The sequence below is a fragment of the Flavobacterium sp. PL002 genome (assembly GCF_054165825.1).
Map to the genome: position 1 here is coordinate 2922847 of NZ_CM135110.1, position 230686 is coordinate 3153532.

General features: G+C 32.5%; 211 protein-coding genes and 1 CRISPR repeat array (2 of these 212 running past the window's edge). Of the genes, 93 read left to right on the plus strand and 118 right to left on the minus strand.

Translation table 11 applies throughout. The features are described 5' to 3' along the window. From ACVEGE_RS12740 to ACVEGE_RS12765, 6 genes are all read left to right on the plus strand, one after another. Positions 1 to 11, plus strand: the final stretch of a protein-coding gene (locus ACVEGE_RS12740) for an NADPH-dependent FMN reductase (protein ID WP_192499838.1). 517 nt of this gene lie to the left of the window's left edge; 11 of the gene's 528 nt are visible here — the last part of the coding sequence; the start codon falls outside the window, past its left edge; it ends in the stop codon at positions 9 to 11. Positions 12 to 139: 128 nt separating this feature from the next. After that, positions 140 to 2002, plus strand: coding sequence for a DNA topoisomerase IV subunit B (locus tag ACVEGE_RS12745; protein WP_173853168.1), 1863 nt, complete (start codon positions 140 to 142; stop codon positions 2000 to 2002). A 28-nt stretch (positions 2003 to 2030) separates the two neighbouring features. Next, complete coding sequence (locus ACVEGE_RS12750) at positions 2031 to 3092, plus strand: PDDEXK nuclease domain-containing protein (protein WP_192499837.1); 1062 nt, start codon at positions 2031 to 2033, stop codon at positions 3090 to 3092. A 7-nt stretch (positions 3093 to 3099) separates the two neighbouring features. Further along, entirely contained in the window at positions 3100 to 5802 is a 2703-nt protein-coding gene (locus ACVEGE_RS12755) for a DNA gyrase/topoisomerase IV subunit A (RefSeq protein WP_192499836.1), read from the plus strand. Positions 5803 to 6065: 263 nt separating this feature from the next. Next, complete coding sequence (locus ACVEGE_RS12760; protein WP_173853165.1) at positions 6066 to 7130, plus strand: hypothetical protein; 1065 nt, start codon at positions 6066 to 6068, stop codon at positions 7128 to 7130. Positions 7131 to 7166: 36 nt separating this feature from the next. Beyond that, the gene (locus tag ACVEGE_RS12765) at positions 7167 to 8051 is read left to right on the plus strand and encodes an NHL repeat-containing protein (protein WP_192499835.1); all 885 of its coding nucleotides are present in this window, start codon (positions 7167 to 7169) and stop codon (positions 8049 to 8051) included. On the opposite strand, the gene ACVEGE_RS12770 is transcribed toward ACVEGE_RS12765, so the two are convergent. Beyond that, positions 8034 to 11765 (minus strand): metallophosphoesterase, encoded by a 3732-nt coding sequence (locus ACVEGE_RS12770; RefSeq protein ID WP_192499834.1) that lies wholly within the window; start codon positions 11763 to 11765, stop codon positions 8034 to 8036. The two genes, ACVEGE_RS12765 and ACVEGE_RS12770, sit on opposite strands and share 18 nt — an antisense overlap. A gap of 25 nt (positions 11766 to 11790) precedes the next feature. On the opposite strand from ACVEGE_RS12770, the gene ACVEGE_RS12775 reads away from it, so the two are divergent. Further along, positions 11791 to 13002, plus strand: coding sequence for a Pycsar system effector family protein (locus tag ACVEGE_RS12775; RefSeq protein WP_192499833.1), 1212 nt, complete (start codon positions 11791 to 11793; stop codon positions 13000 to 13002). On the opposite strand, the gene ACVEGE_RS12780 is transcribed toward ACVEGE_RS12775, so the two are convergent. The 7 genes from ACVEGE_RS12780 to ACVEGE_RS12810 all read right to left on the minus strand — a co-directional run bounded on the left by ACVEGE_RS12780 (position 12999) and on the right by ACVEGE_RS12810 (position 20302). Beyond that, positions 12999 to 15362 carry a GAF domain-containing protein gene (locus tag ACVEGE_RS12780; RefSeq protein ID WP_192499832.1) on the minus strand — a complete coding sequence of 788 codons (2364 nt, stop codon included), beginning with the start codon at positions 15360 to 15362 and terminating at the stop codon, positions 12999 to 13001. The two genes, ACVEGE_RS12775 and ACVEGE_RS12780, sit on opposite strands and share 4 nt — an antisense overlap. Positions 15363 to 15508: 146 nt before the next feature. Next, positions 15509 to 16567, minus strand: coding sequence for a nucleoid-associated protein (locus ACVEGE_RS12785; RefSeq protein ID WP_173853160.1), 1059 nt, complete (start codon positions 16565 to 16567; stop codon positions 15509 to 15511). A 68-nt stretch (positions 16568 to 16635) separates the two neighbouring features. Then, the gene (locus ACVEGE_RS12790; RefSeq protein WP_173855614.1) at positions 16636 to 16992 is read right to left on the minus strand and encodes a four helix bundle protein; all 357 of its coding nucleotides are present in this window, start codon (positions 16990 to 16992) and stop codon (positions 16636 to 16638) included. Between the two features lie 68 nt (positions 16993 to 17060). Continuing rightward, positions 17061 to 17600, minus strand: a complete 540-nt coding sequence (locus tag ACVEGE_RS12795) for an IS1096 element passenger TnpR family protein (RefSeq protein ID WP_173853158.1) — start codon at positions 17598 to 17600, stop codon at positions 17061 to 17063. A 98-nt stretch (positions 17601 to 17698) separates the two neighbouring features. After that, positions 17699 to 18310, minus strand: coding sequence for an HPP family protein (locus ACVEGE_RS12800; RefSeq protein ID WP_173855615.1), 612 nt, complete (start codon positions 18308 to 18310; stop codon positions 17699 to 17701). Positions 18311 to 18316: 6 nt separating this feature from the next. Beyond that, positions 18317 to 19567, minus strand: coding sequence for a chloride channel protein (locus tag ACVEGE_RS12805; RefSeq protein ID WP_370566932.1), 1251 nt, complete (start codon positions 19565 to 19567; stop codon positions 18317 to 18319). Between the two features lie 177 nt (positions 19568 to 19744). Then, positions 19745 to 20302 carry a sugar O-acetyltransferase gene (locus ACVEGE_RS12810; protein ID WP_192499830.1) on the minus strand — a complete coding sequence of 186 codons (558 nt, stop codon included), beginning with the start codon at positions 20300 to 20302 and terminating at the stop codon, positions 19745 to 19747. 524 nt (positions 20303 to 20826) lie between these two features. On the opposite strand from ACVEGE_RS12810, the gene ACVEGE_RS12815 reads away from it, so the two are divergent. Genes ACVEGE_RS12815 through ACVEGE_RS12835 form a run of 5 tightly spaced genes read left to right on the plus strand, consistent with a single transcriptional unit; the run spans position 20827 to position 23985 of the window. Then, the gene (locus ACVEGE_RS12815; protein WP_192499829.1) at positions 20827 to 22164 is read left to right on the plus strand and encodes a histidine kinase; all 1338 of its coding nucleotides are present in this window, start codon (positions 20827 to 20829) and stop codon (positions 22162 to 22164) included. An 8-nt stretch (positions 22165 to 22172) separates the two neighbouring features. Further along, positions 22173 to 22493 carry a 2TM domain-containing protein gene (locus ACVEGE_RS12820; RefSeq protein WP_173855619.1) on the plus strand — a complete coding sequence of 107 codons (321 nt, stop codon included), beginning with the start codon at positions 22173 to 22175 and terminating at the stop codon, positions 22491 to 22493. Between the two features lie 2 nt (positions 22494 to 22495). Beyond that, a complete protein-coding gene (locus tag ACVEGE_RS12825; RefSeq protein WP_173855620.1) occupies positions 22496 to 22789 on the plus strand; it encodes a 2TM domain-containing protein in 294 nt (97 codons plus the stop codon). Between the two features lie 33 nt (positions 22790 to 22822). Beyond that, positions 22823 to 23176, plus strand: coding sequence for a 2TM domain-containing protein (locus ACVEGE_RS12830; RefSeq protein ID WP_173855621.1), 354 nt, complete (start codon positions 22823 to 22825; stop codon positions 23174 to 23176). A gap of 53 nt (positions 23177 to 23229) precedes the next feature. After that, on the plus strand, positions 23230 to 23985 hold the full coding sequence (locus ACVEGE_RS12835) for a LytR/AlgR family response regulator transcription factor (RefSeq protein ID WP_173855622.1): 756 nt from the start codon (positions 23230 to 23232) through the stop codon (positions 23983 to 23985). Positions 23986 to 24104: 119 nt separating this feature from the next. On the opposite strand, the gene ACVEGE_RS12840 is transcribed toward ACVEGE_RS12835, so the two are convergent. The 6 genes from ACVEGE_RS12840 to ACVEGE_RS12865 all read right to left on the minus strand — a co-directional run bounded on the left by ACVEGE_RS12840 (position 24105) and on the right by ACVEGE_RS12865 (position 29780). Further along, on the minus strand, positions 24105 to 24287 hold the full coding sequence (locus ACVEGE_RS12840) for a CsbD family protein (RefSeq protein ID WP_173853147.1): 183 nt from the start codon (positions 24285 to 24287) through the stop codon (positions 24105 to 24107). A 208-nt stretch (positions 24288 to 24495) separates the two neighbouring features. Then, on the minus strand, positions 24496 to 25281 hold the full coding sequence (locus ACVEGE_RS12845) for a CDP-alcohol phosphatidyltransferase family protein (RefSeq protein WP_173855623.1): 786 nt from the start codon (positions 25279 to 25281) through the stop codon (positions 24496 to 24498). Positions 25282 to 25344: 63 nt separating this feature from the next. Next, positions 25345 to 26367, minus strand: a complete 1023-nt coding sequence (locus ACVEGE_RS12850) for a COX15/CtaA family protein (RefSeq protein WP_192499828.1) — start codon at positions 26365 to 26367, stop codon at positions 25345 to 25347. An 85-nt stretch (positions 26368 to 26452) separates the two neighbouring features. Then, positions 26453 to 27886: a CCA tRNA nucleotidyltransferase gene (locus ACVEGE_RS12855; RefSeq protein ID WP_192499827.1), complete on the minus strand. Its 1434-nt coding sequence runs from the start codon at positions 27884 to 27886 to the stop codon at positions 26453 to 26455. Positions 27887 to 27944: 58 nt separating this feature from the next. Continuing rightward, entirely contained in the window at positions 27945 to 28511 is a 567-nt protein-coding gene (locus ACVEGE_RS12860; protein WP_192499826.1) for an L-threonylcarbamoyladenylate synthase, read from the minus strand. 189 nt (positions 28512 to 28700) lie between these two features. Continuing rightward, on the minus strand, positions 28701 to 29780 hold the full coding sequence (locus ACVEGE_RS12865) for a glycosyltransferase family 4 protein (RefSeq protein WP_192499825.1): 1080 nt from the start codon (positions 29778 to 29780) through the stop codon (positions 28701 to 28703). A 185-nt stretch (positions 29781 to 29965) separates the two neighbouring features. Here ACVEGE_RS12865 and ACVEGE_RS12870 point away from each other — a divergent pair, with 185 nt between their 5' ends. Continuing rightward, positions 29966 to 30166, plus strand: coding sequence for a hypothetical protein (locus ACVEGE_RS12870; RefSeq protein WP_225738040.1), 201 nt, complete (start codon positions 29966 to 29968; stop codon positions 30164 to 30166). Between the two features lie 291 nt (positions 30167 to 30457). Next, complete coding sequence (locus ACVEGE_RS12875; protein ID WP_225738039.1) at positions 30458 to 30640, plus strand: hypothetical protein; 183 nt, start codon at positions 30458 to 30460, stop codon at positions 30638 to 30640. Between the two features lie 521 nt (positions 30641 to 31161). On the opposite strand, the gene ACVEGE_RS12880 is transcribed toward ACVEGE_RS12875, so the two are convergent. From ACVEGE_RS12880 to ACVEGE_RS12890, 3 genes are all read right to left on the minus strand, one after another. Beyond that, positions 31162 to 32754: a capsule assembly Wzi family protein gene (locus tag ACVEGE_RS12880; RefSeq protein WP_192499824.1), complete on the minus strand. Its 1593-nt coding sequence runs from the start codon at positions 32752 to 32754 to the stop codon at positions 31162 to 31164. A gap of 198 nt (positions 32755 to 32952) precedes the next feature. Continuing rightward, on the minus strand, positions 32953 to 34065 hold the full coding sequence (locus ACVEGE_RS12885) for a glycosyltransferase family 4 protein (RefSeq protein ID WP_173855629.1): 1113 nt from the start codon (positions 34063 to 34065) through the stop codon (positions 32953 to 32955). Between the two features lie 3 nt (positions 34066 to 34068). Next, on the minus strand, positions 34069 to 34986 hold the full coding sequence (locus ACVEGE_RS12890; RefSeq protein WP_192499823.1) for a glycosyltransferase: 918 nt from the start codon (positions 34984 to 34986) through the stop codon (positions 34069 to 34071). 210 nt (positions 34987 to 35196) lie between these two features. On the opposite strand from ACVEGE_RS12890, the gene ACVEGE_RS12895 reads away from it, so the two are divergent. Beyond that, complete coding sequence (locus ACVEGE_RS12895; RefSeq protein WP_192499822.1) at positions 35197 to 35961, plus strand: lipopolysaccharide kinase InaA family protein; 765 nt, start codon at positions 35197 to 35199, stop codon at positions 35959 to 35961. Positions 35962 to 35964: 3 nt separating this feature from the next. Here ACVEGE_RS12895 and ACVEGE_RS12900 read toward each other — a convergent pair whose 3' ends face one another. From ACVEGE_RS12900 to ACVEGE_RS12910, 3 genes are all read right to left on the minus strand, one after another. Then, the gene (locus tag ACVEGE_RS12900; RefSeq protein WP_192499821.1) at positions 35965 to 36738 is read right to left on the minus strand and encodes a glycosyltransferase family 2 protein; all 774 of its coding nucleotides are present in this window, start codon (positions 36736 to 36738) and stop codon (positions 35965 to 35967) included. After that, positions 36731 to 37801 carry a glycosyltransferase family 9 protein gene (locus tag ACVEGE_RS12905; RefSeq protein WP_192499820.1) on the minus strand — a complete coding sequence of 357 codons (1071 nt, stop codon included), beginning with the start codon at positions 37799 to 37801 and terminating at the stop codon, positions 36731 to 36733. The genes ACVEGE_RS12900 and ACVEGE_RS12905 overlap by 8 nt, the downstream gene beginning before the upstream one ends. Positions 37802 to 37866: 65 nt before the next feature. Next, a complete protein-coding gene (locus ACVEGE_RS12910; protein WP_173853138.1) occupies positions 37867 to 38682 on the minus strand; it encodes a 2,3,4,5-tetrahydropyridine-2,6-dicarboxylate N-succinyltransferase in 816 nt (271 codons plus the stop codon). A gap of 414 nt (positions 38683 to 39096) precedes the next feature. Between ACVEGE_RS12910 and ruvX the strand changes: the two genes are divergently transcribed. After that, positions 39097 to 39513 carry a Holliday junction resolvase RuvX gene (gene ruvX, locus ACVEGE_RS12915; protein ID WP_173853137.1) on the plus strand — a complete coding sequence of 139 codons (417 nt, stop codon included), beginning with the start codon at positions 39097 to 39099 and terminating at the stop codon, positions 39511 to 39513. 121 nt (positions 39514 to 39634) lie between these two features. Further along, positions 39635 to 41131 (plus strand): malate:quinone oxidoreductase, encoded by a 1497-nt coding sequence (locus tag ACVEGE_RS12920; protein WP_192499819.1) that lies wholly within the window; start codon positions 39635 to 39637, stop codon positions 41129 to 41131. A 20-nt stretch (positions 41132 to 41151) separates the two neighbouring features. On the opposite strand, the gene ACVEGE_RS12925 is transcribed toward ACVEGE_RS12920, so the two are convergent. Further along, positions 41152 to 43380: an FUSC family protein gene (locus tag ACVEGE_RS12925; protein ID WP_192499818.1), complete on the minus strand. Its 2229-nt coding sequence runs from the start codon at positions 43378 to 43380 to the stop codon at positions 41152 to 41154. Between the two features lie 203 nt (positions 43381 to 43583). Here ACVEGE_RS12925 and def point away from each other — a divergent pair, with 203 nt between their 5' ends. From def to ACVEGE_RS12945, 4 genes are all read left to right on the plus strand, one after another. Beyond that, positions 43584 to 44171: a peptide deformylase gene (def, locus tag ACVEGE_RS12930; protein WP_173853134.1), complete on the plus strand. Its 588-nt coding sequence runs from the start codon at positions 43584 to 43586 to the stop codon at positions 44169 to 44171. A 90-nt stretch (positions 44172 to 44261) separates the two neighbouring features. Then, complete coding sequence (locus ACVEGE_RS12935; protein ID WP_173853133.1) at positions 44262 to 44729, plus strand: DUF5606 family protein; 468 nt, start codon at positions 44262 to 44264, stop codon at positions 44727 to 44729. Between the two features lie 83 nt (positions 44730 to 44812). Beyond that, entirely contained in the window at positions 44813 to 45613 is an 801-nt protein-coding gene (gene mazG, locus ACVEGE_RS12940) for a nucleoside triphosphate pyrophosphohydrolase (RefSeq protein WP_173855637.1), read from the plus strand. Between the two features lie 164 nt (positions 45614 to 45777). Then, complete coding sequence (locus ACVEGE_RS12945; RefSeq protein ID WP_173855638.1) at positions 45778 to 47223, plus strand: APC family permease; 1446 nt, start codon at positions 45778 to 45780, stop codon at positions 47221 to 47223. Between the two features lie 4 nt (positions 47224 to 47227). Here the strand turns inward: ACVEGE_RS12945 and ACVEGE_RS12950 are convergent, their stop codons facing one another. Next, positions 47228 to 47908: a Crp/Fnr family transcriptional regulator gene (locus ACVEGE_RS12950; protein WP_173855639.1), complete on the minus strand. Its 681-nt coding sequence runs from the start codon at positions 47906 to 47908 to the stop codon at positions 47228 to 47230. Between the two features lie 106 nt (positions 47909 to 48014). Here ACVEGE_RS12950 and ACVEGE_RS12955 point away from each other — a divergent pair, with 106 nt between their 5' ends. The 9 genes from ACVEGE_RS12955 (at position 48015) to ACVEGE_RS12995 (ending at position 57183) form a co-directional block, all read left to right on the plus strand. Continuing rightward, positions 48015 to 50405, plus strand: a complete 2391-nt coding sequence (locus tag ACVEGE_RS12955; protein WP_192499817.1) for a heavy metal translocating P-type ATPase — start codon at positions 48015 to 48017, stop codon at positions 50403 to 50405. 87 nt (positions 50406 to 50492) lie between these two features. Beyond that, positions 50493 to 50684, plus strand: coding sequence for a cbb3-type cytochrome oxidase assembly protein CcoS (gene ccoS, locus ACVEGE_RS12960; RefSeq protein WP_173853128.1), 192 nt, complete (start codon positions 50493 to 50495; stop codon positions 50682 to 50684). Positions 50685 to 50686: 2 nt separating this feature from the next. Then, positions 50687 to 52876, plus strand: a complete 2190-nt coding sequence (gene ccoN, locus ACVEGE_RS12965; RefSeq protein ID WP_173853127.1) for a cytochrome-c oxidase, cbb3-type subunit I — start codon at positions 50687 to 50689, stop codon at positions 52874 to 52876. Positions 52877 to 52967: 91 nt separating this feature from the next. After that, positions 52968 to 53138 (plus strand): CcoQ/FixQ family Cbb3-type cytochrome c oxidase assembly chaperone, encoded by a 171-nt coding sequence (locus ACVEGE_RS12970; protein WP_173853126.1) that lies wholly within the window; start codon positions 52968 to 52970, stop codon positions 53136 to 53138. Between the two features lie 24 nt (positions 53139 to 53162). Further along, entirely contained in the window at positions 53163 to 54065 is a 903-nt protein-coding gene (locus ACVEGE_RS12975) for a cbb3-type cytochrome c oxidase N-terminal domain-containing protein (RefSeq protein WP_173853125.1), read from the plus strand. Positions 54066 to 54135: 70 nt separating this feature from the next. Then, positions 54136 to 55554, plus strand: coding sequence for a cytochrome c oxidase accessory protein CcoG (gene ccoG, locus ACVEGE_RS12980; RefSeq protein WP_173855643.1), 1419 nt, complete (start codon positions 54136 to 54138; stop codon positions 55552 to 55554). Positions 55555 to 55599: 45 nt separating this feature from the next. Beyond that, entirely contained in the window at positions 55600 to 56100 is a 501-nt protein-coding gene (locus ACVEGE_RS12985; RefSeq protein ID WP_173855644.1) for a FixH family protein, read from the plus strand. Between the two features lie 105 nt (positions 56101 to 56205). After that, positions 56206 to 56907, plus strand: coding sequence for a sulfite exporter TauE/SafE family protein (locus ACVEGE_RS12990; protein ID WP_173855645.1), 702 nt, complete (start codon positions 56206 to 56208; stop codon positions 56905 to 56907). Between the two features lie 42 nt (positions 56908 to 56949). Then, positions 56950 to 57183 (plus strand): YdcH family protein, encoded by a 234-nt coding sequence (locus tag ACVEGE_RS12995; RefSeq protein ID WP_173855646.1) that lies wholly within the window; start codon positions 56950 to 56952, stop codon positions 57181 to 57183. A gap of 280 nt (positions 57184 to 57463) precedes the next feature. Here the strand turns inward: ACVEGE_RS12995 and hemN are convergent, their stop codons facing one another. From hemN to ACVEGE_RS13015, 4 genes are all read right to left on the minus strand, one after another. Next, a complete protein-coding gene (hemN, locus tag ACVEGE_RS13000) occupies positions 57464 to 58828 on the minus strand; it encodes an oxygen-independent coproporphyrinogen III oxidase (RefSeq protein ID WP_173853120.1) in 1365 nt (454 codons plus the stop codon). 137 nt (positions 58829 to 58965) lie between these two features. Further along, on the minus strand, positions 58966 to 59442 hold the full coding sequence (locus tag ACVEGE_RS13005; protein ID WP_173853119.1) for a hypothetical protein: 477 nt from the start codon (positions 59440 to 59442) through the stop codon (positions 58966 to 58968). Between the two features lie 94 nt (positions 59443 to 59536). Continuing rightward, complete coding sequence (locus ACVEGE_RS13010; RefSeq protein WP_173853118.1) at positions 59537 to 59884, minus strand: hypothetical protein; 348 nt, start codon at positions 59882 to 59884, stop codon at positions 59537 to 59539. A gap of 128 nt (positions 59885 to 60012) precedes the next feature. Then, positions 60013 to 61977: a DUF349 domain-containing protein gene (locus ACVEGE_RS13015; protein WP_192499816.1), complete on the minus strand. Its 1965-nt coding sequence runs from the start codon at positions 61975 to 61977 to the stop codon at positions 60013 to 60015. A gap of 450 nt (positions 61978 to 62427) precedes the next feature. Between ACVEGE_RS13015 and ACVEGE_RS13020 the strand changes: the two genes are divergently transcribed. Continuing rightward, positions 62428 to 63507 (plus strand): IS110 family RNA-guided transposase, encoded by a 1080-nt coding sequence (locus ACVEGE_RS13020; RefSeq protein WP_458008546.1) that lies wholly within the window; start codon positions 62428 to 62430, stop codon positions 63505 to 63507. Positions 63508 to 63740: 233 nt separating this feature from the next. Next, positions 63741 to 64391: direct repeats of the CRISPR family, unit length 46 nt; unit sequence GTTGTGAATTGCTTTCAAAATTGTATTTTTACTTATAATTCCCAAC. A gap of 116 nt (positions 64392 to 64507) precedes the next feature. Here the strand turns inward: ACVEGE_RS13020 and cas2 are convergent. From cas2 to ACVEGE_RS13060, 8 genes are all read right to left on the minus strand, one after another. Beyond that, on the minus strand, positions 64508 to 64855 hold the full coding sequence (gene cas2 / locus ACVEGE_RS13025; protein ID WP_192500872.1) for a CRISPR-associated endonuclease Cas2: 348 nt from the start codon (positions 64853 to 64855) through the stop codon (positions 64508 to 64510). 27 nt (positions 64856 to 64882) lie between these two features. Further along, entirely contained in the window at positions 64883 to 65779 is an 897-nt protein-coding gene (gene cas1, locus ACVEGE_RS13030; RefSeq protein WP_192500873.1) for a type II CRISPR-associated endonuclease Cas1, read from the minus strand. Positions 65780 to 66012: 233 nt separating this feature from the next. Continuing rightward, positions 66013 to 66444: an IS200/IS605 family transposase gene (tnpA, locus tag ACVEGE_RS13035; RefSeq protein ID WP_192500874.1), complete on the minus strand. Its 432-nt coding sequence runs from the start codon at positions 66442 to 66444 to the stop codon at positions 66013 to 66015. A 352-nt stretch (positions 66445 to 66796) separates the two neighbouring features. Continuing rightward, positions 66797 to 70876, minus strand: coding sequence for a type II CRISPR RNA-guided endonuclease Cas9 (gene cas9, locus ACVEGE_RS13040; RefSeq protein ID WP_192500875.1), 4080 nt, complete (start codon positions 70874 to 70876; stop codon positions 66797 to 66799). Between the two features lie 355 nt (positions 70877 to 71231). Further along, positions 71232 to 71984 carry a shikimate dehydrogenase family protein gene (locus ACVEGE_RS13045; protein WP_192500876.1) on the minus strand — a complete coding sequence of 251 codons (753 nt, stop codon included), beginning with the start codon at positions 71982 to 71984 and terminating at the stop codon, positions 71232 to 71234. Further along, complete coding sequence (locus tag ACVEGE_RS13050; RefSeq protein ID WP_192500877.1) at positions 71984 to 73381, minus strand: tetratricopeptide repeat protein; 1398 nt, start codon at positions 73379 to 73381, stop codon at positions 71984 to 71986. The genes ACVEGE_RS13045 and ACVEGE_RS13050 overlap by 1 nt, the downstream gene beginning before the upstream one ends. 134 nt (positions 73382 to 73515) lie before the next feature. Next, positions 73516 to 74709, minus strand: coding sequence for an aspartate aminotransferase family protein (locus ACVEGE_RS13055; RefSeq protein ID WP_192500878.1), 1194 nt, complete (start codon positions 74707 to 74709; stop codon positions 73516 to 73518). Positions 74710 to 74779: 70 nt separating this feature from the next. Continuing rightward, positions 74780 to 76426, minus strand: a complete 1647-nt coding sequence (locus tag ACVEGE_RS13060) for an OstA-like protein (protein ID WP_192500879.1) — start codon at positions 76424 to 76426, stop codon at positions 74780 to 74782. A gap of 290 nt (positions 76427 to 76716) precedes the next feature. Here ACVEGE_RS13060 and ACVEGE_RS13065 point away from each other — a divergent pair, with 290 nt between their 5' ends. Further along, a complete protein-coding gene (locus ACVEGE_RS13065; protein ID WP_458008547.1) occupies positions 76717 to 78585 on the plus strand; it encodes an alpha-amylase family glycosyl hydrolase in 1869 nt (622 codons plus the stop codon). Positions 78586 to 78673: 88 nt separating this feature from the next. Here ACVEGE_RS13065 and ACVEGE_RS13070 read toward each other — a convergent pair whose 3' ends face one another. From ACVEGE_RS13070 to rsfS, 7 genes are all read right to left on the minus strand, one after another. After that, positions 78674 to 79450, minus strand: coding sequence for a superoxide dismutase (locus ACVEGE_RS13070; RefSeq protein WP_173853107.1), 777 nt, complete (start codon positions 79448 to 79450; stop codon positions 78674 to 78676). A gap of 8 nt (positions 79451 to 79458) precedes the next feature. Then, entirely contained in the window at positions 79459 to 79728 is a 270-nt protein-coding gene (locus ACVEGE_RS13075) for an acyl-CoA-binding protein (RefSeq protein ID WP_173853106.1), read from the minus strand. Further along, entirely contained in the window at positions 79728 to 80381 is a 654-nt protein-coding gene (locus ACVEGE_RS13080; RefSeq protein ID WP_173853105.1) for a phosphatidylserine decarboxylase family protein, read from the minus strand. The genes ACVEGE_RS13075 and ACVEGE_RS13080 overlap by 1 nt, the downstream gene beginning before the upstream one ends. Then, a complete protein-coding gene (locus ACVEGE_RS13085) occupies positions 80371 to 81219 on the minus strand; it encodes a phosphatidate cytidylyltransferase (RefSeq protein ID WP_192500880.1) in 849 nt (282 codons plus the stop codon). The genes ACVEGE_RS13080 and ACVEGE_RS13085 overlap by 11 nt, the downstream gene beginning before the upstream one ends. A 1-nt stretch (position 81220) precedes the next feature. Beyond that, a complete protein-coding gene (locus tag ACVEGE_RS13090) occupies positions 81221 to 81823 on the minus strand; it encodes a lactate utilization protein B/C (RefSeq protein WP_173853103.1) in 603 nt (200 codons plus the stop codon). Positions 81824 to 81936: 113 nt separating this feature from the next. Further along, the gene (gene ftsH / locus ACVEGE_RS13095) at positions 81937 to 83862 is read right to left on the minus strand and encodes an ATP-dependent zinc metalloprotease FtsH (protein WP_192500881.1); all 1926 of its coding nucleotides are present in this window, start codon (positions 83860 to 83862) and stop codon (positions 81937 to 81939) included. 15 nt (positions 83863 to 83877) lie between these two features. Further along, complete coding sequence (rsfS, locus tag ACVEGE_RS13100; protein WP_173853101.1) at positions 83878 to 84249, minus strand: ribosome silencing factor; 372 nt, start codon at positions 84247 to 84249, stop codon at positions 83878 to 83880. A gap of 95 nt (positions 84250 to 84344) precedes the next feature. Between rsfS and ACVEGE_RS13105 the strand changes: the two genes are divergently transcribed. Further along, positions 84345 to 85073, plus strand: a complete 729-nt coding sequence (locus ACVEGE_RS13105) for a biotin--[acetyl-CoA-carboxylase] ligase (protein ID WP_458008548.1) — start codon at positions 84345 to 84347, stop codon at positions 85071 to 85073. A gap of 59 nt (positions 85074 to 85132) precedes the next feature. Here ACVEGE_RS13105 and ACVEGE_RS13110 read toward each other — a convergent pair whose 3' ends face one another. Together ACVEGE_RS13110 and pyrE are read right to left on the minus strand one after the other, a co-directional pair. After that, entirely contained in the window at positions 85133 to 85525 is a 393-nt protein-coding gene (locus ACVEGE_RS13110) for an SRPBCC family protein (RefSeq protein ID WP_192500883.1), read from the minus strand. Between the two features lie 11 nt (positions 85526 to 85536). Beyond that, positions 85537 to 86187 carry an orotate phosphoribosyltransferase gene (gene pyrE, locus ACVEGE_RS13115; protein WP_192500884.1) on the minus strand — a complete coding sequence of 217 codons (651 nt, stop codon included), beginning with the start codon at positions 86185 to 86187 and terminating at the stop codon, positions 85537 to 85539. A gap of 7 nt (positions 86188 to 86194) precedes the next feature. Here pyrE and ACVEGE_RS13120 point away from each other — a divergent pair, with 7 nt between their 5' ends. The 3 genes from ACVEGE_RS13120 (at position 86195) to ACVEGE_RS13130 (ending at position 89812) form a co-directional block, all read left to right on the plus strand. Next, positions 86195 to 86809 (plus strand): NUDIX hydrolase, encoded by a 615-nt coding sequence (locus ACVEGE_RS13120; protein ID WP_192500885.1) that lies wholly within the window; start codon positions 86195 to 86197, stop codon positions 86807 to 86809. A 142-nt stretch (positions 86810 to 86951) separates the two neighbouring features. Then, complete coding sequence (locus tag ACVEGE_RS13125) at positions 86952 to 88298, plus strand: DEAD/DEAH box helicase (RefSeq protein ID WP_192500886.1); 1347 nt, start codon at positions 86952 to 86954, stop codon at positions 88296 to 88298. A 452-nt stretch (positions 88299 to 88750) separates the two neighbouring features. Continuing rightward, a complete protein-coding gene (locus tag ACVEGE_RS13130) occupies positions 88751 to 89812 on the plus strand; it encodes a hypothetical protein (RefSeq protein WP_173855663.1) in 1062 nt (353 codons plus the stop codon). 79 nt (positions 89813 to 89891) lie between these two features. Here the strand turns inward: ACVEGE_RS13130 and fumC are convergent, their stop codons facing one another. Further along, positions 89892 to 91289 (minus strand): class II fumarate hydratase, encoded by a 1398-nt coding sequence (gene fumC, locus ACVEGE_RS13135; protein WP_173855664.1) that lies wholly within the window; start codon positions 91287 to 91289, stop codon positions 89892 to 89894. A 258-nt stretch (positions 91290 to 91547) separates the two neighbouring features. On the opposite strand from fumC, the gene ACVEGE_RS13140 reads away from it, so the two are divergent. After that, on the plus strand, positions 91548 to 91721 hold the full coding sequence (locus ACVEGE_RS13140) for a hypothetical protein (RefSeq protein ID WP_173853093.1): 174 nt from the start codon (positions 91548 to 91550) through the stop codon (positions 91719 to 91721). Positions 91722 to 91854: 133 nt separating this feature from the next. Here ACVEGE_RS13140 and ACVEGE_RS13145 read toward each other — a convergent pair whose 3' ends face one another. After that, a complete protein-coding gene (locus ACVEGE_RS13145; protein ID WP_173855665.1) occupies positions 91855 to 94374 on the minus strand; it encodes an outer membrane beta-barrel family protein in 2520 nt (839 codons plus the stop codon). A 96-nt stretch (positions 94375 to 94470) separates the two neighbouring features. Continuing rightward, positions 94471 to 94812 carry an arsenate reductase (glutaredoxin) gene (gene arsC, locus ACVEGE_RS13150; RefSeq protein ID WP_173855666.1) on the minus strand — a complete coding sequence of 114 codons (342 nt, stop codon included), beginning with the start codon at positions 94810 to 94812 and terminating at the stop codon, positions 94471 to 94473. A 107-nt stretch (positions 94813 to 94919) separates the two neighbouring features. Between arsC and ACVEGE_RS13155 the strand changes: the two genes are divergently transcribed. Together ACVEGE_RS13155 and ACVEGE_RS13160 are read left to right on the plus strand one after the other, a co-directional pair. Then, positions 94920 to 95870: a CPBP family intramembrane glutamic endopeptidase gene (locus ACVEGE_RS13155; protein WP_192500887.1), complete on the plus strand. Its 951-nt coding sequence runs from the start codon at positions 94920 to 94922 to the stop codon at positions 95868 to 95870. Continuing rightward, complete coding sequence (locus ACVEGE_RS13160) at positions 95870 to 96922, plus strand: AMP-binding protein (protein ID WP_192500888.1); 1053 nt, start codon at positions 95870 to 95872, stop codon at positions 96920 to 96922. Before ACVEGE_RS13155 ends, ACVEGE_RS13160 begins: the two co-directional genes overlap by 1 nt. 151 nt (positions 96923 to 97073) lie before the next feature. Here ACVEGE_RS13160 and ACVEGE_RS13165 read toward each other — a convergent pair whose 3' ends face one another. The 8 genes from ACVEGE_RS13165 to prfB all read right to left on the minus strand — a co-directional run bounded on the left by ACVEGE_RS13165 (position 97074) and on the right by prfB (position 107466). Next, positions 97074 to 98645, minus strand: coding sequence for a S41 family peptidase (locus tag ACVEGE_RS13165; protein WP_192500889.1), 1572 nt, complete (start codon positions 98643 to 98645; stop codon positions 97074 to 97076). Between the two features lie 4 nt (positions 98646 to 98649). Then, the gene (locus ACVEGE_RS13170; protein WP_173855670.1) at positions 98650 to 99162 is read right to left on the minus strand and encodes a GNAT family N-acetyltransferase; all 513 of its coding nucleotides are present in this window, start codon (positions 99160 to 99162) and stop codon (positions 98650 to 98652) included. A gap of 72 nt (positions 99163 to 99234) precedes the next feature. Beyond that, the gene (locus ACVEGE_RS13175; protein ID WP_192500890.1) at positions 99235 to 100431 is read right to left on the minus strand and encodes an erythromycin esterase family protein; all 1197 of its coding nucleotides are present in this window, start codon (positions 100429 to 100431) and stop codon (positions 99235 to 99237) included. Between the two features lie 366 nt (positions 100432 to 100797). Further along, positions 100798 to 102426 (minus strand): acyl-CoA carboxylase subunit beta, encoded by a 1629-nt coding sequence (locus ACVEGE_RS13180; RefSeq protein ID WP_192500891.1) that lies wholly within the window; start codon positions 102424 to 102426, stop codon positions 100798 to 100800. A 154-nt stretch (positions 102427 to 102580) separates the two neighbouring features. Then, positions 102581 to 103579 carry a UDP-3-O-(3-hydroxymyristoyl)glucosamine N-acyltransferase gene (lpxD, locus tag ACVEGE_RS13185; protein ID WP_192500892.1) on the minus strand — a complete coding sequence of 333 codons (999 nt, stop codon included), beginning with the start codon at positions 103577 to 103579 and terminating at the stop codon, positions 102581 to 102583. A gap of 231 nt (positions 103580 to 103810) precedes the next feature. Next, positions 103811 to 105448, minus strand: a complete 1638-nt coding sequence (locus ACVEGE_RS13190) for a DUF4139 domain-containing protein (RefSeq protein ID WP_192500893.1) — start codon at positions 105446 to 105448, stop codon at positions 103811 to 103813. 121 nt (positions 105449 to 105569) lie between these two features. Beyond that, positions 105570 to 106268, minus strand: coding sequence for an energy transducer TonB (locus ACVEGE_RS13195; protein ID WP_192500894.1), 699 nt, complete (start codon positions 106266 to 106268; stop codon positions 105570 to 105572). A gap of 96 nt (positions 106269 to 106364) precedes the next feature. Next, positions 106365 to 107466, minus strand: a protein-coding gene (gene prfB / locus ACVEGE_RS13200; RefSeq protein WP_173853079.1) for a peptide chain release factor 2 whose coding sequence is annotated in 2 segments (ribosomal slippage) — positions 106365 to 107402 and positions 107404 to 107466 — 1101 coding nt in all. Because the reading frame shifts where the segments join, the coding sequence is not laid out codon by codon here. Positions 107467 to 107555: 89 nt separating this feature from the next. Here prfB and ACVEGE_RS13205 point away from each other — a divergent pair. Beyond that, positions 107556 to 108581 (plus strand): threonine aldolase family protein, encoded by a 1026-nt coding sequence (locus tag ACVEGE_RS13205; RefSeq protein ID WP_173853078.1) that lies wholly within the window; start codon positions 107556 to 107558, stop codon positions 108579 to 108581. Between the two features lie 52 nt (positions 108582 to 108633). On the opposite strand, the gene ACVEGE_RS13210 is transcribed toward ACVEGE_RS13205, so the two are convergent. After that, complete coding sequence (locus tag ACVEGE_RS13210; protein WP_173853077.1) at positions 108634 to 108954, minus strand: YbaB/EbfC family nucleoid-associated protein; 321 nt, start codon at positions 108952 to 108954, stop codon at positions 108634 to 108636. 133 nt (positions 108955 to 109087) lie between these two features. Between ACVEGE_RS13210 and ACVEGE_RS13215 the strand changes: the two genes are divergently transcribed. Together ACVEGE_RS13215 and ACVEGE_RS13220 are read left to right on the plus strand one after the other, a co-directional pair. Beyond that, complete coding sequence (locus ACVEGE_RS13215; RefSeq protein ID WP_192500895.1) at positions 109088 to 111148, plus strand: S9 family peptidase; 2061 nt, start codon at positions 109088 to 109090, stop codon at positions 111146 to 111148. Between the two features lie 70 nt (positions 111149 to 111218). Further along, a complete protein-coding gene (locus ACVEGE_RS13220; RefSeq protein WP_173853075.1) occupies positions 111219 to 112259 on the plus strand; it encodes a PLP-dependent cysteine synthase family protein in 1041 nt (346 codons plus the stop codon). 84 nt (positions 112260 to 112343) lie between these two features. Here the strand turns inward: ACVEGE_RS13220 and ACVEGE_RS13225 are convergent, their stop codons facing one another. The 4 genes from ACVEGE_RS13225 to gcvT form a co-directional block, all read right to left on the minus strand. Next, entirely contained in the window at positions 112344 to 114419 is a 2076-nt protein-coding gene (locus ACVEGE_RS13225; protein ID WP_192500896.1) for a hypothetical protein, read from the minus strand. 896 nt (positions 114420 to 115315) lie between these two features. Next, on the minus strand, positions 115316 to 116176 hold the full coding sequence (locus ACVEGE_RS13230; protein ID WP_192500897.1) for an EamA family transporter: 861 nt from the start codon (positions 116174 to 116176) through the stop codon (positions 115316 to 115318). 82 nt (positions 116177 to 116258) lie between these two features. Next, positions 116259 to 116972: a YebC/PmpR family DNA-binding transcriptional regulator gene (locus ACVEGE_RS13235; RefSeq protein ID WP_192500898.1), complete on the minus strand. Its 714-nt coding sequence runs from the start codon at positions 116970 to 116972 to the stop codon at positions 116259 to 116261. Positions 116973 to 117161: 189 nt separating this feature from the next. Next, positions 117162 to 118244 (minus strand): glycine cleavage system aminomethyltransferase GcvT, encoded by a 1083-nt coding sequence (gene gcvT / locus ACVEGE_RS13240; protein ID WP_192500899.1) that lies wholly within the window; start codon positions 118242 to 118244, stop codon positions 117162 to 117164. Between the two features lie 217 nt (positions 118245 to 118461). Here gcvT and ACVEGE_RS13245 point away from each other — a divergent pair, with 217 nt between their 5' ends. The 4 genes from ACVEGE_RS13245 (at position 118462) to ACVEGE_RS13260 (ending at position 121352) form a co-directional block, all read left to right on the plus strand. Continuing rightward, positions 118462 to 119319 carry an NAD(P)H-hydrate dehydratase gene (locus ACVEGE_RS13245; protein WP_173855683.1) on the plus strand — a complete coding sequence of 286 codons (858 nt, stop codon included), beginning with the start codon at positions 118462 to 118464 and terminating at the stop codon, positions 119317 to 119319. A gap of 54 nt (positions 119320 to 119373) precedes the next feature. Then, complete coding sequence (locus tag ACVEGE_RS13250) at positions 119374 to 120168, plus strand: HipA family kinase (RefSeq protein ID WP_192500900.1); 795 nt, start codon at positions 119374 to 119376, stop codon at positions 120166 to 120168. Then, positions 120146 to 120529: a DUF3037 domain-containing protein gene (locus ACVEGE_RS13255; protein WP_173853068.1), complete on the plus strand. Its 384-nt coding sequence runs from the start codon at positions 120146 to 120148 to the stop codon at positions 120527 to 120529. The genes ACVEGE_RS13250 and ACVEGE_RS13255 overlap by 23 nt, the downstream gene beginning before the upstream one ends. 184 nt (positions 120530 to 120713) lie before the next feature. Further along, positions 120714 to 121352: a hypothetical protein gene (locus tag ACVEGE_RS13260; RefSeq protein ID WP_192500901.1), complete on the plus strand. Its 639-nt coding sequence runs from the start codon at positions 120714 to 120716 to the stop codon at positions 121350 to 121352. A 58-nt stretch (positions 121353 to 121410) separates the two neighbouring features. Here the strand turns inward: ACVEGE_RS13260 and ACVEGE_RS13265 are convergent, their stop codons facing one another. The 3 genes from ACVEGE_RS13265 to ACVEGE_RS13275 all read right to left on the minus strand — a co-directional run bounded on the left by ACVEGE_RS13265 (position 121411) and on the right by ACVEGE_RS13275 (position 123737). Next, positions 121411 to 121920, minus strand: a complete 510-nt coding sequence (locus tag ACVEGE_RS13265) for a GNAT family N-acetyltransferase (protein ID WP_173853067.1) — start codon at positions 121918 to 121920, stop codon at positions 121411 to 121413. Positions 121921 to 122210: 290 nt separating this feature from the next. Beyond that, on the minus strand, positions 122211 to 122864 hold the full coding sequence (locus ACVEGE_RS13270) for a hypothetical protein (protein ID WP_192500902.1): 654 nt from the start codon (positions 122862 to 122864) through the stop codon (positions 122211 to 122213). 183 nt (positions 122865 to 123047) lie between these two features. Next, positions 123048 to 123737 carry a DUF2461 domain-containing protein gene (locus ACVEGE_RS13275; protein WP_173855687.1) on the minus strand — a complete coding sequence of 230 codons (690 nt, stop codon included), beginning with the start codon at positions 123735 to 123737 and terminating at the stop codon, positions 123048 to 123050. A 416-nt stretch (positions 123738 to 124153) separates the two neighbouring features. On the opposite strand from ACVEGE_RS13275, the gene dnaK reads away from it, so the two are divergent. The 5 genes from dnaK to ACVEGE_RS13300 all read left to right on the plus strand — a co-directional run bounded on the left by dnaK (position 124154) and on the right by ACVEGE_RS13300 (position 132313). Continuing rightward, on the plus strand, positions 124154 to 126037 hold the full coding sequence (gene dnaK / locus ACVEGE_RS13280; RefSeq protein ID WP_173853064.1) for a molecular chaperone DnaK: 1884 nt from the start codon (positions 124154 to 124156) through the stop codon (positions 126035 to 126037). 253 nt (positions 126038 to 126290) lie between these two features. Next, the gene (corA, locus tag ACVEGE_RS13285; RefSeq protein ID WP_173853063.1) at positions 126291 to 127361 is read left to right on the plus strand and encodes a magnesium/cobalt transporter CorA; all 1071 of its coding nucleotides are present in this window, start codon (positions 126291 to 126293) and stop codon (positions 127359 to 127361) included. Positions 127362 to 127446: 85 nt separating this feature from the next. Continuing rightward, the gene (gene pta, locus ACVEGE_RS13290; protein ID WP_173853062.1) at positions 127447 to 129540 is read left to right on the plus strand and encodes a phosphate acetyltransferase; all 2094 of its coding nucleotides are present in this window, start codon (positions 127447 to 127449) and stop codon (positions 129538 to 129540) included. Positions 129541 to 129642: 102 nt separating this feature from the next. Next, positions 129643 to 130824 carry an acetate/propionate family kinase gene (locus ACVEGE_RS13295; protein WP_173855689.1) on the plus strand — a complete coding sequence of 394 codons (1182 nt, stop codon included), beginning with the start codon at positions 129643 to 129645 and terminating at the stop codon, positions 130822 to 130824. A gap of 109 nt (positions 130825 to 130933) precedes the next feature. Further along, entirely contained in the window at positions 130934 to 132313 is a 1380-nt protein-coding gene (locus ACVEGE_RS13300) for a M28 family peptidase (RefSeq protein ID WP_192500903.1), read from the plus strand. 84 nt (positions 132314 to 132397) lie between these two features. On the opposite strand, the gene ACVEGE_RS13305 is transcribed toward ACVEGE_RS13300, so the two are convergent. The 4 genes from ACVEGE_RS13305 to ACVEGE_RS13320 all read right to left on the minus strand — a co-directional run bounded on the left by ACVEGE_RS13305 (position 132398) and on the right by ACVEGE_RS13320 (position 136052). Beyond that, a complete protein-coding gene (locus ACVEGE_RS13305; protein ID WP_192500904.1) occupies positions 132398 to 133498 on the minus strand; it encodes a PAS domain-containing sensor histidine kinase in 1101 nt (366 codons plus the stop codon). 195 nt (positions 133499 to 133693) lie between these two features. Continuing rightward, positions 133694 to 134575: a hypothetical protein gene (locus tag ACVEGE_RS13310; RefSeq protein ID WP_192500905.1), complete on the minus strand. Its 882-nt coding sequence runs from the start codon at positions 134573 to 134575 to the stop codon at positions 133694 to 133696. Positions 134576 to 134592: 17 nt separating this feature from the next. Then, a complete protein-coding gene (gene kdsA / locus ACVEGE_RS13315) occupies positions 134593 to 135411 on the minus strand; it encodes a 3-deoxy-8-phosphooctulonate synthase (protein WP_173853057.1) in 819 nt (272 codons plus the stop codon). Positions 135412 to 135596: 185 nt separating this feature from the next. Continuing rightward, positions 135597 to 136052 carry a 2-dehydro-3-deoxyphosphooctonate aldolase gene (locus tag ACVEGE_RS13320; RefSeq protein ID WP_192500906.1) on the minus strand — a complete coding sequence of 152 codons (456 nt, stop codon included), beginning with the start codon at positions 136050 to 136052 and terminating at the stop codon, positions 135597 to 135599. Between the two features lie 146 nt (positions 136053 to 136198). Here ACVEGE_RS13320 and ACVEGE_RS13325 point away from each other — a divergent pair, with 146 nt between their 5' ends. Both ACVEGE_RS13325 and ACVEGE_RS13330 read left to right on the plus strand, forming a co-directional pair. Continuing rightward, on the plus strand, positions 136199 to 136756 hold the full coding sequence (locus ACVEGE_RS13325) for a YeeE/YedE family protein (protein ID WP_173853055.1): 558 nt from the start codon (positions 136199 to 136201) through the stop codon (positions 136754 to 136756). Positions 136757 to 136759: 3 nt separating this feature from the next. Next, complete coding sequence (locus tag ACVEGE_RS13330) at positions 136760 to 137173, plus strand: DUF6691 family protein (protein ID WP_173853321.1); 414 nt, start codon at positions 136760 to 136762, stop codon at positions 137171 to 137173. A 48-nt stretch (positions 137174 to 137221) separates the two neighbouring features. On the opposite strand, the gene ACVEGE_RS13335 is transcribed toward ACVEGE_RS13330, so the two are convergent. The 9 genes from ACVEGE_RS13335 to ACVEGE_RS13375 all read right to left on the minus strand — a co-directional run bounded on the left by ACVEGE_RS13335 (position 137222) and on the right by ACVEGE_RS13375 (position 143821). Then, a complete protein-coding gene (locus tag ACVEGE_RS13335; RefSeq protein WP_192500907.1) occupies positions 137222 to 137893 on the minus strand; it encodes a lysoplasmalogenase in 672 nt (223 codons plus the stop codon). 7 nt (positions 137894 to 137900) lie between these two features. Then, entirely contained in the window at positions 137901 to 138143 is a 243-nt protein-coding gene (locus ACVEGE_RS13340; protein ID WP_458008549.1) for a hypothetical protein, read from the minus strand. Between the two features lie 75 nt (positions 138144 to 138218). After that, complete coding sequence (locus ACVEGE_RS13345; protein ID WP_192500908.1) at positions 138219 to 138494, minus strand: ATP-dependent Clp protease adaptor ClpS; 276 nt, start codon at positions 138492 to 138494, stop codon at positions 138219 to 138221. Positions 138495 to 138532: 38 nt separating this feature from the next. After that, the gene (gene prmA, locus ACVEGE_RS13350) at positions 138533 to 139393 is read right to left on the minus strand and encodes a 50S ribosomal protein L11 methyltransferase (RefSeq protein ID WP_192500909.1); all 861 of its coding nucleotides are present in this window, start codon (positions 139391 to 139393) and stop codon (positions 138533 to 138535) included. 106 nt (positions 139394 to 139499) lie between these two features. Continuing rightward, on the minus strand, positions 139500 to 140252 hold the full coding sequence (gene tpiA / locus ACVEGE_RS13355; protein ID WP_173853051.1) for a triose-phosphate isomerase: 753 nt from the start codon (positions 140250 to 140252) through the stop codon (positions 139500 to 139502). A 50-nt stretch (positions 140253 to 140302) separates the two neighbouring features. Then, positions 140303 to 140803 carry a TlpA family protein disulfide reductase gene (locus tag ACVEGE_RS13360; protein ID WP_192500910.1) on the minus strand — a complete coding sequence of 167 codons (501 nt, stop codon included), beginning with the start codon at positions 140801 to 140803 and terminating at the stop codon, positions 140303 to 140305. Between the two features lie 210 nt (positions 140804 to 141013). Then, entirely contained in the window at positions 141014 to 142090 is a 1077-nt protein-coding gene (locus ACVEGE_RS13365) for an ABC transporter permease (RefSeq protein WP_173855698.1), read from the minus strand. Positions 142091 to 142168: 78 nt separating this feature from the next. Further along, on the minus strand, positions 142169 to 143269 hold the full coding sequence (locus ACVEGE_RS13370) for a BT_3928 family protein (protein ID WP_192500911.1): 1101 nt from the start codon (positions 143267 to 143269) through the stop codon (positions 142169 to 142171). A gap of 9 nt (positions 143270 to 143278) precedes the next feature. Beyond that, complete coding sequence (locus ACVEGE_RS13375) at positions 143279 to 143821, minus strand: DUF1599 domain-containing protein (protein WP_173853047.1); 543 nt, start codon at positions 143819 to 143821, stop codon at positions 143279 to 143281. 148 nt (positions 143822 to 143969) lie between these two features. On the opposite strand from ACVEGE_RS13375, the gene folP reads away from it, so the two are divergent. Further along, the gene (gene folP / locus ACVEGE_RS13380; protein WP_192500912.1) at positions 143970 to 144800 is read left to right on the plus strand and encodes a dihydropteroate synthase; all 831 of its coding nucleotides are present in this window, start codon (positions 143970 to 143972) and stop codon (positions 144798 to 144800) included. After that, positions 144797 to 145426 carry a hypothetical protein gene (locus tag ACVEGE_RS13385; RefSeq protein WP_192500913.1) on the plus strand — a complete coding sequence of 210 codons (630 nt, stop codon included), beginning with the start codon at positions 144797 to 144799 and terminating at the stop codon, positions 145424 to 145426. The genes folP and ACVEGE_RS13385 overlap by 4 nt, the downstream gene beginning before the upstream one ends. A 39-nt stretch (positions 145427 to 145465) precedes the next feature. Here the strand turns inward: ACVEGE_RS13385 and rlmH are convergent, their stop codons facing one another. From rlmH to ACVEGE_RS13415, 6 genes are all read right to left on the minus strand, one after another. Next, a complete protein-coding gene (gene rlmH, locus ACVEGE_RS13390) occupies positions 145466 to 145939 on the minus strand; it encodes a 23S rRNA (pseudouridine(1915)-N(3))-methyltransferase RlmH (protein WP_192500914.1) in 474 nt (157 codons plus the stop codon). Between the two features lie 57 nt (positions 145940 to 145996). Beyond that, positions 145997 to 146293, minus strand: coding sequence for an antibiotic biosynthesis monooxygenase family protein (locus tag ACVEGE_RS13395; RefSeq protein WP_192500915.1), 297 nt, complete (start codon positions 146291 to 146293; stop codon positions 145997 to 145999). Positions 146294 to 146298: 5 nt separating this feature from the next. Then, entirely contained in the window at positions 146299 to 147717 is a 1419-nt protein-coding gene (locus ACVEGE_RS13400) for an amidohydrolase family protein (RefSeq protein ID WP_192500916.1), read from the minus strand. Positions 147718 to 147945: 228 nt separating this feature from the next. Continuing rightward, the gene (locus tag ACVEGE_RS13405; protein WP_225738113.1) at positions 147946 to 149871 is read right to left on the minus strand and encodes a mechanosensitive ion channel family protein; all 1926 of its coding nucleotides are present in this window, start codon (positions 149869 to 149871) and stop codon (positions 147946 to 147948) included. 61 nt (positions 149872 to 149932) lie between these two features. Next, on the minus strand, positions 149933 to 151213 hold the full coding sequence (locus tag ACVEGE_RS13410) for a DUF2254 domain-containing protein (RefSeq protein ID WP_192500917.1): 1281 nt from the start codon (positions 151211 to 151213) through the stop codon (positions 149933 to 149935). A gap of 96 nt (positions 151214 to 151309) precedes the next feature. After that, entirely contained in the window at positions 151310 to 152374 is a 1065-nt protein-coding gene (locus tag ACVEGE_RS13415) for an endonuclease/exonuclease/phosphatase family protein (protein WP_192500918.1), read from the minus strand. A gap of 260 nt (positions 152375 to 152634) precedes the next feature. On the opposite strand from ACVEGE_RS13415, the gene nadC reads away from it, so the two are divergent. From nadC to priA, 4 genes are all read left to right on the plus strand, one after another. After that, a complete protein-coding gene (nadC, locus tag ACVEGE_RS13420) occupies positions 152635 to 153492 on the plus strand; it encodes a carboxylating nicotinate-nucleotide diphosphorylase (RefSeq protein ID WP_192500919.1) in 858 nt (285 codons plus the stop codon). A 139-nt stretch (positions 153493 to 153631) separates the two neighbouring features. Next, positions 153632 to 154564 (plus strand): YihY/virulence factor BrkB family protein, encoded by a 933-nt coding sequence (locus tag ACVEGE_RS13425; protein ID WP_173853038.1) that lies wholly within the window; start codon positions 153632 to 153634, stop codon positions 154562 to 154564. A gap of 117 nt (positions 154565 to 154681) precedes the next feature. Continuing rightward, positions 154682 to 155107 (plus strand): DUF2147 domain-containing protein, encoded by a 426-nt coding sequence (locus tag ACVEGE_RS13430; protein ID WP_173853037.1) that lies wholly within the window; start codon positions 154682 to 154684, stop codon positions 155105 to 155107. 47 nt (positions 155108 to 155154) lie between these two features. Then, positions 155155 to 157608: a replication restart helicase PriA gene (gene priA, locus ACVEGE_RS13435; protein WP_192500920.1), complete on the plus strand. Its 2454-nt coding sequence runs from the start codon at positions 155155 to 155157 to the stop codon at positions 157606 to 157608. Here the strand turns inward: priA and ACVEGE_RS13440 are convergent, their stop codons facing one another. Continuing rightward, positions 157609 to 158304: a LytR/AlgR family response regulator transcription factor gene (locus ACVEGE_RS13440; RefSeq protein ID WP_173853035.1), complete on the minus strand. Its 696-nt coding sequence runs from the start codon at positions 158302 to 158304 to the stop codon at positions 157609 to 157611. A gap of 165 nt (positions 158305 to 158469) precedes the next feature. Between ACVEGE_RS13440 and rpsF the strand changes: the two genes are divergently transcribed. The 7 genes from rpsF (at position 158470) to ACVEGE_RS13475 (ending at position 166297) form a co-directional block, all read left to right on the plus strand. Beyond that, entirely contained in the window at positions 158470 to 158811 is a 342-nt protein-coding gene (gene rpsF, locus ACVEGE_RS13445; RefSeq protein ID WP_026709513.1) for a 30S ribosomal protein S6, read from the plus strand. Between the two features lie 5 nt (positions 158812 to 158816). Continuing rightward, the gene (gene rpsR, locus ACVEGE_RS13450) at positions 158817 to 159113 is read left to right on the plus strand and encodes a 30S ribosomal protein S18 (protein ID WP_066077030.1); all 297 of its coding nucleotides are present in this window, start codon (positions 158817 to 158819) and stop codon (positions 159111 to 159113) included. Between the two features lie 66 nt (positions 159114 to 159179). Continuing rightward, the gene (rplI, locus tag ACVEGE_RS13455; RefSeq protein ID WP_173853034.1) at positions 159180 to 159617 is read left to right on the plus strand and encodes a 50S ribosomal protein L9; all 438 of its coding nucleotides are present in this window, start codon (positions 159180 to 159182) and stop codon (positions 159615 to 159617) included. A gap of 99 nt (positions 159618 to 159716) precedes the next feature. Further along, positions 159717 to 162932 (plus strand): TonB-dependent receptor, encoded by a 3216-nt coding sequence (locus ACVEGE_RS13460; protein ID WP_192500921.1) that lies wholly within the window; start codon positions 159717 to 159719, stop codon positions 162930 to 162932. 132 nt (positions 162933 to 163064) lie between these two features. After that, positions 163065 to 163538, plus strand: coding sequence for a DUF6495 family protein (locus ACVEGE_RS13465; RefSeq protein ID WP_173853032.1), 474 nt, complete (start codon positions 163065 to 163067; stop codon positions 163536 to 163538). A 76-nt stretch (positions 163539 to 163614) separates the two neighbouring features. Beyond that, positions 163615 to 165618, plus strand: coding sequence for an NAD-dependent DNA ligase LigA (ligA, locus tag ACVEGE_RS13470; protein ID WP_192500922.1), 2004 nt, complete (start codon positions 163615 to 163617; stop codon positions 165616 to 165618). Continuing rightward, positions 165608 to 166297 (plus strand): lysoplasmalogenase family protein, encoded by a 690-nt coding sequence (locus ACVEGE_RS13475; RefSeq protein WP_192500923.1) that lies wholly within the window; start codon positions 165608 to 165610, stop codon positions 166295 to 166297. Before ligA ends, ACVEGE_RS13475 begins: the two co-directional genes overlap by 11 nt. Here the strand turns inward: ACVEGE_RS13475 and ACVEGE_RS13480 are convergent. Beyond that, complete coding sequence (locus tag ACVEGE_RS13480; RefSeq protein WP_192500924.1) at positions 166289 to 167200, minus strand: bifunctional metallophosphatase/5'-nucleotidase; 912 nt, start codon at positions 167198 to 167200, stop codon at positions 166289 to 166291. The two genes, ACVEGE_RS13475 and ACVEGE_RS13480, sit on opposite strands and share 9 nt — an antisense overlap. A gap of 122 nt (positions 167201 to 167322) precedes the next feature. Next, the gene (locus tag ACVEGE_RS13485) at positions 167323 to 168120 is read right to left on the minus strand and encodes a 5'-nucleotidase C-terminal domain-containing protein (protein WP_173853028.1); all 798 of its coding nucleotides are present in this window, start codon (positions 168118 to 168120) and stop codon (positions 167323 to 167325) included. A 47-nt stretch (positions 168121 to 168167) separates the two neighbouring features. On the opposite strand from ACVEGE_RS13485, the gene ACVEGE_RS13490 reads away from it, so the two are divergent. The 10 genes from ACVEGE_RS13490 (at position 168168) to ACVEGE_RS13535 (ending at position 177286) form a co-directional block, all read left to right on the plus strand. Then, a complete protein-coding gene (locus ACVEGE_RS13490) occupies positions 168168 to 168680 on the plus strand; it encodes a DUF6913 domain-containing protein (RefSeq protein ID WP_192500925.1) in 513 nt (170 codons plus the stop codon). 5 nt (positions 168681 to 168685) lie between these two features. Continuing rightward, entirely contained in the window at positions 168686 to 169567 is an 882-nt protein-coding gene (gene dapA, locus ACVEGE_RS13495) for a 4-hydroxy-tetrahydrodipicolinate synthase (protein ID WP_192500926.1), read from the plus strand. A 134-nt stretch (positions 169568 to 169701) separates the two neighbouring features. Continuing rightward, positions 169702 to 170499 carry an outer membrane protein assembly factor BamD gene (locus ACVEGE_RS13500; protein ID WP_192500927.1) on the plus strand — a complete coding sequence of 266 codons (798 nt, stop codon included), beginning with the start codon at positions 169702 to 169704 and terminating at the stop codon, positions 170497 to 170499. A 4-nt stretch (positions 170500 to 170503) separates the two neighbouring features. Continuing rightward, complete coding sequence (locus tag ACVEGE_RS13505; protein ID WP_007138306.1) at positions 170504 to 170821, plus strand: DNA-directed RNA polymerase subunit omega; 318 nt, start codon at positions 170504 to 170506, stop codon at positions 170819 to 170821. Positions 170822 to 170828: 7 nt separating this feature from the next. Continuing rightward, positions 170829 to 172040, plus strand: coding sequence for a bifunctional phosphopantothenoylcysteine decarboxylase/phosphopantothenate--cysteine ligase CoaBC (gene coaBC / locus ACVEGE_RS13510; RefSeq protein ID WP_192500928.1), 1212 nt, complete (start codon positions 170829 to 170831; stop codon positions 172038 to 172040). Further along, positions 172033 to 172917, plus strand: coding sequence for a type IX secretion system protein PorD (gene porD / locus ACVEGE_RS13515; RefSeq protein ID WP_173853023.1), 885 nt, complete (start codon positions 172033 to 172035; stop codon positions 172915 to 172917). The genes coaBC and porD overlap by 8 nt, the downstream gene beginning before the upstream one ends. Positions 172918 to 172965: 48 nt before the next feature. After that, positions 172966 to 174618 carry a DNA repair protein RecN gene (gene recN, locus ACVEGE_RS13520; RefSeq protein ID WP_192500929.1) on the plus strand — a complete coding sequence of 551 codons (1653 nt, stop codon included), beginning with the start codon at positions 172966 to 172968 and terminating at the stop codon, positions 174616 to 174618. A 91-nt stretch (positions 174619 to 174709) separates the two neighbouring features. Further along, positions 174710 to 175900 (plus strand): enoyl-ACP reductase FabV, encoded by a 1191-nt coding sequence (fabV, locus tag ACVEGE_RS13525; RefSeq protein WP_173853021.1) that lies wholly within the window; start codon positions 174710 to 174712, stop codon positions 175898 to 175900. Between the two features lie 322 nt (positions 175901 to 176222). Then, positions 176223 to 176738, plus strand: a complete 516-nt coding sequence (locus ACVEGE_RS13530) for a helix-turn-helix domain-containing protein (protein WP_458008550.1) — start codon at positions 176223 to 176225, stop codon at positions 176736 to 176738. An 11-nt stretch (positions 176739 to 176749) separates the two neighbouring features. Continuing rightward, positions 176750 to 177286: an IS630 family transposase gene (locus ACVEGE_RS13535; protein WP_458008551.1), complete on the plus strand. Its 537-nt coding sequence runs from the start codon at positions 176750 to 176752 to the stop codon at positions 177284 to 177286. Here the strand turns inward: ACVEGE_RS13535 and ACVEGE_RS13540 are convergent. The 13 genes from ACVEGE_RS13540 to ACVEGE_RS13600 form a co-directional block, all read right to left on the minus strand. Further along, the gene (locus ACVEGE_RS13540) at positions 177253 to 177687 is read right to left on the minus strand and encodes a zinc metalloprotease (protein WP_225738183.1); all 435 of its coding nucleotides are present in this window, start codon (positions 177685 to 177687) and stop codon (positions 177253 to 177255) included. The two genes, ACVEGE_RS13535 and ACVEGE_RS13540, sit on opposite strands and share 34 nt — an antisense overlap. A 35-nt stretch (positions 177688 to 177722) precedes the next feature. Beyond that, complete coding sequence (locus tag ACVEGE_RS13545) at positions 177723 to 178295, minus strand: hypothetical protein (protein WP_173857550.1); 573 nt, start codon at positions 178293 to 178295, stop codon at positions 177723 to 177725. A 116-nt stretch (positions 178296 to 178411) separates the two neighbouring features. Further along, positions 178412 to 178852 carry a hypothetical protein gene (locus tag ACVEGE_RS13550; protein ID WP_173857551.1) on the minus strand — a complete coding sequence of 147 codons (441 nt, stop codon included), beginning with the start codon at positions 178850 to 178852 and terminating at the stop codon, positions 178412 to 178414. 88 nt (positions 178853 to 178940) lie between these two features. After that, entirely contained in the window at positions 178941 to 179744 is an 804-nt protein-coding gene (locus ACVEGE_RS13555; RefSeq protein ID WP_173857552.1) for a hypothetical protein, read from the minus strand. Positions 179745 to 179769: 25 nt separating this feature from the next. Then, positions 179770 to 180795 carry a PAAR-like protein gene (locus ACVEGE_RS13560; RefSeq protein ID WP_458008552.1) on the minus strand — a complete coding sequence of 342 codons (1026 nt, stop codon included), beginning with the start codon at positions 180793 to 180795 and terminating at the stop codon, positions 179770 to 179772. Further along, complete coding sequence (locus ACVEGE_RS13565; protein WP_192501183.1) at positions 180783 to 181568, minus strand: hypothetical protein; 786 nt, start codon at positions 181566 to 181568, stop codon at positions 180783 to 180785. The genes ACVEGE_RS13560 and ACVEGE_RS13565 overlap by 13 nt, the downstream gene beginning before the upstream one ends. 6 nt (positions 181569 to 181574) lie before the next feature. Beyond that, entirely contained in the window at positions 181575 to 183710 is a 2136-nt protein-coding gene (locus ACVEGE_RS13570; protein WP_192501182.1) for a phospholipase effector Tle1 domain-containing protein, read from the minus strand. Next, positions 183710 to 185077 carry a DUF2931 family protein gene (locus tag ACVEGE_RS13575; protein ID WP_192501181.1) on the minus strand — a complete coding sequence of 456 codons (1368 nt, stop codon included), beginning with the start codon at positions 185075 to 185077 and terminating at the stop codon, positions 183710 to 183712. The genes ACVEGE_RS13570 and ACVEGE_RS13575 overlap by 1 nt, the downstream gene beginning before the upstream one ends. Positions 185078 to 185101: 24 nt before the next feature. Next, positions 185102 to 185698: a DUF805 domain-containing protein gene (locus tag ACVEGE_RS13580; protein ID WP_192501180.1), complete on the minus strand. Its 597-nt coding sequence runs from the start codon at positions 185696 to 185698 to the stop codon at positions 185102 to 185104. A gap of 1 nt (position 185699) precedes the next feature. Beyond that, positions 185700 to 186428 (minus strand): phage baseplate assembly protein V, encoded by a 729-nt coding sequence (locus ACVEGE_RS13585; protein ID WP_225738136.1) that lies wholly within the window; start codon positions 186426 to 186428, stop codon positions 185700 to 185702. Positions 186429 to 186578: 150 nt separating this feature from the next. Beyond that, positions 186579 to 186872 (minus strand): hypothetical protein, encoded by a 294-nt coding sequence (locus tag ACVEGE_RS13590; protein ID WP_173855874.1) that lies wholly within the window; start codon positions 186870 to 186872, stop codon positions 186579 to 186581. Further along, positions 186869 to 187660, minus strand: a complete 792-nt coding sequence (locus ACVEGE_RS13595) for a hypothetical protein (protein WP_173855873.1) — start codon at positions 187658 to 187660, stop codon at positions 186869 to 186871. The genes ACVEGE_RS13590 and ACVEGE_RS13595 overlap by 4 nt, the downstream gene beginning before the upstream one ends. A 252-nt stretch (positions 187661 to 187912) precedes the next feature. Further along, positions 187913 to 188362 (minus strand): hypothetical protein, encoded by a 450-nt coding sequence (locus tag ACVEGE_RS13600; protein WP_192501179.1) that lies wholly within the window; start codon positions 188360 to 188362, stop codon positions 187913 to 187915. Between the two features lie 89 nt (positions 188363 to 188451). On the opposite strand from ACVEGE_RS13600, the gene ACVEGE_RS13605 reads away from it, so the two are divergent. From ACVEGE_RS13605 to ACVEGE_RS13640, 8 genes are all read left to right on the plus strand, one after another. Further along, positions 188452 to 189672, plus strand: a complete 1221-nt coding sequence (locus ACVEGE_RS13605) for an IS4 family transposase (protein ID WP_192501455.1) — start codon at positions 188452 to 188454, stop codon at positions 189670 to 189672. 541 nt (positions 189673 to 190213) lie between these two features. After that, positions 190214 to 191311, plus strand: coding sequence for a DUF695 domain-containing protein (locus tag ACVEGE_RS13610; RefSeq protein WP_192500538.1), 1098 nt, complete (start codon positions 190214 to 190216; stop codon positions 191309 to 191311). Positions 191312 to 191519: 208 nt separating this feature from the next. After that, positions 191520 to 192059 (plus strand): lysozyme inhibitor LprI family protein, encoded by a 540-nt coding sequence (locus ACVEGE_RS13615; protein WP_192500537.1) that lies wholly within the window; start codon positions 191520 to 191522, stop codon positions 192057 to 192059. A gap of 247 nt (positions 192060 to 192306) precedes the next feature. Then, positions 192307 to 193113: an enoyl-ACP reductase FabI gene (locus ACVEGE_RS13620; RefSeq protein WP_192500536.1), complete on the plus strand. Its 807-nt coding sequence runs from the start codon at positions 192307 to 192309 to the stop codon at positions 193111 to 193113. Positions 193114 to 193246: 133 nt separating this feature from the next. Further along, positions 193247 to 194245 carry a glycosyltransferase family 2 protein gene (locus ACVEGE_RS13625; RefSeq protein ID WP_192500535.1) on the plus strand — a complete coding sequence of 333 codons (999 nt, stop codon included), beginning with the start codon at positions 193247 to 193249 and terminating at the stop codon, positions 194243 to 194245. A gap of 1 nt (position 194246) precedes the next feature. Further along, positions 194247 to 194843: a dephospho-CoA kinase gene (gene coaE / locus ACVEGE_RS13630; protein WP_192500534.1), complete on the plus strand. Its 597-nt coding sequence runs from the start codon at positions 194247 to 194249 to the stop codon at positions 194841 to 194843. 59 nt (positions 194844 to 194902) lie between these two features. Beyond that, the gene (locus tag ACVEGE_RS13635; protein WP_173853016.1) at positions 194903 to 196486 is read left to right on the plus strand and encodes a sensor histidine kinase; all 1584 of its coding nucleotides are present in this window, start codon (positions 194903 to 194905) and stop codon (positions 196484 to 196486) included. Positions 196487 to 196491: 5 nt separating this feature from the next. Then, on the plus strand, positions 196492 to 197205 hold the full coding sequence (locus tag ACVEGE_RS13640; RefSeq protein WP_173853015.1) for a response regulator transcription factor: 714 nt from the start codon (positions 196492 to 196494) through the stop codon (positions 197203 to 197205). A 207-nt stretch (positions 197206 to 197412) separates the two neighbouring features. On the opposite strand, the gene ACVEGE_RS13645 is transcribed toward ACVEGE_RS13640, so the two are convergent. The 10 genes from ACVEGE_RS13645 to ACVEGE_RS13690 form a co-directional block, all read right to left on the minus strand. Continuing rightward, positions 197413 to 198153: an acyl-[acyl-carrier-protein] thioesterase gene (locus tag ACVEGE_RS13645; RefSeq protein WP_173853014.1), complete on the minus strand. Its 741-nt coding sequence runs from the start codon at positions 198151 to 198153 to the stop codon at positions 197413 to 197415. A 33-nt stretch (positions 198154 to 198186) separates the two neighbouring features. Further along, positions 198187 to 199104 carry a tRNA (adenosine(37)-N6)-dimethylallyltransferase MiaA gene (gene miaA / locus ACVEGE_RS13650; RefSeq protein WP_192500533.1) on the minus strand — a complete coding sequence of 306 codons (918 nt, stop codon included), beginning with the start codon at positions 199102 to 199104 and terminating at the stop codon, positions 198187 to 198189. 179 nt (positions 199105 to 199283) lie between these two features. Further along, on the minus strand, positions 199284 to 200111 hold the full coding sequence (locus tag ACVEGE_RS13655; RefSeq protein ID WP_173853012.1) for an ion transporter: 828 nt from the start codon (positions 200109 to 200111) through the stop codon (positions 199284 to 199286). A 19-nt stretch (positions 200112 to 200130) separates the two neighbouring features. Continuing rightward, on the minus strand, positions 200131 to 201492 hold the full coding sequence (locus ACVEGE_RS13660) for an exonuclease domain-containing protein (RefSeq protein ID WP_173853011.1): 1362 nt from the start codon (positions 201490 to 201492) through the stop codon (positions 200131 to 200133). Between the two features lie 136 nt (positions 201493 to 201628). Continuing rightward, on the minus strand, positions 201629 to 202291 hold the full coding sequence (locus ACVEGE_RS13665; RefSeq protein ID WP_192500532.1) for a YggS family pyridoxal phosphate-dependent enzyme: 663 nt from the start codon (positions 202289 to 202291) through the stop codon (positions 201629 to 201631). A gap of 28 nt (positions 202292 to 202319) precedes the next feature. After that, a complete protein-coding gene (locus ACVEGE_RS13670; RefSeq protein ID WP_192500531.1) occupies positions 202320 to 203534 on the minus strand; it encodes a DUF1015 domain-containing protein in 1215 nt (404 codons plus the stop codon). Positions 203535 to 203607: 73 nt separating this feature from the next. Next, the gene (locus tag ACVEGE_RS13675; RefSeq protein ID WP_192500530.1) at positions 203608 to 204495 is read right to left on the minus strand and encodes a 3-hydroxyacyl-CoA dehydrogenase family protein; all 888 of its coding nucleotides are present in this window, start codon (positions 204493 to 204495) and stop codon (positions 203608 to 203610) included. A 58-nt stretch (positions 204496 to 204553) separates the two neighbouring features. Continuing rightward, on the minus strand, positions 204554 to 205519 hold the full coding sequence (locus ACVEGE_RS13680; RefSeq protein WP_173853007.1) for a Gfo/Idh/MocA family protein: 966 nt from the start codon (positions 205517 to 205519) through the stop codon (positions 204554 to 204556). Positions 205520 to 206047: 528 nt separating this feature from the next. Next, positions 206048 to 206491, minus strand: coding sequence for a hypothetical protein (locus ACVEGE_RS13685; protein WP_173853006.1), 444 nt, complete (start codon positions 206489 to 206491; stop codon positions 206048 to 206050). Positions 206492 to 206605: 114 nt separating this feature from the next. Next, the gene (locus tag ACVEGE_RS13690) at positions 206606 to 207220 is read right to left on the minus strand and encodes an alpha-ketoglutarate-dependent dioxygenase AlkB family protein (RefSeq protein WP_192500529.1); all 615 of its coding nucleotides are present in this window, start codon (positions 207218 to 207220) and stop codon (positions 206606 to 206608) included. 298 nt (positions 207221 to 207518) lie between these two features. On the opposite strand from ACVEGE_RS13690, the gene ACVEGE_RS13695 reads away from it, so the two are divergent. Next, on the plus strand, positions 207519 to 210002 hold the full coding sequence (locus tag ACVEGE_RS13695; protein WP_192500528.1) for a zinc-dependent metalloprotease: 2484 nt from the start codon (positions 207519 to 207521) through the stop codon (positions 210000 to 210002). A gap of 80 nt (positions 210003 to 210082) precedes the next feature. On the opposite strand, the gene ACVEGE_RS13700 is transcribed toward ACVEGE_RS13695, so the two are convergent. From ACVEGE_RS13700 to ACVEGE_RS13715, 4 genes are all read right to left on the minus strand, one after another. Next, a complete protein-coding gene (locus tag ACVEGE_RS13700) occupies positions 210083 to 211447 on the minus strand; it encodes a TIGR00341 family protein (RefSeq protein WP_217424407.1) in 1365 nt (454 codons plus the stop codon). After that, the gene (gene nhaA, locus ACVEGE_RS13705) at positions 211431 to 212618 is read right to left on the minus strand and encodes a Na+/H+ antiporter NhaA (protein WP_192500527.1); all 1188 of its coding nucleotides are present in this window, start codon (positions 212616 to 212618) and stop codon (positions 211431 to 211433) included. The genes ACVEGE_RS13700 and nhaA overlap by 17 nt, the downstream gene beginning before the upstream one ends. Positions 212619 to 212902: 284 nt before the next feature. Beyond that, on the minus strand, positions 212903 to 213898 hold the full coding sequence (locus ACVEGE_RS13710) for an LLM class flavin-dependent oxidoreductase (RefSeq protein ID WP_192500526.1): 996 nt from the start codon (positions 213896 to 213898) through the stop codon (positions 212903 to 212905). Positions 213899 to 214134: 236 nt separating this feature from the next. Further along, positions 214135 to 214923 carry a phosphatase PAP2 family protein gene (locus tag ACVEGE_RS13715; protein ID WP_192500525.1) on the minus strand — a complete coding sequence of 263 codons (789 nt, stop codon included), beginning with the start codon at positions 214921 to 214923 and terminating at the stop codon, positions 214135 to 214137. 397 nt (positions 214924 to 215320) lie between these two features. Here ACVEGE_RS13715 and yaaA point away from each other — a divergent pair, with 397 nt between their 5' ends. Beyond that, positions 215321 to 216079, plus strand: coding sequence for a peroxide stress protein YaaA (yaaA, locus tag ACVEGE_RS13720; protein ID WP_192500524.1), 759 nt, complete (start codon positions 215321 to 215323; stop codon positions 216077 to 216079). A gap of 113 nt (positions 216080 to 216192) precedes the next feature. On the opposite strand, the gene ACVEGE_RS13725 is transcribed toward yaaA, so the two are convergent. The 4 genes from ACVEGE_RS13725 to ACVEGE_RS13740 are packed head-to-tail and all read right to left on the minus strand — an operon-like array spanning position 216193 to position 220825. Next, positions 216193 to 217779 (minus strand): MDR family MFS transporter, encoded by a 1587-nt coding sequence (locus tag ACVEGE_RS13725; RefSeq protein ID WP_173852999.1) that lies wholly within the window; start codon positions 217777 to 217779, stop codon positions 216193 to 216195. Position 217780: 1 nt separating this feature from the next. Then, positions 217781 to 218860 (minus strand): HlyD family secretion protein, encoded by a 1080-nt coding sequence (locus tag ACVEGE_RS13730; protein WP_173852998.1) that lies wholly within the window; start codon positions 218858 to 218860, stop codon positions 217781 to 217783. A gap of 11 nt (positions 218861 to 218871) precedes the next feature. Beyond that, the gene (locus ACVEGE_RS13735) at positions 218872 to 220203 is read right to left on the minus strand and encodes a TolC family protein (protein ID WP_192500523.1); all 1332 of its coding nucleotides are present in this window, start codon (positions 220201 to 220203) and stop codon (positions 218872 to 218874) included. Continuing rightward, positions 220193 to 220825, minus strand: coding sequence for a TetR/AcrR family transcriptional regulator (locus tag ACVEGE_RS13740; RefSeq protein ID WP_173853317.1), 633 nt, complete (start codon positions 220823 to 220825; stop codon positions 220193 to 220195). The genes ACVEGE_RS13735 and ACVEGE_RS13740 overlap by 11 nt, the downstream gene beginning before the upstream one ends. A 416-nt stretch (positions 220826 to 221241) precedes the next feature. Between ACVEGE_RS13740 and ACVEGE_RS13745 the strand changes: the two genes are divergently transcribed. The 7 genes from ACVEGE_RS13745 (at position 221242) to ACVEGE_RS13775 (ending at position 226356) form a co-directional block, all read left to right on the plus strand. Beyond that, positions 221242 to 221625: a DoxX family protein gene (locus ACVEGE_RS13745; protein WP_192500522.1), complete on the plus strand. Its 384-nt coding sequence runs from the start codon at positions 221242 to 221244 to the stop codon at positions 221623 to 221625. A gap of 9 nt (positions 221626 to 221634) precedes the next feature. Further along, complete coding sequence (locus ACVEGE_RS13750; RefSeq protein ID WP_192500521.1) at positions 221635 to 222219, plus strand: TetR/AcrR family transcriptional regulator; 585 nt, start codon at positions 221635 to 221637, stop codon at positions 222217 to 222219. Positions 222220 to 222302: 83 nt separating this feature from the next. Beyond that, entirely contained in the window at positions 222303 to 222935 is a 633-nt protein-coding gene (locus tag ACVEGE_RS13755) for a nitroreductase family protein (RefSeq protein ID WP_173852995.1), read from the plus strand. A gap of 205 nt (positions 222936 to 223140) precedes the next feature. Next, positions 223141 to 224136 (plus strand): NADP-dependent oxidoreductase, encoded by a 996-nt coding sequence (locus ACVEGE_RS13760; RefSeq protein WP_173853954.1) that lies wholly within the window; start codon positions 223141 to 223143, stop codon positions 224134 to 224136. 310 nt (positions 224137 to 224446) lie between these two features. After that, a complete protein-coding gene (locus ACVEGE_RS13765; protein WP_192500520.1) occupies positions 224447 to 225013 on the plus strand; it encodes a C40 family peptidase in 567 nt (188 codons plus the stop codon). A gap of 121 nt (positions 225014 to 225134) precedes the next feature. Continuing rightward, entirely contained in the window at positions 225135 to 225587 is a 453-nt protein-coding gene (locus ACVEGE_RS13770; RefSeq protein WP_173853951.1) for a hypothetical protein, read from the plus strand. 205 nt (positions 225588 to 225792) lie between these two features. Continuing rightward, positions 225793 to 226356: a DUF4494 domain-containing protein gene (locus ACVEGE_RS13775; protein WP_173853950.1), complete on the plus strand. Its 564-nt coding sequence runs from the start codon at positions 225793 to 225795 to the stop codon at positions 226354 to 226356. A gap of 205 nt (positions 226357 to 226561) precedes the next feature. Here ACVEGE_RS13775 and ACVEGE_RS13780 read toward each other — a convergent pair whose 3' ends face one another. The 3 genes from ACVEGE_RS13780 to ACVEGE_RS13790 form a co-directional block, all read right to left on the minus strand. After that, entirely contained in the window at positions 226562 to 227542 is a 981-nt protein-coding gene (locus tag ACVEGE_RS13780) for a hypothetical protein (RefSeq protein WP_192500519.1), read from the minus strand. A gap of 756 nt (positions 227543 to 228298) precedes the next feature. After that, complete coding sequence (locus tag ACVEGE_RS13785) at positions 228299 to 229201, minus strand: neutral zinc metallopeptidase (protein WP_173853948.1); 903 nt, start codon at positions 229199 to 229201, stop codon at positions 228299 to 228301. 448 nt (positions 229202 to 229649) lie between these two features. After that, positions 229650 to 230686 carry the final stretch of an outer membrane beta-barrel family protein gene (locus tag ACVEGE_RS13790; RefSeq protein ID WP_192500518.1) on the minus strand. 1375 nt of this gene lie beyond the right edge of the window, so the window shows 1037 of its 2412 coding nt (coding positions 1376-2412); the start codon falls outside the window, past its right edge; it ends in the stop codon at positions 229650 to 229652.

Consider the following 230686-nt stretch of genomic DNA (forward strand, 5'->3'; position numbering starts at 1 on the left):
GGGTCTCATAAAATCAAAAAAACGCTACTATTTAGACTAAAATTCACGTCTCAATATTATTTTTAATAATTTTGAGACGTAGTGCTTTTAAAATATATCGAGATATGCTATATTAGCACAAAATCGATAAACTCCCGCAATGTCTGATAAAAATCAATATACCGAAGATAATATTCGGTCACTCGACTGGAAAGAGCACATTCGTATGCGTCCCGGAATGTACATTGGTAAGCTGGGCGACGGATCTTCACCTGATGATGGTATCTATATTTTATTAAAAGAAGTACTCGACAACTGTATCGATGAGTTTGTTATGGGCGCGGGTAAAACGATAGAAGTATCGATCAAAGATAAAACCGTAGCCGTACGCGATTATGGACGTGGAATTCCACTTGGGAAAGTGATTGATGTTGTTTCTAAAATGAATACGGGAGGAAAATATGACTCGCTAGCATTTAAGAAATCGGTGGGTTTGAATGGTGTAGGAACCAAGGCGGTTAATGCACTGTCTAATTATTTTAGAGTTGAGTCAGTTCGTGAGGACAAACAAAAAGCAGCCGAATTCTCAGCAGGAAATTTAGTTCTTGAAGAGGAAATTATTGATACTACAAAACGAAAAGGAACTAAAGTAACCTTTATTCCAGATGAAGCGATTTTTAAAAACTATAAATTCAGAAATGAATATGTGGTTAAAATGCTTAAAAATTATTGTTACTTAAACACAGGATTAACAATAATTTATAACGGAGAAAAATACTTTTCGGATAACGGATTAAAAGATTTATTAGAAGAAAATATTGCTGAGGAAGATATGGTTTACCCAATCATTCACTTAAAAGGCGATGATATAGAGTTGGCAATTACACACAGTAAATCACAATATAGTGAGGAATACCACTCTTTTGTAAATGGACAAAACACTACGCAAGGAGGGACACACTTAGTTGCTTTTAGAGAAGCGCTGGTAAAAACAATACGTGAATTTTACAATAAAAGTTTCGAGTCTTCTGATATTCGTAAGTCGGTAGTAAGTGCCGTGAGTATAAAAGTGATGGAGCCCGTTTTTGAATCACAAACAAAAACCAAATTAGGTTCTACTGACATGGGTTCAGAAGAAGGGATGCCTTCGGTACGAACATTTGTAAATGATTTTGTAAAAAATAAATTAGATAATTTTTTACATAAAAACCCAGAAACAGCCGATTTACTTTTACGTAAAATTCTACAAGCAGAGAGAGAACGTAAAGAACTTTCAGGTATTAGAAAACTAGCAAAAGATCGTGCTAAGAAATCCAACTTACACAATAAAAAATTACGTGATTGTCGCGTGCATTTACCTGATATTAAAAATGCGCGTTACCTAGAAAGTACGTTGTTTATCACAGAGGGAGATTCGGCTTCGGGATCGATTACAAAATCTCGTGATGTGAATACACAAGCGGTATTTAGTTTACGTGGAAAACCGTTGAACTCGTACGGAATGAGCAAGAAAATTGTTTATGAAAATGAAGAGTTTAATTTGCTTCAAGCGGCATTAGATATTGAAGATGACATGGAAAACCTGCGTTACAACAATATTGTAATCGCAACAGATGCCGATGTCGATGGAATGCACATTCGTTTGTTATTGATTACTTTCTTTTTGCAGTTTTTTCCAGAATTAATTAAAGAAGGACATTTATATATTTTACAAACCCCTTTGTTTAGGGTTCGAAATAAAAAGGAAACGATTTACTGCTACTCTGATGATGAGAAAAAAGCGGCTATCGAAAAGCTAAAACCCAAGCCAGAAATCACTCGATTTAAAGGATTAGGGGAAATTTCGCCAGATGAGTTTCAGTTTTTTATTGGAGAAGACATTCGCCTAGACCCAGTGATGATGGATAAAAACACATCAGTAGAGCAATTGCTTTCTTTTTATATGGGTAAAAACACACCGGACCGTCAAGAGTTTATTATTAAGAACTTGAAGGTAGAACTGGATGTGGTAGAGAAGGAGTAGAGTAATAACCTTTTGGGAATAAATACAAGTGTCAAAAAGTCTTCAAAATAAAATTTTATTTTCTCAGGTAGTTGCGCTTTTGCAAAATGCACGCCAACAGGTTTTACGTACGGTAAACGCAACGATGACCTTTACTTATTTTGAGATAGGTAGAATGATTATTGAAGAAGAGCAGAACGGAAAAGAAAGAGCGGAGTATGGCAAGCAAATTTTAAAAGGACTCTCTGCAGATTTAACAAAAGAGTTTGGGAAGGGGTTTTCAATGAGGAATTTAGAACAAATAAGAAAGTTTTATAAAACATATTCAAATTCGTCATCACTGTCGACGATTTTGTATAATCAAATTCCGCAGTCAGTGACTGCGGAATTCAATAATGCTTATTTTGAATTGTTTCGGTCTTATTTCAAATTAACTTGGACTCATTATACTTTCTTAATGCGTATTGATAATGAAGAAGAAAGACGTTTTTACGAAATAGAATCTGAGAAATACAATTGGAGTGTTCGAGAGCTAAAACGGCAATACGATTCGGCCTTGTATACTCGATTGGCTTTAAGTAGAGATAAAGCAGGAGTTTTGAAATTATCTGAAGAAGGACAGCTAATCGAAAAGCCAAAAGACTTGATTAAAGATCCTTATATCTTAGAGTTTTTAGGATTGCCAGAACTGCATCAATATTCAGAATCTGATTTGGAAGAAGAAATCATCAATAAGTTAGAAAGTTTTTTACTGGAATTAGGGCACGGTTTTACATTTGTAGCGCGACAAGACCGGATAACATTTGACGATAAACATTTTAGAATTGACCTAGTTTTCTATAATCGTGTATTGCGATGTTTTGTATTGATAGACTTAAAAATTGGCGAATTGAAACACCAAGACTTGGGACAAATGCAAATGTATGTAAACTATTATGATAGAGAAAAACGTTTGGAAGGCGAAAATAAAACCATCGGAATTGTACTGTGTCAAAACAAAAGTGATTTAGTGGTTGAATATACATTGCCAGAGAATAACGAACAAATCTTTGCTAGTAAATACAAAACGGTATTGCCTAGTAAAGAAGATTTAATAAAATTAATTTCGTAATCACTATATGAAAGACGAGGAAGAAGAAAATATAAATCCAGAGAACGACAATATTAATTCAGAAGATCATGCTATTGATGAAAATCAAGAAGTAGAATCAGATGAGGTAATAGAAAAATCGACAGACGGAGGACATTTTTACGATAATAACGACGATGGTGCAGATACTATAACTAAGGTTACAGGGATGTACAAGGATTGGTTTTTGGACTATGCCTCTTATGTTATTTTGGAGCGCGCTGTTCCAGCAATTGAGGATGGTTTTAAACCAGTGCAGCGTCGTATTATGCACTCGCTAAAAGAGTTGGATGATGGCCGTTATAATAAAGTGGCAAATGTAGTTGGGCACACCATGCAGTATCACCCACACGGGGATGCGAGTATTGGTGACGCTATGGTACAAATAGGTCAAAAAGAATTATTAATAGATTGTCAAGGAAACTGGGGGAATATCCTTACGGGGGATTCTGCGGCAGCTTCACGTTACATTGAAGCACGTTTGTCCAAGTTTGCCTTGGAGGTTTTATATTCTCCAAAAATTACTGATTGGGGAATGTCTTATGATGGTCGTCGTGCAGAACCGAATAATCTTCCGGTAAAATTCCCATTATTATTGGCTTCGGGTGCAGAAGGGATTGCAGTAGGTCTTTCGACCAAAGTATTGCCTCACAATTTTAATGAATTGATTGATGCTTCGGTAAAAATATTAAAAGGAAAACCCTTTACAATTTATCCGGATTTCATGACACAAGGAATTGCCGATGTGTCTAATTACAATGATGGAATGCGTGGCGGTCGTGTGCGTGTGCGTGCAAAAATTGCGCAGCTCGATAAAAATACATTAGTGATTACCCAGATTCCGTTTTCGACAAATACTACAACTTTAATTGATAGTATTTTGAAAGCGAATGATAAAGGGAAAATAAAAATCAAAAAAATAGAGGATAACACGGCAGCAAATGTGGAGATATTGATCCATTTGTATCCAGGTGTTTCACCAGATAAAACGATTGATGCTTTATTTGCTTTCACGGCTTGTGAGACTTCTGTAGCGCCATTAGGTTGTGTTATTGAAGATAATAAACCGCTGTTTGTTGGGGTTTCTCATATGTTGAAAATTTCGACAGCGCGTACTGTTCAATTGCTTAAAAGCGAACTCGAGATTCAATTGAGCGAACTAGAAGAGCAATGGCATTTTCTTTCTTTGGAACGAATTTTTATCGAAAATAAAATCTACCGCGATATTGAAGAAAAAACTACGAGAGAGGATGTTATTCAGGCAGTTGATGATGGATTAAAACCACATATTAAACATTTAAAACGTGCTATTACTGAGGAAGATATTCTGAGGTTATTAGATATTAGAATCATGCGTATTTCTAAGTTTGATAGTAATAAAGCGCAAGACAAAATTGAAGCACTCGAAGGAAGTATTGAACAAGTAAAACACGATTTAGAGCATTTAATTGATTTTGCAATTGCTTATTTTGTAAAATTAAAAGAGAAATACGGTAAAGGGCGTGAGCGTCAAACTGAGCTACGTGTTTTTGATGATATTGAAGCTACAAAAGTAGTGCTGCGAAATACAAAATTATACGTTAATAGAGAAGAAGGGTTTGTAGGTACTAGTCTTAAAAAGGACGAATATGTAACTGATTGTTCTGATATTGATGATGTTATTGTTTTTTTACGTGATGGGAATATGATGATTACTAAAGTTGATGCAAAAACTTTTGTAGGGAAAGATATTATCCATATTGCTATTTTTGATAAGAGTGATAAGCGTACGATTAATAATGTGATTTATCGTGACGGAAAATCAGGTCCGTCTTACATAAAACGTTTCAATGTCTCTGGAGTTACCCGCGATAAATTATATGATTTAACTAATGGTACTAAAGGGTCTCAAATATTGTATTTTACTTCTAATCCAAATGGTGAAGCTGAGGTAATAACAATAATACTAAGACAAGTAGGTAGTATTAAAAAACTGAAATTCGATATTGATTTTGCTAAACTAGCTATAAAAGGGCGTGGTTCTAAAGGGAATTTAGCGAGTAAATATCCAATAAAAAAGATTGAGATCAAGGAAAAAGGAATCTCTACATTATTACCAAGAAAAGTGTGGTATGATGATACAGTTCGTCGCTTAAATGTTGACGGCAGAGGAGATTTATTAGGAGAGTTTAGACCGAGTGATAAAATTCTAATAGTACAACAATCAGGTAAGTTAAAAGTTGTTGTCCCTGAACTAACAACGCATTTTGAAACAGATATGGTTGTGCTAGAAAAATGGATCCCTAAAAAACCAATTTCGGCAATATATTATGATGGGGAGAAAGAGCGTTATTATCTAAAACGTTTTTTAGTAGAAACAGAAAACAAAGAAGAAATATTTATAACAGAACACCCTAATTCACAATTAGAAATTATATCAACAGACTATCGTCCTGTGGCAGAATTAGTTTTTCCAAAAATTAAAGGAGTCCAAAAAGAAAGTGTAACAATTGATATCGAGGGTTTTATTGCTGTAAAAGGCTTTAAAGCTCTGGGAAATCAGTTGACAACTGATAAGTTGAAACAAGTTAATATGCTGGATCCATTGCCTTATGAGGTTCCGGAGGAAATTGTTCCAGTTAGAAATAATACTGGCGATGATGATAATCCTGATGTTCAGCTTGATGAAGATGGACAAGCAATATTATTTTAGAAAAATATTTTGTACTATTTAAAGTAGTTTATTAAAATATAAAGGTTCACTTTTTAAGTAAAGTGAACCTTTTTTAATGCCACTATCTGCTGTTAAACAATTGCTATAAAGCGTTAATAAAGTACAATTATCTTTGATTATCGTTTCAAATTTATTAAATTGTAGGAAAACGTGTTTTTTTGAATACAAATGCGTTTTAATAATTTTCAATATTTATTTTAAGCTTTAATTTAATGTAAATTTGTACAAAACACAAGTAATACATGGAAGATACCTTCATACAATTTAAAAAACCGTCCTATCCAATTAACAAGTCGTTATTTGAATATTTAGGACGTTTTGACCGTATATCTAAAGTTGAGATATGTTATGATGATTTATTGCGTTTTTCAGGCTCTATCAATGTTTATGATAAACAGGATAATGATACCTTGTGGGCAAGGGTTTTCTATAATGAATTTGAAAGGAATGAAATTGATTTGAATCTAAAAAAAATCTATTCGCTACTACATTCTGATGGAAACCTTGATATTATAAAGTTCTTAAATGTAGATTCAATTGATTATTGCACTTTTGGGAATTCAAAACCTTTTCGAATAAAAGTTCGAAATATTTTAAATGATAACTACACGCATTTTTATGTAAAAAAAGCTGATGCTTCGCGTATTTATGGTTTAGAACTAGAGCATATTTTATCACCTGATAAAATCAATTTTTTGGTTTATGAAGACACATTGATTGAAGAGCATATTATAGGTATTCCAGGTGATGTTTTTATGGATACTTTACTAAAAAACTGTACCGAAACTGAAAAAGCACAAATAGCTAAAGAGTTTGTGAAATTCAATGAACGTTGCATGATTAGACTCTTAGGAGACATGAGGGCATATAATTATGTTATTGTTCCTATTCACGATTTTGATCAAGTTGTATATAAAATACGACCAATTGATTTTGATCAACAATGTTATGAAGGGAATTTTAAAGTGTACCGACCACAGTTTTTTAAAGAAAACTACCCTATGGTACGCTTAGTAAAAGAGAAATTGCAAGAGAGCTCAATAGAACAATATAAAAATGAAGAGCGCGCCGTATTAGCCAAAAGAATTTTATCTGCAGAAACACGTATTAAGCGTATTTTAAAAATTATGGGACAAGATAATATTGCTCCAGAAGAGCATATAACACAACTTAAAATGGACTTGTATCGCTATACGAATGATGTGAATTTTAAGAATGCTAAACGTATGGGTAATGTTTTAAGTGCCGCTTTTAGATTTGTAACACGAAACTATAAAAATGCTAATTTATTTAAACCGGGTTTTTAATCAATTAAACGAATTACAAATAAGATATTATTACGCATGAAAAATTACTTTTCGATATACTCACTCACTTTATTAGTTCTTTCTTGTCAGCAAGATTTAGGTAAATTAAAACCCTTTTTTTCTCTGCCAAATAACTTGAAAGAAGTTTCGGGAGTAGTTTACTTGCCAGAAACTGACTTATTATGGACACTTGAAGATAGCGGAAACGATAATAAAATTTACAGCCTAAATAGCGATGGAGCGATTGTGAACGAAATTACAATTGCTAATACTGCTAATGTTGATTGGGAAGATATTGCTAAAGACAAACAAGGTAATTTATATATTGGTGATTTTGGAAACAATCATAATGATAGAAAAAACCTGTGTATTTACAAGATAAATAAAAAGATGCTTAACGCCAAAGAGGCTACACCAGACTATAAAGTTACTTTTTATTATCCTGAACAAAAGGATTTTCCACCTAAAAAGAAGGAGTTGTTTTATGATGTAGAAGGTTTTTTTGAACTTAATAATTATTTCTATTTGTTTACCAAAGACAGAAGTAAAGATTTTAAAGGGATGACTTCATTGTATAAGATTCCCAATAAAGCAGGGCATCATAAAGCAGAATTATTAGGAAGCATAAAACTGGGTAAAAACTACGATGATGCAGCAATTACTAGTGCAACAATTAGTCCTGATAATTCAAAAGTTATTCTTTTAAGTCACAGTAAAATTTGGATTTTTAAAGATTTTAAATCAGATAATTTTTTATCTGGAGATCTTAAAATGGGCGACTTAAAGCATTACTCTCAAAAAGAAAGTATTGCTTTTAAAGACGCTAATACAATATTCATTGCTGATGAAAAAGTAAAAAAAACAGGCGGTAATGTTTATAAATTAAATTTGGATAAAATTAAATTAGAAACCAAGCCCTAATCCAAAAGTTAAACGACCTTGATCATCAGCACTTTTAAAATAAGTTATCCTTGCCGTTAAGATATCTAAGCCATTAAGCCATAATCCGCCACCAACTGATTGATGCCATTTGGATGAGTTTTCACCATTAAGCCACACTCTTCCATAATCAAAACCTCCAAGAATACCGTAAGTCATCGGAATGATGTTTCTTTTTATTTGGCCTATATTCCATCTAATGTCACTACTTTGAAAGAACGATTGGTTTCCTATAAAACGTTCGTTTCTAAAACCTCTTAAGTCATAATCGCCACCCAAAGCAGCTGCTTGATAGAACTCAAAATTATTGTTTAAAATTGCTTTTCCTTTTAATAAAGTGGCTAAAACTAATTTACCGTTAGCATCAATTTTATGATTAAAATTCAATTTAGATTCAATTGTTGGGAAATTTCTTTTTGTGTCTTCTAGATTGATTTTCCAGCTACCCGTTATAGAAAAGCCCATTCCTATTGTAGGGAAGGCAGTGTTGTCATTATTATCAAAACTATATTTTATACACGCTCCAGCAAATAACTGATTATCAAAAACAGCGGGATTGATACTATTTGACAATCTAATGAAACGGTCATTTATACGTTCTACATCAATGTTTTCAATTTCAGTTTTAAATTTAATGATACTCCCGTTTTTACCAATTCGGGTAAGTTGTGGAGCAGCTTTTAAAATACGAATGCGAACACGATTGAAGTCTTTGCCATCTTCTTCATCATTATTAATAGTATTATTACCGTAACCAAAATAGTTAATAGCAAAATTGGGACTCGTAAATTGGGTATCTAAATTAAAATCAAAATCACCAATTAACTTTGGTACACTTAAATTATACAATAATTCAAAACCACCCGTAGCAAAATAATAATTGGCCTTAAGTAGGTGTTTGCGTGTATACGGATTTTGCTTGAACCTATTAACAGTATAGTTTGCTATGATTCCAATTTTTACTCCGTCATCAGGATTAAAACCTAAGATAGGTAGCCCAGAGAAGAAGTTGTATTTTGGTTTTCGATAATCATAAAGAATAGTTTCATAATCATCAGTCAAAGATTTCTTCGTTTTAGAGTCGATCGCGTAAGTGTTGTCTTTTGATTTAAAATCAATAATTTCAATATTTTTACCTTTCTCTATGGTATAAATATCATTGTTTTGCCCTCCAATTAACCGAATGTTAATTCCGTTATTGCGAGTTCCTTTTACAACAAATTCATCATCATCATCAAGCCCGTAAACCCAAATGTTTTTAGTAGACTTGTGAGTAAAAGTCTTTTTATACATAAATTGTTCGCCCTCTTTTTTTAATCTTGATACAGTTACTACAATCTCTTTTTTTGCAGTACGATCAATAACAAAACGATCTTTTTTATTGGTACCAACTAATAAAACCGTTTTTTGTAAAACATGGTAATATCTTGCTGCATATTGTGTTAATTTTGTTCTTCGGGATTTAATATTTGCCTTAATCTCTTCAATGGTGTGGTCTTTGACTTCAGTAGGTAAATTATCAAATGCATGTGCGATATCATCATCTGATAGGTTATCTTGAATGTATTTAGCTTGTGCCAGCCAGTCTTTTTCAGCAGCAGTTTTTAGAAATGCTAAATCAAGCGTGTAAGCCTCGCGATTAAACCATTTTACATTTTTAATATCTTTTTTAAATGATTGCATGTGCCTTAAAGCCGGGATATTCATTAAAATAGAAAGCAGTGTCCCATCATATTTAGAGAATGCTTGATCGCGATCTCTAGGAATAGGCTTGTAAATCACTTTATCGCCCACTTTATATTCGCCCCAGCGCCATTGATCGTAATGCCTGTCCCAATCGCCTATAAGCATGTCAAATAAACGCGCTTTTATATACTCATCTTGATCGACAGCATATTTTTCATCTTTCCGTAAATTTTCTAAAACATCATCGGTACTTATAATATCTATTGGAGTATCGCCAAAGCCTGCTAGGTTTTTTTGTTCTTTAGACGGACGCTCTTCAACTAAATACAATTCATCACCAAAATTTTCATTAAAATCTTTTAGTTGGTTTTGTTTTGGAATATAATAAAGCAATGGATTAGTGTGTGCTACGCCAATTTTTTCAGCCAAATTGCCAACTGATAGTGGTGCGTAAGGGTGGGAAGTAGTGTAAAAATCATAAAGAAAATCTTCGGCAATAGTATTTTGAAAACTTTCCTCAACGTATTGGTCTTTAAAGGCTACATTTTGTAAAAAACGAGAAACGCTTTTCTTTACTGCACGCATTACATATTCCTTTCCGTTTGCATCTTCAAGACGCAAAGATTTAGATTGATGACCACCACCAGCAATTGTAGGAGTTACACCGGCATAAAGTTGATCAAGAGTTATTGTTTTTACAGCTATTTGTTTTCCAAAATACTCTCTGTAATGTTTTCCAAATAAAAAATTGTGAACACTACTTTTATCGATCATATCTGGAGTGTAAACCGATGCTTTTATTGTATCTGGAAAAGTGGTAGGATAATCTAATGTTACTTTTGTTTTTGGGAATAAAATGGTTTTCTTAAACAATAAATTGAGTTTGTCATTTTCTCTTCCGTAAAAAGAAACCATTGCTTTTCCTGTATCATAAAGGGATAGTGTTGCAAAACCATTTTTTCCGTATGAAAAATCATTTGGGTAAACCGCCTTTGCAGCTTCGGACTTAGAACCAGCACCACTGATGATTTGCTTGATGTTTTCATGGTCAATATATTGTAAATTATGATCGTGTCCAGAAACTACAATTACATTAGTGAAACCTTTTACATAGGTTTGAATACGGTTTGATAATTCGCTATATTTTTTGTTTTGAATGTCTTGCGGACTGATACCTGACGTTTTTCTTAAAAAATTAATAACAGAACCAATTACAGGCAACGGAATTTTTTGTTCCAGCGGAAAAAGTTGTTTTTTTAAGGAAAACTGTCCACCATGCGTACCATTACTCAATAATGGATGGTGAAGTGCTAAAATTACCGTTTTGTCTTTATTCTTGCTTAGTAAACTTTCTAATTCAGCAAAGAAATCTTCACGAGTTTTAATATCACAATTATCATTTATTGTAGGTGATTTATTCCAGTCTTCTAAAAACCATTGACTATCAATCGTAATTAGAGTGGTTAAATCGTTAATTTCTATATCATCTATTGCACAAGTTTTTTGGGGTGAAAAAGCGTGTTTGTCATTTAAATAGTCAGTAATGAATTCGCCTTGTTTTTCAAGCGCTTTAATTCCGCTGTACCAATCGTGGTTTCCAGGAATAAATACGGTTTTTCCTTTAAATTGTTTAGTAAGTGCTAATTGAGCTAATAATTTGTCTTCGGCAATTTTATAGTTGGCATCGTCTTTCTTACTTGGTAATCCTTTAGGGTATATATTGTCTCCTAGAAATAATAAAGTGCTGTTTTTATTAGCAACCACAAGTTGTTCCTGAAGCAATTGCAACATTTTTTGAGGTTCAGTTTCATCAGCATTTCCAGCGTCACCAACTAAAAAAAAAGTATGCGTAACTTTTGCAGTGTCAGCTTCGTTTTGAGGAACAGGAGTTTCTACTTTACTACCATATTGCGCCTTTTTAGTAGCACAAGATTGTAGCAAAAAGAGTACTATTGGTAAGTAAAGAAATATTTTATTTTTGATAAATCGATTATCCGAAAACATTTTCATAATTTAGTGGTATAAAAAATTATTTATGACCCTTATAGCGCAAGCCGAAGATTTTGTCCGTAAATTATTCAAAGATAAACTTTCTATTTCATTTATTTACCACAATTTAGACCACACTTTTGATGTGGTTTCGGCGGTTACCATCCTATCTGACAGAGAAAATCTAACACCTTTAGAGACAGAAATGATGATAGTAGCAGCATGGTTTCATGATACAGGTTATACTAAAGGTTGTGATAATCATGAAGATGCGAGTATTGCTATTGCAAAAGATTTTTTAAAGGATAAGGGTAAAGACGAAGCTTTTATTACAGCTGTTGCTAAAGTTATTAAAGCAACAACGTATAATTATGCACCTGTTACTATTTTCGAAAAAATCATTAGAGATGCTGATTATTCTCACTTTGGAAGAGAAGATTATCTGTCTATTTGTGAGAATTTAAGAAAGGAATGGGAGCTTACGAGTCATAAATTTTACACGAACCTAGAATGGGCACAAGAGAATCTTAAAATAATTTCTAATTTTCATGTATATTACACACAATATGCCCTTGAAAACTGGCAACCCATTAAATTAAAAAATATAAAATTGATAGAAGAGAATATAAATAATATCGAAAATAAAAAGCTTGAAAGTGCTGTTACTACTGAAAAAAAGAAGAAAAAGAAGAAAAAGAAAAAAAAGAAACCCACAAATGGAAAAACGAGTAGAGGAGTAGATACTTTATTCAGAATTACATTAAGCAATCACACTCGTTTAAGCGGAATTGCAGATAGTAAAGCCAATATATTATTATCAGTTAACGCCATTATTATATCAATTGCATTGTCGTCTATCATTCCTAAACTAGATAATGTTCGCAATGGTTATTTGATCATTCCTACATTTATTATGTTGATGTTTAGTGTAGTTTCAATTATTTTTGCAATACTTTCGACTCGTCCAAAAGTAACTAGCGGAACTTTTACGCGACAAGATATTGAGGATAAAAAAGTGAATTTGCTTTTCTTCGGGAATTTTTATAAAATGCCTTTAGATGAGTATGAGTGGGCGGTAAACGAGATGATGAAAGACGACAGTTATTTATACAACTCAATGATTAAAGATTTGTATTATTTGGGACTTGTTTTAGAAAAAAAATACAACCTTTTAAGAATTACCTATAATATATTCATGATCGGGATTATTGTTTCAGTGCTTGCTTTTGTAATCGCTTTCAATTCTATACATGTTTAATTTAACTCTTCTAATAACTCTTGGTAGCTGTATTTATCATCGGGCATATCTGAGTTACATACTTTAATTCGGAGTGCTTTTAAACCAGAAACCCCTTGTAACTCTTGTACATCAAATTGTTCAATTGTAGGTTCAAGGATTTTTTTGAATTGTAAAAACTTAATGTATTTTAGATATTCTTTTTCTTCATAATCGTGAGAATATACGATGGTGATTTTCTCTTTTTGCGTGATTCTTTCCTGAGTGCCTTTTATATTGGCTTTGTCAATGCGTTTTTTTACTACTTCGTAACGCGCATTGTAGGTTCCGTCAACGTCAAAACGTTTTTCATCCATTCGAAAACGAACAGATATTGGGGAACTAAAAACCAAAATTAAAGAGGTTACGTCTAATTCATATGGCAAAACCGATTTAAGGCGGTGGTGCTCTAATTCCATTTTACACAAAGTTTGTAATTGCCATAATCTTAAATTACTCAAATACATCAAGTCAAATTTTTGCATAGGAGCAATGCTTGCGCCAATATATAAGTTGTGCTCTACACCATCCGTTTTAAATCGCTCAAAATAATGTGGGAAAATTTTTTGTGCTTGGATTTGTTCTTTGTCAAGAATTGATGCCATTTTTTTATTAATAATAGACATGGCATTGTCAAAGTTTTTTCTCGAATGATAAAATAGCGCCGTCTTTGAATCTAATTCGGCAAAATAATTTGCAATACGTTTTTGATTCTCCTCATTAATTTTTGATTTGGTTAATATAGGATGAATTTCCTTTAAAATATAAGCTTGAATTTGCTGTTCAGTATCTGCTTTTAACTCTTGTTTTAAATCATTAAAATAGCTTTGCATTTCAAACTTGCGTTGCTCTAATAACGGTAAATCACTTTGTGCAGTTAAATTGTCTACAATAGTGATTAAGGCTTCCAATTGGTTTTTCAAATCGTCTTTTACCGTTTCATTACGATGTTCAGAGGAGCCTTTAATATCAATTTGTCCATATAAAGGATATACTTCTTTAAATACAATTTCCTTAAAAATGTAGTCTTTATTCTTATTGTTAGATTTTAAGTATTTTTGGACTTCTTTTTTGAATTTCCAATACACGCTAGAATGTATGGCAGTGTATTCACGCTGAATTACCGCTTCAATTTGGTTTTCAATATCCCTATTATAGCGCTCCAATGTGTCCACTACATAAGGAAGTACTAAGTCTAAATTTGTAGCATTGACCGTGTTTAAACTTCGCGCACTAGAGGAAACCAATTCTATTATCCCTAATAATTTATCGTCTTTTACAACAGGTGCAAGTATGCAGCTTTGAATATTTTGTTTTAATAAATGGCGTCCTAATTTTTCGTTTCCTGGTATTTCAGCAAATCGTTTAACATTAGAGATTGCAAAAGGTTTTTTTTGATTTAAAATAGTATCAATAGAGCAACTCAATAATGCTTTTTCACAATCAATGTCTTCTTTTTCTAAAAGGATAAAGCTGCCAATTTCATTATTACTATAAGGAGGTTTTGAGAACTTATTTTCTTCCTCATTGTATAGAATAACACCTACTTGTAAATCGGCTATTTTAAATATTGATCGAAATATTTTTTCAAATTTTGGATTACTATCATGCTGATTTTCCTCATTTTTAAGCAGGTTACTTTTTAAGTTAGAAATGGCACTTTCGATGGTAGCATCAAATAAAGTTACAATACCAAAACCTTTAAGGATCCAACTCTCAATAGGGAATTTTTCTTTCCATAAGGAGATATTACTATAGTTATCCATTAACAAGTCGATGTCTTCAGTTGTTAACGCAATAGCATTTTTAGTAGGGATCACTTCGATAAAATCAGCGTTGTATAAAATTCTATAATGTTTCGAAATTCCGTTTTCGTCAGGAATATCATAAAATAGAGGTTTAGTTACTTCAAAACGTTGTTTGTAGTATACATTTAATATCAATATACAGCTCATGATGTAATATTGATCTGCGTCAAAATCCCGAATAGTCATGTCAAAAGCACCACCTGCATTTTTAATAATTTTTTTAAAACGCTCCGAGTAATTGAACATTAAATTTTGAAAAGGAATGGTAACTGCTTTTATTTCGTTGTTCGTTAAAGCAGTGGGAAATAAGTCAACAAGTAAATTTTTGACAAGTACCTCATTTTCTTTAATAAATGATAAGTCAGTAACACCTGATTTTAACTGTGGTAGAGGCGCAATTTCTTTAAGTAAGGCTTTTGCATAATTAGCACGATAATCAATAGCTGTTAAAGCGATTTCCTCCATAGATTCAATTAATCGATGAAAAGAAATTTGAGTAATAAATGGGCTTTCAGTGTATAAATTATAGTTCATGTGGCAACAATATTAAGTTACAAAATTACTAATTTACGGACGGCTGAAGGGTATAAAGCTGGATTAATTTTAAAATGAAAAAAAAGTTCCTCAATTACATATAGTAAATGAGGAACTTTAAAATTATTACACACTATAAGGAGTAATTATGATTTTTGTTCTTTATTGAAGTAAACAAGGTAGTAGTACATTTGTTTCTCTTCGTCCCATCCTTTTTCTACATATTTTTCTGCACTTTCAGGATTAATAAAGTCCATTTTTATCTGGATATTAGTATCTAAATTGATAACGTTTTTAATTGATTTACGTGCATCAGATACTGCTGCATTAGCAATGGGGAAAGACGTTACATCTTCAATGCTGTATTTTTCTCCTTTATCAACTTTGTAATTTTTAAATTCCGGAATCAAATCAGGATTGTCTAATACTTCGTTTAAAAAGTTGGTTTCTTCAAACTGATCGTTTTTTGCAAAGTAATTTACAGAACGGTTCATGAACATTACCTCTTCTTTTTTATCTTCTGCAGGAAAAACTACGTCTTTTGCAAAGCCTTGACAAAATTTCAAGTATTTTTTAGTAATGAAATTTTCATCTTCAAAAGCATCTACAGATAAGAAATGTTCTAACCAATAACGCGCGTCATAACGGTTACTATCTACGGTTAAAATTTTATATCCTTCTTCTTTTTTATGGTTAAAAATGATGCAACCTTTATCTAATTTACTCAGGTTTACACCTTGTTGCAAAATCATTTCAAGATGTGTTCCTTTTTCTTCAAACTGTAAAAAATCAGCTTGTAGTTCACTTTTAAAAATTCCAATAGCATCAACAGGATTATTGTCAATATTTACATTAGTTAAATACGTAACATATACTTCACCATTTTTTATGTGTGGGTGATTTGATTGCTCAAATAAATGTTTGGTAATTTTTTTAGAAGTCTCGTGTAAGTTTGACGGATTTTCAAAAATTTCAGTAGCAAATTTATACATATCGTTGTAGTCTAAATCTACTTCGTGCGCAAACTGAAAATAGTTTTCTTCTTTTTCTCTAAAAGGTTTTAAGAAAAATTCTTTCATTAGAGGAACAATTTCGTCATTTAGAGTAAACGGTTGCTCTGATAAAAAAATAGCTTCATTACGACTTTTGTTTCCTACTCTGTGAATAGAAAGCGTCTCGATGTGCGTGTTAAATAAGTTGATCATTGGATATAAGTTTCAAAGTTTCAGAGAATCAAAGTTTCAAAGGTTTTTGTAAAAGAATAAGCTAATTGTTAATCAGTTTTTATTTTTCTGGAAAAAGCACTTAACATTCTTTCTACCTCTCTGCTAGCTTCGTATATTTTGTTAAATTGTATTTGGTTAATATATTTTAAATTAAAAGCAATTTCAATTTGCGTTTGCATTTCAAACAATGATGCAATAGCAATATTTAAAAACTTCAAGTAATCTTTATTTCCGTTCCTTCCATAGCCCTCGGCAATGTTGCTAGGAATTGATATCGCACTTCTTCTTATTTGTGAGGTAAGTGAATATATCTCTTCTTTTGGAAAATGGTTTGAAAGCGTATAAATTTCGGTAACGAGTGCCATTGATTTTTGCCATATTAATAAATCTCTAAATGTTCCCATATATTTTTTATTTTGACTAGCAATCCTTTGTTACTTTGAAACTATGAAGCTTTGCTGCTTAAAAGAAACTAATTCCACTGATCCTCAGATCCGTAATCTTCAAAGCTATCGTCTCCTTCAAACATGTCTAGGTCATCTTCATCTAGGCCGTCTTCGTAGTCATTAGCATAATCATCGGCGTTATCAGCTTCAAAGTTTTTCTCCATCGCTTCGTCTGGCATTTCTCCGTGAGAGAATAATGTTTCAGGGTATAAATTACCTGCTTCCTCCTCTTCAATAGCGGCAAGTTCAACAAGAAATGTCCACATATTGATAAAGTCATATACATAGATAATCTTAGTGTTTTCATCGTCTAGCAAGTCTGATAGAACGTAATCACTCATGATTTTTTGCTCTCCCAACACATCACCTGTGTCAAACATCGAAATTTCATCTTCTTGATTCCAAGTTTCATCACAAGTGTAGAAAGAAGCGACATCCATACCATCAAAACCAAAGGAGTTGAAGATTGCGTTGTGTAAATCTTCTAAAGTATCTTCAGCAAGTATTGCAATATCTCTAAATATATCTTCTTCTGCATCTAGAATTACTCTGAATTTGTAAACCATAATCTTTGTTTTTATTGAAAAGTCAAAGGTAAAATTTAATTTTAGATATTCATTTTAAGAATCTTGATTTGTTAATAAGATTTACAAAAAAGGTTATTCTACAGCTTCAATTTTTTTTGAATGATTCTTTTTCTAAAGTTGTGGTATTTTTTATGAAATTGATTATTACTAGGATAGCTTCTTTTAGAAGTTATATTATTGACAACTAATGCAACCACCAATAAAATTAATACGCCACTAAGTACAGGTGAAATTACATACCAATACCCTAAGCTTTTAATGTGTGAGGATCCAGTTACCGCTATAAGCGCAGTAGCACCACCCGGTGGATGTAATGTTTTAGTTAGTTGCATTAAAATTATCGAAATAGATACTGATAATGCTGCTGCTAACCACATAATATCGGGTACTAATTTAACAACAGTAACTCCAACAATAGCAGAAATTACATGACCTCCAATCAAATTTCGTGGTTGTGCTAACGGACTTTGGATAATACCATAAATCAAAACAGAGGAAGCGCCAAAAGAACCAATTAGAAAGAGCACATCAGCATCTGGAAGTGTTTGAGATTGCAAATAAGCAAGTGTCCCAATCCCAATGAAAGAACCAACAAACGACCAAAATTTCTCTCTAAAGTCAACTAATGTTTCTTTATAAAGTATGTATTTGGCCTTACGATAACTTCTTTTAATTTTTTCTGTAGCCATATAATATTATTTTGCTACACTAGCAGCGTAAGAATAAACAGAATAAGGATAGATCATCTTTGCAGTATATTTTGAAATAAGGCAAACGAGTAAGATTGGGAAAAATAAAGTGTAATCATTGATTAAGCCACAAATTAAAAACAACGCAGTAAAAGGGGCGTGGATACTAGCACTTAAAACGGCTGCCATCCCAATAACCATAAAGTTTACCGGAATTACATTTGCATTAAAATAAGTATTTAAAATTAATGCTACAAACAATCCCAAAAATGCTCCAATAAATAGGCTTGGCGCAAAAACTCCGCCGTCACCACCAGAAAACAAAGTCGCCGATGTTACAATAGGTTTCAAAACAATGATTCCGATAAAAGTATAAAGTAAATGAACCGATATTTTTGCTTCATTTGGATTTGTAAAAATCATTTTGAGGGCATGATATCCTTCTCCATATAATTGAGGAAAGAAAAATAAGGAAGTACTTAATATAACGGAGCCTATTAAAATTTTGTAATAATGACTTTTTATTAACTTTAGATTATTTTTAAAAAACAATACACAACGTGTCATGTAAACAGAGTTAATCCCTGCTATAATCCCTAACAAAATAAAATACGGAATAGCTCTAATATACCAAGTCGTAATGTGTACTGCAAATAGCGGTTCTTCATCAATTAAATAAACCAACCCAAAAGCTACTATGACGGCAATTAAATTACTAATTAGGTAAGCACGGGTTACTTTTCTAGAAATCACTTCAAGCACAAAAAAAAGTCCAGCAATAGGACTATTAAACAATGCTGTTATGCCAGCAGCAATTCCAGCACAAATCAATTCAGTTTTGTATTCTCTAAAAACATTTTTTTTTTGCTGTGCAACAGAACCAATAGTTGCAGTAGCTACAACGGTAGAAACCTCAATTCCTGTAGATCCTCCAAAAACAACAGTCAATAATCCATTGATGAAATGGGAAGCAATTTTTGATTTAGGTATGTTTTTAGTTTTGGATCTTGTGCTTTCAAAAACTTCATTGATTCCTTTGTTTTCTTTTTTGTTAAACAAATATTGTCTCAAAAAATAAATAACAGACAATCCAAAAACAGGAAAAACGAATATAAAAACAGGATGTAAACTAGCTTGATTGAAAAAAATATCCTCGTAATGTTCCGTTAGCTTTTTCAATGTTATTCCTAAAAAAGCCGAAAGGAAACCAATTAATAAAGAAACAATTATTAATTTTTGCAGTTTTATTAACGGCATATTTTTTTTAACACGACTTGTTATATTCATTTCAATAGTGATTGTAAATGGTAATTTTAAGATTTTGAGGAGTGCAAATTTAAAGAATTAAATTCCAGCAATGCATGTCACAAAGACATAAGATACTTTTTTTAGGAAAGTTTTATGATAGAATAATATCTTCAAAATAGCGTGATATTATTGGTTTAATTTCCTGATAACTTTTGCAGGATTCCCCACCGCCAATGAATTTTCAGGAATATCCTTGGTAACCACAGATCCTGCGCCAATTACACAACCTTTTCCAATAGTAATTCCTGGGCAAATCACTGTGTTCCCACCAATCCAGCAATCGTTGCCAATGGTGATGGGCAAAGCGCTTTCGAGTGTACGTCGTAATTCGGCCTCGAGTGGGTGAGTAGCCGTGTACAAATGTACGCCAGGAGCAAAAAACACATTCGAACCAATAATCACCGGCGCACAGTCCAGCACTACGCAATTCACGTTAAAGTAAACATTCTCGCCACAACTAATATTGTATCCGTAATCACAGTGAAAAGGGGGCTCGATATACAAGTTTGCACCCGCATCAGGAATCAATTCCTTGATGATTTCCCGCGCTTTTTTAGTAATTCGATATTCGGTAATATTCAATCTATGAAGCAGGTTTTTTGCTCTGCGGCGGTCTTTAACTAGGGTTACGTCGCCCGCATTGTAATAGTCGCCCGCGATCATTTTATCTTTTTCAGTCATCATTTTCTAATAGCTTCTCATTAAATAATTATTTGGGCAAGCCCTACAGTTCCCGATAGCTATCGGGACGTTACAATCTTTTTTTGTCAAAAGCCTCAAAAATGGATTTTCATTGCTATCCCTCATGCAAACTGCCTCCGTAAACATGGGTGTGCGTTTGTAAATATAAACCAAAATTAAAAATCCACAACTCATTCTTGAAAATCAAAAACATGAGTCAAATAATCAATAATTTTATCTGTGCTTATCTGTGGAATTTTTGGGTCAATTCCCTCAATTGTATTTGCTTCTAAATATAGTGCAACAATTCATCCTTAAAATTCAACAGTTCGGTACTTTTAAATTTATTTAAAGTAACAACAGTAGTACTTTTGAAATAGAAATAAATAAGTCATTGTTCGTTAAAATATAAAGAAATAAAAAGCGATACTGATTAAAACCTCACATTCTCTTAAATTTGTAGTAGATGGTGTTGCTTAACATAGTTAAAAAAGGACCATTGCAGCAGTCTGAAAATAATAAATATCATGAACAAACTCATAAAAGAATTTCCGAGAGCATTAATTATTTCGATACTAATTTTTATCGTATTGACTATAATTCCAGTGATGAACGGAGGAATGATCACTTTTGATCATCATTTCAAAGTTAATTTTTTGTACACGGTGTTGTATGGGATGGTTTTGTATTATGCCAATGCAGTTCTTTTTATGGTGCTAAAATCATTTTTCAAACAGCAGGGGTACACGCTCAAAAGATTGGTTGTGAGTCTGTTTAGTTCTCTGGTTTTGTCATTGTTCGTTATTTTTCTACTTCGGATTTTTGAAGATGTAGTTGTCGAAAACAAGAGTTTTGCAACATTTTTCGAATCAGAAACGCTTTCTAATTATATTGTTGCTGCTGTAACTTCATTTGTTGTTTTCCTGGGGATTTACTCGCTTTATTTCTACAAAGCATACAATGAAAATAAAGTCAAAGAACAGAAGATTATTGCAGGAACGGCATCAGCTAAATTCGAAAGTTTAAAAAATCAAATAGATCCTCATTTTCTATTTAATAGTTTAAATGTTTTGAGTTCTTTGATTGAAGAGAATCCAGAGAATGCACAACGTTTTACCACCTCATTATCTAAGGTTTACCGTTATGTTTTGGAACAAAAAGATAAAGATTTAGTCTCGGTTGAGGAGGAGTTGGCTTTCGCCAAAACCTATATGAACTTGTTGAAAATGCGTTTTGAGGACAGCTTGGAATACACAATAGAAATAGAAAACCCAGAGCCCGAAGCTAAGGTTGTGCCACTATCCTTACAGTTACTTTTAGAAAATGCTGTAAAACACAATGTCATCAGTGCAAAAAAACCATTGCGAATTAGGATTTTTATCGAAAACGGCACTTTAGTAGTTCAGAATGACCTCCAAAAGAAAGAAGTGCTGCAAAATAGACAAGGCGTTGGCTTACAAAATATCATCAACAGATACGGAATTATAAGTAAACGCAAAGTAATGATTGAGCAAAATGACCAAACTTTTAAAGTCAAAATACCAATATTAACCAAACAAATTTCAGATATGGAAGCAACTGCAATACATGACGAAAACAATTCGTATTATCGTGCCAAAAAGCGAGTGGAAGAATTAAAAGGGTTTTATGGAAATTTAATATCTTATTGTTGTGTGGTCCCCATTATTATCTACATTAATATAAGATTCTCTCCACAATTTCATTGGTTTTGGTTCTCTGCTGGAGGTTGGGGTTTTGGGGTAATTATGCATGCTTTTAAAGTATTTGGAATTAGTCAAAACTGGGAAGAAAGAAAAATTCAAGAGATTTTAAGTAAGTCAGATAACAATAAAACCTGGAAATAATGATAAAGATGAATCAGAACAGTAATAAAGAAAATCAGGATTTAGAGATAGCGCGTAAAAAAGTCCGAAAATTAAAATCGTTTTATATGCATTTTTTTATCTATATGATTGGTTTAACCTTTTTTATATTGAAAGAATATTTTAAAATAAGGCTTAATATTTTTCCTCTCAACCAGCTTAACTTCTTTGTGATGGCTGTTTGGACCGCTGCTTTTTTAGTGACTTTAGTTGATACCCTAGTGAGCTTTGCTTTTTTTGGAAAAAAATGGGAAGATCGAAAATTACATAACATTATGAATACTAATAATAAAACTCAAAAAGGGAAATAATTATGGATAATAGAAACAAGAATGATGATCGCTATTATAAAGCTAAAGAGCGGGTCGATGAAATAAAAGGGTTTTATGGAAATTTGATTAGTTATGTAGTTTCAATTACGGTATTGATGATAATTAATTTGTTGACTTCACCAAGTTATTTATGGTTTTTCTGGCCAATGTTAGGTTGGGGTTTAGGGATTTTAATACATGGGGCTAAAGTTTTTAATTTACTGCCATTTTTTGGTAAGAAATGGGAAGAGCAAAAGATAAAGGAATTTATGGAAAAGGAAAAGCAACACGAGTAAAAAATAATTTTGTAATAATTTAAATCACATAAAATGGGACGATATAGACGGAGTAAGTACGATAATTACAGAGTGGATCAAAGCATCCCTGACAATCGCTACAATATGGCTTACAAAAGAATGAAGCGAATTAAAGGATTCTATATTCATTTATTAATTTATGTTCTGATAAACGGCTATCATTTTGCTTCTGTTTTAAACCGAAGTATTATTAGTGATGGAGTATTTTTGAGGTGGGAAACATGGAGTACGCTGTTTTTTTGGGGAATTGGATTAGCGGCACACGGTTTGTCTGTTTTTGGTCGTGATCTGTTTTTTGGTTCGAACTGGGAGCAAAAGAAAATTCAAGAATTTATGAACAAAGATACTGCTGCAAAGTGGGAGTAGTTTTTGTAAGAAAAAAAATTTACGCTAACCGCTAATTTATACATATTATCAAATTGAAAACATTAATAATCGAAGACGAAAAACCAGCAGCAAGATTGTTGCAACGCAAACTCGAAAAGTTACAAATAAAGGTCGATGTGATGTTGCATTCTGTGGAAGAAGCGATCGAGTGGTTTACTAAAAATGAACACCCAGATTTAATCTTTTTAGACATTCAATTATCAGACGGATTGTCCTTTGAGATTTTTGAAAAAGTTGACATAAAAAGTGCTGTTATTTTTACCACAGCTTATGACGAATTTGCACTGCGAGCATTCAAATTAAACAGTATCGACTATCTATTAAAACCAATTGATGAAGACGATCTGGAGCAAGCCGTTTTAAAATTTAAAGAACGCTTGCCACAAAAAGAAAAGTTGCAATTGGATTTTGACGAAATAAAAAAAATGCTTGGCAATCCATTTGAGAAAGAATTCAAAAAAAGATTTACGGTTAAAATAGGGCAGCACTTAAAAGTGATTTCGGTAGAGGAGGTCGAATGTTTTTATAGCGAAAATAAAGGAACTTATCTTCATGCTTTTGACAATAGAAATTATCTAGTGGATTCTACTTTAGAAATTTTAGAGCAAGAATTAGACCCAAAACATTTTTATAGAATCAGTCGGAAGTTTATAATTCCGATGAAAGCAATTAAGGAAATTATAGTGTTTAGTAATTCAAGATTAAAAGTTATTTTACCTTCTTATGTTAACGATGATGTAATTGTAAGTAGAGAAAAAGTAACGCATTTTAAAGACTGGTTAAGCTGATGAAAATGTTTATTCTTAGTGAAAAAAAAAGCGGTTTCAAAAAGGCTGGTTTTCTGTTTTCTTCTAAACAAAAAACGAGTATCTTATTGAAACCGTTTTTACTTTTACAATCATCTTATTTATTCAAATAAGGATTGAATTTCTTTTTTTGTCTTACCTAGTTTTTGTTGCAGTTTCCCCCACATTTCATCTTCTTTTCCTTCTTCAAATAGTAAGTCATCATCTGTTAGATCAGCATATTTTTGTTTTAGCTTCCCTTTCATCTCATTCCAGTTTCCTTTAATTTCTTCTGAATTTGGCATAACGTTTTAGTTTATATGATTAATAATGTTGTTATGGCAAAGTTGCGAATAAACACCGCTAAATGTGTTATGATATTTTCATAAATTGTTGTAAAATTGTATTTTAAAGGATTATCTAGGATATTAAGTAAAGGTTAAATCAATACTAGAGATTGTTTTGTTTAATGTATTGGTAATATGTATTTAATACATGTTGAATAGATTTTATCTATATTGACTTTTTTACTCTAAAAAGCGTTTTTCTAATGCTTATTAGAATAATAATAAAAACAGAGTATCCAATAAAAAATGAAGCAATGTAGTTTACTTTATTCATTGCTAACATAAGCGAAATGAGTAACAATTGAAACCCTAAGCCGTAGAGTGAAACAAAAGTCATAAACCAATTTGGGAATGTTTTTACCTTATAAGCATCACTGTCTAAAAGGTGAATAATTTTATCAAACCCTCCATAAACAACGGTGTATATTTGGAATAAAATATCAACAGATTTTTGACTTTCGTTACCTAAAGCTTTCGGAGATTTATATTCAAAGACCTTACTTGTTGTGTCTCCTCCCACTGATTTATTTCGTAAAATAACGTAGTAATAATTATATAAGGTTCCTTGTAATTGGATACAAAAAAAGGCTGCTAAAGTCATTAGAAAAGAGGTTTCTGAAATGTAACAAATAGCACTTAAAAAAAAGAAGTTTAAGATGATATCAAACACGCTGTCGAGATATCTTCCTGTGTAAGAAGGCGTGTTTTTAATTCGAGCAAGTTCACCATCTGCGGCATCAATACCCGACTTTAAAATAATGAAAAAGCCTGCTAAGTAATACTGGTTTTCTAATATGCAGTAGACCGCAATAAGACCAGAAAGGCCAAAAAGAAGCGTGACATGTATGGGAGTGAAGCGTGTGTTTTTTAAAAGATTTGCAAGCATTTTTCCAAATGATCTTCCGTAATCTGATAAGTCGAAGAAGCTATCCTGAGAAGCAAGTTTAGACATTTTTGTTTATAATGAACAAAGAAATGTGACAATGTAGTCGGTGGTAATTGTAGTGATGAATTGTTATTTTGACAACCTATGTAATGTATAAGTCATTGCTGATAAAAGGAAAAACGCATTGATTTGATGTGTTAGTCCTAACCATAATGGTACGCCATACAATAAGGTAAATACGCCTAGCACAAACTGTATAAAGACAAGAATTACAAGTAAGTTTACACCCGTAGATTGCCCTTTGTTTAAACTAAATTTGCGGCTTTTGTAATAGAGTAAAACCATTAAAGCAACTACAAAATAAGCTAATGTACGGTGAATAAATTGCACCCCGCTTTTGCCTTCAGTGAAACTCAAAAACAGGTTTTTTTGCTCTATGAAAATACTATCGTGCATGAATTGTCCGTCTCCCATTAATGGCCAATGATTGTGTATTAATCCTGCATTTAAACCTGCAACAAAACCACCATAGATGATTTGGATTAATAAAAAAACCAACGCATAACGAGCGATTTTTTGTAAGGTTTTAATTTTGTTATTTCGCTCTGGATAGATCAAATCTAAGGCCACCCAAAAGGTGTATGCAAAAGTTATGAAAGCAAAAGTAAGGTGTAATGCAAGTCTAAAATGGCTTACATCTGGATTATCAATCAAGCCACTTCTTACCATGAACCAGCCTAAAAATCCTTGAAAAGCCCCCATCCCTAAAAGAACAATACATTTGTTAATTGTGGGTCTGTCGAGTTTCTTTTTTATTAAAAAATAAATAAAAGGAATAAGAAATACCATTCCAATAATACGTCCTATAAAGCGGTGAAACCACTCCCAGAAGTAGATGAATTTATAATCAGAGAGTTGAAAATCATTGTGAATATTGATTTTTTGATACTCAGGAAACTTTTTATATTGATTAAAAGCTTGTTGCCACTTCGCATCAGTCAGCGGTGGAAAAGTATCGGTAACCAAGTGCCAATCGGTCATTGATAAGCCAGAATTTGTTAGTCTAGTGATTCCACCTACGGTAACCATTAAAAATAATAACACACAACCGGATAATAACCAGATTACTACAGATCTATTCTCTTTTTTCATTTTAAAATCAATTTTCTGAAATATAATTTATTTGATTTTTAATAAATCATTTACAAAGTTATCTCATTAGTGCTCAAGTACTGATTTAACAAGCGTTAATTTTTAAACCTAATTTGGCTGCTCTTTTTAACAAAAGTTGGTAAGCGGCTTCATATTCATTTGGAATTTCACCTTCAAGTATGGCTTCTTTAATAGCTTCCTTCAAGACTCCAATTTCGCGCGATGGTTGTAAATTAAAGAGTTCCATAATTTGTTCACCAGTAATTGGTGGCTGAAAATTACGTACTTGATCACGCTCTTCCACTTCAACGATTTTCTTTCGAACAATAACAAAGTTGTTATGGTATTTTTTGAATTTATTCGGATTTTTAGTGGTGATATCTGCTTCACAAAGTGTCATTAAATCTTCTACGTCTTCTCCTGCGTCAAAAACCAATCTGCGCACAGCTGAGTCTGTTACAGTATCTTGTGATAGAACAATTGGTCGTGAACTCATCATAACCATTTTTTGAACGAATTTCATTTTTTGATTTAAAGGCATGTGTAAACGCTCAAATATTTTTTTGACCATTTTACCACCAAGAAATTCATGTCCGTGAAAAGTCCAACCTTGTTTTTTATTGAATCTTTTGGTAGGTGCTTTTCCTATATCGTGCAATAAAGCTGACCAGCGCAACCATACATCATTAGTATTTGGACAAATGTTGTCTACTACTTCTAAGGTATGATAAAAGTTGTTTTTATGTGTTTGTCCTTCAATCTCTTCTACATTATTCAATGCTGTCAATTCGGGTAAAAGTATATCTAGCAGTCCTGTTTTATATAATAGTAGGAACCCAATCGAAGGTTTTTCGGTTGAAAGTATTTTGTTTAATTCATCTACGATGCGCTCTCCAGAAATAATTTTAATACGTTCAGCATTTTTTGTTATGGATGCCAATGAAGAAGCTTCAATTTCAAAATTCAATTGATTAGCAAAACGTATTGCTCGCATCATACGCAATGGGTCGTCAGAGTAGGTTACATCTGGTTGTAAAGGCGTTCTTAAAATCTTTTTTTCGATGTCTTTCAATCCTTCAAAAGGATCTAGTAAATCACCGTAATTTTTTGAATTTAATGATATCGCTAAAGCGTTTATAGTAAAATCACGGCGATCTTGATCGTCTTGCAGTGTTCCATTTTCGACAATAGGATTGCGGCTTTCAAATTGGTATGATTCTTTACGAGCACCCACAAATTCAATTTCGGTATCTTCAAAACGCAACATGGCGGTACCGTAGTTCTTAAAAACTTGTACTTTAGGCTTGTTAGGTATTAATTGAGATACTTTAAGTGCTAGTTCGATTCCGCTTCCTACAGCAACAATATCGATATCCTTTTTAAAGTCTCTTCCTAAGATTAAATCTCTAACAAAACCACCAATAACGTAACTGTCTACATTCAGTTCTTGTGATGCCTGAGATATGATTGGGAATATTTTATTGTGTAGTGCTTCTTTATATGAAGTTTTAATACTCATTTTTAAATGTTTGAAGTTTTAAGTTTAAAGTTGCTAAACTGAAAACTTAAACAAAATATTATTTGCGAATCACTTTTACCTGCGAATCGCGAGTTAGTTTAATTATGGTTGATGGTTTTCCAGCAATTTTATCGCGTTGCAAATTTACAACATAGTCCACACCTTTAATAATCTCAGGGTTAATTTCTTTAAAACTTTTTGGAGTTGCTTGCCCTGATATGTTTGCTGACGTAGAAACTAATGGTTTTTTCATACGCTCTAACAATTTGAAACAAAAAGGTTCTTTTATGATTCGTACACCCAGAGTTTTATCAGTTGCAATTAAATTTGTGGCAACATTTCTAGGATTGTCTAAAACTAAAGTAGTTGGATTTTCAGAAAAATCTAAAATTTGCCAAGCCACCTCAGGGATGTCTTTGAATACATTGTACATCATTTTTTCGCCGTTCATCAGTACAATCATACTTTGTGTTTCGGCTCTTTTTTTTAATTTATATATTTTGGCAACAGCCTCAGGGTTTGTTGCGTCACAGCCTATTCCCCAAACGGTATCAGTAGGGTAGAGTATGATTCCGCCATTTTTTATAATTTCGTAAGCATTTTGGATTTCTTGATTGAGGTCCATTTGTTTAATTTAATAATTTTTGCAAAGGTGTTTGTTTGTTTGTTAAAATTGTATGTTTAAATGTTAATTTAATATGAGTATACTTGTGTTAAAAGTGATATTGTAAGCTGCATGTTCATTAGGGCTAGTATAATGTATTTTAATAATTAAAATTGTTTGAATTTAAATCTAACTATGAATTTATTGAAATTAGATTTCTAAGCACTTATTATATATTTTGAGATATTTTTCAGCTGCTTTTTTCCAACAGAAGTTTGCTGCTCTAGTTTTCATATTAAATTCCATTTCAGTTTTATTATTATAAAAATGATTTAAACCATCAATTAATTTTTGTTTCATGTATTCAGAATCAAAATTATCCCAATAATAAGCGTGCTCTCCTCCAATTTCAGGTAATGATGTTTTGTTGCTAAGAAATACGGGTTTTCCAAAATGCATTGCTTCAATTGGAGGTAGTCCAAATCCCTCCCGTATAGAAGGGAATACAAAGGCGAGGCAGTTACTTAAGTAAAATTGCTTTCCTAATTCACTTACTTTTCCTGTTAGGTAAACTCGATCTTTTAGGTTGTTATCTTCTATGAATTGGGCAATATATGTACCATATTCTTTATTGTTATTTCCAGATATAATAAGGTTTAGATCATCAATATGTTTCATCATATTTATAATTGAAACATAATTTTTACGTTCTATAAAATCTCCAATTGTATATAGAAATGGTTTGTCAACAGGTATTTCAGGAGTGTATAATGAAGTATCGAGGTTTGTTGAGATAGGATTGCCATTATGAATTATATATTCAGGAACTTTAGGGACATCAAAGTATTGGTGAGTTTGGTTTTTTGCAAATTCAGATATATATGAGATTGCAGTAGATTTTTTTAATTTTTCAATAAAGGTAATGTTTTTTTTATGGTTCATGTCAGATGAAATTTCTTCAACAAAATTCACATCATGTATTGTAAGGAGGTATTTTGATTCAAACCTTGGTTCTATTTTAGAATTTTGATTAACAGAATGCCATAAATCATACTTTTTTAACGGTCTTAAATTTTTATAACGATGTGCGCCAATATATTGTTTGTATTTAAATTTATTACCGAATTCTGATTTCAATTCATAGGGATTTCCACTATTAAGATAAAGTTTTAAATCGTCGAATTGAATCTGATTTAAACCTTTTATTAATTCATAATTGAAAGTGCCAAAACCAGTAGTTCTGTTATTTATGTTATGGGTTTCTAAAAAAACACTTTTTTGATGAGTCATTATTATTATTAATATTTTGACGAAATTACAATATTAATTTGAACACTAAAAATGGTATGTGTATTTTTGTGCCTTCATTCCTAAAATTAAGGACGAGTAGAAGTGTTATATTTTTTATTTAACTGCTACGAGGCCTAACCTAACGTGAATGTCAATCTAAAATATTCTTAATATCAATTAAAATCATGTTCTCTAAATCGGTTCAAAATTCAAAGCAAATTCTTAATTGTATTAAGGAATTCAAATCTGATTTAGGTACTGTTTTTGGCAATGGCGATCGCAATATTATCAATCTGTTTAATCTAGACGGACAAAAGATAAATATCAAATCGTTCAAGATTCCTAATATTGTAAATAAAGTAGCTTACAAAAATTTTGAAAATTAAATGCGAAATATTCGTTTGAGTATGCTACGGTATTGTTGCAGAAAGGCATTGGAACACCACAGACACTGGCTTATTTTGAGAATTTCAATAAATTTAGTTTACTGGATAGCTATTATGTAAGTGAACTTTTGACTGTGACTTAACCTTTAGAGAATTAGTCTAAATTCCAAATTATCCTGATCAGGATGTTATTTTAAGACAATTTGTGAAGTTTACTTTTGACTTACATGAAAAATGAATTGAATTTTTAGAGTCATTCATCAGGAAATACATTGATAAAAAAAGAAGCCAATGAAAACTATAGTTTTTCTTTTATATTTAAACCGAATGAATATTCATGAAGTGATTGATTTTGATATGCGAATGAAAAATTTTAGTAAGCTTACTCCAAAAAATGAAATTTTTGCAATAATCAGTAGCGAGTACGCTAAGTATTATCACGAAAATGAAACGTTAATTTTTGAAAAAATGTAGTAAGCTACAACACAATTCCAAAAAGATTTTGCAAAAAAGCGAAGGCTAAAAAATAAATTGAAATTTTGGAAATCGTAATAATTTTTCTATCATCGTTGTAGAAGTGAAGATTCTGGTTTAGTTATTGATTAGGGAATGATGGTTTAAAGTATAAATTTTGTGTATAATGGAATAGTGCTTTATTTCATCATGTAATTAATTCAAAATAAATTTATAGTTAAATGAAAAAAAATCAAATGAAACGATATCTAAGTATTTATCAGAATAGCCAATGGTATTTATAATATTTAAATAAAATATAATTACAGAAGCGCGGATTGCTCATTGTTTACAATCAATTTATTATAGGAGATTTAATTATTTTTATAAATTGGTAAGTGTTTTGCAAAGAATATGTAGCTGTTTTTCATTAATGAAAATAGTTAAAGAAAAATATGATAGAATTGAAAATTATCTTAAGTATTTGAAAATACTTTATAAATAAAGATGGCCTCTTATAATTTTAACTGCAAAAAGCTATATTAAAAATGATATTGTAAGGTAACTTTAAGCTGCATGTTTAATTTGAAATTATTTTTTTGCCATTGATAGTTATCCATTAATGAGGTATTAAATTTAGCATTCACTCCTAAATTTCTATACCTACGATAGATGTAGGAATTTATATTGAAGTCAACCCATTTGTTACCATAGTCATCATAAACATCATAATAGAAATCTAAATTATGGGCAAAACGTTCTAATTGAATTCCCCACACTTTTTGTTTACTCCAAACGCTAAAATCTAAAGTTTGTGAATTGCTTCCAGGGCCTATACCGGCGCCAATTACCTGACTCATGTTAGTATATCCATTTCGTACAATACCATGCTGGTACCATGCTCCAGCAGGTCTGACAATACGATCTGCGCTTTGCTGTAATTGGGTGTTTTCGAAATTAAATTTTAAATAATTATCTTTATTAGAATTAAGAATGAAAATTTTACTAAAACCAAACAAAAAAGCTCTTGAATGTGAAGGAGATTCAAATAAATCTAAAATATCTTGTGAATGATCGTTCCATCCATTTTCAAAATAAAATTCAGTTTTAGATTCTTTAAAGAACCATCTAATAAATAATGAAGCAACTTGATCGCGATCTTTAGCATCCTCCTCTTTTAATTTATCTTTTTGAAAAGGGGTAATTACTGGAAAATAATCTGAGAAACCGCTACCTAAAGAATTGTTGTATATTTGAAAAACTCTATTCAAACCCAAAAACAAACCAGGGACCCATTTTGGGTGGTAATTTATTGAAAGACCTGATAGATATCGCCATTGTTGTTCTTTTGGAAGTTTGTAATCCTTGCCATCAACAATGTAGTCTGCATCAGGACTATCAAAACCAGAATTTTTTAACTTCCCAGATATAAGTTGAGCTTCAAAACTACCTAAAAATGTTTTAATAGGCTCTCTAGTATTTATTGTAAAATGTAAAAAGCCTGGAGCATTATTACTCATTATGAGAGAATTTCTATTTCCAGGTCCCCACCAAAGATTTTCGGTTGATATACCCATTGATATTTTTTTTATGTCAAGGCGGATGCTACTTTGACCCCAATTTAGCTGATGATATTTTTGATCACCTAATCTTTCAGGTAAGTCTGTAGTATTAAGATAACTGATTCGGCCTATTCTTACGTTGTTGGTTTCGGTTAATGGAAATGTTTCAAAATCAGGATTTGCAGCATATACATATTCTGGTTTTATTTGAATCTTTAATGGGCCATAATTGGCATATAATCCTGCAGTCAAAAGTGTTTGGTAGCCTTTTGCAGGTACCATCGACCCATCGTTCCATCCTGAAGGTGCAGATGTGTTGTATTGTTGAGTGAGGCTTATTGGAAGAATTTGAAGATTAACTTTATCTTTCCTTAGGTTATTTTGATAGTTGTTAATTAGACTCTGTGGTAAAGGACGTAGAGTAAAGGATACTAAGGAATCTAGTCTCCCTAGTAATTGTTCATTACGAGATCTTTCTTCCATAAAATCGATTGAACCTACAGCTATGTTTTGTGCCTTTATTTTAATACTAATAATAATAAAAACAATAATAATCCAAAACTTCATGTTCATACCTATCTTATGTTTAGAAGGACTATTCTAATGTCCAATTTTATAAGTGGCAAATTTAACTTTATTTGTTAATAATAGAGAAGAAAAAGGTTTAAAGATTTAAAAAAAAAATAGACTAAATTTTTTTAAATCTTGTTAAATTTAATGATAGTTATTTAAATGATTCTAAATATTTTGATAGCAATAGATGTTTTATTATTAAATGTTTATATCAATATTGTTTATATATTGTTCTAATGTTTTTTCAGCCATAATTTTAGTAGTGTATTGGCTAAGTAGTTTTTTATAAGAAGCGGATGTGAATTTAGATACAATATCTGGATTGTTTAACAAGTAACTTATTTGCTTAGCTAAATCTTTAGGATCATGTTTAGGAGATAATAGACCATTAATGTTATGTTCAATTATCTCAGGTATACCTCCAACATTAGTACTTATAACGGGTTTTTTATGATAAAAACTCTCAAAAATTACTTGAGGAATTCCTTCGCTTTGGGATGTTACAAGTAAAGCGTCAAATTGCGGAATAAAATTAGAAGCATTTGGCGTATAGCCTAGAAAAATAATATGGTTCTCTAATTTATATTTCTTAACATTTGCTAATAATTCAGGTGTTCTATCTGTAAAATTCCCAATTTGGATGAAAATCAAGTCTTTTCTTTTTTCTTTATTTATAATTATATTTACAGTCTCAATAAGTGTCTCAAAATTCTTAGCCCGAATATGATTTCCTATAATTCCTATTATTTTTTTTGACGGATCTATCACAAATTTTTCTCTTAATTGATAAGGCGTCTCGGTACTTTTATATTTTAAATTTGTTCCGTGATAAATAGTGGTAAGTTTGTCTTTGTCAGTGATCGACTCTTGAGTAACTCTTTTAGTTTCATTTGATACGCATAAGTATTTTTTTATTTTTGAATAATTGTACTTATATAATGTGGTTTTTTTCTTTTTTATAGGAAAAGAGGTTTTTTTGCTAAAAATAAAAGGAGGTAAGTTGTAGAACTTGTCTGCAATAATACATAAAGCAATTGCTGAAGGATCATGAATATGGATCATGTCAACTTTGTTTTCTTTACATATTTTAATGATTTTTCTGGAGAACCTAAAATCTAAATTGAACGCTAATGGAGCAGTTTCAAATTGTAGGTCAGTTTTTGATAAACGACTGTGGAAAAGACCATTTTTAACACATAAAATAATGTTTGTGACTTCTGGATGTGTGTTTTTTAATTCAAAACAAAGGTTTTCAATATGATTTTCTCCGCCACCCCAATTTTTTACTGCGGATACGTGTAGTATAGTCATTGCTTATTTATTTTGGATGTGTTTAATTGATTGTGAAGTAGAAATTCCTTTTAGTAATAATGATAAGTAAGCTCTATTTTTTTTATTAAAAGGACTTTTGATTAGAAAAAGAGCTAACGAAATAATATAAAAAATGATGTATTTTAAAGAACCAAGATTTTTTTGAATTGCGTAAAATTGAGAAATTTTTAATTCATTTTTCATTTTTTGTGAAGACCCGCTACTTCGTCCTTTTAGATGGATATACTGAGTGAGGGGTAATAAAAAAATATTTTTTTTTAAATATTTTTTTATTCTAAAAGCCAAGTCTTTTTCTTCGTAATATAAAAATATATTTGTATCAAAACCGCCTACTAAGTCAAAGTCATTAGCTACACAAGTAAAGAGCGATCCAACTACAGAATCAACTTGTAATGGTTCTGTTGCGCTTACCATTCTCGAAGGATACTTCTTTTTATTAAGAAATTGAAGTGTTGAATTACTAAAAAGTTCATTAGTTAAACTTAATTCATAGTCAAATGCTTTAAATTTCTCGTTTTTTTCAGTTACTGCTTGACATCCTACTATACTTGTATTTTTATTTTTTTTAAGAAATTCAATCATTTCTAAAGGGGAGTTGTTTTTTAATAGTACATCGCTATTCATGAAAATATAATATTCACCAATCGCATATTGAACTCCAAGCATGTTTCCTCCGCCAAATCCTAAGTTGAATTTACTCTTTATTAATTGAATGTTATCAAGATTTAAATTCTCTACACCTCGCTTTAGTTCGTAATAATCAACTTCATTACTTGCATTATCAATTAGTATGATTTCGAAGTTTTTAATGTTTTGAATATTTATCTTTATAGACTCTAGTGCTTGTAAAGTTATTTTTGCAGTGTTGTAATTTATTATTATAATTGATCCAATAATCATGGTTTCTTTTTAAATTAAGTAGATGTATCAAATCGATAATTGCCTTTACAAAAGTATAATAATTTTTGTGCGTATCGTTTTAAAGGCAAACAAATATAAGACATTTAAATAATTTTTTATCTTTGAAAAAAAACTATAAGTTAAAATTATTAGTTTTATTGAATTAGATATTCTTAATTTTCAGTAGATACTGTTAAAAAATAAATTATAATGTTACAAATATTTAATATAGACTTCAATTTTATTAAAAATGAAGTTGTTTGCTATGTGAAAAACTTCAACTCTGAAGGTTCTATCTTTGGCAATGGTGATAGAAATGTAATTAAACTTTTTGAATTGGAAGGAAAAATAATTAATATAAAGTCCTTCAAAATCCCTAATTTAATTAATAAAATTGCCTACAAATATTTTAGAAAGTCGAAGGCCAAACGTTCTTTTGAATATGCGACCATTTTACTAAAAAAAGGAATTGGAACACCACAGCCTATAGCCTATTTTGAGAATTTTAATAGTTTGGGTTTACGTGATAGTTATTATGTTAGCGAACATCTAGAAGCTAATCTTACCTTTAGGGAACTAGTAGAAGTGCCCGATTTTCCAGATCATGATGTTATTTTAAGACAATTTGTGAAATTTACTTTTGACTTACATGAAAAAGGAATTGAATTTTTAGACCATTCACCAGGAAATACATTGATAAAAAAAGAAGCCAATGGAAACTATAGTTTTTATCTTGTAGATTTAAACCGAATGAATTTTCATGAAGTGATGGATTTTGATAGGCGAATGAAAAATTTTAGGCGACTTACTCCAAAAAAAGAGATGATTGCTGTCATGAGTAATGAGTACGCTAAGTATTATCAAGAAAGCGAACCCCTAATTTTTGAAAAAATGTGGCAAGCTACAACACAATTCCAAGAAGATTTTGCAAAAAAACGAAGACTAAAAAAGAAATTGAAATTTTGGAAATCGTAATAATTATTTTTTTATCATTTTTAACTCTTGAAAACGGATCCAAACACTTAGTGCGTTTAAGTAGCATATAGTTAAACCTTTCTTGCCATCTAAAATTCCTAATCTAAAGAAATAGTTATTGAAAAACTGAAAAACAGGTCGCAGATAATAATGAAAAAAGAAAGGTTTCGTACCTTTATTATACTCTTCTATCGCTTTTAATTTTCCGTAACGAATCATTTTTGCCTTATAGGAGTTGTAGTCTTTATAAGTGTAATGAGTGAGTTTGTTTTTTAATTTTCCTATAGCGCCTTTGATAATTAGTTTTTCATGAACTGTTTTTTCAGGATTGTAATAGCTGTCTTTTTTCTTAAAAAGACGAATACTTTTATCAGTCTGCCATCCACTAAAATGAAGTTTATTGTTTTCAAACATAAAAGTTCTATAACAATAATAGCCCCTATAAGTAGTTTTACGATATGTTATTTCTTTAATTTCATTTATTAATTGATCACTCAATCTTTCATCAGCATCTAAAAATAGAATCCATTTGTTTTTGGCTTGACTAATAGCAAAATTGCGCTGTGCAGCATAATTCTCGAAAGGATGCTGCAAGACTTTTACTTGGGGATAATTCTTTGCAATTTTAAAAGTAGCATCAGTACTATAAGAGTCCACTACAATTATTTCATCAGCAAAAGAGAGTGTTTCTAGCAATTCGCTGATGTTTTGTTCTTCATTATAAGTAATAATTAGAATACTTAAGTTAGGAATAATAGCAGCTTTAGAATTAGTCATTAGAGAGATTATTAGATAAAAAAGTTTCTAGTTTGCTTTTAAACAATTTAGGCTGGAATTCTTTATATAGTTTTAATGCGTCTTTTTTAAGTTCTTTTTCTGTTTTAGCAACAAAAAGTTCTTTTTTATAATCTTCTAGATGTACTGATAAATGATGAATACCATCTTCAAAAGTGGCCCAGATTTTTTTCTCAATCCAAGGGGAAAAAATAATAAAAGAGGGTTTTTGCAATGCTTTGGCCATATTAATTGCACCACCATCATTGCCTATAATAATATCGCATTGGTTCATAATAGCAATATAGCCACGGAGGTCACTGGCCAATAAATCAAAATAAATCTTCTTTTGAGTACTAGTTTTAGTAGCTTCAAAGATGATTTTAGCATCACTAATTTGCTTTGGAAAATAATTAAAAAGAATATTTACATTATGACTATCTGCAATAATATCAATTACTTTAGCCATATAATTCAGCGGATATGTTTTTAATTTTTCACTTCCTATTAAACTAATCATTACTGTTCTTCGATCAGGATCTACTTGGTGATTTTTTAGTAAGGACTGCGCCGTTTCATTTTCTTCTGAAGTAACATATAACTGGGGTAGAGGATCAATTTTAATCTTTAAATTAAGAGGCTCCAATAAAGAAAGTCTTCTTTCTATCGCTAAGCCTAAATCCGATCTTGGAAAATCTTCAAATGGAACATTATCAGTATATAAAAATGTACGGCCTATTTTTTTATATGATATTTTTCTTTTGGCACCACTCAAGGCAGTAATGATCCAACTTTCTAGTTTAGAATACGCATCAATTAATAAGTCATATTTTTCGGCTCTAATTGTTAATGCTAAATTGATAAGCTCTTTTTTGTTTTTACGGTGTTTTTCTTGAAAAACAATTACATTACTAATGCTTTTATTGCCTTCAAGAACGGGTTTTGTACTTTCGTAAACGAGATAATCAATTTGTGCATCTGGATAAGCAAGACGTAAATTATTACATATAATACTGCTTACCAGTACATCGCCAATCATTTTTTGTTGTATAACTAATATCTTCATAACATAAAAAAACCTCCCTGTTTAAGGGAGGAATATACAATAATATATTTTATAATATCAATAAATTACACCGCAACGTTATATTCACGTAAAGCATCATTTAATGATGTTTTTAAATCTGTCGATGCTTTTCTTTGTCCGATGATCAAAGCGCAAGGCACTTGAAATTCACCTGCAGCAAACTTTTTAGTATAACTACCTGGAATAACAACAGAACGAGCTGGAACGAAGCCTTTCATTTCAACTGGTTCGTCTCCTGTAACATCAATAATTTTTGTAGAGGCTGTCAAACAAACATTAGCACCAAGTACCGCTTCTTTCCCTACATGAACTCCCTCAACCACAATACAACGCGAACCTATAAATGCACCGTCCTCAATAATAACTGGAGCCGCTTGCAATGGTTCTAATACACCACCAATACCTACACCACCACTTAAGTGAACGTTTTTACCTATTTGAGCACAACTTCCTACGGTTGCCCATGTATCCACCATTGTTCCTTCATCAACATAAGCACCTATGTTTACATAACTAGGCATCAAGATAACACCACTGGAGATGTAAGCACCGTAACGCGCCACAGCATTAGGGACAACTCTAATTCCTTTTTCAGCATAACCCGTTTTTAGTAACATTTTATCGTGGTATTCAAAAATACCCGACTCCCAAGTTTCCATTTTCTGGATAGGGAAATACATTACTACCGCTTTCTTTACCCATTCATTCACCTGCCAAGCATCTCCTTTAGGTTCTGCAACACGTAATTTTCCTGTGTCAACTAATTCAATTACTTCTCTAATTGCCTTTGTTGTAGTTTCTTCTTGTAACAAAGCTCTGTTTTCCCAGGCTTTCTCTATAATTATCTGTAATGACTCCATGTTTGAATATTTTTAGCAAATATAATTCGATTTTTTATAAAAGGGAAGTCTTTTCTTAATAGTAACATATTTGTTTTTATTGTTTCAGAATCAACATTAGCTATCTCATTTGTATTTGGGCGTATCAGTAGTAAAAAAGGCAAGAAATAGTTGGTTACCTATTAACGATATAGTGCTGCCTTTTTTACTACTGTCGGGCTATTCGCTACAAGTCCTCAGCGAGTGAAGCTATCGCATCACCCGCTTGTGGGCTTTTCTCTGCTATCCCTTACGCAGAATAGTACTGCTATCATTCTCTAATCTATTTATAAAAAACGAACTGTAATGTTAATGAAAGTAAATCAACTGTAGATAATTGGTTCAACATTATTTTAAAAGCATATTCCTGTATCTTTGCAATCTTAAAACCTCATTATGCCTAGAATACTTTCTATTGACTATGGACAAAAACGTACCGGAATTGCTGTAACTGATGAAATGCAAATTATTGCCTCAGGATTAACTACAATTCCTAGCGCAACAGCAATCGCTTTCTTAAAGGACTATTTTACCAAAGAAAAAGTAGAAGCAGTCTTAATTGGGGAGCCCAAACAAATGAATGGGCAACCGTCAGAGAGCGCTTCTATGATAAAAGGTTTTGTAACCCATTTCACTAATCATTTTCCAGAGATGAAAGTCATTAGGGTTGATGAGCGTTTTACTTCTAAAATGGCATTTCAATCCATGATTGACACTAAATTGAGTAAGAAACACCGTCAAAATAAGGCATTAATTGACGAAATATCGGCAACAATTATGCTTCAGGATTATTTATCGAGTAAAAGATTTTAAGCTGTCAGAATGAACGAAATATAAAAAATATAATGTTTTCTTAATTTGTAACTTTTCTACCTCAATTTATACTTTTTTTTGCAATTATAAAAAGTATCTTTGTGTTTTAAATTTTTTTGCTATGCCTGATACAACAATTCGATCAAATACTGAAGTAGTTCTTATAGGAGCTGGAATTATGAGTGCCACTCTTGGTTTAATTCTAAAAGAACTACAACCTGATATTAAAATAGAGATTTTTGAAAGATTAGATATTGCAGCTGCTGAAAGTTCTGACGCATGGAATAATGCTGGAACTGGTCACTCTGCTTTTTGTGAACTGAATTATACTCCTGAAAAAGAAGACGGAAGTATTGATCCTAAAAAAGCGATCAGTATTGCAGAATCGTTTGAAGTTTCAAGGCAATTTTGGGCATATTTAGTAGAACAAAACAAAGTGCCCTCACCTGAGAATTTTATAAAAAGTATTCCGCACATGAGTTTTGTGTGGGGAAAAGAAAATGTAGCCTTCCTAAAAACAAGATTTGAAGCCTTACAGCCTAATCAACTTTTTAAAGAAATGCTTTTTACTACTGATTTTTCTCAAATGCAACAATGGATGCCTCTTGTTATGGAAGGTAGAGATCGATCTGAAGAAATGGCAGCTACGCACATGCGCATGGGTACTGATGTCAATTTTGGAGAATTAACAAGAAGTATTTTTAATTACTTAGGAACTCTTGATGGAGTTAAGATCCATTACCACCATGAAGTTGATAAATTAAAGCAACGTGATGGCAAAACGTGGAGAATAAAAGTCACTGATTTGGCTACAGGTCAAAAAAGGAAAGTATATACAAAGTTTGTTTTTATTGGTGCTGGTGGAGGTTCTTTACCCTTATTAGAAAAAGCAGATGTTCCTGAAGGTGACGGTTACGGTGGTTTTCCAGTTAGTGGACAATGGTTAAAATGTACCAATCCTGAAGTTATTAAAAAACACGCCGCAAAAGTATATGGTAAAGCTAGTGTAGGTTCGCCTCCTATGTCTGTACCACACATTGATTCTAGAATGATTAATGGCGAAGAGCAATTGTTATTTGGTCCGTTTGCTGGTTTTTCTACACGTTTCTTAAAAAATGGTTCGTACTCTGATTTGCCTTTGTCAATCACTACAGATAATATTTGGCCAATGATTTCTGCGGGAATTAAAAACATTCCGTTAACCAAATATTTGATTGACCAAGTACGTCAATCTATGGAAGACAGAATGGATGCGTTACGAGAGTATGTACCAAATGCAAAATCAGAAGACTGGGTTATTGAGCGCGCAGGACAACGTGTACAAGTAATCAAGAAAGATGAAAAAGAAGGCGGAATATTAGAGTTTGGAACAGAGGTTATTACCACTGCAGATGGTTCTCTTGCTGTTTTACTAGGAGCGTCTCCAGGGGCTTCTACAGCAGTCTCCATTATGGTTGATTTAGTAGAAAGATGCTTTAAAGAACAAGCAGCTTCTCCTGAGTGGAAAGCTAAGTTTAAAGAAATGATTCCTTCCTACGGTCAAACTTTGAATGACAAACCAGAACTTTCGAACGAAATAAGAAAACATACTTCAACAATTTTAAAGTTGAAAGATTAATTATAAAGCCCAATAGTTCGCTATTGGGCTTCTTTTTTTATTGTCATAAGCAACTGTGTCGACTTAACAATATTCTCTGACAAGTTGTTGAGCCAAATCAATTGTTCAATAATTAAATACGCTTCTTGCATTTTTAATTGAAATTCCTCTTCATTTATTTCACTTCTATTTTTTAATTCCTTGATGCGGATATTTTTGAGCTCTGTAAAGCGTTTGCTGATGTCTTCACTAGTAATTCGGTTTGCTACAGCGGCATCATTCTCAGTTAAAATTAAAATGGCATAATCTAAATTTTGAATCACTCTGTCTACAACGGCATTAAAAGCTTCTGAAGCTTCAGATGTTTTATGAGATTGTATGTAAGTACCTAATGAAGCCGCAGAGGAAAGTAAGGTGTGGTTAAGCACCGTTAATTTATAAACTTGTGGCAACTGATTCTGTTTGGACTTGGGTTCTTGTAACATTCTTTGGAAAGAAGCCATCAAATTTCCTATATCAACAAAAGCATGCTTTCGAGCCAAACGATAAGAGCTGGGTACTTCTCCTTTTTTATTGTAAAAAAGAGAGATTTCTTGCAAGTAGTTGCGGTTTGCTATAAATGATTTTTCTAAATAAGCTGGAACATTTAAAAACTCCCAAGAGGGCCAAATAAAACTATTTGCTAAAAAAGAAAGTAGCGCACCTACAAGGGTATCTAAAACACGAAACTGAATTACGTCTTGAATATTAGGGGTTAAAATTCCGTAGATAAAAATCACATAAATAGTAATAAAAGTAGCGCCTATTTTGTAATTCGTTGGTGTAAACGAAAAACCTAAAATCATTGATAATACTGCTAAAACACCTATAACTTCTGGTTGATGAATAAAAGATAGTAACCCAAAAGCAATTATTCCGCCAAGAAAAGTACCAAAAATTCTATGATACGTACGTTGCTTAGTCAATCCATAACCTTGTCTCATAATCACAACAATTGTCAAGACAATCCAGTAGGTATTTTGAAAAGGAAGAATTTGACCAATGATGAAACCAACGAGTAATGTAATGGTTAATCGCAAAGAATGTCTAAAAACAGTCGATGAAAAACTAAAATTTTCAATCAATGTTTCTAAAGGGTAGTATTGCGACGTAATAAATTTTTCAAGGTCTTTGTCTTTATCTTTAAAGTCGGATATTACTTTTTTAGAAGTAAAGGTGCGTTCTAAGACTTTGACTTTCTCCACTTGTTTTTCGGCGTAATGCAACATAGTTGTTAGCATAAAAACGCCTTCATCTGCTAGCTCTTTTCCAGTGTCATTTTCATAATCAGAAATTGCAATTTCTAATTTTTGAAGGTCATTAATTAAGTCGTGTTTGGCTGTATAAGGTTTGCTTTCTTCAAGAGCTATGGCTAGTTTTTTTAATGTTTTTGCTAAATTGTAAGCTAGTTTCTGGTAAGTGCCTAAAACATTAGGATGTGCATCAAATTTTTGATGTAGTTTATTATGGTCAAATGAATTTGAAACAGCTAATTCCATTATTTCTACAAGGGAAATAAAGGTCATCAACATTTTTCTATTTTGATTAGAAGAACCCGTATTAGCTCTATTTCTAACCAATACTTCTCTAATGTTTTCATGAATTACATTCAGCTCCACTTGAAGGTCTAATTGCTTTTTAGTAATTGCTTTTCTATCGGAGTTTAATTTCCATAAATCTCCTCTAAGTTTTAAGTATTTAGAGGTGAGCTGGATGCATTGCGCTAGTTGTAATTCAATATAACGATGGGGGCGTAAATAGTGAAATATTAAGGAGATTAGTAAGTAGAATAAACTTCCGCTAAGGATGAGTCCAGAGTACTTTAAGATTTCCCAACCGGTTTGAATATGGGCAAAAGCTAAAGCCAAAGCTAATAATGCCGAGAAAGAAACCATAGTGGCACGTTGTCCATAAACTGAAATCATGGATAAACTAAAAATCAGTACAATCAATAAAGGGTAAAAAAGAATAGGATAAGGATAGGCTAAATTTATTACTAGGTTGACGCCTGAAACAATAAAAGCAGTAACTAAAATTCCGTTAACTTTATGTTTTAGATTACTAGGAATATCACTGGGATAGGTAAAGAAAGCTCCTAAAGCCATAGCAAAACCCATCTGAAAATGACCTAGATAGATAAAAAACAGCACAGGAGTAACAGAAGCAATGGTTACTTTTATAGCATTTGTGAAATAAGTAGAGTCGGTAAACTTTTGTATTTTAGAAATCATAGATTATAGCACTTACCAGCAAAGGTAAGGATTGTACGACTTAAGACGCTCATATTAAAGGGGCATTTAATAGATTATTATAAAAAAAGACTATTTATGAGGTTGGAATTATTCATTCTCTAATTTTTTACTATTTTTGCAAACTGCAACTGAAGAATGAAAATTCTAAACTTGTAGATTATAATATTTAATACAAAAAAGCAATGATTTTACCGATTGTAGGATATGGTCACCCCGTTTTGAGAAAAGTAGGGGAAAATATTACAGAAGAGCACCCAGAATTGAAGCAGAAAATTGCTGATATGTATGATACGATGTATAATGCATGCGGTGTTGGTCTTGCTGCTCCACAAGTAGGAAATGCAATTCGTTTGTTTGTAATTGATACTACTCCTTTTAGTGATGATGAAGATTTAGAACTAGACGAACAAAACCAATTAAAAGGATTCAAAAAGACATTTATAAATGCTAAAATAATTCTTGAGGAAGGAGAAATTTGGAGTTTTAACGAAGGTTGTTTAAGTATTCCAGATGTTCGTGAAGATGTTTTTAGACACGAAAGAATAACTGTAGAATACTGCGAAGAAGATTTTGTAATGAAAACGGAAGTATTTGAAGGTTTGATTGCAAGAGTAATTCAGCATGAATACGATCATATTGAAGGTGTTTTATTTACAGATAAAATTTCGTCTTTAAAAAAGAGATTAATTCAGAAGAAATTAAAAAATATTACAGAAGGAAAGACTTTTCAAGATTATAGAATGAGATTCGTTGCCAAAAAGGGTAGGTAATTGGGTATTACAGTCTTATTTTGGTATGGTCTTTGGTCTTAAAAAAAAACATAACACAAATCAAATTCTTAAATAATAATTAAACGAAAAATGAATTTAGAAAAAATATTAGCCATTTCTGGAAAGCCAGGTTTATATGTTCTTAGAGTACAAACACGTTCAGGGTTTGTTGCAGAATCATTAGCAGATGGAAAAAAGATTACAGTAAATTTAAAAAGTAACGTAAGTTTATTATCTGAGATTTCAATTTATACTTACGAAGGAGAGAAGCCATTAACTGAAATTATGAACAATATTGCAAAAAAGGAAAACAATGGTCCTGCAATTTCTCATAAAGAAGACAATGCTACTTTATTAGCTTATTTTAGAGAAGTATTAACTGATTTTGATGAAGATAGAGTATATCCATCAGATGTCAAGAAAATTTTAAATTGGTACAACATACTTCACGGTAAAGGTTTAGTTGTTGATGCTCCAGCAGTAGAAGAAGCGGTTGAAGCTGTTACTGAGGAAGTAGTTGCTGAAAAACCAAAAAAAGAAAAAAAAGTTAAAGAATAATTATTCTTAATACATACAAAGAAATCCTGTAATCTACTTTTTTAGATTACAGGATTTCTTAATTTTACACAAAACCTATTGCTATGAATTCAAGACAAACACAGCTGCAAGCTTTTGAGAGATTATTAGACATCATGGACGACCTAAGGGAAAAATGTCCTTGGGATAAAAAGCAAACCATGCAATCGTTAAGACATTTAACTATTGAAGAAACTTACGAATTGGGTGATGCTATTTTAGATAATGATCTAAATGAAGTCAAGAAAGAGTTGGGAGATGTATTGTTGCATATTGTTTTTTATGCTAAAATAGGAAGCGAAACAAAAAACTTTGATATCGCTGATGTGTGTAACGAAATTTGCGAAAAACTAATTCACCGTCATCCGCATATTTACAGCGATACTGTTGTAAAAGACGAAGAAGAAGTAAAGCAAAATTGGGAAAAACTAAAACTGAAAGAAGGAAGAAGTTCTGTTCTTGAAGGTGTTCCTAAAAGTTTGCCTGCACTTGTAAAGGCAAGTCGCATTCAAGATAAAGTTAAAGCAGTAGGTTTTGATTGGGATGAGCCTCATCAAGTTTGGGAAAAAGTGCAAGAGGAGTTAGAGGAACTTCAAGTTGAGGTTAAAGCTGGCGATCAGGATAAAATGGAAGCCGAGTTTGGTGATGTTTTATTTTCGATGATTAATTACGCCCGTTTTTTAAACATAAATCCTGAGGATGCGTTAGAGCGCACCAATAAAAAATTCATCACACGCTTCCAATACCTTGAAAGCAAAGCAGGCGAACTAGGAAAACCCTTAATGGACATGACCTTGGCTGAAATGGATGTTTTTTGGGAAGAAGCGAAGCGGCTTCCTAAAAAACAGGAATTGGAAAATGGGTGATTTTCAAATATTCTAAATTGGGAAGAAGCGAAGCGGCTTCCTAAAAAACAGGAATTGGAAAATGGGTGATTTTCAAATATTTCAAATTGGGAAGAAGCGAACAAAATATAAGTTTATTTTAGCGAACGCATAAAACAAAAAATCAAGTCAATACACATTTAAATATGTCAGAAAATAAAACGGAGTTAAAACGCTCGTTAGGATTAATTGACGCTACCAGTTTAGTAGCGGGTTCGATGATAGGGTCGGGGATTTTTATAGTAACATCAGCAATGGCGCGTGACATAGGATCGGCTGCATGGTTGCTAGTAATCTGGTTGGTTACAGGTTTAATTACAGTTGCTGCGGCCTTAAGTTATGGTGAACTAGCGGGAATGATGCCCAATGCCGGTGGACAATTTGTTTACATTCAGCGTGCTTACGGAAGGTTAGTTTCTTTTCTATACGGTTGGACCGTTTTCACAGTCGTACAAACAGGTGTAATTGCAGCTATAGCCGTAACATTTGCAAATTATTCGGCAATATTTTTCCCAACTTTAGACGACGTTATTTTTACCATCGGTACTAATTTTAGTTTTACAAATAGTAAAGTACTTGCTGTTTTTAGTATCATTTTGCTAACATATATTAATACTAAAGGGGTTCGAAGCGGAAAAATAGTTCAACTGATTTTAACTTCAGCTAAGTTAATTGCGCTTTTTGCTTTAATAATATTAGGGTTGTATGTGGGTTTACAAACCAATATCCTTTCGGATAACTTTACTAATATGTGGGAAGCTAGTAAAACAGTGGTTGAACCCAACGGTACCATTACAGTTACTAAATTAACAGGTATGGCATTGCTAGGTGCTGCAGCTGCAACCATGATCAACTCTTTGTTTTCAAGTGATGCTTGGAATAATGTTACTTTTATAGCTGGAGAAATCAAAGAACCAAAAAAGAATATCCCCAGAAGTTTGTTTCTTGGTACGTTGATCGTTACTATTATTTATGTACTAGCTAATGTAGCTTATTTAGCGTTGTTACCCATGCAAGGTACGCCAGGAGCTGCGACAGCTTTTGATAGCGGAATCATGTTTGCCAGTAACGACAGAGTAGGAGCAGCAGCAGCAGGTATGATTATGGGAAATGTGAGCGTTTTTGTAATGGCAGCCTTAATCATGGTCTCTACTTTTGGTGCTAATAGCGGATTAATATTATCTGGAGGTAGATTGTTCTTTGCTATGGCAAAAGACGGATTGTTTTTCAAACAAGCTACGGAGCTGAATAAGAATCAAGTTCCTGCTAAAGCGTTATGGGTTCAATGTATTTGGGCTTGCGTATTAGCAGTTTCTGGTAAATTCGGAGATTTATTAACCTATGCTACTTTTGCAAATTTATTGTTTTATATTTTAACCATCCTAGGAGTCTTTATTTTGAGAAAAAAAGAGCCTAACACAGAACGACCGTACAAAGCTTTTGGTTATCCATTTGTACCGGCGCTTTATGTTTTGGTTACTACAGGGATATGCTTGACGTTATTGGTGTATGATACGGTTAATACAGGTCTAGGCCTAGGGATTGTATTGTTAGGAATTCCTGTTTATTACTTTTTAATGAATAAAAAATAATAATTTATTCAGCTAATTTTTTTAGTTTATTTAATTCTAAAATCGTGATTTTCTTTCCTGATAAATCGATCAGTCCTAATTTTTTAAAGTCAGATAATAAACGAATACAGCTTTCGGTAGCGGTCCCTATCATTCCTGCTAACTCATCGCGAGTTAATTGAATATGTAGTGATCCGTCTTCGTTTTTTCCAAAAGTACTTTCAAGATATATTAAAGTTTCTGCTAATCTTTCTTTTACAGTTTTTTGCGCCATTGAAACGGTATGTGTTTCAGAATCTTTTAAATCACCACAAATGTTTTTCATCACATTCATAGAGAACTCATTGTTGGTATCAAAAAATCCCATAACATCTGTTTTTGGGATATAACAAACCTCCATATCTTCAAGAGCTACAGCACTTAAATTTACAGGTTCATCACTAATCATGGAGCGTTGTCCTAATAATTCCCCTTTAGTAACTAATTTAATGATTTGCTCTTTACCATTTTGGCTCAATTTACTTAGTTTTGAAACCCCATCTTTGATGCAAAAGATTCCGTTTACATTTTCACCTTCGGTAAAAATAGTTTCCCCTTTTTTTATTTTGTAAGAAGTTTTGCATTCTGCAAGTTTAATAACTTCTTCTTTGTTTAGCGCTTTCAAAGCGCTGAATTGCCTTACAATACATTGGTCACACTTACTCATTTTGTATGTTTTTATGGGATTCAAATTTAATGATTAAGTATGACATATATCATATTTTATTTTGCATTTCTTTAAGAAATTTGCAAAAGGTAAAATGAGCAAAGTTATGGACACACAAAACTGTTTCCATTGTGGGTTAGATATTATAAAATCAGAAGAAATTATTTTTGACGAAAAAAGCTTTTGTTGCAACGGTTGTAAAACGGTGTATGAGATTTTTAGTGTCAATGATATGACATGCTATTATGATTTTGAAAATGCCCCTGGAGCAACTCCATTAGATATAAATGGGAAATATGATTTTTTAGAAAATGAAAGTATTGTCGCAAAATTATTGGATTTTCAAGAAGCTGCAACCGCTGTGGTTTCACTTAGTATTCCTCACATACATTGTAGCTCGTGTATTTGGATTCTGGAAAATTTACAACGTCTTCAACAAGGAATAAGTACTTCACAGGTTAATTTTCCTGAAAAGAAAGTTAGAATCACGTACAATCCCGAAGTGGTTTCTCTTAAGCAAATAGTGTATTTACTAAGTGCTATTGGCTATGAACCTTACATCAGCTTGGAGAATTATGAGACCGGAAAAAACAATGTCGATAGAAGTTTAACTTATAAGTTAGGAGTAGCATTCTTTTGTTTTGGGAATATTATGTTGCTTTCATTTCCGGAATATTTTGAGGTAAAAGAGTTTTGGTTGGATAGTTTCAAACCTTTTTTTAGAGGATTAATCTTTGCATTATCACTTCCTGCATTTTTCTATTCTGCTTCAGATTATTATGTTTCGGCTTACAAAAGCATCAAATCAAGAATGCTAAATATTGATATTCCTATAGCTTTGGGAATTATCGTCATGTTTGTTAGAAGTGCAGTCGATATTTTATTCGATTACGGTTCGGGCTTTTTTGATAGCTTGACGGGTTTGATCTTTTTCATGCTTCTTGGTAAAATGTTCCAAATCAAAACCTATAGTTTTTTAAGTTTCGAAAGAGACTTTAAATCCTATTTTCCAATAGCAATTACCAGAATCAATAGCGATGCTTCAGAAGAGAGTGTGCCTATTTATGATATTCAAAAAGGTGACCGATTATTAATTAGAAATCAAGAACTAATTCCCGTTGACGGAATACTAATTAGTGATAAAACCGCCATTGACTATAGTTTTGTCACTGGAGAAGCAGACCCTATAACTAAAAACTCTGGCGATAAAGTATTTGCTGGAGGAAAACAAATGGGCAAAGTCATTGAAATGGAAGTCTTACATTCGGTTTCACAAAGTTACTTAACGCAATTGTGGAGTAACGATGTTTTTCAAAAAAATGTAGAACGCAAACACAAAACCATAACCGATACGATTAGCAGGTATTTTACTCCAGCCTTGTTGTCCATTGCATTTTTGGCTTTTGGTTATTGGATTTTTATTGATACCAATACTGCTTTTAATGTTTTCACGGCCGTTCTAATTGTAGCTTGTCCTTGTGCGCTGGCGCTGACTGCTCCGTTTACGATGGGGAATGTACTACGAATAGTAGGCAAGCAGCAGTTTTATCTTAAAAATGCGTTGGTAATTGAGCAATTAGCGGCAGTAGATACGATTGTTTTTGATAAAACAGGAACGATAACAACCAATAAGAAATCAAATATAGTGTACGAAGGTGAGGCGCTTTCGAACCAAAATACAATACAATTAAAAAATGTACTTCGAGCGAGTAATCATCCATTGAGCCGAATGTTGTATGATTATTTGCCAGACAGCACAAAAATAAAAACCACTCATTTTGAAGAGATCACAGGGCAAGGAATTGTGGCAACAATTGATGGAGTTGAGGTGCAAATAGGTTCTGGGATTTTTGTACAAAATAAAGTTGAAAGTAATAATCTACAAACAGCTGTTCATGTAAAAATTGACAGTATTTATCTCGGAAAGTATATTTTCAATAATCAATACAGAGAAGGTTTAGAATTATTATTTAAAAATCTAAAAGACGATTACCAAATCAAAGTATTATCAGGAGATAATGAAGGAGAACGAGAAATTCTAGAGGTATTATTACCCAAAGGAACTGCACTTATTTTTAATCAAAAACCAGAACAAAAGCTGGAATTTATTAAAAAACTACAAGACGAGGGTAAAAATGTGATGATGGTGGGTGATGGTTTGAATGATGCGGGTGCATTGGCACAAAGTAATGTTGGAATTTCAATCTCTGAGAATGTGAACGTTTTTTCACCGGCTTGTGATGCTATTTTAGAAGCTAAACAATTCGAAAAATTAGATTATTTCTTGAAGTTGTCTAAGAAAGCAATGTTGACTATTAAAATGAGTTTTGCCTTATCATTATTGTACAATGTTGTAGGATTAACATTTGCGGTCACAGCAAATTTAAAACCTTTGATAGCCGCTATTATCATGCCTTTGAGCACCATAACCATTGTGAGTTTTGTAACTATAATGAGTAATTATTATGCTAAAAATTTAAGAAGAAAAAAGCATTAATAATTTTACCATAAAATAGGTAAATATGATATATATCATATTTAATGATTAACCAATAAAGTAATTTTGTTAACATAATTTTAAGGTATGAGTGTCATTTATTTATTAATCGGAATCAGCATATGTGTTGCTATTGGGTTTTTTGTAGCGTTCATAATTGCTGTAAAAAGTGGTCAGTACGACGATGATTATACGCCATCAGTACGAATGCTATTCGATGATGAAATCAAGAAAACACCAAAAAAAGAAATACAAACAATAAAAGAAAAACAAATTTAATTATGGAAATGCAGCAGTTTTATTATGACAACAAAATTGTAAAGAATTTCATTTACGCTACCATTCTTTTTGGTGTAGTGGGAATGCTTGTAGGGCTTACGCTAGCTACAATGTTTCTTTTTCCTAACTTAACTGATGGAATTTCATGGTTGAGTTACGGGAGATTAAGACCTTTACATACTAATGCAGTTATTTTTGCTTTTGTAGGAAATGCTTTTTTTGCTGGAATGTATTATTCTATGCAACGATTGCTGAAAGCAAGAATGTACAGTGATTTTTTAAGTAAACTTCACTTTTGGGGATGGCAATTAATTATTGTTGCCGCTGCCATTACCTTGCCTTTAGGATACTCTACATCAAAGGAGTATGCAGAATTAGAATGGCCTATAGATATTGCCATTACTTTTATTTGGGTAGTGATGGGTATCAATATGATTGGAACCATGATAAAAAGAAGAGAGCGTCATTTATATGTAGCAATCTGGTTTTATTTAGCAACATTTGTTACCGTTGCTGTTTTACATATTTTTAATAGTTTAGAAATTCCTGTTTCATTGTTTTCAATGAAAAGTTATTCTGTTTATGCAGGAGTTCAAGATGCCTTAGTGCAATGGTGGTACGGTCATAATGCGGTTGCATTTTTCTTAACCACACCGTTTTTAGGGTTGATGTACTACTTTGTGCCTAAAGCAGCAAATCGTCCAGTATACTCTTATAGATTGTCTATTGTGCATTTTTGGTCTTTGATCTTTATTTATATCTGGGCAGGACCGCACCACTTATTATATTCGGCATTGCCTAACTGGGCTCAAAACCTTGGAGTTGCTTTCTCAATCATGTTACTTGCTCCATCTTGGGGAGGTATGATTAATGGATTATTGACTTTACGTGGTGCTTGGGATAAAGTTCGTGTGGAACCAGTACTTAAATTCTTTGTTGTAGCGATTACAGGTTACGGTATGGCTACTTTTGAAGGACCTATGTTATCACTTAAAAACGTAAATGCAATTGCGCATTTTACAGATTGGATTATTGCTCACGTTCACGTAGGGGCTTTAGCTTGGAACGGATTTATGGCTTTTGGTATGATTTATTGGTTGGTTCCAAGAATGACCAAAGGACCTTTGTTTTCTACTAAATTAGCCAACTTCCATTTCTGGATAGGAACACTTGGAATCATATTGTATACATTACCAATGTACGTTGCAGGTTTCTTACAAGCTTCTATGTGGAAACAATTTAATCCAGACGGAACCTTAACTTACGGTAACTTTCTTGAAACTGTAACGCAAATTATGCCAATGTATTGGATGCGTGCAATAGGTGGAGTTTTATACCTTACAGGAATGCTTGTTTTAGTTTATAACATCACTAAAACGATCATGGCTAATGAAACAATTGAGGATGAATTAGCTGAAGCACCTGAATTACAGAAAATTAGCAGTAGTCGTATTAAAGGTGAAAAATTCCACCCTTGGTTAGAAAGAAAACCAATTCAATTAACAATTTTAGCTACTATCGCTATTTTAATTGGTGGTGTGATCCAAATTGTACCTACAATTATGGTGAAATCTAATATACCAACAATTGCAAGTGTAAAACCATACACTCCTTTAGAATTAGAAGGTCGTGATTTATATATTAGAGAAGGTTGCGTAGGGTGTCACTCGCAATCAGTACGACCATTCCGTTCAGAGGTGGAACGTTATGGACCACAATCTAAAGCAGGAGAATTTGTTTACGATCACCCGTTTTTATGGGGATCAAAACGTACAGGACCAGATTTACTTAGAGTAGGTGGCAAGTACAATGACAACTGGCACTTTAACCACATGTGGAGTCCACAAAGTACTTCACCGGGATCTATTATGCCAGGTTACAAATGGTTATTTGATAATAAACCGTTAGATATTTCAGATATTGAAGGAAAAATGAAAGTGATGCAAACACTTGGAGTTCCTTACAGTGATGCCGAAGTAGCAAATGCTAAAAATGCTATTAAAATTCAGTCTCAAAAAATTGAAGATAATTTGCATGCTGATCCTGACTTTGTAAAAAGTTATGAAAACAGCAAGAAAAAAGCAGCTGCAAAAGGAGAAGAATTTGTACCAATGCACCAAAGAGAAATTGTTGCTTTAATAGCATACATTCAAAGGTTAGGTACTGATATCAAAGTAAAAGATAAAAAGTAATTGAGAGGCAGCGTTTCAAAGTCAAGGATTACAGATTTTCGAATCTAAAAACTTTGAAACTTTGCACCTTAGAAACTAAAAAAAAATAAATATGTTCGAACAAATAAAACACAACATGGAAACCATCGCAGGTGTTGCGATTTATCCCATTCTGTCATTATTGATTTTCTTTTTCTTTTTCGTAGGATTAGGAATTTGGGTTTTCTCTTATAAAAAGGAAAAGATAGAAGAGTTGAGTCAAATGCCATTGAACGATAAATAAAAGTATAATTTCAAAATAATTAAAATGAAAAAATTAATCCCAGCATACGTAAGAGTACCCGTAATTTTCTTTTTCGTGTTTGGCGCAATGGAATATTTCATAGATTCAGGTTCGCAGCCCGCATTTATAAGGTACCCTATGGTTTCTTTATTCTTATTTGTATTCCTGTTTCTTTTAATAGCGATCGAAATAACAATTAAAGCGATTGATAATATTACGTATCAAATGCTTACCGAGGAGCAAAAAGAGCAATTAGCAGTAGCAAGTACAGTTAGCTACAAAGAAAGCGAATGGTTCAAAAATTTAATGCAAAAATTAACTAAAACGGAACCTATTGAAAATGAACTTGATATTTTATTAGATCATGATTATGATGGTATCAAGGAATTAGATAATAATTTACCACCATGGTGGGTGTATTTGTTTTATGCTAGTATCGTTTTTGGGGTCGTGTATTTTGTTCATTTTGAGATGATGGGTGGAGACAACCAAGAAATGGAACTGAAGAAAGAATTGGCTCAAGCCAAAATTGATGTAGCAGAGTATATGAAGACTGCTCCAGATTTAATGGATGAAAAAACAGTTACTTTACTAACAGAACCAGCTGATTTAGCTGAGGGAAAAACAATTTTCACTACTAATTGTGCTGCTTGTCATAGAGCTGATGCAGGTGGTCAAATTGGTCCAAACTTAACTGATGATCACTGGATTTTAGGTGGCGGAATTAAAAATATTTTTCACACTCTTGTTAATGGAGGTCGTGATGGTAAAGGAATGATTTCTTGGAAAGGAACTTTGAAACCTAAAGAAATGCAAAAGGTAGCAAGTTATGTTATCTCTCTTAAAGGAAGTAATCCTGTAGACCCAAAAGCACCAGATGGTGAAATATGGGTAGACGAAGCAGCAGTAGCTCCTGCAGCAAAATAACAGCACTGATTTACTATGTTTTGATGTCAAATAAAAGGCTTCAAAGGGTAGCATTAAAATACCATATAAAATGTCAAAATTGCCAAACGAAGCTTTTAGAGATACCATTGGAACTATAGACGAAGAAGGTAAAAGAAAATTTATTTTTCCTAAAAAACCTTCAGGGAAGTTTTATGATTACCGTAAGTGGGTTAGTTATTTTTTGTTAATCATTTTAGTTGCCAATCCGTTTATAAAGATTAATGGAAACCAATTTATGATGTTCAATATATTAGAACGTCGTTTTAATATTTTTGGTTTTCCTTTTTGGCCGCAAGATTTCTACATTTTTGTACTATTTATGATAGTAGGTGTGGTATTTGTGATTTTGTTTACCGTAATTTTTGGACGTATATTTTGTGGGTGGATTTGTCCGCAGACTATTTTTCTAGAATTAGTTTTTAGAAGGATAGAATATTGGATCGAAGGTGATCGTGGTGCGCAAATTAGGTTGTCAAAACAAGAATGGAATGCCGAAAAAATTAGAAAGAAAGGGATCAAATGGTTTATCTTTCTCATTATATCTTTCGCTATTGCAAATGTGTTTTTAGCCTATTTAGTAGGCAGTGATGAGCTAATTCAAATGATAGAAGATGGTCCCGAAACGCATACAAGTACCTTAATTGCGTTATCTATTTTTACTGGAGTTTTCTATTTTATATTTGTTTGGTTTAGAGAACAAGTTTGTATTATAGCATGTCCTTACGGAAGATTGCAAGGGGTATTATTAGATAATAAATCGATAAATGTTGCTTACGATTTTGTACGTGGAGAAAAAGAGGAAGGAAGAGCTAAATTCAATAAACAAGAGGATAGAGCAAGTACTGGAAAAGGAGATTGCATCGATTGCAAACAATGTGTAAATGTTTGTCCTACAGGAATCGATATTCGTAATGGTACTCAATTAGAATGTGTAAACTGTACCGCTTGCATTGATGAATGTGATGTGATTATGGAAAGTGTAGGCTTACCAAAAGGATTGATTCGCTATGCTTCTGAAGATGAAATTGAGAAAAAAGAGCCTTTCAAATTTACTGCGAGAATGAAAGGATACTCCGCTATTTTATTAATATTAGTGGGTATTTTGACAGGATTATTGTTTTTACGTACAGAAGTTGAAGCGGTTATTTTAAGATTACCAGGACAATTATTTGAACATAAGGGAGATAATATTAGTAATATTTACACCTACAAAGTGATCAATAAAACAAATAATGACTTTAAAGACATTCATTTTGAATTGGTAGGAATAAAAGGAACACTAAAACTTGTGGGTAACCAACATTTAAAAGTGGTGAAACAAGGGATGAGTAGTGGTACGATGTTTATAGAAATCAACCAATATTTGTTAGAAAGCGACAAAACTAAATTGAAAATTGAGGTTTATGATGGCAATAAAAAAATTGAAACAAGTACAACGAGCTTTTTAAGTCCGCGTAGTTTTGATTAATTATAAAATGCTATTTCATAATTTCAATTAAAAAATCCAAATAAAATGGAAGACAATACAAATAAACCTACTGGAGTTTCTTCAGGAAAAAAACGGTTTAAAATTAATTGGGGAGTAGGGATTGTCATAGCTATGGGGTTGTTTATGGCATTCATATTGTATTTTGTCATTAAAGTGCAGATGAATTCTAAATATGATAACGAATTAGTTGTTGAAGAATATTACAAGCACGATGCTAAATTTGGTGACGAAATGGTTCGCGTGCAAAATGCGCATGATCTAGCTCAAAAACCTGTAATTACTAAAACTAAGGACGGGCTTACTATTGAATTCCCAACTGTTTTTGCACCAGAAAAGATTAAAGGAAAAGTATCCCTATATAGACCGTCTATGAAAAATTTAGATTTTGAAATTCCTATTTCTTTGTCTAAGCCAACTTTGCTCATACCTAAATCAAAATTGGTAGGCGGTCGATGGGATATTAATATGGAATGGCAATACGATGGAAAAGCGTATCTAACTGAAGAAACTATTTATATTGATTAGTTTATTTAAGTTTCTGATTCTCTGAGTCTCTGAGCTGCAGAGTTTCTGAGTTTCTTAGTGAAATAGTGTTGCTAAACGAGAAATGTAGAATTCACAATTAATAAAATGGTATACACCGCTTTTATATTTGGATTGATTAGTAGTTTGCACTGCATTGGTATGTGTGGTCCTATAGCTATGATGCTTCCTGTAGACAGAAATAACAAGGCCAAAAAAACGATTCAAATTATGACGTACCATTTGGGCAGGTTGACTGCTTATGGTACGATAGGATTAGTTTTTGGTTTAGTAGGAAAGGGTTTTTTTATGGCTGGTTTACAACAAAAGATGTCCATCTTTATTGGTGTGGCAATGATTTTAATCGTCATAATTCCGGAAAGGTCATTTGCAAAATATAATTTCTCAAAACCTGTTTTTCGATTAATATCAAAAATTAAGCAACATCTAGGAAGTCAGTTTAAAAACAAAAGTTACAAGTCCTTATTTACGATTGGTTTACTCAACGGTTTTCTACCCTGCGGAATGGTTTATGTAGCCTTATTTGGTGCCATAGCGATGCAAAGCGCTAGTTTAGGGGTATTGTATATGATCTTATTCGGATTAGGAACAGTGCCTATGATGAGTGCCGTGGTATATGCAAATTCGTTTATAACATTGCGCATTCGAAACAAAATTCAAAAAGCAATTCCCTACGTTGCTGTTTTTATAGGGTGTTTGTTTATTTTAAGAGGTTTAGGATTAGGGATTCCCTATGTTTCCCCTTCTAATATGAGTTTGTTTGTTCAAGCTGAACCCAATTGTCATTAAATAATAACCATAATTTTATTACTAACTCATAAATACATTAAAATGGAAAGACACGATTTATTACACGAGTTTCCTGAATACCAGGAAAAAATACACGAATTAAAAACCAATGATGCTCATTTTAAAAAATTATTTGATGAGTACAATGAAATGGAACATGAAGTACATCGTGTAAATACAGATACTGAGGTAGTTACTGACGGTCATGCGCACGAATTAAAAGCAAAATTATTGTTCTTGAAAGATGAGCTGTACGCTATGTTAATAAAGGAATAGAACAATAATTTATTACCTATAGAAAAATATAATTCGCAAATTGAGATCTTATTAAAATCTTAATTTGCGAATTTTTTATTTTAGTTTTGAAGGTTAATTTTAAACATTCGTATTTTTAAAGAAGTCCAATTGTCAGTTCGAATATACTCCATTTGTTAGTTCGAGCACACTTCAATAATCAGTTCGAGCGAGCAGGAATTTGTCAATTCGAGCGGAGTCGAGAACCATTGTAATTTTTTACTGTGCCTGATGTGACAAAAATGTAACAAGTAGTCAATCATTATATTGTCATAGAAAACAAGGCTGTTTCAGGCGCTTTTCTTTTTAACAGTAAATCAAATGCCATACATATATTACGAACATAAGGTTTTCCTCCTTCGGTAACTTGAATGCTATCTTTATGCAGTAGTACTAAACCGTCTTTTTCCATTTCTTGTAACTGAATTAATATTTCAGGGATTTCTTGAAAATATTCATTCTCGTTTGTCCAAGAAGTTTCAAACTGACACATTAAATTCAAAATGTGTTGACGAATGATAAGATCTTCTGCAGTTAATAAATGCCCTCTGTAAATAGGCAGTTTGTTTAATTCTAATTGTTTATAATAATCTTCTAAGCTCTTTTCGTTTTGAGCAAAACTATACCAGCTGTCACTTATTGAAGATACACCTAAGCCAATCATTAATTTTGTTTTAGAAGAACTGTATCCCATGAAATTACGATGTAACTTTCTGGTTTCAAAAGCATCGTATAAACTATCAGTTTTAAGTGCAAAATGATCCATTCCTATTTCGTGATACCCATTTTTTAGTAATAATTCTTTTCCAACCTGGTATAATTGTCGTTTTTCTTTGTCCTTTGGAATGTCTTCATCCTTGAAGCCACGTTGACCGTTTCCTTTAATCCATGGTACATGAGCATAACTATAAAATGCTAAACGGTCCGGTTGTAATGATTTGGTTTTTTCGATAGTGTCAATAACATCATCAATATTTTGAAAAGGTAGACCAAAAATGATATCATGGCCTATTGAGGTATAACCAATCTCTTTGGCCCAAAAACTTACTTTGGCTACATTATGAAACGGTTGCTCTCTATGAATTGCTTTTTGAACTTTTGGAGAGTAATCTTGAACGCCAAAACTTACTCTTCTAAAGCCTAGATCATATAATTTTCGCAAGTGTTCGTGCGTAGTATTGTTTGGATGTCCTTCAAAACTAAATTCATAATCTTTAGCTTTTACAGCGGTACTGAAAATTCCATTAATTAGATGTTCTAAGTTTTGTGGAGAAAAAAAAGTGGGTGTTCCTCCGCCTAAATGAATTTCTTTGATCGATGGTTTTTCGCCTAGAATTTCACAATATAATGACCATTCTTTTAATACAGCATCAATATAAGGGTTTTCTAAAGTATGATTTTTTGTAATGCGTTTATTGCAACCACAAAAAGTACACAAGCTTTCACAAAAGGGGAGATGTATGTACAAACTAATTCCCTCACTTGAGTTACTCTCAATGAATGATTTTTGTAAAGTATCAATCCAATTTTCATATAAAAAATCGTTCTCATTCCAGTAAGGAACAGTAGGATAACTAGTGTATCTAGGACCTGGAACATTGTATTTTTGAATTAAAGCACTTTTCATCGTATTGTTTTTTAGCGATACTTCAAAAGTAATGGCAATGCTTGAAAATTAAAATGATAAATGTCATACGGTACACGAAGTAGTTTTTTTAAAGAAAAGAGGCTTATAAAAAGCCTCTTTAAAGTTGTGAATGATTATTATTTAGAAATGCAGTTGTCAATAATTGCTTTCCATTTTTTTGCTAATTGGTGTTCTTCATACAAACGAATTTGATTTATTTGATCGTTTTCAATGGTGTAGATTGGGATGAATTCTTTTATATCGGTATTTTTATATTTAAATTCAAACTCAATTTTTACAATCGTTTCTTTTGGATTTTTGGTTGTAACTACTAAATCGCATGACGAAATAGTATTGAGATCAACAAATGCGGTGTATTCTTCCTTATAATTAAAGTCCATAAATAGAAACGCTTTTTTATTTTCGTCAATATTCATCACTTTATTGTTGAGTATTTCGGTTAGCTCATAGTTGTAAGTATTGTTTTTACTGTAGGCTTCTTTTATGGTTTTAATTTTATTTTTGCTTATCATATTAGAGCGAAAAACAAAGAAAAGAGGAGTTGCAATTAATAATGTAATGACAAGACCTATAATTGTTACGGATGTATCCATTTTTATTTTTAAATTAATTTATAGAACAAGACCAGCTCAATGCAATTGATTAAGCTGTATAAAATAGTATTGTGTAAGTATAAATGAATTTAAATCACCAGAAAAAATGGAACGGAAAGAGTAATATAGATACTTTTTCGCATCTATTAATATCTTGGTTTAAATAAGAGTTAAAGCAACTAAGTTTAGCCACATTTGTATTAAGTGTCAAAAACGCACTTTGCCATTTTATTACTGGATTGCTTTCTTTTTCTAGTTGTAAAGTAACCGTATAAACTGGTTGGGGCTGTATGAAAGCCTTATTTTGAATATGTTCTAGAGAGAATTTTGGACTCGATTGCTTTTCAATCTTAGTATGCATGGCATTTCCAGTCGCTGAAAAAGCAACTAAAAAAATGACAAGAAGTACAATAAAACTGATTGTTTTCCTAATCCAATTCATAATGCAAACTTATGTAATTGTAAGTGGTAAGCCTAATTTTTATAAATGAAATTAGCTTGTGTTTTTGTTTCATAAAAAAACCTCAAACTAGTACTAGAATGAGGTTTGTAATTTAAGAAAATCAGAAGTTATTCTTGGTTCAAATTTCTAATTTGTTTTAGTTTTTCTTTCCAAGTATCAAGACTTTCTCTGTGGATAGCAATGTTTTTACGAACTTCTAATACAATAGAATTTTCTTTTTTTGCATTTTTAGTATTTGTAAAAAACTGAATATTATTCTCTAACTGGAAAATTTCATTTTGAACTTCATCAATTTTTCTCATCAAGAAAATCTTTTCATTTTCAAGTTTTCGAGTATCATTATCTTCAGCTAATTGATCAATACGATTGGCAAAACGCATCATATCAGTATCTTTTTTGCTCAAGCTTAACTTGTCAAAAAGGGCGTCTAATATTTTGTTAAATTTCCCTTCAATGTGTCTTCTTGCATGAGGAACTCTACCTAGTTTTTTCCAGCTTTCGATGTGCAGTTTAATAGCATCTAAATCTGTTTTATGATCACCGGTTAGTTCAAATGCTCTTAAAGATTCTAAGTAAGCTTTTTTATTCTCAAAGGCAGCAATTTCCTCAGCGTCACTTTCGTTTTTTTGTTCTTTCAAACGATCAAAATAATGGTTGCAAGCTGCTTTAAATTCGGCCCAAACCTTATCAGAATATTTTCTAGGTACATGACCTATTTTTTTCCAGTCGTCCTGTATGCGTTTCATTACAGCCGTAGTCGTTTCAAAGTCGGTGCTGTCTTGAAGTTCTTGGGCTTTTGCTACAAGCGCATTCTTTTTATTGAGGTTATCGTTTTGATCTTTTTTAATTTCTTTGTAAAAGGAGTTTTTAAAAGAATTAAAGTCTCTTACAGCAGTTTTAAATTTACTCCATGTAGCTTCATTTACTTCTGATGGTACTTTTCCAGCGGCAAAAAAGGCTGTTCTTAAAGCTTCAACTTTTTCAATTTGTACTAACCACTGTGAATGAGAGTTTACTTTAATGGTAGCCAAATCTTCAATACCAGCTATAATTGCATTTTTATTCTCTAAATTTTCAGCTTCGACACCTCTTAATTTTTCGAATAAAAGCTCTCTCTTATCGTGCATTTTTTTAGTAAGATCACTAAATAAATTCCAGATCTCCTCACGGTGCTCTTTAGATACAGGACCTATATCCTCTTTCCACATGCGGTGTAAATCTTGTAACTCTCTAAAAGCTTTATTTACATTTTCTTCTTGAAGCAATTCATCAACACGCAAAATAATTTTTTGTTTTTGCTCTAAATTATGTTTAAAATCTAAGTCTCTAGCCTCTCTATCAAGGTGCAAATAGTCATAGAAATTCTCAACGTGAAAGTGGTAGTTATTCCAAACGTGGTTGTATTTATCTTTAGGAATAGAGCCTGCATTTTTCCATCGGTCTCTTAATTCATTAAAATGTTTTAAGGTGTCTTTGATGTTTTCCTGCGGATTAATCAACTCTTTTAATTCTTCAACAATGGCCAATCTAGTCTCTAGATTTGTTTTCAAGTTTGTTTGTAAACTCTTGAAATGCACATTTTTTTTATCTTTATATAAGGTGTAATATTCGTCAAAATGCGCTTTTAGAGGCAAATGATATTGAAAATCTTCCGTACTACCAGGGTTTTCTGCTTGAAACTCTTCTTTTTTCTCTTCAATGAAGTGGTTGTATTTTGCTAAAAAAGATTTCTTAATCTCATCAACATGCTCCTTTACAGACATTACTTTGTCAGTTTCCACAATAGATTTTAACGCATCCACAAGTTCTTCCATAGACAAAGTGTCGTAGTCTTGCATAGGTATTTCGTGACGTTCCTTTAAAGTTTCATCTTCGCTTTCCTCAGCATTAGAGTCATCGATAGAATTTAGGGCTTTTTGATTGTCATTCTCTTGCGGTTTCGCTGTAACTGGCTCTTCAGTAGGAGTAACAGGAGTTTCTTGATTTTCTGATACGGTCTCGTTTGATTCTTGAGACGCAACGGCTAATTTTCCATCTGCATTTTGCAGGTTATCATTCTTTTCTTCTAACATTGGTTCAATGTGTAAGGTTGCTAATAAATTGAACTCGAAAGATAGTAAAGCAGTACTGAATAACAAAACAAATCGTTAATTTAGAGTGGTTTTATGTTAATAATTTCTTTTTTTTGGAGCTATTTCCCGCTATACACTATATCTTTTATAGCTTTAAAAAAAAGCCATAAAAGGATGCCGTTACTATCGGGGCTCATATCTTTGTTATAGTTACAAAATGATAAAATACTTATCTTTAAAATAGTAATAATTGATAAACAAAATGAAGTTGCAAAATTCTATCGGGGCCAGATACGTTTAGTACGATATTGTAAGTTAGGTTAATCAACTTCATTTTAATTACATTTCAAGTCGCAATAGTACTTAAGCACTAGGTTTTTAATTTAGATGCAGTATAACTAATGAGCCAAGACCCATGTAGTTTTTTGTTTGTCTTAAACAGCCAATGTTATGACTTTAAAGTATTCTGTAGGATTAGATGTTTCTAGTAAAAAAATAGACGGATCTATTTGTGTGATCGACCAAAATCAGCAAGTTCAGTTTATGTCTAAAATTACATTTAACAACACTGTCTGTGGTTTTAAAAATTTAGACTCCTGGATAACAAAATGGCATAAAGCTACGGAGTTACCTTTGGTTGTTTGCATGGAAGCCACAGGTGTCTATCATGAAAATTGTGCCTTATATTTATTTGAAAAAGGATACCAACTATCTATTGTTTTACCCAATAAGGCAAAGAAATATTTAGAATGCTTAGGTTTAAAATCAAAAAATGATAGTATTGACGCTAGAGGGTTAGCACAAATGGGAGCTGAACAATGCTTAGGACTTTGGCAACCGCTAGGTCGGTATTATTATGAATTACGCAATTACACTAGGCAACATCAAAATATACAAGAGTTAAAAACAGTTATAAGTAACCAAATTCATGCATTAAAGCACGGTATGTATCCTTGTGAAATGACAATTGAACAACTTAAAACCACTTTAGCCCTTTTTGATTCTCAGTTGAAAGAGTTAAGTAAAAAGATGAAATTACATTTAAAATCAGATGATGTGGTTTATAGAAAATGCTTAAATATTCTAGCAATGAAAGGCTTAGGTTATTTAACAATTGCAACTTTAATAGCAGAAACTAATGGTTTTGAACTATTCGAAAATTATAAGCAATTGGTATCTTATGCTGGTTATGATGTTGTAGAAGCCCAATCTGGAACAAGAGTAGGAAAGACTAAAATATCAAAAAAAGGTAATTCAAGAATAAGAAGAGCACTTCATATGCCGTCTTTAGTGGTTATAACGTGTAAAGAAAAACCGTTTTTAGATTTATATAATAGGACATTTGAAAAACATGCTATAAAAATGAAAAGTTATGTAGCGGTACAAAAAAAATTATTAGTGATGGTCTATCATTTGTGGAAGAAAAATGAGCGATACGATTCTGATTATCAAATAAATATTCAAGAAAAGGAGCAGGAGCTTTCTTCTCTGCTTGCCTTTGAAAAAGGCACAAACGCAAAAACGGATTAAAAAATTAGCCCCAAACAAGTTGAGGCTAAACAAGGTAAACATTCAACGAAAAATCGCAGTACGTTTCCTCTCTGCTAATCCAAATATATTGAAAATAAATTAAAACAAATTAGGTTTTAAAGATAGTACCTAAAGAATTTAGAGTTAATCATGAACTATTGTAGTAATTTGATAAAAGGAAACCTAAAATAAAATGATGAAATTTTTTAATTTTAGGTTTTAGTATAGTTGTCGTTGTGAATTGCTTTCAAAATTGTATTTTTACTTATAATTCCCAACCTTTGTAAATAAAGGTAATATCACTTGCCCGTTGTGAATTGCTTTCAAAATTGTATTTTTACTTATAATTCCCAACTTTGTGCCGTTTACTAATTATACAGATCAAGTTGTGAATTGCTTTCAAAATTGTATTTTTACTTATAATTCCCAACTACATCTGATTATAGCAAAGTAAGATTTAGTTGTGAATTGCTTTCAAAATTGTATTTTTACTTATAATTCCCAACTATGTCGTAATCATTATCAAGTTTTACAGTGTTGTGAATTGCTTTCAAAATTGTATTTTTACTTATAATTCCCAACCCTGCGGGGAAAATGATCGACAACGCTGTGTTGTGAATTGCTTTCAAAATTGTATTTTTACTTATAATTCCCAACATTTCATCATCGCCTCCTTTCTTTTCAAATGTTGTGAATTGCTTTCAAAATTGTATTTTTACTTATAATTCCCAACGTTCTAATGGTTTTCAGCCTTCAAGTGCAGTTGTGAATTGCTTTCAAAATTGTATTTTTACTTATAATTCCCAACTTTTTAGTTGCCACATAGTAGATAACTTGTGTTGTGAATTGCTTTCAAAATTGTATTTTTACTTATAATTCCCAACATACCGCGATTCAATCGTTTGATATGTTGTGAGTTATCAGTTTATTTAGAAAGTGAAAATTGATTGTTAATTAGTGTTGCATGTCAATCAATTGTTGGTTTTTAGAATTCTAATTTTTAAAAAAGCTCCAATTGTTGCGAAGGTTTGTCTGGTTCTACCGCTTTCTTTCCATAAAAAAGCTCCATCATCCCAAATTGTTTGTCGGTTATTTGCATCACACCTATTTTGCCATGTTCTGGCAAACTATTCCTAATTCGTTTGGTATGAACTTCAGCATTTTCTCTACTAGCACAAAAACGCATATAGATAGAAAATTGAAACATAGAAAAGCCATCGTCCAATAATTTCTTGCGAAATCCACTGGCAATTTTACGCTCTTTTCGCGTTTCAGTAGGCAGGTCAAAAAAAACTAATATCCACAAACTTCTATATTGATTTAGTCTTGTATAATGTTCATCATGCATGTTTTATAGGTCTAATGTCAAAAGCGGTTAACTATAGGCTGGGTATAAAATTTTCCTTGCTGTTCCCTCAAAACATTCTTGTAAGGAGTGCGTAGTGCGACTCATAGCAACCATTAAGGGACTATTTTTACCATCTATAAGTACATTAATGGTAGCAATACTCAATAATTGTTTCTTGATTTCAGTAGTCAACTTATCATAACAATCTTCGGTTTCCATTATATGACATACTATTAAGTCTACATAAGGACGATAGGGTTCCATTATATCATCAGCAAGACAATACGCATTGTATTTATTGCGATGGAAAATGCCAAGTGTTGGCAACATGCCTGAACTTACAATAGCTCGGGCGGTTATGGCTCTTAAAATAGCATAACCGTAATTGAGTAGATTATTTGGTGGGATGCCTTTTTGTCCTCGAGTAAAATTTTCAATTGTGATAAGATTTTGCCAATAAAATACGGCGGCTCGAGATTCGTGATTGAGTGCATCTCCAGAAGTTACTTCCTTTGACCAAATTTCCATTTTTCGACACGGAATTCCTTTTTCTTTTAACAAGCCTGCTTGGTTCATGATTTTAGCACTTATCGTTTGTTGCCATAAGTTTTTTTTGAGTGGGACAGAAGCATTAATTTGATTTTTAAAGCGCTCACTTTGTTCTGTATGACCATTGAGTGGCATTAATAACCCTATAGGTAAATGGTACTGGTCACAATTAATTAGTGCTACATTATTGTTAGTCAATTTTTCAAGTAAGCCATTGGTGATTGTTATTTGTTGATTTTCTAATACAATGACACCAATATCTTCAATCGCAACTGTTTTAGTCTCTTGTTCTTTATCAGGATAAGAGATCACTATTTGTTCGTTTTTGGTACTCAGATAGGCTGGGTTGCCAAAGAAAAGCGTTCGTTTGATCATTTTTTTGGTTTTAAATTAATAATCCTATTTTAATGATTTGCAATATGTTTTGGCTAAAGCCAATTTGGAATGTTTTTATTGTTGAATGGGTTGAAACCCATTCTTATTGAAAATTTATATTGTCACCATTTTTAAATGACTTTAGGGTTAGACTATCTCCAGCCTATTGAATTGCCTCCCGCTTTAGCTGGAAGAAAACAAATTGATATTTATAAATTGACTTTAGCCAAAATCTACTCTTTAGGGAAATTATACTTTACAATAAACGCCTCATATTCTTCATGAAAGGATTGTTTGGCGTGATGTTGTTCTTGGTTTTTAATATAGTTGCGCACTCTGTCAATCATAGATTCTGAAACGGACACAGCAAAATAGTCATCTTGCCATTGAAATTGACCTTTACACAAATTGTTTTTATTGATCCAAAAAGAAGATTCGCCTTTTATTAGTTGCATTGTTTTTTGAATGGTTTGATCGGCTCCCAAAGAAACCAAGCAATGACAATGATCACTATATCCGTTTACAAAATCAACAAAGATTCCTTTCTCTTTGGCGTTTTCTTTAATATGAAGCCATACTTTCTGCCGCAATTCTTTACTATCCAGAAAGGGAAATCTGTTTTTTGTACTCCAAACAAAATGAATATAGGTTTTGATGTAGGACATAATTAGTTGTATTTAGTAAATATGCTTATTTATCAAGAGTATTAGATTAATTTTATCCAAAGCTCCCCCAATCCTATTGAATGTGATGGATCAATAATTATTGTTGTACTCTTTTTGGCTAAAGCCCTCACTATTTGTTTTTATTGTGCCGAATGGGTTAAAACCCAATCCTATTGAATTAATAAAAATCGACATTCATTGTCAATCAATTGCCTCCAGCTTTAGCTAGAGGTAAAATGTTAATTATTATAGGTATTGGCTTTAGCCGAATCATTTTGGCTAAAGCCAACTTCTTGTGTTTTTATATTATCAATTGGGTTAAAACCCAATCCTATTGAATTCATTCGTTTTATTAATACTCTCCAATCTGAACAATTTTCCCCAAATGGTTAATTCGGACTTTTACTATCCCTTCAAAGTGAGGTAAGCTTTTTAAAGATTTGTAAGCTATGTTTTTAAGCTCTTTTGAATCATTCAAAGTAGTTTCTAAATGATGTCTAAATACATAATCTCTAACAGATGTATTGCCATAGTCTACTTTTGAAAACTTCTGGATACGAAATAAATTTTGACTTATCAGTTTATTGTTAATAGGATTTTGTAAATCCATTTCATGAGGATTAAAACCATCAGATGGAAATATAAAAAACTCATTTTGCTTCATGGAAAATAGGAACTCCCAGCCATTCTTGTGAGTTTTATTTATTGCTGACATACCCTCTTTTGCTAGAGTTACCGCATCATAGAAAGAAACTACATCATCTTGTAGATTTCCTTTTTCGTCCCTGTATATGGCTACATGATGATTGTTTCCAGTACTTACAAAATCCACAGGCATTGGTTTTCCTTGTTGATCTAAAATTTCATTGCCCAAATGGTCTTTTTTGGTATGCAAAGCCTGCGCATTACTCACGCCACTAATAGTAACCCGTTTTATAGCAATTCCTTTTTCTTGGTTTTGCCAAATAGGATTTTCATCAAGATTTGAAAATGCTTTTTTAGGATCATTGTTAAACGCTGCTAAGCGGTGTTCTAAAATAGTTTTTAATCCAGAGTCCATTACTTTAGTAATACTTTTTAAATCCTTAAAATTATCGGGTGTAATGTCTTTTCTAATCGTGTAATTGTCTTCTAACCAAACTAATTTGACTTTTTCGGGAACAATAATATTATCTTTTAAGCTAATGTAGATAGGCGTCTTTACCAAAGTGTTTTTACCCGTAAAGGCTTTTTTGGGATCGTTTTCATTCTCTTCCAATCGTTTTAATAGTGCTTCACGGTAGGCTTTATTGGCTACTTTGGCAATATGCGACGCTGTAAAGTTGGCATTTACTTTCTCTTCTTTGGTTTCATAACGTTGTAATTTACCATAAACAGTTTCTTTATGCAATTGACCTCTAGGCGTCAATTGTATTTTTGTTTGCGTTCCGCCACTTTTTTTGGTTGTATTTTTATTTTTGGTTACTACTTTGTTTTTGGCTTTGTACGAAATCAAAATACTTTCAAGTTGCTTTTTAGCTTCTTCTCTAAAGTTCTCCATCGGGGGGATGAAGCGCAACTTATTATTTTTGTCTCTTTTTAAATATTTTGATTCAATACCAACTATGGAAAGAGAATTTTTATCCCCTTGTGTTTTTGCATTCAAATTGTTTAAATATTGAATGTAAGCAGGTTTAGTAAAGGCAACAGTAATAGCATCCATAGCATGATGGCGGTGGTCGTTTCTTTTAGTCCAATCTTTTATTTTATATAAGCGCTCTCCATTCTTGCCTTTTTCTTCATAGGTTAATCCTAATTTATTGTATTTCTCCCAATTAAGTTCTTTCATTACATCTACTAATTCCCAGTCGTCACGCAATTTATCGGTAACACTACCAATAGTAGCAGCCACGTTTCTAGAAACTTCTAGTAAAATTTCTTTAGCTTTTTTAGCAATGTACTGGGTTTCTCTTAGCTGACGTTCAATAAAACCTTCAGGGATTTCATTGTCTGCCATCAATAGTTTATTTTGTTTGGTACGACTTATTTTACCAAACAAACTTTTTACTCTTTTTTCGAATTGGTCAAAATCTTCTGGCGAAAGTTTTTCTTGTAAAAAAGAATATGCAGTCTTATTGCTTTTATCAATATTTAATTGGCGCTCACAAATTGTTTTGTTTGAAAAACTATCATCAAATAATCTTGATTTTGGAATGATATGCTCAATATCATAGTCTTTGGTAAATAATCTCGAAGCTTCAATTGTCTTGCCCGTATAAATAGAGATTCCCTCAGTCTCTTTCCATAACTTATATCTTATAATATCGTTTCTTGTTACTCTTGCAATTCCAAATTCGGTGCGGAGTAGTTGTCTTATTTTGTCATGTTCGGCTGTACTTTTATTGATCGCCTTTGTCATATCGCTTCGTTGCTCATTGTTTGCCTTCAATTCACGAGCCAATTCTACTCTTATTTCATCCGGTTTTCCCATTTCTGGGTCTTTAATAATTGCATTGATTACATTAATCATTTGGTTGAGTATTTTTTCAACCACTGGATTACGTAGACTATTCTTTTTTAACAATTCAAGTGTGTCTTTTAAAACTCTTTCATTATTTTGTTCAGTTGTTAGTGAGGAAGAATGATTGTATCCTGTCATTAAGCATGCTTTGTCATAAAGATGTCCGTCCATCAAGTGCGGTAATACTTTTTTAATAGCTTTGGCACTCAGACTACCATAATCAGCTTGTAGACTAATATTCAGTAAATAAGGAAGGTGGTTTTCTTTAAAACCAAATTTGTTTTTTAAAGTTGCTTTCAATTTTTCATCATCTTCTGCAGCATATAATAAGTGCCAAAATTGGTAATAACCTTGTTTATCAAAATCATTTCCTTGAATCGTCGGATCAAAATCAAGAATAGAGGTGTTGATTCCTAAATCGGAAAAAGCAGATTTAAAAATTTGTTTTATATCTAAAGCTTTTAGTTTAGAAAAGTCCAATTCATCATAACCTTCGAGAATTAAAATTTTCTCAAAAGCTTTAAAAATTTTGGTATTAGTTCTATTGCCTTCTATTTTTTTGAAATTGGCAGCATGGTTTCCTTTTTTTAAATCACAAAACGCCATCATTTGAACATCGGTCATACTTTCTTTAAACAGCAGTTCTTGTGCAATTATGTTTTTTAATTCTTCGTTTAATACAAAAGGTTCTTTGGTTATTTCATTCTTAATAACAATGTTATTCAAATTCTGCCAAGTTCTAAACTCTTGAAATAGTGGAGAAGATTTTGGAATCGCTTTGTGACCTTTTTCAAATTCACAAAAGCTTACTAGGTGTTTTTGTGATTTTAGTTTTCTTTGATAGAAAATCGTAATGTCTCTAACCTCTGTTTTTAATTTATCGGTTAATTCAGGATGAAATTTAAGTTGTGTTTCCCAGATAACTTCAAATTCATCTAAATAATCTTGGCGATAAAATACTTGATTTTTTAATTTGCTATGATGGTTTGCTTGTAATTGTTTGTACAGGTACTGTCCAACAGTTTCCTGATTAAAGTATAATTCTTTGCTACGGTCACTAATAGCGCCCAAATAACCACTCGATTGATTGATTTGGTTATTTATTTCAGTAATTATGTAAGCTAATATTTTTAGATCCAATGCAATAGTCAATGCTTCGGATCTCCATTTGTAATGCTGTAGTTTTACTTCGTCTCTGGAACCTTTATTTTCGGTAAGTGGAATTTTAATTGAGTTTGTAAAGTATTGTGATGTTTGGGTTCTAGTCTTTCCTTGAATATCTTGTAGTAATTTATCATTCATTTGTTCTGAATGAAATTGATTTTGAAAGAGAATAATTTTCTCTAATTCTTTTTGTAAATCAGAACGATAAAAATCAGGTATGAATTTACCTCCATTTGATAATGAATTATAAACCCATTGTCCTGGAGTTAACTTATTTTCAAAAATTTCTTTGGCAATTTTCATTCCGTCAATTGCATCTCCTTCATCTGCTGATTTTGCTTTACGACTACTTTTATATCCTCTTTTTTTGTTGAGCATTAGTAAAACCTGTACTAATTCTTCTTTGCTTATTTTCTCAACTGCTGCTTTTGCTCGTAATTGATAAGATGAAAAAGTATTATTTGAACCATTTTCAGCATAAATATAATTAGTGGGAATGAATTTTATTTTAGAAAAAATGTCTAGCAATGCATCTCTTCGTAATTTAAAACGTTGTAAACCTCTTCTTGCTCCACGTTTTAATGTTCTATCAGCATTTATAGAAATAGTATTCCCTTTTTTAAAGTCAGCTTCTTCGTCTGAAGTCAGTGGTACAATACGAACCCCTGTATTTATTATTGATGAAGTTTCATTTTCGTTTTCTGATTCATTTATAAATGACCATCCTATTGAGGTTGTCCCCAAATCCAATCCTAATATTTTCTTCATTGTATGATGATTTTCTTATTATTCTTATCAATTGCTAAATATAAATATAAGAAAATTAAGAACCTTACGGGAAACCGTAATTGGATATTAAAAATTTTATCGTAATATTGTCTTACAATTTTGAAGCAATTCACAATAAGGATTATTCCGTTGTGAAAACATTCAAAGCGGCCTCACAAGGGTCGCTTTTTTTTTGGTTTAAACTTAAGTTTTGATATTAAACTCATAAAAAAATTGAGAATAGACTACAGTATTAAAAAATCGTAGGGACGCTTTTAGTATAATTATTATTGAGCATAAAAAAAGCTTTCAATCTAATTCAAGACTGAAAGCTTTTTCTATATTTTTCAATTATTTATTTATTCCATATTTCCCATGATTTTTCTGCTTGGTAGACAAGCATATCATAACCATTTTTAGTTTGTGCTCCTTTGGCGGAAGCCTTACTTAAAAACTGCGTTATTGGGGGATTATATATTAGGTCAAATGCAATGTGCTGAGGGGTGAAAAACTCATACGGAATTAACGGAAAAGCAGCTATGTCAGGGCTTGTGCCTACTGGTGTGGCGTTAATTACTATTGTATGACTCTCAAATGTATCTTTATCAAGATCTTCATAAGAAATAGTGTTTTCGTTTTTTATCCTAGACACAAAAGTATAGGTTATTCCTAGCTCATCAAGAGCAAAACAAACGCCTTTCGATGCACCACCAGTACCTAAAATCAATGCTTTTTTATGGTGTGATTTTAATAATGGTTTTATTGCTTTTTTAAAACCATAATAATCAGTATTGTATCCTTTTAATTTGCCTTTTTTAGTGAATTTGATGGTGTTTACGGCACCTATTAGTTTGGCTTTTTTTGATAATTTATCTAAAAAAGGCATCACTGCTTCTTTATACGGAATCGTAACATTGATACCAGCTAATTCTTCGTGATTGTTTTTTATTAAACCCTCAAATTCACTAATTTCGTCTAAGTCAAAATTCTCGTAACTATAATTAGTAGCGGCATCTTTTTCAAATTTAGCAGTGAAATATCCTTTAGAAAAAGAATAACTAATATTTTTTCCTAGTAAACCAAAGCGTTTTTTATTAGTTACAGCCATTATTCTTTTTTGTATTTATCTATATAATTGCGAACGATTTTTTTTGTCCATACTACAGGAAATAAGTCTTCAATCAATACATAGTTATCAAATTTTAGACGTAATCCATTGCTTAAATGAAATTTAGCCTTGGTATTTTCTTGGGTCATAAAATACAACCCAGCTAAACGGTATTCAATTTCGTTTTCTTCAGGAAAATATTCTGATGCTTGCAATAATGTTTGTATTCCGCTATCAAACTCACCTAAAAACTGTAAAATATCAACCCAAAATAACCAAGTGTCTAATGCAGTATCTCCAAACTCAACTGCTTTTCTAAAACCAAATTCAGCTTCCTCAAAGAAATTCATTTCCTTGTTGATTGTAGCATAGCGCTTCCAGTACAAACGATTTTGATTGTCGATTGCTAATGCTTTATTGACAAAAAATAAGGCTTTTTGGTAATTCTTTTGACGCAAGTAAAAATCAGTTATCGCAATCCAACCTTTGTCTAAAAGGGGGTCTTCGTGTACCGTTTCATTATAATATTTTAATGCTAAAACAGTATTTCCTAAACGTTCGTGACATTTTCCTATTCGCAACAGCGCATAAGAGGTAGCGTCATCTAGCGCGATGGTTCTATTGTAGCTTTCAATTGCTTCTTCGTATCTTTTTAGACGTTCATAAGCTTTGGCTTTTTCCATGAAGGCGCCTAAAAACTCATCATCAATTAAGGTTGCATAATCAAATGCGCGAATGGCATTTTCATAATCTTTTAAATCATAATACAAGCGTCCCACTTGATGCCAAGCAATTTCGCTATAGGGATTTTTATCAATGTATTTATTTAAATACGTTATCGCCTCTAGATTTTGATCTAAAAATTCAAAACAATACACCACATTATACAAAGCCGATTGATCTTCAAGATCTTCCTCTAGACATTTTATGAAACTCTCTTTTGCAAGCTCTAGATTGTCCATAAAAAGATATTCCATACCAATTAAGTTATAGACATCAGCATAATCATCAGTATAAGTAAGGGCTATTTTTAAGAATTCAACCGCTTTTTCATGTTGGTCTCTTTTAGAATAAATGTTGGCTTTTTGTATGTATATCTCTTCATTATTAGGCTCAATTGCATACAGTTCATTGAGTAATTTTTCGGCGATTTCTAATTTATCGTCAAATACGAGCATCTCTACCTGAACTAGTTTTAAACCAGTTGATTTTGGGTGTTGATCTAGTCCTAATTTTAATGCTTTTTTGGCTAAAGCCGCCTTACCCATATCGAGATAATGAAGTATAATTTCTTCAAATTCTTCCGAGTCAAAAAAGAGTACTTTGTTGGTTTTCAACATAGACTCAAATTTGGATAATGATAAGTTATAGTCTTCTTCTTCGTTGCTTAATTGCATGCTTTGTTTTTTTGAATTTGACCTATTTAAAATTAGGTATCATTACTATTGATGTGAAGAAAAATTAGAATTGTTGTGAACAATTTAATTAACAATACACAGTACTGTTTAATCGCTACTAGTAATTATTGTATTTAATGGGTAGTTGATAGTAGAACTTCATCCATAACTTCCTTCATTATGGCACATCCTTCCTTAATTTCATCGTTAGAAATTGTTAATGGTGGTGTGATTCTTATTGCGCATCCCTCAAATAGTAACCAGAATAAGATAAGTCCTTTGTCTTGACATTTTAAAATCACTTCATTTGTTATTGCTGCACTTTCGGTCATAACGGCAAGCATTAACCCTTTTCCTCTCACTTCCTTTATCAAAGGATGTACCAAAAGTGATCGGTACAATTTTTCCTTCTCTAACGTCTGTTGCATTAAATCGGTTTCAGTTATTTCTTGCAAAGTAGCTAAGCAAGCTGACGCAATGACAGGATGACCACCAAAGGTTGTTATGTGACCCAGTTTTGGGTTGTCACTCAATAGATCCATCATTGCTGATGAAGCTGTAAAAGCTCCTACGGGCATACCGCCTCCCATTCCTTTTCCCATAACCACTATATCTGGAACAACATCGTAGTTTTGAAATCCAAATAATTTTCCTGTTCTTCCAAAACCAGGTTGGATTTCATCAAGAATCATAATGGCACCTACTTCGTTACAACGGGCTCTTACTTTTTTTAGAAAATCATTTTCTGGCTGAATAAAACCAGCGCCTCCTTGAATGGTTTCTAATAAAACCCCAGCTGTTTTAGTCGTTATTTTATCTAAATCAGCCTCATTATTAAAGGTAATAAATGCTACGTCAGGAATAAGCGGACGAAAAACTTGTTTGCGTTCTTCAAACCCCATAACGCTCAAAGAACCCATGGTGTTCCCGTGATATGCATTGTGACAAGAAATTAATTGACTGCGACCAGTTACTCTTCGAGCTAATTTTAGAGCGCCTTCAATTGCTTCAGTACCTGAATTTACTAAGTACGTTTTGTCAAGTGGAGCTGGTAGGAGTGAGGCCATTAATTTACAATAGGCAACTGCTGGGCTTTGAGAATACTCTCCATAAACCATCACGTGTGAATATTTATCTAATTGATCCTTTATGGCTTGGTTGACTCTTGCGGGTTGATGCCCTAAAGTACAAGCTGAAACACCTGCGACAAAATCTAAATATTTTTTGTCATTAGTGTCATAAATATAGGAGCCTTTAGCGTATGAAACCTCCATCCCTAATGGATATGGTGATGTTTGTGCTTGGTATTTTATAAAATCTTCGTTCAATGTATGGTATCTTTTGTATATTAAAATTAGTTCTTTTTACTGTAAATCAGAAATTACAATTAATAAAAAACTATTTCTTTTTGGGTTTCTTTTTCGGCTTCTTTTTGTCATAATCTAAAGTTTCTTTCCTGATTTTCATAGGAACGTTTTCTTTAGCATCGTCTTTTTTTGCAGCAGAAATCATCTTTTCGTTATACTCATTTTCTTCAGCAGAAAAAAGGTCTTCTTTAGTAAAAATGCGCTCCTCACCACGCCAGACAAGTCCGCGTAATTTTCGGGCATTTTCGGGTAACTCTTTTTCTGGATAAATATCGCCATCAACTTGGTCATAAAATGTGATGGTTTCGATAGCATTATTTTCGAGAATAAGATTAATTTTACTACTTACATTTTTATTGATTCCAATGAGTTCGTTACTATCATTACGCATGTAATAAATTACTTCGGCATTTTTTATAATGTCAACATCACGGAGTTTACCATCGTTAAATTTACCAAATAAATTGAGCCCCTTGACCTGATTATAACCGGTTCCCAAGGTGTCCCGAGAGACTAAAAAGGTGTTGTTTAGTACTTTTAGCGAATCTAATTTTCGGGTGGTATTGTTTCCTATTAAATGCATTACATCACCAGTAATCTGGTTGTCACCATTCCATAACACAGGATTTCCTATCAATTTTGTCAAGGCAATTCTTGAGTTCGAATAAATTGAATCACATTTTCCGCTCATGTCTTTCTTTAAAAACCGAACATTATTAAAAGCTCTAATTATTCTATCGCCTTCTTTTCCAGTTACCATGAGTTTTTTTCCGTGTATGTAGACAGAATCGTTATCGACAAAGTTAATTGCTAATGCACGTTTAGTCACAAACATAGAGTCTTTCTTTTTGTAAACTTCTCCGTAATGTCCTTTAATTACACCTCGATTGATTGAGTCTGTAATTTTTACATTACGTGTTGCTGAGGCAAATTCTCTGTTGCGATCGTAGTACAAACTATCACCTTCTATGAGTCGGTCATCGTATTTTATATAGGATTTCCTAAGGAAATGTGCTAGATTTTTCTTGGTGTCGTAAAAGCCTTTTTCGGTATAAATATAATTGTTTTTACTAGTAATTGTTGATGGACCAAAGAGATAAGAGTGCCCGGAATTACTATAGTAATCTAAATGATTCGATTTTATTACATATTGAGGATTTGTTATGGTAACGGCTGTTAAGAACTGAAATTTCTTTTCGGCTACGTAATATCTTCCTGATTTAGAACGCAACGTATTGTCTTTATTCGTGATGGTTCCTTGAGTGTTGTAATACACTTGTTGTACATTTCGATCAAAATTAATAGTATCTGTGACCAAAGTTGCATCTGGAGAACTCATATACGCTTCACCAGCGGCAAATGCTTTTTTAACATTTCCGTTATATTCGGCATATTTACTATTTAAAAATAAAGTATCTCCTTGTACTATTTGTACATTTCCAAAAGCTTTGATGTAATTCTCTTTTTGAAAATAATAGGCTTTATTACATGTTAATACAATTCCGTCATGATTAACACGTACATTTCCAGTCAGTAAAAAAGCATCTGGATTTTCGACTTGATTAATATCAGCAAAATCAGAATGCTCAACAATAATTTTTTTTGGTGCTTGCGCCAAAGTTGATTTAGTACTAAAAATCAGCAATAAGCAGCCTATGAAGAATAGTGATTTATTCAATGGATTAATTTTTTGTCAAATTTAAGAAAAAGGAAACAATCCTAATCGATATTAGCATTTATTTATAGGTTTAAAAGCTTTTAGACCAGCATCCTACTCTTAGTTAGCGGGATAACTTATCAACAATAAACCCAACTCTCACGTTGTAGTGTTGTTTTTGATTTTGTTTTAACGCTTAGATAAAATTGGAGTATAGTGTAGTTTTGAATTTTATAGTAAATTTAGAAAGTTATAATTCATAATAAAGCACAATTACGAGCTATTAAAATAGTGTAACCGAACCAATAATAATGAAAAATAAAAAACTATTTATAGGCCTTAGTTTAGTTTTACTAACTGCAGCTTGCAAAACAACGGAGTTAAAGTCAAAAGAAGATATACATACCGAGAAAAGAGAGCGTAAAATAGTAGTTTACCAGGTTTTTACGCGTTTATTTGGGAATAAAAATACCACTAACAAACCTTGGGGAACAATTTCAGAAAATGGAGTAGGGAAGTTCAATGATTTTACGGATACTGCTTTGCATGAAATCAAAGATTTAGGAGTGTCTTATATATGGTATACTGGTGTTCCACATCATGCCTTAGTGGGAGATTATACTGCAATAGGAGTCTCAAATGACGATCCTGATATTGTAAAGGGGCGGGCAGGTTCTCCATACGCTGTCAAGGATTATTATAATGTAGACCCTGATTTAGCTGTTGATCCAGCTCATCGATTGCAAGAATTTGAAGCTTTGATTGGAAGAACGCATACTGCGGGAATGAAGGTAATAATTGATATTGTCCCCAATCATATTGCTCGAAAATATGAAGGGAAAAATAACCCAGAGGGTGTTAACGACTTTGGTGCAGATGATGATGTGACTGTGGAGTATAAAAGAGATAATAATTTCTATTATATTCCAAATTCTAAATTTGAGGTTCCGGATACGGACAAACCCTTAAATGGAGAAGCAAATCCTTTAAGCGATGGTAAATTTGACGAAATTCCTGCTAAATGGACGGGTAACGGTTCTAAATTGTCAAAACCTGATAAGAATGATTGGTACGAAACCGTAAAAGTAAATTACGGAATCCGTCCTGATGGAACTAAGGATTTTCCTGAATTACCCAAACGTTATGGATCGAAATCTTATGCTGCTCATTTTGAATTTTGGAAAAATAAAGAGGTGCCAGATTCTTGGAAAAAATTCCGTGATATTGCCTTGTACTGGACTGCTAAAGGTGTCGATGGATTTAGATATGATATGGCTGAAATGGTTCCATATGAGTTTTGGAGTTACATGAATTCAGCGATAAAAATGGCAAACCCTAGTGCCTTTTTATTAGCCGAAGTTTATAACCCAAAAGAATATAGAAATTACATTCATTTAGGTAAAATGGATTATTTATATGATAAAGTGGAGACTTATGATAAGCTGAAGGAGATAATTCAAGATAAAGCATCGCCTGATGCACTTTCTAGCATTCAAAACGGAATGAAAGATATTGAACATCACATGTTGCATTTTCTGGATAATCATGATGAGCAACGTTTAGCAAGTGCTGAATTTGCTAAATCTCCCGAAAGAGGAAAGCCGTTGATGGTTGTTTCTACCACGTTAAGCTCATCACCCACAATGATTTATTTTGGTCAAGAAGTAGGGGAAGCGGGGAATGAAAATGGTGGTTTTGGAACTCATTCTCGAACATCGATTTTTGATTATGTAGGTGTTCCAAGTCACCAACGCTGGATGAATGAAGGTAAATTTGACGGCGGTCAACTGACGGATAAAGAAAAAGAACTGCGTGATTTTTACAAACGATTATTAAACTTCTCAGTTAATAGTACTGCATTAATGGGAGATTTTGGAGAAATCCAAACTAGTAATAGAAAAAACACAAAGGATTTTGATGCTAAAATTTATGCTTTTACTCGTTGGTCAGCAGATGAAAAATTAGTTGTAGTCACTAATTTTTCGGATAGCAAAACTAGTAATTTCAATCTTGAGATTCCATCAAATGTTATTAAGAAGTGGAATTTGAAGGATGGAAATTACTCACTTATTGATCAATTGTACAACCAGAATAAAACAACGCTTGTTGTAAAAAATGACATAGGAAATGTAGCCATTACAATAGCCCCGCTGGAATCTTTTATCTATAAATTACAGTAACTAAGCTAGAATTTATAAATACAAAAAAAAATGCTGATAAATTCCTCTTTGAGGTTTCTATCAGCATTTTTAAATATAAAATTATTGTTTAATATTTCTTTCTCATTGCGGCTTCATAATTAGCATTGATTTTTTCCCAGTTGATTACCGTAAAGAAAGAATCAATATAGTTTTTTCGGCGGTATTGGTATCCTAAATAATAAGCATGCTCCCACAAATCTAAAGCTAGAATAGGTGTTCCAGGAACAACAGCATTTCTCATTAAGGGATTGTCTTGATTTTGAGTGCTAGTTATTTTTAATTTTCCGTATTTATCAACGACTAAAAACGTCCAAGCAGAACCAAACTGACTCGTAGCTTCGTTTTTAAAAGCATTTTCAAAGTTACTAAAAGAACCAAAATCTCTTTTAATTACTCCTGCAAGCGTATCAATTGCAACACCACCTGTATCGGGTGCCATTGATTTCCAGTACAAACTATGGTTGTAATAACCACCAGCGTTATTCCTTAATTCGGTGTCTTTTAAGTCTAATTTTGCTAGAATGTTTTCTATAGACTGATTTTCATATGGCGTTCCTGCAATGGCTTTGTTTAAGTCATTAGTGTAGGTTAAATAATGTTTAGAATAGTGTGTTTCTAAAGTTAGTGGAGAAACAGTAGGAGCTAAGGCGTCATAATTATATTCCAATTTTTCTACCTGAAAAGAACCTTGCGCTGCTTTTACATCTTCAGGAAAACCTATAGATACTTTTTCTTGAGCAGTGGGCAATGGAACTTCAACTACTTCTGTTAGTTTTTTGTCTTGACAAGAAAATAAAACAGTCATAGTTGCTAAAGCGGATAATATATAAGCATTATTTTTCATGGATAGTGCTATTTTTTTAAAATGGAATTTATTAAGTCTATGTAATGCTCTTTAGCTTCATTGGCAGATAGGTGACTTATTTGCATCCATGCATTAGTTTTAAACGCATCTCTCAAATGATAGTTAGATGTCTGTCTTGGTTCTAAAGTACCCAAAGTAGCCTGTTTGTAATAAGCATAGAGACGCAGTTGCACATCTTGCGGTAAAGATGCTTGAGTCATCAATGAAGCGCTATTTACGGCCTCTTGAAATTGAGTGTTTAAATCTATTTCATTCATTATTTTTTAGTTGCAATAATTGTTTTTCCACCAATGGCTTTTTGGTTAAGTACCACATCAATGGGTGTACCTAATGGCAAAAAGATATCAACTCGTGAACCAAATTTAATAAAACCGGCATCAGTACCTTGAACAACTTGCATTCCTTCCTGAGCGTAATTCACAATACGACGCGCTAATGCACCAGCTATTTGACGGTATAAAATAGCGCCAAAAGTATTGTTTTCAACCACTACAGTAGTTCTTTCGTTTTCTTCACTTGCTTTTGGGTGCCAAGCAACCAAAAATTTACCAGGATGGTATTTACTGAATTTTACAAGTCCGCTTATTGCGTAACGAGTAACGTGTACATTTATAGGAGACATGAAAATAGAAACCTGAATGCGTTTGTCTTTAAAGTATTCTCCTTCATAAACCTCTTCAATTACCACAACTTTACCATCTACAGGTGCTAAAATTTGGTTCTCATTTATTATCGCTACTCTTTTCGGATTTCTGAAAAATTGTAAAATGATAATCAAAATTAACAGCGCACCGATTTGAATTGCCATTTTAAGCCAATTATTGTCAATGAAATAATCAGAAATTAATAGTGCAACCACCATAAAAATAATTCCTAATAAGATAGTCTTGGTTCCTTCTTTATGAAACATAATTTAAAATTTGATAAAATAAAAATACAATTGGTGCTACAAATATAACACTATCTAGTCGATCTAGTACGCCTCCGTGGCCTGGCATTATTTTTCCGCTGTCTTTTACACCAGCTACTCTTTTAAATTTGGATTCGATTAAATCACCAATTGTTCCAAAAACACCAACAATTATGGCAATAACTATCCAAATATAGATGTTTCCTTCTGCAATTTCGATGTAATACTTAGAAATGAAATAACTTACTACTACTGCAAAAAATACTCCGCCTACAAAGCCTTCTATAGTTTTTTTAGGAGAAATGCGTTCAAATAACTTTGTTTTTCCAATAGACTTACCCACAATATAGGCAAAGGTGTCATTTGTCCAAATAAGAATAAAGATGCTTATTAGTATTTTTGGATTGTATCCGTCTTTTCCAAAAGGGATTTTAGTGATAATAATAAAAGGAAGAATGATGTATCCTATTAAATAGACATATTTAGAAAAGGAATCAATCTTTATGGCTTTATTATCGAAAAGAAAGTGCATGCATTTTATAAATACAAACAAAGTTGAAAACAATAGTGTTAAATCAAATGTTTTGCTAAAGCGAAATTCAAACAAAGGACTACTGCTAGTAGCGAAGCTAATCATATAAAACAATCCAAAAGAAACTGCGGCTAGCAGTATAGGAATAATTTTATTGATTTGTACTAAATTACAAAATTCATAAGTTGCTATAAGTAAGAACGCCCCGAAAAGAGCAAAAAAGCTATCAGTTGAATATAGAATAGAAGCGATTAGTAAAATAATATATACAGCTCCTGATATAGATCTCTTTAAAGTTTCATTCATTCTAAAGGTCTTCTAAAAGCAATAAATAAAGATTCTTAGGGGAGCTACCGTACTGAGTAAAGTCTTCCTCTTTTGCTTTTTCAAAATATTTTATTGCAGTTATATTGGTAGGGTAATCCCTTTCGTATTTCTTTTTTATAGCAGTAAGGCCATCGCTCTTAATAGCAAGCATTTGGCTTGTAGTAGCATAAACTACAATGTTTGTGGGTAATTCGTTTGGTTTGTGTTGCTTAATTTGCTTTGATGAAAAAAGTATAGAACCTTCTTCAGCAATTAAGCTTTCGCAACTAGTAAAAAGAAACTTAGGATTAGATGCCATTCCGTAGGTAAGTTTGTTTTCGTCTAGTAAACCATACAACTTTGGATCATAGCATAGGACTTGGCTTTCAAACCAATCATTCTCTGCTAAGATATTTTCAAACTGTTCTTTTAATTCTTCAATGTTTTCACAATATAAAAATTTACCACCGTTCTTTTTAAAATGATAGATAAATTGCTCATCTATAGACATGTTATTAAAAGTGGAAGTTTCTTGTTCTTCTCTTTCTCTTTCCTCATCTGAAGCCGAACTACTAGAACCGAAAAATTTTCTAAAAAGACTCATATATCCTGAAGGTACTTTATATATTATTTGAAACGTCCAAAGATAAAAAAATCTTAATTCAAAAGAGACTTTTGAATTAAGATTTTATAAATATTTAAATTATAATGTATTTTTTAAGACACTACTTCTTCTAGATTGTCATCAAAAGTTCGTTTTCCAAAAATAGCTTCTAGATCATCTTTAAAGATTACTTCTTTTTCGATTAAGATATCAGCTAATTGATTTAATTTATCTTTGTTCTCTTCTAGAATTGCAATCGCTCTTTGGTACTGACCTTCAATAAGTAATGAAATCTCAGTGTCTATAACTTTTGCTGTTTCTTCAGAATATGGTTTAGATAAGTTATACTCACTTTGACCTGTTGAGTCGTAATAAGTAACGTTTCCTATTTTGTCATTCAATCCATAAATAGTTACCATCGCTCTCGCTTGTTTGGTTACTTTTTCTAAATCACTCAATGCACCAGTAGAAATACGGTCAAAAGTTACTTTTTCAGCAGCTCTTCCACCCATAGTAGCACACATTTCGTCTAGCATTTGATCAGGACGAACAATTTGACGCTCTTCGGGTAAGTACCATGCAGCACCTAAACTTTGACCTCTAGGAACAATTGTTACTTTAATTAATGGTGCAGCATGCTCTAACATCCAACTTACAGTTGCGTGTCCTGCTTCGTGAATAGCAATCGCTTTTTTCTCATCAGGAGAGATAATTTTATTTTTCTTTTCTAATCCACCAACAATTCTGTCAACAGCATCTAAGAAATCTTGCTTGTCTACAGCAGTTTTGTTATAACGTGCTGCAATAAGTGCTGCTTCATTACACAAGTTGGCAATATCAGCACCAGAGAAACCTGGAGTTTGTTTTGCTAAAAAGTCTAAATCTAAACCTTCTACTTTTTTTAATGGCGCTAAGTGAACTTTGAATATTTCAGCACGCTCGCGAATGTCTGGTAAGTCAACAAAAATTTGTCTGTCAAAACGACCAGCACGCATTAATGCTTTGTCTAAAACATCGGCTCTATTGGTTGCAGCAAGTACAATTACATTAGAATTAGTTCCAAAACCGTCCATTTCAGTAAGTAGTTGGTTAAGCGTGTTTTCTCTTTCGTCATTACCACCTGACATATTACTTTTTCCTCTTGCTCTACCTACAGCGTCAATTTCATCAATGAAAATGATAGCAGGAGATTTTTCTTTGGCTTGTTTGAATAAATCACGTACACGTGACGCTCCAACACCTACAAACATTTCAACAAAGTCAGAACCTGATAATGAAAAGAAAGGTACTTGTGCTTCACCAGCAACGGCTTTAGCTAATAATGTCTTACCAGTTCCAGGAGGGCCTACAAGTAAGGCTCCTTTTGGAATCTTACCCCCAAGATTAGTGTATTTTTCAGGATTTTTTAAGAATTCTACAATTTCTTGTATTTCTTCTTTTGCTCCTTCTAATCCAGCTACATCTTTAAAAGTAGTTTTTATATCAGTTTTTTCGTCAAAAAGTTTTGCTTTTGATTTTCCAATATTAAATATTTGTCCACCCCCGCCAGCGCCTCCGCCAGACATTTTGCGCATGATAAAAATCCATACACCAATGATGATGATGATTGGTAACAAGCTAATAAGTATATCAGACCAATTACTTTTTGCTTGAAAATTAAATTCTTTTAATTTTCCTTCAGTAACTGCTTTCTCTAATTTAGTTTGAAAAATTTCATCATTACCAATGTCAAAAGTATATTGAGGTCCTTTGTTTGGGCGGTCAAAAATATCTTTAGCAACTTTTTGATGTTCTTTAAGTTTTAAAGATTCGGCTTTTAAAAAAACTTCGGCTTCAATTTTATTGTAAACGATTACTTTTTCAATTTGTCCTTTTTCTAAATAAACATTAAATTTAGAAGAAGTCAATTGTGATGGTTCTTGTAAACTTGAGCTACCAGTTATGAAACTGATAAATAGAAAAATTAGTAAGATAGCAGTGTAAACTAGCCACGGACTAACTTTAAACTTGTTAGGGTTTGGATTATTATCTTTAGCCATTAGGTATGTTTTTCTTTAGTATTTGTTTTCAATTGTAGTGATTTTTGCATCTCCCCACAAACTTTCAATATTGTAGTATTCTCTAATTTGTTTTTGAAATACGTGTACTACGATATTTACATAATCCATAAGAACCCACTCAGCATTGTCTGACCCTTCAACATGCCATGGCTTGTCTTTTAATTCTTTTGATACTGTTTTTTGTATAGAGTTAACAATTGCGTTTACCTGTGTATTTGAATTACCGTTGCAAATAACATAATAGTCACAAACGGCGGTATCTATTTCTCTTAAATCTAGAATGCTAATGTCATTTCCTTTTACTTCTTCTATCCCCTTAATGATGTTTGCTAATAAGTCATCATTATTTATTGTCTTTTTTGCCATGAAAATTTTTTATATAAGTTGGTAAAGTTACCATTTTTTGTGATTATTTTTGCCCCTTAACAAAATATTAAATTCTGTTGCACAAATTACAGTCAATGAAACTAATCAAACTCGATGCCATAGATTCTACAAACGATTTTCTAAAAGGGTTGGTGAATAAGCAATATCTAGAAAATTTTACAATTGTCTCTGCTGAAAGCCAAACAAAAGGTAAGGGGCAAATGGGTTCAGTATGGGTTTCTGAGAAAGGTAAGAACCTAACAATGAGTGTTTTTGTTAAGGATAGTTTGACTGTTTTAAACCAAATTTACAGTTTGAATATAGCAGTAGCATTAGCTATAGTTCAAGCATTAGAAACTTTTGAAATTCCGCAGTTAAGCATAAAGTGGCCTAACGACATAATGTCATATAATTATAAGATTGGCGGGATTTTGATTGAAAATAGTATTAAAAATGACGGTTCAATAAGTTCTGTGATTGGTATTGGATTAAATATTAATCAAATTACTTTTGACAACCTTCCCAAAGGATCTTCACTGGCGGTAGTTTGTAACCGCCAATTTGATAAACATCAAATTTTATTAAAAATTGTAAACAGGCTAAAAGACAATGTTGTTTTATTAAATAAAGAACCTGATTTATTATGGAAGACGTATCTGAAGGTATTATTTAAAAAAGGTGTGCCAATGCCTTTCAAAGATAATTCTAATAAGAATTTTATGGGAATTATTCAAGGCGTTTCTGAATTTGGAAAATTACAATTGTTGCTAGAAGACGATACCACAGCAGAATATAATATCAAAGAAATTCAAATGTTGTACTAAAAAGAAAATCCCCCTTTTTAAACAAGATTAAAAAGGGGGTTTTATATGATATGAGGGAGTTATAATTCCCCCATATTATTAGCTAATGTTTCAATAAATTTTCCAATAGGACCTTTGATCATCATAGCCATCATTGGATTGAAGTCGCCTTCAAAGTCAAGTTTAACTTCACTTGTAGTTTCAGATACGCTATCTATGTTTGTAACCAAAGTAAAAGGTAGTTTGTCACTAGCTGCACCTAAGGTAATTTTACTTGGTGCTACTTTTTCTTTCATTTTTAATTTGATTTCAGGCATGCCTTTTAATCCAAAAATAAAAGCATCTGCTCCAATAACTTCAAATTTAGCGATATTGTCTGGCATTAATTTTTCAAAGTTTTTCACATCAGACAATAAATCAAATAATTCTTGTGCTGATTTTTGAACAGTAACTTTTGTACTTTGTAAGTTCATTTTTTTATTATTTATTTTGGTTCATTATTCCAAGTAGAAGGAGTTGTACTCCATTCTCTAAGTGTTTGTTCTTCTTTTTCAGTGATGTAGCTTTTTGCAACAGCTAAGTTTAATAAATTTTGATAATTACTCAAAGTATATAAATCAATTTTAGCCTCATTAAAGTTTTGTTCGGCAACTTCAAAGCCATAAGTAAATATGGCAGCCATTCCTTTAATATTTGCTCCAGCTGCGCGCAAAGCTTCAACAGCGTTCAAACTACTGCTACCAGTACTAATAAGATCTTCTACAACAACAACGTTTTGTCCTTTTTGTAAAAAACCTTCCACCTGATTTTGACGACCATGTTTCTTTGCTTCTGGGCGTACATATACAAAAGGTAGTCCCATACTCTCTGCAACAAGTATACCAATTCCTATTGCTCCAGTAGCAACGCCAGCAATAACATCTGGTTTTCCAAATTGTTTTTCTATGTGTTTAGAAAACTCATCTCTAACATAATTTCTTATCGTTGGAAATGAGAGAATTAGCCTGTTATCACAATAAATAGGTGATTTCCATCCAGAAGCCCATGTAAAAGGATTTCCTGGATTCAATTTAATTGCATTTATTTGCAAAAGCAATTCGGCTGTTTTTTCGGCAGTATCTTTATTAAAAATCATAGTACAAATGTATAAAGTTTTTGTTAACGACAAACCACTTTTTTTGACAAATAAAATTTCAAAAGAAACAGATTTTCAATTGTTCTTGCTTGAAAGTATAGACATTGAGCAACTTATCATAAAAATATTTCAAAATAAAATTCAAAAAGCCTATCTCTATCATCCCGATGAGAAGGAGATTATGAAGACTTTGAAGTCAAAAATTCCTGTTAATAAAGCGGGAGGAGGCTTAGTATATAATAAAAAGGGTGAAGTCTTGTTTATTTTTAGAAACGGAAAATGGGATTTACCTAAAGGCGGAATAGAAAAGGGAGAGGAAATCGAGGACACCGCTATGCGTGAAGTAGAGGAGGAGACTGGTGTTAACCAACTTAGGATTATAAAAAAGCTCCAAAAAACCTATCACGTTTTTAAACGCAATGGAGTTCATAAGTTGAAAATCACGCATTGGTTCGAAATGCATTCAGACTTTGAAGGTACGCCACAAGGGCAACTAGAAGAGGGAATTGAGAAAGTGGCTTGGTTTAGTCCAGAGGAAATTCCAGAGATTTTAAAAAACTCTTACGAAAATATTAAATTATTATTCGAAGAAGAAGAAGGGATAAATTATCCTTCAAAATAAAAACAAGCAGCTTTTACTTGTAATTAATTTCTTAAAAAGGTTGGTAATCGTAAAGATTGTCAACCTTTTTTGCATTGTATTTTAAAAAAATAAGACAAATTCTTGTCTAACAATTTTAACTACCTTTGCACAAATTATAAAAATGAATTCTACACACCATTCTAACAATATACTTTTCAATTTAGGCATAGAAAGCTTGAATGAAATGCAAGAAGTAGCGCAAGACGCCATATTAAATGATAATAATGTATTGTTATTATCCCCTACTGGCTCAGGTAAAACTTTAGCTTTTTTATTACCTATATTAGAGTTATTGCAACCTGAAATTTTATCTGTTCAATGTTTAATATTAGTTCCATCAAGGGAATTAGGATTACAGATAGAGCAGGTTTGGAAAAAAATGGGAACTACTTATAAAGTCAACGTATGTTATGGAGGTCACTTCATTGATACTGAAATAAAAAACTTGAGTAATCCTCCAGCAGTATTAATAGGAACTCCGGGTCGTATTGCGGACCATATTGATAGAGGAACTTTTAGATTAGATAAAGTACAAACGCTAGTTCTCGATGAGTTTGATAAATCATTGCAGTTGGGTTTTCATGAGCAAATGTCGTTTATCATTGGCAAATTAAGCAAGTTAAATAAACGTGTTTTGGTTTCGGCAACTTCTGATATTGAGATTCCCAAATACACTAGGGTAGTGAACCCAACCATTCTTGATTTTATTCCGGAACATATTGAAGAAACAAATTTAGCGATGAAGCTGGTTGTTTCTAAAGAAAAGGATAAAATGGGTACCTTATTCAACTTGATTTGTTCTTTAAAGTCAGAATCAGCTATTGTTTTTTGTAACCATAGAGATGCTGCAGAGCGCATTAGTGATACGCTGAATGAAAAAGGAATTTATGCTACCTATTATCATGGTGGTATGGACCAAGATGAGCGTGAGCGTGCATTAATTCAATTTAGAAACGGTAGTGTAAGTTACTTGATTACTACTGATCTTGCGGCACGTGGATTAGATATTCCTGAGATGAACCACGTGATTCATTACCATTTACCTTCAAAAGAAGATGAGTTTACGCATAGAAATGGTCGTACAGCGCGTATGACTGCTTCTGGAACAGCTTATATTATAACTCATGAAAGTGAGAAAAAAATGGATTATATTGATTACGGAATGACCTCTGTAAGTATCGAAAATGCCACAGGCTTGCCGAAGCCACCGCAATATCAAACGATATACATTAGTGGTGGTAAGAAAAATAAATTAAATAAAATTGACATAGTAGGGTTCTTTTCTCAGAAAGGGCAACTTGAAAAAGGAGATTTAGGATTGATAGAAGTAAAAGATTTTATTTCGTTTGCTGCAGTTAAATTTTCAAAAGTAAAAGATTTATTGCATAATATTAAAGATCAAAAAATGAAAGGCAAGAAATTCAAAATTGAAGTTGCTAGAAAAGTTATTAAAAAAGAAGAGGAATAATTAATTTAAACCTGTGTTATAATTTTTTAATTGATTTTGTCTATTTTCAAAAGTAATAATAAGAAAAGTAATAATAAGATCGTTGATAGTAAATTTATTTTTACTGTTAACGATCTTTTCTATTTAAAAAAGCAAAAGCAAAGCGAGTTTGTTAATTTTTTTAAGAATTAATTTTAAGAGATTGTTTTTTGCAGAATATGATAATGCAGAGAGGGTTTCAATAGTTTTACAACAACTGTAATATAAGGTATATGCCTTTATTTCATCCTGTTTTTGGCTATTTTATTGCTTTTTTAGAGGTAAATTGAAGATTTGTGTATAATTTTTTCATTGAATAATTTTTAAAAATCAAAATAATAATCTATTTTGCGCCTCCAATACTTAATTTAATGTTAAAATTAAGGTTGACTACTATTAAACTAAATTAAAGCAATTAACCCCAAACTAAACTGATGAGAACAAACTTTACATTAATACTATTCCTATTTATTACATTTGCTGGGTATGCACAAAAAGACCAAATTAAAGATGCGCAAAGTCAATTTAAAAATGGCAATTTAAAAGGAGCCTTAACTATTTTAGAAAAAAGTGAATATTTAATTGTTAATGCGGAATATGAAGATCAATCTGATTTTTATGATTTAAAAGCAGACGTTTTTAGAGGTCTTGCGGACAAAAATATTGAAACTGCTGCAAATTTGACTGCTGCAGTAGGGGCTTATAAAGAGTTAATAAGAGCAGAAACACTTTCAGGGAAGTTAAAATATATTGTAAAAGCAAGAGATGGTATAAAGCAAATTAAGGATGATTTTCAAACAAGTGCTTCAAAAGACTTAAAAGCGGATAAATATGCTGATGCAGCTAGAAAGATGTATAGCTTATATGAAGTAGATAAAACCGATACGATAAATTTGTATCTCTCTACTTCTTATTTTATGACAGTTAAAGATTATGATTCGGCATTAAAGAATTATAAGGAATTACAAAGTATTAATTATACTGGTGTAGGGATGGAGTATTATGCCGTTAATAAAAAAAGTAATGTTGAAGAGTTTTTTTCTTCACCAATAGATAGAGATACTTATGTTAAAGCAGGGTCTCATGAAAAACCTAGGAATGTTAGAGCTACATCTAAGAAGACTGAAATATATCGTAATTTAGCCTACATATATAGTGAAAAAGGGAACTTGAATGCTGCTGAAAATTTGTATAAGCAAATGATTGTTTTTAATCCTAAATTTATAGAACCTTATCTAGATTTAGCTTATTTAAATCTTGATAAGAAGAAAGAATTAAGTGATAAAATGAGTGTTTTAGGAACATCACCAAGTGATATGGAAACTTATGATAAATTAAAAGTGCAAATGGATGCTGATGTAAAAGAGGCTATTTCATATTTAGAAAAAGCAAATGCTATTGAACCCAAAAATGAAAAGGTATCTGATTTATTACTTAAGCTATATCGCTCAATGGATCTAATAGTAGAATATAACGCGCTTAAAGCAAGAATTTAATTTTTTGTTTTAACTGAAATAATAAAGCCCTGCAATTTTTGAATTGCAGGGCTTTGTTGATTTTTATAATAGTTGGAATTTATTTCAAACTTCCCACCATATCTTCAGGTTTAACCCATGCGTCAAAATCTTCGGCAGTTACATATCCTAAACGTACTGACTCTTCTTTAAGAGTTGTTCCGTTCTTATGAGCTGTTTGAGCAATTTCTGCAGCTTTGTAGTATCCTATTTTTGTATTTAATGCAGTAACTAACATTAATGAATTATCAACTAATTCTTTAATACGTTTATAATTTGGTTCAATACCTTGAGCACAGTGCTCGTCAAATGACATACAAGCATCTCCTAATAAACGAGCAGATTGCAAGAAATTTGCAGCCATAACTGGTTTGAAAACATTTAACTCATAGTGTCCTTGCATACCGCCTACAGTGATTGCAACATCGTTACCCATTACTTGAGCACAAACCATAGTTAAAGCCTCACATTGCGTAGGGTTTACTTTTCCTGGCATGATAGAGGAACCTGGTTCATTTTCTGGAATAATTAATTCTCCAATTCCTGAACGAGGACCAGAGGCTAACATACGAATGTCATTAGCTATTTTATTTAAAGAAACGGCTAATTGTTTTAATGCACCATGCGATTCTACAATAGCATCGTGAGCAGCTAATGCTTCAAATTTATTCTCTGCAGTTACAAATGGATGTCCTGTGAATTCAGCAATGTATTTTGCCACAGTTACATCATAACCAGCAGGAGTGTTTAATCCGGTTCCTACTGCAGTTCCACCTAAAGCTACTTCAGATAAATGTGCTAAGGTGTTTTTTACTGCTTTTATACCGTAAGTCAATTGTGCTACATATCCAGACAGTTCTTGTCCTAATGTAAGCGGTGTAGCATCCATAAGGTGCGTACGACCTATTTTTACCACGTTTTTAAATTCGGTTGCTTTTGCGTGTAATGTGTCTCTTAATTTTTCTACACCAGGAATCGTTACTTCTACAATTGCTTTGTAAGCTGCAATGTGCATTCCAGTTGGGAAAGTATCGTTAGATGATTGTGATTTGTTTACATCATCATTAGCTTTGATGAATTGTTCGCCTTCTCCAATTTCAAAACCTTTAAGTACTTGAGCACGGTTTGCAACTACTTCATTAACGTTCATGTTACTTTGTGTACCTGAACCTGTTTGCCAGATAACTAATGGAAATTGGTCTGCTAATTTACCAGCAAGTATTTCGTCACAAACTGCAGCAATTGCATCACGTTTTTCAACGGGTAGTACTCCTAAGTCACAGTTAGCATAAGCAGCTGCTTTTTTTAAGTATGCAAAACCTTCTATGATTTCTTTTGGCATAGAAGCAGAAGGACCTATTTTAAAATTGTTTCTAGAACGTTCAGTTTGTGCTCCCCAATACTTATCGGCTGGTACTTGTACTTCACCCATGGTGTCTTTTTCTATTCTGAATTTCATTTTATAATTTGTTTGTGTTATTATTTTATTGTGAAATTGATGCGTTATTATGTTTTTGTGGCCTAGCCCAGATAGTAGCGGCATCCCACGCTTTTTTGCGTGGATATAGCGAATAGCTGGAAATAGCTCCTAAACTTTCATCAAAAATACGGATAAATACCATTTTATGAAAATTGGTGGATAGTTTTTATAATTTTTTATTGCTAAGGTTGGATATTAAACTTACATTTGTGGCTACATTCAAAAATTCCGGAAAACATGTTTGAATTTTCACAGTATTTAGGCTTTTTACTTTTTCTAACCATCCTTACATTAGGGTTTTGGTTAATGTTCTTTTTAGTTAGTTTCGTATCTTATTGGATAGGTGGCGCAACTTGGGAAGCATACAAAGAAAAAAAAGCTAAAAAGAAGCAAGAGCAACAAGCTATATAATTAGTTTGTTACCAATAAAAGGACTCGATAACGGGTCCTTTTTTTTATGCCTTTTTTTTACGTAAAAAAAATACGGGCTCGTATTGAAACGAACCCGTACTTATCGAATTAATTAACCAAATCAATTTCTGTTTTATCCCGGAAAGCTACCGCCATCTTCGTCACCGCCTTTAGGTGCGTTTTTATCTCTATCTGATTTCTTTTTATTGATTCGGTAGGTGAATGATAGATTAAATTGTCTTTTTCTCCATTGAAATTCACTGTAGTTACTTACTGATGCTAAATTAGTTTCTGATCTCATTTTTCTTGAATTGAAAATGTCACTTACGTTAAAAGCAATCGTTGCTTTGTCTTTTAAGATGTCTTTACTTAAAGCAGTATTGATCATGTATTGCCCCAAACTTTTTCCTTGTGCTGTATTGCTAGGTCCAAAATACATTCCGCTTAATTGCCATTCTATTTTGTAGGGTAATGTTACACGAGAGTTCACACGAGTAAACCAAGAAACAGCTTTGTTATCAAGATTTGTGGTCACTGCAATACTTTGTGAATTGATATAAGTAAAATCTCCAGTTGTTTTAGTATCAAACAAGTTAAAACTACTATTGATTTTCCAGGATTTAAAAGGAGAGTAATTTAATGTAAATTCAAAACCAAATTTTTGCTCTTTTCCAATGTTGATAGGAGTGCTTAAAACCACTGGAGTTCCGCCTGTGTTTACTCCATTTACATCTGTAGTGCCACCTACAAAATCACCACTTTCATAACGTACAAATGAGAATACATCAGTGGTTCTTTCAAAGTACATAGAAGTATTAAAAGTGATTTTATCCCAACGTTTGATATAGCCTAAGTCAAATTTATCAGTTAATGAAGGATCTAAATCTGGGTTACCTCTAAAAATATTAATGTTACTTGAAATATTAGGAGTAGGGTCTAAGAAACGTCCTCTAGGTCTTGATAATCGTTTGCTGTAGCTCAACGAAACACCGCTAGCGTCAGATATTTCATAATTGATAAAAGCACTTGGAAAAAACTTATTATACCTTTTATTGTTATATTCATTAGTTCCTAATAGGTTAACATCAATATTAGTGTCTTCCCATCTTAAACCAAACAAATAAGAGAATTTATTTACTTTAAAGCCATATTGTGTATAAAGTGCGTTGATTTTTTCTTTGTACTCTAGCGTATTCGATAACAGATTACCAATACTATTTCCGTTTTCGCTTGAGAAAATGTCATAGCCTTTATTGAGGTTATTAAAATTCCCTTTGTATCCAGCCTCAAACTGACTTCCTTCACCTATAGGTAATACGTAATCTGCTTGAAATTGAAATTGTTTTTGAACTTCATCATTCATTGTAGTACTAAACGACGATTGATCAGGGAAGGTCTCGTTTACAGCAGTAATAATCGAATTGTCTTTATCGTTATTTCTTGAGTACGAACCGTCAACTGTTAATTTGTGGCCTTTGTCATTAAAGTTTTTAATGAAATTAGAAGTGAATTCAAAGTCATTTCCGCTGTCATATCCATTATTCAAACGGTAATTATCGAAAGTGAATTGGCGTGCTTGATCAAAATTTCTATAAGTAACAAGATCCTCATTGTCTCCGCGATTGTCTCTATAACTAATTGCATTTGTCCAGAACGTTGTAGGTGTTATTTCCCACTCAACACCTGTTTTTGTGCTAATTCCTTTTCTTGTGCGTTGTGTATCACGAGTTTCATCTATGAATTTACTAGTAGAACCATCTAGATTGTAATACTCTGAATTTGTTTTACCAGCACCTTCATTTGTTCTATAGCTATATCCTGTAGAAGTGAAATAATTCATCTTCTCAGTTTTGTAATTCAAGTTGGCACTTAAACCGTATGTTTCTGGATATCCTGTAGACGCAATAAATGTTCCGTTAAAACCTTGATTTTTTCCTTTTTTAAGAATGATATTTAAGATTCCGGCACCTCCTTCAGCATCGTAACGTGCAGATGGGTTGGTGATAACTTCAACCTTATCAATAGCATCTGCGGGAATTTGGCGTAAAGCCTCAGCCATATTTAGTGCATTTGAAGGACGACCATCTATAAAAATACGTACATTATCACTACCTCTTAAGCTAACATTTCCTTCTACATCAACAGATACCGAAGGTACATTTTCTAAAACATCACTTACTGTTCCTCCTTTGACCAGCATATCCTGACCTACATTGTAGACTTTTTTATCAAGTTTAATCTCAACAGTAGATTTTTCTGCACGAATAACCACCTCATTCAATTGAGCAGCATCTTCAACTAAAGCAATAGTACCTAAATTGGTGCTTTCTTTTAGCGCTTGTTTCAATTCGATTGATTTAAAAGAAATGAACTCAATCTTTATAGTATACATTCCTGGAGTAACATCAATGTTAAATTCTCCTTTAGGGTTTGTTATTCCTCCAGCAACTACTTTTTGGTTTTTATTACTAATGAATGTAACCGTTGCGTATTCAAGAGGTTGTTTACTGATTTTTTCAATAACAGTTCCCGTTATATTAATTTTTTCCATTGCGCCTGGACCTCCAGGTCTACCAGGTCTTTGCTGAGAAAACCCGAGCAAAATGCTGAAAAATAAAATAAGAGTCAAATAGTTTTTTAATTGTTGATGCATTATAATTGTTTTTGATTACTTGGGTATGATTGCAAAAAACAGATAAGGTTTAATCGGTGAATCATAAAAAAATGTTAAAATAAAAATCGCACAAAATTACATGAATTTTTTCAATTTTTCGGGGTCTCTAGCTATGATGGCTTTACCGTCTTTTATCAAAATAGGGCGCTCTATTAAGATGGGATTATCGATCATGGCTTTTATAATTTCATCGTCAGAAAGGGATTTATTTTTAAACTTTTCTATCCAAATTTTTTCTTTTTGACGCACTAATGCTATTGGCGATAAGTCCAGCATTTTTAATAACTCAACAAGATCAGCATAAGTAGGCGGGTGCTCTAAATATTTAATAATTTTATAGTCACTATTTTTTTCTTCAAGAAAAGCCAGGCAGTTTCTCGATTTTCCACAACGTGGATTGTGATATATTTGTATCATTTTAATTTTTTAATAGGTTTTATTTGAAATAAAAAAAGTATTTTTAGAATCACAAAAATAGGCTATGAGTCACTATTTTTACTCGAATAATTTAAAAAATATAATAGATGTTTATAGAACAAGCGATTAAAACCGAAAATCACTTTTGGAAATATATAGTAGGCTCAATTATTATAATCTTGGCTTCTTCAATTGGTCAACTTCCGTTAGTTTTTGCAGTGTCCTACGATAGGCTTGATGAAAACGAAAGTATTGGTTCACTTAGTCAATCGTTAATGAATCAGTTTGAACCTAATTTAACGTTATTTTTAATGTTGATTTCATTTGTTGTAGCAATGGTTGGAATCTATTTTGTTGTTACAAAACTCCACCATCAAACTTTTTTATCAGTAACCACTTCAAGAAAATCAGTTGATTGGAAAAGAATATTTTTTTCCTTTGGACTTTGGGCACTATTTACCATTATTACTACTTTGATTTCCTATAAAATGAACCCAACTGATTTTGTTTGGAATTTTAAACCGATACCTTTTGCTATTTTGGTTTTCATCAGTGTTGTTTTGCTACCCTTTCAGACAAGTACTGAGGAATATATTTTTAGAGGGTATTTAATGCAAGGATTTGCTAATTTGGCTAAAAATAAATGGTTTCCATTACTAATGACTTCTTTAATTTTTGGTGGGTTACATGCTGCAAATCCTGAGGTTGCTAAAATGGGGAATATTATATTTGTCTATTATATAGGTACAGGATTGTTTTTAGGAATAATTACTTTAATGGATGAAGGAATAGAACTTGCTCTAGGTTTTCATGCTGCTAACAATTTAGTTAGTGCTTTATTAGTTACTTCTGATTGGACTGCTTTTCAAACGCATTCTATATTAAAAGACATTGCAGAGCCTGAGGCTGGACTTGATGTTATCCTACCAGTAATAGTAGTTTACCCAATACTTTTATATATCTTTAGTAAGAAATACAATTGGACAAATTGGAAAGAAAAACTTACTGGTAAAATAGTAAAAATCGATACTCATAACACTTTTAACACAGCTAAATAATGACAAATGAAGTAACGTACAAAAATGTACACAATCGTTTTAAACTTAACGGATTTCATCTCGATAAGGATGATTTATGTCGGGTTTCCTACTGTTTGATAAAAGAAGGTGATGCATTTGAAAAATCTATTGGAGACTTTTTATTAGATTGGTTTGATAATAAAGAATATGTTGATTTAAAAACATCAGGAACTACTGGTGCTCCAAAAATTATCCGAATGGATAAACAAAAAATGGTGAATTCAGCTTTAGCTACAGGAGATTTTTTTGAACTAAGTCCTGGAGATAAAGCATTGTATTGTTTACCTACAGCTTATATTGCTGGAAAAATGATGTTGGTAAGAAGTTTTATTTTAGGTTTAGATATTGATTTTGTTGAGCCAACTTCAAACCCTCTAGCGCGCAATGAAACCAAATATGATTTTGTTGCAATGGTTCCTTTACAAGCGCAAAACTCTTTAGCGGCATTAAAAAATGTTAAAAAATTGATTGTAGGCGGTGCTAAAATGAGTAAAGAGCTCGAAAAGAGTTTACTTAAACTAAAAAATATTGCTGTTTATGAAACTTATGGAATGACAGAAACTATTACTCATATCGCTGCAAAAAAAATAGGGGAGAAGGCATTTTCTATTTTGCCAAATATTCATATTTCTCAAAATGAAAATCATTGTTTAGTGATTGATGCACCCAAAATTTCAGACGAGCTAATTGTTACTAATGATTTGATCGAAATCATCAACGACAATCAATTTGTGTTTTTAGGACGCAGTGATAATGTTGTGAATAGTGGAGGTATAAAGTTGATTCCGGAACAAATCGAAGAGAAGTTGGCAGCATTGATTCCGTCACGATTTTTTATTGCTGGCATGGCAGACGCTTCTTTAGGAGAAAAATTAATTTTAGTAATTGAGGGAGAAAAACACGAAGTTGATAAAGCAATTTTTAAGGGTTTAGATAAGTATGAAAAACCGAAAGAAGTTTTTTTTGTCACTCAATTTTTAGAAACCGACAATGGTAAAGTAAAAAGGAAAGAGACGGTAGAAAGTCTTTAGAATGATTTTTAGAATAAAAAAAACAGATTAAGTAAATGGTAGCGTTTATTAAATCTGTTTTTTTTTATGGATTCTATTTTTTTTTTTTAATCAATCATAGCAATTGGCTGGATCTCGATTTAACACAATTAATGCGTGAATGCATAAAGTATTATTTAGGAATAGCCGCTTTAATATCATTCAAAATCCAGTTCATTTCTGGATCTTTTTTATTGATTAAGTCATTTAAGGTGGGTATGATCTCTTTATCAGGATAAATTCCGTGTCCTATGGTGGTTGTTTTGTAATGTGGTACGATGTGCATCAATCCCATTCTTATTTTTAAATCTGAATTAGGTAATTCAATATTTGGCATTATGCCTGCCACGGTGCCATTATAATCGCCTCCCGTTTCCTCACCTACAAAAGTAGCTCGATTAGATCCCTTTAAGTTAGAAGCTATAATGCTTGATGCCGAAAAGCTTTTTCCGTTTATCAGAACATAGATTTTAGAAGTAAAAGCATTTTTTTTAATTTTTTGCTCTCTACACATTAGTTTTTGATAATAATTACCTTCCATATCTTTATGTGTGGTAATAAATGAATAAGTGTAGGAAAGTGGGAATACTATAGTTTTGACTGCTTTGAATAAAAAGGGAACCTTATCTAAGTAATCTCCAGCTATAATACTTGATTTAGAAACAACTTGTGTTTTATCTAAAAAAATATAGGAGGTATCTGCAAGGAAAGAGTAGAGGTAGTTGATTTCGTTTAAACGCCCGCCCGTATTGTCTCTTAAATCTAAAATTAGATTTTTAGAATGGTATTCGTTGATTTTTTCAAAAGTTTCTTTATAGAATTTTTTATAACCTCTATTTTTAAAGCCTCTAATTTTTATCACTGCAATACTACTGTCCTTTTCTAAAAAACGAATGTTACGGGTATAATCTTTTGTTGCTTGATTGTACCCATTTATTCTTTTCTTTCTTCTTAGTGCTTTATCTTTTTGATGGTCAATCGCTATTTTTTTAGGTTTTATAACGTCCTCTTTTTTCTTCTCGCTAGTTTCTTTTTTGAATCTTTTTATAGTGTGATTTTCAATGGTATCGTTGTATTTTAACGTATATACTAAACTATCTTTGATTCCGTTTTCGATAGTGAAAAAAGTAGTAAAGCGGTCTTTGTTTCCTCTAGTTTTAAAAGTGGTGTTAAACCCATCAGAAGCATAATAATTACTATGTTCAGTTATTAAATCGCTAGTATTTATTCCGTTGACACGAATGACTTCAGAGCCCACTTGTATAGTGCTGTCAGTAGATTTATTGTTGAGGATGTACAATGTGCGGTTATGATATTCAAAATCAAATTGAGAGAAGGGACCAATACCTTTATTAAGTAAAGCTTTTGATTCTTTTTTAGTCATTTGTACCACAGGGGCATAAACATATAAGTGTCCTTGCCTTACAGCAGCTACAATCGGACTAATTTTTTTGTAAAAACCAAGTGGCTTTAATGGGGTTGTAATGGTAGTTTTGAGGCTGTCAAATTTATAATCTAAAGCGGCTTTAGTTATATAATCGTATAAATTGGGGTGTAATTGTTGTAGTTTTTTGTATGTGAAATCAACATCTTCCTGTAATTTTGATACAGGAATTAAAGCATTATAATGAGCATTTTGTTTTTTAACCGAATTGCATTGGACAAAAAGTAAAATCACAAAACCTAGAAGTATTATTTTTTTCATTTAATTATTTTTTAAAAAGTACTTTTTCATACGCTCTTCTAGCACTTCCTCTAAAGAAGACTTCACCACAATAGGCATAATTCAGTTTTTCAAAGATGGCGATCATTGCTTGATTATCAAAGTTAGTGTCTGCTTTAATGCTGTAAATGTTGTTCTGGATTGCAAAATCTTCTATGAATTGCATCATTTTTTTAGCTAAACTTTTTCCTAAATGCAACTCTGAAATAGCCACTCTATGAAAAACAACAAAATCAGTATTTGTCAACCATTTCCCTTCTATATTTTCATATTCAGGTTCGTCGTTAATCATCATTGCAACATAACCTATAATTATTTCTCCCTCGGTTAAGACATATGCTGCGTCTTTATTAATGTCATTTAAAATAACTTCAGGATTGGGGTAACCGTCTTGCCATTGCTGGCTTTCATCAGCTTTACGTCTTGCAATTGCTTGCTGCAAAATAATCCATATTTCAGGAATTTGAGTAACTACTGCTTTTTTGAAATCTAAATTCATTATGAAAATTGGTATTAAAAGTACTTAAATAGTTCTTTATGTGTCTACCTTAAACTTATTTACACCCTATTTTTAATTATGGAGCAAAGTAGATTCTGTTGTATTTTTTACAAAAATAATAGCATCAAAAGAATTTATTAATCTTTCCTCTACTACCACTTTAGGATCGAAAGTAGATCCAATTCCTTGATGTTTTACTTTAGAGTTAAGATAATCAGCTAAAACGGATGTTTTTATTGCCGTATTAAAATCTAGTAAGTACGTGTCAAATTTACATTTATCAAATATTTCAGTGCTCGTATTTTTCATTACGGTATCGATTACAATTGTGGTGAGACGATTTTTAGAAAGATCTAATGCGTTAAATTTCCCAGTGGCGAAATCAAATCCTACGCTGTAATACTGATCTCCGTATTTTTCTTTGAGATGGTTTCCCATCGATGGGATATTAAACTGTATTTTATCTTTATTCACATGTAAATTATGAGCCCAAAGGAAAACTTTACTTTCTGCTCCAGCTGAAGTCAATACTTTATTGACGTTTTCTGCCATTTGTTTGTCTCTAGTTGTTTGATTGTGATTCAAACTAAATTCAATGTATTGTATGATAGCTTCTTGTGTTCTTACATAAAAATCGCTGCTATCTATTGCGTTCTTATTTAAGACGGTTTTTAAATCTGTCATCAATACTAAATGATTTTTTAATTCTTTCTTTTTCGCTTCTTCTATATTCTGTGTCTTGCTGTAAATTGCAATGATTTTTAAATATTCTTCTTTATTTTCTATGTTACTAACTTTTATGTAATCATACATTTTTTTGGCTGCAGTAGCACAATCCATACTATCTATACCATGAAAAATTAATTGATCATTAGTACTTTTGCCCCTGTTGTAAACCTTCATCCATTCAATAAGATCTAATACTTCTGTGCAGTTCCAAGTCCAAAACCCAATGTTATTCAACGCGACTTTAGGATCAACGTTTTTACCTTGTATGTAATCATTAATTGCGATGCAGTTTCCGTAGCTAGCTTCAATTGCAAAGTTTTTTACAGCTTGATTTTTTACCACATATTTAAAGAATTTAACTTTTAAGTCAAAGAATTCTTTAGTACCGTGTGTTGCCTCACCAAAACCAAAAATTATCACATCTTTAAAAATGTTGTCTAAAGTTGAATTCTTCTCCAATTCAATATTTGGATTTACATCTTTGATTCCGAATGCATTTTCGTTGATGGCTTTTACAATTTCAGTGGTTTGGCTCAACATTACAAAGTTGCATTAAAAGTAAACAGTGGATTTTTTTGGTCATAATCGAATGATGAATGTGGTTTGTTTTGTACTATTTCACAAATCATTTTGAGAAAAAATGCCTTTTATAAAGATGTTGTAATATAGATAATTATGTTATTTACCTTAAGTGGATTTGTATTAAAGTCTTTCCAAATATACCATTAAATCCCAAGAATAAACTTTGGTTTGCAAGATAAATCTGTAGAAGTACTTATGAAAAACAGTCGTAAAAAAATAGCCCCGATAGCAGCGGCATCCCCTTTTTAGGGATACAGCGGATAGCGGGACATAAGTTATTATGAAAATGAGAGTGTCTTGCTCCCAATAATAGAAATATTCTTGTTATACTTGGATCACTCCTAAGTTAAATTGTTTCTCGATAGGAGCGTGGTCTGCAGCTTCGATACCCATAGAAATCCATGTTCGGGTATCTAGCGGGTCAATAATAGCATCTGTCCACAATCGTGACGCAGCGTAGTAAGGCGAAACTTGTTCGTCATAACGTGCTTTTATCTTTGCAAAAAGGGCAGCTTCTTTCTCTTCATCTACCACTTCACCACTTTTCTTTAATGATGAGGCTTCGATTTGTGCTAACACTTTTGCAGCTTGCGTTCCTCCCATTACAGCAAGTTCTGCACTTGGCCAAGCAAAAATTAATCGTGGATCGTATGCTTTTCCGCACATAGCATAATTTCCAGCACCATAAGAATTACCCACAATAACGGTGAATTTTGGTACTACAGAATTACTTACCGCATTCACCATTTTAGCACCGTCTTTTATGATACCGCCTTGCTCAGATTTTGATCCTACCATAAAACCGGTAACATCTTGAACAAATACTAATGGTATCTTTTTCTGGTTGCAATTTGCTATAAAACGAGTCGCTTTGTCAGCACTATCAGAGTAGATAACACCTCCAAATTGCATTTCGCCTTTCTTGGTTTTTACCACCTTTCTTTGGTTAGCTACAATTCCTACAGCCCAACCGTCGATGCGTGCGTAACCCGTGATGATCGTTTGACCGTAACCATCTTTGTATGCCTCAAACTCTGAGTTGTCAACCAAACGATTGATGATGTCCATCATATCATACTGTTCGTTACGCGCTTTTGGTAAAACACCGTACAATTCTTTTTCGTCTAATGCTGGTTTCTCAGACTTCACACGGCTAAAACCAGCTTTGTTATAGTCTCCAATCTTATCAACGATATTTTTTATTTTGTCTAAGGCGTCTTTATCGTCTTTAGCTTTATAATCAGTAACACCTGAAATTTCGCAATGTGTTGTCGCTCCACCTAAGGTTTCGTTATCGATGCTTTCGCCAATAGCTGCTTTTACTAAATAGCTTCCAGCAAGGAAAATACTTCCAGTGCCTTCAACAATAATTGCTTCGTCACTCATGATAGGCAAGTAAGCACCACCGGCAACACAACTTCCCATGATAGCAGAGATTTGTGTAATTCCCATGCTACTCATTTGAGCGTTGTTTCTAAATATTCTACCAAAGTGTTCTTTGTCAGGGAATATTTCGTCTTGCAAAGGTAAATACACTCCTGCACTATCTACTAAATAGATAATAGGCAAGCGATTTTCCATTGCAATTTCTTGTGCTCTTAAGTTCTTTTTGGCTGTAATAGGGAACCAAGCACCTGCTTTTACAGTAGCGTCATTAGCAACAACGACACATTGCTTCCCTTTAATGTATCCTACTTTTACAACAACTCCACCAGAAGGACATCCGCCATGCTCTTTGTACATTCCTTCACCTACAAAAGCGCCTATTTCAATTGCTTTTGCATTGGGGTCAAGTAAATAGTCAATGCGTTCCCTAGCAGTCATTTTTCCTTCAGCATGAAGTTTTTCAATTCTTTTTTCACCACCGCCTAATTTCACTTTAGAAAGGTTGTGCTTTAACTGCGATAATAAAAGTTTATTGTGATCTTCGTTTTTGTTGAAGTTTAAATCCATGTTGTAATAGTGTTATAAATAGTTGGTGCTAAAATACAAAATCAATCGAAATAAAAATTACTATTTTGATTCTATCGCAAATTATTTTCGATATAAAACCAAAAAAACAGAAGCGAACCTCTGTTTTTTTATGAATATGATAAAATCTAGTTGATTATTTTTTAGAATCGTTAACAAGTCGCTTTAATATAGCCCATTGTTTTAAAGCGTCACGCGCTTCAACAGCTGGATATCCTAAAACTGTTTTACCAGCAGGAACATCACAGGTAACACCTGATCCTGCACCCACAGTTGATCCGCTGCCTAAAGTAGTGTGGTCTTTTATAGATGCGCTTCCGCCAATGATAACACCATCGCCTAGAGTTACTGATCCTGCAAGTCCGCTGTGTCCAGCCATGATACAAAAACGACCTAGTTTACTGTTGTGTCCTATTTGAACTAAGTTATCAATTTTACATCCATCTCCTAAAACAGTAGAGCTAAATTTACCTCTATCTACACATGAGTTAGCACCTATTTCTACATTATTCCCAATAATTACATTTCCTATTTGCGGTATTTTTACCAATCCTTTTTCTGGGCAAGGTCTAAAACCAAATCCATCTGCTCCAATTGTTGCGTTAGGATGAATAATACAATTGCTCCCTATATGACAACGCTCTCTAACAACACTTCCTGACCAAATTATAGTATTATTACCTATAGTTGACTCATCTAGGATGGTAACATTAGGGTAAATAATACTGCTTTCTCCAATTTTTACATTGGGACCCACATAACAACATGCTCCTATTTTTGCACCATTGGCAATCGTAGCTGTGATGTCTATAACTGCAGTAGGGTGAATATCAGACTGGAAAACGGGTGCTGGTGGAGCAAAAAGCGCTAGTATTTGCGACATTGCTAAATCAGCATTTTTAACTTTGATAAAAGCCCTGTTTTCACCTGGTTCTATTGAAATATCCTCGTTTACTACTGCAACTCCAGCTTTTGATAAAAACCAAAGTTTTTCATATTTTTTATTTCCAATGAAGGTGATTTCAGTTTCTGTAGCAACTTCTAATTGTTCCGGAGCTGTAATATTTTGAGAAGTAGTACCAACAATAACTCCATTAAGAATTTCATTGATTTCGTTTACTGAGTAAGATTTCATTAAGTATTTATTAGTTTGGGAAATTAATATAGTTCAAATAAAATCATTTAGATGTTATCTTCCAAATATTTTTTTGTTTTGATATAAAACATTATGAAAAACGAAGAAAAGAGCGGTTATATTGTCTGCATTTTGTGATTATTTTTGTTATAAATAAAAAAATAACCCAATATTTTTTTAGGTTATTGGGTTTGGTTTTTATAAAAAGGGATGATAAAATCGTTTTAAAAATTACATATTATCAATAATTTGGTCCTTTGGGTATTTGACTTTATAGCTTATTCTGATTTTTTTAGTTTCATTAGAATCTAGTTTTAATTCCCAGCTTAGTAGTCCTGTTTCTTCATTTACTTTAGCTCGGTCGTTTTCTAATAATTCTACAGTAATATCTTTGTTAGTTGATAAAGGATATTGGTCTTTTAGGAGTATTTCAACAGCTTCTTTTTTATTGTTTCTAACGCTAATATCATAAGTAAAAGTTTGTTCTTTATAACTTGATAAAAATTTTGTTCCAGATTTGTCACTAACTTTTTCTCTCGTAATGGCAATGTTTTTATCCCTTCCCATGCTTAGTTTCAAGGTATCAACAGTTTGGTTTGGGTTGATCATGGTCTTACCTACGTACATTCCTTCAAAAATAATATTAGCCTCACCTTGTAGCAAGTTGTATTTTGAGTAATCAATAATTTCAGCCAATAAAAAGGCTTCTTTATCCGCTCTAGGAGCAGCAAAATAGTTGTAAGTTGCGGGTAATTTAATCTCTTTTAAAGCGACACTATGCGCTTTTCCATTTGATAGAATATCATAAGGAATTTCAATGTCAAAGTTGACATTCAGTTGGTTTTCGATTGCAGTAGCATTAACAGTCTGAACAGAAGTTTTAAATCCTTTTTTCTCTTTTTTTATTCCGCTAGCCATTACAACAACTTCCTGTAATATATCGTTTTCTACTTGAATTCCATAAGCTTTTCCTAATAATTTGTCATCATTATAGGGGTTGTTGTATCTTAAAAACCAAGGCTGTAATTCAGGTGCTTGATTGTTTTGATTTGGATTTCCACTAGATAAAGTGAGTTTAACATTTTTCCAATCAAGTCCAGTAGTTTGCATTACTTGTGCTTTGTACATCATATTAATAGGTTCTTTGATGCTTTCGGCGCGAAGGTCATAAAAAGGTTTCCATGTAGCCGAATTGGTGATATAGCTTATAGCAAGCGGAATATTTCCTGCTGTCTCATTCATTACTTGCAAAACTAATTTTCCTGAAGAATATTTCTCCTCATTCTTAGTATTGAAATCTAATTTATTATTTAATGCTAATAGTTTTGTGTTCCAATCTATTTCTTTTTCACGTAAATCAACAACAGCATTTTCAAGTTCGTTTCTCTTACTTTTATAATAATCAATAAGTTTTATTAATTCGGCTACATTCAGTCCGGTATTTGCCCCCGAAGCTATTTTATTTCCATCTAATAATGCAATTGTTTGGGTATTGGAATTACTCAAAATTTGGATTTTTTTGATTTCTCGTTTAACCAAAGTAATGCTATCACGTACTTTTTTTATAGCAGGATTGCTTTCGTCAATTTCGAATTCTGAAATATAATTATTAGTAAATTGAACAGATAAAATAGTAACCGAACTTGGTGACCCTATTTGAACAGTACTTTCATTAAGATTATTAGCAACATTTTTTATAACAATTTCGCTTGTTCCTGCTGGAAGAGTAACCAAAGTATTTTGTGACAACTCAGCTGCATTAGCGTATACGGTAGCTGCTTTTATTTTAGCAGTTGTAAAAATAGGTTTTTGAGCAAAGGAAATTGCCGAAATAAGAATGGCGATTAATACGACTTGTTTTTTGATCATAAAATGAAATATTTTGGCTTGTAGAGTTGTGTTTTAGTAAATATATGTAAAAAAAATAATGATTAGTGATTTTAGATAATACTTGTTTTAAGGAGTCTTTATTAATTGAGACGCAATTAATTTAGCGAATAGTTATGGGAATACTAAATTTTACCCGAGCATCTTTACCATCAACTCTTCCAGGAGTCCATAATACACTGCTTTTTAAAACACGTATTGCTTCAGCATTCATTGCTGTATTGATTCCTTGTTTGATTTTACAATCAGTTATTGTTCCGTCTTTTTCGACAACAAAATTAATTTTGATTCTTCCTTTTTCCTCATTAGGTGCTTTAAAATTTCTGCTAACATGTTTATAAAAAGCACTTAGTCCTCCTGGATATTCCGGGTGAACAAAATAAGGGAAGAAGGTAATTTCAGTTCCGTTTTCGTCAAAACATTTTCCATCAATAAACTCATTGCTTTTGTAATTTTCAGAACGTTTTAAATGTCCACTTTCATAATATCGTGTTTGCTTGCCTTCTAGTTTGTTATTCACATAAAATTCAGCAGACTCTTTGACACCAGACTTAAACCAGTATTCAGACTTACCATTTTTTATGCCCTTTTTTATATCCGAAAATTGATTACTGTTTCGTTTTGTTCCGTCAATATAATAGGTAACCCTATTAGTTCCTTTCTTAGTGTCTTCGTAAGTGCTGTAATAAGTTGCGTCTTGGGCTGTAGGGAGTTCTTTAAAATCTTCGTTAAAATAGACTTTCTTTTGTCCGTAGAATGAAATTGATAAAAAAAAGAAAGCTAATAAAATAGTGTTTTTCATGGCGTGTAGTATTTTAATAATCACAAAAATAGATAAAAAAATCCTACAGAAAAATAAGTTTTTCCTGTAGGATTAGATGTTAACAGTAAAATAATACTATTCGTCTTCGTCTCGTTGTCCCATCATCATTAAATAAGCTTTTAGAAACTCGTCTATTTCACCGTTCATCACGCCGTCAACATTGCTGCTTTCATAGCCAGTACGCACGTCTTTTACTAATTTATAGGGCTGCATAACATAATTCCTTATTTGGGAACCCCATTCAATTTTCATTTTTCCTGCTTCAATATCGGCACGTTGCGCTAGTTGTTTTTTTAGTTCTATTTCATACAATTGAGAACGTAGCATTTGCATGGCACGTTGCCTATTGTCTTGTTGTGAACGTGTTTCTGAACACTGAATTTGAATTCCAGTTGGTTTATGAAAAAGCTGCACTTTAGTTTCTACCTTATTTACATTTTGTCCTCCAGCACCACTAGAGCGTGAAGTTGTGATTTCGATATCAGCAGGATTAATATCAATTTCGATACTATCATCCACTAACGGATACACATAAACAGAAGCAAATGATGTATGGCGTTTGGCATTACTATCAAAAGGAGAGATACGCACCAATCGATGCACTCCATTTTCCCCTTTTAAATAGCCAAAAGAATAATCTCCTTCAAATTCTAACGTTACAGTTTTTATACCTGCAGCATCTCCTTTTTGAAAATTCAGTTCTTTTATTTTATAACCGTATTTTTCGCCCCACATCATGTACATACGCATCAACATCGATGCCCAGTCACAACTTTCGGTACCACCGGCACCAGCTGTAATTTGGACAACAGCACTTAAAGTATCGCCTTCGTCCGAAAGCATGTTCTTAAATTCGATGGCATCAATGTGCTTTTCTATTTGGGCATACTGTTCATCGAGCTCTTCGGCAGTTAGCTCTCCTTCACGATAAAACTCATAAGCGAGCTGTAGCTCGTCAGTCATTTCAACGGCTCGGTCGTAGTCTTCGATCCATTTTTTCTTATTTCGAAGGTTCTTTACAATACTCTCTGCTTCTTTGGCGTTATTCCAAAAGTCAGGTGCAAAAGTCTTTTCTTCTTCGTTGGCAATCTCGATAAGCTTGGCATCAACGTCAAAGATACCTCCTCAACGCACCAAGGCGCTCTACAATACCTTTAATTTGTTCGGTAGTTGTCATAAATTGTGTAATTTTGTTGGACAAAAATAAGAAAAAATAGGAAGAGGCAAGTTGCGACTTGTCTTTTTAATAAAATATATAAGCACTATATGGAAATAAATTTAATTAGCGATACAATTACGAAGCCCACATACGAAATGTTACAGTACATGTTTAATGCCGAAGTAGGTGATGATGTGTACAAGCAAGATCCAACTGTTATTGAGTTAGAGGATACTATTGCACAACTTTTTGGTATGGAAGCGGGCTTGTTTTTCCCATCAGGAACAATGGCAAATCAAGCAGCTTTAAAACTACATACCCAACCAGGGGAGCAAATTATTGCTGATAAATATGCCCACGTCTACCTTTATGAAGGTGGTGGTGCTTCTTTTAACAGCGGTGTTTCTTTTTGTTTGCTAGATGGCGACCGCGGAATGATTACGGCTGAGCAAGTAGCAGGTGCGATTAACGATCCTGAGTTTTACCACAGTCCGTTAACGAGTTTGGTTTGTGTAGAGAACACAACCAATAAAGGAGGTGGCGCTTGTTATGAAATTGACGATTTAAAAAGAATTAAAGAAGTATGTGTTGCCAATAATTTAAAATTCCATCTTGATGGTGCTAGAATTTGGAATGCATTAATCGCTAAAAAACAGAATCCGAAATCGTTTGGGGAAATATTTGATACTATTTCTGTTTGTTTATCCAAAGGGTTGGGTGCACCAATAGGTTCCGTTTTGTTAGGAGACAAAGCAACTATTCATCGTGCGCTAAGAATTCGTAAAATATTAGGTGGCGGAATGCGTCAAGTAGGGTATTTGGCGGCAGCCGGATTATATGCCTTAGACCATAATATTACTCGTCTTGCTGAGGATCACCGCAGAGCCAAAGAGATAGCAGGAATTTTAAGTAAAAGAGTATGGGTTGCAAAAGTTGAACCTGTAGAAACTAATATTTTGATTTTTACTTTAGCAAGTAATTATAGTGATAAGCTTTTAATAGAAAAATTAAAGCAAAAAAATATTTCAATAAGCGCTATGGGACCAGGTAAATTAAGAATGGTTACCCACTTAGATTATCGCGAAGTGATGCATACTTACGTTTTAGAAACGTTGAGTAAGCTGGATTTGTAGTTTATTAAAAAGTAAAAAGGATTAGCATCATAATAACGCTAATCCTTTTTTATTATTTAAACAAATTATCCATTCCTGGAATCATTGGCATATCCATTTTTGCAACAGCATCAAGTTCAGCTTCGTTTACTTTTGTCGCTTTCTCGATTGCCTTATTCATTACTAGGATCATGTAATCTTCTAATTGCTCTTTGTCTTCTAATAATTCATCAGCAATTGTTAATGTTTTTATTTTTCTATTGGCAGTAATGGTTACTTTCAATAATCCGTCTGTGCTTTGTTCATCAACAAGAACAGAATCTAAACGCTTTTTTGTTTCTTCAATTTTATTTTGGGTTTCTTTCAATTTACCCATCATTCCCATTAAATCCATTTTTGTTCTTTTTAAGTTATTGAAATACGAAATTACTATTTTTAGCGCAATAACCAATGTTAAATAACTTGAAAAGCTGTTGTGTTAATAAAAGCCTTTGTGCTATTTTTGTAAAAACAACTAAGATCAAAAAATGATACAAAATATACATCCACCGGTTGCAAAGCAAATCCCTACTGAATTAGAGAAATTTGGAGATATTAGAATCGATAATTATTTCTGGTTAAAAGAGCGCGAAAATCCTGAGGTAATTGATTATCTAAATAAAGAGAATGAATATTATGAGGCAATGACAGCCCATACTAAGGATTTTCAAAAAGAATTATTTGACGAAATGAAATCCCGAATTAAGGAAGATGACGAGTCGGTTCCTTATTTATACAATGGTTACTACTATATTACGCGTTTTGAAAAAGGGAAAGATTATCCTATTTATTCTCGAAAAAAAGGCAGCCTTTCGGCCAATGAGGAAATCATGTTTGACTGTAATGAATTGGCCAAAGACCATAAATACTTTCAATTAAGTGGTTTGAGTATTAGTTTAGACAATCAATTAGCAGCTTATGCAGTAGATACTGTAGGGAGAAGGATTTATACTTTGCATGTAAAAAACCTTACTACAGGTGAAGTTTTAAAAGATAAGATCGAAAGCACTACTGGAAACTCTACTTGGGCAAATGATAATAAAACCATGTTTTATACCAATCAAGACCCTAAAACGTTACGATCAGATAAAGTATTGAAGCATAAATTAGGCACTGAAACAGCAACTGATGAATTGGTTTATTTTGAAGAAGACGATACCTTTGATGTGGCCGTTGGGAAAGAAAAATCTAAAAAATATATTTTAATAAGTTCGTCAAGTACATTAACTACTGAGTTTAGAATTTTATTAGCAGACAAGCCTGATGGAAAGTTTAAAATATTCCAAAAAAGAGTACGCGGTCTAGAATATAGCATTTCCTATTATGGAGATTATTTTTATGTTGTTACCAATAAAGATAAGGCAACCAACTTTAAACTGATGAAAACTCCTGAAAAGGCGACCAACAGAAAAAATTGGGAAGACGTGATTATGCATCGTGAAGATGTTTTACTTGAGGATATTGATATTTTTAAAGATTTTTTAGTAGTATCTGAGCGTACGAACGGCTTGAACCGCATTCGTATTATGCCTTGGAATGGTGATGTAGAGTATTTTTTACCATTTGAAAGCGAAACTTATACAGCTTATACAACGGCTAATGTTGATTTTGACACAGATATTCTTCGTTATGGGTACCAATCTATGGCGACACCGTCATCAGTGATTGATTTCAATATGAAAACTAAAGAAAAAGAAATTAAAAAGGAGCAAGAAGTTCTTGGTGGGAATTTTGATAAAAAGAATTATATCGAAGAAAGGGTTTGGGCTACTGCTAAAGATGGGACAAAAGTGCCTATTTCTATGGTGTATCATAAAGATATGAAAAAAGACGGCACAAATCCGTTATTGCTTTATGCTTACGGTTCTTATGGGCATTCTATGGATGCTTATTTTTCATCTACGCGTTTGTCGCTTTTAGATCGAGGTTTTGTTTACGCTATTGCACATATTCGTGGAGGTGAAGATTTAGGAAGGCCTTGGTACGAAGGAGGAAAGCTGGCTAAAAAGAAAAATACTTTTACAGATTTTATTGATTGTTCAAAATATGTAATCGAGCATAGATATACTTCAGCAGCGCATTTATATGCCGAAGGAGGTTCAGCAGGTGGCTTATTAATGGGAGCGATTATTAACAAAGCGCCTATGTTGTACAATGGAGTAATTGCGCAAGTTCCTTTTGTAGATGTAGTTACAACAATGCTTGATGATTCTATACCTTTAACAACTGGAGAATATGATGAATGGGGTAATCCTAATGTTAAAAAATATTATAAGTACATGAAATCGTACTCGCCTTATGATAATTTAAAACAACAGAAATATCCTAATATTTACGTTTCTACAGGGCTTCATGACTCTCAAGTTCAGTATTGGGAGCCTGCTAAATGGGTAGCTAAGATGCGAACATTAAAAAAAGACAATACTGTTTTATACCTCGATACGAATATGGATGCCGGTCATGGCGGGGCTTCGGGACGATTTGAAGCATTAAAAGAATTAGCTAAGGAATTTAGCTTTTTGTTAGATTTAGAGAAAATTAAAAAGTAATTAGAATTTTTTTGTTAAATTTGCAACGTTTCGAGGTCTAATAAAATAGATTTCGTTTAACTATTTTTTTATGAAAGAAGAAATAAATGCTTACAACAATGTTTTAGAACTAATAGGTAATACACCTCTTATTAAGCTAAACAAAGTCACCGAAAAGTTTGAAGGTAATTTCTATGCTAAAGTAGAAGCCTTTAACCCGGGACATTCCTCAAAAGACAGAATTGCTTTATATATTATTGAAGAAGCAGAGAAAAAAGGAATTTTATCTCCTGGAGATACTATTATTGAAACAACCTCTGGAAATACTGGTTTTAGCTTAGCTATGGTGAGTATCATTAAAGGCTACAACTGTATTCTTGCTGTGAGCTCTAAATCGTCTAAAGATAAAATTGATATGCTTCGTAGTTTAGGTGCTAAAGTATATGTATGTCCAGCGCACGTATCAGCAGATGATGAACGTTCTTACTATAATGTTGCTAAAAGACTGCATGAGGAAACTAAAGGATCAGTATATATTAATCAATATTTTAATCAGTTAAATATTGATGCACATTATAAATCTACAGGTCCCGAAATTTGGAAGCAAACGAACGGTAAAATTACACACCTTGTCGCTTGTAGTGGTACTGGAGGAACAATCTCTGGAACGGCTAAATATCTAAAGGAACAAAACCCTAACATTAAAATTTTAGGAGTAGATGCTTTTGGTTCAGTATTGAAAAAATACCACGAAACGAGAGAATTTGATAATGACGAAATTTACCCTTATCGTATTGAAGGTTTAGGTAAAAACTTGATTCCATCAGCGACTGATTTTGATATGATCGATAAGTTTATGAAGGTAACTGATGAAGAAAGCGCTCATTCTGCTAGAGAAATTACTAGAAAAGAGGGTTTGTTTGTTGGGTATACTTCAGGAGCTGTTTTACAAGCAATCAAGCAATATGCTGAAGAAGGTGAGTTTGATGCTAATAGTAATGTTATTGCTATTTTTCCAGATCACGGTTCTCGATATATGAGTAAAGTATTTAGCGATGACTGGATGAATGAACAAGGGTTCTTTGATAGTGTAAATCAAGAAGAAGCTCAAAAAATTGAAATGATCAAGTAACAAAATTACTTTATTGTACTTATAGAAAAAGTCCCATTTACAAATTTGTAAATGGGACTTTTTTATGTGTAATGAGTATGTAATCTAATCTTCTAATAATTCTGGTCGACTTAATATCAGTTCAATTTTCTTAATGGTAATCGTGATTTGGCTCATTTGTAATTCGATGTTTCTAAAGAATAAACTAATGTCTCTATTTACCCAACTCTCAGAGATTACTCTTGATCCCAAGCTAATTCTTAAGATGGCACTTTCAATTTCATTAGAATATTTTACGTTTACTGCTTGACCAATGTGGCATTTTTGCGCAGCAAGTCTAATGATTTCAAGCGAAGAATCTTCAAACAGATCTGATAAATCCGAATTCAATAACGTATAAAGTTTTTTCACTTTATCTACAGACAGTGCTTCATTATTATCAAGGATGAAAAAAGGAAATATGGTACGAATGTTTCTAATTCCAAATTCCTTACTAGTGTAACTATTCGTTTTAGTTTCATCGCTGTAAATAGGCTCAAGGAAACTAGCATCATTTATAGAGTCTTCAACAAAGTTACAGAACATTTCGATACCCATATTTCGATATAAAATAGGTGTTTTGTAGTACCTACTCATTTCAACTATAGCAGCATTCCAGCGCATGTAAGAACCATAATTATAACCATCAGATAATTCAGTTGAACAAAACCATGATGTTGGCCAATCAGAATGATTGTAATATTTAGTTAAACCTGCAGGCAATGTATTTTTTACTGACTGAATTAATTTATTAACGCCCTTAGGTAAAATTAATGCCCCAGAATAGGGAGGGCCAGTAAAGAATTTACTTCCTGTTATGGTAACGATGTAGCCTTTGTTTAAATAATGCTGTATGTCTTTAGGATCTAGTCTAAGTTGTGAACCATCAACAATTATTTGCATTGATAAATCCTCTAGTGTGTTTAGTTTTTTAATAAGTTCATCAGTAGGAGCTTGGTACCCTAATTTTGATTGGTCCATAGTGTGTAAAACTACGTGTCTACCTAATTCTTTGGTTTTAGCAACAGCGTCAAAAACTTCTTTATCTAATTGTGTTGGCGATTTTAAGGCACCATTTTCATCTCTAAAAGGGATTTTTATAACTTCTACATCTCTAAAACCTTCAATTCTATCCCCTTTTTTAATAGGAATATTTAATGCTGTTGTGTTTTCAAAATGACATCCTTTTAATGCTGCAGCAACACCGCTACCAGTTTCATCAGAGGCTACTAAAATATGTGTAATTTCTTTATCAGAAATAATTTGAGTTATCGCTGCAATTTGAAGTGCGGAATCAGTACCTGATGGTGAAAAAATGATTTCACATTCCTCATTTAATTTGAATATTTTTCTAAGATTACTTTTTAGTAATTCCGAAAATTCGATTGTGGCCTTTTTGAAACCATTTTTTAAGCTATTTCTAATTAATATGCTTCTTACTTTATCTGTTTTGTCAAAAGCAAAGTTAGAAACACTTGACGCTGTTGATGAGGCAAAAGTAAATGCGTCAGGTCTTGGGAATGGGCGGCAACCATATTTATTTAGTAAGTGGATTTCGTCAATATTCAATCTTAAATCTCCTCCAGACATCAATAAATATTCTGTAGGTTTAGCTAGATTTTCTATAATTGGCTTCCAAGATTCTTTAAACACATTATTTGAAGTTTTTACTCTATGAAAAGATTGTAACTCTTCGTTTTTAAATAATGATTCCGTACTTAAATCGGCATCCTTTTTAATTAAATTGATTAAAAGGTAATCAAGATCTTCTAATTTTTCTTTATCATCTTTAGGCAGTAAGTTATAAAATATGCGCGTCACTTCTAGTGCTGCAATATCGCATAAAACGGCATCTTCTTTTTCATTATTCAATGCTTTGTACCACAATTGCCACTCAATACCGTATCTTAAATATAGGAGTGCTAAAATGGGTTTGTCTAAAAATGACGAACCAATAATAATTGACTTGTTAGGTACAATTCTAAAGATAGTAGGCTCACTAGTAGAAGTTATAATATTGATGTTATTTATTTTAGGTACGGTATTAAATCTTTTTAATATGCGAACTAAATAGTTTACATTCTCTTTCTCAAATAGACTACTTCTTTTGTATTGATTTTCAATTAGAATGTTGTTTGTCATAGGTATTGTAATTTAAAACGTTCGGTAGAACGCTATTCTTTAAGCGCAATATTCAGCTAAATAAATCTTTTTTATTGTTTCCTGAACCAAGGGTTTAATCATAACTAAATTAAGCATAGCTCAGTCATTTAAATTTACTATTTGGCCACTGTTATAAAAATGACAATATAGTACTTTTTAATGATTTCTAAAGCCGCTAATTAATCTGAAATATCTTTTGAATTGGTGGCGATTTCCCCCAAATTTCAACTTACTCTCTCCAACAAGGATAGCTATTCCTGTTGTAAGATAAATTAATTTTTAACAAATAATATTAAAACAAATAGTTTGAAATCTACTGTTTTTATGCCAATAATTTGTGTCAAAATTAGGCAAATATAAGGAACTTCTAGAGATGTAGAAAATAAATGTTTTAAGGACAGTTTAGTAGACTTTGATATGCTGTAAATAATATGTTAATAGGTACTTTTATTTAAGGTGAATTATTGAATAAGAGAAAAAAAACATTCATTTCTAGACTAACTAAATATAAAAAAATAATAGCAATGGAGAAATTTCAATGTTGTAACAGCGCTTTCAAAAACATTATTTTACTATAATATCACCCACAAACTTGTAATTATGAAAGATTCTCACGCTATGCCTGCATCTCCCACATTTTTCTGTGGATTTTGCTAATTATCAAAACAAATAGTTTTTATAAAATTACTCATAAACCCAATAGTAATACAAAATATAAAAAACAATAGCATGGCAACTGGCGAATAAAAACCTGTTTAGGTAAAGCGCTTCGTAAATAACTCTTTCGATAAAAACTTCTCACTAATCGCAGTTGGTCTAAAAAAAAGTCCAAACAATATATTTGGACTTCTATATATTTAAAACACTTAAGCTATCTAGGTAAGCATCATTTGCGAATACGTAATCAGCACAATAGCTAGTAATGCAAATGCAAGTCCTATGTAATTTTTAGTATTCAGTTTTTCTTTAAAAGCGAGAACACCTACTATACTTCCTATGATAATTACACCCATATTCATTGCAGCGAACACTGTCGATGGGTTTTTGGCGAAAGCCTGATGTGCTTTTAGATAAAACAAGATATTTCCAAAATTGAACAAACCTACCAGTAACCCAAAGAGAAGGTTTTGTAACTGTATTTTGGTCTTCTTAACGATTATTTCGTATATCACAAATGTAAGTATAACGAGTAATGAAATCACGAATGTGATAAGTAGTGATGTAGTAAATGGCAGGCTTGTTGCCAAAGCGATTTGCTTGAACAAAATATCGATTGCTCCAAATCCCACTAGCACAACAGCAGGATAGATCCAATTACTGTTCTTATTATCGGTTTTTTTAGAAAGGATGAGCAGTAGGGCAGGTAGTGCGATTAAAAAAGCAACTAGCTTATAACTATTGAACTCTTCGTCAAATAATAACCAAGCTGCAACAATGGGGATAAAGAGTGATAAACGCTGAGCGGCATCTGTTTTTACGATTCCCATGTGTTTTATAGAGGCAGCCAATACTAAAAAAATCACGGGCAGTAAAATCCCGAGCGGGATGTATATTTCCCAAGGCGCCGTGTGATCAATTGCCGATAACTCTGGTTGGAAAAAGAAAAAGCAAAGGACAATAGCCATGACATAATTCCAGGCCACAACTTGGCTTATAATTAAGTTTTTCTTGCAACCCACTTTAAAAATCACGCCTACTGTAACGCTACATAAAATGCTTAAAATAAGAAATAACATGCGTATAATTTTAATTAAAATATCGTTTACATAAAAAAACTCCAGCCTAAGCTAGAGTTTTTATTATAGTTGGGAGTAGGTTTTATGCCTCTTCCATAGTGTGATAAACGTTCATAACGTCATCATCATCTTCTAATTTTTCGATTAGTTTCTCTACATCAGCCATTTCAGCTTCAGAGATTGCTTTAGTAATTTGCGGAATTCTTTCGAAACCAGAAGATAAAATCTCAAGATTGCGATTTTCTAATTCTTTTTGAATTGTTCCAAAACTTGCAAAAGGCGCATAGATTAAAATTCCGTCTTCGTCTTCAAAAACTTCTTCAGCACCAAAATCAATAAATTCTAACTCTAATTCCTCAGCATCAAGTCCTTCAGCAGGAATCCTAAAGTTACAAGTGTGGTCAAACATAAATTCTACAGATCCTTGCGTTCCCATAGTACCATTACATTTGTTAAAATAACTTCTAACATTAGCAACTGTTCTATTGTTATTATCAGTAGCAGTTTCAACTAGAATAGCAATTCCGTGAGGTGCATATCCTTCAAATAAAACTTCTTTATAGTTAGCTGTATCTTTATCGGTGGCTTTTTTAATCGCACGTTCTACATTTTCCTTAGGCATATTAGCTGCCTTAGAGTTTTGAATAACGGCTCTCAATCTTGAATTGGCATCAGGATTTGGTCCACCTTCCTTAACAGCCATTACAATGTCTTTTCCAATTCTGGTAAATGCTTTAGCCATTGCTGACCAACGTTTCATTTTTCTACCTTTTCTGAATTCAAACGCTCTTCCCATTTCTGATTTTATTTTTAATGCGGTGCAAAAATACAATTATTCTGTAAGTTTCAAAGATTCTACGTCGCTAAGTTTTTAAGTTGGTTTACTGTAAATTCTCGACAATAAATGTCTGAATTTTTGCGCCAATTTATTATTGTCTTAAAATTGGAAACTAACTTAGAAACTCCGGATCTCAGTAACTCTTTTTTATTTTTTGTAAAAAGGCAATTTTACCACCTTAGCAGCAACATCTTTTTTACGTATTCTAATATAAATATCACTTTCAAGAGCGCTATTATCCATAGTTACATAACCCAGTCCTATTCCTTTATTCATAGAAGGTGACATTGTTCCTGAGGTTACAATTCCAATCACATTTCCAGATGCGTCTACGATTTCGTAATCATGTCTAGGTACTGCGCGTTCTTGCATTTCAAAGGCTACTAATTTTCTAGTAACACCCGCTTCTTTTTGTTTTTTTAAGTTTTCAGAGTTTGTAAATTCTTTAGTGAATTTAGTAATCCATCCTAAACCTGCTTCCAGTGGAGATGTTGTGTCGCTAATGTCGTTTCCGTACAAACAAAAACCCATTTCTAAACGCAATGTATCTCTTGCTGCTAAACCTATTGGTTTGATTCCGAATGCTGCTCCAGCTTCAAAAACTTTATTCCAAATCACCTCAGCATCGCTGTTTTTACAGTAGATTTCAAAACCACCTGAACCCGTATAACCAGTCGCAGAAATGATTACATCATCAATTCCAGCAAAATCAGCAACTTCAAAGTGGTAGTATTTAATCGCGCTCAAATCAATAGATGATAAGGCCTGCATTGCTTCAACCGCTTTTGGTCCTTGAATTGCCAATAAAGAGTACTCCTCAGAAAGGTCTTTCATGTCAACACCTAAATCGTTGTGAGACGAAATCCAGTTCCAATCTTTTTCAATATTTGAAGCATTTACTACTAATAAATACTCATCTTCTTTCATTTTATAGATAATCAAATCATCCACAACACCACTGTCATTGTTAGGTAAACAAGAATATTGCGCTCTACCAACTGTTAAAACTGATGCATCATTTGAAGTTACTTTTTGGATCAAAGCCAAAGCATTTGGACCCGAAAGTAAAAATTCTCCCATGTGCGAAACATCAAAAACTCCTACGTCATTACGTACCGTTTCATGTTCAGCATTAATTCCCTCATAGGTAATTGGCATATTGTATCCAGCAAACGGAAGCATTTTTGCTCCCAAACTTTCGTGTATGTGCGTAAGCGCAGTATTTTTCATTGTGTATTTGTATAAAATTTGAAGTGGCTAATTTATTGAAAAATTATCATATTTAAAGTATCATTTATGTTTATTCAGTACTTTTTAGGAGCTATTTCCAGCTATCCGTTGCAATCTTTTACTTTTTAAAGAAAAAAGTAAAAGGATTTCCACTGCTATCTGGGCTAAGGCAGCTCGTTATATTATAATTTTTGTATTTTTAAGCAAACTAATAAAAATGAAACAGGCTGTTGTTGTCGATAAAAACGAAATCCTAAAACGGTACAAACCTATAGATTCTCATACACACAAAGGAATTCAAGGTCACGCCTTAATTATTGCTGGGAGTTATGGTAAAATGGGTGCGGCAGTATTGTCTTCAAAATCATGCTTAAAAACAGGATGCGGACTAGTTACTGCCTTAGTTCCTAAATGTGGTTACGAGATTCTCCAGATTTCAAATCCTGAAGTCATGACGCTTACTGATGAAAACGAGCAGTATATTACTAATATTATATTCGATATAAAACCACAAGCAATTGGTATTGGCCCTGGTTTAGGACAAGCAACTGAAACTCAAAAAGCATTTCAGGAATTTTTAAAAACTAATAAAACGCCATTAGTAATTGATGCTGATGCGTTGAATATTTTGTCGGTCAATAAAAATTGGTTGGCATTATTAAAACCCAAAACAATTTTAACACCACACCCCAAAGAACTGGAACGATTAATAGGCAAGTGGAGTGGGGAGGAAGAGAAAATGGATAAAACAATTGCCTTTTCAAAACAATACAATTTGGTTATTGTAATGAAAGGTGCGCCAACTCATATTATTGATGGTGAAACTGTTTATCAAAACACAACGGGAAACGCCGCTCTAGCAACAGCAGGAAGTGGTGATGTCCTAACCGGAATAATTACAAGCTTCTTGGCACAAGGTTATGAAGCTATTGATGCAGCAGTTATGGGAGTCTATATTCATGGATTAACTGCTAATATTGCTTTGCCTGAAACCGGTTACCAATCTTTTATCGCTTCGAGTTGCATTGATAATATTGGAAAAGCCTTTCTATCCCTTGAAAATACTAGTAAATAACCACAATATATAAACGTACTTATTTGTAAGTTTGTACCTCAGTAAATTTCGATTATGAAAACTAATATTAATCTTCGCACCGTAAATGTTACACGGTACATCACTCCTTTACGTGAAGGTGGTTCGTTACCCGCTTTGGCGGAAGCCGATGATGATTTTAAATATGTACTTAAATTTAAAGGAGCAGGTCACGGTGTAAAAGCCTTGATAGCTGAGTTAATAGGAGGTGAAATTGCCCGCGCGCTAAAACTTAGAATTCCTGAATTAGTGTACGCCAATCTAGACGAAGCCTTTGGACGCACTGAGGCCGATGAAGAAATTCAAGATTTGCTGCAAGGCAGTCAAGGATTAAATCTAGCATTACATTTTTTATCAGGCGCAATTAATTTTGATCCCGTAGTAACCACTGTTGATCCTGTTTTAGCCTCACAAATTGTGTGGTTAGACGCTTACATAACTAATGTTGATCGCACTTTTAGAAATACCAATATGTTGATTTGGCATAAGGAATTATGGCTCATCGATCACGGTGCAAGTTTGTACTTTCACCACTCTTGGACCAATTGGGAAAAACATGCTCAAAGTCCGTTTGCACTAATTAAAGATCATGTATTGTTACCACAAGCAAGTGAATTAATAGCTATAGATGCTGCCTTTAAAGCAATATTAACTCCCGAAGTATTGACTGAAATTGTCAATCTTATTCCAATAGATTGGTTACAGTGGGAGGACGTTGAAGCCACACCTGAAGAGTTGCGAAATGTATACTTGCAGTTCTTGTTGACCCGATTAAATCATTCAGAAATTTTTATTAAGGAAGCACAAAATGCAAGAGAAAAACTTATATGAGTACGCCGTAATTCGGGTTGTGCCTAGGGTAGAACGCGAAGAATTCCTGAATGTGGGGATTATACTTTTTTGCAAAAAAGCCAAATTTATAAAAGTACTTCATTTAGTACCTCTTGAAAAAATCCTAGCATTATCACATGAAGCCGATGTGGAGCAAATTCAAGCAAATATTATTGCTTTTGAAAAAGTGGGACAAGGAGCTAAAGATGGCGGTCCTATCGCTATGATGGACATTCCGTCTCGTTTTCGTTGGTTGACTGCTTTACGAAGTTCTGTTATTCAAACCTCAAGACCGCATCCAGGACTTTGTGATGACTTAGATAAAACAGCGCAGCGTTTGTTTCAAGAACTGGTGCTTTAAATTGTAGGACTTTACGCTTTAATGATTAAAAAAAAATGGCATGTAGATTTGAATATTTAAGTAAATTAGTTATGATTATTCTGCTAAAATTTGTGAAATATTCGTGCCTTTTGTAATTAGAGACTTAGTAATGGATTGTAGTATTAAGTTATATAGGATAGTTAGCAATAATAATATAAAAGTAATGTTAAGACTACGAATTTTAATTCTAGCAATAATTTCTTTTGGGCTAATTTCGTGTAAGAATTCAAACTCTGAAAAACAGATTAAGAAAGTTTTTAATTCTCCAAAAGATTCTATTCTTTATAACAATTATGTAAACGCCATTGAAAATGGCAGTACATTTCAATATTTTACAGTAATTAAAGTTAAAGACATTAATACTGGAAAAGTTCGTGAAATCTGTACTAAAGGAGATTTTTTATGGGGCGCATTACATATTGAATATGATTCGAGCTATAGTAATATTGGCTTGAAAAAAATTCATAAAATGTTGCTTGAAAACAAAGAAAGATATTTTCAATTAAAAGACACTGCAGCTTTAAACAATTTAGGACTAAATAGATATTCTCCAGACGATTTAAAAAAGTTTGAAAAAGAAAATAATGTGGATTCAATTGCAAAATCAATTAAAGGAAAATGGGGAATATCAATCTCTGAAGATAAAAATATGTTACTTCTAGCCCATTCACTTTTTGATAGAGGAATTCTAACAGGTGAAAATAATTGTTTTGGTGGAAATCTTATGAACGTTGATAAGCAAATGTTAGACGAAAGAAAAAAACATCTTGAAGAGATAAAAGCAATGAGTAAAAAACAATAACTGCTGTTAACAACGGTTTAAAGAAATGGCGAGAAATGTGGTAAATTCAATTTTTTTTTTAGCTTATTGTTTTTTCTAATACCATAAATTCTAATGGAGTAGTAACGATTGGAATGTGAATGTCACCCACTGGAAAAGCTTCTCTCGCTCCAGTGTCTACGTAGCCGTGGCGTTTGTACCACGCGATTAATTCTTCTCGCAGTGAAATTACGGTCATGACAATTGTTTTTAAACCTAATGTTTGCAAATGATTTTCGGCAGCAGTTAATAGTTTTTTACCAATACCACTGTTTTGTAATGTTGGAGAAACGGTTAGCATCCCTAAGTAGAGTTTGTTTTCTTTTTGGATTAATAATACACAGCCTAAAATTTGATTTTGTTCAGTGAATTTTAAGAATGTGTTTTTAGGATCATCAAAAATTCCGATTAGTTCTTGTTCATTTGTTCGGCTGCCTTCTAATATGTTGGCTTCTGTTGTCCATCCTTTTTTGGAGGTTTCACCACGGTAAGCTGAATTGATCAATATATTCAAGAACGGGATATCGGTAAGTATTGCTTTTGAAATCATGGCTTTTTAAGTAATGGTATGTTCTGGTTTCAAAGATAAAAAATCAGCTAAATATTAGGATGATTTATACTTTATTTTCTTTTTTAAAATAAAACATCAGCTTTTGATGAATAGAATTTGCAATAATTTTAAAATTAAATTATTACTAAAAAAGCAACTATTTATGGTGCTGATTTTTCTAGTAAATACAGCATATGTTTAGACAAAAAAGCGACCAACTTTATGGTAAGTTGGTCGCTTTTTTGCACTATATTTTAGAAATTTTAAAAAGAAGTGTTCGTAATTCTAGCTTATTTTTTATTAAATAAAACGTCAGCGTGTACTGCTACTTCGCTCCATGTTTTACTAACACCATCTTTACCAGTGTGCAAAGCTTCGCAAGCTTTATTTATAGAAGCTACAGCTGCTAAAGCATCCCAGTTTTCTAAATTCATTACACCATCAAAGGATGCATTTGTATCACTATTTTCAGTATATTTTAAAGGAATATTGGCTGTTTTTCCGTTAAGTGTTACATCAATTGAACAAGTGTTGTCTGCAGCAACTTTAAATTCACCATCAATAAGCGTAGTGTTTTTCATTGCTCCAAAAAAGAATTTTAAGATTTTAGGATCTCTAGTTCCAGTAACATCGTTTGTGAATAAACTACTTACAGGAATGTTGAATTTAGTTCCGTTTAAAGCTTCAAGAGCTGTTTTTCCTTCTCCAGTGTTTGTTAACGTAATTTCTTTGAATGTTCCACCTACGGCTACTTTATCAGTAGTCTTGTAAGCTACGAAGCTTACTTTAGTAGAGTCATTGATAACGCTATAGGTTCCTTCAGTAGTTTGAGGTGTTGTAGTTTCTACATCAGTAGTTGTTTCCTCAGTACTTTTTTTAGAATCTTTACAGCTAATCGCTGAGATCATAATTATACTTAGAGCAATCAGTTTTAAGTTTTTCATTTTGCTTTTAATTTTTTAAATTATGTTGTAAAATTAAACATTAATAGTGTCACAATATTAATTTAGACGAGGAAGTGTTTCTTGATTAATGTTAAATTGTACGCAATAGAATGTTAACATCTGTTAATATTGTATTACTGGTTGAATAATAAAGACTTAAATGTTGTGGTTATTACTGTGAATTTATACCAGAGTTTCTCCATTTAAATTGGTTGTTAGCACTGAACTCATGTAATCAAAGAAAGGGCGTACGGAGTTAAATAAGGCATCGACTTTATGAAGAAAATCGGGTTGCAGTACTTCCTGATCTGTGAAAACGTGTCTTAAAATGAATTGTTTGTGTCGGATTAAATCAATGGCTTCATGATCTTTAGAGAATCCTCTTGGCGAGGTTAAAACTTTGCTTCCCGCTAATGCTATGAAATTTTCTTTTATGATTTTAGTATCTAAAATAGCATACCATTCTTTGTAGTTTATCTCAATATCCTGCCTAATTCGTTTTAAATCGGCTGGATTGGGGGAGAAAAAACCACAAGCAAGAAAGTTGTTACCGGGTTGGATGTTGACATAGTAGCCTCCTCTTTTGGAACTAGTGGCACGTTGCAAGCTAAAAGCAAATCTAGGCTTGTAAGGTAATTTATCTTTACTGAAACGAACATCATTATAAATGCGGTAAAGACTTTTTTTAGCCGATTGATTGTCGAGTATGTCATGCGAGTTCATGCGAGTAATTAGCTCTTCTACAAAATTGATCATGTTGCTTTGTGCGTCAAGATAGCTTTCTTTATGATCTGCGAACCAATCTCTATTATTGTTCTTTTCCAGATTTTTTAAAAAAGTAATGCTGCTTGGGAGTATAGAGGTGTTTTTCATTTAATTAATTATATTGGGTTATTACTATTTACGTACAATTGTAAACTTAATCCCCAAATTTAGTCAACTTTTTTTAGGTAGTCAAAATGGTTGGGATTAAAGTTTTCTTGTTATTACTGCTGTAAATTAATTGTGTAATTCGTATAGCCCTGATAGGAGCGGCATCCTTTATGTTCTTTCTTTAAGAACATAAAGATAGAGCGGATAGCGGGAAAAAGCTCCTTAATTAAAAAAACTGTCAATTTCCTTTTAGTAGAACCAATGACAGTGGGAGTAAAATGTCATGTTGTCAGATTATTTTCCGCCATTTTAACAAAAACTGACAATTAATTGGAGTGTTTTGTGTTGGCACAAAGATTGCTTTACAGTCATCAAGTAATAAAAACGAATATACATTAAATTAAAATATATTAAAAATGGGTAAAATAATCGGAATTGATTTAGGTACGACAAACTCTTGTGTTTCTGTAATGGAAGGTAATGAAGCAGTTGTTATTCCTAATGCAGAAGGAAAAAGAACTACACCATCTATCATCGCTTTTGTAGAAGGTGGAGAAATTAAAGTGGGAGATCCTGCTAAAAGACAAGCGGTAACTAATCCAACTAAGACTATTGCTTCTATTAAACGTTTTATGGGACGTGGTTTTGGTGAAGTTTCGGCTGAAGCAAAAAGAGTTTCTTACAAGATTGTAAAAGGAGATAACAATACGCCACGTGTGGATATTGATGGTCGTTTATATTCTGCACAAGAATTGTCAGCAATGACTCTTCAAAAAATGAAAAAAACTGCTGAAGATTATTTAGGTCAAACAGTTACTGAAGCGGTTATTACTGTTCCTGCTTACTTTAATGATGCACAACGTCAAGCTACGAAAGAAGCTGGAGAAATTGCAGGTCTTAAAGTTATGCGTATCATCAATGAGCCAACTGCTGCGGCATTAGCTTACGGATTAGACAAAAAAGGAACAGATCAAAAAATTGCTGTTTACGATTTAGGTGGAGGTACATTTGATATTTCTGTTCTTGAATTAGGAGACGGAGTTTTTGAAGTATTATCTACAAACGGAGATACACACTTAGGTGGAGATGATTTTGACCATGAAATTATTGACTGGTTAGCTGACGAATTTAAAACGGAAGAAGGTATTGACTTACGTCTTGACCCAATGTCATTACAACGTTTAAAAGAAGCTGCTGAGAAAGCTAAAATTGAATTGTCATCTTCTACTGAAACTGAAATCAACTTACCTTACGTAACGGCTACAGCTTCAGGACCAAAACACTTAGTTAAAAAATTAACTAGAGCTAAATTTGAGCAATTAACTGATTCATTAGTGAAACGTTCTATGGCACCAGTTGCTAGAGCGTTGAAAGATGCAGGTTTATCTGTTTCTGATATTGACGAAGTAATCTTAGTTGGTGGATCTACACGTATGCCAAAAATTGCTGAAGAAGTTGAAAAATTCTTTGGTAAAAAAGCGTCTAAAGGAGTTAACCCTGATGAGGTTGTTGCAATTGGAGCAGCTATTCAAGGTGGAGTTCTTTCTGGAGATGTAAAAGATGTATTGTTATTAGACGTTACACCTTTATCTTTAGGTATCGAAACTATGGGTGGAATTATGACTATCTTAATTGAAGCTAATACTACTATCCCAACTAAAAAATCACAAGTATTCTCTACAGCTGCAGATTCTCAGCCAACTGTTGAACTACACGTTCTTCAAGGAGCTAGACCAATGGCTGCAGATAACAATACAATTGGACGTTTTAACTTAGACGGTATTCCACCAGCACCAAGAGGAGTTCCTCAAATTGAGGTTTCTTTTGATATTGATGCAAATGGTATCATCAAAGTTTCAGCTACTGATAAAGGAACTGGAAAATCTCACGATATCCGTATCGAAGCTTCTTCTGGATTAACTTCTGAAGAAATCGAAAGAATGAAACAAGACGCTGAAGCTAACGCTGAGTCTGACAAAGCTGCAAGAGAAAGAGCTGAAAAATTGAACGAAGCAGATGGAATGATTTTCCAAACTGAAACTCAATTAAAAGATCTTGGAGATAAATTAGCTGATGATCATAAAGTTGCTGTAGAATATGCATTGACTGAATTGAGAATGGCACACCAATCTCAAGACATTCCTGCAATCCAAACTGCACTTGATAACATCAACGCTGCTTGGAAAACTGCTACTGAAGCAATGTACGCTCAAGGAGAACAAGGTCAAGCTGCTACAGAGCCACAAGCTGCTGCGCAAGGAGATGATGTTCAAGATGTAGACTACGAAGAAGTAAAATAATTTCTTTTAGTGAAGTGATTCGTCACTGATCTTACATTATATTAAAACCGTTCACTTAGGTGAACGGTTTTTTTTTGTAGTTTGATATTTATAAATGAAACATGATTTATCTCATAAACGGAATTATTATTTAGGGATATCTTTGTTTAAATATTTAATTTAAGAGTGTTTCATTTATAATGAACTTCATATTTGTTAATGCGTTATTCATTACAAAATCTTTTTTGTAATATTACTGTATATATTATTTTAAATGAGAAAGATTAAATTCAAAAAGAACAGAAAATTACAACCTAATAAACTTGAGTACACCGGAAGTCACAAAAAGATGGAGTCAGAGATGCAATTGTTTGTTTATGACGCTGTTGATTTTATTGAATACGCTGATATTGAAACAACTGATTTAAAAGCTACAATAAATGATCAAAAGATAAACTGGCTCAATTTACATGGCTTAAATGAAATGGAAATTATTGAAGCCATTGGAGCCTTTTTCAAAATTGATAATTTTTTGCTTTCGGATATTTTAAATACAACGCGTAGAACCAAGTTAGAAGAATCACCGGAGACTTTATTCTTTAATATAAAGTCGATGCTGCCAACGGAAAATTCTGATAATATTAGTGTAGAGCAAATCAGTTTTTTGATCAAAAATAATATCTTAATCTCTTTTCAGGAAAAAAGAAGTGATTTCTTCTCACACATAAGAGAGCGTATTCGCACACATTCTGGAAATGTTAGAAATAAAAAAGCCGACTTCTTACTCTATTTATTATTAGATGCTGTGATGGAAAATTTTTATGTTACTATCGAAAATGAAGAAGATAAAGTAGAAGAGTTAATTAATCTTTCTAAAAATAGTGCCGACCCTAATATTTTGATTCGGATTGAGAAACATAGGGACAACTTTAATTTTTTAAAAAGAGCTATTATTCCGCTCAGAGACTCCTTATACGCCATAAAAAGTTTAAAAGAAGACGAAGATTTTTGTGTGATAGAATCAGAGTCGTTTGGTTATTTTTCTCGATTACATCAAAAAAGTCTAGAACTTTTAGAGCAAATAGAGTCGGATATGGGGATGTTAGAAAGTGCTTCTAGTTTTTTCTTTTCATCTCAATCGCATAAAATGAATGAGATTATGAAGACCCTAACAATTGTTTCGGCAATATTTATTCCGCTTACCTTTATCGTAGGAGTTTACGGAATGAACTTTGAACACATGCCTGAATTAAAATATCAAAATGGCTATTATACCGTTATAGCAGTCATGGTTCTCATAGGGATTATCATGATCTTCTACTTTAAAAAAAGAAAATGGTTTTAGAATTAAAAATCGTAATCTTAAACATGTTTGAAATAGTTAAAGACAATAAAAAATACGTTTATAAAATATCAAAAAAGTAAGCAAAATGAATAAAGCCATATATATAGCAACCTCTGAACACAATAGCGGTAAGTCAATTATTACGCTAGGTTTAATGAGTATGTTAATTGGGAAAACAGCCAAAGTAGGGTATTTTAGACCTATTATAGAAGATTTTGAAGATGGAAAGGTAGATAATCATATTGAAACCGTTATCTCTCACTTTAAATTAGACCTTGCTTTTGAGGATGCTTATGCCATCACTAAAAGTAAATTGATCAAGAAGAAAAATAAGGGAAAATTAGGCGAAGTTTTAGACCTTATCATCGAAAAATACAAACGCCTAGAGGAACAATGTGATTTTGTTCTAGTAGAAGGAACTAGTTTTAGCGGCGAGGGAACGGTTATCGAATTAGATATGAATGTTTTGATTGCTAAAAATTTAGGGATTCCAACAATTATTGTAGGTACAGGCATAGATAAAACACTCGAGGAACTTATTGATGGTTTGTATTTAACCTACAATTCGTATAAAGAAAAAGAGGTTGAGGTGCTAGCTATTATTGTAAACAAAGTATTGGGGCAAAATATTAATGTAGTTGCTGATGGGTTGAAAGCTACCTTGCCACAAGAGGTTTTAGTCAATGCGATTCCGTTAATACCTAGTTTAAATAATCCAACTATTAAGGAAATCGTAGATGTATTGGATGCTAAAATCCTTTTTGGGGATTCCTTTTTAAACAATGAAATAGGCCATTTTAGTGTAGGTGCGATGCAGCTTCATAATTACCTGTTACACCTGCAAGAAAATGCTTTAGTGATTACTCCTGGAGATCGAGCAGACCTTATATTGGGAGTTTTACAAGCCAATGAATCGGCTAATTATCCCGCAATATCTGGAATAGTCTTGACGGGTAATATCGTTCCTGAAGAAAGTATTATAAAGTTGATTGAAGGTTTAACAAGCATTGTTCCTATACTTGCTGTAGCAGGAGGGACTTACGGTATTACAAACAGAATAGGGAATATAAAATCACAAATCTATGCTGATAATACACAAAAGATTGAAACCTCAATCAGTACTTTTGAAAAGTATGTTGATATAGATAATTTATCAGAGAAATTAAGTGCTTTTGAAGCTGAGGGAATGACCCCAAAAATGTTTCAGTATAATTTAGTTAAACGCGCAAAAAAACACCGCAAACACATTGTTTTACCCGAAGGAAGTGATGAGCGTATCCTTATTGCAACCTCTCGACTATTAACAATGAATGTAGTGGATATTTCGATCATTGGAAACAAAAAAGAAATAGAAAATAAGGTAGCAGAATTAGGAATTACATTGGACTTTTCGAAAGTAAAAATTATTAACCCTATAGAGTCTGAACATTATGAAGATTACGCAAATACGTATTATGAACTGCGTAAAAATAAAAATGTTACTATCGCTATGGCCAAAGATTTAATGGAAGACGTCTCTTATTTTGGAACCATGATGGTTTATAAAGGGGATGCTGACGGAATGGTTTCTGGAGCGGCACATACCACACAACATACTATTTTACCGGCTTTGCAGTTCATTAAAACAAAACCAAATTCAAGTGTGGTTTCTTCGGTGTTTTTTATGTGTTTAGAAGATCGTGTTTCTGTTTTTGGAGATTGTGCTATTAATCCAAATCCAACTGCAGAACAACTAGCTGAGATAGCCATTTCATCTGCTGATACAAGTATGGCTTTTGGAATTGAACCCAAAATAGCCATGTTATCCTATTCATCTGGAGCTTCTGGCAAAGGAGATGAAGTTGAAAAAGTGCGTACAGCAACTGAGATTGTTCGTATGAAACGTCCTGACCTAAAAATTGAAGGCCCAATACAATATGATGCAGCAGTAGATATGGAAATTGGGCAAAGTAAAATGCCTAATTCTGAAGTAGCAGGACAAGCAAGTGTGCTTATTTTTCCCGATTTAAATACAGGTAATAATACTTATAAAGCAGTTCAAAGAGAAACAGGAGCATTAGCGATAGGACCAATGTTGCAAGGATTAAACAAGCCCGTAAACGATTTAAGTCGCGGTTGTACCGTTGATGATATTATCAATACTGTAGTAATCACAGCCATTCAAGCGCAAGGGTTGTAACGTTTTATTAAAAGATTGAAAAATTTAATAATTTGAAAACTATTTGTTTTCTATTTCAATCTTTGAATCTTTTTAATCTTTCATTTTTTAAATTTTAGTTCAATGAAAATAGTCATAATTAATTCAGGAAGTTCATCAATAAAATACCAATTAATCAATATGCCAACTCAGGAAGTACTTTGTAGCGGCATGATTGATAGAATAGGATTAGAATCCTCAAATCTTACGTACGTAACTAGTACGTCAAAGTTAGAAGAAAGCATGCCAATATTAAATCATAAAATAGGTTTGGTTAAGATAGCCGAATTACTGATGAATGAAAATATAGGAGTAATTAAAAGTACTGAAGAAATTGATGCTGTAGGGCATCGTGTAGTTCATGGAGGGACTTATTTTTCGGACACAACGATTATTGATCAAGAGGTAAAAGATAAAATAGAGGAGCTTTTTGCACTTGTGCCATTGCATAATCCAGCGCATTTATTGGGGATAAATGTTGCCGAAGAGATTTTTGCGAAAGCAAAGCAAGTAGCTGTTTTTGATACTGCTTTTCATCAAACCATACCTGTGGTAGCACATAAATTTGCAATACCAGATCATTTTTATAATGAAAATAAAATAAGAGTATATGGATTTCACGGAATTAGCCATAAATACGTGTCAGAAAAAGCTATTGAGTATCTAGATAAAAGTGCTAATTTAATTAGTATTCACTTAGGAAATGGCTGTAGTATTACGGCAATTAAAGACGGGAAAAGCATTGATCACTCCATGGGTTTCTCCCCATCAAACGGATTGTTAATGGGGACGAGAAGTGGTGATATTGATCATTCGCTTATCTTTTATTTAATAGACACTTTGGGGTATACTAGTAAGGAAGTAAATGATATTTTACTTAAAAAGAGTGGTATGCTTGGACTAACAGGTTATAGCGATCTAAGAGATATTGAGTCACATGCAGAGGAAGGAAATAGAGCCTGTCAATTAGCTCTAGCAATGAATGCGTACCGAATTAGGAAATATATTGGATCCTATACTGCAGTCATGAATGGACTTGATGCAATTATTTTTACAGCTGGAATAGGAGAAAACTCTTCTTATATCAGGAAATTAGTTTGTGCAGATATGGATTATTTTGGACTTAAATTAGATGATCGAAAGAACGAAGTGCGCGCTAAAGAAATGAGAGAAATCAACACTTTAAATTCAAAGACAAAAATTATGGTAATTCCAACTAATGAAGAATTAGAAATTGCGAATCAAGTTTATGAGTTGCTTAAGTAATTTAAAGCTTCATTTTATTATTTTAGCATCAATTAAATTTAGTTAAGAACTGATGATTTAAATTGCTTACAATTTACATTAGATAATACAAAATTAACTCAAAGAACCAATGAAAAAAATAACGGTAGTCGCATTATTTCTGTTAGGAACTAGTTCGCTTTTTGCACAAAAAACAGACGAGCAAGTATTAAAGGAAATCTATAAACAAGCATTAACCAACTCGAAATCATACGCATGGTTAGATCATTTATCGAATGATATTGGGGCGCGTTTGTCAGGTTCTGCAAATGCTGAGAAAGCGGTGCAATATACCAAAGCTGAAATGGAAAAATTAGGTTTTGATAAAGTGTACTTACAAGAAGTAATGGTGCCTAAATGGGTAAGAGGCGAAAAAGAGACGGCCTATATTTTAGATAATAAAACAAAAACCGTGGTGCCTATTTGCGCCTTAGGAGGATCAGTGGCTACAGCCAAAAATGGTCTAACTGCAGAAGTTATAGAAGTTCAGAATTTTGATGAACTGACAGCATTAGGAGCAGCGAAAGTAAAAGGAAAGATTGTCTTTTTTAATAGACCCATGGATAAAGAACAGATAGAATCGTTTCATGCGTATTCAGGAGCTGTAGATCAGCGTTATGCAGGAGCACAAAAAGCAGCAGAACTTGGCGCAGTGGGAACTATTGTACGTTCGCTAAATTTAAGATTAGATGATTTTCCACACACAGGAACGCAAAGTTACGGAGATTTACCTAAGTCAAAATACATCCCTACTGCCGCAATTAGTACTAATGGTGCAGAATTGTTGAGTAAAACTTTGAAGAAAAATCCAAAGTTGAATTTCTACTTCAAGCAGTCTTGCGAGCAGTTTGACGACGTACTTTCTTACAATGTAGTGGGAGAAATTAAAGGTTCAGTAACGCCAGAAAACATTATGGTTGTAGGCGGACATCTTGATTCTTGGGATCTTGCTGATGGATCACATGATGATGGAGCAGGAGTAGTACAAAGTATGGACGTCGCTAATATTTTCAAGAATATAGGGTACAAACCTAAAAATACAATACGAGTAGTGCTTTTCATGAATGAAGAAAACGGTTTAAGAGGCGGTAACAAATATGAGGAACTGTCTTTAAAAAATAAAGAAAACCATATTTTTGCTTTAGAAAGCGATTCGGGTGGATTTAGTCCAAGAGGATTTTCGTTAGAATGTGATAAAGCTAATTTTAACCAAATTGCTGAGTTTAGTAAATTATTCGAACCTTATTTAATCCATAGTTTTGTGGAAGGGCATAGTGGGTCAGATATTGGTCCATTAACCTCTAAAAACATCGTAAAAGCAGGTTTAAAACCAGATTCACAACGTTATTTTGATTATCACCATGCAGCAAATGATAAATTTGATGCTGTGGATAAAAGAGAGTTGGAATTAGGAACGGGAACAATGACTTCATTGATGTATTTAATGGATCAAAGAGGGATTTTAAAATAAGATTTAATCCAAATAGATTTTAACAAATAGCCCTACTAGTTTAAACTAGTGGGGCTATTACTTATTAAGGAATAACTTCTAAAATTAGTCTTTAAAAGTTATTGTGAAAGTAGTTCCATGGTTTACTTTACTATCCACTGTAATGTTACCTCCAAGACTCGTGATGTGGTTGTGTACTAAATATAAGCCAATGCCTTTGCTATCTTCGTGATCATGGAATTTTTGGTGTAAACCAAAAATTTTATCTTTCACGACTTCCATATCAAAACCAATTCCGTTATCAGTTACAATCAATTGCTTTTGATCGTCACTCGTTTTTGAAAAAATAGAAATTCGAGGCAAATAATCTGGATTAGCGTATTTTATAGCATTGGTAATCAAATTAAGAAAAATACTTTTCAGGTTGGATTTATTAAAAGCAATACACTTTAATTCAGTAAAATTGCAATCGATTTTTGCTTGTGAATTCTCAATCAACGCATTAATAGATAGTACTGTGTCTTCTAATGTTTCTTGAAAATGAACTTCTTCTAGATGTTCGTTGATCTCATTTTGCTTGTCAAGCATCGTTACATATTCATTGAGTGTGTCTTTTAAATTTAATGAAGTTGTTTTTAAAAGTGTTATAAACTCAGCTGTTTCTGGATCATTAATAGTATCCGTTTCTAATAAATCAAAAATTGTCAATAGGTTGTTCACAGGAGATCTCAAGTCATGCGCTGCGGTATAGGTTAACTTCTTGAAATTATTATTGATGTTTATAAGATCCGTCAAGTTTTGATTCCGTTCTTTTTCAAGTTCTTTTTGATACGTAATGTTTTTTGCTATAGCATAAACATGACTATCGCTTTCTATAGGTAAAGAAGTCCATAAAAGCCAAATTGTTGTACCATTTTTAGTTAAATACCTGTTCTCGAAATTAAGTAACGGAATTTTATTTTTTAGGTCGTTTTGAGCATTAATTGTCGTCTTTTTATCTTCATGATGTACAAAAAAACTAATGGGTTTTGCAAGTAACTCTTCTTGGCTGTAGCCTAATAAATTAGATACAGCAGGGTTTATTTGTTTGAAATAACCATCAAAACCTGCAACGCACAATAAATCAGGAGACAATTCAAAAAACTGTTTAAATTTTATGAATGTGTCAATTTCTTGATCGGCTATTTTTTGATTACTTCGTATCATTAAAAATTATTAAGATTTAATTTTATTAATGAAATATTTATGTAGGCTAAATCACTGAAAAATAAAATCGGCTTCTAAAATTAATCAAAAAAAGGATTGAATGACTTCAAAAAGTAAATTTTTTATTGGTATTAGCATAAAAAAAGGGATTGTTTAATTAAAAACAATCCCTTATCTATATACTGTTATTTTGTTTTAGATTCTGAAAATACCTCCAAAAGCAATTATTCTTTGGAAAAAGAAAAAATCTTGTGAAGCGCTATCCTCACTACTCTTAGTAGTACGAATGTCTTGCATATTGATGTACCCACCTTTTAATTCTCCTTGAACATAAAAGTGTTTGAAAAAAGTAACATTCAATCCTGCTTTTAGTGAAGTACCATATCCAGAAACATGAAAATCATCGTGACGTTCTTTTCCTAATAATGTAGTATTAGTCTTTGGATATAATACTCCTACACCCACGCCTTCAGTAAGGTTTACTTGAATTTTGTCAGTATTTCCTATTTTAAATAGTGATGAAATATCATCGTGTCTAGAAACTTCAGTGTTTACATAATTTAAACCATCAGTGTGTTCGTACATTAGGAAAGGAATTCCACCTACCTCTGTACCTTGTGCGAAGTTCACGGGAGTATTGTTATAGACTCCATTGTAAATTGAACCGCTTTCTCCAGCAGGTAGGTTAATAGTACCTGTAATATTAGCGGTTTGATCTTGTGTCATTACGTATTTCATATGGTCTACACCTAGGGTTACACTATAATGATCACTAATAAAATACCCCAATCTAAAATTAGTTTGTGGGATGGTCATTCTTGAAGGATTGACATAATCTACATGCCATCCTTTTGGTTTATCATGAGCAGCCATGTTCTCTACAGTAAAGTTGTAATCTTTACCTTTGTAGTTCACATCTGACTTTGTGTAACTGTCTCTATTTCCTCCCCACGAAACAAAGAATTTTCCTTTATTGTGTGCAGTATATCTGTCTTGAACTTTAATATCTTCTTGTGCATTTACAGTATTAGCAAAGCTAAATGCTAAAAAAGCTGTAAATAATATTATCTTTTTCACTTGGTGTATATATAAAATTAAAAATTATTAACCGTTTGTCTAATGGCAACTAATTTTGTCATTAATGATTCAAAATAGTCTAAATGCAACATGTTAGCTCCATCACTTTTTGCGTTAGCTGGATCAAAATGGGTTTCGATAAATATACCGTCAACACCTACTGCAATACCTGCTTTTGCAATGGTTTCAATCATATCAGGTCTTCCTCCAGTTACACCAGCAGTTTGATTAGGCTGTTGCAAAGAGTGCGTTACATCAAGTACCGTAGATGCATATTGTTGCATAGTAGGAATTCCTCTAAAATCAACAACCATATCTTGGTAGCCAAACATAGTTCCACGATCTGTAATCATAACTTTTTGATTGTTGCAATCCAATACTTTTTGTACGGCATGTTTCATACTTTCAGGGCTCATAAATTGTCCTTTTTTCAAGTTGACCACTTTTCCAGTATTGGCAGCAGCCACAACTAAATCTGTTTGACGAACTAAAAAAGCCGGAATTTGTAAAACATCAACATATTGAGCCGCCATATCGGCATCCTCATTTGTATGAATATCAGTAACAGTGGGAACGCCAAAGGTCTCCGAAACTTTTCTTAATATTTTTAACGCTTTTTCATCTCCTATTCCTGAAAAACTATCAATTCTAGAACGATTTGCTTTCTTGAAGGATCCTTTAAAAATAAAAGGAATTTGTAAGTTATCAGTAATACCTACTAATTTTTCGGCAATTCTCATCGCCATTTCTTCTCCTTCAATGGCACAAGGACCAGCTAATAAAAAGAAATTTCCGCTATCAGTGTGTTTGATTTGTGGTATATCGTGTATGTTCATAGTGTGTTGTTTTTTAAAGTTGCAAAGGTAGCTATGATTTGCGATTTCCCCTTTACGATTTAACTTTTTTTATAGAGATTATTAAGTGTTATTAGTAGCTGTTTCCTGCTATACGCTTGTATCTTATGGTTTTTAAAGAAAAAACCATAAGGATACCGCTGCTATCAGGGCTAGGGCTTAGATTGTTAATCCTGTTTTTTTAAACCAAAACCTACAGGAACTTTTAAATATCCTTTTTCATAAATATTCATATACAGTAAGATAGGTTTTTTTAAACCTTCCCATTTTACTTCGTATACATCTAGAAATCCAGCGCCCATATCGCTTCTTTTAGTAGGAAACGGACAACAACTTTCTAATTTTGTAAAACTTATTTTTTCGCCTTTAGGACCACACAAGGCATTCAGGTAACGCTCTTGATTAATAGTGTCATTTCGCGTGCTGTAATAAAAAACGTTGATAGGGTAATCTTTATCATATCCATATTTTTTATTTGTACTGTACTCAGTAAATACAAAGGTATTATGGACTGATAATCTTGGAATAGGAGCATTATCATCTACGTTTTTTAAAGTAGATTTTGTACTCACGCAAGAAACCATAAATAAAAGAAAAGTAAGAGCAACTATTATTTTTTTCATAATGGAGTTATTTTGAACGGTTTTTAGTTTTACTTACAAATATAAACAGAACTATAAACACGATTACTACCAAAATATAAAATTGTGATGAAAACCTTTGAATTCTAAATACTAGAATCCCTATTTTTGCGACAAATAAATAAACTATGACTATTTTTTTTCAAACTTGGCCCTGGTATATTTCGGGGTTTATTATCGGTTTAATAATGCTATCACTGATATATTTCGGAAAATCTTTCGGAATGTCCTCTAACCTTCGTTCGATGTGTACGATAATGGGAGCAGGTAAGCGTACAAAATTTTTTGACTTTGACTGGAAATCACAACGCTGGAATTTAATTGTTGTCTTAGGCGCTATGCTTGGCGGATTTGTTGCTGTGAATTTTATGAGCGATCCGTCTAATGTGACCATAAACCCAAAAACAATTGCGCAATTAGCAGCATTTGGTATCGACGCGCCTAATGGTAAATTAGCTCCTGATGTACTTTTTGGTTTGCAAGCATTTCAATCACCTAAGAGTATTGCGATACTTTTAGTTGGTGGTCTTCTCATTGGTTTTGGTACGCGTTATGCTGGAGGATGTACTTCTGGTCATGCTATCTCAGGTTTAAGCAACCTACAAATTCCTTCATTAAAAGCCGTAATAGGTTTTTTTATTGGTGGATTGATCATGGCATATTTAATTTTTCCCTTAATTTTTTAAATGATGAAAATAATAAAATATTTACTAGTTGGTTTCGTTTTCGGAATCGTACTTACAAAATCAGAAGCCGTTTCATGGTACCGTATTTATGAAATGTTTCAGTTTCAGTCTTTCCACATGTACGGAATCATAATGACTGCGGTGGTAACGGGAGTTATTGGTATTCAAATCATAAAAAGGAATAAGATTAAAGACATCAAAGGCTTGCCTATCGAAATTGCCGATAAAGAACCGGGTAATGCAAGATATTGGATTGGCGGAATATTATTTGGACTTGGCTGGGCACTTGTTGGTGCTTGTCCTGGGCCTATTTATATCTTGATTGGTGCTGGTTTTTGGAGTGTTTTTATCGTTTTATTTGGTGCGTTGCTAGGAACTTACCTCTATGGAGTTTTTAAAGATAAATTACCTCACTAAAATTAGTATTAGGTAAAGATTTTAAATAGCATTCTCTAGTTGAGGATGCTATTTTTTTTGGTTCAATTTTAATATCCCTACTACAATCAGGTATTGGGCAAGAATATAAGTGACCATTATGAAAAATGAATTGTACATAATGGGACTGTAAAACTTGTCAAAAGCGAGGATGCTATCTGAACTTACAAAAACAATTGCCCCTAATAATACATACCAACTTGCGGGCTTTTGCCAAATTAAAAACCCTTTCAAAGCAAACAGTAACATAGTTGATATTACTAAAGCATATACAAATACGGGAATGGTCAATTCACCCAAACTAGGTAATAATATCGACAAGAAAATCATTAAGTAAGCAATGATTGCTGTGACTCCAGACCAATAGATGGCTCTATTGTGATCTTTTTTTGGTTTTAGTTGTTTGTTGAAAAGAAAAATATAAACCACATGTGAAATTAAAAAGGCTACAAGTCCAAAAATAAAATACAACTCTCCACGATCTGTAAAGAGTAAAATAATATCTCCTATCCAAGAGCACAATAATGCGATTAAAAGCAGTTTTTTTGATGTAAATGAGGCACTTAAATAGACTGCCGCAATTAAAAGCAAAATCAATACCGGTTTCATGAATCCAGCAATAGTTTCAAGTTCTAAAAGAAGGATTGCTAAATATAAGGCACTGAAAGCGAGGTAACTTTTTAATAATGTATTGGTTTTCATAATAGCTTTAGGAATTGGTAATTTCGGGTTTAGAAACTTTAAACTCAAAGGAAATAAAAGTAATACTCAAGCCCAAAACGTCTTTTACAGCATTTGTTATTCCGGAACTAATGCTAGAGACGGCATCCATGACAGGAACATTATCTTCACCTTTGTAGATTCCGTAAAGCTTTTCGATAATAATTAATACCGCAAATAACGGCATGGCAATTATTAATATTTTACCATATTCTTCCATAAAAAAAAACATTCTAATTTATCCAAATATAGAATAAATTAGAATGTTTTAATGATTAATACACTTTATTAACGATATTATTAGTGTTTAGATAATTTCAGCACTTATTCCTGCTTCTAGTAATCTAGTACATTGTGGCTTCAACTTATCTAAGGGGCCCGTTTTTACCGTACACTTTCCGTTATAGTGAACAATTAATGAACATTGTTCAGCTTGTTCAGGAGTGTGGTCACAAACGCGAATTAAAGTTTCAATTACATGGTCAAAAGTATTCACGTCATCATTATAAACTACAATTTCGTTGTTTAAGGTAGGTGCTTCCTTTCGGCTGACTTTTTCTCTTACTTTTTCTTTAGTACTCATTTTTGTACGTTTTGATTTCGTAATTATTAATTTAGATACTAATTTACGTATTTTAATGAAACCCAGTTGTTTCTTTGAAACTTTTTAACATAAGTTAATCCTTTTTCAACGCAAGAAGCATCTATAAATGGAATGTCTTCTTCATAAAAGCCACTTAATAATAAAGTTCCCTTTGGGTTCAAGCAATCAACATAAGCTTGCATATCATTCAATAAAATATTTCTATTGATGTTTGCAATGATTAGGTCGTATTTTTTATCTTTCAACAAAGCAGCTTCACCTTCATAAACGGTAATGTGTTTGCAATTATTGCGTTCTGCATTTTCTATAGAGTTCAGGTAACACCAGTTGTCTATGTCAATAGCATCAATAGGTTGTGCCCCTTTCATTTCGGCAAGAATAGCTAGAATAGCAGTTCCACAACCCATGTCAAGTGTTTTCATTCCGGTAACCTCTATTTCTAATAAATGCTGAATCATCATGTGAGTAGTCTCGTGATGACCGGTACCAAAACTCATTTTTGGTTCAATTACAATGTCAAACTCTGCGTCTGTTTTTGGGTGAAATGGAGCTCGTACATGGCAGTTTCCATCTACATCAATAGGTTCAAAATTCTTTTCCCATTCTTCATTCCAGTTTACTTGATCGATTTCTTCAAAAGTATAATCAATTTTAAATTCTTCAGATTTTAAAATATGAATATCTTCAAGAATTTTCTCATCCCACAAATCCTTTTGTACAAAAGCAGAAACGCCAGTTTCTGTCTCTGTGAAACTTTCAAATGCAGTTTCACCTAATTCAGCAATTAGTATTTCTGAACCCAGTTGCATTGCTTGTTCGTTATCGCTAGTGTCTTTTGGTACTATGTTAAAATGGTATCCAATATAAATATTTGACATGTTTAATTTTTTTGCAAAGGTAGTATTTCTCTTTTATGGAATATTATAAAAATAAAAAAAGCGGTAAATTTACTTTACCGCTTTTTAAAATATAATAAAATACTATCTAAATAGCATTGATAATTGCTACAAAATCATCTGCTTTTAGTGCAGCTCCACCAATAAGACCACCGTCTACATCAGGTTTAGAGAAAATTTCATTTGCATTTTCAGGTTTTACACTACCACCATAAAGGATACTCACTTCGTCAGCGACATCAGCTCCAAAATTCTTACGAACATTTTCTCTAATAAACGCATGCATTTCTTGCGCTTGTTCTGGTGATGCCGTTTCTCCAGTCCCAATTGCCCAAACCGGCTCATAGGCTAAAACGATATTTTTCCAAGCTGATTTTTCAATATGGTACAATCCGTCTCTCAATTGATTTTCAACTACATTAAAATGTTGTTTTTCTTGTCTGTCTTTTAACTCTTCTCCAAAACAGAAAATAACTGTCATTTCATGCTTTAAAGCAGTATCTACTTTATTTGCAATCAAAGCATCTGATTCATTAAAAATCGCTCTACGTTCAGAGTGACCTAAAATAACGGTATTTACACCAATACTCTTTAGCATGTCTGCCGAAATTTCTCCTGTAAAAGCACCACTTTCTGCTTGGTGCATGTTTTGAGCAGCAACATCAATATTAATAAACTCTAAGTGATCAACGGCTGAAGCCAAGTTTACAAAAGTAGGAGCAACGATTATTTGTGTTTCAGTATCAGTAGGAATCTTTGCAATTAATTCATTTAATAAATCTTCGGTTTGCTCTGAATTTTTGTGCATTTTCCAGTTTCCAGCTACTATTTTCTTTCTCATTTTAGTCTTTTTAATGTGGTGGGTATTTGTTTTTTAGTTCTTTATTAAGATTATTTTAAATGCGTTAAAGTTGCATTGATTTTATCAAAATCAGTTTCGATGGCTCTGTATAAAGCTATTTTTCCTGTTTTGTCAACAATGATGTATCTTGGAATCCAGTCTAGATCAATTGCTTTTGCAAAAACACCTTTCATTTGGTCATTAGCCATAAAGTGTTCTCCTTTTAAATCGTGTTTTTGAATGCCTTCTTTCCATTTGTCAGCAGTTTTATCCATAGAGATAAATACATAAGCTACATCAGGATTATTAGCTTGCAATTCTTTGATTTTAGGCATTGCTTTTACGCAATCACCACACCAAGATGCCCAAACCTCTATAACTAAAGTTTTTCCTTCATATTTCTTTAAAATATCTTGAAAAGCAATTTGTTGGTCTTGGGTATCTAATAAGGTTTCTGATAAAGCTTCTTTAGAAAAAGAAGTTTGTTGTGCTTTAGAGTCGGCACATGATATTGCTACGAAAGCTGCAAGTACGGCTATTAATTTTTTCATTTCTTTTATTTTTAACAAAGTTAAACAAACAATTTGAATGCGAATCAAAGATTGTTTTTTTTTGATTTTAAGCAAATAAATGCAGTAAAAACAATGTTTTAGTGCTAAAATGACAAAATGAAAACGTAATAGTAGGAATATAAAATAATGATATTCTTAAAAAAAGAGCTTCTTTAATTAGAAATAACGATTAAAAACGGAGGTATTGGATTAAGACAGACGTATTTTAGGGTCTAAATAGGCATAAATAATATCGACAAGAATGTTGATTATGACAAATGTGGTTGAAATTATTAAAACAGATCCCATAATTACCGGTAGGTCTAAATTGTTTAAAGCTTCAACAATTTCTTTACCTAAACCGTTCCATCCAAAAATATATTCGACAAAAACAGCTCCTGCAAGCATGGAAGCAAACCAGCCAGATATGGCTGTAATTACTGGATTTAATGAGTTTTTTAAAGCGTGTTTACGAATGATTTGGAATTCTGATAATCCTTTGGCTCTAGCCGTACGAATATAATCTTGTCCAAAAGTTTCTAGCAGTGAATTACGCATTAGTTGAATCACAACTGCAAGAGGTCTAATCCCTAAAACTATAGCGGGTAGAATAATATTTTTCCATTGAATATAGCTTCCGTTTCCAAAATCGTCTACTTCATACAAACTTCCTGTCATATTAAGATGTGTGTATTTTTGCAACACAAATCCAAACAACCAAGCAAATAATATAGCACTAAAAAAGGACGGAATACTCATTCCTAATGTACTCACAAGAGCGATAATTCTATCAATCCAAGTATCTTTATTCAGTGCAGATACAATGCCTAATATAATCCCGAATACAATGGCAATTACAATGGCAAAAAGAGCCAGAATTGCTGTACTCGGTAAGGTGTTTCCAATAATTTCAGATACTTTTTTTCCGCTTTTTTGAAAACTCTCTCTTAAATAAGGTGTTTTTATAACTGTGGTTGTATTGCCAATAGTAAATAAGGAGGCAGCATTGTATTTTCCTTCACTTAAAAAAGTATAATCATTATCATTTGTACTGTGAAATGAAATAGGAGCGAGGTCATTCAAATAGTATAAATACTGTGTGGTAATGGGTTGATCAAAACCATACTTTTTCTTGATTAACGCCAGTTGTTCAGAGTTTTCATTTTGATCTAACATCATTCTGGCAGGATCACCAGGTAAAACATTAAATAAAAAGAAAATAACCGTAATTACTCCATAGAGAGTAAGCAGCGCATATCCTAGTTTATTGAAAAAGTATTTTAGCATTTTTATTGGGTATAAAACGATTGAAAGCCTTAAAATTAAAACAAATTGTGCTTTTAAGGCTTTTAAAAGTGGGGTAGATTACAATTTCAAATCATTAATATCGTTGTAATGTACTTTTTGTTTAATCGTTCCTTTTTCGAGTACAATAAGACTTGGATTGGCTCTTTCAATTGTTTTTAAAGTAATCGCATCACAAGTGTAGTATTCAAAATCAAGACCGTATTTTTTCTTGGCTTTAGCAATTTCTTCTTGCGATGAATTGGTCATTCCAACCATTTTATATCCTTTGGCTACAGCCGCATCATTTAATTTTTTAAGCTGAGACATTCCCGCCTCATCAGCAATGGTTAAGTCATAACTTACCGCCATAATTAGTTTTGGCTCTTGCAACAATTCTTCTTTATAGTCAGAATCGTCTTTCATCATCGTGAAATCATGAATTGGCGGCACGTAACCTTCAGATAGTACATTGTCTTTTCTATCAACAAAAGTAGCTCCTTCTGGAATTGCCATTAAATCAGCTTCTTTAAATTCAGTATTCACTCCTTTTACATTGTAAATAAAAACCATTTCAACTACTGACTTAGGTGCACCTTCAGGAATTTCCATTCCTTTTTCGATATTAGTTCCTACCTTATAAGGTCTGAAATCAATAATAGGTAAGTGATTTAGTACCCAAACAGCCATTAGCATGCACAAAAAGATGCTTGCATAAGCAATAATATTTTGAATACTTTTATTGAATAGCGGTGTAACTAATTTTTTATTTATGAATAATATCAGGATGAAGAATAATAATACCACATCTTTAGTGAATGACTGCCAAGGGGTTAGTTTTAAAGCATCTCCAAAACAACCACAGTCTTTTACCACATCAAAATAAGCAGAGTAAAAAGTCAAAAATGTAAAGAATACAATCATAAGCAGCAAACTCCAAATAGTGAATTTGGATTTGTATCCAATGAGTAACATAACACCAAGAACTACTTCAATTATCACTAAAAATAAAGCTAATGCAAGTGAAAAAGGCACTAAAAAAGGCATGTTGAAAACAGGTTCACTAAAGTATTCGGCTAATTTATAAGAGAAACCTACTGGGTCATTTAATTTTATTAATCCTGAAATTATAAAAAGTAATCCAACAAATATTCTTGAGAATTGAGTAATAACGTTTTTCATATCTAAAATTTATTCTTTTGTATCCATTAATATTAAGGCAAAAATCGCGTAATTTATCATGTCTTGGTAATTGGCGTCAATTCCTTCTGATACGATTGTTTTTCCTTTATTATCTTCTATTTGTTTAACGCGCAGTAGTTTTTGAAGAATTAAATCAGTCAAAGAACTGATTCTCATTTCGCGCCAAGCTTCACCATAATCATGGTTTTTAGCTTCCATTAGTTCTTTAGTAAGTGCAACCTTAGTATCATACAAAATGGTTGCTTTTTCTACATTTAAATCAGGTTGATCCACAACACCTAATTCTAATTGTATTAGAGCCATTATCGAATAATTGATAATCCCAATAAATTCTCCTCTTTCATCTTCATCAATTTTTCTGACCTCATTTTCTTGCAAGCTACGGATGCGTTGTGCTTTGATGAAAATTTGATCTGTAAGTGATGGCAATCTCAAAATGCGCCACGCACTTCCATAATCGGTCATTTTATTGATATATAGTGTGCGACATATCGCGATCACCGAATCATATTCTTGAGAAGTATTCTTCATTATTGGTGTATATTTGTCTAAAATTTGCTCAAAAATAGGGATAAATTTTAAAAAAGTTTAAAGTTTAAAGTCTAAAGTTACACGAATACCTTCGTTTAGCGTACAAAGAGGATTAAACAACAAACAAGAATCTTTAAACAGCCAATTAATGACAATAAATTGTAAAGGACAACTTATCGACTTATCCGTTCCTAAGGTAATGGGAATTTTGAATACTACACCTGATTCTTTTTTTGATGGGGGAAATTACAGCAATGAAAATGCTATTGTAAACCAAGTTGAGAAAATGATTGCTGATGGTGCCACATTTATTGATGTAGGTGCATATTCAAGTAAACCAAAAGCTAATTTTGTATCAGAAGCGGAAGAATTGAAGCGAATTGTCCCCGTAGTAAAATTAATTTTAAAACATTTTCCAAGCGTCCTACTTTCTATTGATACGTTTAGAGGAGCAGTGGCTGCAGCTTGTTTAGAAAATGGTGCAGCATTGATTAATGATATTTCGGCAGGACATCTTGACGAAACAATGTTAGAGGTGATTGCAAAATACAAAGTGCCTTACATTATGATGCACATGCGCGGGACTCCTCAAACCATGCAACAATTGACAAATTATGACGATATTGTAAAGGAAATGCTTTTTTACTTTTCTGAAAGAGTACGTAAGGCAAGAAGCTTAGGTATTAATGATTTAATTATTGACCCTGGTTTTGGTTTTGCAAAAACAGTGGAGCAAAATTATGAAATAGTACAAAAATTAGGGTTGTTTAAAATGTTAGAATTGCCTATTCTTGTGGGTGTTTCTAGAAAATCGATGATTCAAAAAGTTTTAGGAGTTACGGCAAGTGAAGCTTTAAACGGTACGACTGTTTTGAATACCATAGCAATTACAAAAGGAGTTACTATTTTAAGAGTTCATGATGTTAAAGAAGCAGTCGAATGTGTAAAATTATATAATCAAATAAATAAATTAAGATGAAATATAGTATTATAATAGTGTTTTTATTCTTGTTTTCTTGCGGAAATAAAGAAGATATATTATTGCCAAAAGCAAACCATACCATCGTAGGTGATGTTCAAGATCATTCACCTATTTATATTTTTTTTAGAACTAAAGACAACGATACAATAGCAGAACTCAATAGAAAGAACAGCATTATTTCGACAAATTGGATTCTAAATATCGACAAGCGTCTGCCTCTTAAATTAGTTATTCCAGAAGTCATTAAATTGCAAACTAAAAAAAGAGAGGAAGTTGCTCATAAAAATGAACTAGCCGAAAATTATTACGCTTACGCTGATAGCATTGGTAAGAACATGGCTTTTATCCCTTTTACAAATGTGTATTATAAAATGGAAAAGCCATTAAATGAAGGTTTGATTTTTTATTTTAAAAAAGGATCAGATTCTGTTTTAGTTAATAGTACTAATATAAAAATAACAGAGATTTTAAATTACATGAACCGCTTAAAATTTGAAGTTTCGCCTACAATTGTTTTGGCTTTTGATAAAAACATGAGTTTCCAGGAATATGTAAGCACTAAAGTTATTATTAGAGAATTAGATTCTTTTACTAAAGAAACCCCTGAGGAATTCATCTATTAATATTAAACTAAATATAGAAAACAGAATATTGATAAAAAATCACTGATGGTGGTACGGTTCATTTCTTAATATTGTAAACCCGCGATACAATTGTTCGATAAAAAATAAGCGCACCATTTGATGTGAAAAAGTCATTAATGAAAGCGATATTTTTCCTTGTGCTTTGGCGTAGACCGTATCCGAAAAACCGTAGGGGCCACCAATTACAAAAACTAATGTCTTGATCCCGGAGTTCATTTTCTTTTGCAATTCCTCTGAGAAACCTAAGCTAGAGAAGTTCTTTCCGTTTTCATCTAATAATACAAGTTGGTCCGTGGCAGTAACTTTTGCTAGAATTAGCTCGCCTTCTTTTTCTTTTTGTTGACTTTCTGATAAGTTTTTTACGTTTTTTATATCCGGAATAATTTCTAAATCAAATTTGATATAAAATGACAAACGCTTTGTATAATCGTCAATTAAAGTTTGTAATGCTTTATTATCGGTTTTACCAATAGCAATAAGTTTGATGTTCATTATTTAAGTTTTTCTGGATAACAAAACAGTTATGTAACGGTTTTACTTTTTGATAATTTAATATTGTTGTACTATTTCATAATGTTCAACAACAGGAAATGGATCGTAATAGTGATGGAGTAATTTTTTCCATTCTAAATATTCTTTTGATGTTCTAAAACCTACGGTGTGGTCTTCTAGTTTTGCCCAATCTACAAGAAGTAAATATTTATTTTCTTGCTCTAAACATTTCCTTAAACTGTGTCCTAGATAACCATTAATCGCGCTAATGTATTGACTTGCAATTTTAAAATCACGCTCAAATTGTTTCTCTTCTCCCTTTTTTACATAGAGAATAGCGGTTTCTAGAATCATGATTTTTATTTTAAAGGAAAATTAGCCTCAAATTTAGCAAATCTTTGATCTAAATCATTCAATAATTGCTGCTTTACTTTAGTATCTTTTATAAAACTATAATTGATACTGTTGTACACATATTGTTTAATGTCAGCGTAGTTCACGTCTTGATATCTTTTAGCTAATAAAACATATTGTTCCGTCATATTAGTACGTAAAATTCCAGCATCGTCTGTGCTAATCACAATAGGCACGTTGAATTGTTTATATAGTGAAATAGGATGACGATTTTCTTTAACCCTTAAAATAAACTCGTTACTTACCAGGTTTATTTCAATAGGAATATGCTGTTTTGCCATGTATTGCAATAAGGAATACGAGTTTTTTTCATACGCCATATCTACACCGTGACCTATACGGTTTGCTCCAGCAACATAAATAGCATCATTAATATGCCATGTTAAATCTTCGGGTTGAACTAAACCTAAAGTCAATTCACCTGCATGTAGCGTGTATTTTACATTAGGAAAAACACTGTGGCAATAGTTAAACATAACCATGTGCAACCAGTAATCTTTCATTGATGTTTCGCCGTCTTCTGGAGAGACAATGTTAACCCCAGCCATTAAATCACTTGAATCAGCAGAGATAAAAGCGACAACTAAGTTTTTGAATAAATCAACCGGTTCCATGAAACGCAAAACAAAATTCTGGTAACGCATAGTGAAATTAGCATCGTCAATCTTTAAATCATTGTGCATTTTTGCAACAAAATTAGTATTGAAATTTTGCGCATCTTTCTTAGCTTCTCTTTTTTGAAAAGTTTTGTAAAGTGATTCTAATAATTTTTTTACGGCTTTCTCATCTTTATTTGCAGCTGCTTGTCTTAACTGCGTATTAAAATCAGTCAAGTCAGCTGTATTAATGTCTGACGGAATCGTAGATAATTGTGTTTCTATGTAACTTAAGTTTTCTGAGATGGCTCTGTTTTTTAGTTCCAATAAACCTTCTCCAAAATGGCCAGGAATAGCAGGACTAAATTTCCCAAAAGATTCAAAAAATAATTTGTCAGAAGGATAGCTCACGCCGTTATAATCCTTAGCAGACCATTTTTCCATTATTTTTTGCTTGTAAGCATATAATTCACCACGTTTACTAATACTTGAAAATTGCTCCCAATTTCCTGTAGCAGGTTTTTCTTTAAGCACTTCCATTGTGGTAGTATTCAAATAAAAATCGTCATTTATAGCGTCTTCAAGCATGGGTTCAGCATAAATTGAACCACTAAAATGATGGTGCAAGTCACCACCTTTAGGCATTTGTGCAAAAAAAGCAGTTAATTCGGCTTCGTTATTTCTTATTTTTTCAAAATAGCTGTTGGTATTTTGAGCTTGACTTAAGTTTATTATAGCCGAAAGTATCAGGGTAATATATATTTTCATAAGTTAAATTTAGTATGGGTAATGGGATGTTTTTTAGGTAAGCTTTTAAGTGATTTGAAGTTGAATCATTTTTTATGATGGCTTACATTTTACTCTAAAACTGAGCAAAGATAATAGATTATGGGATTAAAAAAAAATACAGTGAGTAAGCAAGGATTTATTGTTGTATAAAATGGCTTGTATAATTTAGTTTATACAAGCCGTTTATAATTTATTTATGAGTCGTTTTTACTCTTTTTCTGCTTGGTTTTTAAAGTTGACATTAAAAGAGGGCGCCTTATATTCTTTTCCTAAATAACTAGCAGGAATGGTTGATGTATTTCCATCTCTTGCGGCACGATAATGTGGAGACATAATTTCTATTCCTTTTTCGTTGCATACATCTTGAATATTCTGGTGCAAGTTAGAGTAGATTATGGCCTGTTTATTTGGTTCTTTTACGTAAGCGTTAATTTCGTAAGAGACATAAAAATCATCTAAACTCGTTTGAAGTACAAATGGCTTAGGATCTGGGAGTACAAGTGGTGTTTTTGAAGCGGCTTCAATTAAAACGTCGTGCATTAATTTCCAAGGAACATCATAACCTATCGTAACAGTGCTGTGAATAATGAGCCCTTTTTCTGGTGCATCACTGCTATAATTGATGGTGTGACTCCCCATTACAGTAGAATTTGGAATAGAAATTATTTCGTTTTTAATAGTTCGTATTCTAGTTACAAGTAATGATTTTTCGATAACATCACCCACAACTTCCCCAATTTTTACGCGGTCACCAATTTTAAATAAACGCATATATGTTAAAATCAAACCAGCTATAATGTTCGAAAGTGACCCTGCAGATCCAAAGGTAAATAAGAAACCAAGAAAAACTGAAACTCCTTGAAAAACAGGAGAATCACTACCGGGTAAATACGGAAAAATTACGATCACCATGAATGCAAAAACGATTACTCTGATTATTTGGTAAGTGGGATTTGCCCAATCTGCGTAGAATCCAGGGATTTCTAAATTACCCGTATGTATTTCATTTTTAAGGAATTTAATTGCTTTTAGAACATACCTAAAAACAAAAATGATAACCAGTATTGTAATTAGATTAGGAAGGTAATTCCAAAAACCAATAGCTATTTTTTTAAGCGGGTTTAGGATGTATCCAAAGAGGGTTCCGGCAAAATCCTTTGTCCAAGGAAAAATTCCAAAAAGTATTGGTAAAGCAATGTAAACCATTAGTAAAATGAAGATCCATTTTAAGACTGTATTGACATTCAACAAGGCGTTTACTTGTTGCTTAGCGTCGAAAAGTGTGAAATTCCGAATTTTTATTCCTTTTATTCGTTTGTTTTCTTCATTTTGAATTTTAATAGCAATCCAATTAAAAAATTTCCTCAAATAGAAAATCAGTACTCCCATGATGACTAGTACTAATAATGCAAGTCCTATTTCTTGAGCTAGTGTTGCAATGTCAGTTTCTTGTTTGTAGGTGGTTACAGCGTCAGAAATTATTTTTTTATATTTTGCGGCCAAGTCTTTTTTAGTAGTGTTGTTCCATAGAATATCATTCTCAGAGATACTAATCACAATGCTTTCTTTGTACATTAAATCCTCAGTAGTTTCTGCTTCGATCACTTTTAGGGAATCACTTTTAAATCCGTAATCGTTTCCTAGTTTTTTTATTCTGCTAGAAATGGCATCCGCTCTATCTTTTGCTGAAAAGCTCCCTAATTTACTGTAAATAGTAAAAAGTGTATCATTGAAGAACCCCATAACAGGGTATCCTTTTGCCGTAAGGCGCAATAAATCAATTTGCGCTTTCTTTTGCTCTAAGCGTTTGTTCTCTTTAGAATATAATTCTTGTAATTGTTTTTGTAGTTCGTCTTTTTTTAGATTATCTGTAGTTTTTAAAGACAATATTTGTGCTTCAAGAGTTGCTTTCTTAATAGAATCACTCACTCTTTGGGATTCAATAATTGCAATTTTTTGATTAAAATTCTTGATAATAGCGGTATTAACCGAATCATTTTTTACGGTTGTAGTATCCTTTTGTTTTACCGTTTCTTGTGCGGTAGTATTTAGTGTTAAAAGGAACAATAAAAAGCTAAAAACAAGTGATTTCATAGCAATTAAAATTGCTGAATATTTTTTATATGAAAACATAAAATTAGTATTATGAGATAAAATGTAGGCGTTAACAAGAGCGTAAAAATAAATAAAATGCCTAAAGTAATGCGCTTTGTTTAAATTGTTTTGTAAATAAACTTTCTTTTTCTAAAAGGAGTATGTCTGCTTCGAGTTTCATTACGGTTTTAGCTCTTTCAAATGCTTGAATAGAATTATGTGAGCATGCTGCTTGAATGTCTTTTTGAGCGATGTTTGTGAGGGAGCAAAATGCTTTTTGGAGTCGGATCATTACTTCAATATTTGCAGCACCATCTCTAGCAATGGGTCTAAAAGCATCTTCAAATAAATCAGATATAACAAGTTCAGGAACAGCTATTCGATCATAAAGAACTTTATTTAATGGAGCAGTGTTGACGGTAATATTCCATAATGTAAATAGGCGCACATGACTACTGATGATTTGGATTGCGGTTCCAGGATCGTTCACAGCGGGAGAGAGTGCTCGACTGGCAATTTCGCTTAGCGTAATAAGTCCAAAGCGTGGATCCTCATCAAAATAACGCATGTGTGAAACTGTAAAAGCCTTTTTTAAGGTTTGATAATCAACTACTGCTGTATTGCTAGTTTGAGAAACGATATACAGTAAAGGTTGGTCTAATGAAATGAATTTTCCAGGAAGGGCATTTATGGTGAAAACAGCATCAATTTTTGCAGCTATTTTTTGTAATTCAGCCATGTTTATTTTTACGACATAGCCAGTTAATTCACTATAAATTGGAATGGCTTTCTCTTGATTTTGGTTTACTTTTATTCCATGTAGCGTAGGTGAAGTTAGCCGATTGTTGATTGCATTTGCAGTAGCGTCTTCAATTACTTTTATGGTATGTCCCATTCTACCTAATCTAGAAATGCGTTCTACCCAACGTAAAAAGGTAAGGATTACTAAACTAAAAAAGAGTAAAGTAAAAACAAACAACGTAAAGAGACCTGCCTTGCCATAATAACCATTTTTTAAAGCAACTAAGGCAACGATGCTAAAGATAAATGAGCCAATGAAAACGGAAAGCGCATTTTGAGAAACATCATCAGTAATGATTAGTTTTAAAGATCGGGGAGTAGCCGTATTGCTTGCTGCCGCAAAAGCAGATAACATAGAACCTACTGTAAATGTAGCAATTACAAGCATGCTGGCAGCAATAACATTCAGTAATTCGGATAGCGATTCGTTTTTTATTTCAGGAACCAATTCGTGTAAACGAGTACTATCTGCTAATTGTGCAACCAGAGCTCCTAGAATAGAAAGGATACAGAAAATTACTGGTCGGAACCATAATTTTTCTTTTATGCGTTGAATAACAAAGAGTATGTTTTCATTCATAGCGTAGAGGTTTTGAACCAAATTAGTACAAAATTGTTGAAAAAGCTAAAATTAGTATCTTAAAAGATTTAGCGTGGTGGCAATAGAATTTTATTGTTATAAGGGCTCTCCGTTGATGCCAGCCGCAATTTTTTCATTGGCTAAAGCCTTATCCTCTTTGTCCGCAGTCATTTTATCCGCCTCGTCTTTGTGCGCAATAACGACACTAATACTGATAGGGAAATGATCAGAATCAATAGATTTCTCGACGTTCATTTTTACCAATCTAAAATGACTGCTTAAAAAGTAGTGATCTAATGGCCATCTCAGTAAAATCTTTTTAGCATGGAAAGTACTATACATGCCGCGACCACGACGAGGATCCATTAATTCACTAGTTTTTAAAAATAATTCAGTTGTATAGCTCCATGCCACATCATTCATATCTCCCATAACTAAACAAGGATTTTTATACTCTTTAGCCATTTTACCAACCATTAAAATTTCGGCATCTCTCTCAGTGCTAAATTTATTTTCTTGAGGAACAGGAGGGGTAGGGTGCAAACCGTAAATTCTAACTGTTTGATTATTATAGATTACATCAGCAATGATAGATGGGATTTCATCATCAATTAAGTAATTAATTTGTTGCTTTTTTAAAGGTAGTTTGCTGTAAAAAAGCAAACCATAGGTGTTTTCTTGGGGGATCTCTATATAATGAGGGTAGGTTTCTCTAAGATTTTTTACCGCGTCAAGCCATTTTTGATCGGTTTCTAGCAAAAAAATAATATCAGGATTATTTTTCTCAATTAGGTCAAGTAATTTATGATGACTTTCATTGTATTGATAGACATTAGCTACCAGTAGTTTTAATGTTTCATTATTAGGCGCTTTTACTTTGTCAATCATGGTTTTACTTAAAAAAGTAAAAGGCAAAATAACATAAAATAGATGTATAAAGGTAAGTCCTAGAAAAACAATTATAGCCCAATCAAGGAGCAATTTAGTATCCCTAAAAAATAGTAACCATGCCGTTATGAGTATTGCTGTAATGACAAATTTTTGTAAACGAGGGTAGTCAAAAACTCTAAAAACCCAAAAATCTTTTTTTACTAAAGGCAGCAACACAGTAACGGTTAGTAAGAAACTAAAAAAATAAAGAATGATTTTTGAAATCGGCATTATAAGTGATTTAAGAGATGTTGTTTTGTGATGTAAAATGTTTTTGTGCTGCTGTAATTTTTTAAAAAGAATAAAAGTAAACATTACTAGATTAAATGTTCGTTTTTTATTTAAATTTTAGCATTCTGTTTTAGTTTGTTGCGTTTTATTTTGGCGAAAGCCTAGCAATTTGAATTTCTAGCATGCGAATATTTTTAGAAAACAAATTTTTCAATACGTTAAAAAACGACTACTTTAGCAGTATATAAACTTTTTATAAAATGATTAGTCAAAAACAATTTGAAACCGAGTTACAACTATTAATTGCTAATGCTATCCGTGAGGATGTAGGCGATGGCGACCATAGTTCGTTAGCTTGTATTCCAGAAACGGCACAAGGAAAAGCAAAACTTTTAGTCAAAGATAACGGGATAATTGCAGGAGTAGCTTTTGCTAAAATGATCTTTAATTATGTTGATCCTAAACTAGTTGTTGAAACTTTTATTGAAGATGGGGCTGCTGTAAAATATGGTGATATTGTCTTTCATGTTTCGGGTAGTTCGCAATCTATTTTAAAGGCTGAGCGCATGGTGTTAAACTCAATGCAACGTATGTCAGCCATTGCTACAAAAACAAATAGCTACGTGAAATTACTTGAAGGAACTCAAACAAAAGTTTTAGACACCCGTAAAACAACACCAGGATTTCGTGTTGCTGAAAAATGGGCAGTTACATTAGGAGGAGGTGAGAACCACCGCTTTGCGCTCTATGACATGATTATGCTTAAAGACAATCATATTGATTTTGCTGGAGGGATTGCATTGGCAATAGCCAAAACTAAAGTGTATCTTAAAGAAACAAATAGAGATTTAAAAATTATTGTTGAAGCCAGAGATCTTACTGAAGTAAAGGAAATCCTTGAAGCAGGTGGTGTTTATCGCATCTTATTAGATAATTTTGATTATAAAATGACCAAAGAAGCGGTGCAAATAATAGGTGATAAATGTTTAACAGAGTCATCAGGAAACATTAATGAGGAAACCATAAGGCATTATGCTGATTGTGGTGTAAATTATATTTCTTCAGGTGCATTGACGCATTCTATTTATAACATGGATTTGAGTTTGAAAGCGATTTAATTATTTTGGCAAGGTTTTAGCAGTGTATCTATAGGTATTGATGCCTATTGAGTGTAAGTTTGTAAGAGTAAATCCGGATTTGCTTTTAAAAATAAAAAGCTCTTTTTGTTTAAAACGTTCTAATAAAAAAGTGTCATTAATGTCTGTAGAAATAGAAGAAAGAATTGAGCAAATTCCCATATTAAGGAGTTTAGTTCGGCCTTTAAAAAAAGTAAAGCTTCCTTGGTTACAAGGTCTTACCCTATATGATTTATTAGAAATATATGGAGTAGGTATTGCCGAAGGAGCGTTATCAAACAGGGCTGGATCTATTGCTTTTAGTTTTTTTATGGCGCTGTTTCCTTTTGCATTATTTATTTTGAATTTGATTCCGTACATCCCAATTGAGGGATTTCAAGATGATTTTTTAAAATTTGTAGAAGATGGCGTGCCGCCCAATACATTCTATGCTATTTCTAATATTGTCAATGATATTTTGCACAATAGTCACTCTGGATTATTATCATCTGGATTTTTATTGTCTATATTTTTAATGGCAAATGGACTGAATGCGATCCTAGGAGGATTTCAAAATTCTAAGCATGTATTAGTAAAAAGAGGTTTTTTTCAGCAATATTTTATTGCAGTGGGAATGTCGCTAGTATTATCAATTTTATTAATCGTAACGGTAGCCACTATAGTAGTTTTTGAGGTTTTTATTCAAAAATTAACTGCTAGAGAATTTCTAAGTGAGCAAATTCCGTTAGTCGTTTTAGGACGATACGTGTTTTTAATCTTAATGATACTTATTACAACGTCAATACTGTTTAAATTTGGAACCAAACATGATAAAACGCGTTCTTTTATTTCAATAGGATCTGTTTTTACCACAATCTTCACCATTATTATATCTTACTTCTTTGGTATATGGGTGATTAGGTTTTCAAAATACAACGAACTTTACGGTTCCATAGGAACGCTTTTAATCGTTATGTTTTACATCTGGATTAATTGCATGATCCTTTTATTAGGATTTGAGCTAAATGCAACCATAAATAAACTAAAGAAGAAAAATATTCCTCAAATAACTTAGATAGTTTAACTAATTTTATATTATGTTTGGAAAAAAATTAGGAGCTATTCCTGCTATCCGCTGTATCCACGCAAAAAAGCGTGGGATGCCGCTACTATCAGGGCTAAAAAAAAAATCATGAAAAAAACCATCACCACATTTGCATTATTATTTATGACCACAATTTTCTATTCGCAAGGAGTAGTAGGAAAATGGAAAACTATAGATGATGAAACAGGAAAAGCAAAATCAATTGTCGAAATTTATGAGCGTTCAGGAAGGTATTACGGTAAAGTAGTAGAGCTTTTAGACCCTGCTCATGTAAAAGATTTATGTAAAGATTGTCCTGGCGATGATGCTAGAAAACCTATTCTAGGATTAAACGTTATTAAAGGATTAAAGAAAGACGGAAATGAATATGACGGAGGGAGTATTCTAGATCCTAAAAGCGGAAAAGTTTACAGATGTTTATTAGAGCTTGAAAATAGTGATAAACTAAAAGTTCGTGGTTACATTGGTTGGGCAATAATAGGAAGAACACAATACTGGTATAGAGTTAAATAAGCGTTTGGTTTATTTAGCGTATTACCCAAAATCTATAAATTAAATAAATGCTGTTTTTTGTCGAAGTAATTTTACCGCTTTCACTTGCTAAAACATTTACTTATAGTGTTTCAGAAGCAGAATATAATTTTATCAAAGAAGGGATGCGCGTATCGGTCCCTTTTGGTAAAAGTAAAATATACACAGCATTAGTTATTGCTACGCATCAAAACAAACCTTCGTTATATGATGCAAAGGAAATCAATCAAATTCTTGACGAAACCCCTATTGTAACGCCTATTCAAATTGCGCATTGGCAATGGATTGCTAGTTATTATATGTGCGCCATAGGCGATGTTTATCGGGGTGCAATGCCTAGCGGATTACTACTGGAAAGCGAAACTATTATTTCTCAAAAAGTAAATGCTACAGTTGATGAGAATTCACTATCTGATGAGGAGTTCTTAATATACCAAGCCCTGCAACTTCAATCTTCATTGAAGGTTCAAGATATTATTAGTATCTTGAATAAAAAGAACATATTTCCAGTTATTCAAAAATTAATTGATAAAAACGTAGTAACACTTCAGGAAGAAGTTCAGGATAGTTACAAGCCTAAACTGGTACGCTATATTCGCTTGAGCGAAGACTATAACTCTAATGAAGGGTTGAGTGGGCTACTGGAAGTTTTAAAAAACGCCAACAAGCAAAAGGAGTTGGTGTTAAGTTATTTTCAACTGCACGCCTCCGAAAAGAAACCTATTACAGTAAAAAAACTTATTGAAAAAGCTCAATCATCATCGGCTGTAGTAAAAGCGCTGATTGATAAAAAGGTGTTTGAGGATTACCTTATTCAAGAAGATAGGGTAGATTTTAGCAAAAATAGAACAGCTAAAGAATTACTATTAAGTCCAGCACAACAATTAGGTTTTGACCAAATAAATACTGTTTTTTCTGAAAAAGAAGTCTGTTTGCTTCATGGTGTAACAGCCAGTGGTAAAACAGAAATTTATATTAGACTCATTGAAGAGTATCTTTTAACAGGGAAGCAAATACTTTATTTATTGCCTGAAATTGCGCTAACCACTCAGTTAGTGTCTCGATTAAGTGCTTATTTTGGAAATAAAGTGGCTGTTTTTCATTCGAAATACAATAACAATGAACGCATAGAAGTCTGGAGACAAGTATTGCAAAACTCTGATAAAGCCCAGATTGTTATAGGAGCTCGTTCAGCACTGTTCTTACCTTTCTCTGATTTGGGACTTATAATTGTTGATGAAGAACATGAGGGGACCTTTAAACAAACTGACCCTGCACCACGTTATCATGCGCGAGACACGGCAATTGTATTAGCTAATTTTCATAAAGCTAAAGTATTGCTAGGATCTGCTACACCTAGTATTGAGACTTACTTTAATGCAACGAAGGGTAAGTATGGATTGGTTGAAATTAAAGAGCGATATGGTAATGTGACCATGCCGGAGATTCAATTAGTAGACCTCAAGGATAAATATTTCCGAAAAAGAATGAAGGGACATTTCAGTGATACTTTGATCGAAAGTATTACTAGTGCCAAAGCACTTGGTGAACAAGTTATTTTATTTCAAAATAGGAGGGGATATTCTCCTTTATTAGAATGTATGACTTGCGGACATGTGCCACAATGCCAACAGTGCGATGTGAGTTTGACGTATCACAAGCATAAAAATCAACTGAGATGCCATTATTGTGGGTATTCTATAGCTAAACCTACACATTGCCATGCTTGTTCAAGTATTGATTTGACTACAAAAGGTTTTGGTACAGAGCAAATTCAGCAAGAACTAGAATTGCTTTTTCCGGATAGTAAGATTGGTAGAATGGATCAAGATACTACAAGAGGTAAGTTTGGTTTTGAAAAAATCATTGACAGTTTTAAAAATAGAGAAATAGATATATTAGTAGGTACTCAAATGCTGGCTAAAGGATTGGATTTTGATAATGTAACCTTAGTTGGAATTATGAATGCTGATAATATGTTGTTTCATCCTGATTTTAGAGCTTTTGAGAGAAGTTTCCAAATGATGACTCAAGTTTCCGGCCGCTCAGGAAGGTCTGAAAAGCAAGGTAAAGTAATAATTCAAACCTATAATCCAGATCACAATACAATCCAGCAGGTGACAAATAATAATTATTTGGGCATGTATAAGGAGCAATTGTATGATCGCCAGATATATAAATACCCACCTTATTTTAGAATCATAAAGCTAACATTGAAACAGCGTGATTATGACAAGTTGAAGGAAGGGGCTATGTGGTTGTACCAAGTAATGAATCAAAATTTAGATATTCCAGTATTAGGGCCAGAGGAGCCTTCGATAAATAGAATCAGAAATGAATATATCCGAACAATAATTATTAAAATTCCACAGAGTGCTTCAGTAGGAGGTATAAAAAAAACTATCCAGAAAATGTTGAATAGTTTTGATGCTGTTGCTCAATATAGAGCTATTAAAGTAAGTGTTAATGTTGACTTTTATTAATTAGGCAACAGATAATGCTTTTACAAGATCTTCTTTTTTGTTTCTACTCAAGGGAATTTTAGTAAGACCGATTTCTGCAAACTTACTATTGAAACGCTCTACCTTATCGATATTAATAATGTACGATTTGTGAACGCGAACAAATTTATTAGTAGGTAGCTCTTTTTCAAAAGATTTCATCGTAGAAAGTACTAAGTTGCTGTCATCTTCAGTAACGACTCTTACGTAATCACCAAAAGCTTCAATCCATTTAATTTTAGAAGTAAATATTTTAAGTTTTTTAAGGTTACTTTTAATGAAAATATGTTCTCCTTCTTCGTCTTTATTGTCTGTTTTAAGTAGGTGCATGTCCATCGCTCTTCTAACCGAAGAGTTAAAACGATCTAATGCTATAGGTTTTTGAAGGTAATCAGTAGCGTCATAATCAAAAGCCTTCATGGCATATTCAGCCTTAGAAGTAATGAATATGATTTGAGGTTTTACTTTTAATCCATCAAGAAAGTCAAAACCACTTATTACAGGCATTTCAATATCTAGAAATATTAAGTCTACGTCATTTACTGACATGCAACTTTTAGCTTCGATTGCATTAGAGAAATCACCTACTAAGTGTAAATTAGTATGATTATTCACTAACTTTGCAATGATCATCCTTTGAATAGAACTATCATCTACAACGACACAGTTTAGTTTCATAATATTTCGATTTTAGATTTGTAATGTAAATTTAATTTATTTTTTTAATATACACTACTCATTTAGTGTGATTTTTTGCATTTCATCGATAATTTTAAAAAAAAGCTTGATGGTTATAAAAAAAACGTTACTTTTGCACCCAAATTAACAATAAAATAAATTTTTATGAATCATTATGAAACTGTTTTCATTTTAAATCCCGTTTTATCTGATGTTCAGGTGAAGGAAACAGTAAGCAAATTTGAAGATTTTCTTACTAGTAGAGGTGCTACTTTTGTATCTAAAGAAGACTGGGGTCTTAAAAAAATGGCTTACGAAATCCAAAACAAAAAATCTGGATTTTACCATTTGTTTGAATATAACGTATCAGGAGAGGTTTTAATCGCTTTTGAAACTGAATTCAGACGTGACGAAAGAATTATGCGTTTTTTAACGGTAAGTCTTGATAAACATGCTATCTCTTGGGCTGAAAGAAGAAGAGCAAAACTTAAATCTCAAAAAGCTTAATTATTATGGCAACATTACAACAATCTGCTTCAGGAAAAAAAGACGGAGATATCAGATATCTTACTCCTTTAAATATAGAAACTAACAAACAAAAGAAATACTGTCGTTTCAAAAAATCAGGTATCAAGTATATCGATTATAAAGATGCTGATTTCTTATTGAAATTCGTAAATGAGCAAGGAAAAATTCTTCCTCGTCGTTTAACTGGAACTTCTTTAAAATACCAAAGAAAAGTGTCTGTAGCTGTTAAGCGTGCACGTCACTTAGCTTTAATGCCATACGTGGCCGATTTATTAAAATAATATTAAAAATAAAGTTGTTGTCCCGATAACTATCGGGACTAACTTCTATAACACAAGGACAACAACATGGAATTGATTTTAAAACAAGACGTTCAAAATTTAGGATTTAAAGATGACGTAGTAACTGTAAAAAACGGATACGGTCGTAATTTCTTAATCCCACAAGGATTTGCTCATTTAGCTACTTCTTCTGCAAAGAAAGTATTAGCTGAAAACTTAAAGCAAAGAGCGCACAAAGAAGCTAAAGTTGTAGCAGATGCACAAGCATTAGCTGAAGACTTAAAAGCTATCGAAATTAAAATATCTGCAAAAGCAGGTGGTGAAAAATTATTCGGTTCAATTACGAATATTGATATCGCTGCTGTTTTAGCTAAAGGTGGTCAAACAATTGATAGAAAATTCATCACTAGTGGTATCGTTAAACGTACTGGTAAATATACAGCTACTGTACGTTTACATAGAGATGTTATCGTTGAATTACCTTATGAAATTATTGCAGAATAATAACGTATAGTTAACTTTTTGTTAATAAATTATAAAAATCACTCCTCGGAGTGATTTTTTTTTGTTTAGTTTTGCAGTAAACAACACAAAACCAAACAAATGAAAAATTTTATTACTTTCTTGTTTGTCGTTTTAGGATTGCAGTTTTCAATTGCACAAACTACTACTTCAAGCATAAAGGGAACTGTAAAAAGTTCCACTTCGGAGTTGCTTCCTGGAGCAACGATTCTGGCAATACATACGCCAACAGGTTCTAAGTATTCTGCACTTACAAATGAAGACGGTAGATTTAATATGCTTAATATGCGTATTGGTGGTCCTTATAAAGTGGTAGTATCTTATATAGGTTTCGAATCACATGAGTATAATGAAGTGTACCTTGAATTAGGAAAACCATTTACAATTGACGCTTTATTAAACGATGAAAGTCAACAATTAAATGAAGTGAAAATTACAGGTTCTAAAAACAAGGTTTTTGGAAGCGGTAGAACAGGTGCCGAAACTACAATTGGTAGAAAAGAATTGACTGCTTTGCCAACAATTTCAAGATCTGCAGAGGATTTTACACGTTTAGAGCCTTCAGCTAGTGGTGGATCTTTTGGTGGTAGAAACGATCAATATAATAGTTACTCTTTAAACGGAGCTGTTTTTAACAATCCTTTCGGATTAGATGCTGCTACTCCAGGTGGGCAAACAGGTTCTCAGCCAATTTCTCTAGATGCAATTGAGCAAATTCAAGTAGCAACAGCACCTTATGATGTAACCTTGTCTGGTTTTACTGGAGCTTCAGTAAATGCAGTTACTAAATCAGGAACAAATGAGTTTCATGGTACTGCTTATGCATTTTTTAGAAACCAAGATTTAACAGGGAGTAAGATAAAGGGAGATAAAATTTTTGTCCCTTCTTTAGAGCAAACGCAAGCTGGTTTTAGTATTGGTGGTCCAATCATTAAAAATAAATTATTCTTTTTTGCTAATTATGAAATTGAAAAAAGAAGCGATTTAGGTTCTAATTTTACTGCAAATAATGGAGATGGTGTTACAGGAATCAATGAATCTAGAGTTTTAGAGTCGGATTTAGTTGCTGTAGCTACTGCCTTAGGAAATTTAGGTTACAATACAGGTGCTTATCAAGGTTTTACTCATAATTCTGATTCGAATAAGGGTATTATTAAATTTGACTGGAATATTAACGATGATAATAAATTAGCAGTTATTTATAACTTTTTAGATGCATCAAAAGATAAACCTGCTCACCCTACAGCTTTAGGTTTTAGAGGGCCTAACGCTTCAATATTACAATTTCAAAATTCAGGATACCAAATTAATAACAAGCTAGACTCTTTTTTAGTGGAGTTGAATTCAAAGGTAAGTGAGACTGTTTCTAATAAATTACAAGCAGGGTATACACACTTCAATGATTTTAGAAATCCTTTTTCTGATCCTGCTCCTGTAATTACAATTCAAGATGGATCTGGTGCAAATTATATTATTGCAGGTAATGAACCATTTTCTATTAATAATACTTTAGACCAAAAAGTATTGCAAATCACTAATAATTTAAGTTATATAACTGGTAATCATTCTTTTACTTTTGGAGTTTCTTTTGAAAAATATAAATTTCAAAACTCTTTTAATTTAGGTGGTTATGATAATTTTGGTAACCCAAATGGATATGCAGGTACGTTTTTTACCCCCTATTTTAGTGTTCAAGACTTCTTAGATGATGCATCTAAGCCTTTTGCTACTAGTATAATAGCTCAAAATTTACAATATGCTCAAGATACTGATGCTTTAAAAAATTCTTTTGCTGTTGGTCAAGATGGTGGTTGGAAGTTAGCGGAACTTAATGTTGGTCAAGTTGCCTTGTATGCGCAAGATGATTGGAATGTAACTGAAACATTTAAATTAGCTTTAGGGTTAAGAATTGACAAGCCCTTGTATTTTAATACATCAGATATGATTCAGAAATATATTGATACTGATAATGGTGCAAGTAGAGATAATACTATAGATTATTTTAATCCACAAACAGGTCAATCTGAGAAATTAATCTCGACAACGTTGCCAAGTAATAAAATATTATGGTCACCAAGGTTAGGGTTCAACTGGGATGTTACAGGTAATAAAACCACACAACTACGCGGAGGAACGGGTATATTTACGGGTAAATTGCCATTTGTATGGTTAGGAAATCAAGTAAGCGGATCAGATGATGGCTTTTTCCAAATTATGGATAAAGATTTCAAATGGCCACAAGTGTGGAGGTCAAGTTTAGGTTTAGATCATAGGTTTGATAATGATTACATAGTAACTCTTGATATGTCTTATAATAAAGATATAAATGGAGTGCACGTTCAAAATTGGGGATTAATTGCGCCAACAGGAACTTTAAGTGGCGCTGATGGTAGGGCAATTTATTTAGCCTCGGATAAAATTTATAATAATGTTCCAGCTCCAAATGGTCCTAGTGCTATCAATGGATATGTTATGACAAATTCTAATAAAGGATATGTTTTTAATACCTCTGTAAAAGTTCAAAAAACGTTTGATAATGGTTTATTTGCTAGTTTAGCCTATAATTATTTAATATCTAAAGATGTTAACTCGATTGAAGCTGAAATTACTGGTGATGCATTTGCATTTAATCCAGCTTTAGGAAATGTGAATAACGCGGTATTATCTAATTCTAAATATGGAGACACGCACCGTTTTATAGGTGTAGGTTCTAAGAAATGGAAGTATGGTAAAAATGACAAATGGGCTACTACTGTTTCTACTTTCTTTGAATATGCTCAAGGTGGACGTTTCAATTATATTTATGGTGGAGATATTAATAATGATGGTTCTGGAACAAATGATTTACTTTATATTCCTACTACTGCAGAAATTAGTTCAATGAATTTTTCTGGTGGTCCTAGTCAAGGTGCTGCTTTTGATAAATTCATCAATCAAGATGATTATTTAAGCGGAAGAAGAGGACAATATGCAGAGCGTTATGGTGCTTTGTCCCCATGGAGAGGAAAATGGGATATGAAATTAATCCAAGATTATAACTTCAAACCTTCTTCAAGTTCTAAAACAACAAATACAATCCAGTTTAGTGTTGATATATTAAATGTAGGGAATTTAATTAACTCTGATTGGGGATTAGTTCAAGTACCTACAAGTGTACAGCCAATAGGGGTAAGTGTTGATCAAACAACAAAAATACCTACTTATACTTTTAACGGTACACAAACAAAAACATTCAATTACGACGCAAGTTTATTATCAAGATGGCAAGCGCAATTTGGAATTAGATATATTTTCTAGTAATAAGGAATATATAATGAAAGCCTTCTTGAAAAAGAAGGCTTTTTTTTGGTTTAAAAATTATAAATTTGCACAAGATTAAACTATTTAAAACTTTGTGCCTTTGCAGGCTTTGCAGCAAAAATAAATTTCATGAAATATACAAGATTAACAAAAGAACAATTTGAAGAGTTAACACAAGAATTTACTAATTTTTTAGCAACTCAAGCAATTGATAAAGCAGAATGGGATAAAATAAAAGCCGATAAACCAGAAGTAGCTGAGCAAGAATTAGATGTTTTTTCTGATTTGATTTGGGAAGGCGTGCTTTCTAGAGCTGAATATTTAGAGCATTTTTCGAAAAATCATATTTTTCTTTTTCAGAGCTTTGATACCTATGTAAATTCAATTGTTTTAAAATCATTAGTTCCAGAAGTTGATTTCTTGACTAAAGAGGGTTTACAATGGTTGAGTGATAATATGTTTACAGAAACAATTGAAATGAAAACTGGTAAGAAAGAATTTTCTGAAGAGCGTAACAGTTCTCTTTTTGCATTGATTCAGCAAGGAGCTTTTTTAAGTGACGGACAATTATACAAACAAATTAATTCAATTATTGAAGGGTAATATTGATAGAATTCATTATTAATTGGTTATTTTAGTACGCAATTTTAAAGCACTAAAATAGCCAATTTTTTATTTTATGGATAGTATAAAAACCATTCAATCTTTACGTGAAGAGTTAAATCTTCATAATTATAATTACTATGTTTTGGACAACCCCACAATATCTGATTATGATTTTGATACCAAATTAAAGCAACTTCAAGATTTAGAAAATAAATACCCTGAATATTTTGATGAAAGCTCACCTACACAACGAGTTGGAGGGAGTATTACTAAAAACTTCAAAACTGTTCCTCATGAATACCGCATGTATTCATTAGATAATTCGTACTCTAAAGAGGATTTAATAGAGTGGGAAAAACGTATTCAAAAAGTATTAGGTGAAGTTGCGTTATCCTACACCTGTGAACTTAAATATGATGGAGCATCAATAAGTATTACCTATGAAAACGGAAAGTTAAAACGTGCTGTTACACGTGGCGATGGCTTTCAAGGTGACGATGTGACTAACAATATAAAAACAATACGATCAATTCCATTAGAATTAAAAGGAGATTTTCCGGATAAGTTTGATGTAAGAGGGGAGATTATATTGCCTTTTGCAGGATTCGAAAAAATGAATCAAGAATTAATCGAAATTGGTGAAACACCTTATTCTAATCCAAGAAATACTGCTTCAGGAAGTTTAAAATTACAAGACAGTGCAGAAGTAGCTAAAAGACCCTTAGATTGTTTACTTTACTTTTTAATTGGTCCTAAATTGCCTTTCCAATCGCAATATAACGGACTAAAATCAGCTAGAGATTGGGGGTTTAAAGTTCCTAATGAAGCTAAACTGGCTAATAATTTAGAGGAAGTTTTTCAATTTATAGATTATTGGGATATACATAGACATGATTTACCTTATGAAACTGATGGTGTCGTTGTTAAAGTAAATAGCTTTCAGTACCAAGAGGAATTAGGGTATACTGCTAAATCCCCTCGCTGGGCAATGGCGTATAAATTCAAGTCGGAGCAGGTTTCGACTATTTTAAATTCTATTTCTTACCAAGTAGGTCGCACTGGAGCTATTACTCCGGTGGCAAATTTACAAGCTGTACAACTTGCTGGAACTATTGTAAAGCGCGCTTCGTTGCACAATGCTGATCAAATAGAAAAGTTAGACATTCGAGTAGGCGATACCGTTTTTGTAGAAAAAGGAGGGGAGATTATTCCTAAAATTATCGCTGTTGATTTAACCAAACGACCAGAAAATACAGAGAAAACTGTTTACATAAACCATTGCCCTGAGTGCAACACAGAGTTGGTGAGAACCCCAGGTGAAGCAAACCACTATTGTCCTAATTACTATGGTTGTCCACCACAAATTATTGGTAGAATCCAGCATTATATTTCGAGAAAAGCAATGGATATTGAAGGCTTAGGTGGTGAAACGGTAGCACTACTTTATAATAATGGATTAGTGCATAATTACGCCGACTTATATAGTTTGACCGTGGAGCAAATTCTTCCTTTGGAAAGAATGGCACAAAAATCTGCAGAAAACTTAGTAAATGGTGTAACAAAATCTAAAGATATTCCGTTTGAAAGCGTGTTGTATGCTTTAGGAATTCGTTTTGTGGGAGAAACTGTGGCTAAAAAATTAGCGAAACATTACAAGAATATTGAAGCCTTAAGTCAAGCAACCTTAATGGAGTTAGTTTTAGTAGATGAGATTGGAGAGCGCATTGCACAAAGCGTCATAGATTTTTTCGCTAATGAAGAAAATGTAAAAATTATTAACGAACTTAAGCAGTTCGGAATTCAGTTTGAAATCGTCGAAAAAGTAAATCCTAATGCAACAACTATATTAACGGGTAAGGTATTTGTGGTTTCGGGTGTTTTTGAGAAATTTTCTCGTGACGAGTTAAAAAAAGCAATAGAAGACAATGGTGGTAAAGTAGGGAGTTCTATCTCGTCAAAAACAGACTATGTTATTGCAGGAGATAATATGGGACCAGCAAAGCTTGAAAAAGCAAATAAATTGAATATTGCTATTTTAACAGAAGATGATTTTATAAAAATTTTAAATGAAAATTAATACGCTTAGTATCGTTTTATATTTTTCGGCTTGTATTGCTACAATCTTATTCAATACAGTAGGTCAAGATGGCTATATGTTATGGTCTAAAATTTTTATCGTGCCATCAATAGCATTGTACTATTTAAGCACGACTAATTATAAAATAGATTTTGTAAAAGCTGGTTTTTTTGGTTTTAGTTTTATAGGCGATATTTATAGATTAATATCGCCAAATAATTTTGAGACTGGGCAAATAATATGTTTCCTAGTCTCCTATATTCTGTTATTATACTACATATTCCCTAGTTTTATAAAAATTAATCTAAAACACAAGTATAATGTACTTTTGATAGCATTAATTGTATTTCTTTTGACGACTTTAGCCTATTTCATTCTCAGTTTAAAGTTTGAGAAAATGCAAACTAATATGTCGTTTTTGGTATTTTATAGCATCATATTAGAAACCTTGCTTTGTATTGCAATTGTTGAATACAGCAGAAAAGCTACAAATGTTACTGTGAACTTATTGATGTCAGTAATTTTCTTTGTCTTTTCTGACTGCTTTTATATCATCAATAAATTTTATTTAGCGTTTAACCTTTTCGACTTCATCCAAATATTTACACAAGTTTTTACCTATTATTTTGTAGTTAATTTCTTTATTTCGCATAAAAAACAAATGGTGAAATTAGACTAGAATTGCTGCTCCTTCGCTAGCTTTATTGTTATTAGAATCAAAATAAAAATCAATTCTACCCAAGTTAATTCCGTAACAACCTACTTGGTTTACTAAAACGTCCTTTCCTGCAAGGTTTTTAACAACGGTAGGTTTGTCTAAAAAAGTATGCGTGTGTCCGCCTATGATTAAGTCAATATCTTGTGTAAGTGCAGCCAAGTTTAAATCACAAATCATCTCTTTATCGTTCTTGTACTCATATCCTAAATGCGATAAACATACCACAAGATCACATTTTTGTTCTTGTTTTAAGATTCGTACCATCTCATGGCTAGTCTCCACTGGATCATTGTAAACCGTTTCACCATACATTTTCTTGTCTACTAAACCGTCAAGCTTAACACCAAGACCAAAAACACCCACTTTAATTCCGTTTTTCATAAACACCTTGTAGGGTTTTACGAGTCCGTCCATCAATGTGTTTTTAAAATCGTAATTGGCTGATATAAATTCAAATTTAGCATGTGGCATTTGAGCGTATAAACCTGGTATCCCATTATCAAAATCATGATTCCCAATAGTAGAGAGGTCATATTTCATCATACTCATTAACTTGAATTCTAATTCTCCGCCATAATAATTAAAATAAGGCGTTCCTTGAAAAATATCCCCAGCATCAAGCAGTAAAACATTCGGATTTTCTTGTCTAATCGTTTCAATCAAAGCCACTCTTCTAGCAACTCCACCCATATTTGCATTTCGAGGATCATCAGCAGGAAAAGGGTCAATATGACTGTGTACATCATTAGTGTGTAAAATAGTTAAATGCTTAATATCAACAGTTTTAAAACTACTCAATGACAACCCTAAACCTACCATTGCTGTACCAGCAGCTGTTTTTTCTATAAAATCTCTTCTTTTCATTTTTGTTTTATTTGGAGCTAATTCCCGCTATCCATTACAATCTTTTTTATCTCAAAACAAGAGATAAAAAAGGATTTTCATTACTATCGGGGCTATAAAAATCGTTTTTTAATAATAATTTGTTATTCAACAAGTATTCTGTTATCTTGTCTAGCGGTAATTGTATCCACTTCTTTAAAATAATCAATAAGGATATTCCTTAATTTATAATCTAAATCGTAAGTATGTTCTCCTTTACTAAAAAAAGTCATGTTATCACCTCCATTTGCTAAGTAATCATTTGTACCTACATAATATAATTGATTAGCTACTAAAGGTTTCCCTTGTACCAAAATATTTTGTGGTTTACTGTTTTTATCAATTGTAAAAGTCAAACCTGCTAGAGGGTGCGCTTGTTTTTCTTTAATGAAATACGCAATTAATTCCTGAATTTGAGCAGCTCTCAATGCAATAACTACAAGGCTGTTTTCAAAAGGCATAATTTCAAAACCATTTCGAGCAGTTACGTTTCCTTTAGGTAAAATAGCCCTAATTCCGCCGTTATTTAAGATGCAAATAGAGATACTTTTGTTCTCTCTCTTTTCAAAAACTACGTTTCCTTTCCTTAAAACAACATCAGCCATCATATTTCCTATGGTTGATTGGTAATTAACTGACTTTTTATCGAGTGTTACTGGACAGTAAGCAAGAATGCTATCAAGATCTTTATTGATATGATCTCTATAGGGAGCAATATAGTTTTCTATAGTGTTACTGAGTTCATTATTAGCGTTTGAAGCTGCTGATTCAGTAATAGGAAGTTGTTTGCCTTCAATTTTAGTTAAGTGAAGTGTTTTGTTACTGCAAGAGAGAATAAAAAAAAATGTTAAGAATATAACAAAAAGTTTTAAAACGTCGTTATACTTTTTTAGATTTACCATTTATAATGTGACTTAATTAATTAATTTTGTAAGCGAGTAAAAATAGTATGTTTTTAAGTTTTATAAAAGATTTTTCGGTAAAAAGAATATTAAAAAATAGTTTGCATAATGTAAAAGGCAAAACTGTTGCTGGTACCGTAAAAACAGTTGGCTTACTTTTAGATCTAAATTGTTTTTTTGAAATACAAAAAATACTGGATGCTTTAACGAGTCAAGGAGTTTTAAAAGAGAATATATCGGTATTAATTTTTAGCAATAAAAAAAGTGTAAGTACATCGCATCCCACTTTTGGATCTAAAAATTTAAATTGGAATGGCGAACTAAACGGTGCCGCTGCAACCTCTTTTATAAACAAAGAATTTGATTTGTTGATTAGTTATTATGAACAAGAGCGGCCAACATTGTTAGCGGCAACACTTTTTTCTAAAGCCCATTTTAAAGTTGGATTTGCAAACAGTAACAAACACTTGAATGATTTGACAATAAATACTAAAACAGAAAACTACTTGGTTTTTATTCAAGAATTATTCAGGTATTTAAAAATATTAAATAAAATATAATCTACATGCAATCATTAATAGGAACTGGTGTTGCCCTTGTAACGCCTTTTAAAGAAGATTTTTCAATCGATACAGATGCATTAAGCAGAATTGTTAATTTTTCTGTTGATGGCGGAATTGAATATCTAGTCGTTTTAGGAACAACCGCTGAGAATGCTACGCTGTCTCAAGAAGAGAAAGAGTTAGTGATAAAAACTGTTGTTGATGCAAATAAAGGAAGATTGCCTTTGGTTTTAGGAGTAGGAGGGAATGATACTAGAAGAATTGTTGAGGAATTGAAAACAAGAGATTTTTCAGACTTTATTGCAATATTATCAGTATCTCCATTTTATAATAAACCTACACAAGAAGGAATTTACCAGCATTTTAAAGCAATTTCTGAAGCTTCACCTCTTCCAATTATCATTTATAATGTACCCGGTAGAACATCAAGCAATATGTTGCCAAAAACAGTTTTGCGTTTAGCTAATGATTTTAAAAATATCGTAGCAATCAAAGAAGCTGCTGGTGACTTAGTACAAGCAATGCAAATAATTAAAGACAAACCTGAAGATTTTCTAGTTATATCAGGAGACGATATGATTGCATTACCAATGGTTCTTGCTGGTGGAGCAGGAGTAATCTCAGTTATTGGGCAAGGTTTTCCAAAAGAATTCTCTGAAATGATTCGTTTAGGATTGAATCGCAAAGTAAATGAAGCGTACAAATTGCATTATCTTATAGCAGACTGTATTGATATGATCTTTGAACAAGGAAATCCAGCAGGAATTAAACAAGTTTTTGAAGCTTTAGGAATAGCTGATAGTTTTGTTCGTTTGCCATTAGTAAAAGTAGATGCATCACTCGCAAAAAGAATTGCACAATTTATTGAAAACATAGATAAATAAGACCATAAAACAGGAGTTTTTTTTAAATAAAGAAATATTTTGTAGTAGCTAAATTAATAACTAAATTTGCCACCGAAACTTCGGTAAGGTTTTTTGTGGATTGTTTGCAATTCATAGATAAAAAAAACAAAAAAATGAAAAAATTTATATCTCTATTGCTTCTTGCAGCCCTTTTTGCTTCATGTAATGAATACCAAAAAGCGCTTAAAAAAGATGACGTTGCAGCAAAATTTGCAATAGGAACAGAAATGTACGAAGCTGGGAAGTATACTAAAGCAATTCGTCTTTTCGAACAAATTGCTCCTGCATATAGAGGGAAACCGCAAGCGGAGAAATTGTTTTATATGTTTGCTCAGTCCTACTATAAAACAAAACAATTTAATTTGTCAGGATATCAGTTTGAAAGTTTTGTTTCTAGTTATCCTAAAAGTGAAAAACTGCAAGAGTCAGCTTATTTAGGAGCAAAAAGTTACTCAATGTTATCTCCGGTTTATAGTTTAGACCAAGTAGATACGTTCAAGGCAATTGATAAATTACAAGCGTTTATAGATAGTTACCCTAACTCAGAATATACTGAGGAAGCAAATAAAACACTTCAATCATTAACAGCCAAGATTGAGAAAAAAGTTTATGAAAACGCTAAAGGATACAATACAATTTCGGATTTTAAATCGGCTATTGTAGCTTTGGACAATTTTGTTGCTGATTATCCAGGTACGGTATACAAAGAAGATGCTTTGTTTTATAGATTAGATTCTGCTTATAAATTAGGGATCAATAGTATCGAAAGTAAAAAAGAAGAAAGATTATTAGTAGCTAAAACAGCATATGCTAATTTAGTTAAATACAAGGTTGATACTAAGTATAAAGAAAAGGCTGACGAAATGTTAGTTAGAGTGGAACAAGATTTACAAAAATTTACAAATAAATAAAGTCATGGATTTAAAAAAGACGAATGCTCCAGTAAATACAATAACATACAATAAAACTGTTATTGAAGAACCTACTGGTAATGTGTATGAAGCGATAACCATTATGGCTAAAAGAGCAAACCAAATTAATTCTGAAATCAAAAAAGAATTAACAGAGAAGCTAGAAGAGTTTGCTACATATAATGATAGTCTTGAGGAAGTTTTTGAAAACAAAGAGCAAATTGAAGTTTCAAAATTCTACGAAAAATTACCTAAGCCACACGCATTAGCGGTTCAAGAATGGTTAGACGGTAAAATTTACCATAGAGATTCAACTAAATAACACTACTATGTCAGTTTTAAGCGGTAAAAAAGTTTTACTAGGAGTATCTGGTGGAATTGCCGCCTATAAAACGGCATCTTTAGTGAGACTTTTTATAAAAGCAGGTGCACATGTCCAAGTGATAATGACACCTGCTTCTAAGGATTTTGTCACCCCACTTACATTGTCTACTCTATCTAAAAATCCAGTTCATTCTAGTTTTTTTAATCAAGATGATGAAAATGAAAAGTGGAATAATCATGTTGAGCTAGGCCTGTGGGCAGATTTAATGGTTGTTGCGCCCGCAACAGCAAATACATTATCTAAAATGGCTTACGGGAATTGTGATAACTTACTTATAGCTACCTATCTATCAGCAAAATGTCCAGTATATTTTGCACCTGCAATGGACTTAGATATGTACAAGCATCCCTCTACAATTTCTAGTTTTAAAGCATTACATCAATTTGGGAATACCATAATTCCTGCCGAAAGTGGAGAATTAGCTAGCGGTCTTTCTGGAGAAGGTAGAATGGCTGAGCCAGAGAATATTATTGCCTTTCTGGAAGCCGATTTAGAAAGTAAATTACCTCTAAAAGGAAAAAAAATACTAATTACTGCAGGTCCCACATACGAAGCAATAGATCCTGTACGTTTCATAGGAAACCATTCTTCTGGAAAAATGGGTTTTGACATTGCAAATGCTGCCGCACAATTAGGCGCTTCAGTAGTGTTAGTTGCTGGACCTACAAGGTTTAAGGCTAAAAATGCTAATGTGAAAGTGATTAATGTGATAACAGCACAAGAAATGTATGATGCTTGCCATGACTATTTTAATGATGTAGATGTTGCTATTGCTGCTGCTGCGGTTGCAGATTATAGGCCTAAAAGAGTCGCTACTCAAAAAATAAAAAAGGCACCTGATAACTTTGTAGTTGAGCTAGAAAAAACAAAAGATATTTTAGCTTCACTAGGAGCAATCAAGCAAAAGCAATTTTTAATAGGTTTTGCTTTAGAAACCGAAAATGAAATTGAAAATGCAAAGGGTAAAATCCAGAAAAAAAACTTAGATTTGATTGTTCTTAATTCGTTACAAGATTTAGGAGCAGGTTTTGGACAACCAACAAATAAAGTTACTTTTATTGATAAAAATTTCAAGATAGAACCTATGGAATTAAAATCAAAAGAAGCGGTTGCAGATGATATTTTAAACAAAGTTATAGCCTATTTTAATGAATAAACTACTTGTACTTTTCGTGTTATTTTTATTTGGAACTGTCAATGCGCAACAGTTAAATTGTACTGTTACTGTCAATTCGCAAAAAATAAATAATACAAACCAACAGGTTTTTAAAACATTACAAACCTCACTCACGGAGTTTGTGAATAAAACCGACTGGACTGGGCAGAATTTAAAACAAAACGAGAAAATTAATTGCTCAATGTATATTACTATTTTGTCTAACAATTCAGATCAGTTTAGTGCAACAATACAAGTACAATCAGCGAGACCAATTTATAATTCTTCTTACTCTTCGCCAGTTTTAAACTTTAATGACAAGAATTTTTCGTTTAATTATACAGAATTTGAGAACTTGATTTTCAATCAAAATAGTTTTAGTTCTAATTTAGTTTCTATAGTTTCGTTTTATAGCTATGTTATTCTAGGGTTAGATGCTGATACTTTTGTTTTAGAGTCTGGTAGTGATAACCTAGAAATTGCCCAAAACATTGCTAGCGTGGCACAACAAAGTGGCTACAAAGGATGGAGTCAAATTGACGGTAATGACAACAGGTATTTTTTAATTAATGATTTATTATCGCCTACCTATACTGATATACGTAAAACGTCTTTTGAGTATCATAGTGGTTTAGATATGATGGCGCAAGATTTAAAAACAGCCAAAGAAAAAATAAAAGCATCCCTTTTTAACATAGGAAAACTAAATTCAGTAAAGCCTAATGCTTTTTTAACACGTGTGTTTTTTGACTCTAAGTCGGATGAGATTGTATCTATTTTTTCAGGAGGCCCTTCCATAAACATCGCTGATTTAACTGAAAATTTAAATAGAGTGTCGCCGTTGAACTCAACAAAATGGGCCGCTATTAAATTTTAAATTTCAGTACCTTTACAATTATAATTTTATTACTTCAAAAACAGCCACATGATTACTTCATTATCTATAAAAAATTATGCGCTAATTGAAAAGTTAAGTATTGATTTCTCAAAAGGATTTTCAATTATTACTGGAGAAACTGGTGCTGGAAAATCTATTATATTAGGTGCTTTAGGATTAATCCAAGGAAAAAGAGCCGACTTATCTTCGCTTAAAAATAAAGACGATAAATGTGTTATTGAAGCACATTTTGAAATTTCAAAATACAAGTTAGCTTCCTTTTTTAAGGATAACGATTTAGATTACGAGTCAGATACAATTATTAGACGTGAGATTCTTCCTTCTGGAAAATCTCGTGCGTTTATTAATGACAGTCCTGTAAACCTTCAATTATTGCAGGAACTAACCATATTTTTGATTGATATTCATTCGCAACAGCAAACTAGAGAATTATCTGATGAAAATGTGCAGTTTGAAATTATTGATGCTATTGCTAAAAATCAAGATAGTATTCAAGAATACCAATCAGCTCTTAGTAGATATAAAGCAGATAAATCAAAACTGAATAGCTTTATAAAAAAACAAGCAGAAGCGATTAAAGAGCAGGAGTACAAAACCTTCTTGCTGAATGAACTTGTTGAAGCAAATTTAAAATCAGGAGAGCAAGAGTTTCTTGAAGAGGAATTTGAAAAACTAAACAATGTCGAAATAATTAAGGAAGCGCTAGATAAATCATTGGCTATAGCCAATGAGGAACAAATAGGAGTGCTTCATAATTTGAAGGAAATCAAGGTGGCTATGCAAAAAATAGCAGCTTATTCACCTGATTACAGCGTATTGTTAGAGCGTGTATCAAGTTTAGTAATTGAATTGGACGATATTACCGAAGAATTAGATCGTTGTACTGATAAACTGATTAATGACCCAGAACAATTGGAATTTATTAATCAAAAATTACAACTAATTTACAACTTACAAAAAAAGCATCAAGTAGATTCTGTAGATGGTTTGTTAGAAATTCAATCGCAATTAGACGATGCAATATCTGAGCTAGGAAACTTGGAATCTGATATTGAGAAATTGACACTTTCGATACAAGAAAAAGCAATTATTTTAGATAATTATGCTACAAGTATCCATGATAATAGACTAATTGCTATTCCTGTTTTGACCAATAAATTAATTACAATATTAGATACTTTAGGAATGCCTAACGTGCGTTTTGACATTCAAGTAACGCAAGGAGAATCTTATTTTGCTAATGGAAAAGATGAATTGCAATTCCTTTTTGCAGCAAATAAAGGTACCGATTTTGGTTTGCTTAGAAAAGTGGCTTCTGGTGGGGAAATGTCTAGAATCATGCTTGCGGTAAAAGCAATTTTAGCTCATTATTCTAAATTACCAACATTAATTTTTGATGAAATAGATACAGGAGTCTCTGGTGAGATCGCTATTAAAATGGGTGAGATCATGAAAGAAATGAGTAAAACAATGCAAATCTTTGCCATTACCCATTTACCACAAATTGCAGCCAAAGGAAATGTACATTTTAAGGTTTTTAAATCAACAGTAGGTGAGGATACACAATCAGAGCTTAAATTGTTATCTAATGAAGAACGTATTGTAGAAATTGCGCAAATGTTATCGGGAACTGTCGTTTCTGATTCTGCTCTAAATCATGCAAAAGCCTTGCTGAACTAGAATTTTGATTATATTTGTTCTTAACAAATAATCTAAATTGATTACATTAAATACCACATAAAATAAAAATTCACCGAATAAAATATACAAAATGATTATAGAACCTAGAATGAGAGGATTTATTTGTTTGACAGCCCACCCTGATGGATGCGAACAAAATGTAAAAAATCAAATTGAATACATTAAATCAAAAGGAGCAATAAACGGAGCAAAAAAAGTACTAGTTATAGGTGCTTCTACAGGTTTTGGTTTGGCTTCAAGAATTTCAAGTGCTTTTGGTTCAAATGCTGCAACTATTGGAGTGTTTTTTGAAAAACCACCTACTGAAGGAAGAACTGCTTCTCCAGGTTGGTACAACTCTGCTGCTTTTGAAAAAGAAGCGCACAAAGCAGGTTTGTATGCTAAGAGTGTTAACGGAGATGCTTTTTCTGATGAAGTAAAAAAACAAACCTTAGATTTAATTAAAGCCGACTTAGGACAAGTGGATTTGATTGTTTATAGCTTGGCTTCGCCAGTGCGTTTAGACCCAAAAACAGGAGTTTTACACCGTTCGGTTTTAAAACCTATTGGAGATAAATTTACAAATAAAACAGTTGATTTCCATTCTGGAAAAGTGTCTGAAATATCTATAGAGCCTGCTGCAGGTGATGATATTGAAAATACGGTTAAGGTAATGGGAGGTGAAGACTGGGCTATGTGGATCGATGCTTTAAAAGCAGAAAATTTACTAGCACCAGGTGCTACAACAGTTGCTTACTCTTATATTGGGCCATCATTGACTGAGGCTGTTTATAGAAAAGGAACTATTGGTCGTGCAAAAGACGACCTGGAAGCTACCGCTTTTACAATCACTGATAGCCTTGCGGATATTAATGGTAAAGCATACGTATCTGTAAATAAAGCATTAGTAACTCAAGCAAGTTCTGCGATTCCAGTTATTCCGTTGTATATTTCTTTATTGTACAAAATAATGAAAGAAGAAGGAATTCACGAGGGATGTATCGAGCAAATTCAACGTTTATACGCAGATAGATTGTACTCTGGAAAAGAAATTGCTACAGATGAAAAAGGTAGGATTCGTATTGACGACTGGGAAATGCGTCCAGATGTTCAAGAAAAAATAGCCAAATTATGGCAAGAAGCTACAACTGAAAATTTAGCCGAATTAGGAGATTTAGAAGGGTACAGAAGTGATTTTCATAACTTATTCGGGTTTGGATTTGAAGGAGTAGATTACAAAGCAGATGCAAACGAAATGGTAGCAGTAGAAAGTATTAAGTAATACCATTTTTTCATTCATATAAACACCTTATTTTATGCGGTTCAAACCAATTAAAGTAAGGTGTTTTTTTTAGGAGCATCAACAATAAGTAATTCAATAAGCAATATCGCGCCATTCGTTATATCTTGTGGCGGCATAAGTGCCACCGCCACAAGGATACCACTGCTGTCACGGCTAAAAACGGAGATTTGTGAATTAATAATGTTTTAGGATTTTGTTTTTAGGTAATTTTATCTAATACCAAACAAAAATATATTATAGACCAATTTTTATAATTGTTTTTTTTAATGTTATATTTAGACTATATTATAAAAGTGATATTATGGCACATTCTAAAATTCTGACCATCAAGGAAACCGAAAAAGAAATTAAAAATCTAATTAAACAATCTATCCCATTTATTGGTCAACGCCTAAGAGTTCTGCTTATTTTAAAGCAAAACGAAAAAACAGGAATTTCCAAACGTGAGGTTTCAAAATTAGCCGTGGTAGATCCAAATAGCGTTCATAAATGGAGAACATTGTATATTAATGAAGGAATTGAGGGTTTGATGAAACATCATAAAACAGGCTTCAAACCTTCGGTTTTCACCGCTACTGAACACAATATGTTGGAAACAAAACTCAATGATTCTCAAAATGGACTTCAAGGTTATGTTGAGCTTCAAGATTGGATTGAAAAACAAACAGGGAAAATGTTCAATTACAACACCTTACTTTATTACTGCATTAGAAATTTTAAATCAAGCGTAAAAGTAGCCCGAAAAAGTCACGTTAAAAAAGATGAAAACCAAGGAATCTCTTTTAAAAAGACTTCGGAAGAATCTGCCAAGAAATAGCACTGAATGCTGTGGGGAATTTTGAATCTATAAATCTATTTTTTCAAGACGAATCGCGTTATGGTTTATTTACACGCAATGGCAAATCAGTTACTGCTATTGGTGTGAAACCAATTTGCACTTTCCAACAAGTCTTCAAATCAACTTGGCTTTCTGGAGCATTTTCTCCCATAACAGGAGACCATTTTCAACTAATACTCCCGCATTGTAATGCTGATAATTTTCAAGTTTTTCTAAATAACTTCACAAAAGAAAAACCCAAGGAACTTAAAATAGTCGTGCTGGATAATGGAAGATTTCATAAGGCTAAAAAATTAATCATTCCTGAAAATATTGTTCTTGTTTTTTTACCACCATATAGTCCAGAACTTAATCCCGCTGAAAAAATGTGGGCAAAATATAAACGACAGTTCTCTAATAAATTTCACAAATCATTGGAGGATGTTGAAGATTTTATTACTGATGTGGTGAAAAATACAACTAAAAAAGAGGTAATGAGTATCTGCGGGTATAGCTATGTGTTTTTAGATAAAATTTGGACTATATAATATGTGTGTTTGGTATTATAATCCATGTAATCATTCGTTTTTGAAAATTTGAATTGATGTTTAGACTCCTTTTCAAATGTATGCCGTAAACCAACTGCGTGCAGTAATTCGTGAATAATATTTTCCTCTTTTATAGTATCACCAGAATCTAAAATACCGTATGCCACACCTGTTCCTGTGGGAGAAAAACCACCAACTAGACTAAATCCTTCTCCATTTTGTGACTTAGCCACTTCCGAAGGTTTTACACAACGCATGTTTATAAAATAAATCGTAAGCGCTTTTTCTGAAGCTTTATTTTCTCTTTGTATATAAGCAACAAAGGTTTGCTTCCTTACATCATTTATGTAATAATGTTTTTCTTCTTCATTATATATTATAACCTTGGCTTTTTTCTCCATTTCATTTTTAAAAAGAGTTAAATCTGCTACATTAGCTAAACTATTTTCAAATCTATTAATAAGGGATTAAAACCTTTTTTAAGAAGAGCTTTTAATTTTTCAACTTTCACAATGTAATTTAATTTATCCCTATCCGAATTATTACCTGTAACTTCAACGAATCGCCAGTCTAGAGCAAGGGTTTTAGGTTCTGGATAGAAAAAATTAATAGCACCCACAGTTTCACCATCACCTTCAATTTTTAATTGTAATGGTTCAGAACTGTTATTGTGACAGGTTATTTTTATTTTTTTAGCATCTTTTAAATTGGTTGGTTCAAAAGTAAAATCGGGATTACTTTCAAATTTTATCTCCTTAAAAAATTTATAGTTTTTTTTATCCAAAAAATCAAGCTTTAAAGTTATTGTTTGCCCTATTCTCATGCTTACCCATACTGGATAGTACTTTTGTTTATAGATGGTTAATGGTTTGTATTCTTCTTCCAGTTTAGTAAAGTCACTGGTGCATATATTGATGAATTTATCAAAACCAAATTTTCCATTTTTAACATCCTCTTTATCAGCATCGAAAGTTAGGATTAATGATTTTTCTATTATCTCTAACTCCACGCCTTGAAACCTAGTATCTCCATAAATAATTTTATTCTAAAAACTCTTTTAAGAATCAAATAAATTGGTTTAGTTTTTGGATATCATTCTAATTAGAATATCGATCTATTCTAAATCTATCTGTATTTATACACAAAAAATCTCCCCCTTTTTTCATTAGTACTAGTTATAATTTCATTTCCTAAAACTTTAAAAACTCTTATAGTATCATTGTTATCCAGAATCCAATTGTTTTTTTTATCAATCTTAATAGTGTAATTAAGTGCTTCCCCCTCAATTGGCAAATAACCTCTACTAGAGTTTCTTGAATGCGAAATTAACCCCTCCGATCCTCCAGTATATAAAAACAAACATTTACCTTGATGATCATATATTATTTTTTTTTCAATAACACACCTTTTACCATCTATTATAATAATCTTGTTTTCTGAATGGACAAGCCCCTCTCCGTTAAAAACAATTAGTTTTTCATAAATTTTAGTTACATTTTTTAGATCATGTTTACTTGTACAACCAAGCGTTAAAATAATTGCAAAAATGAATATTGAGTATTTCATATGGAGATAATATTTATTTTTTAAGAAATATGGAATTTGCATATCTTCATTGGTATTTACTACCAATGAGGATATGTTTTTTTAATACTTATTGATTTTTTAAGGTTCTTAACAGTTCTACATTATCTCTTTTCTCAATTAATACATGAATAGCCATACCTTCAGATCCTTTAATGATAAAATTAAGAGCTGATTTATATGCATTATTTGAAGGCTCATAATTTTTATATCCTTTGCTTGTTCTGATAGCTTCCGCTTCCCCTTTTGTTTTATCAATTTGTACTTTGGGAACAATACCAAAACAGCCATAAGAACCCGCTAGTTTATTCGTATGCCCATTATTAAACCAGCCTCCAACATGAATCATAACGCCAATTGCTATACCTAAATCTTTTCGGGCATCGTCTATAGATTCACCATCTACATAAGTTTGCATCCTTTTTGTATGAGATACCGCCTTTAATTCCTCAGATTTGTTTTGCCTTAAGGCCAGAGCATCTAATTCTGCATCAGGCGGATAAGCTGTAGGAACTGTTGAAAAGAGATTTATGTTCTCATTAAACGGCTCAAAACATCTATTTGAAAGTTCTATATCATCATTTGGCCCCCAATTATCCTTGATTACTCCTCTAGAATACCAAGAATCACGAGTCACATTATAATTTGTGACAACTTTTCCATTTTTAATAACATCTAACCTATACGTTGGAACAACTAAGGATTCATAATCTAAATCACTTGGGTCTCCGTATATAAACTGACACGTATAACCAGTAATTTCTTTAGTTATTAACAATTTTAAATTAGTTGAAATTTTCAATTCAACATTGTGAAACCTAGTATCTCCATCAATACTCTTTATTCTTAAAACTCTTTCCGTATTTTCAGCCATAATATTTTTTTACTACTTTCTCAAATTACTTTTTCTTAGCAGCGTCCATTTCGTCCTGCCAGTTCTCTTGCTGTTCTTTCCATTCGGAGCGAGTATAGCCTTTGCCTTCATGGGTAACGTAAATTTCATTTTTCTGGGCTTCTTTTTGTTGTAATTCTTTATCGGTTTTGTGTTTTACTATCTCCGTAAAATCTTCAATAACGACTTGTTTTTTTAATTCGGCAGAACCATCTGCTCCTACAGTTCCTGTCAATGTCATTTCTCTCTCTCCCTCTTTTACATCATAACCGTTAATGTCATCAATAATTATACTTAAAGTCTCCCCTTCTTTATAGTTTCTAGTTTTAACCAAGAGAGTTACTTTATCTCCAATAGTTGCTTCTTTAATTTCCTCTTCCATTGCTGCACACATCCAAGTGGCGTTCAAAATCTTTTTCTCTTTCTTCGCTTCCTTTGGTGTTGACTCAATATCTGCTGGTTCATTAACTTGTGCGCAATCGGTTATTTTTATGGGAACACCGCCATAATTGCATTTTATGGTACTTTTTAGCAGTAACGGAAATTGGTCTTGTACTTTTATAGTTCCTACATCTTCCCAATCCCCCAATTGCATCATCGAGGCGCAAGGACTCGCACTCTGAGGGCTTTTTTTACAATTTCCTTTAAAAATGAGACTCTTCATATCTTTCTCTTTTACTGTGGCAATTTTTTTACCTTGTATGGTGGGGGTCTTAAAATTAACTTTAAGATCCCCTATGGGGTTGACACACAAATCGCATTGTAATTTTGCAGTATCTAACACAAGTTTTAAATCATCTGCTGCTTTTTCCTCTTTTTTTCTTTCCTCTCGAGCTTCTTCCTTATGGGCATCATTTTTAGATTTTCGTTCCGCAATGGCGTTATTTTGTGTACGCTTATTAATCTGGTCCACATTTTTACTCATGTCAAAGATTGCGTCTTTTTCAATTTGCTCTTTTTCCAGACGTTCCTTTAACATTTTATCATAATCAGGCTTACTCAACCCTCCAAAAATACTATCTAACCAACCCATAATACGTTGTGTTTTATATTTAAATTCTCGTTTTCAATTTCAAAAAATGCTTCCACCAATTGATTGTTTTTATTGTAGCGCAATTCTCCTTCGTATTTTTTTAGCACATCACTGGTCGATTCTATGTTTTTATGTATGTCATTTGTTTTTTGCGCTCTAATTACAAAAGACGGTTCTCTATTATCTGTCCAGATTTCTTCAGTAACCAATACATCGTCTAAATCTAAAATTGCGGCAGTCCTTTTTTTAGGTACTACATGCATGTCATTTTTACCAAATAATCCGTGAAAATAGAGGCCAAACATGTTTTTGGAATTCAGGTAGAAAAGTAGTTTTTCGGTATCATTCATCACATCCGAAATTTCATCAAAAAAAGCCTCCAATTCGTATCCAGAATTATCCACTTTCAATTCAATCATTTTGCTTTTCCATCGGTATTGCATTTCCTTGATATTATACACTTTACTAATTTCGCCTTTATCGTTTACCCCCATTTCGATATCATCAAAGGCATAAATATCCTCCTTTAACAAGCGTTCATTTTTAATGGTTTTATTTGAGCTAAGAGTTACCCTAGCGGTAAATACATCAAAAACAAACAGTTCGTCTCTTTGTCCTAAATTCGTAAACTCGACCTCTCGAATAATCGATTTCTCTACAATGCGTTTTTTATTCGATGAATCGGTTGTTACTGTTTCAAATCTATAATTAAGCCTTTTGTTTATGACCGGTTCTAGATAAAATTCATGTAAAAAATGGGTTAATGGGATCATAATCAATTATTTTTTTGGATATTCTTCTCGTATTCTATCCTTTGCATGATCCATACCAAACCAATCTCGATTAGATGACCAATGAAAATATTCATGTCGCAATTTTCGTAATAACTCTTGAGAAGTGTAATCTATTTCTACCTCAGCTTTTTCTATGGGAGAAACTAGTGGACGTTTTTCAGTTGTGCCATAGCCGTAATATTCTCGTATCGATCTTAATCTTTTTTCTTCTTCAAGTTCCAGTTTTTTTTCGAATGCTTTTTGTTTTTCGTAATCAAATTTAGGTTTATTCGGGATGTTGTCTCTAACTTTCTCTGGTGGTACTTCTCTATGTTTATCAATAATCTCCTTTGTAGTCAAAAGTTCAAAATCACTTTTAAAATCCCATTCTTTATTTTGCTCTAAAACATGAGTTTTTAAATACGATTTAGCCTGTTCTAATACTGTATTCCCAAGTATTGAATAATTAACTTCTACATTATCAGGCATATATTTATCAGTAATCAAAGGTTTGCAAAATCCTCCCATAAAATGAAGCGGGATATAACTATATTCTTTCTTTACGTTTCTTTTACTACTTAAAGCTTCATAAGCGGCTTGTTTAGCTAAATATGCAGTTTTGAAACGAAAACTCATGAGTGAAAATAATTCTATAACCTTAAGAGGGTAGTACCAAAATGGTTTTGTAATTTGAATTTCATTATCGTAAAACCAATGATTCCATATTAATTCTTGTCGCAAATTGCGTAATTCTCCACTTGCAGTATCTGAAGTTTCAAGCTTCAAAAATGCAGTAGTTTCAATTTCGTCAATCTCTTCTATTTCATTAAGATATGCTCCCCCTATATCGCAATGTACTCCTGGAAAATTTCTTTCCACCAAACGATTATCTCCATTATCATCAATCCGATTGTATTTTGTACTGACTCTAGTTAAAGCAAAATTCTCTCTATGCTCATCTTTGGCTGTAAAATGAACTATTTTTTGAATTTCCCCCATGTTTTGGAGATTTAATTGCTTTTCATCATCTGTAAAGTAACTATTCACTAAGTGCTTAATTCCTTTTATATGGGTATTATCACCACCCATGGGGCCAATTTCTTCAAATGATGAAACAGTATCGTAAATCCCAAGAAAACGAACAACAATAGTCAGCTCATTCAGCTCTTCTATAGACTTAACGACACCTTTTTCTAACAAGCTAATCCCCAAATGACCAAATTTTGGCATGTAACCATTTATAATATAACTACCATTTACTAATTGTCCATCACGATCATGATAAATAGATCGAATGTCTTTTTTTACAATAGGAGCTTTGGGGATATTATTAATATTAAATGATCGATAAGGGTTGTCAATTATCCTTTGCTGTTGTGGTATATTATCTCGAACTGTTTGTGGTTTTTCTTCCTTTTTAGGCACTTTATATTCATATTCACCCACCTTTGTTGCTCGATATACACCTTTGTTAAAATTAATCTCCGAAACAAAATTTCGTGCAGATGCTGCCCCACGACTAAAACCAAAAACATCTACCGTAATTACCTTAAGTTTCTTTTTGAACTCTTTCCCTATTTGTATGTTGTCTGCTAGTTTATCGCAAGCTTCTCGTACTCTAGCTCTAATCCCAGAGACGCTACCAGACCCAAACTGAAAGCCTTCGTCATCATCTCTACTATTTTTTTTTGTACCCATACCTTCTACATATATATCATAATTCTCATCACAACACGTCCACATTCGAGCCACATTAGTATAATCATTACTATAGCTATTGTCTGTACCCATTTTACCCATAAAATCTCTATGTGATGCCACAAAGTAAACGTCTTCCTCAGGCATATTGTCTAACTGGGTTTGTTCTGCCTTTGTTCTATTCTCTATGGCTAATAAGTCTTCTATTTTATCTTTGTTTGGAACATAATCATATCTAGCATCTTCCCATCTTTCTATTTCGGCATTTGTCAAATTCCATCTGTTAGGATTAGTATCTCCTCCTCTGGAATATTCAAGTCTTAGATCAGTATTGTACATATTATTCAAGGTGCCATCTATAAAGATTCCAAAATTAAGATTTAAATTATCTGGGGTTGTATCATCTTCTCCAGCTCCTGTATTGTAAACAAATGATTTTCCCATTAGTAAAATTTTTTGCTAGTTTTAATAACATCGACTATTGCGTTTTTATTTAATGAGACTTCTTTGTCTTTACCTTTGAGTACTACCGTGATAAACGTATTAGGTAAATTGACCTCAAGTACAATCTCAACTTGAGTATCTTTACCTTCTTTGTAAATTTCTTTAAAAGCATCAAAACAAGTTTCATCATCAAAAATTACATCCCCACCATAGGCTTGTCCATTCTTATCCCTCCATATAATTTTGATTGTTTTTGGAATAGCTCTCATGGTATATTCAGGAGTTAAAAGATGCTCATCAAATAGAGTTTCCACTTCACCATTAAACATTTCCATCCGTGCATAAATCATAGTAAAACTGGAATCGTTAAATTTGTTTTGTGTAAATTTAGGACTCCACAAATACTTTTCTCTATACGTATCCCAAATACCATAAGGTATCGGTTTCTTTTTGTTTGCTTCATATACCGCTGTAGGAACTATATATTGATTATTCATTTTTTGATCGCGATACGACTGCTGAAAAAATAGCTTTTTAGGATAATCTAAGTGATCTATCTCTTGTTGGTCAATCACTATTTTCTTCCCTTGGTAGCGCCCCACTTCAACTTGTTTTGAACTACCAAAGACCCAAACTACAACAACGCCTCCTGGAGCGTAGCCTACAATAATTCTACTATATGTTTCATGCCTTATTTTTCCAGAAGAATCTTTTTCGTCATAGCCTTCTTGAAATAGTTTTAACATCTTTTCATAATCTATAGCACAGTCAATGTGATAAAAAGTATCTTCGGCATAAGATACCCATATTATATCAAGTCTATTAGGCAATGATTTTGTATCACTGGTTCTCCCACCACCAGGAGCGCCCCAACCATGAATTCCTGATGAAGTCCCCATACTTAATCCTACAGAATTGCCGTCTTTTAATTCAAATCCTCCTTGATATACATCGATGGGGTATCCTAATGGTGCGTTATTGTTTTCTTCCCACTTAAAATATTCTAAATTCATATTATCAATTATTTTATCTTGTTTGTAATCAAAGTTAGCCCTAGCTGTATTGGTGTGGATTAAAAATAGCGTTAGGAGCGCCAATCCGCCCGAACAGATAAATAAGTTTCTATTTGTTTTTTTTATAAATAAAGTTGTAATAGAAATGAGGGTATAATTAATTGGCATAGCTAGTAGCGATAAAAGGATACAAATGGTTTTTTTACTAAGCGAAAAAAAATAAAAATTGACTCCGCCAGACATCTTTCGCAATAGTAAATAAGTAATGTTTAAAAAAGCAATAGTCAAAATGGCTAAAAATATTTTATAATAAAAGTTTTTTTCTTTGATGGGTCGGCTTGTACTTGTGTTCATAGAGTAGCTTGATAAATTTATAATTCAGGGAGTATTAGTTGTATAGTTATAATCAATGATATAATTAGCAAAACTAAACCATAAAAAAAAAATTCTTTTAATAGTCGCTTTTTCTTTTATTACTAAATTTATTAATACGAGTAGTATTGTAAGTAGTAGAGGATATAGTAAAAGGCCGATACAAAGGGATACAATTGCTTCAGCTAGACCACCGCCTCTATTATAAAAGATCATAAAAACCAAATTAATTACTCCTATGATAAACGATATTAAAACTATGATGAAAAAAGTTTTAATATCAATTTTTGGAATTACAGCTACTGAATGATGTTCTTTTTTACCAGAAAGTAGACAAAGATAAAAACCATAAAGAGGAATAAAAAAATAACCTGGAGATACACCTAAATCATTCATTCTCCTTACTCCCGCAGCAATTTGAGGAAAGACAAAGATTAAACTTATTAACTGTCCTAAAGAATCTAGTTTAAAAGATTCCATAAAAAGAACAACCAAAAACATAAAGATAGTATTCACACCAGTAAAGATCCAATAATCATATCTAGATAGTGAATCATTAAATTTAAAAGTTGATTTCCATATGCCTCTATACTTTTTTATCATCTTACCCAATATTTACTTTTGCATCGGTAGCTCCCAATAATTTGGCTACTCCAGCACTTTTGATTATGATATCGCCTCCTATAGCCTTGTGAGTTGTTGTGGCTGTCGTTTCCTTTAGATCACCACCAATGGTTACGGTTTTATTTTCATCTATACTTTGTTTATATTCTTGCGCTTGTAGGTTTAGTTTTTCTGTAACCGTGATCGTTTGGTTTTTACCAACATCCATGGTGCTATCTTCTCCAACCTGGGTAGTCATATTCTTTCCTACATTTATAATTAGATCCTCACCAACTTCAAAAGTCATGTTTTTTGGCGCAGTAACTACAATATTTCCTTGTCCATCCATTGAATACGTATTCCCAGAAGGATCTTCGATCAAAATACTTCCCTCACTATCGTTCATTATAATTTTGGTTCCTGAGCGGGTATGAATGGCTTTTACGTTGTTCTCGCCATCAGCATAGCCACTGGATTCACTACCGTTGTACTGACTACCTAAAACGTAAGGATTTTGTGCATTATTGCCTTCAAATCCTACTAATACTTCTTCGCCTATTTCGGGGATGAAATAAAATCCTTTTCCTGCACCTGAATGCGGTTGCATCATACGCATCCACTCGCTAGTGCTGCTGCCACTTGCCCAGTTGAAGGCTACTTTTACGCGTCCTAATCCTGCGGGTGTATTATGGCTATTCAATGATTGGTTAGAAAGTCGGGAGACTTTCATTCCGTTAACGACTTTCTAAAATATCAAAAAAGCGCAAAGTCATGAGACTTTGCGCAGCGGGGAAAAGTGTACAGTATAAATTGTACCTTCAAATATCTAATTGCTAACCATTTTTCAGTACATCACTTTATTTTTTGTATTTCGCATTAATTACTTTTTTTTCATGTAAAAGATATGACCATCGAAACATTTTCCTGCTGGTTTACATCCATATTTTTTTAATGTATCAGTTTCATAACCTTTTTTAATAATAATTAAGTTATCACATTCTGAAAATGAAAATTTACCAGTTGCGTCAGTTTTAATTTTATTAATTGGATTACTTATATCTTGTACAATAACTCCATCTAAAGGGGCCATTTTATTCAGATCATATATGTATCCTGAATTGTTTTTGCAGCTATACATGATTAAGAAGCTACTAATTAATAATATTCTTTTCATTTTATCTTTATTTTCGTTAACCATATTAAACCTAAAACATCATTTTCTTGGGCTATTATTAAATTGTAATCATATTGAGATTGATGAGGGTCATCCTTGTAATAGTGCATTAAATTAATTTCACCTAAAGATTTTTCTTTTATATAACTTTTTTTCCCGTTTGGTGTTTGCCATATTTTTGATGAATCATCATGCGTGAATGAATACAAAGTGCTACCATAAGCTTTCAATATAGAATGTCCAAGTTCATGAGCTGAAGTATACATAAAATCTTCATCAACTTTATGTTTAGCAACGTCCAAATACCCCCAATCATTAAAAAAAGAAGGCTCGTACCAGGCTAAAAAATTACAATATCCAATATTATAGTATATTTTTCCTAAAATTCCAGCGTTTCCAGATCTACCCCAATTACCGTTAGTGTTATAAATTAAATTCAAAGGATTTAAGCTATTATGAATTGTATTAATTGGAGTAGTTGTTACTTCAAACTTTTCATTATTTAATTTTAAGCTGTAACTATGTTCTCTACTCCAATACTTTTTAATTCCTTTAAGTGCTAATTTTTCTAAATCTTGAAATTTTCTTGTCCTTACTTTAATAATTGGATTATTTAGGCTAATTTCAGAAGCAGGAATTTTATCCCAAGGACAAACCGTTCCCATTTGTCTAAATTTAGGATCTGGATCATAATCTTTTTCATAACAACTCAATCCTTCTTCACCTCCATCAGTAAGATTCACTCTCAAAGTTACATATATTCTTTTAGCATTTCTGTCGATTTTCACATCAGTCCATTGTACTTCGCTATAATTTGTAGAAAAATCTACCGTAATGCTTTTCTTTTTGTCTCCTTTGGTGGCTGTAATTTTGGCTTTTAAAATTTTGCCATTAAATCGAATACTGTTATAAATCTCATTATCATCAAAACCATCCCAATGAATATAATATTCTCCTACATCAGTATAATCAGCAATATCGTATAAAGTATATTTAATTAAAGAATTTGTCTAATAACATTTTGTGAAGCAATTGGCAATTTAATACCATAGTATTTTTTGTGTTTTCGTATCTAAATGAATGGTGTCTTTTTTTATTTTACAAAAAATATACCTAGAATCAATTCTATGATGAAATTCCTTAGATGTGTATGTCCATGCACTATCAAGAGTGACTTGGTTTTTTTTAATAAGAAGTACAGATTGAATTGGTCCATTAACAATTTTTATAGAATTACTTTTAATTGTAAATTCTCCTTTGCTATTGGTAATACTATATAAGCTTTCATTACATCTAATTGCTATTTTTAATTTTGGGATTGGATTCTCATTTTCATCAACTACAACACCATGCAAATAATCAATTTCGGGAGGAGAGGCAGGAAAATACTTTGTTTCGGTGAATACACCCATTAATCCAAGAACGAGGATACCATATGCTACCAAAATAATAAATCCCAGTCCACATAATATATATATTATTTTTTTCATTTTATATCATTGTTGTCCGATAAAAAAAGAAGCCAAATTAATGGCTTCTTAAAATAATCGTAATTTAGAGTTGCAAAATTCAAATAACGATGGGTAAAAATAAGTATTTTTCGACTAAGTCTGTTTTCGGACAGCTAATTTCTTTAATAGATGACTCCATGATTCAGAAAGCTGTTGAGAAATATAATTCAGACCGATATGTAAAACGTTTCAAGAGTCAAGATCATCTATTTAGTATGATATTTTGTTGCATAGAAAAGTGCAACTCTTTACGAGAAGTATCTGGAGGAATGCTTGGTTTGTCAGGTAAGGAAGAAACTGTTAGAATCAACTCTCTTCCCAAAAAGAGTACTTTGGCGGATGCCAACAAGGGACGTAAGGTTGAGTTTTTTGAAGAAATTTATACCAATTTACTTCAGAAATATAGCTTCGTTTTATCGGACAGTCGAATTAAAGAAGCTTTGAAGAAGAATGTTAAGATTGTAGATAGCACCACAATAAGCTTGTTTAAAGATATATTAAAATGTGTTGGTAGAAAGTCTGTTGACGGAAAAAGTAAAGGAGGAATTAAATCGCATAGTGTGATAAATGCCGATGAAAAAGTACCAAGTTTAGTTTGGTTCACATCAGCCATAACGCATGATCATCAGTTTTTGAAAAGACTAAAATGCGATGAACATACCGTTTATATATTCGATAAAGGATACAATGATTACAAAGCTTTTGAGCATTTTACAGCTCAAAAAACAGGTTTTGTAACGAGAATAAAAGAGAATGCAAAATATGAAGTAACACAAACAAATGACATTCCAAGGAACATTCACTGCGGTGTTTTATCGGACGAAATAATTGAAGTTGAAGTCAATAAGGAAGGCGTAAAAACCAAATTGAAATTAAGGAAAATAATGTACTATGACAGAGAACACAAAAGAAGATTTGAGTTTATTAGTAATTTGTTTGACTTTAGAGCAGACACAATAGCTGCACTTTATAAAATACGTTGGCAAATAGAGCTTTTGTTCAAACAAATCAAGCAAAATTTTCCTCTAAAATATTTTTTAGGAGACAATGAAAACGCTATTAAAATCCAAATTTACTGTGTTCTAATAGTAAATCTATTGCTAGGCGTGATAAAGAAAAGCTTGAAACGACAATGGTCTTTCTCGAATTTAATTAGTTTTTGTAGAATTCATTTATTCAATTACATTCACCTAACTAAATTCTTAGAAAGTCCTGAAAAAGACTGGGAATTAGATCATATAAAAGATGGTCAAATAGGTTTATTTGATGATTATTTAGCAACTGGATAAAATTCGATATAACAAACCAAAAATTATATTTTTTAGTACATCGAATTCTCAAGATAGTACTCGAAAACAAGCTGAACTAGGTTAAAACCTCGTCAAGCCTTGCAAAATAAAGAAAAAATAACTTTCAAATTATTTTTACCGGACAACAATGAGTAAATATATACAAAAATGAATCATAATAAGTTTTTTTTTAACGATAATTTACTTAATAAAACCCTCAGCCCTTTATTGAAGAGGATTCGCAAGAGTTTCTATTAAAACTAATTTTCAGCTTTTTATTTTAGTAATGAATGTTTTTTTTATCAATAGTTTTCTGTTTGGATATTAAAAACAAAAAATAGGGTAAGGTGCTTTTAGAAACGATTTTAATGTACGGTATCGCCATTTGCTGTGTTTTTTTAATTAAAAAAAAGTAAGTGTAGGTACGCTCGATATAGAGAATGAAGTCGCTAATTGAGTATTCATAGTTAATATGATTTTTAATGAAATTTATTATATTCGTTTTGAAATAATTAGTCAATATTTAAATAGCAGGTAAAACATGGGTTTTTTAAAAAATATTTTTGCAAAAAAGGAAAGTACGATCAACACTTACGCAGAATTTTGGGATTGGTTTCAAAGTAATGAGCAACAGTTTTTTGAAGTCGTTAAACAACGTAAAAATATTGAGAAGGAATTTTTAAACAAAATAGCACCTAAGCTAGCTGAACTGCAAGAAGGATTTTATTACTTAACAGGCATGTGTAATGATACAACTGCTGAGTTGATTTTAACGCCAGAAGGAGTTGTAAAAAATATTGCCGCTGTAGAGGAATTAGTTAAAGCGGCACCAAAATTAACCAACTGGAAATTCACAGCCTTAAAATCAGAGACAGCTATTAAAAATATCCAAATTAACATGGGGGATTACGTTTTTGGAAGTGAAAACCTTTCCTTTTATGCAATTGACCACAAGAAATATCCTGATGAAGTAGATATTGTAATTGTTTACCATGATTATAAGGAGGAAGATAAAGCCTTAATCTTGAATGGAACTTTTGTTTTTATTGATAATTATTTAGGTGAGCTTAATTCGGTTACAACAATTGATAATATGATAGTGATTTCAAAGGAAGATGCACAAGAAACATTGATTCCGATAGAGAAATTAAAGGATTATCTTATTTGGAGAGAAAAAGAATTTGTAGAAAAATACAGTGGACACCGCTACAATACAGAGAATGATGGTTATTCTAGTATGGAAGCGGAGCTTGCTAACGGAAAACCATTGATTGCGATAGTAAATGCTACCTTGTTAGAGTGGGAGAGTAAGGCATCACATCCTTGGATATTTAATGTTTCAATTACATTTGATGGTGCTAATAATAACGGCATGCCGAATAGCGTAACCTATGAACTACTAAATCAATTAGAAGATGAAATTAGGGTTGATTTGAAAGATGAAAACGGATACCTCAATATAGGACGTCAAACTGCTGATGGGGAAAGAGAAATTTACTTTGCATGTAAGGATTTTAGAAAGCCAGCCTTAATAATGAATAAACTACTTCAGAAATATGATGGAAAATTGAATATTGATTACGAAATGTATAAAGATAAATATTGGCAGTCATTTGAACGATTTAGATTAGAAAAGTAAATCTAACTGAAAATAAACTACATAGAATTAATAATTACAACAGAAGTACCCTACAAAAGACAACTTCTATTTTTTTTTAATATAATTTTAGGCATCAATTTTAGATCATTTTACTACTTTAGTTTCATTGTTAGCATAAAGCTTAATTCACTTCGATTAAAAATTGCTTTTGCTCTATAAATTATAAAATCACCTCTAAAAGATACTTATGAAATCTAGATTGCTATTATTTTTATTGTTATCAGCAACTTTTGTCAATGCGCAAGAAGGACTTACTCTAGCAAAACTTGCCGAAATTGAAGTCCAAGTTGATAAACAAGCCCTTAAATTTAAAGATTCATTAATTAAAAGAAATGCAGGTGCTGATTTTTCATTAGACAACGAATTTGAAACAGATATTTACCGTGCTGAAAAATTGGCAGATAAAAAAGTAGAAGTTGATTACTCTACTGCAGGAATGACTTCAGCGATAGTGGATCTTAATAAGGATTACAATAAGTTGCTAAATAAGTATTACGCTATTTTGATGAAAAAATTACAGCCTAAAGATCAAGAGAAATTAAAAATTTCTCAAAGAAATTGGATAAAATTTAGGGACAGTGAAGACGAGTTAATTGGTATTATCACAAAAACAGAATATTCAGGAGGAGGAACAATTCAGAGTAATATTATGGCTGGTCGTATTAGCGATTTGACTAAAAGTAGGTTGTATTTTATAAAAGGACATCTTAATCAATTTGTAAATTAGCAGCTGCTTTGTATGATTTAATAAATAATTAAAGAGCTGTTACCTACCCCCGACAGTAGTGGCATCTTGCAATTTAGAAAAACAAGGCTTTTGTGCCGTAGTTTTTGTTAATTGGAAATATAGCGAATGGCGGGACGACTGTTTCTGCAAACTATAACTATTGTGGTCCTAATAGCAAAAAAGGAAAGCTGTTTGCAAGCCAATAATGGATTGTGTACTTTTGGATGTTTTTATAAAATAGTGAACTATGTATAATTTATTAAAAGGAAAAAGAGGAATCATTTTTGGCGCTTTAGACGAAAGTTCAATTGCTTGGAAAACTGCTGAACGCGTACATGAGGAAGGTGGTATATTTGTATTGACAAATGCTGCTGCTGCAAGAAGGTTAGGTAATATCGACGCATTGGCTTTAAAGACAGGTTCACAAATTATTGATGCTGATGCAACATCAGTTGCTGATTTAGAGAATTTAGTAGATCAAGCGGTGGATATTCTTGGGGGTAAAATTGATTTTATTTTGCACTCTATCGGGATGTCAGTGAATGTTCGTAAGGGGAATCACTATACGAATCAAAATTATGATTTTACTGAAAAAGGGTGGAATGTCTCTGCGGTTTCTTTTCATAAAGTAATGCAGGTTTTGTATAAAAAAGACGCCATGAATGAATGGGGAAGTATTGTTGCTTTGTCCTATATGGCGGCACAACGAGTTTTTCCAGACTATAACGATATGGCTGATAATAAAGCTTTTTTAGAATCGGTTGCTCGTAGTTTTGGTTACTTTTTTGGTAGAGATAAAAAAGTACGTGTCAATACAATTTCACAATCTCCTACGCCTACAAGAGCAGGACAGGGAGTGAAAGGTTTTGATGGATTCTTGTCTTTTGCTGATAAAATGGCTCCATTAGGAAATGCTTCGGCGCTAGATTGTGCTAATTACACCGTTTCAATGTTCTCTGATTTGACTAGAATGGTTACGTTGCAAAACTTATTACATGATGGCGGATTTTCTAATGTAGGCGTTAGTCAACATGTCATGGAAATGTTTGAGTAGTAATGAAAATTATATATAATGTTTAGTAAAACCATCACTATATTAGTGGTGGTTTTTTTATTGATATTGTTAAAAAGTATATCTTTGCGCCCTTATTTATCCCTTTTATTTTAACTAATACCACATAGTATTTATGTTGTTTTCTTTGATTATTCCTGTTTATAATCGACCAGATGAAGTTGATGAGCTTTTACAAAGTTTAGTGCAAACTGATTATAAAGCCGCTTTTGAAGTTGTACTTGTTGAAGACGGTTCCTCAATACGTTGCGAAGATATTGTTCAAAAATATACAGATCGCTTGTCTATTTTTTATTATTTTAAAGAAAATTCAGGTCCTGGTGATTCACGAAATTACGGAATGCGAAAAGCAAAAGGAGACTATTTTATCATTTTTGATTCGGATTGCATTATTCCGCAACAGTATTTATCAGAAGTGGATAAAGCCTTGGCGAATAATTATGTAGACTGTTTTGGTGGTCCTGATAAAGCTTTGGATAGTTTTTCGGATATTCAAAAAGCAATTAATTTTGCGATGACCTCCTTTTTAACTACGGGCGGAATTCGCGGTGGATCTGAAAAAATTGACAAATTCCAACCCAGAAGTTTCAATATGGGGATTTCAAGAAAAGCTTTTGAAGCCTCAAATGGATTTGGAAATATTCATCCTGGAGAGGACCCAGACTTATCCATACGTTTATGGAATCTTGGTTTTGAAACCAAACTCTTCCCGAATGCGTATGTATATCATAAGAGAAGGATAGATTGGGAAAAGTTCTCAGTGCAAGTAAATAAATTTGGTAAAGCAAGGCCAATATTAAATAGTTGGTACCCTAAATACAATAAATTGACATTTTTCTTTCCATCGGTATTTATACTTGGATTTGGATTAGCGGTTTTATTATTGGTTTTCACCTATGACATTTTATTGAAATTGTATTTCATCTATTTTATAATTATCTTCCTTACTGCTAGTTTTCAAAATAAAAGTATCAAGATTGGTTATTTATCAGTAGTTGCTGTTTGGAAACAGTTTTTTGGTTACGGTACCGGTTTTATAGAATCGTATGGTAAAGTGATCCTTTTAAAGCAAAAGCCACAAGAAGCTTTTCCTGAATTATTTTTTAAATTATAGTATGACAAAAATTATTGGACTAACAGGAGGAATTGGTAGTGGTAAGACAACAATTGCAAAATATTTTTTGTTGTTAGGGGTTCCTATTTACATTGCCGATGATGAAGCTAGGACAGTTATGCAGTCAGAAATCTTAATAAAAGCACTAAAAAAAGCTTTTGGAGGACATATTTTTGAAAATAATACCCTTAACCGACAAATGCTAGCCGACATTGTGTTTAATGATCCAGATAAATTACAGCAGTTGAACGCAATAGTTCATCCTGCTGTTAGAGAACATTTTGAGGAATGGCTTTTGTTACATCATAATCAGCCCTATATAATTTATGAAGCGGCTATATTGTTTGAAAGTGGAAATTATAAAAACTGTGACCAAATTATTTGTGTTACAGCACCTTTAGAGTCTAGAATTCAGCGTGTTATTGATCGAGATGATTCTAACAGGGAATTAGTGCTAAAACGCATTAATTCGCAATGGACGGACGAAATGCGTGTCGCAAAAAGTGATTTTGTTATAGAAAATGTTGATCTGGAGTCGGCAATGTTAAAAGTCGAAGAAATTCATAAAATTTTATTGATTAAACAAAACAGCAACTAGATGTTAATGTTTGGTTAATAGATTATCATTCATACTGTTAAAATGTTAATTTTGTTCTGATGAATAAACTTTTTTTTAGGTTACTGGTTTTATTGATGAGTTTATCCTTAATTGGGATAATACTTGTACAAGTATATTGGTTTAATAATTCGTTCAAGAATAATGACGAACAATTTAAATTTCATGTAACGCAAGTTATTGGTAACGTTGCTGATAAATTGCAAAAACAAGAAGCTTATACATTTTATGATAGATACAATCGAATTAAGGACAGTACGGGTAAAATTCCTAAAAAAGAGGACCTGACTGAATTTTATTACGTTCAAAGAAATACAAAGACAAACAAGACAATTGTTTATTCTAATAGTATTATATCCGAAGATTTTGATATCTCTGCCTCACTGTTCAATAAAAAGTTCAGTAATGAGAAATTTAAAAATTTTAGTTCTAAAAGAGTAACTGAAGTTTATAATAATAACGGAGTTGATAAATCTAATTTACAGCAGAATTTACTTCCTGACGTTACTATTGAAAAATCAGGTAATCTGGATGTATTAGACAAAGTGCAGTTCGAAATTTCATACAAAGATATTGCAGCAGCAATGCCGCTAGATGAAAGAGTTTCTAAAGTTACATTAGAGAAATTAATAAAAAAGGAGTTAGAACAATTTGGTGTTAAGACAAAATTTGAATTCGGAATTTATAGTAATGGTATCGCCACTGCAATTAAGTCAGCCGATTTTAAATATGATAAAGAGACAACCTATTCTACTCCAGTTTATACTGATAATGAAGGGAACGAAAAATACAAGTTATTGGTTAGTTTTCCGCATAAGAAGAAATTTTTATTATCAGAGTTAATAAGTTTAAGCGTTCTTTCAATTATTTTCACATTAATTATCCTCATTGCTTATTCGAGTGCATTGAATCAATTAATACGTCAGCGTCAAATTTCTGAAATCAAAACAGATTTTATTAATAACATGACACATGAGTTTAAAACACCTATTGCAACAATAAATCTTGCTCTAGATGCTATAAAAAACCCAAAAATAATTGATGACCGAGAGAAGGTAATGAAGTATTTGCAAATGATTCGGGATGAAAATAAACGCATGCATGCTCAAGTTGAAAATGTATTGCGAATTTCAAAACTAGAGAAAAAAGAATTAGATATTGAAAAAGAATCGAGTGATGTTGTAGAGGTGATTAATGATGCAATAGAGCACGTTAATTTAATTCTTGAAGATAGAGGAGGAGAAATAGTAAGCCACTTCAATGCAGCTAGAACAACGGTTTTAATCAATGAAGTACATTTTACAAATGTACTGGTTAATGTTCTTGAAAATGCAATTAAATATTCGCCAGATGTGCCACATATTGAAGTTTTTACAGAAAATATAAAAGACATGATTCTTATAAAAGTTAAGGATAATGGATTAGGAATGAGTAAAATAGCTCAAAAAAGAGTGTTTGAAAAATTCTATAGGGAACACACTGGTGACATTCACAATGTAAAAGGGCACGGTTTAGGATTAGCTTATGTAAAGAGAATTGTAGAAGACCACAATGGTCAAGTTTACGTAGAAAGCGAAAAAGGAAAAGGAAGCACATTCATAATAAAAATACCACTAATAAATTAAGAAATATGGAAACTATAAATAAAAAAATACTTCTAGTAGAAGACGACCTTAACTTTGGGGCAGTATTAAAAGACTATTTAATGCTTAATGACTTTGAAGTTATTTTAGCTAAAAACGGAATGGAAGGTTTTGAAAAATTCAAAAAGGATACTTACGATTTATGTATTCTTGATGTAATGATGCCTTACAAAGACGGATACACATTGGCTAAAGAAATTAGAGAAAAAAATAGCGAAGTGCCTATTATTTTCCTAACGGCTAAGTCGATGAAAGAAGATGTGTTAAAAGGATACAAAGCAGGTGCTGATGATTACTTGAACAAACCTTTTGACTCTGAAGTATTGTTGATGAAAATCAAAGCAATTATTCAAAGAAAATCTTCTGATGTTAAAACAGAGCAAGTACAGTTTGAATTCAATATTGGTAAATTCCACCTGAATTCTAAATTGAGATTCTTGACTTTTATGGATCAAGAGCCTATTAAATTGTCTCCAAAAGAAAATGAATTATTAAAAATGTTGATTCTTCACGAAAACGACTTAATGCCAAGAGAATTAGCATTGACTAAAATTTGGAGAGACGACAATTACTTTACTTCAAGGAGTATGGATGTTTACATTGCTAAATTAAGAAAGTATCTTAAGTTAGATGAAAATGTAGAGGTACTAAATATTCACGGTGAAGGATTTAGATTAGTTGTAAAAAATAAAACGGTATAATCAAAACAGTATAAATAGAATAAAGGCTTCGAGAAATTGGAGCCTTTTTTTTTGTAACTATTCCTGCCTTACATTACAAGATTTCTCATAAAAAAAGAATTTCCAATGACTAAAAAAGAGCTTCCGCTGGTCGCTTTTTTTAATCAGGAAATTCATTTTTTTTATTTCAAAATGCTTTTCATTGCAGTCAGGGTTAATGCAATCCTGCTATTTAAGATTAAGTTGTAATGCAAAACTGTTTTTGTCTTCCTTAGAAATACTAAAGATAATAGCATCATCGGCCACATTTTCATGAATAACAACTTTGTCTTTTAAAGATAATTCTTTTAAAAAATTCATCTCAAAACTTTTTATCTTCTGACCTAAGATTAGCTTTGCATCCATAAGATCAATACACCATTCTAGATATTTAACATTATTGACATGATTGACAATATCTAAATCAGATAAGCTTACTGTTTTTTCAAAAAGTTCTTCTTTCTCACTACTAATATTTATTTTAGAAAAACCTGCTACAGTTGCTTTCTTTTCAGGGTATAACTCAAAGTGTTCATGAGGAAGACTCAACGCTTCTGGGCGACGTCTTTCAGTATTGAAAACAGCCCAAAAAGTCTCTGATCCTATAATTTTTTTTCCGTTAACATGAACTTCTAACGCACGTATAGAACGAGAGTTTTCTAAAGTATTGATCCATGTAGTTACTGTTACAATATCTCTCCATTTAGGTAAAGCCGCAACTTCTACACGCATTCTACTTAAAACCCAAGCTTGATTAAATTCTTGCATATCCGAAAAACTAATTCCACCCATGTCAGAATGTGCAGCAGCAGTTAATTGTAAAATATTGCATAAATCAGTGTATTTTAAATAGCCATTAGGCATGCATTGCGAAAAATTGATCTCCCAGTCTTTACTTAAAACAGAGGTGAAATTTGGACTTATTGGCATGAAATAATATTGTTTTGTAGTAAGGTGTTGTGTTTAGATTTTCGTTTTAATATAATCAAATATTGTTTGGTAAGGTGTTTCAAAATCAAACCATTCGGTTTCTTCATCACGCTTGAACCATGTTAATTGGCGTTTAGCAAAACGTCTAGTGTTTTTCTTGATTTCTTCAATCGCAAATTCTAAAGTAATTTCTTTGTCAAAATAACTGAATAATTCCCGATAACCTACCGTTTGTAAAGCATTCAAAGCCTTATTTGGATATAATATTTTGGCTTCGTTAAGCAAGCCTTCATTGAGCATAATATTTACACGCTCATTTATGCGGTTGTACATTACCTTCCTATCGGCTTCCAAACCTATAACAATAGGAGTGAAGTTGCGACTGTTTTTCTTTTGGTTTAAAAAAGAGGAATATGGTTTTCCTGAACCCAAACAAACTTCTACAAAACGCATCATACGTTGTGGGTTTTGCAAGGTTTGTGGATTGTCTACAGTCAAGAATTCGTAATAATTATTATCAAGAGTTTTTAACTGCTCTTGTAAATAATGAATTCCTAATTTTTCATATTGGGCAGTTACCGTTTCTCTGATGGTACCATCAATTTCTGGAAATTCATCAAAGCCTTTTAAAACGGCGTTGACATACAGTCCAGATCCGCCTACCAGAACTACATAATCATTAGTTATGAATAATGCATCAATTTTTGCGATGGCTTCTTTCTCGAAATCACCTACAGTATAATTCTCGAAAATTGATTTATTCTGGATAAAATGATGTGGTGCAGCAGCTAATTCTGATGTAGAGGGAACTGCAGTACCAATGGTCATTTCCTTAAAAAACTGTCGGCTATCGCAAGAAACTATTTCACATTTAAAATGATTTGCCACAAGAATACTCAGGGCAGTTTTACCAATAGCTGTAGGTCCAATGATGGTTATTAAGTGTTTCATATCTTTTTTTAGCCCAGATAATAATGGAAACCCCGGACGCCTGCAAGTTAGTATTTCTTACCGAAAAAGAGCGCCTTTAGAAGCTCCTTTTATGGTTTAGAAATACAAATTGCAAAGGAGGAGTTGTAATGGATAGCTGGAAATAGCTCCTAATTAGATGTATTTGTTTGGGTTGTAATTTAAAGTTCATGTCCGCAATTATGGCAAAAATTTGCTTTAATGGGATAATCTTCTGCTCCACAACCTACGCAAGGATTTTGAGAGTTAGTTGAGGGTTTCTGACTGTTTTTAGCGATTTCGGCTGTTACAATACCGGTAGGCACCGCGATAATACCGTACCCTAAAATCATTACAAACGAGGCAATAAATTGACCTAAAGGGGTAACAGGCGAAATGTCACCGTAACCCACCGTGGTGAGCGTCACAATGGTCCAGTAGATACTAGCAGGAATACTGGTGAAACCACTTTCTTTACCTTCTACAACGTACATAATTGAGCCGATTATAATGGTTATAATAAGCACAAAATAGATGAATACCACGATTTTGCCTCGACTTGCATTAATGGCTTGTTTTAATTGCACCGACTGATTTGTAAACTGTGGATGGTTCAAAATCTTAAATAATCGCAACAATCGCAAGGAGCGAACCACACTAAAAATACTGGTTCCTACAAAGAAAATAGACATATACATGGGTAAAATAGCGAGTAAGTCAATAATACCGTAGAAACTAAAGATATATTTCCAGGGTTTGTTTATTGAAATAATGCGCAAAAAATACTCCAAAGTAAAGAAAATGGTAATTGCCCATTCAAGAAAAACGAGTTCGGAATGGTATTTTAGATCAAAAGAAGCTACGGTTTCCATCATTACTAAAACCACACTGAGTAGGATGAGTCCTAGCAGTATTAAATCAAATAAACGTCCCGCTTTAGTGCTTGTACCATAAATAATGATATGCACTTTTTGCCTAAAGATCTCGTATTGTGATTTGCTTTGGTTCATTTATAGCAATGAAATTAGTTTAGAACTTTATAATTTTATGGCTTTTATCTCTCCTTAGGTAACCTTGAATAATATTTTTAGTATCGCGGTTATTTTGCATTGGGATCAAAATATTTTTCAGAATATCGATTTTGTTAATTTGATAGTTTAAGTCATAAAAAGCATAACCTTTATAGATTCCGTTTTCGATAAGTACAGCACTGCGTTCGCTCACTTTTCTACCGCGGTCAATAATCACCATGTTTTGGCTTTCAAACTCACTATTAGTAATAAAATCTTTTACTCTAGCATTATATTCTTGTGGAGTGATTTCACCAATACAAGCGCCGTCACACTCTTTAATTTTATATTGAAAACAGGCGGCTTTACTTTCGTATAAACCAGTAAGTTTTTGACATAATTTATATTTTTCGGTGATTTTAAAAAGTACATTCTTGCCTTCATTAAGTGTTGTAAATGAGGTGATTTCTTTTTTTCTACCGTCGGCCTTTAGTAATTTTAGATTTAGATAACCGTTTTTATCCATCTCTGGATATAAAGCCCATTGAAAAATATTTTTTCGTTGTGCACGGTTGTATCTGGGTTTATGAATCTTAATTTCTTGACTTTCTTTTAATAGTGCAACAAGTTCACTACCAGTTTCCTCGTAAGTCACGGTAAAAACTTCGGCTTGAATTTTTTTAGCACTAGTGGTTATTCCGGTAAAGTGCTGATTGATTCTTTTTTTGATGTTTTTACTTTTCCCAATATAAATAAGATCTCCTTTTTCATTGTGAATATAGTAAACCCCCGTTTTTGTGGGAAGACTATTAATGATGTCTAGTAATTTAGGCGCAATTCCTTTTTCAATTTTTAGTTTGATAAAGTCTTTTACAATTTCCTTGTCAACATCTTTTTCTAACAACATTTGGAACAATTTGACTGTCGCTAATGCATCGCCACTTGCACGGTGCCTGTCAGCCATAGGGATTCCTAAAGCACGTACTAATTTGCCTAAACTGTGTGAGGGTTGTTCAGGTAATAATTTCTTTGATAACTCTACTGTGCAAAGTGTTTTCATGGTAAAATCATATCCTAAACGTCTAAATTCAGTTCTTAAAATACGATAATCAAAGTCGGCGTTGTGGGCTACAATAACGCAATCATCAGTGATTTCAATGATGCGTTTGGCTATTTCATAAAACTTTGGGGCAGATACCAACATCGAATTATTAATCCCGGTTAGTTTAACTACAAAGGGCTGAATAGGAATTTCAGGATTCACTAAACTAATGAACTGATCCACGATTTCATGACCATCATATTTATAGATGGCAATTTCAGTGATTCCTTCCTCGTTAAATGCGCCTCCAGTTGTTTCTATGTCTAATATTGCGTACAAATTTTTTTGTTTAAAGTTGAGGATTAAAGTGTTCCATTTTTAGTTTTTTTTAATTTTCAAAAAACGACGCTTTTAGGCTATTGCTTGGGCTTATAAGCCAATTGAAATTATAAATCAGAAACGCTTTAATCATAAATCAATTTCTTCCTCCAAAGATACTGCTTCCTACACGAACCATGGTGCTCCCACATTCAATAGCTTGTTGGTAATCACCAGACATTCCCATTGAAACAGTACTTAACTGGCAGTTTTCAGTAGACTGATTTTTAAATTCATCATAGAGACTTTTTAAATGCAAGAACTCTTTTTTAACTTGGTCTTTGTTATCTGTGAATGTTGCCATCCCCATTAATCCAATAACCTTAATGTTTTTCATTTCGTGAAAAGCATCAGATGCTAGAATAGCTTGTAGTTCGGTTTTATCAAGGCCAAATTTAGTTTCTTCTTCAGCGATATGTATTTGCAATAAACAAGCAATTATGCGGTCATTTTTTGCTGCTTGTTTGTTTATCTCTTGTAATAGTTTTAAGCTGTCTACACCATGAACTAATTGCACAAACGGTGCCATAAACTTCACTTTATTTGTTTGTACATGTCCTATCATGTGCCATAATATGTCTTTGGGCATTTGCTCCCATTTGTCAGCCATTTCCTGAATTTTATTCTCACCAAAGATACGTTGCCCAGCATCATAAGCTTCCATTAAATCAGAAATAGGTTTTGTTTTAGACACAGCAACAAGGGTTACGTTTTCAGGAAGTGTTGCTTTTATATTTTGTAAATTACTTGCTATTGCCATGAGATGCTTTTTATGCTATTGTTATTTTCTAAAGTTCATAAACTACGATTCCGCTTCTAAACTTAGGTTCAATATACGTACTTTTTGGTGGCATAATCAAATTATTATCTGCCAGAGCCTTTATTTCATTAATATTAGAAGGGAATAGAATGAATGCTACTTCAAAATCGCCTTCGTCAATTTGCTTTTTTAATTCTAGAATAGATTGTTTACCAGAGACATACTCAATGCGCTCGTCATTACGCAAATCTTTTATTGCTAAAAGAGGTAACAAAACCATATTGTAAATTATTTGTGTGTCCAGACTTTCTAGAGCGTCAGCAGTATTTTTAATTTCGTTTTTAAGTTTTAAACTATAAAACTCATGATCAAGATACATCCCAAATTCATGTTTTGCAGCAGGTTGATACGGCTGTTGGTATTTATTTTCGACAATAAAATTTGTATTTAATGCGGTAATAAAATCCAGTTTGCTTAATCCATTTAAATCTTTAACTAAACGATTGAATTCGTAAATTTTAATGTTGTTTTCAGAAATTAAATAACTCAATAGATGTGCTTTGTTGTCATCATTTGGATTTTCTTCGGATAATAATCGCGCTGCTTCAGTACGATGGTGTCCATCAGCAATGTAAAGCGAGTCAATCTTAGAAAAAATAGTTTGAATCCAATTGATTTCTAACGAATCATCTATTTTCCATAAATAATTAATCTCTTTTTTTGTAGTCGAAAATTCAAGATCAGCTAATTTTTGCGTTTGATTATAAATCCATTCCTCAATTTGTTTATTATCCGGATAAGTCATTAAAACGGGCTCCGTATTAAACGCTGAATATTTCATGTACTCCTTGAGTAATCGTACTCTAAAAGCCAAGGTTTCTTCGTGTTTTTTAATTTTATTATTGCGGTAATCGTCAATATTAGCGCCTACAATTATTCCGGTAAAAGATTGTGTTTTAGTTACAATTTTATGAATGTATATTGCGGGTTTTTTATCCTTTACTAATATGTTTTCGGTTTTAAAATCTTGGTATTTTTGATGGACTTGTCGGTATCTTTTTTCAAAAGTAACCGTTTCTTGGTTGTTATACGCTGGTTTTATAACATGTAAAAAAGACAATGGATTAAAATCTAATTGTGCTGCCAGCTCTGCAGTGACATACTCTTCATAAGAACGACAAGTTACTAAGCATACCTTATCACGAGTAGGACGAACGGCTTTAAAAGGAATTATTTTTGCCATAATGGGTCAAGAATAAAAGTCCAAAAGTAGTAGGAGACTTAAATTAAGTCAGACTACTTTTGGACATTTTAAACTATATAAATTGTTTAGAAACTTTTTCCGCTTTTTTGCTTTCGGCGTAGTCATAAAAACCTTCACCAGATTTCACTCCTAATTTTCCTGCACGTACCATATTTACTAATAATGGGCAAGGGGCATATTTTGGATTTTTGAAACCATCATACATTACATTCAAGATAGCTAAACATACGTCTAGACCAATGAAATCAGCAAGTTGTAAAGGTCCCATTGGGTGTCCCATTCCTAATTTCATAACCGTGTCTATTTCATAAACTCCAGCTACTTTATTGTATAGTGTTTCAATCGCTTCATTGATCATTGGCATCAATATTCTATTAGCCACAAAACCAGGATAATCGTTGACTTCAACAGGAGTTTTCCCTAATTTTTCGGATAAAGACATGATGTTTTTAGTTACTTCATCGCTTGTATTGTATCCACGAATGATTTCGACTAATTTCATGATGGGCACCGGATTCATAAAATGCATTCCTATAACGCGTTCAGGATGTGTAACTACTGCACCAATTTGAGTTATTGAAATAGAAGATGTATTTGTTGCTAAAATAGTATTGTGAGCACAAACTTCATTTAATTGCTTAAAAATCTCCAGTTTTAATGCTACATTTTCAGTAGCCGCTTCAACAACTAAATCAGCACCTACAACACCATCTTTAATATCAGTGTAAGTGATAATATTAGTTATTGTTTTTGCTTTATCTTCTTGAGAAATAGTTCCTTTTGTAACCATTCTGTCAAGGTTTGCGGCAATAGTTGCCATTCCTTTATCTAATGATTTCTCTGAAACATCGATTAGTTTTACGGTAAAACCGCTTTGTGCAAACGTATGAGCAATTCCGTTACCCATTGTTCCTGCACCTATTACTGCTATTATTTTCATTTAAAGTATGTTTAATTTTAAAGTTTTCTCGTTTAACTTTTAAATCCGAATTGTATTTTTATTTATCGAAACAATCAATAATTTGGTAGGCTACTTTTAAAGCGGCTGTTGCTTGTTCTAAAGTCACCACTGGCGTTGTGTTGTTTGTAATTGCATCTGCAAAAGTTTCTAATTCATCTAGTATTGCATTGTTTTGCTCTACATCAGGATTAGAAAAATAGATTTGTTTTTTGACTCCTTCTGCATTTTGTAAAATCATATCAAAATCACCAGGTACTTCAGGTGCATCTTTCATTTTTACAACTTCACATTTTTTCTCTAAGAAGTCAACAGAGATGTAGGCATCTTTTTGAAAGAAACGTGTTTTTCGCATGTTTTTCATTGAAATTCTGCTTGCTGTTAAATTAGCAACACAACCATTTTCAAATTCGATACGAGCATTTGCAATATCGGGCGTATCACTTATTACCGAAACTCCGCTGGCGCTAATATTTTTTACTTTTGACTTTACTACACTCAAAATCACATCAATATCGTGAATCATTAAATCCAATACAACTGGTACATCAGTACCACGGGGATTAAATTCAGCCAAACGATGTGTTTCAATAAACATTGGGTTTTCAATCATGCCTTTTGTAGCAATGAAGGCAGGGTTAAAACGCTCTACGTGTCCTACTTGTCCTTTAACGTTATACTCATTAGCTAGCGCAATAATTTCATCAGCTTCCTCAATAGTATTCGAAATGGGTTTTTCAATAAAAACATGTTTCCCTGATTTGATGGCTACTTTAGCACATTTATAATGCGATAATGTAGGAGTAACAATGTCGATAACATCAACAGCATGAATAAGTGAGGCTATTGTACTAAAGTGTTTGTAACCAAATTCTTTAGATATTTTATCGGCATTTTCTTGATTAGGGTCGTAAAAACCAACTAATTCATATTTTTCAGATTGTTGTAATAGTCGTAAATGTATTTTTCCTAAGTGACCAGCACCTAATACTCCAATTTTCAGCATAATGATGTAATTTGTACAAAAATAGGAATTAATACTAACAATAAATAAGGAATTATTACAATTATTAGTGGAAATTTCGATTCATAAAACAATCTAAATTATAATTGAAATGAGTACAATATGATCATTTTTAAATAAAAATTCTGATTTGTCAATTTTTAGCAATAGTAGATTATATTTAAATTTCGTGATTTTAAGATTCACTAATAATTTTACTAAAATTAGAGGCACTTATGGTAAAGCCTTCTTTTAAGTAAAGTGTATGAGCTTCTGTTCTAAAGGAGCCACTATCAAGGTGTACTGCTTTACAATTGTTTTTGACTGCAATAGTGTAAACGCGATTTTAATAGTAACTCTTTTTTCTTGTTTTAAAAGTATAAGAAAATTTTAAAAAAGCTCCGTACTGCACTAATAAATTATAATTTTAAAATACTAAACTGAGGTTAAGTATGTTTATAAAAAAACTTATGCTCGATAAAATCGAGCATAAGTTTTTTTATATTTAATAGCACTTGCTACTGAAGTTATTTAATCTACAATAATAGCGCTTTTTGCTATGGTACCTTTAGATAAATCAACAGTATAGTGGGATTGACTTTTCCAAACATAATCTGTACCAACTTGTTCAAAAACTTCAAAATAGTAAGTTTGAGCAATTTTATTTGTGATTAATGCAGTCAAATCAAAAAATGAAAATCCGTTTGCGTCAGTTGTAACCTCCATTATTGTAGGTGGTAAACTTGCTCCATTTATAGGTTGTGTATCAAACATTACAATTTTATAACCTGATTTTACAGCTCCCGTTATTGTAATTGCTGTTAGGCTTACTTCGGTATTTGCATTTGTACCTGGTTCTAAAGTTGTCTCAGGAGAGTAAGCTTCGGGTGAATTTGTGTCATCTTGTTTTGAACAAGAAAAGAAGAATATCGTTATAAATACTAGTAATATGGTTTTAATAAAATTTAGTTTCATTTTATTTTTTGTTGCTGGTTTATAAATGACTTTTGGCTGTAATTTGATAAGACAAATAACCAATTAAAAAATTACTTTAACAATACCTAATGTAACGTTTTTAAAAATAAACTATTATGAACCAACAACAATAGCTCTAAAAGTAAGATTAACGCGAGGCTTAGTAATCAGTTTAGTAGGAGGCAGGCGATGTAACCAGTGGCTTTGTGTTTGATCTTTCATGACGAGTAAACTTCCGTTTTGTAAGACTCTAGTTATTGTTTCTTTTGTTGTTTTGTGTTTAAAAGCAAATTTTCTTTCAGCACCAAAACTTAACGAAGCAATTGCACCATTTTTTTTTAGATCTTTCTCGGCGTCACTGTGCCAAGCCATACCTTCATTACCATCATGATATAAATTGAGTAGGCATGAATTATAAGTTTCACCCGTTTTATCTTCGGCTATTTTTTTTAATTCTATTAATTCCTTTGTCCACGGCAAGGCTTGTTTTGTGGTGTTTGAATAAGTGTATTTAAACGGAATATCACCATACCAAGCTACTTTTCGTTTGGTAATAATTAGTTTACCAAAGATAATTGCTTCATCATTTTTCCAATCAATAGTTTCGAGTAAGGCTTTCAAATATTCATTTGCCTTTGCTACTGTCATTAATGTGCCGTAATAATTTACGGTGCCGTCATGTGGTAATAAATTGATGTCTTGATCCGGTTGGGTACTGAATAAATCCATTTTGCTTGTTCGTTTTTAAAAATCAAAGTTCGGAAAATGTTTTGAATTTTTAGGAGCTGTAGTTGCAATTTTATTTCTTTTTAAACGCGATTTGCGTGAGGGGGTGTAGTGAAAATCCTCCCGTTTTTTCGGGAGATTGTAGCGAAAAACCCGACCTGTAAGGGCACGCCCAAATACTAGATAAAGAGGTAGTGAAATTAAATGTAATCGTTAATTATACGTTAAATAACTGCAAAAAATGCAGAATAGCCTAGCTTAAATTTATTTTTGAGATTGATTAATCATTAATAACCAATAAATGAGAAAAATATTCATTTTGACGACTTTGGCTGGATTTTTATTTGTGCCAAACATAACAGTTGCCCAAAAAGAGTGGCATAAACGCGAGAAAAAGAACAAAAAAACAGAAGTAGTTGCTCCTGCAGAAAAAAAACCTGAGACCACAATTAAGGAATACAGCAAGGTGATTACTAAGGATGCAATCTCTGATCCGGGTTTGTTTACGGTGCATAAAGTTGATAAAAAATACTTTTTTGAGATCCCAAATGCACTACTTGATAAAGACATGTTGCTGGTAAGTAGGCTGTCTAAACTACCATCTAATTTAGGTGGAGGTTATGTAAATGCGGGTTCAGAAACGAATGAGCAATTGATTGTTTGGCAGCGTTTTCAAGATAAGATTTTAATAAAAATAAAGTCCTATGCCGCTGTTGCAAATGATAGTTTGCCTATTAGCATTTCGGTAAAGAACAACAATTACGAACCTACATTATTTGCTTTTGATATTGTGGCTTTTAGCAAAGATTCCTTGAATACAGTAATTGATGTGACTAAGTTTTACAGTACTGATGTAAAATCAATCAGCGGAATTTCATCAAATATGCGGGAATCTTACAAGGTCAAAGGTTTAGATGAATCACGTAGTTTTATCAATACCATGCGTAGTTTTCCTATGAATATTGAAGTGATTCAAGATTTTACTTACAATGCGGCCAAACCTCCTGTTTTACAAGACTCTGAAACGATAAGTGTGCAAATGAATCAATCGATGATTTTATTGCCCGAAAAATTAATGCAACCACGATTAGCTGATCCTAGGGTAGGCTGGTTTACAATGAGTCAGTACGATTATAATAGTGAAGAACTAAAATCAGATAACAAAACGTACATTCGCCGATGGAGGTTAGAGCCTAAAGATCCTATCGCTTACGCAAAAGGGGAGCTGGTAGAGCCAATCAAGCCAATTGTTTATTACATTGATCCTGCAACGCCTGAAAAACTACGAAAATACATCAAAGCAGGAATTGAAGAATGGCAAAAGCCATTTGAAACAGCAGGTTTTAAAAATGCTATTATAGCTAAAGATCCTCCTACTAAAGAGGAAGATCCTGATTTTAGTCCTGAAGATATGCGCTATTCTGTAGTAAGATATGTAGCGAGTACTACTCGAAATGCAGTTGGACCAAGTATCTCTGACCCAAGAACAGGTGAAATTATAGAAAGTGACATTATCTGGTACCACAACCACTTGCGTTCGTATAGAAATCGTTACTTATTAGAAACTGGAGCAGCAAACCCAAGTGCAAGAACGTTAAATACCAGTGAAGAAGAAATGGGCGAAATGATGCGTTTTGTGATAGCTCATGAAGTAGGACACGCGCTTGGTTTTCCGCACAATATGGGTGCAAGTTGCGCTTATGATGTGGAGAGTTATAGAGATGGCGAATTCACGCAAAAAAACGGAATAGCAGCTAGTTTAATGGATTATGCTCGTTTTAATTATATTGCCCAGCCAGGTGACAAAGGTGTGCGATTTATTCGCCAGATGGGACCTTACGACCATTATGCTGTTAATTGGGGGTACCGAATGATTCCTAACGTTACATCCCCAGAAGCTGAAGTCGCTACTCTTGATCAATGGATTTTAGAAAAAGCGGGTGATCCAATTTATAAATATGGAAAGCAAAGCAGCAGTTTTGATCCTAGTTCACAAACGGAAGATATAGGAAATAATGCTATGAAAGCGAGCACATATGGATTGAAAAACCTGCAATATGTAGCAGCTCACCTCGCTGAATGGACAAGTGACACTACTAATAATTATGAAGATTTAAGTGAATTGTATAGTGAGCTTCTAGGAGTGTGGGGGCGTTATATAGGTCATGTTGTGACTAATATAGGTGGGGTACATGAAGATACTAAAAAACCAAACCAAAAAGGAGCTGTTTATTCAGTAGTTTCAAAAACCCAGCAACAAGAAGCAATGGCTTGGTTGCAAGAAAATGCTTTTGCATCACCTACGTGGTTGATCAATATGCAAACATTACAAAATACCGAGTATGCTGGTTATACAGATCGTTTTAGAGCTGTGCAAGCGCGTCACTTAAATTCATTGTTGAGTTTTGACCGTATTGGTCGCTTAATGGATGCTGAAGTTCAAGGGCCTAATAATTACAAAGCCTTAGATTTATTACGCGATATGCGTCAAGGAATTTGGAAAGAGGTTAGTGCTGCTGCAAATGTGACTATTTATCGCAGAAATTTACAAAGAGCTTACATAGAAAGAATGGCGTATTTAATGCAAGAAGAAATCAAATCAACAGGTAGGGGAGATGATTATTATAATGTGTCACAATCTGATGTGAGAGCTTTAGTTAGGGGAGAATTAAAAGCCTTGAAAACACAATTAGCAACCGCTAAAAATGGAGCTTTGAATACTGAAACGCGTTACCATTATGATGATTGCATAGCACGTATTGAATTGGTATTAGATCCTAAATAAGCTGATATTATTATTGATAACACAGTTTTAGAATACAAAAAGTCCGCTCTAGAGCGGACTTTTTTATGTTTAGTAAAATGTTATTTCTTTTTAACGACTGGCTTTTTAGTTACAGTTTCTAGCTTTTTGACTACTTTTAATGGTTGTCTGTAAAGCTCTATTTCTTTTTTAGAAAGGCGTTGCTGCAACCAGTTAGTAAGTTTTATGGTGTTTTGGTCATTTAAAGGTAGCTTACTTTTATAAATCAATACCGGAATGGTACTTGTACTGTCAGTACTTTCATTAAAAGTATGATTAGAAACCGCAATGTTTTCTACCTCTGGAAATAAAATTCTAATTTCTCCAAGCAATGCTTTGTTATCGTATTTATTGGCTTGAATTTCTTTCTTAAGACTTAAAATGGCAACATCTTTTTCACTCAATACAGACTTGTTGTATTTTATTTCGTTTAATATATCCGTTTTTAAGTCGGTTGTATCTTGAAGTACAGTCAGTTTAGTATTTGGAATATTATACTCTTTTAACTTCTCGTTAAAGCCTTTAATTTGTTTGTCGGTAAATTTTTTACTTAAAAAACCAAGCTCTAATTTTTTAGGACTTTCGGTAAATTTTGTTTTCTTATATAAAATGGCAATTCCTTTGTTAGAGAATTCATTTTCGATAAAAACATCTATTTGATGTTGGTAATTTTTTTGTTCGAATAATTGGTAAGCAAAATAGATGCTTGGCAATATCAAAATAGTGATTAACGTAGTAATAATGTATTTTACTTTCTTCTCATTTTTTTCCTCTAATTGTTTTTTCTTAGGGTATTTTAAGAAAGTAACAATGAAAAAGGTTGAAATACAAATGAATACACAATTGATAGAGTAGAGGTATATTGCCCCAAAAAAGAACTTCATACTTCCTATTGCAATACCGTATCCTGCTGTACACAACGGAGGCATTAATGCAGTCGCAATAGCAACACCAGGAATTGGATTCCCTTTTTCGACTCTAGTAATTGCAATTGCCCCTACTAAACCACCTGAGAAAGCAATTAGAATATCATAGATATTAGGTGCTGTTCTAGATAGTAATTCAGGTTGCGTTTCCTTAAACGGACTAATATAAAAGTAAACTGCTGATACAACTAGACCTACTACGGTTGCTACTAAAAGGTTTTTTAAAGACTTTTTTAGCAAATCAAAATCAAAAATACCCAGTCCAAAACCAGCACCAATAATTGGTCCCATTAATGGAGAAATAAGCATCGCACCAATAATTACGGCTGTTGAGTTAACATTTAACCCAATAGAAGCAATAACAATAGCACACGCTAAAATCCAAAGGTTTGAACCTCTAAAGGAAATATTAGATGTTACATTTTCTAATACCCTGTATTTATCATCTTCTCCCGCGTTTAAGTTGATGTAATCAAGTAATTTATCAATTAGTGCTTTCAATTTTTTCCTGTTTTAAGGTACTTTTTAGTAGCATGAATCCTAAAAGACCAGCTACTAATGAAGATAATAAGATCACAAATTTAGCATTATTTATGATAGTTTGATCATCAAAAGCAAGTAGGGTAATAAAAATTGACATTGTAAACCCTATTCCACCTAAGAATCCAACACTAGCAATGGTTTTCCAGTTTAAATCAGCTGGCAGTTTACAAACATCTAATTTAACTGCTAAAAAGCTAAAGAAGAAAATACCTAGTGGTTTTCCTACTATTAATCCTAAAGCGATTCCGATGCTGTAATGCTGCGCTAATGTTTCTCCAATATCAGAACTAACAATTATTGCGGTATTTGCTAAAGCAAAAAGAGGCAAGATAAAGAAACCTACTGGCTTGTGTAAAGCTCTTTCTAATTGTGAAAAAATAGAGTCTTTTTCACCATTGCAAAACGGAATTGTAAAGGCAAGTAATACTCCTGTAATTGTAGCGTGAATACCTGAATGTAGCATAAACCACCACATAACAACTCCACCAAGTAGGTAAAGAGTTAAGCTACGTACTTTCATACGGTTCATTACAAGTAAACCAGCAAATACAGCTAATGCAATGAATAAATTCAACCATACGATTGTTTTTGTATAAAAAATAGCAATTACTAAGATCGCTCCTAAATCATCAATTACAGCTAGAGCGGTTAAGAATATTTTTAAAGAAAGAGGCACACGATTTCCTAAAAGGGATAAAATTCCTAATGCAAAAGCAATATCTGTAGCCATAGGAATTCCGGCTCCTGAATGGGTAACAGTACCGTAATTAAATAGTAAATACAATCCTGCAGGAATAAACATTCCGCCTATTGCTGCAAATATTGGTAATAAAGCATCTTTAATATTTGATAATTCTCCGTTATTAATCTCCCTTTTTAATTCGAGACCTATCAATAAAAAGAAAATAGTCATTAAACCATCATTAATCCAATACTCAAGGCTTTCTCCTGCAAATTTGCTGTGCCAAGTGTGTAAATACTGGTTCCCAAATATAGAATTTGCCATGATTAACGATACTAAAGTACATGCGATTAAGATTAATCCAGTTGCTTTTTCATTATCAAAAAATTCTTTAAATAAGTCTCCATTATAAATTTTCTTAATGGTCTTCTTCATTTTTCTTTTCATGTGCACGGTCTTTATGTATTTATTTTTGACAGATGATGTCAATTAGTATTAGGTTATGTGGGATAATTACCCGATTTACAAAAATAGGCAAATTGTTAGTAAACCACCCGTAGTTATTCATAAATATTAACCAATTTTTGGCTTTTTTATATAACAATAGCACAACAGAAATTTTGTTTTATTGAATTTTCATCAAGTTTAACTCTAATTTTTCTGTTGTGCTATATTAAAAACCGACTAAATAATTAGTGCTTAATGTATTAGGTTTTTATTTGTATGTTTTATTATTTTTCTTGTAATTCTTTTACAATTGCATACGATTTTAAGCGGGCATCATGATCATAAATGTGGGATACAATCATCAATTCATCTACTTGGGTATCGTTTACAAAGTTTGATAAAGCCTCTTTTATTTCAGTAGGGCTTCCCACAAAAGAATATTCTAAAAACTGTTGCATCACTTGTTTTGCTTCGTCAATAACTTTAAAATTAGGATCTGCGGGCTGTAATGGTTGGCGGTTGTTTGTTAGAATTCCCAAGAAAATTTTTTCCATTGAGGTGGCTAGAATTCTAGCTTCTTCATTTGTTTCAGCCGCAGTTACGTTAACGCAAGCAATAACGTAGGGTTCTTTTAAATGTACTGAAGGCTTAAAATTATTTCTATAGATAGACAATGCTTGTTTTAATTGTTGCGGAGCAAAATGACTAGCAAAAGCATATGGAAGTCCCATTGCTGCAGCAAGTTTAGCACTATCAGTACTAGAACCTAAAATCCAAATAGGAATATCTAATCCCTCTCCTGGAATTGCTCGTACAGCCGCATGGCTATTTTCTGCCGAAAGGTATTCTTGAAGTTCTTGAACCGTTTTTGGGAATTCATAAGCAGCTTGATCATTTCGCTGCAATGCTCTAGAAGTCAATTGGTCTGTTCCAGGTGCTCTTCCTACTCCTAAATCAATTCTTCCAGGAAATAATGTGGCTAAGGTGCCAAATTGTTCTGCGATCATTAACGGGGAGTGGTTAGGCAGCATGATTCCACCAGAACCTACTCTGATTTTTTTAGTATTTTCGGCTACATGAGCGATTAAAATACTCGTTGCTGAACTGGCAATGTGCGGCATGTTGTGGTGTTCAGCTAACCAGAAACGGTGGTAATCTAACGACTCTGCTTTTTGTGCTAAACTCACACTATTTTTAAAAGATTGTGCTGGTGTTTTACCTGCAAGAACTACAGCTAAATCTAATATGGATAATGGGATTGTATTGAAATTATTTTTCATATTTGTATGTTCTAAAGACTATGCTAACTACTATTTACGGCCAGTCTGTGTTACTTTAAGAGTTCCTTTTTTAGAGAATGAAAAAAGAATTTATGTAGTAGTACAAAGATACATAAAGGCTGCTTTTATTGGGTTGTTAGAAACCTAATTGTTTGTTAATAAGCGGCAGTTTTGAAATAGGAAAAACAATCTACTTTAAACCCACAAGAGGTAGTTTAGAATAGTGTAAATTATATTTATTTTAAATTTATTACCATACTTAATCCGCCTTGTTTGCCATTGTAAAAAGGAACAACCATGGTTGTGTTGTTGTTAATAGTAGCAGCATTTATTTCGGGATTTTTATTTTTTTTGTTTAATAGGGGGAAGGTCCAATAAGCGATTTTAGTACTTAGAATTCCTATTCCAGCACCCATGGCTACATCTGTCAGCCAGTGACGATCGTTGTAAATTCTGAAAATACCCGTACCTGAAGCTACAATGTACCCTGAAATTCCGTACCAGATAGAAACATCTTTGTACTCTTGCCATAAAAACTCCGCTCCTGCAAAGGCGGTTGCCGTGTGACCAGATGGAAAAGAGTTTTTACTGCTTCCGTCAGGACGTTCAATTTTTGTGGAAGATTTTAAAATTAATACCGTAGCCGACATTAGTAAAAATGAAGAACCTAGGATAATACTTCGGTCTTTTAAATTGTGTTTTCCTTTAATTCCCATTGCATTCAAGCCATAAACAGCTGCTGCAGGAGCGTATTGTGAAAAGTCATCAATAGATATTTTGCGATCTATATTCTCAACCACTTCTTCACTGATTTCGCTATTAACCCCTTTAATATAGTCACTTTCTATCCCAATAAGTCCATAAGACATAAGTGCGACAGGAACAATAAGTTGCTTGTAGCTGAAATTATTTTTTTTAGAAATAGCAACGTTTACAGTGTCATTTTCTACTTGCATTTGTGCCTGGATCGTATTTATAAAAATAAGATTTAGCAATAGTACTACAACATTTTTTATACGAATCATTTTATTTTTATTTGAAATTAATAAGTTTAAAAGACAGCTAATTATGCTTTAATTATTCATTTTAAAATAGGGATAAAAGTAGCTGATTAGGTAATTCAAATAGTGTCATTATTCTTAAGGCTTGATTAAGATTAGTAATGACTTTTTAGAATTTTCAATGTTGGTTAAAGAAATGAAGAATAGTTTTTTTTGGCTGTAGCCAAAGCTCTTTTTTTGTAGTAAAAATTACTTTGTCTTATTAATAAAAACTTTAGAACCAGACTGAAATGCTACAATTAAGTCGCCTATATTTAAAATTTCTATTGCCTTATTAAACAATTCAATTTAAGGCTTCCTGTTTTTTAGTTTTCAATTTGTATTTTTGACTTATATTAAAACAACCAGAAATATTCTGACTATGAAAATTGTAATATCACCGGCTAAGTCTTTAAATTTTGATAAAGAATTGCCTACCACTAAATATACGGAGTCTTTGTTTTTGAAAGAATCCAGACAAATCCAGAAGGTTTTAAAGAAAGAATCTCCAAAACAATTGTCTGAACTAATGCATATATCTGATAAGTTAGCTGACTTAAACTGGCAACGTAATCAAGACTGGAAAACGCCTTTTACTATTGAAAATGCACGTCCTGCAATTTATACTTTTGATGGAGATGTTTATACTGGTTTAGATGCATATTCTATTCCTTCCAATAAAATTGATTTACTACAAGATCAATTACGAATTTTATCGGGTTTGTACGGTGTTTTAAAACCTTTGGATTTAATCCAAGCTTACCGTTTAGAAATGGGAACCAAATTGCCTATTGATGAAGCAGCAAATTTATATGAGTTTTGGAAAAAAACAATTACTAATAGCTTAAACAAAGAGTTGGAAGATGACGAGCTGTTTGTAAATCTTGCTAGTAATGAATATTTTTCGGCAGTAGATGTAAAAGCATTAAAAGTTCCTGTAATTACACCTGATTTTAAAGATTATAAGGATGGAAAACTTAAAATAATTAGTTTCTATGCAAAAAAAGCACGCGGAATGATGGTGCGATATATTATTGATACAAATGCTAAAACTATTGATGACTTAAAAGGATTTAACTACGATGGTTATCAATTTGATGCTAATCTTTCTAAGGATAATCATATTGTATTCACACGATAATGTAGGATATTCGATAAAAAAATAAAAAACTATTATAAATAAAAACTTCGCTAAGAACACTCTATTAAAGAATGTTTTTAGCGAAGTTTTTTTTATGAATTTAAGCTATTTAATTAATGCATGGCATCAGCAGGGTCGATTTTATTTTTTCCTTTTTTGATTAAAAAGATAATAGGAATACAAAATAAGAACATAATTCCTAAATAATAAAAAATGTCCATATATGATAAAACGGCACTTTGTTTCATTACAGTATAATCAATTGCTTGGTAGGCTTTTTTCAAAGCTTCATTAGCAGTGTATCCTTTAGACATGAATCCTTTTTGCAACAAGTTCAAACGTTCTTGAATTTGGTATCTTGTACCGTCAAGGTGAGCAACTAGATCTACACGATGTTTTTGATTAAAACGGGTGATAAATGTGGTGATAATTGCAATACCAAATGAACCTCCTAATTGACGCATCATTCCAGTGAAAGCAGCACCTTCACCAATATTTTGACCAGAAAGTGTTGATAATGCTAAGGTTGAAATAGGTACAAATAATAGTCCCAGTCCAATTCCTCTTAATATTAATGACCAATATAAATGTTCAACACCAGTATCAGGTGTCATGGCATTGTGCATCATCAAAGTAAAGAGAAAAAACACAAAAAAACCACCACCAACCATATACCCTTGTGGTACACCACGCTGAATCAATTTACCTATGATAGGCATCATGAATGCAGTTGTTATAGATCCTGGGATTAATAATAAACCAGCATCTGTTGCGGTCCATCCTAAAATGGATTGTGTATAAATAGGTATAATTAAGGTAGAACCGTAGAGACCAAATCCTAAGATGAAACTCATTAAAGTTCCTATTCTTAAATTACCATCTTTAAGTACGCTCAAATTTACAATAGGGTGCTTATAGGTTAGCTGTCTCCAGATGAATAATATTAATCCAAAAACCGATACCACACTTAGTGCGACAATCAAATTATTATTGAACCAGTCGTCTTGTTGCCCGTGTTCTAGAACAAATTGTAAAGAACCAATGAATGAAGCTAACAATATAATACCGTACCAATCTACTTGATTTGATTTTAGTTTTTCACCATATTTAGGACTTTTTACAAAGCTTAATGTTAAAAGTGTAGCTATAATTCCTAAAGGAATGTTGATATAAAAAATATACGGCCATGAAAAATGATCTACTAAATAACCTCCTAATGGTGGTCCTAATGTAGGCCCAACAATAACACCCATACCGTAAATAGCCTGTGCCATTCCACGTTTTGCCATGGGATAACTTTCTGTGATTATGGTTTGTGCGGTTACAAGTAATGCTCCTCCACCTAGACCTTGTATGAACCTAAATGCTACTAGCTCCCAAATATTTGTTGCATTACCACATAAAAAAGAGGCAACGGTAAATATAATAATAGAAACCGCAAAATAATTACGTCGACCAAACTGTTGTGACAACCAGCTCGTCATAGGAATTACAATAACATTTGCTATAGCGTAGGCAGTAATTACCCAAGCAACATCTGTAAGTGTAGCCCCAAGACTTCCTCTCATATTTGTTAGCGCAACATTAACAATAGTGGTATCAACAATTTCTAGCAATGCACATAGTACAGCAGTAATTGTAATAATAACCCTTCTAAAGCCATATTCTACTAAATCGTCTTGTCCTTGTCCTTGTACCATTTTATTTTATATGTACATCAACATCCACATTCATACCTGGACGCAATAGTTTTATTTTTTCGATATCATTATCAGCATCAATGCTAATTTTTACGGGTAAACGTTGAATTGTTTTTACAAAGTTACCTGTAGCATTATCAGGAGGCAAAATAGAGAAACGTGATCCTGTTGCAGGTGAGAATGAAGTAAGTGTTCCTTTAAAGTCATAATCAGGGTAAGCATCTACTTTTATAGTTACTTTTTGACCTGTAACCATTTTGTTCAATTGTGTTTCTTTAAAATTGGCAACAACCCAAGCTTCAGTATTATTGATGATATAAAAAAGAGATTGCCCTGGTTGAACAAGTTGTCCCGGTTGGATATCAATTTTTGAAACCTGACCATCAATTGCAGCTGTAATTACTGTATATGTCAAATTCAATTGAGCAGTTTCAAGCATTGCTTGTGCTCTTTTAATATTTGCAGCAGCAACATCTGTTTGTTTGTTAGAAACGTTTCCTTTAGCTTTAATTACAGACGTTTGAAAAGAACTTGCTTTTTCTTGTTGTTGTAAAATACGTACTTGACTTTCTGCTTCTTGTTTAGCTGCTAAAGCTTGCTCATACTGTTGTTTAGTAATGGTATGCGTTTTATATAAGTTTTCATAACGAGCAAAATCACTAGTGGCACGACCCAATCTAATTTTTGCAGTTTCGATATTTCCAGCTGCTGATCTAACATTTGCGTCAGATACAGATACAGAGGCTAAAATACTTCCTGCATCAGCTTTTGAAACTTGAAAATTTCCTTCGGCTGCAGCTAATGCCGCTGTTGCTTCGTCAATTTTTAATTGGTAATCCTTCTTGTCAATTGTAAACAAAGTATCTCCTTTTTTTACAAAATCATTGTCTTTGATATATACTTTAGACACATACCCTGATACTCTTGGAATAATTGGGTTCATGTTTTTTTCAACCTGAGCATCATCAGTAGTTTCGTGAGAAAGGGAGTGAATGTATTTGTAAGAACCATAAGCAACACCTAATAAAACTAGTGAAGTAATAATTATGATAAACTTTTTATTTGTTTTTTTCTTTTCCATTTTGGTACTGATTATATTTTTGAAAGATTGAAGGTTTGGTTTAATTGTCCGCTTACAGTAAGCAGTTCGTAATATTTTTGAATAACATTTGCCTTAGACAATGTCTTATTAATTTTTGACTCTAATTGATCAACATCTGCTTCTAATAAATCATTAGTGTCAGATAATCCATTATCATATTTGTCTTTAATAATTCGGTAGTTTTCTGATGCTTGTTCAACAGCTTGGTTGTACACAATGTCTTGCTTTAAAGCTAAGTCATAATCTTCAATTGATTTTTGAACTTGGATTTTGATCTGGTCCGTTAACAAAGCTTCATTATTTTTAACTTCTAATGCTTTGCTCTCTGCAATTTTTACTGTTGTACTGTTTTTAAGGATCCCACTTAAGTCATAAGATACTCCTACACCTATGTTCATCGCATTTTGAACTGTAATGACATTTTTAAGGTCTAAAGCAGTGTAGCCACCTATGATTGCAATAGAAGGATAGTACCCGCTTTTAGCAACTTTAACATAATCTAAACTTGCTTGTTGTTGTAAACGAACCGCTTCTAAATCCTTACGATTCTCAAATGCGCTAGCATCAGTAGTAGGGATGTTGTTCATTTGAAAGTCAGCAAAGTCACTTTCTTTGATTGTTAATTGGGTACTAGGATCCATTTTTAAAAGGTTCACTAATTCAAAATTAATCACGTTCAAATTACTTTTTGCATTATCTAATGACAGTTGCACTTTAGAAGCTTGTAATTGCGATTTAAGTAAATCGTTACGCGGAATAATTCCGTTTTTTTCTAAAGCTAAAAAATCAGTAACACGTTGTTCAGCGCTTTTTTGATTTTCTTTTAATAATTCAACGGTTTTTTCTGCTTTATAAAGTGCAGCATAATAATTCACTACTTGCATCGCAATATCTTCCTTAGTTTGCAATGCGTTAGCACTTTCAGCTTCATATAAATGATGGTAAGCTTTAATGCTATTTTGAATTTTGAAACCAGCAAATACAGGCAAACTAGCATTTACTTGACCTACTAATAATTGATTAATAGACGGACTACCAGCAGTTGTACTGCTTGCACTGTTATTTAATTTAAAATCTACAGATGCATTAGTTAAATATTGGTATTGCCCAGAAATTTTTAAATCTGGATAGCTACTATTTTTAACGGATTGTAACTCCTGTTTTTTAGTTTCTACTTTAGTATTGGCCAGCGAAACTTGGTTGCTTTTCTCCCAAGCTAAGTGAATGGCTTCATCTAATGTTAAACTTGTTTTCTCTTGTGCTTGTACTGAGGAAATTCCAATGAAGAATATTCCAAAAAGCATGAATTGACTAACTTTCATATATAAGAAGTGCTTTGATTGTTTGTTGAATGTGTTTTGTCAGATTGGTTAATATGTAATTGTTGTATAATTCTTCGGTTGTTAGGTTTAATATTTCAACAAAATATTCTTTATTCATATGAAAATGAAAAAAAGTACCTAAAATTGTTGGAGTTACTAATTGAATAGAAACCTCTTTATTAAAAGCGCCTTCTGCTTGTCCTTGCTTGATAATTATCTCTAAAGATTTAAGGTTACTTTTCTTTAAATCATTAAAGGCTTTGATGTTTAAATCACGCTTTTTAGTAGCAACTTCAAAATGTAATATTCTATAAATTCCTTTGTTGGCGTTTATTTGATGAATGTAAATTTCGATCAACTTATTTACCTTTTCAATAGGTTTCCCTTCCTGCGCTAATAAATTATCAATTAACAATTTTAAATTAGTCGTTCTAAAGATCACTAGTGATTCTAAGAGCCGTTCTTTTGATCCAAAATAATACGATACCATGGCAATATTGATCTTAGCTGCCTTAGCTATCGTTCTAATAGAAGTACCATCAAACCCTTTCTCAGCAAATAGCGTTTCGGCTACTTGGAGAATATGAATTTGTTTGTCGGTAAAATCAGTTGTACTAGCCATCATATTTTATTTGCACTGCAAAATTAAACAACTGTTTAATTTAAACGCTTGTTTAAATTTCCTTTAACAAAAAATTAACATAAATAGTATTTGGGTTTTTGATGTTAATTTCCTGTTAGACATGGTTTGATCTAAAAACATCACGTTAAAAGTTTAATCTTTCAATAAATACTTAAGCAGATTGTTAAAAAGGATTATTGTTGTATCAGCCTGTAATGTAGTGCTTAAGTATTTTAATTAAGTAAATGATTTTGTGGTTATTTTTTTGGCTAAGCCAAAGAGATACTTAATCCTAGTATGTTTTACTATCCTTATTATTAAAATGATCTTCAATATTAAATAAATGCTAATTAATTATAAATTTATGAACGTTCATTCTTTTTTAAATATATTTGTATTCTAAAAATAACAAGAAAATGAATAGTAAAGCAGTGGTGTTTTGGAAAGTAATCAAAATAGTGATGGCAATTTTTATGATTTACGGCGGAGTGCAACATTTTACAAATACCGCATTTTATAGTCCGTTTGTACCTGATTTTTTGACTTTTAAAGTTGCAATAATTTATATTTCTGGAATATTCGAAATCGCCATTGGTTTAATGTTATTATTCAAACAATCAGAAGGTCTGGGAGCGCTAGGGTTATTTATTTTAATGCTTGTTTTTTTACCCATACATGTTTGGGATGTTTTTTCAGATACTCCTGCAATAGGAAGTCATCAAGCAGCATTAATTCGTTTACCAATACAATTTATTTTCATTGGAATAAGTTGGAAACTGAAATCAATTTATTATAAATAAGCATTAATTATGGCATTGCTACAAAAAAGCAAAGACAAACGTACTGCACTCTTGAAGGCAACTTTAGGCTTGGTCAATAATGGCGGAATCCAAAGTGCATCAATGGCAAAAGTGGCTAAAATAGCTAATGTTTCGCCTGCAACAATTTATCTCTATTTTGAAAGCAAGCAAGATTTAGTGAACCAATTGTATTTAGATGTAAAAACTACTTTTGCTAAAGCAGCTTTTAAAGAATACAAACCAGAAAATCCAGTTAAGGAAAGCTTCGAAAAGATATGGTTAGCCATGGCTGATTATAAACTGAACTATAAAGAAGACGCTTCCTTTTTATCACAATGCGATAACACGCCCATGATTGATGAAGTAACAAGGCAAGAAGGCTTGAAAGAGATGGTACCGCTTTTTGATTTGTGGGAACAAGGAAAAAAGAACGGAATCATAAAGGATATTTCTCCGTATTTGCTGTATGCCTACACGGTTTATCCCATGTCTTTTTTAATGAATATGGAAAGTAGAGGGGTTTGCCCTTTGGATAGAGAAATTATAAATGAAGCGCTACAAGCCGCTTGGGACAGTATCCGATTAAATGCTTGATTTATAAAACAACAAACAGAGCAGCGATTTTAGAATTAGAATAGAGATTAGAATAACAAATCAAAACATAAATAAAAAGAACAATGGAATTATTAGACAAATTAAGATGGCGTTATGCTGCAAAAGCAATGAACGGACAAAAAGTGGCACAAGAGAAAGTAGATAACATTCTTGAAGCCGCAATTTTAGCTCCTACATCTAGCGGATTGCAACCTTTTGAAATTATGGTAGTAACCAATCAAGAGATTAAAGAAAAAATTAGAGCTATTGGATGGAATCAATCAGTGATTACTGACTGTTCACATCTATTAGTATTTGCTGCTTGGGATACTTACACTGCAGAACGCATCAATACCATGTTTGATCTTACAAATGAACAACGTGGTGGAACAAATGAAGGATGGGAAAATTACCGTCAAATGTTATTGAGTACCTATCCACAAAGAGATCCGCAAGTTAATTTTGAACATGCAGCAAGACAAGCATATATTGCTTTTTCTCAAGCAATAGCAGCTGCAGCTTTTGAAGCAGTTGATAGCACACCAATGGAAGGTTTTGATCCTGATGAATTAGACAAAATTTTAAACCTTAGAGAAAAAGGTCTTAGAAGTTGTGTTATTCTACCAATAGGTTACAGAGACGCTGAAAATGACTGGTTAGTGAACCTAGTTAAAGTAAGAAAAAGTAAAGAGGACATGATTACTCTTATTGATTAATAAAAAACTCTTTTTGACTGTCTGGGGTTCTTATTGTGGTTGTTTCTTAATTGAAAAGATTAATTTGATAGTCAATAAAGCATAGCATAAAGGTTAAAAGTAACAGTCTTACTAATTCTTTTCTTGAATTTATTTTAGATTAAGAAAAAGGATAGGCTGATAATTATTTGGAACAAATAAGTAATGAATATAAAAAACTAAAAAGATGAGTCGTACTATTTTATTAAACAAAAGACCAGTAGGGAGACCAGAATTATCAGATTTTAAATTTGTAACTGAAGAAAAACCTACTATAACAACAGGCGAAGTTTTATTAAGAACAAGTTATGTTTCTGTAGATCCTTATTTAAGAGGGCGCATGAGTGATGCAAAATCCTATGCAGCTCCTTTTGAATTGAATAAACCCATGAGTTCTGGTATAATTGCAGAAGTAATGGAGTCCAATAATTCTAATTTTAAAGTTGGTGATTACGTTTCAGGAATGTTAGAGTGGAAAGAGTTTCAAAAAAGCACTGGTGAAGGCCTAAAAGTTGTTGATACTACAGCTGTAGGCCAATCAGTTTATTTAGGAGCACTTGGTATGACTGGAATGACTGCGTATTTAGGTTTGACAGAAATAGGGAAACCTAAAAAAGGAGAAACAATTATTATTTCGGGAGCAGCTGGAGCTGTAGGAAGTATCGTTGGACAAATAGGTAAAATATTAGGCTGTAGAGTAGTAGGGATTGCTGGTACTGATGAGAAAGTAAACATGTTAAAAACCGAATTTGGTTTTGACGATGCAATCAATTACAATACTACAGATAATATGGCCGAGGCGATTGCTATTGCTTGTCCTGATGGTGTAGATATTTATTTTGACAATGTAGGAGGCGCAATCTCAGATGCTGTTCTTTTTAATATCAACAAGTTTTCTCGAATGATTATATGTGGCGCAATAGCAGTTTATAATAATACAGAACCGGCAAAAGGAGTTAGCGTTCAGCCTTTTTTAGTTAAAAATAGTGCTTTAATGCAAGGTTTCATTTTAGGTAATTATGCAGCAAAATTTCCTGAAGCTACACAGCAATTAGCGACTTGGTTTAAAGAAGGAAAAATTAAAGCTACTGAAACTGTAGTTGAAGGATTTGATTCTATTCCGCAAGCTTTTATAGGGCTATTTGACGGTAAAAATAAAGGAAAAATGGTTGTAAAAATCTAATTCTTATTAAGTAAATATTAGTTCAATAAATTAGCTCTTCATTATTATGAAGGGCTTTTTTTATAGTCTAAAATAAAACTTTTGATTGTATTCATTTTCTATAAATCGCTTCATATTAGATTGAAGCCTGGGATTTTTTTAAAAAAAAAATCATTAAAAAAGAAAGCTGGAGTAAACTGAATTTATTACAATTGCTTCTAATCAGCTTAATTTACTTAAATTTGTAAAATAGGGTTTATGTGATCCTACATTTAGAATTAAAAAATTATATAGAATTATGCTTTTATAATCAGTTAACCCATTTATCATTATGACATATAAAAATAGCAATCGTTTAAAATTAGGAACGAGTATCATTTTACTAATGACTGTTTTGAGTAGTTTTACTAACCCTTTACCAGTAATAGAAAAGAAAGATGCGCCACAATCTTTAGCGAAAGCAAAACTGGATGTAAAGGAGAAATTAATAATACCAACAAATAATGAAGAACAATTAAGAGATAGTATTGTTGCGTTTGGCAATGGGTTACTAGGAACTCCCTACGTTACTGCTGGCACTAGCAGTAAAGGTTTTGACTGCTCTGGATTTGTATATTATGTTTTTAAAGAGTTTGAAATTAAAGTTCCTAGAAGTTCATCATTGTTTAAGAATTTTGGAGAGGAAATCCCTATTGCCGATGTAAAAAAAGGAGATATTCTATTGTTTTTAAGTCCTACTAGAAATGCGATAGGTCATATAGGTATTGTGTCAGAGCCTAACGGTATGCAAAGTAATTTTATACACGCTTCATCAAGTAAGAAAATGCAAGTAATGATTTCGAGCCTAACCCAAAAGGGCTATACTCGTAGGTTCGTTAAAGCTGTTCGCGTTTTATAAATTATACGATTTTGAAAAACTTATTTTTAGAATAAATTACAGCTAATTTGTGTTTATTGGGTACACATTTTGTAGAATAAATAGTATATCTTACCACTTATTAAATTGATGCTAAATTACTATGAAAAATAAAATAGATAAAAACTGGATTTTAAAAGCATGCTTAGAAAATCAGAATGAATTGATTGAGAATTTTAAAAAACGTGAAGCCGAAATAAATGACGCTGCTTTTGGTAATAATGAATCTGCTAGTCAGAGTGAAGACCGTAGAGCTGGGAAATATGAACTGCTAAAAGCGCTGGGTGATGAATTGGCTTTTGCACAACAAGAACTTGCTTATCTCAACTCGTTAGATGTATCTAATGAATGTACTATTGTTGAGCCAGGAGCAACTGTGGTTACGGAACAATTTGTTTTCTTTATTGGGATATCAAGTGAAAAAATTGAAGTTGATGGAGTAACCGTTATCGGAATTTCTACTAGAGCGCCTATATATGCTAATATGAGAGGGCTAGAAAAAGGTAATACTTTTCAATTCAATGAAACCACTTATGTGATTGAAGATATCTATTAAAAACTTAGGAAATACACAGGCAATATTTTAAATAACATTAACTGTTTCTTTTGCCATATTTATTCACTTAGCTGGGAATGCTGAAATATAATGGATTAGAGTAGTGATAGCGGCGTTATTTTAAAATTGTGAATATCTATTTTGCTAATTGTGTATTTTTTTTTCTTTAAAATCTATCTTTGACATCCTTAAAAAAATAAATATTATGAGCACAACTTGGTACGAATGCAAGGTAAAATATAGAAAAACGGATGATACTGGAGTACAAAAGGTTACAACTGAACCTTATCTAGTAGACGCTTTATCCTACACAGAAGCTGAAAGTAGAATAAATGAAGAGATGTCAGCTTATATTAGTGAAGAATTTAAAATCACGAATATTAAAGTAGCGAATTATGCTGAAATTCATCCTTTTGAAAACAGCGATCGTTGGTTTAAGTCTAAAGTTTCTTTACTAGCTTATGACGAAGAAAGTGGTAAAGAACGCAAAACAAATATGTATATTCTTTTACAAGCTAATGATGTCAAAGAAGCTTTTGATAATACAACAGCAGTAATGAAAGGTACAATGGGAGATTATAGTATTCCTGCCATTGCAGAATCACCTATCATGGATGTATTTCCATATTTCTCTGGAGAAGAACAAGATTTAGAAAAAATTGAACGTTTTAATATTTTGAAAGCTTCAAAACCTGAAGTAGTTGCTGATGTAGAAGATCACATGGAATTTGTAACTGAAGAAGAGGTTGAAGAAGAAGTAGTTTCTTAAAGATAAAATAACTTGAATGAAAAACGCCAATTAAATAATCTATTTAATTGGCGTTTTATTTTACACATATTTAGGTAGTGTAAGTGTTAAAATTATTTCCTTAACATCATTTTCTAGAAATTCTGTTTATGAATCATCATTAAAACATTCTTTTAGTAACTAGTTCTAAATTTTGAGATTGTCTTGTAGCTTATTGGTTAATCTATTATAATTTATTAAAGCTATTTTGAATTAACTGCTCTTTTGAATCTTTATCAGTATATTTATAAATTAAGTTAATTGTATTATCATTCACAACTTTAATAGTTAATTGAGTAACTTCATTAATCAAGATTGTTTGTGCATCTGTAATTGTATAATGAAGTTTGCTGGCTTTAATAAATTGACATTCAGCTTCAGTATTAAAAGTAACGGTGTTGAAACCTTTTGTTACCGTTGCACTAAATTTGGCAGGCATTGGATAACTTATATTGATATTATTACTTGTTAAATCGGCTCTATTAAAAGACTTATCATGTTGTGTGAATACAAGTAAATCAGAGGTTTTAAATTCAATTGTGTTTTTTTGCGCGCAGTCATTTTCAATCCCACTAATTTTCCAAACACCTTCTAACTTAGCTATCAATTCTGAACCATCGAAGCTATTATCTGGAGTGCTAGTATTATCTTCTTTTTCATCAACAATAATAATATCATCTGGTTGACTATTATTGTCTGCTTCAAACTCATCGTTATCAGTTCTGATAAATATATCTACTTGCGTTTTATTGTCACTATTTGTTGATGTTATTTGTAAAGTTTCACCAACCAATTCTATTTTAGATACTGAATTAAAAAAAACAATACGATTTAAACCTTCTACCATATAAGTTCCAGATAGAGTTGATGTTGAAGTAGAAGCGTTTGATGCTTTCTTATAAGTCACTTTATAGGTATTGTCTACACTAAAGTTAGCAGATGACTCTTTTAGTTGTGCAAAATCTTCTGTTCCCATTAATTCTCCGTCAACCTTACTGCTTATAAGTTTCCAATCTCCAATTAGTTTTTCTTTTGTCGCGATTTGTTCTGCTGTTTCTAGCTTTGTTTCTGAGTCTGAAGCAGTATCGTTTTCACAAGAAACAGATAACGCAAGTGATAAACAAAGTATCAAAATTATACAACTTCTACTTTTTAATAAACATTTCATTTTTTTACCTTTTAAATTTTAAATTTTTCTGTTTTATTATTAGGCAAAATTATCATAAAATAATAGCCTAAACAGTTTTAAGAACGTAGAATAACTTTCTGAATTGCTTAAAAGCTTATTTTAATTTTACACATTAATAAACAATTAGCATGCATTGCTACATAACTAACTGTTTTACTGTATTTCCCCCTTAATTAGTCTGACAAAATTATAGCGCTATAATTTCTTTACAAATAGCATTGAAACCCTATTTAAGGTTCAATTTTTTTATCTAATTTTTTTAATAGAAACATAAGGGTTTAGTAATTCTAAATTTTTTGTACCAACATAAATGATGGGTTCATAATAAAGAGGAAGGAAGTGGTAAAGTTTTTTCTCACTACTGTTATATGTAATTATGGATTTATCAAAAGAAATTATATGTGCTTTTAACGAAAGTTTTTAAAAAGAGTGACGTAAAAGAGCACATGGAATTTGTAACTGAAAATGAGGATGAAGAAGAAGTTGTTTTTTTGTGAAAAAATTTAATTCCGAGTCTCTACCAAAACCAGTAAATTATAGTCGACCTGATTTATGTCACTTCGAGTGGAGTTGACATACAATAGCGGTTCTTGCCTTCGCTTGAACTGATAATTAAATTTTTTAATACATAGTATTTATAGTAAATAAAAAGAGAGAACTGTTAGGTTCTCTCTTTTGTATTATAACTTTAATTAAAATAACTATAAATAGTACATTATAAAGTATTAAATGAAATTAGTCTTTAAGTTGAGTAAACTCATCACCAGAAATTTCACCAGATTTAATTTTTTGTAATTCAGCCATTTTTGACTTAATAAAAGCATCAATTTTTGGATTGATTCTTTCAGGAGTTGTTGTACGGTAAGTACCTGATAATACATTGTTATAGTAATAGAAGAAGTTGTAATCAAAATCACTAGCTGATAAATCATAGTTTCCTAAATACCATCCTAAACGTGCTGCTGAACGTCTTTGTGACGGAGTACCGTGGTGACCAGCACTAGTTGTGTTATTGTCTCCAATTGCGTAAGCAAATTCAAATCCAGGTCCAGCTTGTTCCCATGTAGCGTTATATCCTGAAGGTTTTCTCATGTAGTATCCTGCAAAACCATCTGCTTCTAATTCATTAGGTCTTGCTGTGTTTTCTGGCTTAGATGGCAAATTGTAGGTATATTGCAATTGGTGACCAAATTCATGAGCAAGAATCATAGCAGGTACAATTTGTCCCTTAGCTAAAGCAGCAACGTAAATTGCTTCTCCAAAATAAATTTTCTTTGGATTAGAATACGAAATTGCATTGTAAGTAGAATTAGGACTAGTGTTGTCATGAACCATTTTAAGGGTTACAGCACTCTGTCCAAAAACATTTGCAATTTTAGTGTTTTGAGCATAAATAAAGTTTGTTTGTGTAGTATTGATCATCGTGTTGTTCAAGTAGGCTGTTGAACTCCAGTTACCATCTACGTAACTACATTGTGCGTTAAAATCACTTAAGTGTAAATCAGCAGCTTCTAAAGCTGATGCTGTTTCAGGAATTGTTGTTTCCTCATTGTCGTTACTTGAACAAGCGGCTAATAGCGATAATGAAGCTACTGTGCAGAAAATAGTGTTGATTCTGCTGAATTTAAATTTTTTCATTTTTAATAATTTGGGTTAATTAATAATTTAAACGCAATAATAATTACCATATTGTTATCAAAAAGTTATCAAAGTAATAAATAATGTCAATTATTAACTTTAATATTAGCGATTTCTAGTTTTTGAATTTACTTAATTGTAGGCCAAATGCGGGTTTCCACATTTTTTATTTATAGTAAAAGGCCTCAAAAAATAAAGTTAAAAAGAGTGTTTTTTTTTATTTTTAATCAAAAAAAATCTTGTTTTTAATAAATTTAAAAAAGCTTTTTCTTGTTAAAATTTATAAATAAATCTGGTTAACCAAAATAGGGGCTATTTATTGAAAAATGGAGTTTGAAAAGAGTTCGTTTTTTTTATCGAAAAGCATTTTTTTATAGAAAAAAAAGTAGCATAAAACACGAAAATTTTACGCTACTAATAGATTGTGGAGTAAAGAATATTTTTTAAATCAAAATTTATAACTGTATCCTAGTCTAATGACTTGTGTTTCATAGAAATCATTGCTGATGTAATTAAAACCTTGTCCGTTGATTTCTTTTTTTATAATCATGGTATTCAATAAATCAGTTGCGTTTAAGAATAATTCTCCTTTTCCTTTTTGAATGGTTTTTTTAAGTCCCAGATCTAATGAAAAACGTGCTTTTATTTTTCCTTGAGCAATGATATCAGGTGCTAAATAAATTGCGGTTAATTGTGCATCAAGATTATTAGCAAAACGGAAGCTGTTGTTCACTTTAAGATTTCCTGAAATTATTTCTTGTTGCTCTGCCGAAAAGGTATGTGCTGTGGGGTATTTATTTTCAACAGTAAAAGCATCTATTTGATTGCGATATGCATTTAGATTAATATTTAAAGAATATAATTTTGAAAATTCTTGTGATAAAATTGTTTCTAAGCCTGTATTGTAGCTTTTATCGACATTTTGGAAAGTAGCATAAATCAGTTTGCTAGGAGCTACAGTGCTTGAAATTCTAGTAATAGTACCTGCTGCAAAGTGATGGTAAACGGCATTGTACAAACTTCCTTTTTCCCAAGTAGTTTTGTATCCCAATTCAACCGAATTTGTAAATTGTGGTCGCAAGGCTGGATTTCCAACTTTAATAATTTCAGCGTCATCATACTTGGGGAAAATCCTAATATCAACTTCATTAGGCCTATCTACGCGTCTATTGTAAAAAACGGATATTTTGTCATTATCATTAATTTTATAAGCCAATCTTAAATTGGGGAAGGGTTGCGTATAGTTATATCCGTCACTTTTATAAACTACATGATCTGGGTTTACATCGTACTGGATTTTGACATATTCAATTCGCAAACCTAATTCGGCTTCCCATTTTTTATTTTCAAAAACATAGTTTCCATATACCGCCGGAATCAATTCCTTGTAAGTTGCCCATCCACCCGCATTACTATCAAGTACAGAATTTTCACCGGGAATAAATTGCATATTTGTAGGGATGTTTCTATTTCTAAGTTTTATTC

Bases quoted from the DNA above. Each gene is read 5' to 3' on its own strand.
- ACVEGE_RS12745 (WP_173853168.1), top strand. From the start codon at position 140: ATGTCTGATAAAAATCAATATACCGAAGATAATATTCGGTCACTCGAC.
- ACVEGE_RS12755 (WP_192499836.1), top strand. From the start codon at position 3,100: ATGAAAGACGAGGAAGAAGAAAATATAAATCCAGAGAACGACAATATT.
- ACVEGE_RS12760 (WP_173853165.1), top strand. From the start codon at position 6,066: ATGGAAGATACCTTCATACAATTTAAAAAACCGTCCTATCCAATTAAC.
- ACVEGE_RS12765 (WP_192499835.1), top strand. From the start codon at position 7,167: ATGAAAAATTACTTTTCGATATACTCACTCACTTTATTAGTTCTTTCT.
- ACVEGE_RS12770 (WP_192499834.1), bottom strand. From the start codon at position 11,765: ATGAAAATGTTTTCGGATAATCGATTTATCAAAAATAAAATATTTCTT.
- ACVEGE_RS12775 (WP_192499833.1), top strand. From the start codon at position 11,791: ATGACCCTTATAGCGCAAGCCGAAGATTTTGTCCGTAAATTATTCAAA.
- ACVEGE_RS12780 (WP_192499832.1), bottom strand. From the start codon at position 15,362: ATGAACTATAATTTATACACTGAAAGCCCATTTATTACTCAAATTTCT.
- ACVEGE_RS12785 (WP_173853160.1), bottom strand. From the start codon at position 16,567: ATGATCAACTTATTTAACACGCACATCGAGACGCTTTCTATTCACAGA.
- ACVEGE_RS12790 (WP_173855614.1), bottom strand. From the start codon at position 16,992: ATGGGAACATTTAGAGATTTATTAATATGGCAAAAATCAATGGCACTC.
- ACVEGE_RS12795 (WP_173853158.1), bottom strand. From the start codon at position 17,600: ATGGTTTACAAATTCAGAGTAATTCTAGATGCAGAAGAAGATATATTT.
- ACVEGE_RS12800 (WP_173855615.1), bottom strand. From the start codon at position 18,310: ATGGCTACAGAAAAAATTAAAAGAAGTTATCGTAAGGCCAAATACATA.
- ACVEGE_RS12805 (WP_370566932.1), bottom strand. From the start codon at position 19,567: ATGCCGTTAATAAAACTGCAAAAATTAATAATTGTTTCTTTATTAATT.
- ACVEGE_RS12810 (WP_192499830.1), bottom strand. From the start codon at position 20,302: ATGATGACTGAAAAAGATAAAATGATCGCGGGCGACTATTACAATGCG.
- ACVEGE_RS12815 (WP_192499829.1), top strand. From the start codon at position 20,827: ATGAACAAACTCATAAAAGAATTTCCGAGAGCATTAATTATTTCGATA.
- ACVEGE_RS12820 (WP_173855619.1), top strand. From the start codon at position 22,173: ATGAATCAGAACAGTAATAAAGAAAATCAGGATTTAGAGATAGCGCGT.
- ACVEGE_RS12825 (WP_173855620.1), top strand. From the start codon at position 22,496: ATGGATAATAGAAACAAGAATGATGATCGCTATTATAAAGCTAAAGAG.
- ACVEGE_RS12830 (WP_173855621.1), top strand. From the start codon at position 22,823: ATGGGACGATATAGACGGAGTAAGTACGATAATTACAGAGTGGATCAA.
- ACVEGE_RS12840 (WP_173853147.1), bottom strand. From the start codon at position 24,287: ATGCCAAATTCAGAAGAAATTAAAGGAAACTGGAATGAGATGAAAGGG.
- ACVEGE_RS12845 (WP_173855623.1), bottom strand. From the start codon at position 25,281: ATGTCTAAACTTGCTTCTCAGGATAGCTTCTTCGACTTATCAGATTAC.
- ACVEGE_RS12850 (WP_192499828.1), bottom strand. From the start codon at position 26,367: ATGAAAAAAGAGAATAGATCTGTAGTAATCTGGTTATTATCCGGTTGT.
- ACVEGE_RS12855 (WP_192499827.1), bottom strand. From the start codon at position 27,886: ATGAGTATTAAAACTTCATATAAAGAAGCACTACACAATAAAATATTC.
- ACVEGE_RS12860 (WP_192499826.1), bottom strand. From the start codon at position 28,511: ATGGACCTCAATCAAGAAATCCAAAATGCTTACGAAATTATAAAAAAT.
- ACVEGE_RS12865 (WP_192499825.1), bottom strand. From the start codon at position 29,780: ATGACTCATCAAAAAAGTGTTTTTTTAGAAACCCATAACATAAATAAC.
- ACVEGE_RS12870 (WP_225738040.1), top strand. From the start codon at position 29,966: ATGTTCTCTAAATCGGTTCAAAATTCAAAGCAAATTCTTAATTGTATT.
- ACVEGE_RS12875 (WP_225738039.1), top strand. From the start codon at position 30,458: ATGAAAACTATAGTTTTTCTTTTATATTTAAACCGAATGAATATTCAT.
- ACVEGE_RS12880 (WP_192499824.1), bottom strand. From the start codon at position 32,754: ATGAACATGAAGTTTTGGATTATTATTGTTTTTATTATTATTAGTATT.
- ACVEGE_RS12885 (WP_173855629.1), bottom strand. From the start codon at position 34,065: ATGACTATACTACACGTATCCGCAGTAAAAAATTGGGGTGGCGGAGAA.
- ACVEGE_RS12890 (WP_192499823.1), bottom strand. From the start codon at position 34,986: ATGATTATTGGATCAATTATAATAATAAATTACAACACTGCAAAAATA.
- ACVEGE_RS12895 (WP_192499822.1), top strand. From the start codon at position 35,197: ATGTTACAAATATTTAATATAGACTTCAATTTTATTAAAAATGAAGTT.
- ACVEGE_RS12900 (WP_192499821.1), bottom strand. From the start codon at position 36,738: ATGACTAATTCTAAAGCTGCTATTATTCCTAACTTAAGTATTCTAATT.
- ACVEGE_RS12905 (WP_192499820.1), bottom strand. From the start codon at position 37,801: ATGAAGATATTAGTTATACAACAAAAAATGATTGGCGATGTACTGGTA.
- ACVEGE_RS12910 (WP_173853138.1), bottom strand. From the start codon at position 38,682: ATGGAGTCATTACAGATAATTATAGAGAAAGCCTGGGAAAACAGAGCT.
- ruvX (WP_173853137.1), top strand. From the start codon at position 39,097: ATGCCTAGAATACTTTCTATTGACTATGGACAAAAACGTACCGGAATT.
- ACVEGE_RS12920 (WP_192499819.1), top strand. From the start codon at position 39,635: ATGCCTGATACAACAATTCGATCAAATACTGAAGTAGTTCTTATAGGA.
- ACVEGE_RS12925 (WP_192499818.1), bottom strand. From the start codon at position 43,380: ATGATTTCTAAAATACAAAAGTTTACCGACTCTACTTATTTCACAAAT.
- def (WP_173853134.1), top strand. From the start codon at position 43,584: ATGATTTTACCGATTGTAGGATATGGTCACCCCGTTTTGAGAAAAGTA.
- ACVEGE_RS12935 (WP_173853133.1), top strand. From the start codon at position 44,262: ATGAATTTAGAAAAAATATTAGCCATTTCTGGAAAGCCAGGTTTATAT.
- mazG (WP_173855637.1), top strand. From the start codon at position 44,813: ATGAATTCAAGACAAACACAGCTGCAAGCTTTTGAGAGATTATTAGAC.
- ACVEGE_RS12945 (WP_173855638.1), top strand. From the start codon at position 45,778: ATGTCAGAAAATAAAACGGAGTTAAAACGCTCGTTAGGATTAATTGAC.
- ACVEGE_RS12950 (WP_173855639.1), bottom strand. From the start codon at position 47,908: ATGAGTAAGTGTGACCAATGTATTGTAAGGCAATTCAGCGCTTTGAAA.
- ACVEGE_RS12955 (WP_192499817.1), top strand. From the start codon at position 48,015: ATGGACACACAAAACTGTTTCCATTGTGGGTTAGATATTATAAAATCA.
- ccoS (WP_173853128.1), top strand. From the start codon at position 50,493: ATGAGTGTCATTTATTTATTAATCGGAATCAGCATATGTGTTGCTATT.
- ccoN (WP_173853127.1), top strand. From the start codon at position 50,687: ATGGAAATGCAGCAGTTTTATTATGACAACAAAATTGTAAAGAATTTC.
- ACVEGE_RS12970 (WP_173853126.1), top strand. From the start codon at position 52,968: ATGTTCGAACAAATAAAACACAACATGGAAACCATCGCAGGTGTTGCG.
- ACVEGE_RS12975 (WP_173853125.1), top strand. From the start codon at position 53,163: ATGAAAAAATTAATCCCAGCATACGTAAGAGTACCCGTAATTTTCTTT.
- ccoG (WP_173855643.1), top strand. From the start codon at position 54,136: ATGTCAAAATTGCCAAACGAAGCTTTTAGAGATACCATTGGAACTATA.
- ACVEGE_RS12985 (WP_173855644.1), top strand. From the start codon at position 55,600: ATGGAAGACAATACAAATAAACCTACTGGAGTTTCTTCAGGAAAAAAA.
- ACVEGE_RS12990 (WP_173855645.1), top strand. From the start codon at position 56,206: ATGGTATACACCGCTTTTATATTTGGATTGATTAGTAGTTTGCACTGC.
- ACVEGE_RS12995 (WP_173855646.1), top strand. From the start codon at position 56,950: ATGGAAAGACACGATTTATTACACGAGTTTCCTGAATACCAGGAAAAA.
- hemN (WP_173853120.1), bottom strand. From the start codon at position 58,828: ATGAAAAGTGCTTTAATTCAAAAATACAATGTTCCAGGTCCTAGATAC.
- ACVEGE_RS13005 (WP_173853119.1), bottom strand. From the start codon at position 59,442: ATGGATACATCCGTAACAATTATAGGTCTTGTCATTACATTATTAATT.
- ACVEGE_RS13010 (WP_173853118.1), bottom strand. From the start codon at position 59,884: ATGAATTGGATTAGGAAAACAATCAGTTTTATTGTACTTCTTGTCATT.
- ACVEGE_RS13015 (WP_192499816.1), bottom strand. From the start codon at position 61,977: ATGTTAGAAGAAAAGAATGATAACCTGCAAAATGCAGATGGAAAATTA.
- ACVEGE_RS13020 (WP_458008546.1), top strand. From the start codon at position 62,428: ATGACTTTAAAGTATTCTGTAGGATTAGATGTTTCTAGTAAAAAAATA.
- cas2 (WP_192500872.1), bottom strand. From the start codon at position 64,855: ATGCATGATGAACATTATACAAGACTAAATCAATATAGAAGTTTGTGG.
- cas1 (WP_192500873.1), bottom strand. From the start codon at position 65,779: ATGATCAAACGAACGCTTTTCTTTGGCAACCCAGCCTATCTGAGTACC.
- tnpA (WP_192500874.1), bottom strand. From the start codon at position 66,444: ATGTCCTACATCAAAACCTATATTCATTTTGTTTGGAGTACAAAAAAC.
- cas9 (WP_192500875.1), bottom strand. From the start codon at position 70,876: ATGAAGAAAATATTAGGATTGGATTTGGGGACAACCTCAATAGGATGG.
- ACVEGE_RS13045 (WP_192500876.1), bottom strand. From the start codon at position 71,984: ATGGCTGTAACTAATAAAAAACGCTTTGGTTTACTAGGAAAAAATATT.
- ACVEGE_RS13050 (WP_192500877.1), bottom strand. From the start codon at position 73,381: ATGCAATTAAGCAACGAAGAAGAAGACTATAACTTATCATTATCCAAA.
- ACVEGE_RS13065 (WP_458008547.1), top strand. From the start codon at position 76,717: ATGAAAAATAAAAAACTATTTATAGGCCTTAGTTTAGTTTTACTAACT.
- ACVEGE_RS13070 (WP_173853107.1), bottom strand. From the start codon at position 79,450: ATGAAAAATAATGCTTATATATTATCCGCTTTAGCAACTATGACTGTT.
- ACVEGE_RS13075 (WP_173853106.1), bottom strand. From the start codon at position 79,728: ATGAATGAAATAGATTTAAACACTCAATTTCAAGAGGCCGTAAATAGC.
- ACVEGE_RS13080 (WP_173853105.1), bottom strand. From the start codon at position 80,381: ATGTTTCATAAAGAAGGAACCAAGACTATCTTATTAGGAATTATTTTT.
- ACVEGE_RS13085 (WP_192500880.1), bottom strand. From the start codon at position 81,219: ATGAATGAAACTTTAAAGAGATCTATATCAGGAGCTGTATATATTATT.
- ACVEGE_RS13090 (WP_173853103.1), bottom strand. From the start codon at position 81,823: ATGAGTCTTTTTAGAAAATTTTTCGGTTCTAGTAGTTCGGCTTCAGAT.
- ftsH (WP_192500881.1), bottom strand. From the start codon at position 83,862: ATGGCTAAAGATAATAATCCAAACCCTAACAAGTTTAAAGTTAGTCCG.
- rsfS (WP_173853101.1), bottom strand. From the start codon at position 84,249: ATGGCAAAAAAGACAATAAATAATGATGACTTATTAGCAAACATCATT.
- ACVEGE_RS13105 (WP_458008548.1), top strand. From the start codon at position 84,345: ATGAAACTAATCAAACTCGATGCCATAGATTCTACAAACGATTTTCTA.
- ACVEGE_RS13110 (WP_192500883.1), bottom strand. From the start codon at position 85,525: ATGAACTTACAAAGTACAAAAGTTACTGTTCAAAAATCAGCACAAGAA.
- pyrE (WP_192500884.1), bottom strand. From the start codon at position 86,187: ATGATTTTTAATAAAGATACTGCCGAAAAAACAGCCGAATTGCTTTTG.
- ACVEGE_RS13120 (WP_192500885.1), top strand. From the start codon at position 86,195: ATGTATAAAGTTTTTGTTAACGACAAACCACTTTTTTTGACAAATAAA.
- ACVEGE_RS13125 (WP_192500886.1), top strand. From the start codon at position 86,952: ATGAATTCTACACACCATTCTAACAATATACTTTTCAATTTAGGCATA.
- ACVEGE_RS13130 (WP_173855663.1), top strand. From the start codon at position 88,751: ATGAGAACAAACTTTACATTAATACTATTCCTATTTATTACATTTGCT.
- fumC (WP_173855664.1), bottom strand. From the start codon at position 91,289: ATGAAATTCAGAATAGAAAAAGACACCATGGGTGAAGTACAAGTACCA.
- ACVEGE_RS13140 (WP_173853093.1), top strand. From the start codon at position 91,548: ATGTTTGAATTTTCACAGTATTTAGGCTTTTTACTTTTTCTAACCATC.
- ACVEGE_RS13145 (WP_173855665.1), bottom strand. From the start codon at position 94,374: ATGCATCAACAATTAAAAAACTATTTGACTCTTATTTTATTTTTCAGC.
- arsC (WP_173855666.1), bottom strand. From the start codon at position 94,812: ATGATACAAATATATCACAATCCACGTTGTGGAAAATCGAGAAACTGC.
- ACVEGE_RS13155 (WP_192500887.1), top strand. From the start codon at position 94,920: ATGTTTATAGAACAAGCGATTAAAACCGAAAATCACTTTTGGAAATAT.
- ACVEGE_RS13160 (WP_192500888.1), top strand. From the start codon at position 95,870: ATGACAAATGAAGTAACGTACAAAAATGTACACAATCGTTTTAAACTT.
- ACVEGE_RS13165 (WP_192500889.1), bottom strand. From the start codon at position 98,645: ATGAAAAAAATAATACTTCTAGGTTTTGTGATTTTACTTTTTGTCCAA.
- ACVEGE_RS13170 (WP_173855670.1), bottom strand. From the start codon at position 99,162: ATGAATTTAGATTTCAAAAAAGCAGTAGTTACTCAAATTCCTGAAATA.
- ACVEGE_RS13175 (WP_192500890.1), bottom strand. From the start codon at position 100,431: ATGTTGAGCCAAACCACTGAAATTGTAAAAGCCATCAACGAAAATGCA.
- ACVEGE_RS13180 (WP_192500891.1), bottom strand. From the start codon at position 102,426: ATGGATTTAAACTTCAACAAAAACGAAGATCACAATAAACTTTTATTA.
- lpxD (WP_192500892.1), bottom strand. From the start codon at position 103,579: ATGAAATCTTACTCAGTAAACGAAATCAATGAAATTCTTAATGGAGTT.
- ACVEGE_RS13190 (WP_192500893.1), bottom strand. From the start codon at position 105,448: ATGATCAAAAAACAAGTCGTATTAATCGCCATTCTTATTTCGGCAATT.
- ACVEGE_RS13195 (WP_192500894.1), bottom strand. From the start codon at position 106,268: ATGAAAAACACTATTTTATTAGCTTTCTTTTTTTTATCAATTTCATTC.
- ACVEGE_RS13205 (WP_173853078.1), top strand. From the start codon at position 107,556: ATGGAAATAAATTTAATTAGCGATACAATTACGAAGCCCACATACGAA.
- ACVEGE_RS13210 (WP_173853077.1), bottom strand. From the start codon at position 108,954: ATGGATTTAATGGGAATGATGGGTAAATTGAAAGAAACCCAAAATAAA.
- ACVEGE_RS13215 (WP_192500895.1), top strand. From the start codon at position 109,088: ATGATACAAAATATACATCCACCGGTTGCAAAGCAAATCCCTACTGAA.
- ACVEGE_RS13220 (WP_173853075.1), top strand. From the start codon at position 111,219: ATGAAAGAAGAAATAAATGCTTACAACAATGTTTTAGAACTAATAGGT.
- ACVEGE_RS13225 (WP_192500896.1), bottom strand. From the start codon at position 114,419: ATGACAAACAACATTCTAATTGAAAATCAATACAAAAGAAGTAGTCTA.
- ACVEGE_RS13230 (WP_192500897.1), bottom strand. From the start codon at position 116,176: ATGTTATTTCTTATTTTAAGCATTTTATGTAGCGTTACAGTAGGCGTG.
- ACVEGE_RS13235 (WP_192500898.1), bottom strand. From the start codon at position 116,972: ATGGGAAGAGCGTTTGAATTCAGAAAAGGTAGAAAAATGAAACGTTGG.
- gcvT (WP_192500899.1), bottom strand. From the start codon at position 118,244: ATGAAAAATACTGCGCTTACGCACATACACGAAAGTTTGGGAGCAAAA.
- ACVEGE_RS13245 (WP_173855683.1), top strand. From the start codon at position 118,462: ATGAAACAGGCTGTTGTTGTCGATAAAAACGAAATCCTAAAACGGTAC.
- ACVEGE_RS13250 (WP_192500900.1), top strand. From the start codon at position 119,374: ATGAAAACTAATATTAATCTTCGCACCGTAAATGTTACACGGTACATC.
- ACVEGE_RS13255 (WP_173853068.1), top strand. From the start codon at position 120,146: ATGCAAGAGAAAAACTTATATGAGTACGCCGTAATTCGGGTTGTGCCT.
- ACVEGE_RS13260 (WP_192500901.1), top strand. From the start codon at position 120,714: ATGTTAAGACTACGAATTTTAATTCTAGCAATAATTTCTTTTGGGCTA.
- ACVEGE_RS13265 (WP_173853067.1), bottom strand. From the start codon at position 121,920: ATGATTTCAAAAGCAATACTTACCGATATCCCGTTCTTGAATATATTG.
- ACVEGE_RS13270 (WP_192500902.1), bottom strand. From the start codon at position 122,864: ATGAAAAACTTAAAACTGATTGCTCTAAGTATAATTATGATCTCAGCG.
- ACVEGE_RS13275 (WP_173855687.1), bottom strand. From the start codon at position 123,737: ATGAAAAACACCTCTATACTCCCAAGCAGCATTACTTTTTTAAAAAAT.
- dnaK (WP_173853064.1), top strand. From the start codon at position 124,154: ATGGGTAAAATAATCGGAATTGATTTAGGTACGACAAACTCTTGTGTT.
- corA (WP_173853063.1), top strand. From the start codon at position 126,291: ATGAGAAAGATTAAATTCAAAAAGAACAGAAAATTACAACCTAATAAA.
- pta (WP_173853062.1), top strand. From the start codon at position 127,447: ATGAATAAAGCCATATATATAGCAACCTCTGAACACAATAGCGGTAAG.
- ACVEGE_RS13295 (WP_173855689.1), top strand. From the start codon at position 129,643: ATGAAAATAGTCATAATTAATTCAGGAAGTTCATCAATAAAATACCAA.
- ACVEGE_RS13300 (WP_192500903.1), top strand. From the start codon at position 130,934: ATGAAAAAAATAACGGTAGTCGCATTATTTCTGTTAGGAACTAGTTCG.
- ACVEGE_RS13305 (WP_192500904.1), bottom strand. From the start codon at position 133,498: ATGATACGAAGTAATCAAAAAATAGCCGATCAAGAAATTGACACATTC.
- kdsA (WP_173853057.1), bottom strand. From the start codon at position 135,411: ATGAACATACACGATATACCACAAATCAAACACACTGATAGCGGAAAT.
- ACVEGE_RS13320 (WP_192500906.1), bottom strand. From the start codon at position 136,052: ATGAAAAAAATAATAGTTGCTCTTACTTTTCTTTTATTTATGGTTTCT.
- ACVEGE_RS13325 (WP_173853055.1), top strand. From the start codon at position 136,199: ATGACTATTTTTTTTCAAACTTGGCCCTGGTATATTTCGGGGTTTATT.
- ACVEGE_RS13330 (WP_173853321.1), top strand. From the start codon at position 136,760: ATGAAAATAATAAAATATTTACTAGTTGGTTTCGTTTTCGGAATCGTA.
- ACVEGE_RS13335 (WP_192500907.1), bottom strand. From the start codon at position 137,893: ATGAAAACCAATACATTATTAAAAAGTTACCTCGCTTTCAGTGCCTTA.
- ACVEGE_RS13340 (WP_458008549.1), bottom strand. From the start codon at position 138,143: ATGTTTTTTTTTATGGAAGAATATGGTAAAATATTAATAATTGCCATG.
- ACVEGE_RS13345 (WP_192500908.1), bottom strand. From the start codon at position 138,494: ATGAGTACTAAAGAAAAAGTAAGAGAAAAAGTCAGCCGAAAGGAAGCA.
- prmA (WP_192500909.1), bottom strand. From the start codon at position 139,393: ATGTCAAATATTTATATTGGATACCATTTTAACATAGTACCAAAAGAC.
- tpiA (WP_173853051.1), bottom strand. From the start codon at position 140,252: ATGAGAAAGAAAATAGTAGCTGGAAACTGGAAAATGCACAAAAATTCA.
- ACVEGE_RS13360 (WP_192500910.1), bottom strand. From the start codon at position 140,803: ATGAAAAAATTAATAGCCGTACTTGCAGCTTTCGTAGCAATATCATGT.
- ACVEGE_RS13365 (WP_173855698.1), bottom strand. From the start codon at position 142,090: ATGCTAAAATACTTTTTCAATAAACTAGGATATGCGCTGCTTACTCTC.
- ACVEGE_RS13370 (WP_192500911.1), bottom strand. From the start codon at position 143,269: ATGAAAAACGTTATTACTCAATTCTCAAGAATATTTGTTGGATTACTT.
- ACVEGE_RS13375 (WP_173853047.1), bottom strand. From the start codon at position 143,821: ATGAAGAATACTTCTCAAGAATATGATTCGGTGATCGCGATATGTCGC.
- folP (WP_192500912.1), top strand. From the start codon at position 143,970: ATGACAATAAATTGTAAAGGACAACTTATCGACTTATCCGTTCCTAAG.
- ACVEGE_RS13385 (WP_192500913.1), top strand. From the start codon at position 144,797: ATGAAATATAGTATTATAATAGTGTTTTTATTCTTGTTTTCTTGCGGA.
- rlmH (WP_192500914.1), bottom strand. From the start codon at position 145,939: ATGAACATCAAACTTATTGCTATTGGTAAAACCGATAATAAAGCATTA.
- ACVEGE_RS13395 (WP_192500915.1), bottom strand. From the start codon at position 146,293: ATGATTCTAGAAACCGCTATTCTCTATGTAAAAAAGGGAGAAGAGAAA.
- ACVEGE_RS13400 (WP_192500916.1), bottom strand. From the start codon at position 147,717: ATGAAAATATATATTACCCTGATACTTTCGGCTATAATAAACTTAAGT.
- ACVEGE_RS13405 (WP_225738113.1), bottom strand. From the start codon at position 149,871: ATGTTTTCATATAAAAAATATTCAGCAATTTTAATTGCTATGAAATCA.
- ACVEGE_RS13410 (WP_192500917.1), bottom strand. From the start codon at position 151,213: ATGAATGAAAACATACTCTTTGTTATTCAACGCATAAAAGAAAAATTA.
- ACVEGE_RS13415 (WP_192500918.1), bottom strand. From the start codon at position 152,374: ATGCCGATTTCAAAAATCATTCTTTATTTTTTTAGTTTCTTACTAACC.
- nadC (WP_192500919.1), top strand. From the start codon at position 152,635: ATGATTAGTCAAAAACAATTTGAAACCGAGTTACAACTATTAATTGCT.
- ACVEGE_RS13425 (WP_173853038.1), top strand. From the start codon at position 153,632: ATGTCTGTAGAAATAGAAGAAAGAATTGAGCAAATTCCCATATTAAGG.
- ACVEGE_RS13430 (WP_173853037.1), top strand. From the start codon at position 154,682: ATGAAAAAAACCATCACCACATTTGCATTATTATTTATGACCACAATT.
- priA (WP_192500920.1), top strand. From the start codon at position 155,155: ATGCTGTTTTTTGTCGAAGTAATTTTACCGCTTTCACTTGCTAAAACA.
- ACVEGE_RS13440 (WP_173853035.1), bottom strand. From the start codon at position 158,304: ATGAAACTAAACTGTGTCGTTGTAGATGATAGTTCTATTCAAAGGATG.
- rpsF (WP_026709513.1), top strand. From the start codon at position 158,470: ATGAATCATTATGAAACTGTTTTCATTTTAAATCCCGTTTTATCTGAT.
- rpsR (WP_066077030.1), top strand. From the start codon at position 158,817: ATGGCAACATTACAACAATCTGCTTCAGGAAAAAAAGACGGAGATATC.
- rplI (WP_173853034.1), top strand. From the start codon at position 159,180: ATGGAATTGATTTTAAAACAAGACGTTCAAAATTTAGGATTTAAAGAT.
- ACVEGE_RS13460 (WP_192500921.1), top strand. From the start codon at position 159,717: ATGAAAAATTTTATTACTTTCTTGTTTGTCGTTTTAGGATTGCAGTTT.
- ACVEGE_RS13465 (WP_173853032.1), top strand. From the start codon at position 163,065: ATGAAATATACAAGATTAACAAAAGAACAATTTGAAGAGTTAACACAA.
- ligA (WP_192500922.1), top strand. From the start codon at position 163,615: ATGGATAGTATAAAAACCATTCAATCTTTACGTGAAGAGTTAAATCTT.
- ACVEGE_RS13475 (WP_192500923.1), top strand. From the start codon at position 165,608: ATGAAAATTAATACGCTTAGTATCGTTTTATATTTTTCGGCTTGTATT.
- ACVEGE_RS13480 (WP_192500924.1), bottom strand. From the start codon at position 167,200: ATGAAAAGAAGAGATTTTATAGAAAAAACAGCTGCTGGTACAGCAATG.
- ACVEGE_RS13485 (WP_173853028.1), bottom strand. From the start codon at position 168,120: ATGGTAAATCTAAAAAAGTATAACGACGTTTTAAAACTTTTTGTTATA.
- ACVEGE_RS13490 (WP_192500925.1), top strand. From the start codon at position 168,168: ATGTTTTTAAGTTTTATAAAAGATTTTTCGGTAAAAAGAATATTAAAA.
- dapA (WP_192500926.1), top strand. From the start codon at position 168,686: ATGCAATCATTAATAGGAACTGGTGTTGCCCTTGTAACGCCTTTTAAA.
- ACVEGE_RS13500 (WP_192500927.1), top strand. From the start codon at position 169,702: ATGAAAAAATTTATATCTCTATTGCTTCTTGCAGCCCTTTTTGCTTCA.
- ACVEGE_RS13505 (WP_007138306.1), top strand. From the start codon at position 170,504: ATGGATTTAAAAAAGACGAATGCTCCAGTAAATACAATAACATACAAT.
- coaBC (WP_192500928.1), top strand. From the start codon at position 170,829: ATGTCAGTTTTAAGCGGTAAAAAAGTTTTACTAGGAGTATCTGGTGGA.
- porD (WP_173853023.1), top strand. From the start codon at position 172,033: ATGAATAAACTACTTGTACTTTTCGTGTTATTTTTATTTGGAACTGTC.
- recN (WP_192500929.1), top strand. From the start codon at position 172,966: ATGATTACTTCATTATCTATAAAAAATTATGCGCTAATTGAAAAGTTA.
- fabV (WP_173853021.1), top strand. From the start codon at position 174,710: ATGATTATAGAACCTAGAATGAGAGGATTTATTTGTTTGACAGCCCAC.
- ACVEGE_RS13530 (WP_458008550.1), top strand. From the start codon at position 176,223: ATGGCACATTCTAAAATTCTGACCATCAAGGAAACCGAAAAAGAAATT.
- ACVEGE_RS13540 (WP_225738183.1), bottom strand. From the start codon at position 177,687: ATGGAGAAAAAAGCCAAGGTTATAATATATAATGAAGAAGAAAAACAT.
- ACVEGE_RS13550 (WP_173857551.1), bottom strand. From the start codon at position 178,852: ATGAAATACTCAATATTCATTTTTGCAATTATTTTAACGCTTGGTTGT.
- ACVEGE_RS13555 (WP_173857552.1), bottom strand. From the start codon at position 179,744: ATGGCTGAAAATACGGAAAGAGTTTTAAGAATAAAGAGTATTGATGGA.
- ACVEGE_RS13560 (WP_458008552.1), bottom strand. From the start codon at position 180,795: ATGGGTTGGTTAGATAGTATTTTTGGAGGGTTGAGTAAGCCTGATTAT.
- ACVEGE_RS13565 (WP_192501183.1), bottom strand. From the start codon at position 181,568: ATGATCCCATTAACCCATTTTTTACATGAATTTTATCTAGAACCGGTC.
- ACVEGE_RS13570 (WP_192501182.1), bottom strand. From the start codon at position 183,710: ATGGGAAAATCATTTGTTTACAATACAGGAGCTGGAGAAGATGATACA.
- ACVEGE_RS13575 (WP_192501181.1), bottom strand. From the start codon at position 185,077: ATGAACACAAGTACAAGCCGACCCATCAAAGAAAAAAACTTTTATTAT.
- ACVEGE_RS13580 (WP_192501180.1), bottom strand. From the start codon at position 185,698: ATGATAAAAAAGTATAGAGGCATATGGAAATCAACTTTTAAATTTAAT.
- ACVEGE_RS13585 (WP_225738136.1), bottom strand. From the start codon at position 186,428: ATGAAAGTCTCCCGACTTTCTAACCAATCATTGAATAGCCATAATACA.
- ACVEGE_RS13590 (WP_173855874.1), bottom strand. From the start codon at position 186,872: ATGAAAAGAATATTATTAATTAGTAGCTTCTTAATCATGTATAGCTGC.
- ACVEGE_RS13600 (WP_192501179.1), bottom strand. From the start codon at position 188,362: ATGAAAAAAATAATATATATATTATGTGGACTGGGATTTATTATTTTG.
- ACVEGE_RS13605 (WP_192501455.1), top strand. From the start codon at position 188,452: ATGGGTAAAAATAAGTATTTTTCGACTAAGTCTGTTTTCGGACAGCTA.
- ACVEGE_RS13610 (WP_192500538.1), top strand. From the start codon at position 190,214: ATGGGTTTTTTAAAAAATATTTTTGCAAAAAAGGAAAGTACGATCAAC.
- ACVEGE_RS13615 (WP_192500537.1), top strand. From the start codon at position 191,520: ATGAAATCTAGATTGCTATTATTTTTATTGTTATCAGCAACTTTTGTC.
- ACVEGE_RS13620 (WP_192500536.1), top strand. From the start codon at position 192,307: ATGTATAATTTATTAAAAGGAAAAAGAGGAATCATTTTTGGCGCTTTA.
- ACVEGE_RS13625 (WP_192500535.1), top strand. From the start codon at position 193,247: ATGTTGTTTTCTTTGATTATTCCTGTTTATAATCGACCAGATGAAGTT.
- coaE (WP_192500534.1), top strand. From the start codon at position 194,247: ATGACAAAAATTATTGGACTAACAGGAGGAATTGGTAGTGGTAAGACA.
- ACVEGE_RS13635 (WP_173853016.1), top strand. From the start codon at position 194,903: ATGAATAAACTTTTTTTTAGGTTACTGGTTTTATTGATGAGTTTATCC.
- ACVEGE_RS13640 (WP_173853015.1), top strand. From the start codon at position 196,492: ATGGAAACTATAAATAAAAAAATACTTCTAGTAGAAGACGACCTTAAC.
- ACVEGE_RS13645 (WP_173853014.1), bottom strand. From the start codon at position 198,153: ATGCCAATAAGTCCAAATTTCACCTCTGTTTTAAGTAAAGACTGGGAG.
- miaA (WP_192500533.1), bottom strand. From the start codon at position 199,104: ATGAAACACTTAATAACCATCATTGGACCTACAGCTATTGGTAAAACT.
- ACVEGE_RS13655 (WP_173853012.1), bottom strand. From the start codon at position 200,111: ATGAACCAAAGCAAATCACAATACGAGATCTTTAGGCAAAAAGTGCAT.
- ACVEGE_RS13665 (WP_192500532.1), bottom strand. From the start codon at position 202,291: ATGGCAATAGCAAGTAATTTACAAAATATAAAAGCAACACTTCCTGAA.
- ACVEGE_RS13670 (WP_192500531.1), bottom strand. From the start codon at position 203,534: ATGGCAAAAATAATTCCTTTTAAAGCCGTTCGTCCTACTCGTGATAAG.
- ACVEGE_RS13675 (WP_192500530.1), bottom strand. From the start codon at position 204,495: ATGAAAATAATAGCAGTAATAGGTGCAGGAACAATGGGTAACGGAATT.
- ACVEGE_RS13680 (WP_173853007.1), bottom strand. From the start codon at position 205,519: ATGCTGAAAATTGGAGTATTAGGTGCTGGTCACTTAGGAAAAATACAT.
- ACVEGE_RS13685 (WP_173853006.1), bottom strand. From the start codon at position 206,491: ATGAAACTAAATTTTATTAAAACCATATTACTAGTATTTATAACGATA.
- ACVEGE_RS13690 (WP_192500529.1), bottom strand. From the start codon at position 207,220: ATGGATTTATTCAGTACCCAACCGGATCAAGACATCAATTTATTACCA.
- ACVEGE_RS13695 (WP_192500528.1), top strand. From the start codon at position 207,519: ATGAGAAAAATATTCATTTTGACGACTTTGGCTGGATTTTTATTTGTG.
- nhaA (WP_192500527.1), bottom strand. From the start codon at position 212,618: ATGAAAAGAAAAATGAAGAAGACCATTAAGAAAATTTATAATGGAGAC.
- ACVEGE_RS13710 (WP_192500526.1), bottom strand. From the start codon at position 213,898: ATGAAAAATAATTTCAATACAATCCCATTATCCATATTAGATTTAGCT.
- ACVEGE_RS13715 (WP_192500525.1), bottom strand. From the start codon at position 214,923: ATGATTCGTATAAAAAATGTTGTAGTACTATTGCTAAATCTTATTTTT.
- yaaA (WP_192500524.1), top strand. From the start codon at position 215,321: ATGAAAATTGTAATATCACCGGCTAAGTCTTTAAATTTTGATAAAGAA.
- ACVEGE_RS13725 (WP_173852999.1), bottom strand. From the start codon at position 217,779: ATGGTACAAGGACAAGGACAAGACGATTTAGTAGAATATGGCTTTAGA.
- ACVEGE_RS13730 (WP_173852998.1), bottom strand. From the start codon at position 218,860: ATGGAAAAGAAAAAAACAAATAAAAAGTTTATCATAATTATTACTTCA.
- ACVEGE_RS13735 (WP_192500523.1), bottom strand. From the start codon at position 220,203: ATGAAAGTTAGTCAATTCATGCTTTTTGGAATATTCTTCATTGGAATT.
- ACVEGE_RS13740 (WP_173853317.1), bottom strand. From the start codon at position 220,825: ATGGCTAGTACAACTGATTTTACCGACAAACAAATTCATATTCTCCAA.
- ACVEGE_RS13745 (WP_192500522.1), top strand. From the start codon at position 221,242: ATGAATAGTAAAGCAGTGGTGTTTTGGAAAGTAATCAAAATAGTGATG.
- ACVEGE_RS13750 (WP_192500521.1), top strand. From the start codon at position 221,635: ATGGCATTGCTACAAAAAAGCAAAGACAAACGTACTGCACTCTTGAAG.
- ACVEGE_RS13755 (WP_173852995.1), top strand. From the start codon at position 222,303: ATGGAATTATTAGACAAATTAAGATGGCGTTATGCTGCAAAAGCAATG.
- ACVEGE_RS13760 (WP_173853954.1), top strand. From the start codon at position 223,141: ATGAGTCGTACTATTTTATTAAACAAAAGACCAGTAGGGAGACCAGAA.
- ACVEGE_RS13765 (WP_192500520.1), top strand. From the start codon at position 224,447: ATGACATATAAAAATAGCAATCGTTTAAAATTAGGAACGAGTATCATT.
- ACVEGE_RS13770 (WP_173853951.1), top strand. From the start codon at position 225,135: ATGAAAAATAAAATAGATAAAAACTGGATTTTAAAAGCATGCTTAGAA.
- ACVEGE_RS13775 (WP_173853950.1), top strand. From the start codon at position 225,793: ATGAGCACAACTTGGTACGAATGCAAGGTAAAATATAGAAAAACGGAT.
- ACVEGE_RS13780 (WP_192500519.1), bottom strand. From the start codon at position 227,542: ATGAAATGTTTATTAAAAAGTAGAAGTTGTATAATTTTGATACTTTGT.
- ACVEGE_RS13785 (WP_173853948.1), bottom strand. From the start codon at position 229,201: ATGAAAAAATTTAAATTCAGCAGAATCAACACTATTTTCTGCACAGTA.